The organism is Hyphomicrobiales bacterium, assembly GCA_016710435.1.
Lineage (GTDB): Bacteria > Pseudomonadota > Alphaproteobacteria > Rhizobiales > Aestuariivirgaceae > Aestuariivirga.
The window spans coordinates 1,233,588-1,464,273 of record JADJVV010000001.1 but is presented as its reverse complement, the minus strand read 5'-3'; the positions used below and the strand labels follow the sequence as shown (position 1 = coordinate 1,464,273).

Here is a 230,686-nt window from a genome sequence, read left to right as displayed (position 1 = left end):
TGTTGGCGATCACCTCGTTGGCGTTCATATTGGTGGAGGTGCCCGCTCCACCCTGCACCATGTCGACGATGAAGTGCTGGTGGTTCTCGCCCGCGATCAGGCGGTCGCAGGCGGCGGAAATGGCAGAGGCGATGCGCGGGTCGAGGACCCCGAGTTTGGCGTTGGCCTCGGCAGCGGCCTTCTTGGTCATGGCGAGTGCCACGACAAGTTCGGGATAATGGCGCAGCAGCGTGCCGGTGATGGGGAAGTTGGCGGCGGCGCGGGCGGTATGAACGCCGTAGTCGGCCTCCGCCGGCACAACCCATTCGCCCAATGAATCACGTTCCGTGCGCGTTGACATGAGGAAGCTCTCCCGATTTCGTCACACCAGCATAGGGCGTGCCGGGCTGATTGCCCACCCGTTTACGTGCGGATGACGAAACCGCGGGCGAGATGGTTGCGGACGAAATAGATCATCAGCAGGCCCGGGAGCAGCGACACCGTGCTCATGGCCATGACCAGGCCGACGTCGGTGCGGATGCCGATCAGCGAATTGATGGCCATGGTGATGGGCATGCCGGCGGTGACGGTGAGGATGCGGGCGAAAACCACCTCCACCCAGGAGAAGATGAAGCAGAAGAAGGCGGTGACGCCGATCCCTGGAGCGATGGCCGGGATCAGCATGCGCACGAAAAAGCCGGGCAGGGAATGGCCGTCGAGGAAAGCCGTTTCATCGAGTTCCGCCGGAATGGCCGAGATGAAACTCTCCAGGACCCAGATCGCGATCGGCACGTTGAAAAGGCAGTGCACCAGGGCAATGCCGAGGGGAGAATTCACCAGCCCGAACTTCGAGAACAGGATGAAGATCGGCAGCGACAGGACCACAGGCGGCGTCACCCGGAAGATGAGCAGGATGAAGAAGGCGTGCCTGTCGCCCACGAAACTGTAGCGCGAATAGGCATAGGCCGCGGGCAGACCCACGGCGAGGCAGAGCGCCACGTTGATCAGCACGTAGAGCGTCGAATTGAGGATCGATTCACGGAGCGCTGGCAGCGCCACGATGTTGGCGTAGTTGATCAAACTCCAAGAACCTTCGGCGATGTCGTCGCGGGGCATGGTGGAGACAAAGCTGAGGATGAAGGATTGCAGGAAAGGCAACAGGATGAAGGCCGCAAGCGCCAGGAACACGACGAGGGGCAACAGGCTGATGCGGCTCCCGGCCTTCTGCACGCGCATCAGGTGTTGATCCCCTGCAAGGCGCTCTTGCGGCGGTCCATGACGGTGCGGAACGTCCAGGCGGCGGTGATCACCAGCAGGAAGTAGACCATGGAGCGCGCCGCTGCCGCGCCATAGGTGAAGCTGCCGATTTCCTCGCCCAGGTCGAGCGAGAGGAACATGGTGGCATTCCGTGGCCCGCCCGCGTTGATGCGGAAGGCCTCGGTGTAGATCATGAAGCTGTCGACGAAGCGCAGCAGCACCGCAATGGAGAGAACACCGCTGATCTTCGGCAACTGGATGTAGCGGAAGACGGCGGTGCGCGATGCGCCGTCAATGGCGGCGGCCTTGTAGTAGTCGGGCGAGATGCCGGAGAGGCCCGCATAGGAGAGAATGACCACAAGGCCCAGCCAGTGCCAGGTGTCCATCGCCAGCAGCACGATCCAGGTGTGGATGGCGGTGAACCTGTAGTCAAAGGGAATGCCCAGCGCCGCCATGGTCCCGCCGGCGATCCCCGTCTTGGCGATGAAGCTCAGCCACATCATGGGGATCATGTTCCACGGCACGACGAGCGGCAGGGCGAGCAGCATGATCACCGGCGTACGCCAGCGCGGATGCTGCGTGAGCATGAGTGCGATGGCGATGCCGAGCGGCAATTGCACCGTGAGCACGAGAGCGGAGAACAGCAGGCTGCGCAGCAGGCTGCCGTGGAAACGTTCGGAGCGCACGATCTCCTGGTACCAGTCCAGCCCCACCCAATGCAGCTTCTGCAGGGTGAAGATGTCGTGGAAGGAATAGTTGAAGACGGCGACGAGCGGCAACACGCCCACGGCCAGCATGATGAGCCCGGCCGGAACCAGAAGCAGCCAGGCGCGGTTGTCATGCCGTTTCATGAATCAGGTCTTGCCCCGGTCAGAGAGTCTGTTGCGGAAGCAAGGCTCTGCGATCACAGGCGGAATGACAACAGCCTTGCAGCGGGGCAGCCATGAGCAATGCGCGGGGCACGTGATTGCTCCCGCACTCCCGCTTCTCAACTGCGCAGCGTGGCGCCCGTGGCCTTGCCGACAGCAGCGACGATCTTGGCCGAGAGCGCGTCGATTTCCTCGTCGGTGAAGGTCCTGTCCCTGGGCTGCAACGTCACTTCCAGTGCCAGTGAGGTCTTGCCATCGGCGAGCTTGAAGACGTCGAAGACCTGCGCCTCGGTGACTGTCACCTTGTCGACGCCGCGAGCGGCCTTCACCAGCTCGGCTGATTGCACCTTGTCATCCACCACGAAGGCGAAGTCGCGCGACACGCTCATGAGGCCGGAGAGTTGCAGCGCAGGTTTCGCCGTGCCCTTCTGGCGCGGCGCGGGGATGAGGTTGAGCACGATCTCAAAGGCCACCACAGGGCCCTTCACGTCCATCTCCGCCAGCACTCCGGGGTGCACCTCGCCGAAATGGGCGATCTTGTTCTGCGGCCCCATCTGCAAGGTGCCGGAGCGGCCGGGATGGAACCAGGCCGGCGCGGTGTTGACGATCTGCAAGGTCGCACCGGCCATGCCGCAGGCTTCCAGCACGGCGATGGCGTCGGCCTTGGCGTCGAAGGCATCGACAGGCCGGGTGCCGCCCTGCCACTGGCGCGACACGGCCTCGCCCTGGCGAATGCCCGCGGCGCGCAGGGTTTCATCCTTGGGCTGGTCGCCGGCATAGGCGTGGCCCACTTCACTCATGGCGAAGCCCGCGACGCCGCGCGCGATGTTGCGCCCTGCCGCGGCGAGCAGGTTGGGCAGCAGCGAAGGCCGCATGTCGGTCAGTTCCGAGGAGATGGCGTTGGCCAGCTGCAGTTCCCGCTGGCCACCTCCGAAGAGTTTGGCCTGCGCATTCGGCAGGAAGGCGTAGGTGACGGCCTCGTTGAAGCCGCGCGAGGCGAGCGTGCGGCGGGCCGCCAGCATGCGCTTCTGCAGCGGCGTCAGCACGGGCCTCGCCACGGGGCTGGGCCTGCTCATCTCCGCGAAGGGAATGTTCTCGAGTCCGACGATGCGGCAGATCTCTTCCACCAGATCGGCCTCGCCGTTCACGTCGGGGCGCCATGCCGGGGGAATGCACGAGGCCCCGCCCGCGGCTTCCGTCACGGCAAAGCCCAGAGCGCGGAGGATCTTCAATTGATCCGCCCACGGACAATCCAGTCCACCCAGTTGCTTCACGCGGGCCTTGCGGAGCGTGATGGTGCGCTTCGTTTCCGGCACCTTGCCGGCCACAACCTGATGCGAGGCTTCGCCGCCACAAAGATCGAGGATCATCTGCGTGGCGATGTCGGAGCCCGTTGGCGTGAAGGCGGGGTCGACGCCGCGTTCGAAGCGGTAGCGCGCATCGGAATTGATGCCGAGCTTGCGGCCCGTCGCTGCCGTGCGCACCGGATCAAACCAGGCGGCTTCGAGGAACACGTCGGTCGTGTCATCCGTGCAGGAGGAGGGAACGCCGCCGATGATGCCGGCCACGGCTTCCGCATGGGCCTCGTCGGCAATGACGGTCATGCCGGACGACAATGTGTAGGTCTTGTTGTCCAGCGCGTCGATCGTCTCGCCGTCGCGGGCGAAACGGGCGCTGATGTTTCCGGTCACTTTCTTCGCATCGAACACATGCAGTGGCCGCGCGTGGGCGAAGGTGACGTAGTTGGTGATGTCCACCAACGCGGAAATGGGGCGAAGGCCGATGGCCTTGAGGCGCTGCTGCATCCACGCCGGTGACGGCCCGTTCTTCGCGCCGCGGATGTAGCGGCCCACGAACAGCGGACAGGCTTTCTCGTCACCCTTGGGGAAATCGAGTGTCACCTTGATGGGTGACTCGAAACTGCCCTTGATCGCTGGCGGGTTGAGCGGCTTCAGCGTGCCGAGGCCCTTGGCGGCGAGGTCGCGGGCGATGCCGTAGATGCCCAGCGCATCGGGGCGGTTCGCCGTCACCTTCACGTAGAACATGGGATCGTCGAGGCCGAGGGCTGTCGCGGCGGGCGTGCCCACCGGCCAGTCGCCCTGAACATCAATGATGCCATCATGTTCGTCGGAGAGCATGAGTTCGCGTTCGGAACACATCATGGCTTGCGATTCCGATCCACGGATCGTGGCAGGCGTGAAGACCTGGCCCGTCACCGGGATTACGACACCGGGCAGGGCGATGATGGCCTTCATGCCGGTCCGCGCGTTGGGCGCACCGCAGACGACCTGCTTCACGCCGTCTTTCGTTTCCACAACGCAGAGGCGGAGCTTGTCGGCATTGGGATGCTTCTCCGCCTTCTGCACGTAGGCAACGGAAAAGGCGGCCAGCGCCTTGGTCTTGTCGGACACCTCCTCCACTTCGAGGCCAATGCCCAGAAGCCCCGCCGCGATCTCGTCAACGGTGGCAGTGGTATCGAGATAATCCTTGAGCCAGGAGAGGGTGAATTTCATGACAGTCCTCCCGCAAGCGTCGGAACTTGCAGTGATTTGAATCCATAGTGACGGAGCCAGCGCAGGTCCGAGTCGAAGAAGGCGCGCAGATCGGGGATGCCGTATTTCAGCATGGCGACGCGGTCGATGCCCATGCCGAAGGCGAAGCCCTGGTATTTGGCGGGGTCGAGGCCGCAGGACTTGATGACGTTGGGATGCACCATGCCGGAGCCGAGAATTTCGAGCCAGCTTTCGCCCTCGCCGATCTTCACCTGGCCGTCTTTCCAGGAACACTGGATGTCCACTTCCATGGACGGTTCGGTGAAGGGGAAGTGCGAGGCGCGGAAGCGCATCTTCACATCGTTCACTTCGAAGAAGGCCTTGCAGAATTCATGCAGCACCCATTTCAGGTGGCCCATGTGCGTGGACTCATCAAGGACGAGGCCCTCGACCTGATTGAACATGGGCGTGTGCGTCATGTCCGAGTCGGAACGGAAGGTGCGGCCCGGTGCGATGATGCGGATGGGCGGCTTCTGCGAAAGCATGGTGCGGATCTGCACCGGCGAGGTGTGTGTGCGCAACACCATGCGGCTGCCATCCGGCTTCTCGTGGAAATAGAAGGTGTCGTGCTCCTGCCGCGCCGGATGTTCGGGCGGCATGTTGAGGGCATCGAAATTGTGGAAGTCGTCTTCGATGTGCGGACCTTCCGCCACGGCGAAGCCGAGGTCGCCAAAAATCTGCACGATCTCTTCCCAGACCTGGGAAACGGGATGGATCGTTCCCTTGAGTTCACCGCGGGCGGGAAGGGTCACATCAACCGTCTCGCGGGCGAGGCGCTCGTTCAGCGCCTTGTCGGCCAGCGCCGCCTTGCGCAACGCGATGGCATCGCTCACCTTGTCCTTGATGAGGTTGAGGGCGGCGCCGAAACTCTTGCGCTCGTCGGGCGAGAGCGCGCCCAGGCCCTTCATCTGCTCGGAGATGGTGCCCTTCTTGCCGAGGGCGGCCACGCGCACGGCTTCCAGTGCTGCCTCATCGGCAGCGGCATTCACCTGCGCGAGCGTGTCCTGCTCCAGCGTTTCCAACGACATCGGGAATCCTCAAAATAAAACCGGGCCCTGAGTACGGGAGATTGCTCTCCCCCTCAAGGCCCGGTGAATGACGTTTCGTAAGTTCAGGACTTACGCGAGAGCGGCTTTTGCCTTCTCGACAAGCGCGCCGAAGGCGGCCTTGTCATGCACTGCGAGATCGGCGAGGACCTTGCGGTCCACTTCGATGCCGGCCTTGTCGAGGCCGTTGATAAATCGGCCGTAGGTGAGGCCGAGTTCGCGGGTGCCGGCGTTGATGCGCTGGATCCAGAGGGCGCGGAAGTTGCGCTTCTTCTGGCGGCGGCCGATGTAGGCGTATTGTTCCGCCTTCTCGACAGCCTGCACGGCAACGCGGAAAACGTTCTTGCGGCGGGAGAAGTAGCCCTTGGCGCGGGCCATGACCTTCTTGTGGGAGCGGCGGGCAACAACGCCGCCTTTTGCGCGTGGCATGGGTCAGACTCCTCTTAGTACTTGCCGGCGTAGGGCATGTGGATCTTCACCAGGCCTTCATCGCCCGGGGCCAGAACCATCGTGCCGCGCTGGTTGCGGATCTGCTTGTTGGTGCGCTTGATCATGCCGTGGCGCTTGCCAGCGGCCCCAGCCTTCACCTTGCCCGACGCCGTGAAGCGAAAACGCTTCTTGGCCGCCGACTTGGTCTTCATCTTGGGCATTTTGTTCAATCCTTTCAGAACATTGCGAAAAACCGCCATGGCAGCCCTTGTACGGCCAGGCGATTGAGGAACCTCAGCTTTATCAGTGAGATGGCGGGGATAAAGCAGAAATGGCCCGATATTGCAAGGTCCGGGCTGCAACCCCTGTCGGGTCTCGCCACCCAACCCCGCGTTGCTTGACCTTCGCCGGTCCCGGCCTATGGTCCGCCCCCTTTTTCCGGACCGGGGCCCAGCAGGGAATCATGAGCACCACAGATTTCGAGAAATTCCACGGCCGCCTCGGCCGGGTCGAGTTCATTGCCCTTGTTGCGGCAATGATCGCCATCAATGCCTTTGCCATCGACATCATGCTGCCGGGCCTGCAGGACATCGGCCAGAGCCTGGGCGAAACCGACGAGAACCGGCGGCAGCTGGTGATCCCGCTCTACATGCTGGGCTTCGGCATCCTGCAACTGGTCTTCGGACCGCTGGCCGACCGCTTTGGCCGGCGCACGCCGCTTCTTGCCGGCATGGCCGTCTATGTGCTGGCCGCCGGGGCCGCCTTCTTCGTCACCGACTTCAATGCCCTCCTGGCGCTGCGCTTCCTGCAAGGGGCTGGTGCGGCGGCAACGGCGGTGATCGCCATTGCGCTGGTGCGCGATCTCTTCGTGGGCGACGAGATGGCCAAGACCCTGTCGCTGGTCTTCATGGTGATGATGGCCTCGCCCATCTTTGCCCCTGGCCTCGGGCAGTTCCTGCTGTCCATCATGCCGTGGCAGGGTCTGTTCGGTTTCATGGCGGGCTTCGGCGCGCTGGTGATGGCTTGGACCTATTTCCGCCTGCCCGAGACCCTGCATCCGGAATACCGCCGCCCCTTCACGGCGCGGGCGATCGTGGAAGGCTTTGCCATCGTCTTCGGCAACCGCGTGTCGCTGTCCTACATCATGGCGACGGCGCTGCTCTTCGGCGCCCTGATGGGCTTCCTCACCTCCTCGCAGCAGATCTATGTGGAGCATTATGGCGTGGGCACGCTGTTCCCGCTGTTCTTCGCGGCGGGCGGCGCCATCAGTGCCTTCGGCGGCTATCTCAATTCGCAGGCGGTGATGCGCTTCGGCATGCGCCGGCTGTCGCACGGCGCGCTGGCGATCTTTGCCGGCGTTTCGCTGGTGATGGTGGTGCTGGGGGCGCTCGGCCTTCTGCCGGTGTTCCTGTTCTTTGCCCTGCTCAGCACCAACTTCCTCGTCTTCAACTTCATCATGTCGAACTTCGGGGCGCTGGCCATGGAGCCCCTGGGCGAGGTGGCGGGCACCGCCGCCTCCACGCAGGGCTTCCTGCAGATGGTGATCGGGGCGGCGCTGGGCACGGTGATCGGACAGCTCTATGACGGCACGCCCGTGCCCATGGCGCTGGGCTTCGTCGTTCTCTCCGCGGCAGCGGGTGCCATTGTCTTTTTTGGAGCAGGGCGTCATGCTCTCTCCAAAGAGACAGCTTCATGACACCCACCACCAAAACCGTCCTCGCCGAACTCAAAGCCCACGCCCGTGAAGGCCTTCCCGACATGCGGAAGACCTTTGCGCCATCGAAGAGGGGCAACGACCGCTTCACGGAATTCTCCGCGAGTCTCGATGACCTTGTCATGGATTTTTCCAAGTGCCGCGTCACGTCCAAGACCATGAAGCTGCTGGCGGCGTTGGCCAAGGCTGCCGACGTGGAGGGCCAGGTGCACAAGATGATGCGGGGCGACATCATCAACACCACGGAAGGCCGGGCCGTGCTGCACACGGCGTTGCGGCGGCCGAAGAGCGAACTGGTCTTCCTCGGCGGCCACAACGTCGTGCATGACGTGCATGACGTGCTGGAAGCCATGGCGCGCTTCGCCGTGGAGGTGCGGCAGAAGCATGTGGCGGGCAAGATCACGGATGTCGTCAACATCGGCATCGGCGGGTCGGATCTGGGGCCTGTCATGGCCACGCTGGCGCTGTCGCCCTACCATGACGGGCCGCGCGCGCACTTTGTCTCCAACGTGGATGGCGCGCATATCGCCGACACGCTGAAGGACCTCAATCCCGAGACCACCCTCTTCCTCGTCGCCTCCAAGACCTTCACCACCATCGAGACCATGACGAACGCACGCACGGCGCGGGCCTGGCTCGTCGAGAAGCTGGGCGAGGCTGCCGTCGGCGACCACTTCGCCGCCATCTCGACAGCACTCGACAAGGTGAAGGCCTTCGGCATTGCCGGGAACCGCACCTTCGGATTCTGGGACTGGGTGGGCGGGCGCTATTCGCTGTGGTCGGCAATCGGCCTGTCGCTTATGTTCGCCGTGGGGCCGCGCAACTTCATGGACATGCTGGCCGGCGCGCACGCCATGGACCAGCATTTCCTCTCCGCCCCGCCGCTCCGCAACCTGCCCATTCTGCTCGGCCTTCTGGGCGTGTGGCACCGCAATGCCTGCGGGCATCCCTCGCGCGCCATCATTCCCTATGACCAGCGCCTCTCGCGCTTTCCGGCCTACCTCCAGCAACTCGACATGGAGAGCAACGGCAAGCGCGTGACGCAAGGCGGCAAGGCGGTGCGCGAGGCGACCGGCCCCATCGTGTGGGGCGAACCCGGCACCAACGGACAACACGCCTTCTTCCAGCTGCTGCACCAGGGCACGGATGTGATCCCGGTCGAATTCCTCATCGCCGCCGAACCGCATGAAGTGGGCATCAAGGTGCACCACGATCTTCTCGTGGCCAATTGCCTGGCGCAGTCACAGGCGCTGATGCGGGGCCGCACGCTGAAGGAAGCGGAAGCGCAACTTGCCGCCATGGGCAAGAGCAAGGCGGAGGTGAAGCGTCTCGCCCCGCACCGCGTCTTCGAAGGCAACCGCCCCTCGATCACCATCGCCTACCGAAAGCTCGATCCGGCAACACTGGGCAAGCTGATCGCGCTCTACGAGCACCGCGTCTTCACCGAAGCCGCCATCTGGGGCATCAACGCCTTCGACCAGTGGGGCGTGGAACTGGGCAAGGAACTGGCCACGGGCCTCCAACCGGTTATCGAGGGCAAACAGGGACTGGAGGGACTGGATTCCTCCACGGCAGGACTGGTCGCCCACCTCAGCGCCCTCAAGTAGGGCTCAGCACTCCACCACGTTGACGGCCAATCCGCCGGTGGAGGTTTCCTTGTAGCGTTCGCTCATGTCGATGCCGGTCTGGCGCATGGTTTCGATGCAGGTGTCCAGCGGCACGAGATGGGTGCCGTCGCCGCGGAGGGCCAATGACGCGGCGGTCACCGCCTTCACCGCGCCGAAGGCGTTGCGTTCGATGCAGGGCACCTGCACGAGGCCGCCCACGGGATCGCAGGTCATGCCGAGATGATGTTCGAGCGCGATCTCGGCGGCGTTCTCCACCTGCGCGTTGCTGCCGCCGAGGGCCGCACACAGCCCCGCCGCTGCCATGGCCGAGGCCGAGCCCACTTCGCCCTGGCAGCCCACTTCGGCCCCCGAGATCGAGGCGTTGTGCTTGATGATGCCGCCCACCGCGGCGGAGGCCAGGAGGAAGGTGCGGATGCCGTTTGTGTCGGCGCCGACACAATGATCGAGATAATAGCGCATGACCGCGGGGATGACGCCCGCCGCACCATTGGTGGGCGCAGTCACCACCTTGCCGCCCGCCGCATTCTCCTCGTTCACGGCCATGGCGTATACCGAGAGGAAATCCATGACGCGATGGGGTTGCACGGCGTTGCCTCCCGTTTCCGCCTGGAGCTTTCCCAGCACGTCGGCGGCGCGGCGCTTCACCTTCAGGCCGCCAGGCAGGATGCCCTGCTGCGAGAGACCGCGCTGCAGGCAGGCGTTCATCACGCGCCACACATGATCGAGCCGGGCATCGAGGGCGGCACCGTGCATCGTTTCCTCGTTGGCGCGCTTCATGTCGGCGATGGACTTGCCCGAGGCTGCGCCCATGGCCAGCATTTCCTCCGCATTCGAGAAAGGAAATGGCACATGGGACGGTGGTGCATCTCCCTTGGCCACGGTGGCGTTGCGCTCGGCTTCGGTCTGCACGAAGCCGCCGCCGATGGAATAGAACGTCTCGATCGCCACCGTCATGCCGCCCGCCTGGACATGCATGATCATGCCATTGGCGTGGCCCTTCAGCGCGGGGCCGAAATCGAAGATCACGTCGGTGGCCGGATCGAAGGCCAGGCGGCGGCCATCGCCGAGGGCAACGGATTTTGCTTCCGCCATGCGGGCGAGGATCGACTCGACCCGGTCGGGATCGATGTCCTGTGGCGTCTCGCCGGCAAGTCCGAGAATCACGGCACGGTCGGTGCCGTGGCCCTTGCCGGTGAAGGCGAGCGAGCCGTGCAGGCTCACATGCAGATGTGAATCCGGCGGCAGATAGACGCCCGCAAGGCCATCGAGGAAACGGCGCGCCGCCACCATGGGTCCCACCGTGTGCGAGGACGAGGGGCCGATGCCGATCTTGTAGAGGTCGAAGACGGAGAGGAACATTCCGGCAAATCTGCCACAGGCGGCAGGGAATGCCCATCTTTTCCGGCCATCTGCCGTGCCGATTGCGTCATGTGGCCGGCAATGCCAGTGTTGCCGCCATGCTTGCCCTGTCCTTTGGTCTTGCCGCAGCCCTGTGCTGGTCGGTGCATGATTGTGTTGCCCGTTCCTATGCCGGCCGTATCGGCCCCTACCGCATGGCCTTCCTGGTTGTACTGACAGGCGCCCTGCTGCTTTTGCCCATCGTGCTGTGGCGGAACGTGATCTGGCAGGCGGAGGGCTGGGCCATTGGCTATGCCCTGGCGCTGGGAGCCGTCTATGCCTTTGCACTCGGCGGGTTGTTCAAGGCCTTCAGCGTGGCGCCCGTTTCCATCGTCGGGCCGACGACGGCGGCTTATCCCGCACTGGTGGTGTTGTGGGGATTGTTCCACGGCCTGTCACCCACGCTCGTGGAGTGGACGGGCGTTGTGCTCGTTCTTGCAGGCGCGATCACGGTCGGAGCGAGCGGACCTGTGGAGGGTGGACGGGCCTCCATCGCACCCGGCCAGGTGCTGATGGCCGTGCTTGCCATTCTGGCCGCCAATGCGGGTTTCGCCTCCGCTGTGATTCTGGGGCAAGCCGCGTCCGTCAGCATGGGCGAGGTGGAAACGACATTCGTCTCGCGCTTTCCCGCGGCCTTGCTGCTGGCGCCGCTTCTGGCGGGGGATGTGCGGCGGCAAGGTTCCTGGCCGCGGCGGGGCACACTTGCCGTCATCGCCATGGCGGCACTCGATGTGGGGGCGGTGACGGCGGTCAACGGGGCCGGGCATTTCCCCGAAAAGGAATTCGCCGCCATGGGCGTCTCCGCCTATGGCGGGCTTGCCGTTCTGGTGGCGATGATCTTCCTCCGCGAAAAGGTATCACGCGGACAATGGCTGGGCATCGCCATGATCGTCGTTGGCATCACCTGCCTGGGATGGCCGAAGGGATAAGGCATCACGCGGCTCTTTGCTTCTGATACTCGTTACCCGGCGACAGGACGCATGACGGGGTTTGGAATCTGAAACTCTGCCGCGCGGGCCAAATTCCGCGGACCCCGTTCAGCCATTCCCCTCAGATCCGGTAAAACGCTGCCGCCGATCCGCCGAAGATGGCATCTGCTCCCTGTGCGCCCACGATCTCCGTCGCGGCGGCGTGCCATTGCGGATAGCTGCCGTTCAATTCCAGCACCGGCCAGTCCGAGCCCCACATCACGCGGCCGGGTCCGAAGCAGTCGATCACATGGCGGGCGTAGGGCTTCAACGTCTCAACCGTCCAGCCGGGTTTTGCTTCCGTTGCGATGCCCGAGAGCTTGCAGAAGACGTTGGTCGTCTTCGCAATCGTTTCCATGCCCCTGGCCCAGTCGTCGAACTTGCCGTCGCGGATCACCGGCTTCATGCAATGATCAATGACGATCCGCATTTTGGGCCGGGCATCGAAGAGGCGGCGGAACGGCCCGACGTGATGGGCATAGCCCAGCGCGTCAAAGGTGAGGTCAAGATCGGTGATGGCGTCATAGGCCCACTGGATGTCCTTGCGATGCATCCACTCCGCATCCGGCAGGTCCTGGATCATGGGACGCACGCCAGCGAATTTGGGATGCCTGGCCAAGCGCTGGAGGTGTTTCAGGTCCTCGCGCTTTTCGAAATCGACCCAGCCCACAACCTTGGCGACAAAGCCGGTCGTGTCGGCGATGCCCAGCATGTATTCGGTTTCGTTGACGGTGGGTGCAGCCTGCACGAGCACCGTCTTGTCCACGCCCGCCGCCTTGAGATGGGGCCGCATTTCGTCGGGGCCGATGGCGCGGCGGATCGGGGCCGCGCCCTCGCCATCCATCCAGTAATAATCACCGCGGGCGGGATGCCAGAAGTGCTGGTGGGAATCGATTTTCATGGTGCTTCATCTCCGGCGCGCGTCTGGACACGGCAGAGGTTGGCGCAGACCGCCGCAACCCCGTCGCAATTTCACGCTTCTTATCCCTTTTCCCGGGTTGTTTTCACAGGCCCCCGGGCCTATTAAACTGTTATATCAGTTTGCGGAACCAAGTCACCATGGATAAAGCGTCTCGCCCCGGCTCGCCTCTCCTGCGCCTTCACGGCACTGACAATGTCGTCGTCGCCACTCGCATCATCGAGAAGGGCGAGACCCTCGAGGGCATCACGGCGCAAGCCAAGATCATGCGTGGCCACAAGATGGCGTCGGTGAAGATCGCCAATGGCGAGCCCATCCGCAAGTTCGGGCAGATCATCGGTTTCGCCAAGAGCGATATCGCGCCCGGTGAATGGGTGCATGAGCACAACGTCATCATGGGCGAACTGGCGCACGACTATGCCTTCGCGCAGGCCGCGAAGACGGAAGAGGTGCTGCCGGAGAACCAGCGCGCCACCTTCCAGGGCTACCGCCGCAAGAACGGCAAGGTGGGCACGCGCAACTACATCGGCATCATGACCAGCGTGAACTGCTCGGCCACGGTCGCGGCACACATCGCCCGCGAGGTCGAGCGCTCGGGCATGCTCAACGACTATCCCAACATCGACGGCATCGTGGCGCTGACGCAGGACAACGGTTGCGTCATCGATTACCGCGGCGTGATCTTCGACACCTTCAAGCGCACCGCCTGGGGTTATGCCACCAACCCGAACATGGGCGGCGTCATGATGGTGGGGCTGGGCTGCGAAGGATTCCAGATCCCGCGCTTCAAGGAAGCCTACAAGGTGGAGGAGAATGAACTCTTCCGCACCATGACCATCCAGGAAACCGGCGGCACCAAGAAGACGGTGGACCGCGGCATTGCCTACGTGAAGGAAATGCTCGACTCCGTGAACAACGTGAAGCGCGAGACGTGCCCCGCCTCCGACCTTGTGGTGGCGTTGCAGTGCGGCGGCTCGGATGGCTATTCCGGCATCACCGCCAATCCGGCGCTGGGTGCGGCTGTCGATATTCTCGTCCGCCATGGCGGCACCGGCATTCTTTCCGAAACGCCGGAAATCTATGGGGCGGAACACCTGCTCACGCGCCGCGCGGCCACCAGGGAAGTGGGTGAGAAACTTGTCGGCATCATCAAGTGGTGGGAGGATTATACCCGCCGCAACAACATGGAAATGAACAACAACCCGTCGCCCGGCAACAAGCTGGGTGGGCTCACCACCATTCTGGAAAAGTCGCTGGGCGCCGCCGCCAAGGGTGGCACCACCACGCTGCAGGCCGTCTACAACTATGCCGAACCGGTCACCGCCAAGGGTTTCGTGTTCATGGATACGCCGGGCTATGATCCCGTGGGGGCGACCGGACAGGTGGCGGGCGGCGCCAATCTCATGTGCTTCACCACGGGGCGTGGAAGCGCCTATGGCAACAAGCCCTGCCCTTCCATCAAGCTCGCCACCAACACCGACATCTACACCCGCATGATCGACGACATGGACATCAACTGCGGTGACGTCGTGGAGGGTGTGCCGCTGGAGGTGAAGGGTCAGCAGATCTTCGACCTCATGCTGAAGACCGCGTCGGGCCAGAAGACCAAATCCGAAGAACTGGGCTACGGCGAAAACGAATACGTGCCGTGGTATATCGGCGCCGTCATGTGAGGGGCCCACGCGGCCCTTGCAGCCATCTTTTACCCATGATTTCCCCGCAACAGCGGGACCAGTAACCGCCCGGCAAGGTCCGGGCCTTTAGGGTGCCGCCGGGTACAACCGGGGGCGGAGTGGACGATGGGCTGGTTTGGCGGCGGAAAGAAGAAAGCCGCGCAATCGCAACGGCGGGGACGGCAGGAACCGCAGTTATTCCCGGAACGGCGCGGGCGCGTGGCAGAACCTGCTCCGCGCAAGCGCCGGCGCAGCCTGTTGGGCTGGCTGTTCCGCTTCACGCTGGCGCTGGGCTTCTGGGCCGCTATCGCCTGTGCCGCGACCTTCGCCTTCATCTGGTTCACGCTGGCACAGAAAGGCGTCTTCCAGGTGCCCGAGCGCGAACCGGGCATCATGATCCTCGCTTCGGACGGAACCGAACTCGCCCAGCGCGGCACCTTCTTCGGCGACAGCGTGAACATCGAGGCGCTGCCCGACTACGTGCCCAACGCCATCATCGCCATCGAGGACCGGCGCTTCTACAGCCATCACGGCATTGACCCGTGGGGACTGGGACGCGCCATGCTGAGCAACCTGCGCGGCGGGCGCATGACGCAAGGCGGCTCCACGCTGACGCAGCAGTTGGCCAAGAACCTCTTCCTCTCGCCCGAGCGAACCATCAATCGCAAACTCCAGGAGGTTGTCCTCGCGATCTGGCTGGAGACCAAGTTCTCCAAGGATGAAATCCTCCAGCTCTACATGAACCGCGTCTATTTCGGCGGCGGGGCCAACGGCATCGACAAGGCCAGCCGGGCCTTCTACGGCAAGTCTCCGGAAGAGCTGTCGATCATGGAAGCAGCTACGCTCGCCGGCGTCCTCAAGGCCCCCACCACCTACAATCCAGCCAGGCGGCCGCAGGAGGCCCGTGAGCGGGCGACACTCGTGCTCCAGAACATGGTGCAAGAGGGCTACATCACGGCGGACGACATGAGCGAGGCGCTCGCCTCCTCCACCAGGACGACGCCCGCCGACTATGTGCCGGCGACGCAATACGCGGTGGACTGGATCATCGACCAGCTGCCGCTCTACACCAAGGACACCCATGAATCGCTGGTGATCGAGACGACGCTCGACACGGTGATGCAGCTCAAGGCGGAAGCCTCGCTCCGGAAGCGCCTCGCCGACAACGGCAGGAAGCTGGCGGTGAGCGAAGGCGCCGTGGTGACGCTCGACACGCGGGGTGCGGTGAAGGCGCTCGTCGGCGGGCGGTCCTACAAGCGCAGCCAGTTCAACCGCGCCGTCAAGGCGAAGCGCCAGCCGGGATCGGCCTTCAAGCCCTTCGTCTATCTCGCCGCCATCGAGAACGGCTATCGCCCGGAAAGCGTCGAGGTGGATGAGCCGATCCGCATCGGCAACTGGGCGCCGCAGAATTACACCGACCGTTACCTCGGACCCGTCACGCTGGAGCGCGCCTTTGCCCTCTCCATCAACACCGTTGCGGCACGCCTCGGGCAGGCGGTGACGCCGCAGGCCGTTGCAGCCGTGGCCCACCGCCTTGGCATCACCTCGCAACTGGGCACCGACGCCACCATTGCACTCGGCACATCGGAAGTCACACCGCTTGAACTCACGGCCGCCTACACGCCGTTTGCCAATGGCGGCTATGCCGTCGAACCCTATGTGGTGACGCGCATCTACACCAAGGCTGGCAAGGTGCTGTACCAGCGCAAGGGCGACGGGCTGGGCCGCGTCGTCTCCGACAATGACCTCGGCGCCATGAACATCCTCTTCCGCGCCGTGGTGCGAGAAGGCACCGCCACCAAGGCCGAATTCGACAACCTCGACATCGGCGGCAAGACGGGCACCAGCCAGGATTACCGCGACGCCTGGTTCATCGGCTTCACGCCCTATTATGTGACGACCGTGTGGATGGGGAACGACGACAGCTCGCCCACGAAGAAGGTGACAGGCGGTTCACTGCCGGCGCTCGTCTGGAAGGACGTGATGGAGGAAGCCCACAAGGGTCTTAGCCCGCGCATCCTGCCGGGTGAAATGCAGGCGCCGCCGGACACCGACGCGGTCGTGGCCGATACTGCGCCCCAGGATGCAATCGAGGCTGATCCGCAGATCGCCGAGGAAGACGTGGCGCCGGTGCCGCGCAAGAAGAAGAAGCGCGGCCTCTTCGCCCGCATCTTCGGCATCGATGACGGCGGCGATGCACCTCCTCCGCCCCCGCGCAAGCGCATGGTCAAGGACGGCGAGCTGTACTGATCAGACGTCGAGGTTGGCGACGTTGAGGGCGTTTTCGCGAATGAAGTCGCGGCGCGGCTCGACGACGTCACCCATGAGCTTGGTGAAGAGGTCGTCGGCCTGGTCGATTTCCGAGACTTTGACGCGCAACAGTGAGCGCACGTTGGGATCGAGTGTTGTCTCCCAGAGCTGCTCGGGATTCATCTCGCCGAGGCCTTTGTAGCGCTGCAACGACACACCCTTGCGGCCGGCCGAGAAGATGGCGTCCAGCAGGCCCAGGGGTCCGTTGATCGGCGTTTCGAAATCCTTGCGCTTCAGCTTGGCAGGATGGGCATAGACCTCCTGCAGATGAGCCGTCTTGCGGTCGAGGCGCATGGCGTCGGCTGATGAGATCAGCTTGTTGTCGATGTGCCAGCTTTCCTTCACGCCGCGGAGTTCGCGCATGAAGTTGAGGCCGCCGTCCGCCGCGATGGCGCCGTGCCAACCACGTTCCGTTTCATCGGAGAGGATGTCGAGGCGGCGGGCCACGTAGGCGGCCGCGGCCTCGGCGTTGGCCTGGTCGGAGAGAACTTCGGGATTGAGGGCGCCCGCAATCGCCGCCTGCTCGATCACCAGCGTGGGATAACGCGAGTGCAGGCCTTCGATGACGCCGCGGATCGCAAGCGCCTCTTCGACGATGGCGCGGAGATCGGCGCCGGCGCGTTCGCTGCCGTTGCCCAGCACCAGCTTCACGCCGTCAAGGCCCTGATCCACCAGGTTCTCCTCCAGCGCCTTGTTGTCCTTCAGGTACTGTTCTGAATTGCCGCGCTTGATCTTGTAGAGCGGCGGCTGGGCGATATAGAGATGCCCGCGCTCGATCAATTCCGGCATCTGGCGGTAGAAGAAGGTGAGCAGCAGCGTGCGGATATGCGCGCCGTCCACGTCGGCGTCGGTCATCACGATGATCTTGTGATAGCGCAGCTTGCCGATATTGAATTCCTCGCGGCCGATGCCGGTGCCCAGCGCCGTGATGAGCGTGCCGATTTCCACCGAGGAGAGCATCTTGTCGAAGCGGGCGCGCTCGACGTTGAGGATCTTGCCGCGCAGGGGCAGCACCGCCTGGTTGTCTCGGTTGCGCGCCTGCTTTGCGGAGCCACCGGCGCTGTCACCTTCGACGATGAAGAGTTCGCAGCGGGCGGGATCGCGTTCCTGGCAATCGGCGAGCTTGCCGGGAAGCGAGGAGATATCGAGCGCGCCCTTGCGGCGGGTCAGTTCACGGGCCTTGCGGGCGGCCTCTCGGGCGGCGGCGGCTTCCACGATCTTCTGCACGATGGAACGGGCATCGCCCGGGTGTTCCTCGAACCAGGCGCCGAGCGCATCGTTGACGTAGCTTTCGACGACCGGGCGCACCTCGGAGGAGACGAGCTTGTCCTTCGTCTGCGAGGAGAACTTGGGATCGGGCACCTTGACCGAGAGCACGCAGGTCATGCCTTCGCGCGCGTCATCGCCGGTCAGCTGCACCTTTTCCTTTTTGGAGATTCCGGAATTGGCGGCGTAGTTGTTGATGACGCGGGTGAGCGCGCCGCGGAAGCCTGCGAGATGGGTGCCGCCGTCGCGCTGCGGAATGTTGTTGGTGAAGCAGAAGACGCTTTCATTGTAGCTGTCATTCCACCACAGGGCGCATTCCACGGTGATGCCGTCGCGTTCGCCCTTGATCAGGATCGGCTCCTTCAGCACCGGCTGCTTGGAACGGTCGAGATATTTCACGAAGGCCGCGATGCCGCCCTCGTAGAAGAGTTCGACGACGTTGGGCTCGACGCCGCGCCGGTCGGTGAGGGTGATGCGTACACCGGAATTGAGGAAGGCGAGTTCGCGCAGGCGGTGTTCCAGCGTGGCGAAATCAAACTCGGTCTTGGTGAAGGTGCCGGTCGATGGCAGGAACGTCACCTCGGTGCCGCGCTTGCCTTGCGCCTCGCCCACAACGCGGAGCGGTGCATCGGGCACGCCATGGGTGAAGGTCATGGTGTGGGTCTTGCCACCACGGTGCACGGTGAGTTCGAGCTTGGTCGAGAGCGCGTTCACCACCGAGACGCCCACGCCATGAAGGCCGCCCGAGACCTTGTAGGAATTCTGGTCGAACTTGCCGCCGGCGTGCAGCTCCGTCATCACGATTTCCGCTGCCGAGCGCTGGGGCTCGTGGTCGTCATCCTTCTTGATGTCGGTGGGGATGCCGCGGCCGTTGTCGGTGACGGTGGCGGAGCCATCGGCGTTGAGCGACACGGTGACCAGCGTGGCGTGACCGGCCAGCGCTTCGTCGATCGCGTTGTCGACGACTTCGTAGACCATGTGGTGCAGGCCCGAGCCGTCATCGGTATCGCCGATGTACATGCCGGGGCGCTTGCGCACGGCATCAAGGCCCTTCAGCACCTTGATCGATTCAGCGCCGTATTCGGCCTGCGGTTTCTGCTCTTGGTCGTTCTGTGACATGGGGGTTCCGGGGTCGTCGGAGAGGGGGCGAAAGGCAGCTCTCAGCGTGATTCGGAGAGCTGTCCGCCATCCACCAGATACACCACTGTGGAGGCTCCCGCGCCATCAAAAAGTGAGACCTCCGTGCCGGTCATAAACACTTGAGATCCAAGGGTTTCCAGCAGCCCGAAAAGGGCCGTGCGGCGGGCCGGATCGAGGTGTGCGGCAATTTCGTCAAGGAGCAGCATGGGGCTTGCCCCGAAGAGACTTTTGGCCGCCCGCGCCTGGGCCAGGATGAGGCCGATCAGGAGCGCTTTCTGCTCGCCCGTGGAGCAGAGTTCGGCGGGCATCGCCTTGGGTCCGTGGACCACATGGAGGTCGCTGCGGTGGGGACCTGCCAGCGCCCGGCCTGCGGCCCTGTCGGCGGCGCGGCCCCGGGCGAGGTCGCGGCGGTAGATGTCTTCCGCTTCCACCGCCGGATGCTGCATCACCAGGTCTTCCATGGCGCCCGTGATCGAGAGGGCCGCCCAGGGAAAGGGACCGTGGTGCTCGCTCAGCGCCACATGGCGGGCGAGAATGCCCACCGCCGCCAGGCGTGCCGCCGCCACGGCAACGGCACTCTCGGCCATCTGCACCTCAAGACTCGCCAGCCAGGCACCATCGGGATTGTTCTCGGAGAGAAGGGCATTCCGTTCGCGCATCAGTTTCTCGAAGGCGTTAACGCGAGAGGCATGCTCGGCATCAAACAGCATCACCATGCGGTCGAGGAAACGGCGGCGATCACCGGGCGCGCCCTGGAAGAGGCGGTCCATGGCGGGGGTGAGCCAGACCATGCGCAACAGTCCCGTCAGCGCGCCGGCGGAGCGTTGCGTCAGTCCATCGATCATGACGGAGCGGGTGCTGGCCGTTTCGCCGTCCTCGCCGGGCTGCCAGGCCGTGCCCACCTGCATGTCACCCGCCGGCGTCACCACATGGGCGGCGACGGCCCACTGCCCAGGGCCACCCTGGCGGGCGAGGGCGGAAAACTCTGCGCCGCGCAAACCCCGCCCCGGCACCAGCAGCGAAACCGCCTCCAGCAAATTGGTCTTGCCCGCACCATTGGCGCCCGCCAGCGCCACAAGCGGCCGCGACGGCTCCAGCCGCATGTGGCCGTAGTTGCGGAAATCGGTCAGCGTGAGGCGCGTGACGGCAAAGGTGGAGGGGTGCATCGCGCCCCTGCTTACACCCGCATGGGCATCAGCACATAGAGCGACTGCGCGTCCTTGGGATCGCGCACCACGGTGGGTGAGCCTGCGTCCTGCAGTTCGAAGCGCATGTTCTCCGCGGTGATCTGGCCGGCCACGTCGAGCAGGTAGCGCGAGTTGAAGCCGATCTCGAGGGGATCGCGGGTATAGTCCACCGCCACCTCTTCCTCGGCGGAACCGGAGTCGGGGTTGTTCACGACGAGCGTCATCTTGCCGTCGGAGAGCATCAGCTTCACGGCGCGGCTCTTTTCCAGCGAAATGGTGGAAACGCGGTCCACGGCATCGGCGAAAGCCTTGGCGTCCACATCCAGCGTCTTGTCGTGACCGCGGGGAATGACGCGCTCGTAGTCGGGGAAGGTGCCGTCGATGAGCTTCGAGGTGAGCACCAGATGGCCCGCCGCAAAACGGATCTTGGAGGCCGAGAGCGAGACCTGCACCTCCGTGTCGTCACCTTCGATGAGCTTCACCACCTCCAGCACGGTCTTGCGCGGCACGATGATGCCGGGCATGCCCGCGGCACCCTCCGGCAACGGCACCTGCGACTGGGCGAGGCGGTGGCCATCGGTGGCGACGGCGCGCAGCACGGGCGCATCGGCGCCCTGCTCCTTGGCCTGGTGCAGGTAGATGCCGTTCAGATAGTAGCGCGTCTCTTCGGTCGAGATGGCAAAGCGGGTCTTCTCGATCAGGCGGCGCAGGTCGCCCGAGGAGAGCGTGAAGCTGTTGCCCAGTTCGCCGCTGGAGAGGTCGGGGAAATCCTCCGGCGGCAGGGCTTGCAACTGGAAGCGCGAGCGCCCGGCCTTGATGTTGACGCGGCCGGCATCGGGTCCCTGCTCCAGTTCCAACTGCGCGCCATCGGGCAGCTTGCGCACGATGTCGTAAAGCATGTGGGCGGGAACGGTGGCGGCGCCATTGCGCGAAGTTTCCGCCGCCACGGTTTCCACGATCTCGATGTCGAGGTCGGTGGCGGTGAGGCGCACCTTGTCCTTGTCCGACTGCACCAGCACGTTGGAGAGGATCGGAATGGTGTTGCGGCGCTCCACCACGCTCTGCACGTGATTCAGGGCTTTGAGGAAGGCTGACCGTTCAATGGTGACGCGCATGGCGGAGGGGTCGTCCGGAAAAAAGTGGATTTGGACTGGCGACCATGGCCCGGAAGGACCGGATATTCAACGTCTTTCCGGTCCCTTTCCGCAGTTTTTCGCCCCCCTCACGCGCCCTGTTCGATGAGCCTGATCAGTTGCGCCAGGTCCTTGGCCAGCTTTTCGTCGGCGCGCATCAGGTCGTCGATCTTGCGCACGGCGTGGAGCACGGTGGAATGGTCGCGGCCCCCGAAGCGGCGGCCGATCTCGGGCAGGCTGCGGCTCGTCAGCTTCTTGGCGAGATACATGCCGATCTGGCGCGGCACCACCACGTTGCGGGCGCGGCGTGGCGAGAGAAGGTCGTTCTTCGAGACATTGTAGTGGCGGCCCACCACCTTGAGGATGTCGTCGATCTTGATGCGGCCTGCATCCTGTCCCTGGGCGGCAGCATCGCGCAGCACCATGGACGCAAGGTCGAGGGTGATGGGCTGGCTGTTGAACTGCTGGAAGGCGGCGATGCGGTTGAGCGCTCCTTCGAGTTCGCGGCCACCGCCGGTAACGCGCTCGGCCACCAGTTCGAGGATGTCATCGTTCACCATGGCACCGGGATCGCGGGCCAGGAGGATGTCGCGGCGCACCGAGAGGATCTTGCGGCGAAGGGCGATGTCCGGCGACTCGATGTCCACCACGAGACCGCCCATCAGGCGCGAACGCATGCGCTGGTCCACCGTGTCGAGCTGGGCGGGCGGCACATCGGCGGCCACCACCACCTGGCGGCGCTGGTCCACCAGCGAGTTGAAGGCGTGGCAGAACTCCTGCTGGATGGCCTTGCCCTGGAGGAACTGGAAATCGTCGATCAGGAGCACGTCGACGGACTGGAACTGGTCCTTGAAGGAAAGCGTGTCGCGCTGCCGCACGGCATAGATGAAGCTGTACATGAAGCGCTCGGCGGTCATCACCATGACCTTGCGCATGGGCTGCGTCTCGCGGATGCGCTTGGCAATGGCGTTGAGCAGATGGGTCTTTCCAAGGCCCGCGCCGGCGTGAATGTAGAGCGGGTTGAAGCCCACGGGCGTGCCCGTGGGCGAATTGGCCACGCGCATGGCGGCGGCGTGGGCGAGCTGGTTCGATTGACCGATCATGAAGCTGTCGAAGGTCTGGCTCTCGTCGATCACCGTGGCGCGCGCGAGGGCCGCTTCCGCGGCCTGCGGCATGAAGCCCGCCATGGGCTGAAGCGAGGATGGCTCGGCATGGCGCCCTTCGCTGCGCGGCAGGTTGACGATGGCACGCGGCACACTGCCCGATTGGGCGGTGACGCCCTGCACGCGCACACGCACCTGCACCTGGCGCAGCCCGGCAAATTCAGCCCCGGCAATCTTGGTCAGCTTCGCGGCATAGTGGTTCTCGATCCAGCTTTTGAGAAAGCGCGTCGGCACCGAGGCGACGAGAACGCCGTCCACGAAACCCTCCGGCTCCATGCGTCCGAACCAGGAGTTGAAGAGATCATCGCCCAGCTCGGCCCGCAGGCGCTGGGCCACCTTGGTCCATGTCTCACGCAGGCCGTCCTGCGCCGCCACCAGTTTGCCCGCCGACCGTTCCGCTGCCTGTCCGCCCATGTTCATCTCTTTTGCCGCCCCCAAATTTTTCAGCGCAAGGCCAAGGGAAAACTCCTCCAGATGAAGACACCTGGTGGTTCACTCCTCAGATCACACCTAACGCTTGTTTCTCAGATTGCGCGTCGCCGACGCCACTTACCTCCGGATGCCATTGCCTCTGCCATCCGGCTGCCGCTCTCTTGTTACACCCCAGCCACTCCTGCTTTGGACCCTGTCCCGGTCCCCGGGCGACGGGCTTTTGCTTTTTTCTCCCGCCGTCCTGTGGACAACTTACAGAGGGGCTTCCGGGCGGCGCAAATTGAATCCGTGAATGATCCGTATACGGAGAGTCAAAGAATTCCCGGGTGCGCTGCGGCGTGGACGGGCTGAACGCTTCAAACGCTTGATTCAGCGACCTGAATCAGACGTTGCAGAAATACCACAAAAACCGGGGCAGCGACGTCGCAGCCCTGCAGCGGGAAGGCGAGTGAGGGGCGATTCCATGTGCTCATGGGGGAGAATTTGTTACCCCTCTGTTTTTAAAGCATTTTTTATTAACAATCTATCCGTTCCCGGAACATCGGGAGGGAGGATGGCAGGCGTCCAGGCATAAAAAAACCCGCCGCGGCGAGGCCGGGGCGGGTTCGTGTGGCTCTTTGCCGGGCGGATTGATCAGCCCTGCATGCCCTTGACGCGCTTGGTCAGGCGCGAAATCTTTCGCGATGCAGCATTCTTGTGCATCACGCCCTTCTGGGCGCCGCGGGCCAGCGCAGGAGCAGCGGCCTTCAGGGCGGCTTCAGCGTCGCCCTTCTTGCCGGAGGTCACGGCTTCTTCCACCTTGCGCACGGCGGTGCGAACAGCCGAGAGGCGGTTCTTGTTGATGATGGTGCGCCGGCCGGCAACGCGGGTTGCCTTCTTGGCGGAGGAGGTGTTGGCCATTGATCAATCCTGCTTCATAAGTTCAAACGGAAATGGCCGTACCCGAACCATGGGACTTTTCAGACCCTCCCTGTGGCGCGGCGACGGCTTTCGGAATGGCGCGCTTATAGGCATGAAGCCAGCCGCGCGTCAATTGCGCGATTCGGGAGCCATTCATGGCACATGTTGCACGGGCCGGGGCCGATATCCGGGTGCTTGGCATCGATCTGGGCACCACGGCCCTGAAGGCCGTGCTGAGCGATGGCCAGCGTGTCATTGCCGCAGCCTCGGCCCCCGTGCCGACCCGCCGCCCCCAGGCCCTGTGGTCCGAGCAATCGCCGGAGGACTGGTGGCGGGCCCTGGCCCGCGCCTGTGCCGAACTGGCCTCCCTGCGGCCCCGCGAGTGGAAGGCGGTCTCGGCCGTCGGGCTGTCCGGCCACATGCATGGCGCGGTACTGTTCAAGAACGGCAAGCCGTTGCGGGCCTGCATCCTGCACAATGACGGGCGGGCCACGGCGGAGGCGCGCGACCTCAACCGCATGCTGCCCGGCCACGCCGCCATCGCCGGGGTACGGGCCATGGCGGGCTTCACGGCGCCGAAGCTGCTGTGGCTGCAGCGGCATGAGCCCGATGTCCTGGCGCAAGCCGAGGTGATCGTCAGTCCCAAGGATGCGCTCCGCTTCCGCCTCACGGGACGTCATGCCACCGATCCCGTCGATGCCTCCGGCATGTGGATGCTCGACGTGGCACAGCGGCGCTGGTGCGACGACATCGCCAAGGCCTGCGGCCTTTCATCAACGCAATTGCCACCGATTCTCGAAGGCAATGCGATCGCCGGGCATCTGACCCCCGCAGCGGCGCGTGCCCTTTCCCTTCCGCGCGGCATCGCCGTCGTCACGGGCACGGGCGATGCCGCTGCCAATACGCTGGGGCTTGGCCTCGTGGGCGAAGGCGACGGGGTTGTCTCGCTCGGCACCGCGGCCCAGATCTTCGTCAGCAAGACGCGCCACGTTCCGGCACCGGACAAGAACATCCACGCCTTCGCCCATGCACTCCCCGGCCTGTGGTTCCAGATGGCGGCACTTCTCAATGGCGCATCGCCCCTCGCCTGGCTTGCACGGGTTCTCGGCGAGGAGGATACGCTCGACACCACATTGAAGCGGGTGGCGCGGCGCATGGCCGAGCCGTCGCGCCTGCTGTTTCTTCCCTATCTCACGGGCGAGCGCACGCCCCATGACGATCCCGCCATGCGCGGCGCCTTCCTGGGGCTTGAGGCGACGACCGACCGCAGCGATCTCACGCGCGCGGTGCTTGAGGGCGTGGCTCTCTCGCTGGCCGATGCCTATGCGGCACTGGTGTCCACCGGCACGGTGCCGCGCACGCTTTATGCCGTGGGCGGCGGTTTCCGCAGTCCGCTCTGGACCCGCATGATTGCCTCGGCGCTGGACCGGCCGCTGCATCTGATCGCCGCGAGCGACATGGGTGGCGCCATTGGTGTCGCGCGGCTGGCGCGGCAGGCGGTGACAGGGGAAGCGGCCTCCGCCCTCTACCGGAAACCGGAGCGCAGCACGGAAGTGAAGCCCGATCCTGTCTGGCGCGACCGGTTTGCAACCCGATTGCCGCAGTTCCGCGCCCTCTATCAGGCGCTACGGCCCATCCGCTGAGCTTGCACCGCGCGCCCTCCCTCATTATGCCGGATGACCCATGACGGACCTTCCAGTTCAGCCCCGCTTCCACATCGGCGCCCATGCCTTCGACGCTCCGGCCCTGACGCCGGGGCTTTACCTCGTGGCGACGCCCATCGGAAACCTGGGCGACATCACGCTGCGCGCGCTGGAAACACTGGCTGCCGCCCAAGTCATCTATTGCGAGGACACGCGCATCACCGTCCGCCTGCTGGAACGCTACGGCCTGCGTGTGCCGCTGAAGGCGTTGCACGAGCACAACGAGTCGCAGCTTGTGCCCGCGATCCTCGATGATCTGCGCAGCGGGAAGGCGATAGCGCTGGTCAGTGACGCAGGAACGCCGCTCATCTCCGATCCCGGCTTCCGGCTGGTGCGGGCCTGCGCCGAGGCGGACCTTCCTGTGACGGCGCTCCCCGGCGCCAATGCCGTGCTGACGGCCCTGCAACTCTCCGGCCTTGCCACAGACTCGTTCCACTTCGGCGGTTTCCTGCCGAGCAGTGATGGCGAACGCGGGCGCGTGCTCGACGGGTTGCTTGCCGGCACGTCCACGGTCATCGTCTATGAAAGCCCGCACCGCCTGCGGGCCGCCGTCACGGACATCGCCGCCCGCGATGCCGCCCGCCCCTTGGCTGTGGCGCGCGAACTCACCAAGCTTCATGAGGAAGTGGTGCGCGGATCAGCGGGTGAAGTCGCCGCTGTTCTCTCTGCACGCGAGTCGATCAAGGGGGAATGCGTGATTGTCATCGCCGGGCGCGTGGCAGACGATGCCGTGCTTGATGACGCGCAGATCGCCCGCATCATTGCCGATGCCGCCGCTGCTCTTCCCGCCGGCAAGGCGGCCCAGCAGGTGGCAAAGCTCACCGGTCTTCCGCGCGACGAGGCTTTCGCCCGCATCGTCAAGATCAAGGGCACGACGCCGTGAGAGACCGGAAGGCGGCGGAGAAACGCGGCCACATGGCCGAGACCATCGCGCTCTGGTTCCTGCGCTGCAAGGGCTACCGCCTGCTGGCGCGGCGCTTCAAATGCGGATCAGGCGAGGTGGACCTCGTCATGCGCAAGGGCGCCACCACCGCCTTCATCGAAGTCAAGGCGCGGGCCACGGTCGATGATGCCGTGATCGCGGTGACGCCGCGGCAATCGAAACGCATCTCGGCGGCAGCGGCAAACTGGATGGCGCGCGACAGCAAGGCCGCCGCCGGGCACTGCCGGTTTGACATCGTCGCCGTCTCTTCTAACTTCCGTCCGACACATATCGAAAACGCATTCTACGGAGACCGGTAAGCCATGGGCCTTTCCGTTGCGGTCCAGATGGACCCCATCACAGCGATCGACATTTCAGGTGATTCCACCTTTGCGCTGATGCTGGAAGCGCAGCGGCGCGGGCACAAGCTGTTCCACTATCATGTGAACGCGCTGGCCTGGCGCGACGGCTCGCTCCATGCCGCGGGCGAGGGCGTGACGGTGCGCGACGAGAAGGGCAACCACGCCACGCTCGGCGCACGCCGGACGATCGACCTCGCCACGCAGGACGTGATTCTCATGCGCCAGGACCCGCCCTTCGACATGGGCTACATCACGGCCACCCATCTGCTCGACCAGATTCATCCGAAGACACTGGTTGTCAATGATCCGGCGGAGGTGCGCAATGCGCCCGAGAAGCTGTTCATCCTGCGCTATGCCGACTACATGCCGGCAACACTCATCACCCGCGACTGGGACGAACTCGCCGCTTTCCGCCGTGCCCATGGCGACATCATCCTGAAGCCGCTCTATGGCAATGGCGGTGCGGGCATCTTCAAGACCCACAAGGACGACCAGAACTTTTCCTCGCTGCTGGAGATGTTCGGGCAGCTGTTCAAGGAACCGATCATCGCGCAGAAATACCTGCCCGAGGTGCGGGCCGGCGACAAGCGCATCATCCTTGTCGATGGAAAAGTCGCGGGCGCCATCAACCGCGTCCCGGCCTCCCACGACCACCGCTCCAACATGCATGCGGGCGGCAAGGCGGAACCGACGACGCTCACCAAACGCGAGCACGAGATCTGCGAGGCCATCGGCCCAGACCTCAGGAAGCGCGGCCTCATCTTCACAGGGATCGACGTGATCGGCGACTACATGACGGAGATCAACGTCACCTCGCCCACCGGCATCCGCCAGGTGCAGCGCTTCGGCGGCGCCGACATCGCCGCCCTGATCTGGGATGCGATCGAGGCCAGGCGGTGAGCGCACTCGACCTCATCGCCTTCGATGCCGACGATACGCTGTGGCACAATCTCATCCACTTCGATGCGGCGGAGAAAGCCTTCGGCGAGATGTTCTCGCATCTCCTGCCGCCGGATGAAGGCGCGCATGCGCTGGCCGAGGCCGAGAAGCGCAACATCGCCCACTATGGTTTCGGGGTGAAGAGCTTCACGCTCTCGATGATCGAGACGGCGATCACCATTTCCGGCGAAACGGTGGACGCCGCGACCATTGCCAAGCTCATCAAGATGGGCCGCACCATGCTCGACCACGAGATCGAGCTGCTGCCCCATGTGGAGGAGACGCTGCAGGCGCTGCACGGCAACCACCGCCTGCTGCTCGTCACCAAGGGCGACCTGCATCACCAGGAGCGCAAGGTGCTGGCCTCGGGCCTTGCGCATTATTTCGAGGGCGTGGAGATCGTTTCCGACAAGAAGCCCGAAACCTACGAACGCATCTGCCGCCGCCACGGCGGCAAGGTGGAGCGCACCCTCATGGCCGGCAACTCCATCCGCTCCGACGTACTGCCGATGATCCGCGCCGGAGGTTATGGCGTCTACGTGCCCTTCGACATCCTGTGGGACCACGAACATGAAGAGGTGCCGGACGACACGCCGCGCTTCTTCGCGGTCAAGGACATCCGCGGCGTGGCGGATGTGGCGGGGAAGCTCGGGTAGTTTTGTTCTTTTTTCGTTCTTGACCGACGGAATTGGCCCGCCCTATCGTCTTGAGGGTAAAGGGGCTGAACATGACATCTCGGGTTGCAACAATTGCCTTTCAGGGGGTGGAGGGCGTTCTCATTGATTGCCAGGCGCAATTTGTTTCCGGGCAGGCGGCGTTCACGGTCGTCGGCCTCCCCGACAAGGCGGTGGGCGAAAGCCGGGAGCGGGTGCGGGCGGCGCTGCATGCCATCGGCCTCGCCCTTCCGGGCAAGCGCCTCGTCATCAACCTCTCGCCCGCCGACCTGCCCAAGGAAGGAAGCCACTACGACCTTCCGATCGCGCTCGCCCTTCTTTCGGCGCTGGGCGTCATCCCCCCGGATTTCCTCCAGTCCTACGCGGTGATGGGTGAACTGGCGCTGGATGGCAGCCTGCTGTCCGTTTCCGGGGCCCTTCCGGCCGCCATGACGGCCCATGCCCACGGCCTCGGCCTCATCTGCCCCAAGGCCTCGGGTGCGGAAGCGGCCTGGGCGGGCGAGGAGGTGGATATCCTCGCCCCCGAAACGCTGATCCAGCTCATCAATCATGTGAAGGGCACGCAGGTGCTGCGCCGTCCGGCGGCGCGGCTGCAGGAGGAGGCCCGGGCCCTTCCCGATCTCTCCGACATCAAGGGGCAGGAGGCGGCCAAGCGGGCGCTGGAGGTTGCGGCCGCAGGCGGGCATCACATGCTGATGGTCGGCCCTCCCGGTGCCGGCAAGTCCATGCTGGCGCAGCGGCTGCCCTCCATCCTGCCGCCCATGGAGGCGCGCGAAATGCTGGATGTCTCCATGATCGCCTCGCTCTCGGGCGAGCTGCGGGATGGCCAGCTGTCGCGGGCGCGGCCCTTCCGTGCGCCTCACCATTCCGCTTCCATGCCGGCGCTGGTGGGCGGCGGCCTGCGGGCGAAACCGGGCGAGATGGCGCTCGCTCATCATGGCGTGCTCTTCCTCGACGAGCTGCCGGAGTTTTCGCCGCGTGTGCTGGAGTCGCTCCGCCAGCCCATGGAGTCGGGCGAGACGGTGGTGGCGCGGGCGAACTACCACGTGACCTACCCGGCCCGCTTCCAGCTGGTCGCGGCCATGAACCCCTGCAAGTGTGGCATGGCAGGCGAGCCGGGGCATGTGTGCCGGCAGGGCCCGCGCTGTGCCGCGGACTACCAGGCGCGCATCTCCGGGCCGCTGCTCGACCGCATGGATATCCAGGTCGAACTGCAGGCGGTGAAGGCGTCCGACCTCACGCTGCCGCCGCCCAAGGAAACGAGCGCCGACGTCAACGGGCGCGTGGCCGCGGCCCGCCAGCGCCAGGCCGAGCGCTACCGGGCGCTGGGACGGCCCACACTTCGCACCAATGCGGAGGCCGACGGCAAGCTGCTGGAAGAGATCGCCACGCTGGACGCGGCTGGAACGAGCCTCATCCGCGATGCGGCGGAAGCCATGAACCTCTCGGCGCGCGGCTTTCACCGGGTGCTGCGCGTCGCGCGCAGCATCGCCGACCTCGACGGGCGCGAGATGATCGCTCGCATCCATCTCGCCGAAGCCCTCAGCTACCGGCAGCGGCCCGCCCTGCTGCGGGCGGCCTGAAATGCCCGCTATCCCCGCAATCCACAGCATTTATTGAAACTTTACCCTGATTCACGGGGGTCATGCTTTGGCAAGGCTTGCAGGGGTAAAGCGAGCCATGAACCGACGCTCGTCCCTCAGCAGGAAAGCCCGGTCCGGCGCTCTTCCGGATTGGCACGCCGCATGGCGCCGGCCGGGGCTTGCCGCGATCTGGAGCGTCGAGATCGTTCTCACCTTCGGGCTGATCGGCCTCATCAATCATTACATGTCGGTGCGGCCGCTGCTGGCGGCGCTGGTGTTGCTGCTGGGCGCGGGGGCACTCTCGGCGCTGGCCTATGTGCTGCTCAACCGCGAGATGCTGCAGCGGATCCGCGTGCTCAAGTCCGGCCTCTCGGCGGAACAGGTTGCGCGCAACGCGGCGGAAGAACTGGCGGAAGAAAAATCCCGCCTCCTCGCCACCATGAGCCATGAAATCCGCACGCCCCTCAATGGCGTCATCGGCATGCTCGGCCTCCTCCTCGAAAGCGAGCTCACGCCGGAGCAACGCAATTATGCCGACACCGCGCACGGCTCGGGGCGCATCCTCCTTTCCATCGTCGATGAAATCCTCGACGGGGCTAAATCCGAAGCGCTCAACAAGGACAAGTTCGTGCCCGTGGACGTGATCGCGCTCGTCGAGAACGTCACGGAACTGCTGGCGCCGCGGGCCCATGCCAAGGGCATCGAGATCGTCTCGCTGTTTGCCAGCGATGTGCCGCAGATGGTGCTGGGCGATGACATGCGGCTGCGCCAGATCCTGTTCAATCTCGCAGGAAATGCCATCAAGTTCACGGAGAAGGGCGGCATTGCCATCTCGCTCGCCCGCCATGGCGCTGATGGCCTCAGCTTCACCGTGTCGGATACGGGGATCGGCATGACGGCGGAGGAACTGTCGCGCATCTTCCAGCCCTTTACCCAGGCCAATGCCGAAACCACGCGGCGCTATGGCGGCACGGGCCTTGGCCTCACCATCAGCCGCCGCATCACCGACCTCCTTGGCGGCAGCATCTCGGCCGAAAGCACGCCGGGACAAGGCACCTCGCTCACCGTCACGCTGCCCGGACTGGCGAGCGTGGATGCAATGCCCCGCCACAGCACGGCGCTGGCGGGACGGCGCTTCCGCCTCGCCATTGGCAATGATTTCGTCGCTGAACATTTTGCCAGCCAGTTGCGCGCGCAAGGTGCGGGCGTCGTCACGCCGGCGGAACTGGGCGTGACTGACCCGCGCCACCTGCTGCGCAACAATATTGATGCCATCATCTGCGACTCGCACTCGGGGCCCGCACTTCTGGAGGCCGCACGCCGCATCGCAAGGCAGGGAAAGCCGCTGCCGCAGATCTGGATCCTGCTGACACCGGACGAACGCCGTCCGCTGCAACACCTGCTCAAGCATCCACTCACGGGCTATCTCATGCGCCCGGTGCGCTGTTCGACTCTCGTCGAACAACTGACCTCGCGCGACTCAGCCTTCATCCGCACCGCCGCCGCACAGTTGCGCACCATTGCCACGCGCGCCCATGCGGGCATCAGCCTCAACGTGCTGCTGGCCGATGATACGCCTGTGAACACCGTCATCGCCCGCACCATCCTGGAAAAGGCCGGGCACCGCGTCACCGCCGTGAGTTCCGGGGAAGCGGCGATTGCGGCGATTGGCGCAGGCGGGCCGTTCGACATCCTGCTGCTCGACATGGAAATGCCCGGCTTGAGCGGACCCGAGACGGCACACCTCATCCGCGCCGCGGAGGCGGAAAACGGCGTGCCACGCCTTCCGATCCTCGCCCTCACCGCAAACACACGGCCAGAGGCCATCCACGCCTGCCTCGCGGCGGGCATGGACGGGCATCTCGCCAAGCCCTTCGACCGCCACGACCTCGAGATCACGGTGGCGCGTCTGGCGCAGCGCACGGCGGCTTGATTCCGTTACCGCCCCGACATGGTTCCGCGATAAGGAGCGGGCCATGACCACCACTCTTGCCGAACGCGGCCCCTTCATCGCGAGGCTCGCCCAATCCGCCGATGACATCGCCGCCGCCCAGCGCCTGCGCCACAGCGTGTTCCGGGGCCAGGGCACGTCCGGGCGAGACGCGGACCGCTTCGATGCGCTGTGCGATCACCTGCTGGTGGTGAAGGCAGGAACTTCCGCTGGCGATGGCATCGCCGTGGACGGCGGAGAACTCGCTGGCACCTATCGCCTGATCCGCGAGGAGGCCGCAGCCAAGGCCAACGGCTTCTACACGCAAGGCGAATACGACCTTGCGCCGCTCCTCGCCCGCAAGCGCGGACTCACCTTCCTTGAACTCGGCCGATCCTGTGTGCGCGCCGACATGCGCGACCAGCCGGTGGCCGAACTTCTCTGGCAGGGCATCTGGAATTATGTGCGCAGCCACCGCATCGATGTGATGATGGGTTGCGCCAGCTTCGAGGGCACCGATCCGGATGTGCACGCCGAGGCGCTGTCCTATCTCGCCCACACCGCGAAGGCCCCGGAGGACTGGCGCGTGCGGGCACTGCCGGATCGCTATGTGGAGATGGCGCGCAGACCCCTTTCGGCGATCGACCAGCGCAGCGCCATGCGGGCTTTGCCGCCGCTCATCAAGGGCTACGTGCGGCTTGGCTGCCATGTGGGAGATGGCGCCGTCATCGACCATGACTTCAACACGACAGACGTGCTGATCGTGCTGCCGGTCGCCGCCATCAACCCCCGCTACTTCGCATATTTCGGAGCACCTGCTGCGGTGTGACGGTTGATGCTCCTCACCAGTTCAGATCATAGGCCGCAATCGCCGCGAGGTTGACGATGTCGTTGGTGGTGGCTGACATCGAGGCAATCTGCACCGAGCCTGCGATGCCCGTGAGCAGCGGTCCGATCACGGTCACGCCGCCCAGTTGCTGGAGCATCTTGGTCGAGATCGAAGCCGAGTGCGCGGCGGGCATCACCAGGACGTTGGCGGGGCCGGTGAGACGGCAGAAGGGATAGAGCGCCATCGCTTCCCGCGAGAGGGCAACGTCGGCCGCCATGTCGCCGTCGAATTCGAAATCCACGCCGCGCTGGCTGAGAAGCTGCACCGCCTCCTTCACGTAAGCCGCACGCTCGCCCTTGGGATAGCCGAAGGTGGAATAGGAGAGGAAGGCGACGCGGGGCTCATAGCCGAACTTGCGGGCAACGCCCGCCGCCTCCTGGGCGATGTCGGCCAGTTCCATGGCGGTCGGCAATTCATGCACCGATGTATCGGCGATGAAGACGGTACGGCCGCGCACCAGCGCCATGGAGACGCCGATCGGCCGGTGGCCTTCGCGGATGTCGATGGCGCGGCGGATGTTGTCGAGCGCCAGCGAATAGTTGCGGGTGAGGCCCGTCACCATGGCGTCGGCATCGCCCATCGCCACCATGCAGGCCCCGAAGACGTTGCGGTCCTGGTTGGCAAGGCGCTGGCAATCGCGGAACAGCATGCCGTCGCGCTGCAGGCGGGCGTAGAGATAGTTGGCGTAGTCCACGTTGCGGTCGGAGAGGCGGGCGTTCAGGATCTCCACGCTCTCATGCAACTCCACGCCCGAGCCCTTGAGGGTGCTGGCGATCACCTCCTCGCGGCCGATGAGAATCGCCGTGCCGAGGCCCGCCGCGGCATAGGCATTCGCCGCGCGGATCATGCGGTCTTCCTCGCCTTCCGCAAACACCATGCGCTTGGGCTTGCGGCGGACATAGCTGAAGACATTCTGCAAGGTACCTGCAATGGGATCGAGGCGGGCCGACAATTGCGCGGCATAGGCCTCGAGGTCGGCGATGTGATGGCGGGCGACGCCCGATTCCATCGCGGCCCGCGCCACGGCAACCGGCACGCGCGAGATGAGGCGCGGATCAAAGGGCACGGGGATCAGGTATTCGCGCCCGAAGGTGAGGCGCGAACCGTGATAGGCCGCGGCCACTTCGTCGGGCACGTCTTCCTGCGCCAGTTCGGCCAGCGCACGGGCGGCGGCGACCTTCATCTCCTCGTTGATGGTGCGGGCCCGCACATCGAGCGCACCACGGAAGATATAGGGAAAGCCCAGGACGTTGTTGACCTGGTTGGGATAGTCGGATCGGCCCGTCGCCATGATTGCATCGCTGCGCACATGATGGGCGTCTTCGGGCGTGATCTCCGGATCGGGATTGGCCATGGCAAAGATGACCGGGTCCTTGGCCATGCTCTTCACCATTTCGGGCGTGAGCGCGCCTGCAACGGAAAGGCCGAAGAACACGTCGGCACCGTTCATGGCATCGGCGAGGGTGCGCATGGGCGTGTCAACCGCATGGGCCGACTTCCACTGGTTCATGCCCTCGGTGCGGCCCTTGTAGACGACGCCCTTCGAGTCGCAGAGGATGACATTGTGGCCGGGCACGCCCAGCGACTTCACCAGTTCGACGCAGGCGATGGCGGCAGCGCCCGCGCCATTGCAGACGAGGCGGAAATCCTTGAGCGAGCGCCCCGTCAGTTGCAGCGCGTTGATGAGGGCCGCGGTGGCGATGATAGCCGTGCCGTGCTGGTCGTCATGGAAGACGGGAATGTCCATGAGTTCGCGCAGGCGCTGCTCGATGACGAAACAGTCCGGCGCCTTGATGTCCTCGAGGTTGATGCCGCCAAAGGAGGGGCCGAGGTAGCGCACCGCGCCGATGAACTGGTCCACATCCTTGGTGTCGACTTCGAGGTCGATCGAATCCACGTCGGCAAATCGCTTGAAGAGCACCGACTTGCCCTCCATCACCGGCTTCGAGGCGAGCGCGCCCAGGTCGCCCAGCCCGAGGATTGCCGTGCCGTTGGAGATCACCGCCACAAGGTTGCCCTTGGTGGTGTAGTCGTAGGCGGTGGAGGGGTCTTCGGCGATCCGCCGCACGGGCGCGGCGACGCCGGGGCTGTAGGCCAGCGACAGGTCGCGCTGGGTCGCCATGGGCTTGGTGGGGTTGATCTCCAGCTTGCCGGGCTTGCCCCTCTGGTGAAACTGCAGCGCTTCCTCGTCGGAAATGGTGGGCCGGCGGGGCATCTTGCGGGGCGGGGTGCTCATGATGGGCTACTGTTTCCTGGATCTGGTCTTGTCTGGTCTTGGGCCAAGGCGGCCGGTTCCCAAACTAGAGAGCAAGTGGCCCGCGCTCAAGGCCGGAAAAGCCTGCAAAAAGTCGTACGCCGCTTTCCGGCTTCGGCAGTGCAGCAAGCGGGTTCCGTTGCGGGGAAAAGCGCGCTATTCGAGTGCCATGCATGGCCTGACCCAGGATGAGGACAAAAGCGGCGGCGGAGACCGCCCGACGCCCATGATGGCGCAGTACCTGGAGATCAAGAAAGCCCATCCCCACAGCCTGCTCTTCTACCGCATGGGCGATTTCTACGAGATGTTCTTTGCCGATGCGGAAGTGGCATCCTCGGTGCTGGGCATTGCGCTCACTAAGCGCGGCAAGCACCTGGGCGATGACATTCCCATGTGCGGCGTTCCCGTCCATGCCGTCGATCACTATCTGCAGAAGCTCATCCGTCACGGGCACAAGGTGGCGATCTGCGAACAGATGGAAGATCCGGCCGAGGCGCGCAAGCGCGGGGCCAAGTCGGTGGTGCGGCGTGACGTCATCCGCCTCATCACGCCCGGCACCATCACCGAGGACACGCTGCTCGACACCGGCAGCGTCAATCATCTGACCGCGCTTGCGTGGCTGCGTGGCAGTGACGAACTGGCCCTGGCCTGGTGCGACATCTCCACTGGCGATCTCTCGGTCACGGTGAGCGAGCGCACCAGGCTCTCCGCCGACCTCGCCCGCATCGCGCCATCGGAACTCATCATCGCCGACAGCGCGCTCGATGAACCACAGCTTGGGCGCATGGCGCGGGAGTGCGGCGCGGCCCTGTCGCCACTTCCCCTCAGCCGCTTTGACGCAACCGCCGCCGAGCACCGGCTGACCCAGCACTTTGCCGTGGCAAGCCTTGCCGGCTTCGGCTCGTTTTCACGGGCCGAGACGGCGGCGCTTGGCGCGCTTCTCGACTACATCCAGCTCACGCAGGTCTCGCAGATGCCGCACCTGCGGCCACCCCGGCAGGACAATCCGGCGCAAGGGCTGCTCATCGATGCGGCCACCCGCGCCAACCTCGAACTCACCCGCACGCTTTCCGGCGAACGGCAGGGAAGCCTGCTCGCCACCATCGATCGCACCGTGACCGCCAGCGGGCGGCGCAGGCTCGCGGGACTCCTCGCCCAACCCCTTGCGGACCCTGCGGCCATCGCGGCACGCCTTGATGGCGTCGCGGCCTTCGCTGCGGCGGATGCCATGCGGGCGGCACTGCGCGATACACTGGCGGCAATGCCGGACCTGGAACGGGCCCTGGCGCGACTCTCGGCCAACCGCGGCGGTCCCCGCGACCTCGCCATGATCCGTGACGGACTGCTGGCCGCACAGCGCATCGTGGAACGGCTGTCGGGTCATGGCGATCTTCCGGCGGCACTCACCGATTGCATGACGGTCATCGCGGCTGCACCGCGCGACATGGCGGAGAGGCTCGGCGCGGCGCTGGCGGCGGAACTGCCCCATCTCGCCCGCGACGGCGGCTTCATCGCGGCTGGCTACCTTGCCGACCTCGACACGCAGCGGGCGCTCCGCGACGACACGCGCCAGGTGATCGCGGCCCTTCAGGCGCGCTATGCCGAGATGACCGGGGTGCGCACGCTCCGCATCAAACACAACAACATCCTCGGCTACTTCATCGAGGTGAATGCCCAGCAGGCCGAGGCGATGCAGTCGCCGGAGCTGCCCACCAAATTCCAGCACCGGCAGAGCATGGCGGGCGCCATGCGCTTTTCGACGCCGGAACTCATGGACCTGGAGCAGAAGATCGCGGGCGCCTCCGAGCGGGCCCTGGCCATCGAGCTCTCCCTCTTCCACGATTTCGTCTCCGCCGTCATGGCCGCCAAGGATGCGGTTTCCGCCTGTGCCGCAGCGCTTTCCAGCCTTGATTGCCTGTCGGCGCTGGCGGAACTGGCGGTGCGCGAGAATTACGTGCGGCCCACCGTCGATACCTCCGCCGCCTTCGATGTACGCGGTGGCCGCCATCCCGTCGTGGAAGCGGCGCTGGCGAAGGCGGGCGATACGCGCTTCACGCCCAATGACTGCGCGCTGGGTGGCGAGGCGGAACGCGTGTGGTTGCTCACCGGTCCCAACATGGCGGGCAAATCCACCTTCCTCCGCCAGAATGCGCTCATCGCCATCCTGGCGCAGATGGGAAGTTTCGTGCCGGCGCAATCCGCCCACATCGGCGTCGTGGACCGCCTGTTCAGTCGCGTCGGTGCGGCCGATGACCTGGCGCGCGGACGTTCCACCTTCATGGTGGAGATGGTTGAGACGGCGGCAATCCTCAACCAGGCGACGCCGCGCTCGCTCGTCATCCTCGACGAGATCGGCCGGGGTACGGCAACCTTCGACGGCCTCTCGATCGCCTGGGCGGCCCTCGAATACCTGCATGAGGTGAACCGCTGCCGGGCGCTCTTCGCCACCCACTATCACGAACTCAACGTCCTCACCGGTACGCTCGCCAGCCTCACGGCGCGCACCATGGCGGTGAAGGAATGGAAGGGCGACATCATCTTCCTGCATGATGTGGTGAAGGGGGCAGCCGACCGTTCCTACGGCATCCAGGCGGCACGGCTTGCCGGCCTGCCGTCCGCCGTGATCACGCGGGCCTTCGAGGTGCTGAAGCATCTCGAACAGCAGCGGGACGAGAAGCCCGCCGGGCATTTTGCCGACGACCTGCCGCTGTTCTCGCTCGCCCGTGCCGCCACGGCGCAGCCACAACCCGACTCCGGCCCAGACCTGTTGCGTGAGAAACTGGCAGGACTGGATCCCGACCAGCTTACGGCACGGGAGGCGCTCACTCTGCTCTATGAATTGAAAACGCTTTCGGGCAAGGACGGCGCGTCATCATGACCACGCCGCTCGCGCCCGACCAGTTTCCATCGGCCCTCACGGCCCTGCTTGAACCGCCGGGGCAGACGCCGTTGGCCTTGCGTACCGCCGCCTCGAAACTCGTCCGCGATTGCCTCACCACCTTGCGCAGCAATGCCGAAGCGCAATTGATGAGGCACGGCCACGGCACCGCCTGCGCCATGATGCTCTCGGACGGCGAAGACGCCATTATCCGAGCGCTGTCCGATTTTGCCCGCAATGACGTGTTCAAATCAGGAGAACTGCCGCTCGCCATCGTCGCCGTCGGCGGCTACGGGCGCGGCACGCTGGCACCGGGATCGGACATCGATCTCCTCTTCCTCACGCCCTCGATCGAGGAGCGGCGCGTGGGCGAGGTGGTGGAGTTCCTGCTCTATGCCCTCTGGGATGCGCGCCAGAAGGTTGGTCACGCCACCCGCACCGTGGCGGACTGCGTGCGCCTCGCCAAGACCGACAACACCATCATGACAGCCGTGCTGGAGGCGCGCTTCATCTGCGGTGACGCCGCGCTCTTTGCCGAACTGCAATCGCAATACCGCAGCGGCATCCTGCAGAAGGAAGCGCGCCGCTTCGTCACCGACAAGCTGGCCGAGCGCGACAACCGCCATGCCAAGTCCGGCGAGAGCCGCTACGCGGTGGAGCCCGACCTCAAGGACGGCAAGGGGGGCTTGCGCGACCTTCACACCCTGTTCTGGATCGCCAAGTTCCTCTTCGATGCCAACTCGCCCGCCGAGCTGGCCGAGAAGGGTGCCTTCTCCCGGGATGACCTGCGCCGCTTCCAGAAAGCGGAAGATTTTCTCTGGGCGGTGCGCTGCCACCTGCACTTCATCGCCAAGCGTGGCGAGGACAAGATTTCCTTCGACCGCCAGGGCGAACTTGCCGAACGCCTGGGCTACAAGGCCCATGGCGGCCTGAAGCATGTCGAGCGCTTCATGAAGCACTACTTCCTGGTGGCCAAGGAGGTGGGCGACCTCACGCGCATCTTCTGCGCCAGCCTGGAGGCCCGGCACCTGAAGGAACCGCGCTCCTTCCGCCGCATCATCGGGCGGCTGCTGCCGCGGGGCCGGACGAAGGCCATGGGCCGTTCGTTCCGCATCGACGGGGCGCGGCTGACAACAACCGGCGAGGACGTGTTCGCCAAAGACCCGGTCAACCTGCTCCGCATCTTCAAGGCATCGGCCAGCGAGGGCCTCGAAATCCATCCCGACGCCCTGAAGCAGGTGCGGAGTTCGCTGCGCCTGATCGACGAGGCGTTGCGCGGCAATGCCGAGGCCAACGCCGTCTTCCTCGACATCCTCACCACGTCGGACGATCCGGAATCGATCCTGCGGCTGATGAACGAGGCGGGCGTGCTGGGCCGCTTCATCCCCGACTTCGGCAAGGTCGTGGCGATGATGCAGTTCAACATGTACCATCACTACACGGTGGACGAACACCTGATCCGCACCGTGGGCGTGCTGCGGCGGATCGAGACGGGCACCTTGTCGGGCGACCATCCGCTTTCGGTGCGGCTCTTCCCCACGCTCACTTCGCGGCGCGCGCTTTACGTGGCGGCGCTGCTGCACGACGTCGCCAAGGGCAGGCCCGAGGACCATTCGGTGGCGGGCGAGAGGATCGCGCTTTCCGTGTGCCCGCGGCTCGGCCTCGATGCGGCCGATACCGAGACGGTGGCCTGGCTCATCCGCCATCACCTGCTGATGAGCGAAACCGCGCAGATGCGCGACCTGAACGACTTCAAGACCATCCTCGATTTCACCTCCGTGGTGCAAAGCCCGGAGCGGCTGAAGCTGCTGCTCATCCTCACGGTGGCCGACATCCGCGCCGTGGGGCCGGGCGTGTGGAACGGATGGAAGGGGCAGTTGCTGCGCACGCTCTATTCCGAAACCGAACCGGTGCTGACGGGCGGCCACGCCGCTACCTCGCGCAAGGAGCGCGTCACCGCCGCGCAGAACGAATTCCTCGCGCAGCACCCGGCGTGGACAGAGGAGCAGCGCAAGCGCGAGGCGGCGCGGCACTATGATGCCTACTGGCTCAACGTGCCGCTCGAGCAGCAGATGCGCCACCAGGCCCTCATCGCCCGCGCTCCCGACCGCGATGTCATCACCCAGACGCGGAGCGATGTCTTCACGGCGGTGACCGAGATCACCGTCTATGCGCCCGATCATCCGCGCCTGCTCGCACTCATCACCGGGGCCTGTGCGGCCGCCAATGCCAACATCATCGGGGCGCAGATCTTCACCACAGCGGACGGCATGGCGCTCGATACGATCCTGCTGCGGCGCGAATTCAAGATGGACGAGGATGAAAACCGCCGGGCCGCGCGCGTCGCCGACACCATTGCCCGCACGCTGCGTGGCCAGCTGCGCCTCAAGGATGCGCTCCGCAACGTGCCGGACCTGACGGAGCGGGTGAAGGCCTTCTCGGTTGCGCCCCGCGTCATCATCGACAACACCTCGTCGAACCGGCAGACCGTGGTGGAGATCAACGGGCTCGACCGCGTCGGCCTGCTCCATGCCCTCACAGAGGCGCTGTTCCACCTCAATCTCAACATCGCCTCGGCGCACATCACCACTTTCGGCGAGAAGGCCATCGACGTGTTCTATGTGACCGACCTCACCGGTGCCAAGATCGAGAATCCGACCCGCCATGCCCAGATCGAAAAACGCCTGATGCAAGTGCTCGCCCCCGAGGCCGAGACGCTCAGGACGGGGACATGAGGAGCCTGCCATGTCGCTTCTGAAATCAGCGGGCCGTGTCGGGGCCCTCACGCTTGCCTCGCGCTTCCTCGGCTTCTTCCGCGACCAGCTCATCGCCTTCACCTTCGGCACGGGGTGGGTGGCGGATGCCTTCGTGGTGGCGCAGCGCCTTCCCAACCTGTTCCGCGCGCTGTTTGCCGAAGGCGCCTTCAACAACGCCTTCGTGCCGCTGTTCACCCGCAAGCACGAAGGCGAGGGCGATGCCAAGGCCTTCCAGTTCTCGCAGGATGCGCTGTCGGTCATGGCCTTCTGGATGCTGATCTTCTGCGGTGCGGCCATGGCGTTCATGCCGTGGATCTTCCCGCTCTTCGCGCAGGGCTTCTCGGATGAACCCCAGACGCGCGATCTCGGCATCGAGCTGACACGGATCTGTTTTCCCTATCTCGGCTTCATGTCGCTGGCGGCGCTGCTGGGCGGCGTGCTCAACAGCCTGGGGCGCTACACGGCGGCGGCGGCGGCTCCCATCCTCCTCAACATCTGCATGATCACCTTCAACCTCGCGGGCTGGTGGATGGGTCTTGGCAACTCGCCGGACAGCGGACGTTTGCAAGCCTGGGCCGTCACGGTTGCAGGTGTTGCACAATTGGCGCTGCTGATGATTGCGGCGGCGCGCGCTGGCGCGCCGGTGTGGCCGCGCCTGCCGCGCCTCACGCCCGACGTGAAGGTTCTCCTGATGAAATCCGTGCCCGGCATCATTTCGGGCGGGGTCACGCAGATCAACCTCGCTGTGGCCACGGCGCTCGCCACCTCTTTCGCGGGCGGGGCCTCCTCTCTTTATTATGCCGACCGCCTGTTCCAGCTGCCGCTCGGCGTCATTGGCGTGGCAATCGGTGTCGTGCTGCTGCCCACGCTGTCGCGCAAGCTGCGGGCGGGTGATACGGCGGGCGCGCTTGAGGTGAAGAACCGCGCGCTGGAGGCAGCCCTCTTCCTCACGCTGCCAGCGGCGATCGCCCTCATCATCATCGGCCGTCCCATCCTGCATGTGGTCTACGAGCATGGCGCCTTCACGCGCGACGCAACACTCGCGGTGATGCCTGCCCTTGCGGCCTTCGCCGTGGGTCTTCCCGCCTTCACGCTCACCAAGGTGTTCCAGCCCGCCTTCTATGCCCGCGAGGATACCAGGACGCCCATGTATTTCGCCATGGCGACGGTGGCCGTGAACATTGCGCTGAGCATCCTGTTGTCGCGCTACCTGCAGCATGTGGGCATCGCGCTTGCCTCCAGCATCGCGGCGTGGCTCAATGCCCTGGCGCTGATCTTCACCGCCGTGCGCCGCGGCTATTATTCCGCCGATCAGCGCTTCCGCAGCCGCCTGCCGCGCATCCTGCTGTCGGCGGCCATCATGGGCGCGGTGCTGTGGGGCCTCCTCACCTTTCTCCTCGCCAGCAACTATGCGGACCGCGCCGGCTTCATTGCAGCGCTGTGGGGCCTTCTCGTGCTGCTGCTGGCGGGCGTTGCCTCCTATTTCGGCGTGGCCCAGGTGACGGGCGCCTTCCGCCTTTCTGAGTTGCGCAAGCCGCCGAGCAAATAGCACTTTGCAGCACCGGGTCCTGCCGCTATCAGGCGCTCGCGAACGGTTGCGCTGTCCAAGGTGCAACTCCACCAGCCTCCATCAAGGGTCCACACCATGAGCCAGTTCCGCCCCCGCGTCCTGTCGGGCATGCAGCCCACCGGCAACCTGCACCTCGGCAATTACCTCGGCGCCATGCTGAACTGGATCAAGATGCAGGAGACGCACGAGACGCTCTATTGCGTCGTCGACCTCCATGCGATCACCCAAGGTGTTTCCGTCTGGGGCGGACCGCAGGTTCTGCACAAGGCGATCCTCGACGTGACGGCGGCCTACATCGCCTGCGGCCTCGATCCCAGGAAGTCGATCCTCTTCAACCAGTCGCAGGTGGCCGAACACGCCGAACTGGCCTGGGTGCTCAATTGCGTGGCCCGCCTCGGCTGGCTCGACCGCATGACGCAGTTCAAGGAGAAGGCGGGCAAGGACAAGGAACGCGCCTCCGTCGGTCTCTATGACTATCCCGTGCTGATGGCCGCCGACATCCTCATCTACAAGGCGACGCACGTGCCGGTGGGCGAGGACCAGAAGCAGCACCTGGAACTGACGCGCGATATCGCCCAGAAGTTCAACCTCGATTTTGCCGAGTCCATTGCGGCGAACGGTTTTGGCGAGGCCTTCTTCCCGATCACCGACCCCGTCATCCAGGGACCGGCGACGCGCGTCATGAGCCTGCGCGACGGCACCAAGAAGATGTCGAAGTCCGATCCCTCCGACCTGTCGCGCATCAACCTCACGGATTCCGCCGACGACATCGCCAGGAAGATCCGCAAGGCCAAGACCGACGCCGATGGCCTGCCCAGCGAGGCCAAGGGCCTCGAAGGCCGGCCCGAGGCGGAAAACCTCGTCGGCATCTATGCCGCGCTTGTCGGACACAGCGTCGACCAGGTGCTGGCGGACTTCGGCGGCGGCCAGTTCTCGGGCTTCAAGAACGCGCTGGCCGATATGGCGGTGGTCAAGCTCGCTCCCATCGCGGGCGAAATGAACCGGTTGCGCGCCGATCCCGGTTACGTGGAGGCGGTGCTCAAGGATGGTGCGGCGCGTGCCCGGGCCATTGCACAACCTGTGATGCGTGACGTGCGCAAGATCATGGGATTTGTTGTTTCCTGACCTGCACAATCGGGATTTTTGTTTAAAACCGTTCCAGTCTGGCCTATATCGGCGCCAGAGGATTTCACATGTTCATTCAGACCGAAGCCACGCCCAATCCCGCCACCTTGAAGTTCATTCCCGGAAAGCCGGTCCTGCCGGGTTCGACCCGTGACTACCGCTCACCCGGCGAAGCGGGCGAATCGCCGCTGGCCAGCAAGCTGTTCGGCATCAAGGGCGTGTCGGGCGTGTTCCTCGGCCATGACTTCGTGACCGTCTCGCGCAAGGACGCGGAATGGCAGCAACTGAAGCCCGCCGTGCTCGGCGCCATCATGGATCACTATCTCTCCGGCGCGCCAGTGCTGGCCGGTGCCGCCACCGCCGCAGCGGACGAGGAATTCTTCGACGAGTCCGCCGGCGACACCGTGAAGACCATCAAGGACCTGCTCGACAGCCGTGTGCGCCCCGCCGTGGCGCAGGATGGTGGCGACATCACCTTCAAGGGTTTCAAGGATGGCGTTGTCTATCTCAACATGAAGGGTTCATGTGCCGGCTGCCCGTCGTCCACGGCCACGCTCAAGCACGGCATCGAGAACCTGCTCCGCCACTTCGTGCCGACGGTGCAGGAAGTCCGCCAGATCTGACCCGATCCGGTCAGCGGTTCCGGAACACCGGCTTCCGCTTTTCCACAAAGGCCGCCATGCCTTCCTTCTGGTCCTCCAGCGCGAAGAGCGCGAGGATGGACTTGCGTTCAAAGGCCAGGCCTTCGCCCAGCGGCATGGTGAAGGCCGCATTCACCGCACGCTTGGCGGAGGCGATCACGGGCTGCGACAGGGATGCGATTTTCTCCGCGGCGGCCAGCGCTTCTTCCATCAGTTTGTCCGCCGGAACCACGCGGGCCACGAGACCGGCGCGTTCGGCTTCGGCGGCATCAATCATCCGTCCGGTGAGGATCATCTCCATGGCCTTGGCCTTGCCCACGGCCCGGGCGAGGCGCTGCGTGCCGCCACCGCCGGGGATGATGCCCAGCGTCACTTCCGGCAGGGCGAAGCGGGCATTCTCCGCCGCGATGATGAAATCCGCCACCAGCGCAAATTCGCAGCCACCACCCAGCGCATAACCCGCAACGGCGGCGATGATGGGCTTGCGGATGGCGGTGATGTGATCCCAGTCGCAGAGGAAATCCTCTTCCGTCACCTCGGCGAAGGTCTTGTCCTTCATCTCCGTGATGTCGGCACCGGCGGCGAAGGCCTTCTCGCTGCCCGTGAGCAGGATGCAGCCCACATTCGAATCGGCATCGAAACGGTCCAGCGCCGCATTCATTTCGCCAATGAGCCGGCTGTTCAGTGCGTTGAGGGCCTTGGGCCGGTTCAGCGTGATGATGCCGGTCTTGCCCTTCACCTCAGTGATGATCGTTTCTTCGCTCATGATACTTACCGCTGGCAGGTTGGACAGAAGAAGGTGGAACGGCCGGATTGCACGATGCGCTTGATCGTCGCCGTGCAGCCCGGCGTATGGCACGGCTCGCCCTCCCGGTCATAGACCAAAAAGCGCTCCTGAAAGTCTCCCTTGCTGCCGTCGGCGGCACGATAATCCTGCAAGGTCGAACCTCCCGCCGCAATGGCCTCGTTCAGCACATCGCGGATGTGGCGCACAAGGTCGTCGGCGCGCGGATCGGACTTGCGGGCGATGGTTCCGGCCTTGCGGCGGGGATTGAGCCGCGCACGATACAAGGCCTCGCAGACATAGATGTTGCCAAGGCCTGCAATGATGCGCTGGTCGAGCAGGGCCGCCTTCAGCGGGGCGGTCTTCCTGGCGAAGGCCTCGCGCAGATAATCGCCATTCAACGCATTGCCGAGCGGCTCGACGCCGATCTCCGCCAGCAGCGGGTGGGCCTCGCCGGGGCGCTCCAGGTCCATAAACCCAAAGCGGCGATGATCGGAGTAGACGATGCGCGTGCCGTCATCGAGATCAAAGACCACGTGGTCATGCGGTCCATCCGCCGTGCCTGCAGCGGTGGTGTCATCGTAGAATTCGCCGGGCGTGGCGACCCGGCCGTTGGAACGGAAGATGGTGAAGCGCCCGGTCATGCCGAGATGCAGGATCAGGCGGTCGCCCCGGTCGGTGCCGGCGAGAATGTATTTGGCACGGCGCTCCAGGCGCTCCACCCGTGCCCCCTCAAGGCGCGCCTTGAAATCCGGAGGGAAGGGAAAGCGCAGGTCCTTCCGGCGCAGGTTCACCCGGGTGATCACCCGTCCCACAAGCGCCGGTTCCAATCCCCGCCGCACGGTCTCGACTTCCGGCAATTCTGGCATGGAATTAGCCATATCGGGGCCTGCGGCCCGGTTGCAATAGAAGTTTCACCCCGTTTCGCCTATGTAAGCGCCCATGACTGATCCTCTTGGCCGCAATGAAACCGCCTTTGGCTTCCGCACCGTGGAAAAGGGCGAAAAACAAGGACTTGTGAACGACGTCTTCGCCAAGTCGGCGGCCCGCTATGACCAGATGAACGACCTCATGTCGGCGGGCATCCACCGGCTGTGGAAGGACGACTTCGTGGCCATGGTGAATCCGCCGAAAGGGGCCACCCCCTTCCACGGCCTCGACGTGGCGGGCGGCACGGGCGACATCGCCTTCCGCATCGTCACGGCGGGCGGGCCCAACACCCGCGTCACGATCGCCGACATCTCACCTGAAATGGTGACAGAAGGACAGCGCCGCGCCGAACGCGAGGGCTTCGCCGGCAAGGTCAGCTTCACCGTCGGCAATGCCGAACAACTTGCCTTTCCAGACCGCAGCTTCGATTGCTACACGATCGCCTTCGGCATCCGCAACGTGCCCTCGATCGAGAAGGCCCTGCGCGAGGCCTACCGCGTGCTCAAGCCCGGTGGCCGCTTCCTCTGCCTCGAATTTTCGCACCTGGACATGGAACTGGCGCAGAAGGTCTATGATGCCTACTCCTTCACCGTCATTCCCGCCGTGGGCAAGGTGGTGATGGGCGATGGGCAGCCGTACCGCTATCTGGTGGAGTCGATCCGCACCTTCCCGAAACAGCAGGAATTCGCCGGCATGATCACGGCGGCGGGATTCTCGCGCGTCACCTGGCGCAACCTCACGGGTGGCATTGCGGCGATCCATTCGGGCTGGCGCATCTGATGGCGACAGCGCTCACCAATTCCGTCCGCCTCATGCGGGCCGGCTTCACGCTGGCGCGCCATGGTGCGCTGCTGCCGCCGGAACAGACGGCGCAACTGCCGTGGGCGGCACGCAAGGCGCTGGGCATTGCCCAGATCGGGATGCGTGATTCCCCCGGTCAGGCGAACCGCCTTTCGGCGGCGCTCTCGGCGCTCGGTCCCAGCTACATCAAGCTCGGCCAGTTCCTCGCCACCCGGCCCGACATCATCGGCGCCAAGCGGGCCTTCGAACTGAAGGTGCTGCAGGACAAGCTGCCGCCCTTCAGCATGGCGGAAGCGCGCGCCTCGTTCCTCGCCGAACTGGGCAAGCCCGTCGAACATTTCTTTGTCTCCTTCAGTGATCCCGTGGCGGCGGCTTCCATCGCGCAGGTCCACAAGGCGGTGACGCATGACGGACGCACTGTCGCCGTGAAGATTTTGCGGCCCGGTGTCGAAAAACGTTTCGCTGCCGATATTGACAGCTTTGGATTCGCGGCCCGCCTGATGGAGGGCACGTCGGCGCAAGGGCGGCGGCTTCGCCCTGTCGCCGCAGTGAGCATGCTGGAACAGTCCATGAAGCTGGAACTGGACCTCCGCATGGAAGCAGCCGCCATTGCCGAAATGGCGGAAGCAACCGGCGAGGACCCACGTTTCCGGCTCCCCACGGTCGATTGGGCAACGACGTCGAAGCGCATCCTCACAACGGAATGGATCGACGGCATTTCGCTCGCCGACGTCGAGGCGATCCGTGCCCAGGGCGTGGACCTCATCGCGCTCGGTGATACGGTCATCCAGAGTTTCCTCCGTCATGCCATCCGCGACGGTTTCTTCCACGCCGACATGCACCAGGGCAACCTGATGGTGGACCGCGCGGGCAATCTCGTCGCACTCGATTTCGGCATCATGGGTCGGCTTGCGCCCAAGGACCGGCTGTTCCTTGCTGAAATCCTGCACGGCTTCATCACCCGCAACTATCTCCGCGTGGCGCAGGTGCATTTCGATGCGGGATATGTGCCGGCGCACCAGGACGTCAACAATTTCGCCCAGGCGCTGCGCGCCATCGGCGAGCCCATTCTCGGTCTTCCCGCCGACCAGATTTCCATGGCGCGGCTGCTCACCCAGTTGTTCGAGGTGACGGAGCAATTCGACATGCAGACGCAGCCGCAATTGCTGCTGCTGCAGAAGACCATGGTCGTCGTCGAAGGCGTGGCGCGCACGCTCAACCCCAATCTCAACATGTGGAAGACGGCCGAACCCGTGGTGCGGGCCTGGATCGAGCGCACGCTTGGTCCCATCGGCAAACTGGAAGAGGCGGGCGAAAGCATCAAGGGCCTGGCGCGGCTGGCGTTGCAACTGCCGGAATTGCTGGAACAGAGCCACAGGGCGATGCAGGTGATGGCGGCAGCGCAGGCGGTGGACGAGGCGCGCAAGCCTGATACACTCGCCGGCATGGCGCCATGGCAACTTGCCGCCATCGTCTTCGGCAGTATCGTGCTGGGCACGATGCTGGTGCAACTGCTGTGAGGAGACCATGACGAAATCAGTCCTTCTCATCATCGGCGGCGGCATTGCCGCCTACAAGTCGCTGGAACTCATTCGCCTGCTCAGGAAGAAGGCGATCGGCGTCACCGCCATCATGACGAAATCCGCGGGCGAGTTCGTGACGCCGCTGTCGGTTGCCAGCCTTTCCGGCAACAAGGTCTATGGCGACCTGTTCTCGCTCACCGACGAGGTGGAGATGGGACACATCGAACTGTCGCGCGCGGCAGACCTCGTGGTCGTCGCACCCGCCACGGCAGACCTTCTCGCCAAGATGGCAACGGGGCTTGCCAATGACCTTGCCTCCACCGCGCTTCTCGCCACCGACAAGCCGGTGCTGGCCGCGCCCGCCATGAACGTGAGGATGTGGCACCATGCGGCGACGCAGCGGAACATCCGTACACTGATGAATGACGGCGTGCATGTGGTTGGCCCCGCGTCCGGCGAAATGGCCTGCGGCGAGTTTGGCCTGGGCCGGATGGCGGAGCCGGACGAGATCACTGCCGAAATCGAACGCCTGCTGGCGCCGCCGCAGGCAAAGCCGCTCGCCGGCAAGCATGTGCTCATCACCGCAGGCCCGACCCGCGAGCCCATCGATCCGGTGCGCTACATCTCCAATCATTCCTCCGGCAAGCAGGGCTATGCCATTGCCGCCGCCGCCGTGCGGTTGGGCGCGCAGGTCTCGCTCATCAGCGGGCCGGTGTCGCTACCCATTCCGCCGGGGGCGGGCATGACGCCCGTCATGACGGCGCAGGAGATGCTGAAGGCGGTCGAGAAATCACTGCCCGCCGACATCGCCATCTTCACCGCCGCCGTCGCCGACTGGCGCGTGGATCATGTGGCGGAGGAGAAACTGAAGAAGCGCGAGGATGGCACGCCGCCCGCGCTGCACTTCGCGGAAAACCCGGACATCCTCAAAACCATCGCCACGCTGAAAAAGGGCCGTCCCCGTCTTGTGGTCGGATTCGCCGCCGAAACGGAATCGGTCGTCGATCACGCCAAGGCGAAACTCGCCCGCAAAGGCTGCGACCTCATCGTCGCCAACGACGTGAGTGCTGCAAACAATGTGTTCGGCGGCGACGCCAACACCGTTCATCTCGTCTCGAAGGACGGCGTCGAGGATTGGCCGAAGCTCTCCAAGGACGCCGTGGCGGACCGCCTGATGCAGGCGCTGGCGGCACGGCTGTGAAACTGTCCATCCTGCGCCTGCCCCACGGCGCCGACCTGCCGCTGCCCTCCTATGCAACTGCAGGCTCCGCCGGGCTGGACTTGCGGGCCGCAGCAGCCCTCACGCTCAAGCCCCACCAGCGCGCGCTCGTGCCCACCGGCCTTGCCATCGCGCTGCCGGATGGGTTCGAGGCCCAGGTGCGTCCGCGCTCGGGCCTCGCCGTGAAGCATGGCGTCACCGTTCTCAATGCACCCGGCACCATCGATGCCGACTATCGCGGCGAAATCCAGGTGCCGCTGATCAACCATGGCGACGCCGACTTTGTCATCGCGCGCGGCGACCGCATTGCCCAGATGGTGATTGCGGCCGTCACGCAGGTTGACCTTGTGGAAGTGGCGGCGCTTGATGACACGGTGCGGGGCGGCAACGGGTTTGGCTCCAGCGGGAGGTCGTGATGGCGCTCTCAGACGACGAGATCGAACGCTACGCCCGGCATATCGTGCTGCCCGAGGTGGGCGGGCCGGGCCAGAACAAGCTCAAGGCCTCTTCGGTGCTGGTGATCGGCGCGGGCGGACTTGGCGCGCCGCTGCTGCTCTATCTGGCCGCCGCCGGAATTGGCCGCATCGGCATTGTCGATCATGACACCGTGTCGCTGTCCAACCTGCAACGGCAGGTGATCCACACAACCGATCGCATCGGCCTGGCGAAAACAGAGAGTGCGGCCCGGCAGATCGCCGCCATCAATCCGCATGTGGTGGTGGAGCAGCATGCGACGCGCCTCACGCCGGACAATGCGCTCGCCCTCATGGCCGGCTATGACATCATCGCCGATGGTTGCGACAACTTCCCGACGCGCTTCATGGCGAGTGATGCGGCGTTCTTTGCCAGGAAGACGCTTGTCTCCGCCGCCGTGGGGCAGTTCGACGGGCAGATCACCACCCTCAAGCCGCATCTCAATTCCCCCGATGGCACGCCCTATCCCACCTACCGCTGCTTCGTGGGCGAATTGCCGCCGCGCGGGTCCTTCCCGGCCTGCGAGGTGGCGGGTGTGCTGGGCGCACTCCCCGGCATTCTCGGTTCGCTGCAGGCGATGGAAGTGATCAAGGAACTTCTGGAGATCGGCGAAGGCCTCGCAGGCCGCATCCTCATGTACGACGCGCTGTGGGCGCGCTTCTTCGAAACGAAACTCGCGTGGAACCCCGACAATCCCTTGAACGGCCGCAACCCCACGGTCACATCACTTGATCCCGCACACTACCGGGATTGAATTGGCACCAGCGTTTGAATGGCCTTGTGCCCTGTCCGGTCCGTCACGGGCATGACAGAGGTGAGCCTTGCGAAAGGGCGCATCCATGCAGGCGCGGAGAGAAGGCTGGCTGAGCGGACTTGCGGGCGTCGTCATCTTCAGCGCCTCGCTGCCGGCCACGCGCGTGGCCGTCGCTGATCTTTCGCCGCTCTTTCTCACCTCGGCGCGCGCCGTTCTGGCGGCAGGGCTTGCTGCGGCATTGCTGTTGATCTTGCGTCAGACCTGGCCGCGCCGCGAAGAGCTGCTGCCGCTGGCGATCGTGGCCTTGGGCGGTGTCGTGGGTTTTCCCCTGCTCACGGCGATGGCGTTGCAGCACATCACCGCTGCGCATTCGATTGTCTTCATCGGACTTCTTCCGCTTGCCACGGCCGCCTTCGGCGTGGTGCGGGGCGGTGAACGGCCGAAGCCGCTGTTCTGGTTGTTCTCATGCTTCGGCAGTGCCGCCGTTGTCGCCTTTGCTTTGGGGAGGGGCGCGGAGTTTTCGCTGGCGGGCGATCTCCTCATGCTCGCGGCGATCCTGGTCTGCGGGCTGGGTTATGCGGAGGGCGCACGGCTTTCCGGCCATCTCGGGGGATGGCAGGTCATCTCCTGGGCGCTGCTCCTTTCCCTGCCTGTCATGGCGGCCGTTGCGCTCGCAACGCTGCCTGCCGATTTCACCGCAGTCCGCGCGCCAGCCTGGCTGGGCCTCGCTTACGTGTCGGTGTTCAGCATGCTGGTGGGGTTCATCTTCTGGTACCACGGATTGGCCAGGGGCGGCACGGCTTCGGTGGGTCAGCTTCAGTTGCTGCAGCCCTTCTTCGGCTTCCTTCTCGCGGCCTTCCTGCTGGGCGAAACAGTCACGCCCATGATGTTCGTGACCACCCTCGCCGTGATCGCCTGTGTCTTCCTGGCGCGCCGCTTCGCCCGGTGAGACAGCCATATAAAGATATCTTTATATAGCCCTTGCCGCCTGTCGCCGGGGTTGCTAGAACGCCGCCCACTTTCAGGAAGGATTTCGATCATGAGCAAGCACGACTATGTTGTCGCCGACATCAAGCTGGCGGACTGGGGCCGCAAGGAAATCGAGATGGCCGAGGTCGAGATGCCGGGCCTCATGACGACCCGCGCCGAATACGCCAAGGAGCAGCCGCTCAAGGGCGCGCGCATCTCGGGCTCGCTGCACATGACGATCCAGACCGCCGTGCTCATCGAGACGCTGAAGGCGCTGGGGGCCGACGTGCGCTGGGCCTCGTGCAACATCTTCTCGACGCAGGACCATGCGGCGGCGGCGATTGCCGCGGGCGGCACGCCGGTCTTCGCCATCAAGGGCGAGACGCTGGCCGACTACTGGGAATACACCGCCAAGATCTTCGACTGGGCCGATGGCCAGCCCTCCAACATGATCCTCGACGATGGCGGCGACGCCACGCTCTACATCCTGCTGGGCGAGAAGGCCGAGAAGAACCCCAGCCTCATCGCGCACCCGAAATCCGAGGAAGAGGAATGCCTCTTCGCCGCCATCAAGGAGCGCATCAAGAACCAGCCGGGCTGGTTTGAAAAGCAGCGCAAGGCCATCATCGGCGTGTCGGAGGAAACGACCACGGGTGTGCACCGCCTCTACGAAATGCAGAAGAAGGGCGAGCTGCCCTTCCCGGCGATCAACGTCAACGACAGCGTGACCAAGTCGAAGTTCGACAACAAGTACGGCTGCAAGGAATCGCTCGTCGATGCCATCCGCCGCGGCACGGACGTGATGATGGCCGGCAAGATCGCCGTGGTTTGCGGCTATGGCGACGTGGGCAAGGGTTCGGCGGCATCGCTGCGGGGTGCGGGTGCCCGCGTCATCGTCACGGAAGTCGATCCCATCTGCGCGCTGCAGGCCTCGATGGATGGCTTTGCCGTGCAGACGCTGGAGGATACGCTCGGCACCGCCGACATCTATGTCACCGCCACCGGCAACAAGGATGTCATCACCATCGATGACATGAAGAAGATGAAGGACATGGCCATCGTCTGCAACATCGGCCACTTCGACAACGAGATCCAGGTGGCGGAACTGAAGAACTTCCCGTGGGTGAACATCAAGCCGCAGGTGGACCTCGTGAAGTTCCCCAAGGGCAACCGCATCGTGCTGCTGTCGGAGGGGCGTCTCGTCAACCTCGGCAATGCCACCGGCCACCCGAGCTTCGTCATGTCGGCGTCCTTCACCAACCAGACGCTGGCGCAGATGGAACTCTACACCAACCGCGCCACCGGCAAGTACAAGAACGAAGTCTACGTGCTGCCGAAGCAGCTGGACGAGAAGGTGGCCCGCCTCCATCTCGGCAAGCTCGGCGTCAAGCTCACCGAACTCAAGCCCGAACAGGCCGCCTATATCGGTGTGACGCCGGAAGGCCCGTTCAAGGGCGAACAGTACCGCTACTGATCCGAAATCCCCAAAGGGCGGCAGAAATGCCGCCCTTTTTTTGTCTTCACGCCTTGTCCGCACCCTGCCGCACGCCCGCTGCCCGCGCGAAGGCGGTGTGCAGGCTTCTGATGTGGGGGCGGGGTTGCCACAGGGCTTCGGCGTCGAGATCGATGTCGGTGACGAGATGCGGATCGTAGTGGCGCAGATGCCGGATGGCCGCCATCTCCACGCGGCGCGCGCGCCAGCCGGTGATGACATCGACTGCTTCCTCGAAAGCGTGATGGAGCTGCCGGGCGATGAATGTCTGCGGGGCTTGGATTGCGTGGGGCATTGTGATTATCTCCTGGCAACAGATTGCCGGGGCACAGTGGCGCGAGTTCAGGGTTCAAGTCCTGAAACCGGCCTGAAGTTGTGGTGAAACCCGGTGAAAGCAGCGACCGACCCTCCTGCCGCCGTCGTTCAGCCCGCCCCTGGCGGTGCGTTTTCCTTTGCGGGCTTCACACTGGACACGGCGAAGGGCGTGCTGCGGCGCGGCCAGGTTCCGGTTGAGCTTCGCCCCAAATCCTTTGCGCTCCTCGGTTATCTCGTCCGCCATGCGGGCCGCGTCGTCCCCAAGGATGAGTTGCTGGATGCGGTGTGGAACGATGTGATGGTGACGGAGGATTCCGTCACGCAATGCATCCGCGACATTCGCCTGGCGCTGGGCGCGGAGGGACAGGTGCTGATCCGCACCCTGCCGCGGCGCGGATATCTGTTTGAAAAACAGCCGGATGCGGCGGCCTCTTCCGCCATGACGGCGGCGCCGGACAGGCACAGCCGGCCACGGCTTGCGGTGCTTCCTTTCCGCAATCTGGGTGGCCGTGCCGATCAGGACTATCTCTGCGCCGGCATCACGGAAGACATCATCACGGCGCTCGCACGGTTTTCCTCGCTCACCGTCACGGGCCGGCACGCGATCAACGGACTGATGGGCCTTGCGGCTGATCCGCAAACGGCGGCGGAAGCCTTCGGCGTCGGCTACATCGTCGATGGCAGCCTGCGCTTTGCCGGCAACCGCATCCGCATCACGGCGCGGCTTCTTGCCGTGCACAGCGGCATCACCCTGTGGGCCGACAACTTCGACCGCGGACGCGACAGCATCTTCGCGATCCAGGATGAGGTTGTAACCTCGATTGCCGCCGCGCTGGATGAACGCCTTGTGGTGGATGGCGCAGGTCAGGCGCGGCAGAAGCCACCCGGCAACTGGTCCGCCTATGATTGCCTGCTGCAGGGCCGCGAACTGTGCAACCAGCACCGCGAGTTCGAATCCCTGCCCTTCCTCAGGGAAGCGGTGGAACGTGATCCTGAATCGGCCCTGGCGCTGGGATGGTATGCCATTGCCCAGTCCTGCGCCTATGCCATGACGGCAAATCCCGTCTATCGTGAGGCAAGCCTGCAATCCGCCACGCAAGCGTTGCAATGTGACGACCGCAACGACACGGCCCATTGGGGCAGGGCGGCAGCCCTGTTGTGGAGCGGGCAGTTGTCCGAGGCGGGGCCCCATTTCCGGCGCGCCATGTCGCTCAATCCCGCCAACATCCAGGTGCGGGGCGATTACGCGGGCTGGCTCCGCTACGGAGGGCACACGGAGGAGGCAGAGCGCGAGATTGATGCGGCCCTGCAGCAGGACCCTTTTGCGCCGCAGTGGTTTCATGCGGTGCGGGCGGGCGTGCTGTTCGACAAGAAAGACTACGCGGGTGCCCGTGCCGAAATTCGCACGCTGCCTTTCCAGAATGCCTGCAATCACATGTATTATATCTCGGCCTGCGCCTGGCAGGGCGATTCTGCGGCTGTTGGTCCCCGGCTGAATGCGCTTCTCCAGCTCATGCCACATGCCTCCATTGCCGCCGCTGCCGGCATCAACCCTTATGCCGATCCCGCACAGCGCCAGCATTTCCTCGACGGGCTGCGCAAGGCCGGATTGCCTGAAGCCTGAGGCGCGAGAAGCGGACGGCGCAGAAGAAACTGGAACAGCAGCACAAATTGGCTTGCCGTGGTGGATTCACCTCGCGGGGTGTTTCTGTCTATACCGGGTCATTCCATGTTGGTTGGTGATTCGCGTTTCGTAGGGGCGGGCGGAGGTGCATTCGTGACTCTGAGGGATGGCATGTGGGGAACTCAGGGCTGCGCCATGCGCGCGGGCCTCTCCATGCTTGCCCTTTTTGCCAGCGCCCCTGGGGCTCTCGCTGAATCCTACCTTCCCCTCAGCGCCGAAAGCCTCACCGCCACGGCGCTGGCTGCGACCGCACTTCTGCTCGCCACCGGCTTTGCCTCGCTTGCCGTTGTCCGCCTGCGCCGCAAGCTGCAAGCCGAGCGCGCCCGCGTGGCTGATCTCGAATTGCTGCTGAACGAAGCAGAGGTTTCGCTGCTCTCGGAACCGCAGGTGCTTGTGATCTGGCGTGGCTCCGACGCAAAGCCGGAGCGCCTCATCAACAACATGCGCGGCACCGCGCAGGTGCCGCCGCAGAGCAACGAGGTGCTCGCCTTCGCCGATTGGCTGGAGCGTGATTCACATGCGGGCCTCACCGCCTCGCTGGCCTCGCTCCGCGGTTCGGGCAAGGCCTTCAACATCGGCATCAAGACGCTCAAGGGCGAGTTGCTGGAAGCGGATGGCCGCGCCGCCGGGGGCCTCGCCACGCTCCGCATCCGCCCCCTCATCGGCGACCGGCGGCAGATGACGGAACTTTCCTTCGATGCCAGCAAGCTCGGCAAGCAGGTGGAGCGTCTCTCCTCCATCCTCGACGCCGCGCCCTTCCCCGCGTGGATCCAGGGCAAGGACGGCGCATTGGCCTGGGCCAACCAGGCCTATGTCGCGGCCGTGGACGCCAGCACCTTCGAAGGCGCACAACAGGCCGGCGGATTGATGAAGGCCACCGATCTCGATGCCAGCCGTGCTGATCCGGCGCGGCATCTCCTCGGCCGCATCCATGCAGTGCAGCAGGGCAACCGCCGCGCCTACAACATCCACGAGATGCCCATCGACGGCGGCACCGCCGGCTTTGCCATCGACGTGACGGCGCTGGAAAATGCCGAGAAGGAACTGGACCGGCACATCCGCGCCCACACCTCGACGCTCGACAAGCTCAATACCGCCATCGCCATCTTCGGGCCTGACCAGCGCCTGCGCTTCTTCAACCAGGCTTACGTGAAGCTCTGGGGCCACGATGTGAAATGGCTGGAGGGACAACCGCTCGACGGCGAGATCCTCGATCGCCTGCGCGCCGCGCGGCAATTGCCGGAACAGGCCAACTACCGGGAATGGAAGACGAAGCAGCTCTCGAGCTACACCACGCTCGATGTGCGCGAGAACTACTGGTACCTGCCGGATGGCCGCTCGCTCATGGTGATCTGCGAGCAGCATCCCTTCGGTGGCGTCACCTATCTCTACGAAAACCTCACCAAGGAACATCAACTCGAAAGCCGCGTAAACGAATTGTTCGACACGCAGCGCGAGACACTGGACAATCTCGCCGAAGCCGTGGCGCTGTTCGGAACCGATGGCTGCCTGAGGCTCGCCAATCCGTCCTTCGAACGCCTGTGGCAGGTGACGGCGGCGGCGAAGTCGCACGTCGATGAATTCTCCCGCCTGCCGGGACTGGAACCCGATGCGCGCGCCGCGTGGTCCGACATCCGCTACGGCATCACGGGACTCGAAGGATCACGCAAGCTGGCGGAAGGGCGCTTCCGCCATGGCGACCTGTTCCTCGGCTTCCGCGCCGTGCCGCTGCCCGATGGCCACGCGCTCGTGACCTTCGCCGATGTCACGGATTCGGTGCGCGCCGAACAGGCGTTGCGCGACCGCACGGAAGCCCTGGAAGCGGCCGACCGCCTGAAGACCACCTTCCTCTCCAGCGTCTCCTACGAAATCCGCACGCCGCTCACCTCCATCTCCGGCTTCTCGGAAGCGCTCGAGGCCGGGATTGCCGGCGATCTCTCCGTCAAGCAGCGTGAATACGTGCTCGATATCCGCCGCTCGGCGGGCGACCTCACCACCATCATCGATGCGATCATCGATCTGTCCGCCATCGATGCGGGTGCCATGGAACTGAAGGTGGCGCCCATCGACGTGATGACGCTGCTCGAAAACGCCACGACACGGGTCATGCCCGCGCTGGAGCGGCGCAACCAGACGATCTCCATCGAGGTCGCCGCCAATGTGCCCGAGATCCGCGGCGATGCGGCGCGGCTGGAGCAGGTCATGGGCCATCTTCTCTCCAACGCCATCGGCTTTTCGCAGCCCGGCGCCAAGATCACCATGGGGGCGCGGCGCGCCAAGGACATGGTGCAGATCTGGGTCGCCGACACGGGCCGCGGCATGGATTCGGAATTCCAGGGCAAGGCCTTCGAGCGCTTCCAGTCAAAGCCCCTGCCGGGCAGCCACCGCGGGCCGGGCTTGGGCCTGTCGCTGGTGAAGAGCTTCACGGAACTGCATGGCGGACGGGTGTCGCTGGTATCGAAGCTCGACCATGGAACCACCGTCGTCTGCTCCCTCCCCGTTGACGGCCCGCAACGCAAATCCGCCGCACGGGCAGCATAGCGGGATGACGCTCAATCGGTGATGGCAGACCTTCATTCAAGAACATCAGCACCCCATATGCTCATCCGTTCCACCTCACCCGCCGAGACCGAAGCTCTTGCAGCGCGCCTGTCGCTGTGGGCGCGGCCCGGTTTTGTGGTTCTGCTCACGGGCGATCTCGGCAGCGGCAAATCCACCTTCGCGCGCGCCTTCATCCGGGCGCTGGCGGACGGGCGCGATGATTTCGATGTTCCGAGCCCCACCTTCACGCTCGTGCAAGCCTACGACGAGACGCGGCTTCCCACCTTCCACGCCGATCTCTACCGCCTGAAATCAACGGGCGATGCCGCCGAACTCGGCTTGGGCGACCTCCTGCAAAGCCATGTGGGGCTGGTGGAATGGCCGGAGCTTCTGCCGCCGGGACTGACGGCGGACATCCTGCGCGTGAGCCTCTCCGGCAGCGGCGAGGAGCGCCACGTCACGCTTGCAGCGGAAGGCGCGTGGGTGAAGGCGCTGGCGCGTGACGCGGAGATCGAACAGTTCCTCCTTTCAACGCAACCCTGCACCCGGCACTTCCTCGAAGGCGATGCTTCGGCGCGGCGCTACGAGTGGCTCACCGTTGCAGACGGTTCACAGCCCATCCTCATGGACATGCCGATGCGGCCCGATGGTCCGCCCGTCAAGGATGGCAAGCCCTACAGCGCCATTGCCCATCTTGCCGAAGGTTTGCCCGCGGTCGTCGGCATGAACACGCTGCTGGTGGCGCGGGGCTACAGCGCGCCACGCATCCTGCGGGCCGATCTGAAGCCCGGTCTGGCGCTCATCGAAAATCTGGGATCGCGCGTCTATGGCAAGATGCTGCTGGCTGGCGAGGACATGACGGAGCCCATGCTGGCGGCTGCCGACGTGCTCGCCGACATGGCCCGCTTTTCCTGGCCCACGGAGGTGCCTGCAGGTGAAGGTGTCGTCCACCGCATCGCGCCCTATGACGCCGATGCGCTGCTGATCGAGGCCGATCTGCTGCCGTCGTGGTTCTGGGCCTACCTCCATGGGGCCGCGCCCCCTGCCAGCGTGAACGCCAGCTTTGCCGGGGTCTGGCGCAAGCTCGTGCCGCACACGGTGCAGGCGCGGCCGCAGTGGGTGTTGCGTGACTACCATTCGCCCAACCTGTTGTGGATTCCCGAGCGCAAGGGCCTGCAGCGCGTCGGCCTCATCGACACGCAGGATGCGGTGATGGGCCATGCCGCCTATGATCTCATGTCCATGACGCAGGATGCACGCGTCGATATTCCCGATGCGCTGGCCGAGAAGACCGTGGCGCATTACCTGTCGCTCCGCAGTGCCGAGACGGATTTCGACCGCAGCGCCTTCCTCACCGCCTACGCCGTTCTGGGCGCACAGCGGGCGACGAAAATTCTGGGCATCTTCGCGCGCCTGTCGAAGCGTGACGGCAAGCATGGCTATCTCCGCCACATGCCGCGCGTCTCGCGCGCCCTTGCCAGGAACCTCGCGCATCCCGTGCTTGCGGAGTTGAAGCAGTGGTATCTCGACCATCTTCCCGAAGCGCTCTCGGTGACGGCATGACGGCGCGCATCGGCCATACGGCGATGGTACTGGCGGCAGGTTTCGGCACACGCATGCGGCCGCTCACCAACACCTGCCCCAAGCCGCTCATCCCCGTGGCGGGACAACCCATCATTGCCCATGACTTCGAGCGCCTGCGCGCGGCGGAGGTGACGAAGGCCATCGTCAACGCGCATTATCTCGCCGATCAGATCGCGGCGTGGTGCGCCACGGTCACGTCGCCTGCCACGATCGTCTCGGACGAGCGCGATGCCATCCTCGATACAGGGGGCGGCATTGCAAGGGCGCTGCCGCTCCTGGGGGATGATCCGTTCTTCGTGCTCAACAGCGACTCCTTCTGGATCGACAGGGGGACGCCCGCGCTCTCGCGGCTGCGCGCGGCCTGGGACGACTCCCGCATGGATTGCCTGCTGCTGCTCTGTGATCCTGTCCACACCACGGGCTATGACGGCACGGGCGACTTTGCCATCGCCGGTGATGGCAGACTCACGCGGGCGAAACACGCGCCCGGACAGATGGCCTTCGCCTATATCGGCGGCTACCTCGTGCATCCCCGTCTCTTCGCCGATGCGCCGGCAGGTGCCTTCTCCATGAACCTGTTGTGGGACCGCGCCATATCCGCAGGCCGCCTTTTCGGCCTTGCCCATGATGGCCACTGGCTTCATGTTGGAACACCCGAAGCCATCGGCGCTGCCGAAGACTGGTTGAAACGGAACACCTAGGATGATGCCACAGCCCCGTGTCTGGACCTGTGGGGCCGGACTGCTTGAGGCTCTGGCCGTGCAGGTGCTTGCCGGTTTCCCGCTTGCCTCCCCCGCAGGACAGGACCTTTCGCGCTGGACGATCCTCGTTCCCACGCGGCGTGCGGCGCGGGCGCTGGAGCGGCGGCTGTTCTCGCTCTCGGGGTCCACGGCGATGCTGCTGCCGCGCGTCAGGCCCATCGGTGATGCGGACGAAGACCTGCTGGCCGACGCCTTCCCCGCTGAGCCCGTTCCTGATGCCGTCTCGCCGATGGGACAGCTCTTTCTCCTGCTGGGCCTCATCGACGAGTGGGCCGAGGCTCATCCCCACCTCGCACTGGCGGCGGAGGTCAGGGCCTCGCGCAGCCAGTCGCTCGGGCTTGCGCTGTCACTGGCCGAACTGGTGATGCAGCTTCAGACGGAAGAGAAGGATGTCGATTTCGCCGGGGTCTTCAGCGAGCTTGACCTCGCCGAACACCGGCTCACCATTCTCTCGCTGCTCGGGCTTGTAAACGAACAACTGCCGAAGCGCCTGCATGCCCGCGACCTGCTCGGTCCGGCGGCGCGGCGGAACCTCCTGATCCGGCTTGAGGCGCGGCGCATTGCGCAAGACCCCGGCTCCGGACCCATCATTGCGGCGGGCTCAACCGGCACCAACCCCGCCACGCGCGACCTGCTCAAGGCGATTGCGGATCATCCGCAGGGGGCGGTGATCCTGCCCGGCCTTGATGGCACGCTTGATGCGCCGTCGTGGGAGCAGGCTGGCCCGAACCATCCACAGCACGCCCTCAAGATCCTGCTCGCCCATCTCGACGTCGACCGCGCCCATGTGCGGGACCTGTGCGAGACGTCGCCACGCATGATCCTGGCGCGCGAGGTGATGCGCCCCGCCGGGACGACCGAGCAGTGGGCAGATCCTGCGCTGCTGCCGCGCAGCGCCGTCGATGCAGCGCGTGCGGGCCTGCGATTGATCGAAGCGCCGGACCGGCAGATCGAGGCGCGAAGTGTCGCCCTGCTGTTGCGTGAGGTGCTTGAAACGCCGGACCGCACGGCGGCGCTGGTGACGCCCGACCGCGATCTGGCCCAGATGGTGACGGCGGACGTGGCGCGCTGGTCGGCGGCCGTCGACGACTCTGGTGGCGAACCGCTGATCCGCTTTGGCCGCGCGCAGCTGTGCAAATTGCTCATCGATTGCGTGGAGCAGGACTTCTCACCCGCGGCACTGGTGGCCCTTCTTTCACACCCGCATGTCACGCTGGGGTGCGCGCCGGACGAGGCCCGCAGGCTGGCCCAGCTTTTCGAACTTGCCCTGTTGCGGCAGGACCTGCCGCCCGCTGGCCCCGGCCAGTTCACGGCAACGCTTGCGCAGGTGCAGCACCTCACCACCTTGGACCGGCACGCACCGCGCTACCTGCAACAGCCGGGCGATGCCGGGTGGCAGGCGCTGGGACAGTTCGCAGCGCGCTTCTCCGCCGCACTGCAGCCCCTCGTCCGCGCCCCCGCCGCTGATCTTGCCGGGCATGTGCAGTTGGTGATGGCATCGCTCGCCATGCTGGCGCCGCAGCCGGATGCCACGCCCAGCGGCCAGCTGTTCGCGGACGTGATGGAGGCCCTGCAGCAGGAATCGCCGCATCATCCCCACGGCTCCCTTGCCCGCGCGCTGGTGAGCATGGTGTGGGCGCTCCGCCAGGAGACGTTGCGTCCACAGCGTCCGGACGCCACGCGGCTTGCGATCTTCGGTCTGGCGGAAGCCCGCATGATCGAGGCTGATCTCGTGGTGATGGCGGGACTGAACGAAACGATCTGGCCCGCCGCCGCCGATCCCGGTCCGTGGATCAACCGCGCCATGCGCGACAGCCTTGGCCTCTCGCAACCCGAACGCAGCATCGGGCAGACGGCGCACGACCTTGCACAAGGCCTGCTGCACCGGAACGTGGTGCTGAGTTGGTCGCGCCGCGCCGGAACGGCACCGCTGATGCCGTCGCGCTGGATCCTGCGCCTGCGCGCCTTGCTGGAAAAATCGGGGATCCCCCCGCAGCAGCAACTGGATGTCACGGTGCCTGCGCTCGCGCGACTGCTCGATACGCCGGTGAGCGCCAGCAGCCTTGCCATGCCGCGCCCGGCACCGCCGGTGGACTTGCGGCCCGTGTCGTTCTCCGTCACAGAGATCGAGAAACTGATCCGCGATCCCTACGCCATCTTCGCGCGCCGCGTGCTGGCGCTGCAGCCGCTCGATCCGCTTGGCGGAACGGCTGACCATGCCTTGCGCGGCACGCTGTTCCATGAGGCGCTGCGGCGCTTCGTACAGGACAGCGGCGAGACGGCGGAGCAATTGATCGAGGCGGGCCGCGTGGTCTTCACACCCTACATGAACCATCCCGAGGTGCAGCATTTCTGGTGGCCGCGGTTCCGCCGCATGGCTCTGGCCTTTGCCGAAGAAGATGCGCTCCTGCGTCAGGACATTGTGGCCCGCGTCGTCGAGCGCCGGGGATCAGCCGTCTTCACCATCGCGGGGCGCGAACACACGTTGCGGGCCCAGGCCGACCGGATTGACGTCACCACGACTGGCAAGGCGCGCTTCATTGACTACAAGACGGGCGCCATCCCCACCGCCAGGCAGGTGGAGGCCGGGCTCAACCCGCAACTCACACTGGAGGCCGCGATCCTCCGCCATGGCACGTTCGAGGGACTGGAAGCCACCGACACGGATGACCTGCTCTACATCCGCGCCGGCGGCGGACGGCCTCCCGTGGAGGTCCTGTCGCTGGCCAAGAAGCTCACGGCCACGGATGTGGTGAGCCTTTCCGAACTGCATTTCGCAGGCCTGAAGAGCCTGCTCAGCCAATACCAGGCGGCAGGACAGGGCTATGTGCCGCGTGCCGTCATGCACAAGGAGGGCGACGCTTCCGACTTCGACCACCTCTCGCGCTTTGCCGAATGGTCGCGGAGTGGCGAATGAGCAAGTTGCCCGGCAAACGAACCGTCACGCCCACCCGGGAGCAGCTCGAAGCAGCGGAACCAACGCGTTCCGTCTGGGTGATGGCCAATGCGGGCTCGGGCAAGACGCATGTGCTGGTGAACCGCGTGGTGCGCCTGCTGCTTGCGGGCTGCACGCCGGAGAGCATTCTCTGCCTCACCTTCACCAAGGCGGCGGCGGCGGAGATGTCGCTCCGGCTGTTCAAGCTGCTGGCCTCGTGGATCGGGCTCAGTGATGCGCAGCTTGCCGCAGCCTTGACGGAGCTGGGACTGGAGCAGGTCTCGCCTGTTGAACTGGCGCGGGCGCGGCGGCTCTTTGCCGTCGCCATCGAAACGCCGGGCGGCCTCAAGATCCAGACCATCCACGCCTTCTGTGAAAAGCTGCTGCAACTCTTCCCCGCAGAATCGGGCCTTGCCCCCGGCTTCCGCGTCATGGACGAGACGGACCGGCAATTGCTCCTCGCCGAAGCCCGCAATGCCGCGCTTGCGGATGCCGCGGACGCGGACGACCTTGCCCTTCTCGACGAAGGCCTCCTGGCGGCGGAAAGTCTGGAAGCCCTGTGCAAGTCGTTCCTGCAGGCCACCTCGCCCCTCAACGCCAGCATCGCGGAAGACGTTGATCCCGGAGCGATCGACGTTGCGTTGCGCAGCATCATCAGGACCCAGTCCCATGGGGGCACGGCCGAAATCGAGACGCTCATCCTGGGCCGCGACCGCGCCCGCTATGCCCATGCTGCGGTGAGCCTCACCGGTGTTGCACCCTATCGCGATCGCGACGCCGCCGCCTTCTTCCACACGGTCCACACCTGCGCCGACGCGCAGATGATGATCACGATCCTCACCGGGACCCTGTTCACCAAACAGGGCGAACCCCGAAAGCAGGGCTTGTTCTCGACAGCCACACGCGCCCGCCTTGCCGACATCTGCGCCTGGTTCGATACGGAGTGTGAGGAGCTTGTCACGCTGCTCACGCTGCACACGCTGTCGCGCAAGGTTGATGCCACGGCGGCCGTGCTCCGTCTCATGCGCCGCATTGACGGCAAGTTCCGCGCCCTCAAGCAGCAGCGCGGACTCTACGACTTCGATGATCTCATCATGCGCACGCGCGCCCTCGTGCACAATTCGCCTTCGGCGCAATGGGTGCTGAAAAAGCTGGATGGCAACCTGGCGCACATCCTGGTGGACGAAGCGCAAGACACGAGCCCGGCGCAATGGCACATCATCACGGCGCTCGCCGACGAATTCTTTGCCGGCCATGGTCAGACCAGCGGCGTCCGCACGCTCTTCGTGGTGGGCGACATCAAGCAGTCGATCTACAGTTTCCAGGGGGCGGATACGGTCGCCTTTGCGGGGGCGCGTGACCATTTCCGCAGCAAGACAGCAGGCAGCGGCTCTCCCTTGCGGGAGATCAATCTGACGGTGTCCTATCGCACGCTCCCTGCCGTGCTGAAGGTGGTGGACACCGTCTTTGCCGCAGATGCCCCGGCGACGAAGGGCCTCCGCCAGGACGGGCGCGACGGCGGCCATTCCGCCAACCGCATGGAGGAAGGTAACGGCATCTTCGAACTCTGGCCGCTGTTCCAGCCACCCGATGCCCCACCGCATGCGCCGTGGCAGGCACCGGTGGACCGGGCCGGAGCCGAATCACCCCGCCAGCAACTGGCCCGCTATATTGCGGCACGCATCAAGGACTGGCTGGGCAAGCGTCTGCTCGTCTCCCAGAACCGCGCCGTCGAAGCCGGAGACATCCTCATCCTGCTGCAAAGGCGCGGTGTGCTGTTCGAGGCGCTTCTGGCGGAACTGCGGCGGCAGGGCATTCCCGTCGCGGGGGCCGACCGGCTGAAGCTGCAGGCGAACCTCGCCGTCATGGATGTGATGGCGCTGATCCAGTTCAGTTTGCTCACGGAAGACGACCTGTCGCTCGCTTCAGTGCTGAAGAGCCCGCTTGTTCCCGTGGCCCTCACGGACGACGACCTCACCGTTCTTGCTCCCGGCCGCAAGGGCACCCTCTGGCAGGCACTCACGGCGAGCGGACGGCATGGCGAAACCGTTGCCTTCCTGGAGAGCTGCCTCGCCCACGCCGCAACGGCATCACCGCATGGCTTCATCACCCATGTGCTGACTGGTGCACGCCAGCGCATCGTGGCGCGTCTCGGCTTTGAAGCACAGGACGCCACGGACATGCTGCTCGACACCGCGCTCTCCTTCGAGCGTGACAGCGGCACCTCGCTTGCGGCCTTCCTGCACTGGTTCCGGGCGCGCGATGAAGACGTGAAGCGCGAACTGGAAGGGCCCGCGGGCGAGGTCCGGATCATGACAGTGCACGGCGCAAAGGGGCTGGAGGCCAATATCGTGATCCTGCCCGATGCCGCCGACATGCCGGGCGCGCGCGGCGGGCCAAACCTTCTCGCCGTTCCGCTCCCCGGCAACGCAGCCGGGTTCATTCCGTTCTTCGACATGACCACGGTCATCAAGCCCGCCGCCGTCAGCCAGTGGAAGGATGTGGAGGGCGACAAGAACAAGGACGAACGCAAACGCCTCCTCTATGTCGCCATGACGCGGGCGCGGGACGAACTCTACATCGGCGGCGCGCAAGGGCAGAACAAGCTGGATGATGACTGCTGGTATTCCCTCGTGAAGGCGGGCTTGGACAATAAGCCGGAAGAGCCGGAGCGGCGCGGCGTCGCGGGCCTTCATCCCGCTGGTGATCTCGTGCGCATCGGTGATGAGCCGGTGGTGGCGGAGGGTGGAGCGGACAGATCATCCGGCGTGCGTCTGCCGCTCCCGGCCTGGGCGCTGGCGCCCGCACCAGCCGACAGCCGCCAGCCAGTCTGGGAGTCCGTCACGCGCGTGGCGGCACGGGGCGGCACGGTGTTCGACCGCACGGCAGCGCAGCGGGGCGTGGCGCTCCACCGCGTGCTGGACCAGATGAAAAGCGGCGACAGCCCTGCGGCGGTGGCGGCGCGCCTCGCACGGCAATCGCTCGATGCTGCCCTGGCGGAACCCTTGCATGGCCTTCTCAGCCGCGCCGACACGGCCGGCTATTTCGCCAGCGATGCCCGCAGCGAGGCCGCCATCGCCGGCAGGCTGGAGGGTCTCCCGCCGGTGCAAGGCCGCCTCGACCGCCTGCGGATCGACGATGATGCGCTGTGGCTCCTCGACTTCAAGACAGGGCGCCCCGGCGACATGCAGCGTGAGTCGCATATCCGGCAGATGGCGCAGTATGCCGCTGTGCTGGCGGCGGCCTTTCCGGGGCGGCCGGTCAAGGCTGCCCTGCTCTGGACGCAGGACATGCGGCTGGAAACACTGGCAGAATCGGCACTTGCCCAGGCCCTCGCGGAGCTGCGCCAGGAACACGCCGGCGGCGCGGCTTGACCCGGCGCACCGTCATCACTACCTCTGTCGCATCACCTTCAACCGGAGTTCCCTTCCATGGCCACCCACAAAGTCACCGACGCATCCTTCGATGCGGATGTTCTCAAGTCCGATACGCCCGTGGTGGTGGATTTCTGGGCGGAGTGGTGCGGGCCCTGCAAGATGATCGGCCCGTCGCTTGAGGAAATCGCCGCCTCGCTCGGCCCCAAGGCCAAGATCGTGAAGATCAACATCGATGAAAACCCGCAGACCCCGTCGAAGTATGGCGTGCGCGGCATTCCCACGCTCATGGTGTTCAAGGGCGGCAAGCTCGCCTCCACCAAGGTCGGTGCGGCACCCAAGGGCGCGCTGCAGAGCTGGATCGAACAGTCGATCTGATCTGAGGCAGGTCAGCGGCGGGCGACGCCGCTCACCGCCGACATTTCCGTTCCCTCTTCCGCCGCCAGCACATGGCCTGCGAGGTAGAGCGAACCACAGATGAGAATACGTGAGGCAGGACCGGAAGCGGCCTGCCTCACGGCGTTTTCCACCCCCGTCGCCGCCTCTGCCGCAACACCAAGATTGCGCACGGTTGCTGCAAGGTCATCCGCCGGAATGGCATTGGGTTCACCAGGTATGGTGAGGGTGATCACCCGGCTGGCGAGTGCTGCGAGCGGACGGAAGAACTGGCTCGCATCCTTGGTGTTGAGCATGCCCCAGACCAGGGTGAGCGGCTTGCCGTCCTTCCGTGCCATGGCCGACAGCGCATCGGCCAGCACCACGCCGGCATCGGCATTGTGTCCACCATCCAGCCAGAGTTCGGACCCTCCCGGCAGCAGCGCCGAGAGATGACCGCCCTTGAGGCGTTGCAGGCGCGCCGGCCACTGCGCGGTTTCGAGTCCGCGGGCGATGGCGTCTTCGCCGATGCGGCTGTCTTCGAGCGCGCGCATGAGGGCGATGGCATTTCCTGCGTTGTTGATCTGGTGGCCACCACGCAGCGCAGGCAGCGGCAGGTCGAGCAGTCCGTCCCCGTCCTGGAACACGAGGCGGCCGTGCTGTTCGAACACATCCCAATCCTGCCCCGCGATGGCGAGTGGTGCGCCTGCCTTCTCCGCCACCTCTTCAATGGCGGCGCGCGCTTCCGGCGGCATGCGGCCGATCACGGCGGGCACGCCGCGTTTCAGGATGCCGGCCTTCTCGCGGGCAATCTGTTCGATCGTCTCGCCGAGAAACTGCTGGTGATCAAGACCGAGCGAGGTGATGGCGGTGGCACGCGGGCGTGGGGTCACATTGGTGGCGTCGAGCCTGCCGCCAAGGCCCACTTCAAGGATGAGATAGTCGGCGGGGGTGCGCGAGAAGGCGAGGAACGCCGCGGCCGTGGTGATCTCGAAGAAGGTGATGGGCGCGCCGCCATTGGCCGCCTCGCATTCTTCCAGCAGGGCCGAAAGCGCCGATTCCGCGATCAGGTCTTTCCCCAGGCGGATGCGCTCGTGAAAGCGCACCAGATGGGGCGAGGTGTAGCAATGGGCGGTCAATCCGGCCGCTTCGATCATGGCGCGGCAGAAGGCGACGGTCGAACCCTTGCCGTTGGTGCCGGCGATGTGGATCACTGGCGGCAGCTTCCGCTCGGGATGGCCGAGGCGCGCGAGGATGCGCTCCATGCGGTCGAGCGACAGGTCGATGATCTTCGGATGCAGCGTCAGCAGCCGCGTCAGGATCGCATCACTGACAGCCATGGTGGATCAGGCCGGCACGAGCGCGGTGGAGGTCATGGATTGCGGCGCCCTCATGAGAATGCGGGCGATCCGTCCGATCGTGGCCTTCATCTCATGGCGATGGACGACGAGATCCACCATGCCGTGATCGCGGAGATATTCCGAACGCTGGAAGCCTTCCGGCAGCTTCTCGCGGATGGTCTGCTCGATCACCCGCTGTCCGGCAAAACCGATGAGTGCATTGGGTTCGGCCAGATGCACGTCGCCCAGCATGGCATAGGAGGCGGTGACGCCGCCCGTCGTCGGGTTGGTCAGCACCACGATGTAGGGGAGTTTGGCGGCGCGCATTTCCTGCACGGCAATGGTCGTGCGCGGCAACTGCATGAGCGAGAGGATACCCTCCTGCATGCGTGCGCCACCAGAGGCCACGAAGATCACGCACGGGCATTTCTTCTGCACGGCGTGGCGCATGGCGGCGATGATCGCCTCGCCCGCAGCCATGCCCAGAGAGCCGCCGATGAAGCTCATGTCCTGCACCATCACGACCATGTCGAGGCCATCAACCTTGCCGAAGCCCGCGCGCACGGAATCGTCGGCTTCCGTCTTGCTCTTGGCTTCCTTCAGGCGGTCGGCATACTTGCGCTCGTCGCGGAATTTGAGCGGGTCCACGCTCACCTGCGGAAAAGCGATCTTTTCCCACTCGCCACCGTCGAAGACGGATTGCATGCGGGCATCGGCGGGCATGCGGTGATGGTGGTTGGAACCGGGAAAGACGAACTGGTTGGCTTCCAGGTCGCGGTAGAACACCATCTGGCCGGACTCGGGGTCCTTGATCCACATGTTCTCCGGCGTGTCGCGCTTCTGGCCGAGCAGCGAACGGATTTTCGGGCGGACGAAATTCTTGATCCAGTTCATGGGGTCAGTTCCTCACTCCCTTGGCGATCTTCTTCACCAGCTTGTGCACGGCTTGTGCTGTCTGGGGCGTGGCCTTGCCCTTGGGGGTCAGCGAATTCGCCACAGCCGAGACCAGCGCCGAGCCGACCACGACACCATCGGCGGTTTCGGCAATGGTGCGCGCCTGCTCCGCCGTCTTCACGCCGAAGCCGACGCAGATCGGGAGCTTCGTATGCTTCTTCAGGCGCTTCACGTTGGCCTTCACGTTCTTCAAGTCCGGTGCCTTGGTGCCGGTGATGCCGAGCACGGACACATAATAGACGAAACCGCTGGTGTTCTTGAACACCGCGGGGGCGCGGGCATCGTCGGTCGTCGGTGTCGTGAGGCGGATGAAGTTGAGGCCCGACTCCATGGCGGGCAGGCACAACTCGTCATCCTCCTCGGGCGGCAGGTCAACCACGATGAGGCCGTCAGCTCCCGCCGCCTTGGCATCGGCAAGGAATTGCTGGACGCCGTAGACGTAGATCGGATTGTAGTACCCCATGAGAACGACGGGCGTGGTGTCATCCTTCTTGCGGAAGTCCTTCACCAGCGACAGCGTCTTCTTCATGGTGGCGCCCGCCTTGAGGGCGCGCAGGCCACCTGCCTGGATCGCCGGGCCATCAGCCATGGGATCGGTGAAGGGCATGCCGAACTCGATCACGTCGGCACCGGCAGCAGGCAATCCGGCAATGATCTTGAGCGAGGTCTTGTAGTCGGGATCGCCCGCCGTGATGAAGGTGACGAGGGCCGCGCGGCCTTCCTTCCTGAGTTCGGCAAACTTGGAGTCGATGCGGGTGGTCACAGCTTCACTCCGAGAATGTCGGCCACGGTGAAGATGTCCTTGTCGCCACGGCCCGACATGTTGATCACCATCAGGTGGTCCCTGGGCAGCTTGGGCGCCATCTTCATGGCATGCGCAATGGCGTGCGAAGGTTCGAGGGCGGGAATGATGCCTTCGAGTTTCGAACAGAGCTGGAAGGCATCGAGCGCTTCCTTGTCGGTGGCGGAAACATATTGCACGCGGCCGATGTCGTTGAGCCAGGCATGCTCCGGTCCGATGCCGGGATAGTCGAGCCCCGCCGAGACGGAATGGCCTTCGATGATCTGGCCGTCGTCGTCCATGAGCAGGTAGGTGCGGTTGCCGTGCAGCACGCCGGGCTTTCCGCCGGTGATGGAGGCTGCATGCTTCGTCTTTGTTTCAAGTCCGAGGCCCGCCGCTTCGACGCCGAAGATCGCGACGTCCTTGTCGTCGAGGAAGGGATGGAACAGGCCCATGGCGTTGGAGCCGCCGCCGATTGCCGCCACCAGCGAGTCCGGCAGGCGGCCTTCCTGGTGCAGCATCTGCTTCTTCGTCTCGTCACCGATCACACACTGGAAATCGCGCACCATCTCCGGATAGGGATGGGGCCCTGCCACCGTGCCGATGCAGTAGAAGGTATCCTCCACATTGGCGACCCAGTCGCGCAACGCTTCGTTCAGCGCATCCTTCAAGGTGCGCGAGCCGGATTTCGCCGGCACCACTTCGGCGCCCAGCAGTTTCATGCGGAAGACGTTGGGCATCTGCCGGGCAATATCGACCTCGCCCATGTAGACGATGCACTTGAGGCCGAAGCGGGCGCAGGCCGTTGCGGTGGCGACACCATGCTGGCCCGCCCCCGTTTCGGCGATGATGCGGGTCTTGCCCATGCGCCGCGCCAGCATGATCTGGCCCAGCACGTTGTTGATCTTGTGGGCGCCGGTGTGATTGAGGTCCTCACGCTTGAAGTAGATCTTTGCGCCACCGAGATGTTCGGTCAGGCGTTCGGCGAAATAGAGCGGCGACGGCCTTCCAACGAAATGGGTGAGGAAGCCATCCAGTTCCGCCTGGAAGGATGGGTCCGCCTTGGCGTCCCTGTAGGCCTGTTCCAGTTCAAGGATGAGCGGCATCAGGGTTTCGGCGACAAAACGTCCGCCATAGATGCCGAAAAGGCCGCGCTCATCAGGGCCGGTGCGGAAGGAATTGGGAGATGCTGCCTGGGTCATGGAGATGCTCTAGCCCGAGGCCTTGGCGGCCTCAATGAATTTCCGGATGCGGGTGATGTCCTTGATTCCGGGCGCGGATTCCACGCCCGACGAGACATCGACCATGGCAGCACCGGTCGTGGCGATGGCCTCATCAACGTTTTCCGGTGTCAGTCCGCCCGCCAGCATGAAGGGCCGGGCGGCGTCCTTCAGGATGGTCCAGTCGAAGGCCAGCCCGTTGCCGCCGGGCAGCACCGCCCCTTCCGGTGGCATGGCATCGTAGAGGATGAAGGGTGACGACGCGTAGTCCGCCGCCTTGGCCACGTCGGCCACGTTTCGCACCCGCAAGGCCTTGTAGGCGGGGATTCCAGTGAGAAGGCGGATGCGCGCCAAACGCTCCGGCGTCTCGCTGCCATGGGCCTGGATCAGGTCTGGCTTCACCGCTTCCGCAATATCCGTGAGAAGAGCGTCCTCGGCATCGACAACCAGCGTCACCACGCGGGCGCGGCCACGGGCCTGTGCGGCGAGGCTTGCCGCCTGGCGCAGCAACACGTTGCGCGGCGACTTCGGAAAGAACACGAAGCCGACGAAATCAGCCCTCGCCTCCAGCGCCGCCTGCAGCGTCTCCGGCGTGGAGAGTCCGCAGATCTTGACGAGGGTTGTCATGTGAGCCCGGCAAGGATGGCCTGCGCAGCGCCTGCCGGGTCGGCGGCAGCCGTGATGGCGCGGCCAATGACCAGGATGTCGGCCCCTGCGGCGACGGCGGCGGAGGGTGTGGCGATGCGCTTCTGGTCGTTCGCCGCCGTGTCAGCGGGGCGAATGCCCGGCACGACGGTGAGGAACGCGCGCGGCAGGGCCTTGCGCACGCCTGCGAGATCATGCGGCGAACAGACAATGCCATCGAGCCCCGCCGCCTGGGTGAGGCGCGCAAGCGTGAGCGCTTGTTCCGCCGTGTCTCGCGCGGGATCAAAGCCTGCGGCCCAGATGTTGTCGTTGGAGAGGCTGGTGAGGACGGTGACGGCGATCAGCTTCGTTGCGCCCGTCACCGCCGTGCGCGCCGCCTTCATCATGTCGAGGCCCCCGGTGGCGTGGACGTTGATGATGGCGGGAGCGGGCGCCAGTTTCATGAGCGAGCGCAGGCCCTGCTCGACCGTGTTGGGAATGTCGTGCAGCTTGAGATCGAGGAACACCGGAATGCCCGCCTCCGCCACGGCGGCGTAACCAGCCGCCCCGTTGGCGTAGAAGAACTCCATGCCGATCTTCACATGCCCCACATGGCTGCGCAGCGCCTTCACCAGTGAAAGGGCACGGGAGAGATCAGGCGTGTCGATGGCGACACAGATGGGGTTGGGCATGGTCACGTCGGCAACAGCTCCCGGATTTTCAACCGTCACCCCGACGGCTGATGAGTGAGGACTGGCCCTGCTCTAACGCCTCAACGCCCAGAGCGCAAATGCACCATCACGGCGGCGGCGAGGTCTTCGAGGGCTGTGCCGGAAGACTTGAACAGGGTGACGTCGCTCTCCGAAGTCCGGCCCTGCACCTCGCCCTTGCAGAGCTGGGCCAGGTCGCCCTTGATCTGGTCAAAAGAGAAGGCGCCTTCGGCTTCCGCCTGCAGCAGATCGCCCGCCTCGGCGCGGGCCCCTTCATAGGTATCGACGTAGACGCGGGCGCGGCGCACGGCCTCCGCATCGGCCTCGCGCATCGTCGGGCGGTAGGCACCGACGAGATCGACATGGGCGCCGGGCTTCAGCCATTCGCCCTTGAACAGGGAAGAGGTTGCATTGGTGATGCAGGTGACGATGTCGGCCTCGCGTACCGCGTCTTCGGCGCTGGCGGGCGCGGCATCGAAGCCCAATGCCTTCAGTTCGGTTGCGACGGCAGCGGCCTTCTCCGCGTTGCGGTTGACGATCCGTACCGTCTTGATCGGCCGCACCGCGGCGTGGGCCTGGGCGAAATGGGGTGCCAGTGCGCCCGCACCGAAGAGGGTCAGCACGGAGGCATCCCTGCGGGCGAGGTAGTCGGCTGCCAGGGCCGAGGCCGCGGAGGTGCGCCGCCTGGTGATCTCGCCGCCATCCATGAGGGCGACGGGTGCACCGGTGGCGTTGTCGATCAGGAGATAGGTGCCCTGGATCGAAGGAATACCCTTCTCCACGTTGTCGGGCTTCACCGTCACCGTCTTGAGTCCGGTCCAGTCCTTCGACCATGCGGGCATCAGCAGCAGGGTGGCCTTGCCCGTTTCGTGGTGGTGGCGCACGGGCGTTTCAATGGCCGCACGAAAACCCTCGCGCAGGGCCTCGACCAGGTCGCGGTGCGGCGCGAACCGGGCCACGGCGTCGGCATCAAGCCATTTCACATCAGTCCCCCGGGGAATACGGTCACATCGCGCGGCTGCTCGCGCGGGTCGTTGCGGCGGACGTCGGCGAGTTCCTGCTGGAGCTGGGCCACTTCGCTGCGCGAGTCGCGCGCCGCCTTGCGCCACTTGCCCTGGGCCAGCCAGGACCCGAACCAGCCCACCAGCAGGCCGATGAAACCGCCGATGAAGAGCAACAGCCACAGCGGCATGTCGATCGCCGCGAAGGGCGCATCCTGGGAGAAGGGATCAAGCGACAGCGTCACCCAGCGGCGGTTGGCCACCGCGAAGGCGATCACGAGGACGGCGACGGGCAAGCCCACCAGCCAGCGGAAGAAACGGCGCAAGGACAGTCCCTTTATTCAGACTTCGAATTCATCCGCACGCGCAGTTCCTTGCCCGTCTTGAAGAAGGGCACGCGCTTTGGAATGACATCGACGGATTCACCGGTGCGCGGGTTGCGGCCGAGGCGGCCCTCGCGCGACTTCACGGAGAAGGCGCCAAAGCCGCGCAGTTCGACGCGCGAGCCGTCACGCATGGCGGCGATGATTTCATCGAGGATGCGGTTGACGATGCGCTCCACGTCCCGGTGGTAGAGGTGCGGGTTCTTGTCGGCGATCTTCTGGACGAGCTCGGACTTGATCATGGTGGCCTCAACCTGCTGGAACGGCGCAAGATTTTCACTGTGCAGGGTGCCAAAGCACAAGCATCCCGTCAAGCTTGGCGCGCGCGGCAACGTCGCTCAGGCTGCCAAGACCCAGGGCTTCCAGCAGGGAGTGGCCGATGCTGGCCCCCAAAACGCGTTGGGCGAAGGGTTTCGGCGGCTTCCAGTCCAGCACTTCGAGGGTTTCGGGAAGTTTTCTTTCGGCCTGCAGCCATTTCACCGCGACATCCTCGCCGCCCAGTTCGTCGATCAGGCCCTCCGCCCTGGCCTGGCGGCCGGTGAAGACGCGGCCATCGGACAACTGGTCCACCTTGGCGGCGGCGAGCTTGCGGCGTTCGGCCACAAGTCCCTTGAACCACTGGAAGCCATCCTGGACCATCTCCATGGCATGGGCGCGGGCCTTTTCCGACACCGGCTTGTAGGGGCTGGGCTCGGCTTTCAGTTCGCCCGACTTGATCTCCTCCATGGTGATGCCGACGGTGTTGAGGAGGCGCGAGACTTCCGGGAAAGAGAAGATGACGCCGATCGAACCGGTGATGGTGTTGCCGCGCGCCACCACATGATCGGTGGCAAGGGCCGCGATATAGCCGCCCGAGGCTGCCACGGTATCCATGACTGCCACGACCGGTTTCTTTTCGGAGACCTTGCGGATTTCCTCATAGAGCGCCTCCGAGCCCGCCGTGGTGCCGCCCGGGCTGTCGATCCTGAGGATCACGGCCTTGGCGTGGTCGTCCTTGGCGACGTCACGCAGCAGGTCGAGGCTCTGCTGGTCGCCGGTGATGAGGCCGTCGATGCGGAGCCTGGCGATGTGGTCCTTCGCGGGCGTGCCGTCGCCACCCAGGCTGGCGAAGATGGCAAAGAGCGCAACGAGGCCGAGGATGACCGCCAGCCAGCGCCAGCGGCGGCGGCTCTTCTTCAGGCTGAGGTGATTGATGATGTGATCGATGTCGGAAGCTGTCATGGCGCGGAGGATACTGGCAGGCCCGGCAAATTGACACCCCAAACAGAAAAAGGCCGGACGCGTGCGTCCGGCCTTCCGTAAAGTGTTTCAGAAAGAAAGAGTTATTCCTTCTCTTCGTCCTTGCGCTTGAGGGCGGCCTGGAGAATGTCGCCAAGCGAGGCGCCCGAGTCGGACGAGCCATACTGTGCCACGGCCTCGCGCTCGTCGCTGATTTCCAGCGCCTTGATCGAGACGTTGACCTTGCGGGCCTTGGTGTCGAACACGGTGATGAGAGCGTCGAACTTTTCGCCGACGGCAAAACGCTCGGGGCGCTGTTCGCCACGGTCGCGGGCGAGGTCGGCGCGCTTTGCGTAAGCCGTGAGGTCGGTTCCGGCGATCTTCACTTCAAGACCACCATCTTCCACCTTCAGCACTTCGCAGGTGACCTTGTCACCCTTCTTCATGGTGCCGGCCGACTTGATGGGATCGCCGCCGAGCTGCTTGATGCCCAGCGAGATGCGTTCCTTTTCCTTGTCGACGTCGAGAACGACGGCCTGGATCTTGTCGCCCTTCTTGTAGTCCTTGATGGCTTCTTCGCCCGACCGCTTCCAGTCGAGGTCGGAGAGATGGACCATGCCGTCCACGTCGCCATCGAGGCCGACGAAGAGGCCGAACTCGGTCATGTTCTTCACTTCGCCTTCCACAACCGATCCCTTCGGATGGCGGGCGTTGAAGCTTTCCCACGGGTTCTGCTGGACCTGCTTGAGGCCAAGCGAGATACGGCGCTTGGCAGCGTCGATCTCGAGCACCTGCACATCGACTTCTTCCGACGTGGAGAGAATCTTGCCGGGGTGCACGTTCTTCTTGGTCCAGGACATTTCGGACACATGGACGAGGCCTTCGATGCCGTCTTCCAGTTCAACGAATGCACCGTAGTCGGTGATGTTCGTGACCTTGCCCTTGACCTTGGTGCCGACAGGGTAGCGTTCGATGACGATATCCCACGGATCCTTGTCGAGCTGCTTCATGCCCAGCGAGATGCGCTGCGTCTCGGGGTTGATGCGGACGATCTGCACCTTCACGGTCTGGCCGACGGAGAGGACATCCGAAGGATGGTTCACGCGCTTCCAGGCGATGTCGGTGACATGGAGCAGGCCGTCGATGCCGCCCAGGTCCACGAATGCACCGTAGTCGGTGATGTTCTTGACCACGCCATCCACCACCTGGCCTTCGGCGAGGTTCTGGACAAGTTCGGAGCGCTGCTCGGCGCGGGTCTCTTCCATGATGGCGCGGCGCGAGACGACGATGTTGCCACGGCGGCGATCCATCTTGAGGATCTGGAAGGGCTGCGAGACGTGCATGAGCGGACCCACGTCGCGGATCGGGCGTACGTCCACCTGCGAACCGGGCAGGAAGGCCACGGCGCCGCCGAGGTCGACGGTGAAGCCGCCCTTGACGCGGCCGAAGATCACGCCATCGACGCGTTCGCCCTTGGTTGACATTTCCTCAAGGCGCGTCCAGGCCTCTTCGCGGCGGGCCTTGTCACGTGACAGGACAGCTTCGCCGAGGGCGTTTTCGATGCGCTCGAGATAGACTTCAACGGTGTCGCCGGGCTTCAGGACGACTTCCTTGCCGGGCTGGGAGAATTCCTTGAGGGCCACGCGGCCTTCAGTCTTCAGGCCGACGTCGATGATGACGTTGTCCTTTTCAATGCCGAGAACACGGCCCTTGACGACCTGGCCTTCGGAAACGGGGCGGTCGGCATAGCTCTCTTCAAGGAGAGACATGAAGTCGTCGCGGGTGGGGTTCATGGAAACGGCGGATTTCGCCATAGGTCGGTATCCTTCGAAGCAGGCCCAAAAATTCGGATTGTCAGGAGATGCTTCACCTGCGGGCGGGGCGCTCATTGTGGCGCGGAAAAAGCCGGCAGGTCTGGGTTAGGGGCATTCCGGGAGCGGGCTGCATGATCGAGGCACACGCAACACACCTGTCCGGAACAAGCTGGGGTGAAAGGCCCTGGGCCCGGCACCCCGGTGAATACCCGGATTTCTCCGGCCTCGGGATGGCGGGCATATAGGGGAAGGGAGGGGCCGGGGCAAGCCCGAAGCGCGCCCGCCCGCCGGCCCCGAACGCCACGTGCGATGATCCGTCATCCCTCACGCATGTGGAGGATGAGTTTGTGCCAGAAGCTCCGCCTCGATACCCCTCGCTCAAAGACGTATGGCCCACATGCTTGGACCACACGGGGTGTTGGGAACATTGCGGCGTTTTCTGCCACTGGGCGGGACCAAAGCAGATTGCTTGACTTTAATCCTATCTTGTGATTTATGGCTTGCGATGGGTCTGGCAAGGAGGGATCAGTGTCGCGAGCTTATCTGCACTGCCTCACCCGTGAGCAGCGCCCGCGCGGGATGGACGAAGCATCCATCTCTCCCGGGAGCCGGAGGTCCGCCCCTTGGACACTAAGGTCCAAGCGCGGTTTACCGCAGTTCACCCACACCCCGTGTGTCTCTCCGGAGGCGCACGCAACGGGGCCGGGCTCAGTCCGTAAGTGCCCTGGCTGTGTGGATTGGCGAGTGCGGGCCTTGCGGGCCAAAACCGCTGCGTTTCTCGAAACGGCTTCACGCCGAATACCCCTCTCTCCATCTCCTCAAGCATGCTGGCGGGAAGCCGGGACAGAAACAGTCCCTCCATTTTCTCCCCTCACACCCATGCCGCCTTGACCATCGCCCCTTGATCGCGTCACCGGCGCGATGTCGCGCGCGATCCGGACTCCCGCTTCGGGTGCCGGCGACAGGCGCATGGATCGAGGCCCGCTTTCGCGGCACCTCAGCCCTTGGCGTGTTCGCGGACCACGTCGAGCACGGCTTTCAGCACTTCGTCTGCCGTCAATTCCGAGGTATCGATCATGATGGCGTCGTCGGCCATGGCGGTGGGGGCGGTGGTGCGGGTGGCGTCGCGTTCGTCGCGGGCCATGACATCTTCGAAAACGGCTTCGTAGGCCACATCCTGGCCCTGCCCCTTCAACTCGTCGAAGCGGCGCCGGGCGCGCACATCGGTGGCTGCCGTCACAAAGAACTTCAGGTCGGCATCCGGGCAGACAACCGTGCCGATGTCGCGGCCATCCAGCACCGCTCCCGGCGCCTTGCGCGCGAAGTCGCGCTGGAACTGCAGCAGGTTGGCGCGCACCTTGGGATAAACCGAAATGCGCGACGCCGCATGGGCAACATCCTCGTTGCGCAGCTCGCCATCGCGGATCGACGGCAGATCAAGTGCTGCCGCAAACTGTGCCGCAGCCCCGGCATCATCCAGTGCCTTGTCATGACGCAGCATCATCAGCCCGACAGCGCGGTAGAGCGAACCCGTATCCAGAAAATGATAGCCCAGCGCCTTGGCCAGGCCGCGCGCCAGCGTGCCCTTGCCGGCCGCCGAAGGACCATCCACCGCGATGATCATTTCGCTTCGATCCTGCCGCCCATGCCGTTCACCAATTCGGTGAAGCCGGGGAAACTCGTGGCAATGAAACGGGAGTCATCGACGCTGGTATGAATGCGCGACGCAAGACCCATCACCAGGAAGGACATGGCGATGCGATGATCCATGTGCGTCACCACCGTGCCACCGCCCGGTGCACCACCGCCATGCACCTCCAGCCAGTCGCGGCCGGAATGGGTCATGACGCCGTTCGCCTGAAGCCCTGCTTCCACGGCGGCGAGACGGTCACTTTCCTTCACGCGCAATTCCTCCAGGCCTTCCATGCGCGTCGTTCCTTCCGCGAAGGACGCAGCCACCGAGAGAACGGGATATTCGTCGATCATGGAAGGGGCGCGTTCAGGCGGCACCCGCACGGCCTTGAGGTTCGAGGATTTCACACGGATGTCGGCCACGTCCTCGCCGCCAGCACTGCGGCGGTTCTCGTAAGTGATGTCGGCGCCCATTTCTTCGAGCGTCACGAACAGGCCGGTGCGCGTGGGGTTGAGCATGATGTTCTCGATCACGATCTCGGATCCCGGCGTGATGAGCGCCGCCACCATGGGGAAGGCGGCAGACGACGGATCGCCCGGAATGTCCAGCACCTGCGCCTTCAGTTCATGGCGTCCTTCGAGGGTGATGTGGCGTACGCCGTCCTTTTCGGTCACGGCAATCTTCGCACCGAAGGAGGAGAGCATGCGCTCGGTGTGGTCGCGGGTCGGCACCGGTTCGATCACCGTGGTAATGCCGGGCGTGTTCAATCCGGCCAGCAGCACGGCGGACTTCACCTGCGCCGATGCGACGGGCAACGTGTAGGTAACGGGCTTTGCCTCGCCCGCGCCGTGAATGGTGAGGGGCAGTCGGTCGCCTTCGCTCGTCTCGAAGCGCGTGCCGAATTGGGCGAGCGGCTTCGTCACGCGGCCCATGGGGCGCTTCGACAGCGAGGCATCGCCGACGCAGCGTGCGGTGAGCGGCGTCGAGGCCATGAGGCCCATGGCGAGGCGGACACCCGTGCCGGAATTTCCAAAATCCAGTTCACCGGCGGGAGACCGGAGACCGCCGATGCCGACCCCGGTCACATGCCACACGCCCTTGCCGTCACGGGTGGCGGTGGCGCCCAGGGCCTGCATGGCCTTCGCCGTGTTGATCACATCCTCGGCTTCGAGCAGGCCGGAGATCACCGTCTCGCCGCGGGCCACGGCACCGAACATGAGCGACCGGTGGGACATGGACTTGTCACCCGGCACGCGCACCCGGCCTTTGAGGCCTTGCGACTTGCGCGACAGGAGGGGAAGCGGGGCGGCGGCGTGGGACATGGGGATTTGCTGTGCCTGGGAACGGGGCCTGAGTGGAGAATGCGCGCCGTGTCCTACACGCCCCGCCGCCCCCTGTCACGCCTTCGCCTGCGGCCCGTCCGCCGGGTCAACCGGCCCGCCCATCCGGCTTTTGACAATTGCCGCCACCCGTGGCATGAGGCGCGCCGATTTCCCTCATATTCCGATCTGAAGAGGACACCTACGTGGTCAACGCCGAACTTGGCACCAAACGCACATGCCCCTCCTGCGCTGCGCGATTCTATGATCTCCTGAAGGAGCCCATCACCTGCCCGAAGTGCGGCACGTCCTTCATTGCCCAGGCCATCCTGCCCTCGAAGGGCGATTTCCCCAGCGCCGCTGCTGCGCCCATTCCGAAGCCCCGTGAAAAGGTCGAGGCCGACGACACCGAAACCGCGGATGTCGAACTGGTCAGCCTCGAGGAAGTCGAGGAAGACAACAAGGACGACGACGAAACCGCAGGGATCGAGGATGTCGACCTGGGCGAGGAAGCCAGCGAGGACGATGCCGAAGAGGACGATACCTTCCTCGTGGAAGAGGAAGAAGAAGGCGGCAACATGGACGGCCTCATCGAGGGCGGCGGCAAGGAAGACGAAGAAGAATCGTAACGGTTCCTCCGCTTTCGCCGATATGAAAGTTTTGCTTGATCAGCGGGCGAAGGCCAACTATGGCAAGGCCCGCATCGGTCACCTCCGGGTGGCCTGATCACGGCGGCGGGGTCCCAAGCCCCGCAAAAAACCGCCACCCACCGGATAAGGGGTCATAGCTCAGTTGGGAGAGCGCTTGCATGGCATGCAAGAGGTCGGCGGTTCGATTCCGCCTGGCTCCACCATCCACTTCAATGTTTTCAAAAGCCTTTTTCCTTGATCCTCCCGATTTCCCCGGGGGAGATTCCGTTTGTTGACCAAATGCTGACCACGCGGAACCCAGCCTAATCAAACCCGAAGTAGGCTGGACAAGCTGAAGAGAAGGCTCCTGTTCCCAGATCTTCAGGCGGTGGAATTGTCGTGGCCTTTTGCTCCAATTCCACCAGCAACTTTGCTGGCATCCTAGAGCCTCGTTCCACACCTGTTGCCCATTCCAACATGGAGAAACAGGAATGAGTGAAAATACCGAAAATCATACCCGTCTGATGACACGCAAGCAGGTTCCGACCTATCTCCAGAAGGTGTTTGGCATCAGGCTTTCTCACCTGACGCTGGATACCTTGGCCTCTAAGGGTGGCGGACCTCCGTATCTGAAATTCGGTCGGCGAGCCTACTATGAGCCCGCAGACGTCGATGATTGGATCAAGAGCAGGACGACCACAAAGTTCAGCTGCACCTCCGAGGAAGCAGTAACAAGAGCGACTCGCAAGGGAGGGACACGTGGCTAAGTCACCTACCCCTGAGAAGCGACGCGCCGTGAACGACGCGGCGATTGCGAAACTCTCCGCGATCACCAAGCGCTGGCTTCCGTCCGGCGAAATGCGTGGCCATCACTGGGTCGCGCCTAATCCCAGAACAACAGCGAGCCAGCTGAAGGTCGATTTACTTACCGGCGGCTGGCGGGACTGGACGACGGGCGATTCCGGTGACGACGTCATCAGTCTGCTGTCTTTTTTGGAGGGTGTTGCGGACGACATCGCCGTTCGCGAAGTGGCCCGAATGCTGGGGGTCGAACTTGCTTGATATCTGCTCCCCGCTCACCGAAGAGGAAATCCTTTCGGCACCACAGCCGCCTCCAGAAGTCCCAGTTCGCGTTGTCTCTCCAGTTCCTGAGAGTGCGCCCGATCCTGAATTCTCCCACCCCGCCCTCGGCAAAGCATTGGCCGCGTGGGCGTACCGTGACGAAGCCGGTGCGATCGTTGGCTATATGTTGCGGTTCGAGTATGTCGAGGCAGATGGCAGGCGCACTCCCAGTTACCTCCCGCTTTCATGGTGCGTGACGCCGGAGGGCTCCAGATGGCGCTTGAAAGGCCTTGAGACCTATCCGCTATACCGGCTCCCGGACATTGTTCTGAACCCGGAGAAGACCATCCTCGTGTGCGAGGGCGAGAAGACCGCAGACGCTGCTGCGCGGTTCTTCCCGGACATGGTCACGACGACATCACCGTTCGGCTGGAACATGGCACGCAAGTCAAACTGGTTGTCGGTGAAGGGCCGCAATGTTCTCGTCGCTCCTGATCTCGATAAAAACGGCCAATCCTATGCTGACGATGTCGTGCGGCTGTCGTTCGAAGCCGGTGCAGCATCCGTCAGGCTCCTTTCTCTGGACAAAATCGCCCGCTGCGAATGGCATGGCGGAGAGCGTCTGGTGAGGGGATCGGCGCCAGAAGGATGGGATCTCGCTGACGCGGCCGCCGATGGCTGGGAAGCCGAGACATTGCGGCAGGCGATTGTTGAGTTCGACTGCATTGAGACGCCACCACACCCGCTACCGGTAGAACCCCCGACGCACGTCCACTTCAGGATGACACCCAAGGGGGTCGAGGCAGAAATCCTCACGTGGCAGCGTGGCGACATCATAAATGGGCGATGGGAATGGATTTGTGGGCCGCTTCAGTTCGTTGCCCGCACGCGGGACACTGAGGGGAAGAACTGGGGCCTGCTCGTGCAGGTGACAGATCCCGACGGCAAGGAGACCGAAGTTCACCTGAGTGAGGAAATGCTTGGTGGCGACGGAGCTGAGGTCCGGAAGATCCTTCAGAGTGCTGGGTTGAAAATCGCCACCGGCAGGGACGAGCGGGAGGCTCTAAAGGACTACCTGTCGCGCATTACAGGTCCCGATACTGCCACCACGGTCGACCGCATGGGTTGGCTGGGGAATTGCTTCGTGACCCCGGGGAAGACGTTGGGCGCATCGCTGAAGGGCGAGCGAATGGTGATGCCTCACGTGTCCCATTCCCGGGCCGGTCACACGTCGGGAACGCTGGGGGAATGGAAGGAACAGGTCGCCAAGTATGCGGCAGGAAACTCCCGGCTAGCATTCGCCCTCAGCGCCGCCTTCGCACCTCCACTCCTAAAGCACCTGAATGCGGAGTCTGGCGGGTTCCACTTCGTCGGCCCCTCCTCGATCGGCAAGTCGACGGCATTGGAGGTGGCAGGATCAGTCTGGGGCGGCGGCGGTACTGGCGGCTACATTCGCCCTTGGCGGGCCACTGCAAACGGCCTTGAAGGTATTGCGGAAGCGCATTGCGACGCTCTCCTTTGCCTCGACGAGATGGGGCAGATCAGAGCGCACGAAGCCGGTCATGCGGCCTATATGCTTGCAAACGGCATAGGGAAGATCAGGGCGAACCGGTACGGTGACGCGCGACCGCCAAAGGAATGGCGGACAATTGCGCTGTCGACGGGAGAGGTCACGCTCGCCGACAAGGTTTCTGAAGAAGGAGCGCATAACCGCGCCGTTGCGGGCCAGCAGACGCGTTTCGTTGACATACCAGCAGTTCCGGCAGATGCCGAAACGCTGATCGAGAAGATTCACGGCTTTCCCGACTCTGGCGCGTTAGCGCGGCATCTGAAGGCAGCTTCTCGGGCTCATTACGGTCACGCATGGGAGGCTTTCGTCCAGCGGGTCGCAGCCGATGTCGAGGCGATCACGGCCGAAGCGGAAGGAACTGCAGGATGTTTTCTTCAAAACGGCGTTTCCGGGATCGGTCGACGGTCAGGTAAGCCGTGTCGCCCAGCGATTTGCTTTGGTTGCGGCGGCAGGCGAGATCGCGATCAGGCTCCGCATCTTGCCGTGGGACAACGGAGAATCCAACGCGGCGGCGCAAAAGTGCTTTGACGACTGGCTTCAGAAGCGGGGAACGACAGGGTCACTTGAAGAAGAAGATGCGGTAGCCTGCATCCGTTCCGTCATCGCGACAAATGGGCCAACCAAGTTCAGCCGGCCGCTGGCTGCACTCGGTGAAGCCGACCTTAGCTGGGGAAATTCCGGCAGGTTTGGTTTCGTGCAGAATGTAAGGAAAGAACCCCCCAGATATTGCTTCTTCCCTGATGCCTGGAAGGAAGCATGCGCAGGTCGCGATCCGGATTTCGTGGCCGACGCGCTCAAGCGGCGCGGCTTTCTCGTGCACGACAAGGGCCGCCGCAATCTGCCCGTGAAGATCAAAACAAGACAGGGCGACCAAGATGTCGTCAAGCAGATCCGGATGTTTGCCGTCAGTGAAAGCATCCTTTACGAGCCGGAGGAGCACGAGAAATCCGCCCGCTCAACCTTGAGCTGGTAAGATCGATACAAGCTGAACCGGTAACGGCGGGAACCTGGGTAACAGCCTTCCGAACTGTCCGAGGTTTTTCAAGCGCTTGCGGTAAGGTTACCTCGTTACCGGTTACCGAGCGGAAAGCAAGACCGGACCAAAGGATCGGTCGCCACCTGCAGATGTGACGAAACGGTGTACACCTCGCGGAAATAGGAATATAAAGCTATATGTTCAGAGGAGGAACAGCATGAACGCTTTAAAGACCCTGTCATTCACCGCCGTCACCAAGCTTCGCCGGTCGCCCGTTCAGGCCCGGCGAGCCAAGCTTCTGGAGCGGCTGGAAGACCAGAAGGCACTTATCGCGGACCCGAACTACGCGAGGACGGTGCGTCGCTGGCGTAAGGTCGACGGCCAGCGCACCCTGCAAGAGAGCCAGAAGCGGGTCACGCCGTGGTGGACGACTGACGACGCGGGCCAGACGGTCCTGACCGTTCGCCACGGCCTTCGCGTCCTAGAATTCGAGAAGGGAAAGGCCGGCATCGCGGTCGGCTCTCGCGAGAAGCTCGGCAGCGTCATCGATACTTTAATCTCGGCGGTGAAAGCGGGCGAGCTGGACACGATCCTTGAAAAGGCACCCGCCGCAGCCTCGCCCAGGAAAAAGGCCTGACCGGGCAGTAACGGGGCACCCCACCGGCGGAGATACAGAAGAAGCCAACTGGTCATCTGGTCAGTCGGCTATCTCGAAACTTTCTTTGTCGCCACCGGCGGCTTTAGGAGATCGAGATAGTCGACCCCCAGGGCCTGGGCGAGCTCGTAAAGCGTGACGACGGTGGGGTTCCTCATGCCGTTTTCCAGTCCACTCAGGTACTGCTGGCTGAATCCAGACCGGGCCTCGACCTCCTCTTGGGTCAAGCCCTTGTCTCTCCGAAGGCGGGCAAAGTTCCGACCCACGAGTTTCCGCATGTCCATGCAGGCAAGGATCGGCGTTTACAGCACGCTCGTTTATCAACTATAATATGTATTAATTCCAGCAACATGTGTTTCTCAAGGCAACAACTCACAAGGAAACCGAAGCGATGAACAAGGCCGTGAAGATTATCGGTGGTCTCTTTCTCTTGGGCATAGCCGTTCAGGTCATTAAGGGAACCCAGAATGGTTCACCGACATCGAGTTCAAGCACGTCCTCGAAATCGAGCGCCCAGGCGAATGCCCCACAGCCCGCCATTCCTCTTCCAGAAGACCAGGTCAGGTTTCTCCAGATCGTCAAGAAAGCTCAGGACGCCAACAGAGCAGCGGCTAACGACATGCAGAAAGGTGGTGCGCGCGCCACGCGCGAGAAGGAAATCTGCGCCATGTTGCCCCAGCTGGCGATCTCGAACTGGATCGCGGAAGTCTACACGATCACGTCCAACTCAGATGGGAAGGGCGTGATCGAGCTAACGCTGGCACCGAATGTGTATGTGAAGACGTGGGGCAACGCTCTCTCCGATACATTGCACCACACCATGATTCAGCCGGGTACGCCCCTTTTCGACAAGGCCAGCCAGCTCAAGGAGGGGCAGCAGGTCAAGTTTTCGGGTTCTTTTGTCGGCGACGACGCGGAGGGCTGTCTCTATGAGAGCAGCCTGACCCTCGATGGAAAGCTCTCACAGCCAGAGTTCATATTCCAGTTTTCGGACATTAATGCTGTAAAATGACTTCCACGGTCCACCAGGTCGCACAATAACTGTTTCCCGACCCATCGGATCTCATTGTTTATGTCTGTTCTTTTCCACGTACTGCTTTTGCCCTTAAAGTCCGGTGGAATAAACGCTGTTTGCGTTCACGCCACCGCAGATTTGGCTGGTATCCCCGGTGCACGCCATGTTGCAATTGTCAGCGGCACCAAATTGGCCATACCGGCTTCCACAGAGACAGCTCTCGCCGTACTGGACGCCAGCAAAAGCAAAGCCTCGATCACGGCAAATCTGCACGCAGGATTGGGGCGTATTTTGCGCACTTCGTTCGAGGTACCCATCCAGATCGAACGGGTTATTGGGGTCCCTGAAACACCCGAGCATAGCACCTTGGGATGCTGGCACATCGGTTGCAGGTGAAACGGCTGGTGTGACCATCCAGGCGTCGAACACATCGCGAATGATCTTTTCACCCTCTTGCCCTTTTTCGAACAGAATAGTTCCTTTCGCACCTCTGTTGTTCGATAGCGCCACCTCAAACCACACGCCTCCGAGCAATACGCTCATGTTGTAAACGACCTCAGCGCGCGTGTCGGGTGAGACAACCCAGAAGCTGCCATCGGGTTTCGGCACGATGGTTCCTATCAAAGGTCTGGCGCGCTCCTCCAGTCTCGACCTCGAAACAAAGGATCTCAGCTCCCTCATCGATACATCTACATCGGGAGGCACTGACCGAACCTCAACGACGTATTCAGCTAGACCTTCGGAATTGGTGATTCTGAAGAACGTTATCACCGACTGCCAACCAAGTTCATCGAAGCTCACGGTGGCCTCAGCAGCAGGAGTGCCTTGGACGTCGACCTGTGACCACGAAACTGTTCCCTTGTCGAACTGTGAGCCCGCAGCCGAACCTGCATTGTACAATAGCGCGCGCCCGGCACCGCCTGATTGCGCCTTGGTAAGGTTTGGCAAAACCGCAATTCCGAGACCAATCATGAGTGTCGCGAGAAAGGCCTTTGAAATCAGCTTACCCAGCATGGCTGTCTCCTCTCCACGAAAATCGACCGCGACTATTGCATGCAGATCGATGATGGCGTTGCATCGTTTATCCAACAAACCTTCCCGCCAATCTCGGTGCGCCTATAGAGGCCCGGGAGATTGGTTGAACCCCAGAAAACACTGAACACATTTGGCTCAATATACGCAAAGGAATAGCTTGGCTTACCCGGAGACGTAATTTCGAAATTGCCCTCAGAATCTGTTGACACAACATCACATGGAAAGCTGCCTTCCGCATCTGTGCTGCACGTGTAGGGCAGTCCGGGTCCGGGCGTTACGGGAGGGGCAACTTCTTGCGGCACAACAGATGGCTGAGGTAACTCCTGCTGGAGAGCAGCACTCAATTGCTCTTGTTGCTCTGGTGTCATGCTTTGGGGAGACGGCAACCCTCCAGGCAACGTCACAATGCGTTCCGGTGGTTTGTCGTGCTTGGCCTCATCCGTGCCAAAGTTCGGCAGAGGTGGCATCTGGGCCTCGATCCGGGCCTGTTCCTCCTCTAGCAACTTGCCCCAGCGTTCTCGTTGCTCTGGCGTCCAGTCGTCTGGCGACGGAAATCCAGATGGCAAGGTTACGATGCGTTCTGCGGGCTTGTCGTGCTTGGCCTCATCCGTGCCAAAGTTCGGCAGAGGTGGCATCTGGGCCTCGATCCGGGCCTGTTCCTCCTCTAGCAACTTGCCCCAGCGTTCTCGTTGCTCCGGCGTCCAGTCTTCTGGTGAGGGAAATTGCGAACCCGCCAACTCATCTTTGTCAAAACCAGGCAAAGCTGCCGACTCGTCAGTGCCAAAGTTGGGTAAGTCTGCCATATCGTCAGGGCCACCCTCCGGCAGCCCAGGCTTACCAGGGACGAGGCGGGTCGCCTTTCCTGGTTCTCGGCTGCGCTTGGGACCACGGACAGACGGATCACCCAGGCTGTTGGGTTGTCTCAGGTCAATATCGGGATCATAGGGGGGAGGTTCCACGCTCGGTGGTTGGAAGTATTTCTCTCGCTCCTTGTTCTCCTGCCGGATCCGAAACATATCATCATCTGAAAGCCTTACCGCCGGAGGGCTTTCAGCACTGCCATATTGCTGCCGACAGCGGAACAGTTTGAGATTGGTGCTTTGGTACTCTTGCCGGTGATAGGAAAGTTTCTGTGTCAGGTCACGAATGACCTGCTCTTTTTCCTTGCGAAGGTATACCAAGACTTCGAGACTGATGCCCAAGTCGCGACACGCTGCTGATTTTTCTTCCCGGTTGTCGCACTGCACCTGGAACTGTAGGGATTCAGAAGCTTCACTACGCTGAAAGTAGAGCGCTCTGTCAATTTCGCGGATAGTGGTCTCGATGCTGTCCTTAAGATACTGCGCATCTCCCTGAATTCCTGCGCAAGGATCAGCCACTGCCGTTTGTGATCCGAAAAGGCCGGCAAATGCCAAGACTGCATGGAGACGAAAGTTGAACAGTGCATGAGCCATGAGCGCAATCCGCAGGAAAACCGCAAATGGGATCAGGAGTTCGATACCGCCCGTCGAGGGAAAAGAAGATACACGTGCAGAGTGAGGCTATCGATATCTTTGACCGACATCCGCTTGAATTCAGCCTAGTTCGCATAGATTGGCACGAACTTACAAGCTGGGCAACACTCCCCCTAGGTAACTCACTTGAACATGAATGACTTCAGGATATCACCTGTGCCGCTCCGAAGTCTGAAGTCAGAATAACCTCAAAGGGGCTGTATTAGCGCCTCCAGATGATGCCTATTTCTATCTATCATCAATCAATCGCAACTTCCCTTCCGCATCTGACCAGGGCCTCACAAAGAGGTCATTGCAGTCTTCACACCTGACTTTCTCCGCAAAAAGAAAGAGTCCTGGTTGAACTACGTGCGGTTGTCGTCGAAAATGCATGGGTTTAGTTGCCGTAAGTGTCCTGAATATCGAAGCATTCCTGCATTGCCTCTGCCACTTTCACGGTCCGCCTTAGGTCGATTATCCAGGGCCCGAGTTTGGGTTGGGGATTTAACCCGGGGGCAGGCTTGCCAATCAGTCTTAGCTTGGCGCTGTCGTAACGGAAGAAGTCGTCATAGACCTTACGATTGATCGCGATCGTCATTGAGTTCTTGTCTGTTTGCTTATCCGCCTTGTAGACCCTGATCCAAGGCTCCAAATCTTTATTGGATTTCCGTATCGAGCCCGGGACATGAAAGTGCAATTCCGCGTAGTCATCGTCGTCACGCACATAAACGAGGATGGGTGCAGAAGGTACGCCAATCAAGCATGCGAGCTTATCTGTTGCGAGTGTCGTCGAGCCAGACATGGTGCGTCCTATGGCTAAAGTGGAGGGACGCGATGGTTCAGCATGTCGCCTGGAGGGACAATTGCAAGCCCCTAACAGGGAACTTATTCAAACGACGATCCGAGTCAAAATCGATATCCGCAGCCATATCTGTTGCTGGCGCTGGGGGTTCTAATTTTCGGTGTCCATATGATGGCAGGCCCTTTATTTCTCCCCACCAAGGCAATGCCCAAACTGGGATGCTTGACGCATTTGAGAAATATAATATACCCCCCTATGTTATTGGAGATATCATGTCACATACCCTTCGAGATAAGTCCAAATTGCTCGCCCGTGTTCGTCGAATCCGGGGCCAAGTTGAGGCGGTCGAGCGTGCCCTGGAGACAGAGCTTGGGTGCGCGGATGTACTCCAGCTGATTGCATCAGTTCGTGGCGCAGTTGGCGGTCTCACGGCAGAGCTGATTGAAGATCATATCAACGGGCATATTCTTGGGGTAGCCAGCGAGCGCGAGCGGCGTCAAGGGGCCGAAGAACTAATCGATGTCGTGCGTAGCTATCTTAAGTAGGCCAATCATATATGCCTGATATCGCGTCTTTGATTCAGAATGGTGCCGCAAACCCGTGGCTATACCTGCCCATTGCGGTTGTCCTTGGTGCACTCCATGCACTCGAACCAGGGCATTCTAAGTCCATGATGGCCGCGTTCATCATAGCTGTACGGGGTACACCGGCACAGGCAGTAATCTTGGGTGTGTCCGCCGCAGTCGGCCACACGATTGTGGTGTGGGTAATTGCTCTCCTTGGACTGTACCTCGGAAACAAGCTCATTCTGGATAAGGCGGAGCCATGGCTCGTGCTGATATCCGGCTTGCTCATCATTGGTTTGGCGTTCCGCATTTTTTGGATGCTGCGCATCGAACAAGATGCGGAACATGACCATGATCATGACCACAATCATTCTCACCATCATCACGATGACCACACGCACTCTCACGCCACTGAGTTGGCTGAGGAAGGCCTCGATGCACATGCTGCGGCCCACGCGCGCCAGGTTCGCAATCGCTTCACTGGCAACAGGAACGTAACAAGCGGTGAAGTCGTGTGGTTTGGCTTTACTGGCGGCCTGCTGCCGTGTCCTGCTGCTATAGCAGTGCTGCTGATCTGCCTTCAGATGAAGGCCTTCACCTTGGGCATCAGCATGGTGGCGGCATTCAGTATCGGGCTTGCCATGACAATGGTCGGTGTGGGAGTTGCGGCGGCATGGGGCGCGAGTGCGGCAAGAGCCAGATGGGCAGGCTTCAGCAAGTGGGGCGAGAAACTGCCGTACATTTCGGCGGGGATTGTCATGACCATTGGGCTAGTCATCACCATACGAGGCATGATTGAATTGAACTGGCATCTTTGAGAGACCAAGCTTTTCATGATGGTGATGTACTCTTTAGATGTTTCTGTAACGCAAGCCATCAACCAGATCGCTGGAAAGTCCACTGCGATCGACACCTTTCTCATTGCAGTTTCAGCCTACGGCATTCCAATCCTGGTTGCCTTAGTCGCAGTGCAGTGGTGGCGAAGGGGCGACAGGCCTGCAGTCCGTCACACGCTCGTCTCTGCAGGATTCTCATTCCTGCTTGGTCTGGGGATCAATCAGATTGTCTTGCTGGTTTTTGATCGTGTCCGTCCCTACGACGCAGGTGTTACGCACTTGCACATTGCTCCCAGCGTTGACCCGTCTTTCCCCTCCGATCATGCGACCGCTGCCGTGGCGATAGCCGTGTCATTCTTGTTGTCGTGTTCCCTGCGCCCACAAGGCCTTTTTCTGCTGGTAGCAGCAGCCTTGGTGGCGTTTTCTCGGGTGTATATCGGCATCCACTACGCCAGCGACGTTCTTGGTGGGGCGCTTATTGGCGCTCTTGCCGCCATCGGTGTCAGGATGGCCTACAAGCCGGATTCGCGCTTGAATCATTTTCTGATAAGGATCCTTTGAACCACGGCCACTTCGAACCGATGATCGTCACTGAAAGAACCATCCGTGATCTCTTCCGGGTCAGCTTGTGGCTCAAAGCAGCTCACAGCTTCGTCGAGATCGTGGCGGGACTGGCGCTGCTCTTCGTGAGCCATGCACTGATCGTGGAGTTGGCCCAGGCCGTGACATCCACTGAACTGCTCGAAGACCCCCAAGACGTCATAGCTGGTGCCATACGGGGCTTTGCCATGACCTTTAGCCCTTCAACCCAGTCCTTCGCCGCCTACTACCTATTGAGCCATGGATTGCTCAAATTGGTAATGGTTAGTGGGGTGTTACTGGACAAATTGTGGGCATACCCGGCTTTCATGGCGGTTCTGGTCGGTTTCATCGCTTATCAGCTGTATCGACTCTCGTTCGGTATGAGTTGGGCGCTCATCGCGGTGACGATGCTCGACGTCGTGGTGCTCGCGCTTACGGTTCACGAATATCGCTATGCGCGCGGTCGCCGCGTGGAGTGAAAATCGCTATCAAAGCTCTGTCAAGTATTTGAAATATAAGGTCTACCTTGCGATTTCGTCGGTTTGACCGATGTCAAAGATTCTCCTTATTGGGCATGCTATGTAGCCTCATATGCTTCGGATGCTCCTGATCTCGTTGGTGGTTTTGGTGTTCGGCTTGATGCCGATCAGCAGTGAATTCGCCATGGCGTCTGCGTCCAGCTGTGACCACGGAATGTCGTCTCAGGAGATGATGGGGCAATCCCCGCATGCCGGAGCGGACTGCAGCGATCATCATCAGAAGCAACAGCTGCCTTGTAATATGGCTGGCAAATGCACTTCGGCGGCGTGCACAGCATTTTTTGCTGCCGGAGTGTCTGTAACGATGCCGTGGACGGCGCCAGACCTGGCTTTTGTCGTTCTCCCCACCCGTGCCCCGCACGGGCAGCATCTCTTGCCGCTTGAAGAACCGCCGCGCCACGCGGCCTGAACATCGATTCCATCCATTCTTCAGTTGCACGCGCAAAGTCCGGCTCGGACCGCGCACTTTGAGATATACACCATGAACCGCAGATCACTCCTCACGGGCTCGGCCTGTGCCTTGGCACTTGGCGGCATTCTCCCCAGTCTGTCGTCACGCGTTTTGGCTACCGAGACGCGCAAACTGACGATTTCCACCCGCACCCTCGACATCAATGGCAAATCGGCCACCGTGTACGGGCTGATTGGCCCCGATGGGAAGCAGGGTCTTACCTTCAATGCCGGGGACATCTTCGATGTATCCCTCCAAAACAGTCTCACTGAACCCACCATGATCCATTGGCATGGCCTGACGCCTCCCAATGAGTTCGATGGGGTACCTGACTTGCCGATGCCGCTTCTCAAGGCAGGTGAGGCGCGGGCCTATCGCTTCCCCGTGGGGGATGGCGGCACACACTGGATGCACGCACACACGCTCCAGGAGCAGAATCTCTTGGCAGCGCCGCTCATCGTCCGTACCGCAGAAGATCGCGCTGCGGACGAACAGGAAGTGTTGATCTTGCTGCACGACTTCTCATTTACGCCCGCAGAGGAATTGCTCGCCAATCTGAAGGGCAACAAGCCTGCCCACGGCGGTATGAACCACGACATGAGCCACATGAACATGGGCAACATGGGCATGAACAAGATGGACATGAGCAAGATGATGTCAGGGGGCGGCATGATGGGAGGGATGGACCTCAATGACATCGCCTATGATGCCTATCTTGCCAACGACCGGACGCTGGACGATCCGGAAGTAGTCAAAGTTGAGAAGGGCGGCCGTGTTCGGCTGCGCATCATCAATGGCGCGACGGCCACTGGCTTTACCATCGATACGGGCGGTCTCTCCGCAACCCTGATCGCCGTCGATGGCCAGCTGATTAAGCCTGTCGCAGGCACTCAGTTCCCGCTGGCCATGGGGCAGCGGGCGGATATCCGCCTGGAGATCCCGAAAGAAGGCGGAGCGTTCCCGGTGCTGGCGCTCCGCGAAGGTGCTCCCGAGAGGACCGGCATCATTCTGGCAACTATCGGCGCGGAGGTGAAGCGCCATGCGGTATCCGCAGAGGCCGCTGGACCCGTACTCGATCTTGCGTTGGAACGCTCCCTTGTTGCAGCACGTCCGCTTGCGGCGAGGGACGCAGACCGGAACTACATGGTCCATCTGATGGGCAACATGCAGGGCTACACCTGGGCTATGGCTGGCGATGCCGTTCTTGCGAAGCCCGGAGAACGCGTCGAGATCGCCATAATGAACATGTCGATGATGTCTCATCCGATGCATCTGCACGGGCACCATTTCCAGGTCGTCGGTATCGATGGGGAGCGTTTTTCCGGTGCTGTCCGGGATACCGTAGTTGTTCCACCGATGCAGACCGTGACTGTGGCCGTCGATGCGAACAACCCTGCAAAGGCTTGGGCATTCCACTGTCACCATCTCTATCACATGGCGAGTGGGATGATGACGACCTTTGGGTATGAAGCCTAGCCTATCAACATCACGAGGTGCGGCCCGCACGCGACTGCACCTCGCAGCTGCTGAAGTGATCCAAGGAATTTGGTGACACAATGTAGCAAAACGCGAGCATTATTTGGGGAGTAAATCTCATGACCTTCCCACGATTGGAAGCGCCACACATAGGTAATCCGCACTAGATCTAGGATTTCGACATGAACACTCACTCCCATAGCCACAGCCCACGTGCAGTTCCGTCTCATCACCAAGATATTACTCCGCATGGCAGTCGGGTAACGGACCCGGTTTGCGGAATGAAGGTCAATCCAGAAAAGACACCTCACCGGCTTACGTTGGACGGTGAGACACACTATTTCTGCTCGGCAGGATGCCGCTCGAAATTCGAAGCTCATCCGTCTCAGTATCTTGAAGTCAAATCCGTCGCGGCTCCGCAGAAAACTGCCGATTCTGGTGCGATCTATACGTGTCCAATGCACCCGGAGATACGGCAAGTTGGCCCCGGCAGCTGTCCGATATGCGGCATGGCATTGGAGCCCGTGGTGGCCTCTGTAGAGAGCGGCCCCAGCGAAGAGCTCGCCGACATGACCCGTCGCTTCTGGATTGGCCTGGTGATCACGCTGCCGGTCTTTGCATTGGAGATGGGCGGTCATATGACCTCGCTCCATATGTTGCTGAGCAAGCAGACATCGAACTGGCTTCAGTTGGCCCTGGCGACACCTGTTGTCCTTTGGGCGGGTTGGCCATTCTTTGTGCGCGGGTGGAATTCGCTGGCCTCGCGCCATCTCAACATGTTCACCCTCATTGCCATGGGTACAGGTGTTGCGTGGTTCTACAGCGTTGTCGCCACTGCGCTTCCAGATATTTTTCCTGCGGCCTTTCGAGAAGCAGACGGTTCTGTAGCGGTGTATTTTGAGGCGGCAGCAGTGATCACCGTTCTCGTGCTGCTCGGGCAAGTGCTCGAGCTTCGGGCCCGCGAGCAAACCTCAGGTGCAATCAAGGCATTGCTCAAACTTGCTCCGAAGTTTGCGCGTCGTCTAAAGGCAGATGGCAGTGACGAAGAGATCGTAATCGATGCCATTCAGGTTGGCGATCAGCTAAGGGTTCGGCCTGGAGAGAAAGTGCCCGTCGATGGCGTGATCGTGGAGGGCCACGTATCAGTCGACGAGTCGATGGTGACGGGTGAGTCCATGCCGGTGTCGAAGGAACCGGGGGCCAAAGTCATTGGCGGCACACTCCACAGATCGGGGAGCTTCATCTTCAAAGCAGAGAAGATCGGTTCTGACACCATGCTGTCTCGTATCGTGCAGATGGTGGCAGACGCACAGAGGAGCAAGGCACCTATCCAGAGGCTGGCCGATCAGGTTTCTGGCTGGTTCGTTCCCCTCGTTATTCTCATCGCAGCTCTGGCCTTCGGGGTGTGGTCCATCTTTGGGCCAGAGCCCCGCCTTGCCTTTGGCCTAGTGGCGGCGGTTGCAGTTCTCATTATTGCGTGTCCCTGTGCTCTTGGTCTCGCCACGCCTATGTCGATCATGGTGGGCGTCGGTCGTGGTGCCCAAGCAGGCGTGTTGATCAAGAACGCGGAAGCCTTGGAACGCTTGGAGAAGATCAACACGCTTGTCGTCGACAAAACGGGCACCCTTACAGAAGGCAAGCCAGCCGTTACAGCGATTGTACCGATATCTGGATACGATGAGGCAGAGTTCCTGCGGATCGCCGCAAGTGTCGAACAGGCGAGTGAACACCCGTTGGCGGACGCTATTCTGGCAAAGGCAAAGCAGTCATCCCTGAAACTGGCGAAGGTGACAGATTTTGAGTCTCCGACTGGCAAAGGAGCGATGGGGACCGTCGAGGGCAAGAAGGTGGTACTTGGCAACTCCCGCTTCCTCGAGGAACACAGCATTTCTGCCGACCCACTCGCCCACCAATCGGATTTACTCCGTCAAGACGGCGCGACCGTAATCTACGTGGGAGTAGATTCGAAGCTCGCCGGTTTGTTGGCGATAGCCGATCCGGTCAAGGAAACCACGCCCGTAGCTCTCAGGGAGATCGAGGCGGCTGGCATTCGCATTGTGATGCTGACAGGAGACAACGCGATCACTGCTCAGGCCATTGCTCGAAAGCTAGGCATTCAAAACGTCGAATCTGATGTTCTTCCGGATCAGAAAGCGTCGGTGGTCAGTCGACTCCGCTCTGAAGGAGCTGTCGTGGCCATGGCGGGTGATGGCGTGAATGACGCTCCGGCCTTGGCAGCAGCAGACGTCGGCATCGCCATGGGTACGGGGACTGACGTCGCCATAGAAAGCGCAGGTGTGACGCTTCTCAAGGGCGATCTCGTCGGTATTGCTCGAGCCATCAAACTTTCCAGGGCGACGATGAGCAACATTCGGCAAAACCTGTTCTTTGCCTTCATCTACAATGTGGCCGGTGTGCCAGTTGCTGCTGGTGTTCTCTATCCGGCCTTTGGCCTGCTACTTTCCCCGGTAATTGCAGCTGCAGCCATGGCACTGAGTTCAGTGAGTGTCATTGCGAACTCTCTTAGATTGCGAGTGACGAAGATATGATCGACACTCTTTTTGTACGCCCACAACATTTAAATCCAGTCACGTTATACACACCCAGAAACGCAGCATTGCTTAATTGCGTCAGCCAGAGGAGGCTACCATGTTCAGATGCTTCAGTTCGTACAAGGGTTTGACCCTGTTGGGAATCGCCGTTCTAGTGGGCGGCTATCTTGCAATTTGGCATGGCCAACATCTGGCGGCTCTTTCTCCATTCTTGGTACTTCTTGCTTGCCCATTGATGCATCTATTCATGCACAAGAACCATGGAGGGACGCACCACCATACTCCACATGTTGATTCTCATGCCCAGCCAGGTCAAAGCCACCAGGAGAAAACCAATGGGCAGTCGTAAGATTGATCTGCTTGCTTTCGGCGCCGCGCTATCGGTGTCGATGGTGATGATTTTCATTCTATGCAATCTCGCCGCCTATTTCATGCCGTCGATCACATTCACCCACAATTGGGTGCGATTGTTTACGGATGAACCCCCGGGAACGCATCGCAGTATGGTGGAAGGTGTCATTTCGACCATTTCGGGAAGCTGGATCTTCGCTTTGATTTTTTCTTTTTCCTTCAATTCTCTTGATCGGAGTCCGTCGTGAAACGTCGTACATTCATCCTTTCAGCAGTTGGCATGGCATTTGCCGGCTCGGTTTCTGCGGTTAGAAGCGCCGCTCTGCCGAAAGTTGAGGTTTTCCGCAATCCAGGATGCGGCTGCTGCGAAGGCTGGGTTGATCACATGCGCAACGCAGGTTTTGAGGTTTCTATCGAAGACGACGCTAACCTTGAAGGACGCCTTGAAAGGTTGGGAATTCCGTCAGAACTCGGTAGCTGTCATGTCGGCATAAGTTCTGGGTTTGCGTTCGTGGGGCATATCCCGTCGATCGATGTGTCTCGCTTCTTGAGCTCACCACCGGCAGACGCCGTAGGGCTAACCGTGCCGGGCATGCCTGTCGGATCACCTGGAATGGGACCTGAGGGTAGTGGTGGTCCCTATAACGTGCTCTTAATCAGTCGGCTTTCCAAGCCAAGCGTGTACGCCAGCCACTAGAAAAGCGGGGATCGTCATCCCTGGCGAAGCCTTCTCCTGATCGTTTGCACCGTTCTCCTGATTTCGGATGCGAAGATACGGGTCGTCAGGGCTGGGACAACGATCCACTGCAGGAGCGGTGTGAGGCCAGTTCCAAGGGGCGGAATTCTTGGCATCAAGGATGAGTATTGCCAGGTCTGCCGGATTTCCACATTCATCCACTCGCTGAATACCGTGTAAGCCAAGGCCAGAGCGATGAAGCAAACTGTGAATGGCCAAATGTTGTCTGATCTTGCTTTTGAAACCACGCTGATAAGAACACAAACGGCTGCGACACAAAATCCGATGAGTACGTCGCCCACTGTGCAATGGAAAACGGCGTATGCGATCTGGCTGCCTGCACCATCGCGCCAAAGCGTGTAGAACGGCAGTTGAAGAGTTTCCCAGATCAGATTGAGCAAGCCAAAGACCAACAAAGTTCGCCATGGCCAGTTTCCCTCTACTTGGGGCGATCTGGGTGGATGAGCGGGTGAAATTCTCGGCTCCATTGATGGCCTCAGACTCCTGGCTAACTACAGGCTTCAGCGATAGGCACCCTATCAGGCTCAAGAATGCATGGCAGACAGTCTTCTTGATGGGCATTGCCAGTTTAAGTTCTGGCCTGTCTGGCATGATAAGTTCACAATTGGTAACAAAGAGCCCCTCCCGATGAGACTTGGAATAGCCGCGCCGACTATGCCTTTCACCTCTAATTCTCGGTAATATGGCGACCGGGCGCACGAGTTTGATGAAGTTGCGCAGAAATTGCTGTTACCAACCAAATCTCCAGGTTCTGAGGCGGCTATGGGACAGATCGGATGAGAATAGCTTTGGTTCCAGCTAGCCGATGATCATTTTTAGCCGAACTTCTATCCGAGCCCCACATCTTGGGGTTTTAGATGTTGCGGTTAGCCTAATTGAAAAAACCTGCTGATCCTAGGGAGACTGGAGGCCCCAATCCAAAATGGAATTACTCTGGCTCGAAAAAGTCCAGAGTCTGGAAATGGCCCAAATCCCGGGCATGTCGCGGAAACAGGAATATTGACCTATACAAGGAATTGATATAAATACTCCGTATACGGAACAAAAGAGGTCGAATCTATGCCAAATCCTCGTCGGGGTCGTCCAGCAGGCTTTTCCGGCCAAGCCCCAGTCCTTAACCCGGAGCAGATAAAACGTGTCCTGCGCCTCGCCAAAGGGCGAGAGAGGAACGGCTCTAGGGCGGAAGTAGCATTTTGTCTGTCCATCTTCCTGGGCCTTCGGGCGAAGGAGATTGCGGCCTTAAGATGGGGTGACATATACGATCAGAACGACGAAATCAGGGAAATCCTCAATCTCAAGGCAGCCTACACTAAGGGAGGAAAGACCCGCACATCCTACCTTGTCGCTCCCAAGCTCCGCCAGATTTTGGCAGACTACAACAAACATTTTAGAGAATGGCGCAATCCCAATGGACCGCTGTTGCGAAGCCAGACGGGTGGCAACATGACAGCCAGCTCCATGGTTCGTTTGCTAAAGCAACTATATCGGGACGCTGGAATACCCGATGCTAGCTCGCACACGGGTCGGCGTACCTTCATCACGAATCTCGCCGAACGAGGGTAAGCGTCCGGTGAGTTACGCGGCGCGGGAGAGTTGATTGTCTGTTGCCCAGTTCCACGGCAGCAAGTCGGCGATGCGGTTAATCGGGTGGTCTGCGATGGAGGCCAGGATGGAATGGAGGTAAGCTTCGGGATCGATGCTGTTGAGCTTTGCCGTTTCAATGAGCGAGTAGATGGCGGCGGCACGTTCGCCTCCAGGATCGGAGCCTGCGAAGAGCCAGTTCTTTCGACCAAGTGCGATGCCGCGGATTGCGCGTTCGGCGGCATTGTTGTCGATTTCGAGTGTGCCGTCGCAGGTATATCGATTGAGGGCTTTCCAGCGTCCAAGGGTATAGCGCATGGCCTTTGCCAGTTCGGCTTTGGCCGAGAGCTTCGGCAAGGTTGTCTCAATCCACGCCTTCAAGGAATCGAGGTGCGGCTGGGCCTGTGTCCGGCGGATGTGCTTGCGCTCATCAGGTGGTTTGCCACGGATAGCTTCTTCGATGCCGTAAAGTGCGCCGATGCGATCCAGGGCCGCTGTGGTGACCGGCGACGGCTTGGCGGCGTGCTCGTCGAAGAACTTTCGCCTGACATGAGCCCAGCATGCGGCCTCGGTGACACGCCCGGTCTCGAAGACGGGGTTGAACCCGGCATAGCCGTCGGCATGCAACACGCCGGTGAAGCGCTTCAGATGGTTTTGCGGGTGTTCGCCCTTGCGATCGGGAGAATAGAAGAACACGGCAGCCGGGGGGTGCGGCGACCCGTGGGACCGCCCGTCGCGGACATAGGTCCATAACCTGCCAGTTCTGGTCTTGCCCAAGCCAGGCGCCAGCACCGGCACAGGGGTATCATCGCCATGCAGGACGTCCGACGACAGCACGGACTTGCGCAGGGCTGCCACCAGCGGATCGAGAAGTGCCGCCGACCGGCCAACCCAATCGGCCAACGTCGAGCGCTCCAGATCGACGCCTTCGCGGGCATAGATCTCCGACTGCCGGTAGAGCGGAAGGTGGTCGGCATATTTGCTGACCAGCACATGGGCGAGAAGCCCGGGGCCGGGCTTGCCGCGTTCAATCGGCAGCGACGGCATCGGCGCCTGCGCGATGGTCTCGCAGATGCGGCAGGACAGCTTCGGCCTGACATGCCGGATCACCTTGAAGGAGGAAGGCACATACTCCAACACTTCAGTGAAGTCCTCACCGAGCTTGCGCATCTGGCCGCCGCAGGTGGGGCAGGTGCAGGAAGGCTCATGCAGTTTCTCTTCACGCGGCAGATGCTCCGGCAGCGGCTTGCGGAATGGCCTCTCGCTCAGCTTCTGAACTTTGTCGGGGTGCTCTGGCATGCCGACAGCTTCGTCCTCATGCAACGCGTCGAGTTCCAGTTCAAGCTGCTCGATCTCTTGGGCAATCTTCTCCGGACGATTGGCCGAACTGCATGCGCCTCAATCTGGCAATGCGCGCTTCGAGCTGGGTGATCTTGAGAGCACTCGTCTTGGCATCGGCCTTGAGTCCCGCATTCTCGCCAGCCAGCGCTCGCACCAGTGCTTTCAGCGCATCGGCATCATCCGGCAAGTTCGTGAGGTCGATCTCCATGGATCGAACTGTAGCGGCAGGATCCATGATCCGCCGCTGCGCATTCCGCCGCGAGTCAACCTGCCGCGTTACAGTTTACCCCGCCAGCTCAGGCCGCTGGGTGCGCAGCGGTGCGCGCCAGTCGATGCCCTCCAGAAGATAGCCAAGCTGTGCCGCACTGATCGTCACCGCCTCGCCCGTCGTTGCCGGCCAGATGAACCGCCCGCGCTCCAGGCGTTTGGCGAACAGGCACATGCCCTGACCGTCGTGCCAAATCAGCTTGATGAGATCGCCGCGCCGGCCGCGGAACACAAACAGCTGTCCGCCGAATGGATCGGCCTTCAGCTTCTCCTGCACCAGCACCGCCAGCCCATCGAAGCCCTTCCTCATATCCGTATGGCCAACCGCCAGCCACACCGCACACCAACCGGAACCGGGATCATCGCCCGTCCAGAACCGCGATCACCCGTTGCAAGGCCTCAACATCCACCGGCCCGCTCAGCCGAAGCCGCCGCCCTCCCGAAAGCTCAATCTCAATCACCCCGCACGCCGGAGTATGCGTCGAAGGTGGTTCAGATGACGCTGCCCGCAATGCTGGCGCTGGCAGCGCCACCGGCACGAATGACGGTGCAGACTTCTTTGCGCCACTCCGCTTGCCAGATAGTCCAGACTCTTTCCGCCAGCGGAACAGGAGGCTCTTTGCAATGCCACGCTTGCGCGCCACCGAGGATACAGATGCCGTCAGTGTATCGTTCAGTGCCTCGTGGCGCTCGTCAGTTGACCATCGCCGCCGCGTCTCAACGACAACGATCTTGTCTCCAGAGATATGTCTAGACATAGGAACAGGTCCATCCCGCAAAACGCGAAAGACCTATCTTCAATTCAAAAACTGGCGAGCGAACAAGCCGGCCGAGACCGGACGATTACGAACGAGGAGTGGACCTTAAGGCCATTGCCAGACTTGCGGGGCATTCGAATATCAAGACGACCGCACTTTACGTGGATGCCAGTCCGCAGAAACTGTCGAGAATATTGGCTGAAGTCTCATTCTCCGACGGAAAGTAGGGACAGATTGCATGCACCGAGAACATCATGGATGATGAATTGTCTGATGGTCGACGGCATACCCAATACGCGACGGGTGAATCTGGAAACTCAACAGGCATGAAAGTCCAAAAGCCCGAAGAGTTCACCATCTACGCAACAAGGAGGCAAAAGATGAGACTCCGCATCGTCCGAGACAACTACATCCAGAATACAGGGCAGCCTGCAATTAGGACCTCCATCGACGAGTACGACGAAGAGGGCGGCTTTTGGACAGTAACTGATATTGGCGTGCATCTTACGCTCGAAGACGCCGATCTCTGGCTCGCCACTGTTACCCCTAAAGCGGCAGTCCAATTGGCAGTCGGCTCAACCATTGAAATCGAGATCTAAGCAGCTCTTAACGCCCCTGCCATAATTCCTTTGATGTTCTTCATCCTAGCCAGCGATTGCCGAACGTCCTCTTAGCTGGCGATTGCCTGCTTCATCACCGGGCATAAAAAACAGTACCGAAAAATCAACTCCTCGCTGACAAGAGATAATTGACGGGTTTCATGAAAAACGCAGCGGGAACACTTGGAGAGTGGCTCTTGGAGCCAGACATCAATAGTAGGCGATTGACAGTGTTATTTTGGATACCTCCTCGTGGCATAGCGGAAAGAATGTTTCCGAGCTTCATGGGAACGTCCAGCTTCCGAAATTCCCGCTCAGCTGACCAATGCATTCGGCGGAACTGGGACATCAATTGCGCCTCTCGATTTGGCTTTTCTCCCTGTTCAGGCACTCTGCGGAGATATCTGAAAAGATCCTGGAAGAAGCCTGAATATCCAACTCCAATCTGCTTCTGAGCGGCAGCAGCGACGTCCATCGAGTCTTGCGGAAAGTGGAAGATCGACCTCTCGAGGTCAGCGGCGAGTGATGTAAGGCCAGAAGTGGCTATTCTATTCGGTTTCTGGGCGGCGATCTCAATCTCACTCCACCTAAATGGACTATCCGTGATAATGCAGGCACCCATGGCTTGCGCCAAGTACATCGTCATCTCGAAGTTGGGTGCGAGTTTGAAAATGCTGATCTGCCCACCGTCTCTTCCGCCATCCAGCGAACCCTCTTGGAGAACAGCAAGCGGGTCATCCTCTCGCATTCTTACGCTCGCCGCCAAGACTCTCTCCACCTCCTGCTCGTCAAAGTCAGGATTGATCTCGCGGATCATTCTGCTCAAAGCTTCGTCGGGCATTAACATCATGCCGCGACGGTTGTCTTCGTCTACCAACTTCCGTAAACCTGAGTCGTCCTTTGGATCAAACTTCGGAGCGCGAGTTTGTGCCATTCGCATCATTTGCTGACGAAGATGATAGTCAAAGTCGCAGGGGTCCGGTACCAAATTGACCAAGCCCAAGTCTACAAGCGGCATGGCGTTCACGAATAGCACAACGGATTTGAGGAACTCTTGCCGATATGATTTTGGATTGGCGGTCGGGCTCATCTCCTTCTTTATCACACCAGGATGGACGAATGGATGCGCTACAATGACTTCACCAAAATAAAGCGAAGCGGCCAAAGCGAAGTGTACGATCGATGACGGATGGATAGACCCAGTGTAAACTGCACGAGCGTCGCCATCAGGCTTGGGCAGGAGTGAGAGCAGATCTGTCTCTAGAGGCCATAGAGCTTCATAGAGGTGGTAAACTTCTCCAATCCTTTCATCGGTTAGGTCCCGGCGAATTTGCGTCCAACTTTTTCCCGTATCTAATCCCAATACATCCACCATCGCGTCGTAAAGCATCAGGTTTCGTTCCCGAATGCTTAGTTCTTTCCAAGTGGGCCGAAGGGATTCGACTTTTGAAGCACAGCAATCTTTGAATCGCCTACCCCGGCCGCACCCGCAGTATTCATTTGGGCGTAGCGGCTTGCTGGCGGACTCCTTAAACAAGAATTCACGAGGCTTCTCAGTTCTACCAAATTCATCTTGGTAGTGGACATCTCCACTATCGTAGCCAACAAATATCTCGCCCCCAAACATCAGAAGTTCGAGATTGGGAGGGGACAAGACACCGCGAAGTTCACTCCACGGTCGTTTGATGGATTGCTCAGGATATAGCCAATCCTTCCTTCCTCCTGCTACGTATCTGCGTGCTCGCGTCTTCACAATGAAGTTAATCTCGCAAACTTCTTGCTCAGTTAGTTTTCTCTGCCGAATGACTGCATCGGATCTTGTAAGGGAATTCCGGTAGTTTCGCGCAAATGTTCTTTTCTGCAGCGGATCTGTATCCGTGTCCTTGGCGTACTCTAGGTTCGTTAATATCAGGCAGTGATTGCGGTCCATTGGATAAAGGGTCTGCGACCCTCGCAACTCTATTCCCGGATCATTCGGGTAAGTGCACCCAGCGTCGGCTGGCGCAACTGCGTGATTGTAGACAGTTACAGGGTGATCACTTGTTATGAATTTGACTGCCGAATCTTCGGCCGACACAATCTCCCGCACTCCTTGTGACCAAATTGTGCAGTGGAGCATTCGAATACCCTGCATCTCCAACATGAGGTCGTTTTGGGTGAGAGCAGGGTATTGGCTCCTGAGCCAATCCAAGCCTTTTGGCGTGCGAATCTTTTGAATGTCGAGAAACTCGAAGAAATCTTGGAAACGTTCATGCCATTCCCGCATGTCCGTACCCAAAAAGGCCCGCACGGCTCGAGAACCTCGGGTATCAACGTCACCAAACAGCCTACGCTCAATTTCGTCGTTCACTGCTGTGCCGAAGAATGTCGAATATAGGTCTTTTTGTACAAACGCCCGAGAAGTCGGCGTGCTGTTCCACACGCTGTTTTGAGTTATTGTTCGACCATCGGGTAAGTTGATCTTGCCCGGAGACATGTCCAAATAAGCAAGCGAGTTTCGGCCGGGTTGGAAGAAGCCCTCTTGGTACCATTGTGGGACGTAGTGATTGTCTCTCGTTACTGACACCGCCCTGCCTCTACTCCATTTGCAACATCAACCCTCGTACCATTTCTGAAACCTACCGAATTTCTCTAAACATTAGAATGTGGAAGCTGAAATCAATACTATAACGGCGAATTGATTTGCGGGGGGCGAACTGAACTCCTTGTTCAATCATAAGCGGAGTTCCGCCCCAATCCGAGAGGCAACACGGAAGCGGCACCTGACGCCGTCGAAAACGTCGGCCTGGAAACTTAACACTTTTTGACCGAAAAATGTTGTTGGAAGTGGGCTGACTCGATCTCCTCTGCATAAATACGACATCAGACCACTACAACTTGGCCAAACCCGAAGATGCCGCTCCTAAAGCGGTTGGGTGTCGGAGAGGGCATTTCTTCCTACTTTCTTAATGATGGTCTGGAAAAGCCGTGGCATTTGTCATGGCACTGATGAGGGCAACGCTTACAGTTGCGACCCTCGGGCACTTCTGATCGTCAGATTGGTTAGGAGATCGCCGGCGCTGGATTGAACTGGACGTAAACGGGAGGGACGCTAGCCGCCCCGTGCTTCCGAAAGGATGCGTTCCAAATCTGATTGTGCGACAGGGCGCTATCCGCATGTCCGAAGCACGGTTCGGCTGTACCAGCCGAATTGTGCTCAAAGCGCATCCGCATATGGGGTAAAGATTCCTTCCTGCTACCCTGAAGGCAATAGCCACTAACGATCAATCCGATCCTTGTTCAAGCGAGTAATAAAGCGATGAAGGCTTTCCTTGAGCTTCTCGTCTGGCATATCAACATTTGTAACCCGCTTAGTTGACTTCATGATGGCTGCTAGAAACCTTAGATTTGCTTTGGGACCTGTCCACCTCGGGTCACTTGGACTGAGGCTACCATCAATAGACCGTTGCTCAAGGTAGCTCTGGAGCTCATCTAGCAATAGTGGAATCGATTTGTCTTTTGGACCGGTCGGAACCTTGGGCATCTCTTCCAAACATCCCTCGAGCAGCTGGACGAAGTCTTGATGTTCCTCGAACCTCTCTGTGAGGAGTCTTCGACCTGAAGGTCCATCTTTGAGAATGGGGATAGATGTTATTGCTTGCTTCAAGTCGTTCAATGCTCTGAGTTTGTCCACCTTCGGTCTTATTTTTCGGAATGCAGTTACGACGTCGATCAAAGTAGCTTTCACCTCCGACTGTCGAAGTTGGAGAATGGCTTCGCGGCAATATTTGTTCACGGCTGATGTGATGAACATCCGCGCAAGACGAGCTTTTTCTTTCCCATCACGACTGAAATCGTAGTGTCGGCAAACCTGATGCCACTCTTCGTCGGTGAAGGAAAAAAACAATTGCTGATAGAGTTCGCTTGGCTTGCCAGTCAGATTCACGACTCTCGAGCCCCTAAGCGTCTTTCTTCGTGACATCTTCGACTTCCTGATTGACCCTCTCAGCGTCTGCCAACTTGTCGCTGGTATCGACTGGGGACCTCATGGCGGAAGCTATCTCAGACGAGATCAGTTCGGAAGCTCTTCGCAAGGGATCGTTGGCCAGATGGGCGTAGCGTTCCGTCGTGCGGCTTTGAGTGTGGCCAAGCAACTTGCCAACGATCGGCAATCCGAGGCTGGCCCCCACCCCAATACTTGCAAATGAGTGGCGAAGGTCATGAAGCCTAACCCCTTCAAGAGCGGCATGCCTTTGTATTGCTTTCCATGGACGCTTCAGGTCCACCCGCCGACCGTCACTCTCGCCCGCTATCACGTATTCAGAACCAGCTATTCGTGGGAGTGACGCGAGCACCCGAATTGCTTCGGTGCCGAGGAGCACCGTCTTTCGCCCGGTCTTGGAATCGGCGAGGTGAAGCATTCCTCGGCCAAGATCGACTTCGTGCCATTTCAACTGAAGTACCTCTCCGACGCGGCATCCCGTTAGAGTCAGCAGCTTAATCGCAGCGATTGCAAAGGGAGAAAAGTGAACGTTCCTGTCGCCCGGCTTTGCTCCATGTTTGGCGGTGGCCTTGCTGCGATCATACTGGTATGGAAACCCTGCCTGCTCTGCTTCTCGAAGGGCGCGGCCAAGACGCCCAAGCTCCTCCAGCGACAAGTAGCGATCCTTGGCCGTTTCCTTGAACTTTTCTATCTTTCTCGCGGGATTGATATTCTCGTCGATTAGGTCCGTCCGACTTGCCCAGTTGTAGATCGCCGCTAAGACTGCCAGCATCCGGTTTGCCATCGCCGGTGTTCTGCGGAGTGAATAGTGAAACTGGGCGACTTCAGGACGGCTGATACTGACCAAGAAACGTTTGCCGAACTGCGGCTTTAGTTTGGTTTCTATGATGTGGCTGTAGAGAGCTGCGGTTCCTTGCTTTCTCTTGGCTCGAACATGTTGCTCCATGTACCAGTCACAGGTTGCATCAAAGGTGATAGCCTTGCTGGCCTGCGCACTCTCGTAGGCTGGATCCCGTCCTTGAGCGACCTCTCCCAAAACAGCCGTCGCCTTTCGTCGAGCTTCTTCTGGTGTCAGGACGCCATATCTTCCCAGCTTCACGAACCGCTTCGGGGCGTGCGGATGCTTCGCCCTGTAGCGCACGATAAATGTCTTGAGACCACTGGGGGCTACTGTCAGGCCAAAGCCAGGTAGAGCCATGTCCCAAATGGTGTACCTTTTCGTTTCCGGTGCCGCAGCATCTACTACTGACTTTGAAATCTTCTGCCTGACCCTGCCGCTTCGCATTCTTCAATTCCCGTTTGGTGACCACATGGTGACCAAGTCCACATAAGAAGCAGCAGCACTGGAAAAAACCGGGGCCAGCCTAATCCATTGTAATAAGTCAATATTATCAGGAACAACCAACTCAAAACAGGATAAAAAAAACACTTTGCCAAAAATGGCATGCAAGAGGTCGGCGGTTCGATTCCGCCTGGCTCCACCATCCGGTTCCTTGCCCGATTTTTTCAGACTACTTTGCCGCGCGCTTCCACACGTACCGCGCCGAGCACTTCGCCGCGCCTGACAAACACCACTTCATCAAAGAGATTGCTCACCGGGCAGACGTGATTGGGCGTGATGCTGACGAGATCACCCACCTTGGGCTTGATGGCGAGGTGCGATGTGTCGAGATAGCCGTGTTCCTCGTTTGCGGCATAGACGCGCGCTTCGCCCAGGTCCGCCACCACGCCGTAACCTTCAAGGCCTGAGAGATCACTGGTCAGCGCCTTGGTGCCTGCGTCGATGATGGCGCGCTCCGGCGTCGGGCAACTCACCACGGTGGCCAGGACATGCAGCGCGCAGTCCGCGTAGGTGCAGGTGCCGCGCGCCACAAGCGAGCGGTCGAAATAGACATAGGTGCCGGCGCGGTATTCCGTGAGATGGGACAGTCCGGCATCGCTCCACATGTCGGGTGTTCCGCCTGAGGTGATGATATCCACACGCAGGCCGGCGTCTCGGCAGAGATCGCGGGCCTTCACCAGGAACGCATCCGTTGCCTCGCGCTGGCCCACGGCGGCATAGGTCATGAGGCCCGCGAAGGAGAGCCCGCGCGTACCGTCGACGATACGCGCCAAGGCAGCGGCGGCCTCGGGGGACTGGACGCCATTGCGGCCCGCGCCGGTGTCGCACTCCACCAGCACGCGCAGCGGCCGCCCCGCCTGCGTGGCCGCGCCGGACAGTCCGTCCAGCATGGCGCTGTTGTCGGCCACTACGGAAATCGCCGTGCGCTTCATGAGCCCTGCGAGCCGGGACAGCTTTGATGCGCCAACGACATTGAAGGTGAGCAGCATGTCGGTGATGCCGGCACCAGCCATGACCTCGGCCTCACCCAGTTTCTGAACGCAGATGCCTTGCGCGCCCATGGCAAGTTGATAGTGCGCGACGCCTGGCAGCTTGTGCGTCTTGATGTGCGGGCGGTTGGCGAGACCCAGGCGATTGCAGCGGTCCTGCCAGCGCGTGACATTGCGCTCCACAACATCAATGTCGATGACGGGTACGGGCGTTTCGAGGTCGGCGATGCGGCGGCTGGGGAGAGGCCGCAAAATCAGGTGGTCAAGCAGTCCCATGGATGCATTCACTCCGGAGAAAGCCGGAAGTCCTTGCCCTCCGGCAGGGTCTGGCCGCCATCCACGATGATGGTCGTACCCGTGATGTAGTCGGCATCATCGGAAGCAAGGAACAGCGCGGCATTGGCCACATCGCGGGGCGTGCCGAGGCGGCCCAGCGGCACCGCTTCCTCCATCATGCGGATGAACGAGGCCGAGCGGTGCTGCTTCATCCCGTCCGTCAGGATATTGCCTGGCTCAATGCCGTTGACTGTGATGCGGTCGTGGGAAAACTCAAGCGCAGCGGCCTTGATGAACCCGTTGATGCCCGCCTTCGAGGCGGAGTAGTGGCCGTGGCCCGGACTGGTGACGCGCGGTCCCGTGATCGATGAGGTGAAGATCATGCGTCCGCCACCACGCCGCCTCAACGCCGGCAGAGCCGCACGCGCGGCAAGGAACGTGCCCTTCAGGTTCACGGCGAGGACCTTGTCCCATTCTTCGGGGGAGGTGTTCTCGATCAGCGTCCATGGATAGATGCCGGCATTCTGCACCAGGATGTCAAGCCCGCCATGGAGCTTCTCGGCATGGGCAACGGCGGCTTCACAATCTTCGGAACGGGAGACATCGACGGAAATGAAATCGCCGTGCAATTCCTGAGAGGTTGCCGCGCCTTCGGCGGAGAGCATGTCGGCGATCACAACCCGTGCGCCCTCTTCCGCAAATCGGGCGGCGATTCCCGCACCAATTCCCCGCGCGCCGCCGATCACCAGCGCCACCTTGCCTGTCAATCGCCTGTTCATATGTATTTCTGCCGTATCGTGTGTTTGACGGTATCGAGGAGAACAGCGGCCAGAACGAGAAGACCGAGGATTACCTGGGTGTAATGGGCAGGGAGACCCATGAGGTTGATGGCGGTGTGGATCGAGGAGAGCAGCAGCACGCCCGCATAGACACCGGGCAGTTTGCCGACGCCGCCTTTGAGGCTGACTCCGCCGATCACGACGGCGGCAAAGGCATTGAAGAGCATGCCGGTGCCGAGGTTTGCCGTGGCCCCGGATGTGCGGATGGCAAGAAGCCACCCCGCCAGTCCGGCAATTGCTCCAGCCAGCACGAAGGTCCACATCAGCAGCCGGTCCACCTTGATGCCGGCACGATAGGTGGCGACCTGGTTTCCGCCAATCATCATCACATGTCGACCGAAGGGTGTCTTGGCCAACAGGAACGTGAAGAGCACGAAGACGACGATGGCAATCCAGGCGATCATCGGCACTTGCAGAACTGTCTGGATGCCGAGCCAGCGCAAGGGTGGTGCGAGGTCCTGGGCGGAACGTCCCCCCGACACCGCCACGACGAGGCCGCGAATCCATATGTAGGAGGCGAGCGTCACGATGAAGGCGTTCATCTTTAGGCGGATCGTGAAGAAGCCGTTGATGAGTCCGGCGACGGCACCGATCGCCAACGACAACACAAGGGAAACCGGAACCACCAGCCATTCCGGCGTGAAGGTGTAGCCGATCCCAATGCCGTGCGAACAAAAGAGTATGCCGGTTGCCATGGCGGTGAGGGCGGCAACGGATTCCACCGACAGGTCCATGTTGCCGGCAATGATCACAATGGCGAGGCCCACGGCCATGACGCCCACAAAGGTCGATTGCTCGATGATGTTCGCGTAGATTCCGACCTGCGCGAAATTGGGAACCGTGAGCGAAAACACGATGAGCACCACGGCGAGCAGCAGCCACACGAGGTGATCAAGGACAAATTCCACGGCTTTGCGTCGGGACGATGAAATCATGGGATTGAGGGCCGGCGCGAGAGGCGCCGGCCCATCCTTCAGCTTGCTGTTATTCGACCGGGGTGATCTTGTCGGCGGGAGCCTTCAGGTTTCCCCAAAAGCGCGGCTCGTCGACATTGTCTTTGGTGATGGCGGCACCGGGGATCTTCAGGTTCGGACCCCAGCTTTCCATGGTCAGCGTGGATTCGAGCCCAAGGACGTTGTAGGTCCCCGGCTTGAGCTCCTGCTTGTTCACCACCTTGTCGGCAAACATGGCAATCGCGGCGGCCTGCGCATAGAGCGGCTGTTCCACCTCGACCTGTTCCCAGCCCTTGCGGATGAGATCAAGGCCGACGGGCGCGCCGTTCGACGACACGAGCATCACGTCGCCGGGCTTCTTGCCCTTGGCTTCCATGGAAGCAACGGCAGCCACGGCAAGGTGAGCCGCGTGGACGAAGATCAGGTCGATGTCCGGGTTGGCCACAAGCTGATCGTTCACGATCGTGCCGGCATTGTCTGCCGCCCACTGCATGGCGGGCAGCGAGATGATCTGGACGTCCTTGAAGTCCTTCATCTTTTCTTCGAAGCCCTTCTGGATGTCGAGGGTGTAGGGATCGGACGGATCGCCCAGCACCTGCAGGATCTTGCCCTTAACATCACCCTTCTTCTCCTTCAGGAGACGCTGGATTTCACCGGCTGCCACATAGCCGATCTCCACCGTACCCGCGACCGAGGTGAGATCGGTGGGCGTCGAGGTGATCTGCCGGTCGAAGATCATGACCGGGATACCCGCAGCACGGGCCTTCTCGATTGACGGCTTCAGGGCGTTGAAGTCAACGGCCGCCAGGATGATGGCCTTGGGCTTCTGCAAGATGGTGCTGTCCATCTGGCTCTGCTGCACATCGGTCTTGTTGTCGGCATTCAGGGTGATGGGCTCGTAGCCCACGTCCTTCAGGAACTTCTCGATGGCCGAAACGGACTCGGTCTGGAATTCGTCGAGAAGCGTGGGGACCATGTAATAGATCTGCCCCTTGCTTTCGGCCCAGGCCGGCAGGGGACCTGCCGCAGCCGCTGCCACCAGCGCCGCGCCTGCAAACGTGAATGTACGTCTCTTCATGACCTTCCTCCTTGTTACGGGTTTGAAACCCTTGCATTGCGGGCCTGGCCCGGCAGGGCCTCACCCGTAATCAGTTGAACAATTGCGTCGGGACTCGTGTCGGCGCTTTTCAGGTCGCCCACCACCGTGCCCTGTCGCACCACCACAATCCGGTCTGCCACCTGGAATGCCTGCGCCATGATGTGGGTGATGACCACGACAGCAATGCCCTGTGCGGCGATGTTCTTGATCATCTCGAGTCCACGCCGTGTCTGTTCGACGCCCAGCGCCGCAAAAGGTTCGTCCAGCAACACGAGCTTGCCGCCCCAGTGCACGAAGCGGTTCAACTCGATGGCCTGGCGCTGGCCGCCGGACAGGTGTTCGACATTGACACGCAGCGAGGGGATGCGCGTGCCTGCATTTGAGATGGCGCGCTCCGTTGCTTCATACATGGCGGCTTCCTGCAGAATCGGAATGCCGAAGTAGCGTTTGACGATTTCACGCCCCATGAAGAAATTCGCCACAACATCCACGTTCGTGCAGAGCGAGAGATCCTGGTACACGGTCTCGATACCGGCCGCCTTGGCTTCCGATGGATTGGCGAAATGGCGTTCGCTGCCATCGAAGACCATTGTGCCGGAGGTCGCCTGCAGGCCGCCGGAAATGATCTTCACCAAGGTGGACTTGCCTGCCCCGTTGTCGCCGAGGAGAGCCACCACTTCGCCCCGGCGGATGTCGAAGCTCACGCCGCGCAAGGCCTCGATTGCCCCGAAGCGCATGCGGATGTCCTGCAGTTGCAGGAGCGGAGTATCGGCGGTCATGCGGCCTCTCCATGGAACATGGGGTCGGTTTCGTTTCCCGCCTCCGCAAACATCACGCCATGACGGGGCGAGAGCACGCCCGAAACGGCAAGTGCCGCTGCCCCGCGAAGCACGCTGTTGGCGCCACCCTCAGCGAGTATGATGCGGGGCGCCGTCCGTCCGGGATGGACGGCAATTGAATTGCCTAGTGGCTCTGCCGCAGCAAACAGCTCCGCAAGCAGCACGCGGGGTGCCAGTCCACCGACGACGATCGCTTCCGGATCAAACAGGTTTTCAATGGCAACGACGGCCTTGCGGAATAGCGGAGCCGTTTCCGTGATCCACTGTGCGTGACCCACTTCGGCGCGGCGGCGTTCATAAGCTTCCAGCGAAAGATAGCGTTCGAGGCAGCCGACGTTCCCGCACGGGCAGGCCAGGCCGTCCGGTACAAGCGGAAGGTGGCCCACCTCACCCGCGTTGCGATGGTTGCCGCGCAAGGCCTGGCCATCGATGATCATGCAACCGCCCAATCCGACGCCAACATAGAGATAGTAGAAATCCTTGAGCGTACGGCCCGCGCCATAAAGCTGTTCCCCCAGCGCGGCGGCGGCGTGGTCCGTTTCCACAAAGACAGGAAGACCGGTGCGGCTGGCGAGGTGGTCCCGCACGGGCACATCCTTCCAGCCTTCCAGCGTGGTGGGGCCAACGAAGCTCATGGACTCCACATCAAAAGGGCCGGGCATGGACAGGCCAATGCCGAGGACACGTTTGTCGCCAATCGGCTGGCGCAAGGCGCGGGCCATGGTGATCACATGATCGAGGGTGTCGCCGGGTTCAGGCTTGCGCAAGGCCAACTCGCGCGTGGCGATGATGTTGCCGGTCAGATCGGTCAATGCTGCCTGCAGGCGTTGCGGTGATATATTGACGCCGATGGCATGGGCGCCTTCGGGATTGATGCTGAGCCTGCGGGCGGGATAGCCCCGGCCGGTTGCGCCCTGCTTCTGGCTGGTGATGAAGCCCTGCTCTTCGAGTTCGCGGGTGATGTTGGAGACAGTCTGGACCGTAAGGCCGACCCGGCCCGCAATCTCCCCCTTGGCGATGGGTCCAAGGCGGCGAATGGCTTCCAGCACGATCCGCCGGTTATAGGGCCGGCCAAATTCCTGGTTGGTGCCCTTGAGCGCCATTTTCTTGCCTTCCCTCGCATCGTCTGGTTGGTTTCTGCGACCACCTGAATTATAAATTCAAATGGATTTCAAAAATTGTCAAGGAGCTGTTGAATATGTCCGCTGAAGACCGGTTGAAGGCTCTGAACATCTTCATTCCCGAGGCACCATCACCCAAGGGCAACTATGTGCCTGCAATTGAGCACAACGGATTGCTCTACATTTCGGGGCAAGGCCCGCTCCTGGAAAACGGGGATTTTGCACGGGGCATCGTCGGACGGGATGTCTCCGTGGAGGAAGCCTACCAGCATGCCCGCCGGACGGGCCTGATGTTGCTGGCCTGCGCGCGCCAGGCGCTCGGATCACTCGACAGGGTGGAGCGTGTGCTGCAAGTGCTGGGGATGGTGAATGCCGCGCCAGACTTTACACAGCATCCCAAAGTCATCAACGGCTGCTCCGACCTCTTCGTCGAGGTGTTCGGAGAAGCGGGCCGGCATACGCGGGCGGCAGTGGGCATGGGAACATTGCCGGAGAGCATCACGGTGGAAATCACTGCCGTCATGGCGGTCAAGCCGTGAGCTTGCTTTCCGACCTCGGCGCCCGCCGCATCATCAATGCCCGTGGCACCGTTACACGGCTTTCGGGCGGCATCATGCATCCGGAGGTGATCGCCGCCATGACAGATGCTTCGCGCCAGTGTTTCGACATGTCGGAACTGCAGGCGGCAGCGTCTGCGGAGATTGCCCGTATCACAGGCGCGGAAGCAGGCTATATTGCATCCGGTGCCTCCGCCTGTCTGATGCTCGGTGCGGCCGCCGCGATGACGGGGCTGGATGCCGCGAGCATGGCGCGGCTCCCGCAGGATGGTCCGCGCAGGGAAATCATCATCGTGCGCAGCCAGCGCAATGCCTATGACCATGCCTTGCGTGCCGCAGGTGCCAACCTCGTGGAGGTGGGCCTGCCCGACCGTCATGCGGGCGCTGGTGTTCGCGATGCACAGGGCTGGCAGATCGAAAGCGCCATTACGGAAAGGACGGCGGCCATCTTCCACGTGGCTGCGGAGAATGCGGAACCTTCCCTCCCCGAGGTGGTGGCAATCGCGCGCCGTCACGGTCTGCCGGTGCTCGTGGACGCGGCTGCGCAATTGCCGCCGCAAGCAAACCTGCGCCGCTTTATCGAAGTCGGTGCCGATCTCGTTGCCTTCTCCGGCGGCAAGGTGCTGGGCGGACCGCAGGCCAGCGGATTCCTTTGCGGCAGGCGTGATCTCATCATGGCCGCAGCGCTGCAGCATCTTGATCTCGACCAATATATTGATACGTGGACGCCGCCGGACACGCTCATTGATCGCAGGCGTCTTGTCGGCATGCCAGTGACCGGCATCGGCCGTCCCTGCAAGGCCGGGAAGGAAGAAATTGCCGGGCTTCTTGCCGCGCTACAGTTATTCGTGCGCGAAGGCGATGGTGTGCGTCATGCAAGGTGGCTCGCGACGCTTGCAGCAGTGCGCGAGGCGAACACGGACTGGCGTGCGGGCATGAGCATTCAGCACGAAGCGGACAATGACCGGGTTCCCCATATCTCCATCGATACTGGCTCGCCCGAGGCGGCGCGGCAACTGACGCGGCGGCTGCTTTCGCATTCGCCCGCCATCCACGTCGACGACAGCGAGCGCCACCATGGGCGCATCATTCTGTCACCACTCGCGCTCGACGTTGAAGATGCGGCCATCGTCGGCCGCGCCCTTGATGCAGCGAAACCGGGCCCTTGAGGGCCGTCAGCGGAGAGTCAGGCCACCATCGATGACAATGACTTCACCGGTGGTGAAGCTCGCGGCATCGGAGGCGAGATAGACCGTGGCGCCGACCAGTTCATCCACGGAACCGATCCTGTTCTGAACCGCCGCCTTTGCCCATTCGTTGTTCACCACGTCGGGATGTTCCTTCATCACTTCGTCGGTAAGTTCAGTGCGAATGTAGCCCGGTGCAATGGCATTGACGCGCACGCCGTGCTCGGCCCATTCGGTGGCGAGCCCCTTGCACAGCATGTGTACGCCTGCCTTGGACACGTTGTAGGCCGTGTGGCGGAAGGGCCAGTTAACGATATAGCCCGACATTGATCCGATCGTGATGATTGAACCGGACTTCTGCCGGATCATGTGCTGGCCCACTTCGCGCGAGACGAGAAAGACGCCATCGAGATTCGTCGCCATGGTCTTGCGGAAATCCTCGAGCGTGTAGCTCTCGGAGTTGCCCGGATAAATGATGCCGGCATTGTTGACGAGAATGTCGATGCGGCCCCAGCGCTTGATGACGGCTTCCGTCATGCGCTTCACATCCGCTTCGTTCGACACGTCCGCCTGGATGACGAAGGCGTCCGTGCCATCCTTGCGGATGTCGCTGGCCACGGCCTCGGCACGGTCCACTGTCGACTTGACGACGATCGCCACGTCGGCCCCATAGGCGGCGAGTCCCTCTGCCAAAGCCTTGCCGATGCCGCGGGAGCCGCCCGTGACGATGGCCTTCTTGCCGGCCAAGCTGAAAAGGGTGCGATATTTGGCAATGTTGGACATGAGGCCTCCTCCGGCAGTTTCTTGTTTGGCTTCTTCAGGCCGAATCCCGCATCAGGGCGAGGTAGTCCGCCGCTGTTGCGAGGCGCGGATTGGTGGCGTGGCAATGATCCTTGAGTGCCTCCTGCGCCACCTGCTCCATCATGGCTTCGGTCACGCCGAGCGAGGCCAATCCCGAGGGAATTCCGATGTCCTGGTTCAGTGCGGCGATGGCCTTGTCGGGTGCCTGGCCAAAGAACTTCTCCAGCCAATCCCACTTGGCGCCGATGACGCTGCGGTTGAAGCGGAGGACAGTTGGCATCAACACCGCGTTGAGCGTGCCGTGATGGAGATTGAGGGATCGGATTGCGCCGAGCGGATGCGTGAGGGCATGCACTGCACCAAGGCCCTTCTGGAAAGCCATGGCCCCTTCCAGTGCGCACATCATCATGTCGTTGCGCGCTTCCTTGTTGTTGCCGTTGGCTACGGCGTTGCGGAGAGAGCGCCAGCCCTTGGCAAGGCCGTCGCGTGCAATGGCATCGGCGGGCGGATTGAAGGCGCTTGCCATGTAAGTTTCCAGACAATGTGAGATCGCATCCATGCCGGTTGCGGCCGTGAGGCCCGGCGGCAGGCCGTAGGTGAGTTCGGGATCGCACAGGGCGATGGATGGCAGCATGTGGGGCGAGATGATCCCCAGCTTGCGGCCTTCCGCCGTGATGATGACCGCGGCGCGGCCCACTTCCGAGCCAGTGCCGGACGTTGTTGGGACGGCGATCATCGGGCAGATTCGGCCGTGGATCCGGCTAACGCCGCCCGCGACCAGCGTATATTGCGCGAGCGGACCCTCATGTCCCGTGAGAAGGCGGACACCCTTGGCGAGATCGAGCGCCGAGCCACCGCCCAAGCCAACGATCCCATCGCAGTCTCCTTCACGGTACACGGCATGGGCCGCCAGCACGGCATCTTCCGTCGGGTTGGCGGGGGTGCCATCGAAGATCAAGGATTTGTCACGAAGCTGCGCCGTGACCTTTGCCACAAGGCCAGTGGCCACGAGACCCTTGTCTGTCGCAATCAGGGGGCGCTTGATGCCGAGGCCATCGAGGAATTCCTGCAACCGCGAGACCTGGCCTTCGCCGAATTCGATGCGGGTGAGATAGGTGATCGTGCTCATCGCAGCCTTTCAGGCGTCAACGCCCCTTGTAACGGCAACCAATATATGAGTTATTAGACACAGAAGTCACAAGGTCTGTCAATCCGGATCACCGATGTGGAGTTTTAGCGAGTTTCCTTTATGAGCACGAACGGCACGCAAGACCGGTCTCCGCCGAAATCTGAGCAGATATATGAGTATCTGCGGCGTGCGATCGTGCGACTTGATCTCCGGCCGGGCGTCCCGGTTCAAGAGAAGGACATCGCCGAACGCTTCAAGGTGTCACGCACCCCCGTCAGGGAGGCACTGCAGAGACTGGTCGAAGAAGGTCTCGTGGACATCCTGCCGCATTCCGGAACGTGGGTGAGTCGCATCTCATTTCCGGTCGCGGAAGAAGGCTTCGTGCTGCGGCGTGCGCTTGAAGTGGAGAGCGTGCGCAAGGCGGCGGACCTTGTCACGGTGCACGATTCACAGATGCTGGCCGACAGTATCGCGAGGATGCGTGTCATTCTGGCGGAGAACAGGTTTGAGGATTATCTTGAGGAAGACGATGCATTCCACGCCATGATTGCGCGGATTTCGGGCTATCCCCGCATCTGGAAATTCATCACGCTGGCCAAGGTCCATCTGGACCGCATGCGCCAACTCAGTGCCCCGGTGCCGGGTCATCTTGCTGATGTCACGGAACAGCATGCCGCCATCGCCCAGGCCCTGCAGCGGGGCAATGCCTTGCAGGCCGAACTCGCCATGCGCATCCATCTCGACAATTCCTTTGCCGTGATGGCCGCCATGCACGCCGCCAACGAGTCGCTCTTCGGCGATGACGTCCCGCCGCGCGGCACCCGTTCCAAATCATCATGAAGACAGAGGATACCACCATGACCGCCATCCACACATCCTACGACGCCGTCATCATCGGTGCGGGCGTTGGCGGAGGGGCGATGGCCAATCGTCTGGCCGTGGCCGGTGCACGGGTGCTGGTGATCGAGCGAGGCACGCGCCTTCCGCGCGAGGCAGACAACTGGAGCGTCAAGGCCGTGTTCCACGAGCGCCGTTACGCCACGCGCGAAACCTGGCGCGACCGCGACGGACAGGAATTCAACCCCTCTACCTATTATTATGTGGGCGGGAATTCCAAGTTCTTCGGCACGGCGACGGTTCGCTTCCGCGTGGAGGATTTTGAACCCCTCCAGCATGAGGCTGGTGTGGCTCCGGGGTGGCCCATCACCTACGCGCAACTTGCGCCCTACTACGATGTGGCGGAGCAACTTTTCGGAACCCATGGCACGGCGGGGATGGACCCGTGCGAGCCACCGCGCTCTGGCCCCATGCCGCATCCTGCCGTGGGGCACGAACCGGAAATCCAGTTCTTCGACACACGCCTGCGGGAAATGGGCCTGAAGCCGTTTCCGCTGCCCGTGGCCATTGACCTCCATCCGGGGGGCAAGTGCATCCGCTGCAAGACCTGCGATGGCTTTGCCTGCAAGCTGGGAGCCAAGAACGACGCGGAAGTACGCATGGTCGATCCCGCGCTGGCGACGGGCAATGTCGATCTCGTGCTGGAAAGTTATGTACGCCGGCTGATCACGGATGACACTGGCCGCAAGGTGGTGGCCGTGGAGATTGAACAGGGCGGCCAAGCGCGCATCATCTCGGCGGGCCTCGTCATCTCAAGTGCGGGCGCCATCAATTCCGCAGCACTTCTGTTGCGATCGTCCAACGCCAAGCATCCGAAGGGACTCGGCAACAATTCATCGGACCAGTTGGGCCGCAACTACATGGCCCACAACAACACGGCGATGATGGCCGTCAATCCGTTCAAGAAGAACAACGTGACGTTCCAGAAGTCGCTGTGCATCAACGATTTCTACCTGGCCAATTCCGTGAGGCCTTATCCCTTGGGCAACGTGCAGGGTCTCGGGAAGCTGCAGGGCGGCATGCTGACGGCCAACATGCCGCTCATTCCGGAGTTTCTGATGGACTGGTTTGCAACGCGCAGCGTGGATTGGTGGATCATGTCGGAAGACCTGCCCGATCCCAACAACCGCGTGTCGCTCGACAGCGACGGCAAGATCAGGCTGTCCTACACCGCGAACAATCTGAAATCCCACGGCGAACTGGTGAAGCACTGGAGCCGTTTGATGCGGAAGCTGGGCTTCCCCATCATCATCACACAGAAAATGGACATCAAGGTTGCCATGCACCAGTGTGGCACTGCCCGTTTCGGCAATGATCCTGCAACATCGGTGCTCGATCCCTTCTGCCGCGTCTGGGACGTGGACAATCTCTATGTCGTGGATGCGTCTTTCCTGCCATCTTCGACAGCCGTCAACCCGTCGCTCACCATCGTCGCGCAGGCGGTGCGCACGGCCGAGCACATCGTGAAGAACGTGCTGAAGATCGCACCTCCGGCAAAGACAGCAGCTTAGCGTACAGTCATTCCGGCATCGCTTCCGCGCGGGCGCCACGCTGCCATGCACGCAGGCAGAGATACTCCATGATGAGGCTCGCGGCGGCTGACGACGTCAGTTCGGAGTGATCAAAGGGCGGCGACACTTCGACCATGTCCATGCCGACAAAGTTCACATCCTTCAGGCGGCGGATGATCGAGGCTGCTTGATGGTAGGTCATGCCGCCGGGAATGGGTGTCCCCGTGCCGGGTGCCGCCGAAGGATCAAGGCAATCGATATCGAAGGTCAGATAGGCTTTCGCCGGCCCGACTTTCTCCTTGATCACCTTTGCCAGCTGATCGGCGGTGGAGTCGTGCACTTCATCCGCATAGATGATGCGGAAGCCCATTGTGGTTTCGCCGACGAAGGTTGTGCGAATGCCGATCTGCACGGATTTGCGAGGGTCTATCAGACCCTCGCGCACGGCGTAGCCGAACATTGTCCCATGATCGATGCGCCCGCCGCTGTCGATCTCCACGTCGCGGTGGGCATCGAAATGGACCAGAGCGAGGGGGCCGTGCTTCTTGGCATGGGCCTTGAGCAACGGATATGAGATGTAGTGATCGCCGCCGAGAGTGATCATTTCCACACCAGACGCCAGAATGCCCGCCGCGTGACTTTCCAGCGTGGTCGGGAAATCGTCCTTCTTGCCCCAGTCAAAGAAGCAGTCACCGTAGTCGACGACAGCCAGCGTCTCGAAGGGATCAAAATTCCAGGGCCAGAACGGGCCCCACGCATTTTCTGCCGAGGCCCGGCGAATGCCTTCCGGACCGAGGCGCGTTCCGGGACGGTGGGACACGGCCTGGTCGAAGGGCACGCCTGTCACCGCAATGTCAACACCTGCAAGGTCCCGCGTATATTTGCGGCGCATGAAGGACAAGGCGCCCGCATATGTGGGCTCCCAGTTTGTGCCTTTCAGATCGGTGCGGCGGAACGCATCGTCGCCGGGCAAGCGGCCGAGCTTGTCCATTTCCAGTGCCATGTGAGTTTCTCCTCGACGGGTGAATGCTTCAGCGGCGGTCGCATTGCGCCGAATTGATTTTGATCTATTCCGTCAGCACAAGGCTGTCGCCGGGGTTCCACGATACATAGGTCTTCTCACCGCGGGTCACGCTGGCGTTCACATCGCGCTTTTCATTCTGGACGTTGACCGAGACCATCTGGCCGGAGTTCAGTTCGACAACAACCTCGCTCCAGTCTCCATAGTAGGCTACGTCGCGCACCCGTGCTTCTGCCTTGATCAGGCCATCGGCCTTCGGTGATGATTTCGACAGTTTCAATTTTTCCGGACGCACCGCGAGTGTCACCTGCTTGCCGCAGCTGCGGTCCGTCGTGAGGTTGATCTTGCCCAGCCCCTTGGCATTGCAGATTACGGCCGTGCCCTTTTGCGACACGACATCGGCATCGAAGAGATTGACCTTGCCGATGAAGTCAGCAACGAAACGGGACGTCGGGTGCTCGTAGAGCTCCTCCGGCGTTGCAAGTTGCATGATGGCGCCCTTCTCCATCACAGCGATGCGGGTCGCCATGGAAAGCGCCTCGTCCTGGTCGTGCGTCACGATGATGAAGGTGATGCCGACTTCCTGCTGGAGGCGGGTGAGTTCGAGGCGCATGTCGTCGCGGAGCTTGGCGTCCAGCGCCGACAACGGTTCGTCGAGAAGCAAGACCTTCGGGCGTTTTACCAGTGCGCGTGCCAGCGCCACGCGCTGACGCTGGCCGCCGGACATCTGGTCTGGCTTGCGGTCCGCCAGGTGTGACAGCTTCACCTGTTCCAGACCTTCCCCTACCCGGCGCTTGATCTCGTCGGCGGGAACGCCAGTCACCTTCAATCCGTAGGCAACGTTCTGCGCCACGGTCATGTGGGGAAACACGGCGTACGACTGGAACACCATGTTGGTGGGGCGCTTGTTGGGGGGCGTGAAAGCCATGTCTTCGCCGCCGATATAGATCTGCCCTTCGGATGGCGTATCGAGTCCGGAAATCATGCGGAGCAACGTCGTCTTGCCGCAGCCCGAGGGACCCAGCAGGGCAAAGAACTCGTTTGGCATGATATCGACGGAGACATTGTCCACCGCGGTGACGCCACCGGGGTAGCGACGCGAGACATTGCGAACGGAAACGATGGGATCTGCCATGATCAATGACCTGACTTTTCGGGGGCCTGCAATTTCATTGCAAGCACGGTGGCGAGAATGGTGATGACGATGAGAACGGTCGAGGCGGCGTTGACTTCATATTTCACGCCAGTCTTGACCATGGAATAGATCTTCACCGGGAAGGTGATGGAGCCCGGGCCGCCCACGAAGAAGGTGATGATGAAGTCATCCAGCGACAGGGTGAAGGCGAGGAGAGCGCCGGCAATGATGCCGGGCTTCATGTAGGGGACAAGAACCTGCCAGAAGGTCTGCCATTCGTTGGCACCCAGGTCGCGAGAGGCTTCTTCCAGTTGTTTGTTGAATCCCACCAGGCGGGACCTCACCACGATGGCCACGAAGGGGAAACAGAAGGCCACGTGGGCGATGATGATGGTGCTCAGGTTGAGCGGCCAGACCTTGTTCTTGAAGAAATCGATGAGGCCGGTGTTGTTGAAGAACAACAGGAGGGCAACACCCATGCAGATTTCGGGAATGACGATGGGAAGGCCCATGGCCGCCTCGTAGGCCGGCTTCAGGGGAAACCGGAAGCGCCACATCATCACCGCGACCATGGTTCCGATGACCGTGGCCACAAGCGTCGTGATGACGGCGATGGCGAGCGAGTTCACCATGGCATCGTAAATTGACTCGTTGGCCCAGGCCTTGGGATAGTTTTCGAAGGTGAAGCCCTTCCACACGCCGCCGCGGTTCTGCTGGTTGAAGGAAAACGCAATGAGCACGAAGATTGGCACGTAAAGCACGACAAGCGTCACCGCAAACAGCGACTGCAGCCAGCGGCGGCGCCCGTATTCCAGCGGACCCTGTCCCGGTTTCAGCTGGCTGGACATCACTGCGCTCCCTTCGAGCGGTTCTGATAATACCACTGCATCACAAGAACGATGATCGTGAGCATCATCAGGGCAAACGAGAGTGCAGACCCGAACGGCCAGTCATTGGACGTACCGAACTGGGCCTGGATGACGTTGCCGATCATCCACGAGGTGGGGCCGCCCAGTTCATCGGAAATAAGGAACATGCCGAGGCAGGGGATGAAGACGAGAATGAGGCCGGTGATGATACCCGGCATGGTGAGCGGCAGCGTCACCTTCCGGAAGGTCTGGAATTGCGACGCGCCGAGATCAAGACTTGCTTCGAGGTAACTCTTGTCGAGCCGTTCGATGGTTGAATAGAGCGGCAGGATCATGAAGGGCAAGAAGACATAGACGAGGCCGAAAATCACGGCGCCTGTGGTGCCGATCATTTCAACGGGGCCAATGCCCACAAATCCCAACACCGTGTTGATGATGCCCCGCGCGCCCATGACCGTTTTCAAGGCATAGGTGCGGATGAGCAGGTTGATCCAGAACGGCAACACGATGAGCAGCAGGGCCATGGGCCGCCAGCGTTCTGGCATGAAGCAGATGGCAAAGGCGATGGGATAGCCGATGAGAAGGCAGGCCAGAGTTGCGAGCGCGCTCCACCACAGGGTCCGCATGAAGATGGAAATGATGTCGGGATTGATGGCCCGGATATAGTTTTCAATGCCGGTGATGTAGTCGTAGTCGTTGACCGAAACCTGGCCGTCAATCACGGCCTTGCTCGAAAATGACAGAATGAGAAGATAGCCGAGCGGAATCAGAAAGAAGACCACCAGCCAGAATGTGCCCGGCGTTGCCAGTGTCCAAAACGACCGGCCGTTGGATTTCCAGTCTTCCAAGATTGCGTGTCCCTCGCCCTGTGTCTTTTTCTTTGATTTAAAGCCTATTTCTTGCGGGCTCGCAAGTTCGGCCAACAACCGCAAGCACACGGTCGAGGGTGTCCACCACCCTGTCGGCATGTTTGGTTGAAAAGACGAGCGGTGGGCGGATCTTGAGCACGTTGCCCCATTTCCCGTCGCTTCCCACCAGAACGCCCGCATCCTTGAGCCCGTTGATCACTTCACGTGTGGCCCGCGGGGCGGGAGTCCTGTGCGTCCTGTCGGAGACCAGTTCTACACCGGTCGCCAGACCTGAACCGCGGACATCACCGATCAGATCATGCCGGCCCATCAGCCCACGCAACTGCTGCCGCAGGTATTGCCCGGTACTCAGGCTGTTTGACTGGAGATCCTCGTGGTCCATCACCTCAAGCACGGCTATCCCCGCCGCACAGGCTGCGTTGCCGCCACCGAAAGTGGAAAAGAACGGACCTGCTGCATCGACGAAGCGGTCCATGATCGCCGACCTGGTGATGATGGCCCCCACCGGATAGCCATTGCCGGCAGGTTTGCCGATGGTGACAAAATCCGGAATGATGCCGTGATGCTGATGGCCCCACATGTGCGTGCCCATGCGACCGAAACCAGACTGTACCTCATCGGCAATGAACAGGCCGCCGTGATCATGCACACGCCGCATCACGGCGCTTACGTAACCTGCAGGTGCCTCGAGGATTCCGTTCGTCATGAAGGCTGAATCCATGATGGCAATCGAGATGCCGTGGCCTTCCCTGTCAAGGCTGGAGAGCAAGGCATCCACCGCGGCCGCATAGGCCTCGCCAGCTTCCTCAGGCGGAACGTTCAACGGATCACGGTAGACGTCGGGCGCCCGCAACTGCCGAACGAGTGGCGCCCGCCATCCGCCGGGAGGATAATTGGAGGGCGAGAGCATGTCGGATGCCATGGTCACGCCGTGATAGGCGAAGTCCATGCAGAGTGCGCCTGTGTGCCCGGTGAAGATGTTGGCCATGCGCCACGCGACGTCATTCGCTTCACTACCCGAGTTGACGAAAACCACCGTGTCCAGGGACGGATGCAGCGTGGCCTTCAAACGTTCGGCATAGGCAACGGCCTCTTCTGTGAGGTAACGCGTGTTGGTGTTCAGGACGCGGAACTGCCGGGCGACCGCGTCCGCCACGTGGGGGTGCGCATGGCCGACATGGGGCACGTTGTTGTAACAATCCAGATATTGTCGGCCATCCGCCGCGGTCAGCCACACGCCTTCCCCGTTCACGACTTGAAGCGGCGTGTCGTAAAACAGCAGCGACTTCCGCCCCATGGCGCTGGCACGCCGCTCCTGCAGGTGCGATTCCGATGGCGAGGACTGGCGCGGAACATTGGCCGCATAGCGTACGGCCTCCGTCAGGTCCTTTCGTTCCAGCGCCCGCAACACATCCAGACTGAGGGCGGCCAGCGCTGAAATCTGAGGCGTGAGTGTAACATCCTGCGCCATGCGCTGGCGGCTGATGAGAAAGCTGAGCGCCGTTCGCATTTTCGCAAGCGGCAATAGCACCCCGACCTCCGCCGCCTCCAGGGGCACATGGCGGACAAATCCCGAAACCAGGTTCTCGACAACGCGCGCCATGTCGTGTCCGGGAACAAGGCAGTCACCGATGGCATTGGACAAATCCAGCAGTCGGGGCCCAAAGATCATGTCGCCGAAATCAATGATGCCGGAAACGCCGCCATCCCGCGCGAACAAGGTGTTGTAGGGATGCACGTCGGAATGCATGACCTGATGGGGAAATCGCTTCAGCCGCGGCGCAATTGACTGGCGAAAGAAGTGCAAGACAGGCGTGAGCAGCGCCGCCTCCCCTGTCGATAGTTCGCTCACGGGCCATCGCACCTCATCAAACGACGCGACATTCCAATCGAGTTGCCGCAGCATGAGGGGCACGGATACGAAACCGCGCATGGCTTTGTTCAACTGGCCGATCACCGCGCCCCACGCAAGATATTGTTCGGCACTCAGGTGACGTTCGCCCGCAACTTCCCCGTCAAGCCATTGCAGCACGAGAACGGGATGGTCTGCGTCATCGCAGCGAAGCACAGATACCTTGCTCCCATCTCTTGAGGCCACGCAGCGTGGGACTGGCAGGGAAGGGGCAACTGTCGCCAGATGATCAAGGGCGCGCGCCTGCTCCTGCGCGAGGACGAAAGGCTCGCCCGCGCTTCCGACCTTCACCACGACGTTGCCGGAGTCCGCTGCCAGCCTGTGGTTCTGGTCGCGCTCGCCATCCAGTGCGGTAAATTCACCGGCCATTCCGTATTTCTCCGAGACAAAGTCCCGGATCACGGAAAGAGGCAGGCGGGGTGGTGGGGCGAGAGGCATTGGGCGTTGGTCCAAAAGAGAACGGAGACGCTTTCGCGTCTCCGTTCGGGTTCAGCAGGCGTGCATGGCTTCAGGCGGCCTGCACGGCCGTCCAGATTTCATCACGCACCTTGAGGGCTTCCTCGCCCAGGTATGATGCGTATTCGCACTTGGCCAGAATCTCCGCCGGCGGGAAGATGGCCGGGTTGTTCTGATAGGCTTCATCCATGATTTCGCGCGCGGCCTTGTTGGGCGTTGCGTACTGGATGGTTTCCGCGATGTGCTTGCCGTTCTCCTTGTCAAAGACGAAGTTGATAAAGGCATGCGCATTTTCAGGATGCGGCGCGCCCGCAGCAATGGCGATCGTGTCTTCCCAGACGTTGGAGCCTTCCTTCGGCACGATATAGGAGATGTCTTCGTCCTCGGCCATCACCTGGGCGATGTCACCGTTGTATTCCATGGTCAGATCAACTTCGCCCTGTGCGAGCAAGTCCTGGCCATTGTCATCGGCATATTTCTTGATGCCCTTCTTGGCCGAGATCAGGAGATCCTTGGCCTTGTTCAGTTCATCAATGTTGGTGGAGTTGTAGCCGTAGCCCAGATACTTGAGGGCGCAGCCGATGTTGTGCTCCTGGTCACCCAGCGAGGCCATGCGGCCGGCATAGGTCGGGTCATCGAACAGGACCTTCCAGCTTGATGCATCCGTCACCTTGGACTTGCGATAGCCGATGCCGACGGTGCCCCACATGTAGGGCAGCGAATACTTGCGGCCGGGATCGAAGGTCGGATTCATGAAGGCAGGATCGATGTTGGCGACGTTGGGGATCTTGCCGTGATCGAGGGCTACCAGCATGTTGGCCTTGATCATGCGTTCCACCTTGTCGTTGGTGGGGATGATCACGTCATAGCCCGGGTTGCCTGCCTTCAGCTTGGTGAAGAGTTCGTCGCCATCGGCAAAGAGGTCCATCTTGACGTCAATACCGGTGGCGGCGGTGAAGTCAGCCAGCGTGTGCTCGCCGATGTATGTGTCGTAGTTGTAGAAGCTGAGCTTCTTCTCTTCCTCGGACATGGCCTTGTAGGGAAGGAGCGTGAGGCCCGCGAACAGGGCCCCGCTGCCGCGCAACAGGTTGCGGCGGTTCATCCGGGAGATGGGAAAATGGGTCTTCATTTTTTTGCGCCCTTTATGCGGACCGTCATGGTCCTTTGAAAACAAGCAATTATCGGGCCAAATATGGCGACGCCATGGCCCGGGAGTTTGTGGACAGGCCTCATGCCAATTCGGCCTTCACATCGGCATAGGTCTTGTCGAGGGCGATCCTCGCCAGCCTGCCAATTTCATCGATCTCCTTGCGGCTGATGCAGAACGGTGGTGCCAGGACCATCGTATCCCAGCAGGCGCGCATGATCAGGCCCGCATTGAAACAGTGATCCCGGCAGACGGTTCCAACCCGGCCGGAATCGTGGAAGCGCCCGCGATTGGCCTTGTCGCGGGTCAGTTCCAGCGCGCCGATCAGGCCCACGCTGCGCGTCTCGCCGACGATGGGATGGTCTTCCAAACCCTTGAGCATGGCGCTGAAGTGCGGCGCGAGCTCGGCGACGCGATCCACCATCTTCTCGTCCTGCAGGATTTCGATGTTCTTCAGGGCCACAGCGGAGGCAACGGGATGACCGTCATAGGTCATGCCATGGTAGAACTCGCCGCCCTTGTCGAAGAAGGGTTTGATGAGGTGTTCCGAGAACGCCACTGCGCCAATGGGCAGATAGCCTGAGGACAGGCCCTTGGCCATGTTCACGATGTCGGGCTCGTAGCCGAAGGTCTCAAAGCCAAACCATTTCCCGGTGCGGCCAAACCCGCAGATGACTTCGTCGGAAATGATGAGGACCCCGTATTTCCGGCAGATGCGCTGAATTTCCGGCCAGTAGGTGGAGGGCGGAATGAGAACGCCTGCTGCGCCCTGAAGTGGCTCACCGATAAAAGCGGCAACGTTGTCAGGCCCCAGTTCGAGGATCTTCCTCTCCAGCTCGGCGGCAGCCTCGAGCCCGAATTCCTCCGGGCTCTTGTCACCGCCGAAGTCGTACCAGTAGGGCTGCTGGATGTGGTGAAAGCCTGGCAACGGGCTGCCGCCCTGCTCATGCATGCCGATCATCCCGCCGAGATTTGCCGCCACCCAAGTCGAACCATGATAGCCGCGCCGGCGGCCGATGATGTGCTGGCGATAGGGCTTGCCCATCACCTTCCAGTAGTGCCTCACCCAGCGGACAATGGTGTCGTTGCCCTCAGAGCCGGAATTCGTGAAGAAAACATGCTGGAAACGCTTAGGCAGCACGGACGAAATCTTGGCCGCCAGTTCGGTGGCGGGCACAGTCGTCGTCTTGAAAAAGGTGTTGTAGTAAGGCAGGTCGAGCATCTGGCGGTAGGCCACGTCGGCCAATTCCTTCCGCCCATAGCCGATGTTCACGCACCACAGCCCCGACATGCCGTCGAGAATCTTGTTGCCCTTTCCGTCCCAGATGTAGACGCCATCCCCATGGGTGATGACCCGCGGGCCGCCCCCGGCGTGGAACGACTTGTGATCCGTGAACGGATGAAAATGATGGGCGATATCTGACTTGACGATCTCGTCGATGTTCAGGTTCTTCTGATGGACTGTCATGGTCTCTTTCCTTGTGAAGGCTGGTTCCGGCAGCCGACTGGCCCGCCACACAACTCATTCCAACAAGGACTTACGGCTTGAACCCGATACGCGCGCAATTCACCATCACGTCGGTCTTGGCCGTACGCGCAAGCAGGGGAATGACGTCGCCCAGGGCTGTGAGGTGAAAGCACATAGGAACGATACTGCCATGCCCGACCATGATGAGTCAATTTGACCCGGTTCAGGCCATCTGGCGCCTGCTCAGCCGGAAGACGGCGGCGCGGCGGTGGGCTTCCATCCCCTCCGTGGCACTTTGCCGTGCGGCTGGCGGTGCAACCGCAGCGACACCGCGCTCGTCCAGCCACTGATGGTGCAGATCTTGACGAGGACCCCACCCACAGCCCGCCCGCTTGGCGGCCTGCGGCCATGGTCGGCAGTGTGTGGTTGGTGCCGCAACACTTGTCCGAGTAGACCACGCTCGCCATGGATGGTCTTCAGTTGCGCCTCTGCAAAGGCACGCACGCTTCCGATGGCGAATTCCGTGTCCTCGCGCGTCTGCCGATCCAGAGCCTGAAGTGCGTCCTGTTATTCCTGCTTGCGACTTCAAACTTGTCCGGACAGGTCTTGTCGAACTGCAGTGCATAGCGGCGCACGGCGGCATCGCCGTGTTGGCGCACGTCCGGGAGGATTGCCTTCACGGTCTCCTCAATGGTGGCTGTGTCGCCGGCCGCGTCCTGATGCGCCGAATTGATGAATGTGATCTTGTCGGGATGGGCAAAGCGGCGGGTCATGAAACTCCTCAGGCGTGAACGGTCGAGGGAAAGGCGGCAGCCATGAGCCGGCGGGTGTAGGGGTTGCGGGGATGGTCCATCACATCGTCTGGTGTCCCTTCCTCGACGAGCCGGCCGTCCTTCATCACCATGATGTGGTCCGCCATGGCGCGCACAACAGCGAGGTCATGGCTGATGAAGAGATAGGACAAACCATTCGCGGTCTGCAGGTCGCGGAGCAATTCGACGATCTGCTTCTGCACCTGGCGGTCCAGCGCCGATGTCGGCTCATCAAGCACGACCACCTTGGGTTTGAGGATGATGGCGCGGGCAATGGCGATGCGCTGGCGCTGCCCGCCGGAGAATTCGTGGGGGTAGCGGTTTCGGAGCGAAGGGTCGATCTGCACTTCCTCCATCGCCTTTACTGCGCGGCGGTCCCGCTCCGCGGAAGAGATTCCCGGCTCGTGGACGAGAAGGCCTTCGGTGATGATCTGGCCCGCCGTCATGCGTGGGGAGAGGGAGCCGAACGGGTCCTGCAACACGACCTGAAGTTGCCGGCGCAGGGGGCGCATCGCTGCGGCATCCAACCTGGCGATGCTGCGGCCTTCAAAGGTGATGGCGCCTTCGCTGGGCAAGAGGCGCAGGAGTGCGCGAGCGAGCGTGGATTTTCCCGAACCCGATTCACCGACGATGCCGATGGTCTGGCCCCTGCGAAGGGTGACGGACACCCGGTCGACAGCACGCAGGATGGCTGTCGGCTTGGAGAAAAAGCCGCCACCCAAGGCAAAGCTCACGCGCGTGTCCGTGCCGCACAGGATGACAGGGGCGCTGGCTGGGACGGGCGCCTTGCGGCCTGTTGGTTCAGCTTCAAGAAGTGCCTTGGTATAGGCATGGGCCGGCCGGGCGAAGATCACGTTTGTGGTTCCCTCCTCTACCACCTCGCCCCGGCGCATGACGGCCACCTTCTGGGCGATGCGGCGCACGATGTTCAGGTCATGGGTGATGAAGATCATCGCCATGCCAAGGCGCTTCTGCAAATCCGCCATGAGTTCGAGGATTTCTGCCTGGATGGTGACATCGAGCGCCGTCGTCGGCTCATCGGCGATCAGGAGTTCGGGGTTGTTTGCCAGCGCCATGGCAATCATCACACGTTGGCGCTGGCCACCGGACATTTCATGGGGATAGGAGGCCATGCGGCGTCGGGCATCGGGAATCCTCACCAGTTCCAGCATCTCAAGTGCTCGCGCCTCGGCCTGGGCCGCATTCATCTGCTGATGCTGCATGATGGGTTCGATCAGCTGGCTTCCGACGGTGTACAGCGGATCGAGGGACGTCATGGGCTCCTGAAAGATCATCGTGACGCGGCGGCCGCGGATGCTGTTCAGGTCTTTCTTGGCGAGACCGATGAGGTTCTGACCGCCAAACCTCGCCTCGCCTCGAGCCTCGCCGTTGCCGGCGAGAAGACCCATCGCCGCCATCATCAACTGGCTCTTGCCGGACCCGGACTCGCCGACGATGGCCAGCGTTTCTCCGGCAGACACATCAAGCGACACGCCATTTACGGCATCGACAATGCCATCAAGCGTGTGGAAACGGACGGACACATCTTTGAGCGACAGGATGGGCTCCATGTCAGCGGTCCTTCGGGTCGAGGGCATCGCGCAGGCCATCCCCGATGAAATTGAGGGCAAAGAGCGTCGTGGTGAGGAAGAGCGACGGGAACACCAGCAGCCACTTGGCGCCGGGAATGGACTTCGCACCCTGTGAGATCAGCACGCCCCAGCTCGACATGGGCTCCTGCACACCCAGCCCCAGATAGGAGAGGAAACTTTCGAGGATTATGACCTGTGGCACGAGCAGCGTCATGTAGATGACGACCGGGCCCAGCAGGTTCGGAACCACATGGCGGATGAGAATTCCCCAGCGGGACACGCCCAAGGCTTCGGCCGCCTGCACATATTCCTGCCGCTTCAGCGACAGGGCCTGTCCCCGCACGATGCGTGCCATGTCGAGCCACAGCACCGCTCCCACGGCGAGGAACATCAGGATGAAATTTCGCCCGAAGAAGACCACCAGCATGATGACGAAGAAGATGAAGGGCAGTGAGTAGAGAATGTCGACGACGCGCATCATCACTTCGTCAGTCTTGCCACCCATGAGGCCGGCGGCGGCACCGTAGAGAACGCCGATCACCACAGCCACGAGACCCGCAAGCAGTCCGATTGCCAGGGAGACACGACCCGCCACAAGCGTGCGCTGGAGAAGATCGCGGCCATTGCTGTCGGTTCCGAAATAGAAATAGGTCTGCTGTACTTCCGTCGTCATGGTCATGGTCAGGCCATCGGCCGAAGACGCCTTGACGGCCGACGTCTCGAAGACATCGGAGCGATCGAGATAGCGGATGACACGGGGGTCAATGGGCTTTGTCGCCTTCACATTCACTTCGACAGTTGCGCCGTCCTGCTTCCAATCCACGAGATCAAGCCGGGCGCGGCGCAAGGCATCGTTCAGGGCAGCTTCGATCCCGTCGGCCTTGGGATACGCCGAGAGTGACGGGGGAATGCGCGTGTAGTCGGCATGGATTGTCGTGAAATCATTGGGGACCAGAAATGGTCCGAAGATGCAGGCAAGCGTCATCACGGCAAGATAGATGATACTCACCATGGCAGCCTTGTTGCGCAGCAGCCGTGCCCGCGCATCAGCCCAGAGCGAGCGCCCGGCAGCGGGCAGCTTTGCAGCGGCGTCAGTCATAGCGGACCCGTGGATCAACGATGGCGTAGAGCAGGTCGACGATGAGGTTGAAGAGAAGCGTGAAGATGGCGATGACGACGACGGTTCCCATGACCAGGGTGTAATCGCGGTTGAGTGCGGCATCGACGAAATATCGGCCTACGCCCGGTATGGCGAAGATGTACTCGACAATGAGCGAACCTGTAAGGAGCGAGGCCGCGGCGGGGCCCGCGTAGGAGACGATCGGCAACAGGGCACCCCGCATGGCGTGACGGACGACAACGGAAAAATCCGACAGCCCCATCGCCCGTGCGGTGCGAATGTGATGGGCACGCAGTGACTCGATCATCGAGCCCCGCATGAGACGCGCCACGATGGCAAGCTGGGGCAACATCAGCGTGATCACCGGCCCCACCTTGTTGACGAAGGCACCATCGCCCCAGCCACCAACAGGCACCCACTTCAGCGTGAGAGCAAAGAACAGCTGGAACAGCGGTGCCACGACAAATGTGGGAATGGTGCTGCCGGCCGTGGCCGTGGCAACGACAGCATAGTCGGCCGGGCGGTTTTGATAGAGCGCGGCGAATACCCCGAGAATACCGCCGAACAGCAGCGCCAGTACGAGGGCACTGGTCCCGAGTTGGATCGAGACGGGCAGGCCCGTACGGAACAACTCACCCACGGTGAAGTCGGGCAGATTGTAACTAGGCCCGAAGTTTCCGTGCAGGAGATGGTTGAGGTAGTTCAGGTACTGCTTCCAAAGCGGAAGATCGAGGCCGAACTGGCGCTCGAGGTTGGCCTTGATGACGGGATTTAGTCCTTTCTCCTGGTTGAACGGCCCCCCGGGGGCCACACGGATCAGGAAAAACGACATCGTGACGATCACGAAGAGCGTCGGGATGGCCGTGAGCAGGCGCCTTAGGACATAACGCAGCATGGGAAGAACATGTCCATCCGCCCTCCGGTGAGAGAGGGCGGATGGCCTTCGTTAAAATCAGTTCTTCTTGATGAAGCGCGTGGGATGAACGTCCATGACGTTGTCTTCCCAGCCGGAGAGCTTGGAGGACACGATCGTGTGGTAGCTGTAGTAAAGCAGCGGCACGAAGCACAAGTCGCGGGCGACGCCGATTGCTTCCGCTTCTTCCAGCTTCTTCATTCGCGCATCACCATCGGCCGCCGCGGCGTCCGCAAGCAGCTTGTCGTATTCCGGGTTGGCATACTGGCCGTAGTTGTTGCCCGTTCCCGTCTTGCAGAGGTCGAGGAAATTGGATGGGTCCTTGTAGTCCGCAATCCAGCCGCCGCGAGCGATATCGAAGTCACCCTTCTGTTCCAGGAAACCGTAGTGCGTCTTGGTGTCGGTGTTGACCAACGAGACTTCGACGCCGAGCGGCTTCAGCTGTTCCTGAATGGCGACGGCCGTGTTCTTGTGGTTTTCCGAGGTGTTGAAGCGGATCTCCATCTTCAACGGCTTGTCCGGTCCGTAGCCCAGTTCCGTCAGGATCTTCTTGGCTTCGTCCTCGCGGTCGAGTTGCGGCTTTTCGGCATAATCCGTGGGCTGCGCTTCGTAGCCCTTGATGCCCGGAGGTACCAGCGAATAGGCGGGCAGCATGGTGTTCTGCCAGACTTTTTCGGCGAGGTAATCGCGGTCGATCGCCATGGAGATTGCGTGGCGCAGCTTCACGTTCTTCCACGGTTCCTTGTCGGTCTTGAAGACGTAGTAGTAGGTGCCAAGATACGGACCGATACGCACCTGGTCGCCGAACTTCGCCTTCAACTCAGTCAACTGTTCGGTGGGAATGTCGTCGTTGGAATCAAGCTCGCCCGCCTCCAGCCGCTTCATGGCCGTGGCGCGGTCTTCCGTGGGGATGTAGTTGACGGTGTCGATCTGGACATTGGCGGTGTCGTAGAAGTTCGGGTTCTTCACGACCTTGATGTGATCGTTGGGCACGAATTCAGCGAGCATGTAGGGGCCGTTGGAGACGAGGTTGCCCGGCTTGATGAAGTCGGCGCCAAACTTGTCCACGTTGGCCTTGCTGATGGCGTAGGTGGCCTGGTGTGTCAGCATCTCGAGGAAGTAGGGCGTCGGCGCATTGAGCGTCACCTCGAAGGTCATGTCGTCGAGAGCCTTCGCGCCCAGTTCTTCAGGCTTCTTCTTGCCGGCGGTGATGTCTTCGGCATTCACAACGGGGGCGAGCATGTAGGCGTATTCGGCAGCCGTATCCTTGTTCACCAAGCGTTGCCAGGAGAAGACGAAATCATTGGCGGTGACGGGCGTGCCGTCCGACCATTTGGCGCCGGCGCGCATCTTGAAGGTGTACACCTTGCCGTCGCCCGAGACCGTGTAGCTTTCCGCGGCGCCGGGCTCCACTTCGGCCTTGGCATTGTGGATCATCAGACCCGAGAAGAGATCGCGCAGGATGTTGGCTTCGTAGACGGTCGAGGTCTTGTGCGGATCGAGGGATTCAGGATCGGCCGAATTGCCGCGGTTGAAGACGACCTCGGCGAAGGATGCCGACGCGGTCAGCGCAAGGATCGCTGCCCCCGCCAGCAGGGACTTGAGTGTGAAGTGTTTCATGAAAATACTCCCTGTTCATCCCGGGCTTTCGCCAGGTTCATGGGGAGAATGCTAGCACAGGGGAACATGAAGTCACCCCCTCCGGAACCAAACGCGAATCAGGTTCCGCACCGTCAATCAGGTTGCTCGGAGGTCCACGCAAGAGGTATGGCGGAAGGGGGTTCGGCCGAGTTCGCTGCCCCCTGTTCCAGTCTGCCGTGGCTGAATTCAATTATCCCGGTTCAAACCAACACGGACTTGTTCCCGGCTATGCGGCATGCAGCGAAGAAGAAATCCTGCGTGGAATTCAGCGCCTCAACAGGTGCTGAACCAATGAACCTGCATTTCGGATGTACTGCGCGCGATTCGGAAATCACCGAATTCACATTCACGCAAACCTTGCCGTGCCTCAGTCAGCAAGAACAATAAGATCCCGAACCGAAAAGGAAACCTCGATTCCGGAGCCGATCGATGGCGGAGCAACGTCTGTGCGATTGAATGTATCGAGTGAAACCGGGGTGCCGGCCACGTTTGCACGAATGCGAATGACGGAGCCGAGGAAGCTGACCTCTTCAACCTTCGCCGACAGGTGAACATCGCTTGATTGATGTCTGCCCAGATGCACCGCTTCTGGCCGCAGCGCCAGGGTCTGCCTGTCCCCCTTGGATCTCCGGGCGACTTTCCCGTCCGGAATTCGGATTTCCGTACTGCCCAGACGGAGCAAACCGATTTGCGGATTTTCCACGATTGCAACGAAGTTGTTGAGGGTTCCGACAAAGTTTGCAACGAACTGGGTTGTCGGACGATTGTATACCTCATGAGGAATGCCGACCTGCTCTGCAATCCCACCATTCATAACCACCACGCGATCAGACATGGTCAGGGCTTCTTCCTGGTCATGGGTGACGAATATCGTCGTGATCCCCAGTTCCCGCTGGATGGCCCGGATTTCCTCACGCAGGCTAACGCGAATCTTGGCGTCGAGAGCCGAGAGTGGCTCATCAAGCAAGAGCACCTTGGGACGCACGGCTATCGCGCGCGCAAGAGCCACACGCTGCTGCTGGCCACCCGAAAGCTGGAAAGGATAGCGACCACCAAGCTCCGGCAACCCGATCAGCTTGAGCATCTCCGTCACGCGGGCCTCACGTTGAGACTTGGCCATGCCCGCAATCTTAAGACCAAAAGCAATATTTTGCGCGACGGTCAGGTTTGGAAACAATGCATAGAACTGGAAAACCATTCCGATATTGCGCTGGTTTGGACGCAGGTTGACAATATCCTTGCCTTCAATCCGGATTGCACCCGTTGAAGGAGACTCAAATCCGGCCACCATGCGGAGCACAGTGGTCTTGCCACACCCCGACGGCCCAAGGAGAGATACGAACTCGCCTTGCTGAATATCAATACTGAAGTCCGTCACCACGCGCTGGCTACCGAAGGCTTTCTCGAGGTGTTGGAGTTGGAGGAATGACATCAGCGCTGAGCTCTTGAATGTTTCGAGAAACGGGTAGCGAGTTGGATCAGCCCCATGCAGGCCCAAGTGATGCTGAAAGCGATGACTGCAAGTGCCGCTGGTTCATAGGCGCGGTTTCCGCCCATCCAAACCATATAAGGCCCGAAGGCCGGACGGTTCAACAAGGCCGCGAAGACATATTCCCCAATGACAATGGCAAATGTCAAAAACGCACCAGAGAGGACTGCAACCAGGACATTTGGCAGAATCAGACGCGTGATGATGGTAAACCACCCGGCCCCGAGGCTTTGAGCGGCTTCCGTCAAGGTGCGAACATCGATGGTCCGCAACCCCGTGTCGACGGCACGATACATATATGGCAGGGCCAATGTTGCATAACCACACATCAGCAGAAGGTTGGTCCCGAAGGCGCTTCCGGTCAGCGGCAGATAGCTGGAGGTGTTGTAGAGCCGGATATAGCCGAAGACGATCACGATCGGCGGAATAACCAGCGGGAGCAGTGTTATGAACTCTATCACAGGGCGGAGCCGCGGCAGCTTGAGGCGTACCCAGAAGGCCGTTGGCGTCACGATGAGGATGCCGAGAACAATGGTAAGGAGAGCCATCACAACAGAATATGTGAATGTCTCGCGGAACTGCGGATCACCGAGGACGCTGCGATAGGCATCGAAGGAGTAGACGCCACGGCGTGCGCGCAATGAGAATTCGAAAGTGCCAATCAGCGGGAGGAAGAAAAAGAGGAAACCCAAGGCAAAGGTCAGCCAAGACCAGAAGCGTGTAATTTTCATTTCTGCCATCTCTCCGCACGCGCGCGCAACACGATGTAGATGAGATTGGCAATGCCGGTAATGACGATCATGCCGAAGGCAATGGCATAGCCGAGATGCGGATCCTGGAGCACGTCACCGCGGATCTGCGCAAAGAGGATGATGGGCACGATCGAGAGAGACGAGCCGGTGAGTGCCATGGCAGTTGCAACCGCGCCAAAGGCATTGGCAAACAGCAGCGCAAAGGTGCCGAGCAGAGAGGGCCAGAGTACGGGAAGTGCTATCATGCGCCAATATTGCACGCCACTTGCCCCGAGGCTTTCGGCCGCCTCTCGCCATTCCCGCTTCAAGCCGTCGACAGCGGGTGTGATGATCAGCAGCATGAGAGGAATCTGAAAATACAGGTAAGCCAGTGTCAGGCCGGTAAAGCTGATCAGATTGAACCCGGTCGCGTATATGTTGAAGCCAACCCACTGGTTCAGCACCACCGTCAGAAGTCCGAGCCTGCCAAGCGTCGCAATGAACGCAAAGGCGAGCGGCACACCGGCGAAATTCGAGGCAACGCCAGCGAAGGTGAGTGTTGCATCACGCAATCCCGATGGCAGTCCACCCCGCGTGGTGGTGATGGCCAACAGAAGGCCAACCACACAGCCCAGCAGCGCCGTCAGGAGGCTGAGCTTCATCGATATCCATGTTGCATTTACAATATTGGGCGCAGCAAGACCTTGCAGGTTCGCAAGCGTCAAGCTGCCTTCAGGCGTGCGGAATGCGCCCACGACGATATGGAGCGTCGGAAGAATGAGGAAAAGAACAGCAAAGATCAGGAAGGGTGCAACCCCTAGCCAATTCAAAGATATTGGTAGTCGCCTAGCATTCTGGACAACTGCGGACATAAGTCTCACACCCCGACAGGACGACCTCCGCCCCATTTGTGTTGTGGCGGAGGTCGAAGTGTTTTCGACTACTGAACGTTGGCGCCGACGACCTTATCCCAGCCTTCGGTAACCGCCTTCTTGTTGGCGGCCTGCTGTTCAACCGTCGGGAAGACAGCCTTGTCATAGGCTTCGGCGGGCGGGAGCTTGTCCATCAGTTCCTTCGGGATCTTGCCGGCTGCCACCATGGCCGTGAAGCGGGCGGGGTGACAATAGCCCTTGAGCCAGCCAAGCTGGCCTTCATCCGAATAGACATACTCCATCCAAAGCTTGGCCGCGCTCGGATGAGGCGCAAAAGCGGAGATCGCCTGCACATACACACCAGCAAGCGATGCGCCCTTCGGAATCACCACTTCCATCGGCGGGTTGCCTTTGAGGCCATCACGCCAGGCGAGAAGATTGTAGTCCCAGGCCGCCACGATGGGCGTTTGGCCTTGCGCGATGGTTCCTGACTTGGCTGAGACTGGCACGAAGTTTCCAGCCTTGTTGAGCTCAGCAAAGAACTCCAAGCCCTTTTCGCCCGATGCTTGACCTGGTTCGGCTCCACGGGCCATCCCCGTCGACATGATGGCAAGAATCGCCTGGTTGGAGGCACGGGGGTCGCCCGTCAGTGCAAAGGCGTTGGCATATTCCGGCTTCAGCAGGTCTGCCCAGTCCGATGGAACATTCTTGACGATGTCCGTGTTCACACCGAAGGCCATCACGCCATAGTAGTCGGCATACCAGAAACCATCTGCGTCCTTCACGTCCGCCGGAATCTCGTCCCACGTCGCGACCTTGTACGGCTGAATCAGTCCCTCTGTCTTGGACTGCGGTCCGAAGGCAAGACCAACGTCAATCACGTCGGGTGCCTGCGGGCCCTTGTTGTCCTTGTTGGCACGGATGGCCTCGAGTTCGTCGGCAGACCCGGCATCCGGGTTCAGCTCATTGACGGTGATTTCGGGATACTTGGCCTTGAAACCGGCGATGACATCACCATAGCCGCACCAGTCGTGGGGCAGCGCGATGGTCGTGAGCTGTCCCTCGGCCTTGGCAGCAGCTTCCAGCTCTGCCAAGGTTCCAGCAAAGCTTGCGCTCGACATCGCCGACGAAAAAATCAACGTCGAAGCCAGAGCTACTCCGGCAATACGTCTGGTTATCACTTTCACAGTCACCTCCTTGGTTTAGACCCAGCTACTGCTTTCTAAATGTTACAGCTCTGCGACAGATCACTGTCTGCAAAGTACATTTATAGGCGCTTCTTTTTTCTGAGCCTTGCCAGTCTGTCATGAAACTGTGATCTTGTCAGCACCCCCTGCCAGTGGAATCCGCCGCCCCGAATTTGGCGGCGTCCGCCGCAAGCCGCGTGAACGATCGAGCGCCATGTCGTGCCTGACCGGCCCTGCATGGGCCAGTTTCAGCAGAATTTGCAAAGTCTGAAGGAGGTCCTCGCCAGCGGAGTATACAGGAACCGACTCAAGGCAATCATGCGCCCCTTTGAAACCAAAGGAATTCAGCGCCTGTCGAGCGCTATAGTCGGTTTTCAAAGAATTATGGCGGAAGAGGAGGGATTCGAACCCTCGTTACGCTTTCACGTAAACACGCGTTCCAGGCGTGCGCCTTAAACCACTCGGCCACCCTTCCGTTCGCGGAGGCTTATAGCCGGGGAATCAAAAGGTTCAAGAGCCGATAACGGCGCATTCAAGGGAATGTGCACGGGGTGGCCATCGTGGTTTGGGAACGGGCCGCTTATATGGTATCCATCAACGAAGGAAATCCAAGCATGTTCTTCTCGCAGAAATCACGGCAAGTGGACAAGGCGTCAGCCCTGCCCGGCCGGACCGCGCCAATCGCGACGGCGGCCACGCATTTTGTCTCGGGTCGTCCCCTCAAAGGCCCTTATCGGGAGGGATCCCGTAGCATTATCGTTGCCATGGGCTGCTACTGGGGTGCCGAGCGGCGCTTCTGGGAGGTGCCAGGCGTGTGGGTGACAGCCGTCGGCAATGCGGGCGGCATCACCCCCAATCCCACCTACGAGGAGGTGTGTACGGGCCGCACCGGGCATACCGAGGCAGTTCTCGTCGTCTATGACCCGGCCCAGGTGAGCCTCGATGCCCTGCTCAAGGTGTTCTGGGAATCGCACGATCCCACCCAGGGCATGCGCCAGGGCAACGACATCGGAACGCAATACCGCTCGGCCATCTACTGGACAGACCCCGACGACGAAGCGTTGATCCGTTCTTCGCAGGCGTCCTACCAGAGGGCGCTGACGGCGAGGGGGTATGGGGAGATCACCACCGAGACTGGAGCCGCCGGGTCCTTCTATTTCGCCGAGGCCTACCACCAGCAATACCTTGCCAAGAATCCGGCGGGTTATTGCGGGCTTGGCGGCACGGGCGTCTCCTGCCCCATTGGAAACGGGGTTGCCGCCTGACCATGGCAAGAGGTGCTGCCGACAATGACGACGACGCGCCAGCACCGGCCCTGGAGATCGCCACCCGTCTGGAACGGCTCAGCCGGCTCCTGCGGCAGGCCGGCCACGCCGGAGGGCTGGTTCCCGCCCAGTGGGAGGTCTTGCGCTACCTCGGGCGGGCCAACAGGCTGTCCCGCTCGCCGGGCAGCGTGGCGCGCTATCTGGGCACCACAAAGGGCACAATATCCCAAAGCCTGCTCACGCTGGAAAAGAAGGGCTTGATACGCCGCAGCACGAACGCCGTGGATGAGCGTCACGTCCTGCTTGACCTGACGGACGCCGGCCTGACCAAGCTACAGTCAGACCCGCTGCTGTCGCTTGCGGGCGGCCTCGACACGCTCGGGGGCAAAACCCGGCGGCGCTTTGCGCGGGGACTCGAGGAACTGCTGGCGCAGGAGATCAGCCGCCGGGGCGCCGCACGCTTCGGAACCTGCGCTGGATGCGTCCATGCCCAGCCCGCCCGCTCCGGCTCCGGCCTACATTGCGCCGTCGATGGTGCAGTGCTGGCAGAGCGGGAACTTGCGCTGCTGTGCACTGCCTTCCGCGAACCGCCCGCAGCTTAACGTCACTTTTACGCCCATTCTCCTAGCCTCGGGGCCGGAGAATTTTGCATGACCGTGACAACCCTTGATGCCGCCCCTGTGCCGCTTGCCGGTGCCAGTGCCTATTGGCGCGATGTGGTGCAGGCCACTCGCAACGGATTTGCAGCACACCGCGTTCTCTATGGCATCGCGCTCCTGAGCTACGGCTGGGGAATCGTGGAGTGCTACCTCCTCGGCCTGCCGATCAATTTCAGCCTGGTGTCACTTGTTTCCGGCACGACCGTCCTCTTCCTCGGCGTGCTCATTGGTGCATGGCTGTCGGTGGACCTCTTTCGTCTTTGGCGTTCGGGATATGGCGGGCGCCCTTCGCTTGCCCTCCTGCACTCCCTGCAAACCAACATTCTTGCGCCTTCACGGGTGGCCAACGCGCTGCATGCGTTTCTCGCCAACGGCATTTTCTTCGTGGGCTTCATCGCCATCAAGAAATCCATTCCCGTACTCGTGCCCTTCCGCTGGGATGAGCCTCTCATGGCGCTGGACAAGGCGCTGCATGGCGGTGTGCTGCCGCATGACTGGCTGATGCCATTCCTCAGTTCGGCGGCGGCCCTGCTCTTCGTCAACGTCGCCTATAACCTCTGGTTCGTGGTGCTGCTGTTCTGTTTCTTCTGGTTTGGCTATGCGCGGCAGGATTCGCACCTGCGCCAGCGTTATCTCATTGCCTATCTCAGCCTGTGGCTGCTGGGCACATGCGTGGTGGGAACCTTGCTGTCATCCGCCGGGCCATGCTTCTATGGCCTCGTGGTCCCGGGAGCGGACCCCTACGCGACACTCTTGGCCACGCTCAAGTCCGCCAACGACGTCTATCCCATCTGGGCCGTGCCAACGCAGGCGACCCTGTGGCAAAGCCATCTCGCCGGCCATGGTGAAATTGAAGGGGTGTCGGCGATGCCGTCGCTCCACGTGGCGACAAGCGTGCTGTTCATCCTGCTGGCGCGGGCCTGGGGACAACGGTGGTTTCTCTGGTTCACCGTGCCATTCGCTGGCCTGATCCTCATCGGGTCGATCGTGTTGGGCTGGCACTATGCCGTTGACGGCTATGCCGGCGGCGTGCTCGCAGTCATCTGCTGGTGGTTTGCGGGCAAAGTTGCGCCCAGACCCGCAACGGCCTGATCAGTTCTCGTCCATTTTCAGCGCCGCGATAAAGGCTTCCTGCGGGATGTCGACCTTGCCGAACTGCCGCATCTTCTTCTTGCCTTCCTTCTGCTTGTCCAGAAGTTTGCGCTTGCGGCTGATGTCGCCGCCATAGCACTTGGCCGTCACGTCCTTGCGCAGGGCCGAGATTGTTTCGCGCGCCACGATCTTGCCGCCGATCGCCGCCTGGATCGGAATCTTGAACATGTGATTCGGGATGAGGTCCTTCAGTTTCTCGCACATCACGCGGCCGCGCTGTTCGGCGCGGGTGCGGTGGACCACCATGGAGAGCGCATCGACGGGCTCTTCGTTCACCAGGATCGAGAGCTTGACGAGGTCGGCCTGAAGATATTCAGTCATCTTGTAGTCGAAGGAGGCATAGCCTTTCGACACGGATTTGAGACGATCATAGAAATCGAAAACAACTTCGTTGAGCGGCAGGTCGTAGACCACCATGGCGCGCGAGCCCGCATAGGTGAGCTGCTTCTGGCGGCCGCGGCGGTCTTCGCAGAGCTTGAGTACGGAGCCCAGATAATCATCCGGAACGAAGATCGTCGCTTCAATCCAGGGCTCTTCCATGCTCAGGATGAGCGACACATCCGGCATGTCGGCAGGATTGTGCATGTCGACCTGCGTGCCGTCCCGCAGGTTGATCTTGTAGATGACGCTCGGAGCCGTGGTGATGATCTCGACATTGAACTCGCGTTCAATCCGCTCACGGATGATTTCGAGATGAAGCAACCCAAGGAAACCACAGCGGAAGCCGAAGCCCAGCGCCGCAGAGGTTTCCATCTCATAGGTGAAGGACGCATCGTTCAGGCGGAGCTTGCCCATGGCATCGCGGAGGTCCTCGAACTCGGAGGCATCCACCGGGAAGAAGCCCGCGAACACCACGGACTGCGCCTCCTTGAAGTCCGGCAGGGCCTTGGCTGTCGGGTTTTTTTCCTCGGTGATGGTATCGCCCACGCGGGTGTCGGCCACTTCCTTGATGGCGGCGGTGAAGAAACCGATCTCACCCGGACCCAATTCGTCGACAACCACCTTCTTGGGCGTGGATACGCCCACGCGTTCCAGCGTGTAGGTGCCGCCCGTGCCCATCATCTTTACCTTCATGCCCTTCTTGAGCACGCCGTCCCTGATGCGCACGAGCACCACGACGCCAAGGTAGGGGTCGTACCAGGAGTCGACCAGCAGCGCCTTGAGCGGCGCATTGCGTTCTCCCTGGGGCGCGGGCAACCGTGTGATGATCGCCTCCAGAACGTCAGGCACACCGAGCCCGGTCTTTGCGGAAATCAGGATTGCTTCTTGTGCATCAATGCCGATCACATCCTCGATCTGCTGCTTGATGCGATCGGGCTCTGCCGCGGGCAGGTCTACCTTGTTCAGCACCGGGACAATCTCAAGATTGGCATTGATGGCCTGATAGACGTTGGCCAGTGTCTGGGCTTCCACGCCCTGCGAGGCATCGACGACAAGCAGTGCGCCTTCACAGGCAGCCAGTGAACGTGACACCTCATAGGCAAAGTCCACGTGCCCGGGCGTGTCGATAAGATTCAGGATGTAGGTTTTACCGTCCTTCGCCTTGTATTCGAGGCGCACTGTGTTGGCCTTGATGGTGATGCCGCGCTCACGCTCCAGGTCCATTGAGTCGAGGATCTGGTCCTGCATCTCGCGGTCCGACACGGCCCCGGTGAGCTGGATCAGGCGGTCGGCCAGCGTGGACTTGCCATGATCGATATGGGCGACGATGGAAAAATTGCGGATAAGGGAGGGATCGATGCTCATGAGTCCGGGATCTGTGCAGGCATGGATCTCCGGACATGCCCGGAAACCTGTTTGCGCGCTCTTTGGCAGGGCAGGCCCACCGGGTCAAGCAATGCCCCCGGGGCCAGGGAAATCGCCCTAGTCCTGCCGTTTCAAGACCGCCTGCAACACGTCCCTGACACCAATGGAACCGGCAAAGGTGTTGTCGTCGTTAAACAATGCCACCGGTGCCGTTTCCGAGCGGTGCATGGCGAGCATGACCGTGCGGAGCGGCGTGCCGGGCGTGGCCCAGAAGACCGGGCGGGTCTTGGCGTCGAAGGATTTATCCGCCTCGGCGCAGGAGAGCCAGGTGGCGGGTCCACCTTCTCGCTCCACTACAGTCACCCGGTTGTCCTTGCCGAGCTTGAAACGGGTGGTCTTGCGGCGGTCGAGCCAGATCCAGCCGCCCTTGTCCTTCACCAGTTCATGTGGTGCGCGCATCACGTTCCAGGCGGTAAGCACCGAGAGCGGATTCACATTGGCGATGAAGTCCTTCACGTAGTCGTTGGCAGGGCGCAACACAATATCTTCGGGACGGCCCGACTGCACGATGCGGCCGCCTTCCATGATCGTGATGGTGTTGCCGAGCTTCAGCGCCTCCTCGAGATCATGGCTGACGAAGACGATCGTCTTCTTCAGTTCCTTCTGCAGCTGCAGCAATTCATCCTGCAACTTGGTGCGGATCAGGGGATCGAGGGCCGAGAACGGCTCGTCCATGAGGAGAATGGGGGCTTCCGTTGCAAAGGCGCGGGCAAGTCCCACACGCTGCTGCATGCCGCCCGACAATTCGTGGACATATTTTCCCGACCAGTTGTCGAGGCCCACGAGCTTCAACTGACGGTCCACGCGGGTTTTGCGCTCTTCGTCGGGAACACCTGCGAGTTCCAAACCGAAGCCGGCATTTTCCGCCACCGTGCGCCAGGGCAGCAGGGCAAACTGCTGGAAGACCATGGCAACCGCATGCTGGCGGATCTCGCGCAGCTCCTCCGGTTTGCAGGAGACGACGTCGACCATCTTGCCGTTATGACGCACCAGCACTTCACCGCGCGTCACCTTGTTCAAGCCGTTGACGGCCCGCAGCAGGGTGGATTTGCCTGAACCCGATAGCCCCATGAGGACGCTGATTTCGCCCTCCCTCACGGCCAGGCTGGCATCCGCCGCGCCCAGGACCGAGCCCGTGGCCGAGAGGATGTCGGAGCGGCTCTTGCCGTCGTCCAGCATCTTCAGTGCGGTTTGCGTCTTGTCACCGAAGATGATGTCGACCTTCTTGAATTCAACAGCCGTGGTCATTTCCGGCCTCCCGACTTCACGGCCAGCACACGGTCCAGGATGATCGCAAGAACGACGATTGCCAGACCCGCCTCAATGCCCAAGGGAATGTTGCGGTTGTTGAGGGCGCGGTTGACAGGGTTGCCCAGCGACGGCGCGCCGATCAGGGTCGCGATCACCACCATGGACAGCGAGAGCATGATGCACTGCGTGAGGCCCGCCATGATGGTCGGCAGGGCGGCGGGCAGTTCGACCTTCCACAGCAGCTGCCGCTTCGTGGCGCCAAAACTTTCACCGGCTTCGATCATGGGCTTGGGTATCGAAGTGATGCCGAGGTAGGTCATGCGCACCGGGGCGGGCATGGCGAAGATGATCGTCACGATCAGTGCCGGCGCCGCACCCAGTCCGAAGAGGATGAGGATGGGAATGAGATAGACGAAGGTGGGCATGGTCTGCATCAGGTCCATGACCGGCTGCAGGGATTGCCATACCCGTGGCTTGTGGGCGGCCCAGATGCCGAGCGGCACGCCGATCGCCATGGAGAGCGCCGTAGCATAGAGCACGAGCACGAGCGTCTGCACCGTCTCTTTCCAGAGTCCCTGATTGAGGATGAAGAGAAATCCGAGCAGCACGCCCGCGGCGAGCCATTTCTTTTTCTGCAGGAAGTAGGCGGCCGCCGTGAGCAGGATTGCGAGAAGGATCGGTGGGCACTGCAAGAGGATCCATGTCGTGCCTTCGACGAGGGCGTTGAGGCCGTTCTTCAAGCCATCAAACAACCATTCAAACCACGTCACGATAAAATCAATGAGGTTCTTGCCCCACGGTCCAACAGGAATCTTGTTGGCCTTGTCGGCAATCCAGAGTGAAACAGGATCATTCATCGCGGCGCCCCTTGCTCCTTTGGAGTCGTGCCCAGCCGGACGGAAAGAAAAGTGGCGCGGGAGACATGTCTCCCGCGCGCCTTGTGCGTACGATTACTTCAGGACGGCCTGCGCCGCAGCCTTGGCATCGCCACCGTCAAAGGTGGTCACGCCATCAAGCCAGGAGTTGATGGAATCGGGATTGGCCTTGATCCATTCGAGGGCGACTTCCTTGGGGTCCTTGCCGTCCTTGAGCACGGGCGCCATCATCTCGCCTTCCATCTTCAGGTTGAAGCGGAGGTTGGACACGAGCTTGCCGGCGTTGGGGCATTCGCCCACATATCCTGCGCGCACGTTGGTATAGACCGTGGCGGGGCCGAAGCCATAGTCGGCGACGCCGTCAAGATAGGCGATCTTCATTTCACCCATCACCGGATGCGGCGTCCAGCCGAGGAAGAGGATCCATTCGTTGTTCTTCATGGCCTTCTCGGCTTCCGTCAGCATTCCGGCTTCCGAGCTTTCCACCAGTTCCCAGCCGGCGAGGTTGTTCTTGGCGTCGCCGATGATGGTGGAGATGATGCGGTTGCCGTCGTTGCCGGATTCAATGCCGTAGAACTTGCCGGAGAACTTGTCCTTGTTGGCAGCGAGATCGGCGATCGACTTGATGCCGGCATCAGCCACGTATTGCGGAACGACGATGCCATAGCCCGCGCCTTCCAGGTTGGCAGGCTGGAGTTGTTCCACCGACTTGTCGTCGAAGTAGGGTTTCACATCGGCAGTCATGGAGGGCATCCAGTTGCCGAGGAACACGTCGATGTCTTTGTTCTTCATGGAGGCGTAGGTGACCGGGACCGAGAGGGTCTTCACTTCGGACTGGTAGCCGAGCGCGTCGAACAGCGTCGAGGCGATGCCGGTGATGACCTGGATGTCGGTCCAGCCCACGTCGGCGAAACGGACGGCCTTGCAGCTTTCAGCATCGCCCGCCTGGGCCGAAGAAGCGGCAATGGCGATGAACCCGGCGGCGGCCAGCACGGTTGTCTTGAATGTCATGATTTGTAACTCCCTGTATCTTCATTGCTTCTTGGGGCGCCGGAACAGCGGCACCCTGATCGGACAAGCTAAGCGCGGGCGGGGGCCGAGCGTCAAGGTGCGTTGCGCCACCCCGAACGTAAGAAGCGACGCTTAACCTTTTTGCGCGGTTCGGCCATAAGGGTGCGGGCAACAAGGGACGAGCACGCATGCAAAAGGTGAAATGGGGCATCATTTCCACGGCCAACATCGGCGTGGCCAAGGTCATACCGGGCATGCTGAAGAGCAGCGAGCTTGAGGTCGCGGCGATTTCTTCACGCAATCTGAAGTCGGCCAAGTCCTGGGCCGGGCAGCTTGGCATTCCCAAGGCCTACGGCTCCTACGAAGAAATGCTGGCCGACCCTGAAATCGAGGCGGTCTACAATCCGCTCCCCAATCATCTGCATGTGCCCCTCACGCTTGCAGCCGTGAAGGCGGGCAAGCACGTGCTGTGCGAAAAGCCCATTGCCATCACGGCGCGGGAGGCGGCGAAGCTCCGAGCAGTTCCGAAGAAGACGCTGGTGGCCGAGGCCTTCATGGTGCGCCATGCGCTGCAGTGGATCGATGCCCGCAAGCGCGTGAAGGCGGGTGAGATCGGCGAGGTCCGCGCCATCCAGGTGATGTTCAGCTACTTCAACCGCGATCCGCAGAATGTGCGCAACCAGGCCGGAATCGGCGGCGGCGGGCTCTTGGACATCGGCTGCTACCCCATCACCGTCGCGCGCTACATCTTCGGAGCGGAGCCAGTCAAGGTTGCGGCCACCATCGACTTTGATCCCAGGTTCAAGACCGACCGCCTGTTGGGCGGCATGGCGGATTTCGGCAAGGGCCGGCACCTCACTTTCACGGTCTCCACCCAGCTTGCCCCTTTCCAGCGGGTACAGATCATGGGCACCAAGGGACGGATCGAGATCGAGATTCCCTTCAACGCCCCACCCGACAAGCCCAACCGGATCTTTGTGCAGGGCATGGAGATGAATGTGGGGGAATGGCACAGCTTTCCCGTGTCGGACCAGTACATGCTGGAGGCGGAAGCTTTCGGCCGTGCCATCCGCAAAAAGGAAAAGCTGGTCTGGGGCATCGAGGACGCCATCCAGAGCATGAAAATCATCGACGCCTTCTTCAAGGCAGGAAAGGCGGGAAAGTGGGTAAAGCCGTAGGGCTTGCCTATGGCGCGGGAGAGGCCTCGGCGGCGGCCCGCCGCTTGTGACGCAGATAGCTCGCCACGCTGACCGGGATCATCACCGCATAGAGCACGGCGGCCAGCAGCAAGGTTTCCCACGGGAAGGTGATCAGGCAGACGATGATCAGCGCGCCGGTGGAAAGGATGGGCAGCACCAGCTCGCGCGGCACCTGTGTAACCGTCTTGCCGGAGAAGGTCGGCACACGGCTCACCATCAGCACGGCGATTGCCACGATGTAGGGGGCAATGAACCGCGCATAGACATGGCCATCAGCCACCACGTCGAGAAAGCCGAGATACATCGGAGCCATGGCAAGACCCGCACCCGCTGGTGCCGGAATGCCGGTGAAGAAGCGCTGGGCGTAAGCCGGCTTGTTGGGATCCTCGAGGGCGACGTTGAAGCGGGCAAGCCGAAGGGCACAGGCCATGGCCAGCATCAGCGAGATGACCCAACCCAACGGCTTCATGGCGTTGAGCGACCAGACGTAAATCAGGATTGCCGGGGCGACGCCGAAGTTCACGAAGTCGGCCAGAGAATCCAGTTCCGCACCGAAGCGGGACGTGCCCTTCAGATACCGCGCCAGACGCCCGTCCACGGCATCAAGGAAGATGGCAAGTATCACGGCAGCCACGGCCACCTGGTAGCGTCCTTCCATGGCGAGGCGGATGGCGGTGACGCCACTGCACAGGGCCAGAAGTGTGATGAGATTGGGCAGGAGATAGCGCACGGGCACTGGCCGGAAGGCCTTGGCGGGCACGTGAGGCTGGTCCGTCTCCTGCTGCATCAGCTGCTGCGCCCCTGGCGCTGGGCTTCCGTGCTCTCGAGATCGGCCAGAACCGTTTCACCCGCAATGGCCCGCTGTCCGAGGCAGATCATGGGTTTCACACCCTGCGGCAGGAAGACATCCACGCGGCTGCCGAAACGGATCAGGCCGAAGCGCTGACCGGCCTGCAGGCGCTGGTTCTCGTCCACGAATTTCACGATGCGCCGGGCGACGAGTCCGGCGATCTGCACCACGCCCACACGCGTTCCGCCGTCCAGCTCCAAAGTGAGCGCCTGACGCTCATTGTCTTCGCTGGCCTTGTCCAGTTCCGCATTAAGGAAGGCGCCCGGCACATAGGCCAGACGGGTGATGCGGGCATCCAGCGGCGCCCGGTTCACGTGCACATCGAAGACATTCATGAAGACGGAGATGCGCACATGCGGTTCACGCGGCAGGTCAAGCTCTGGCGGCGGAATGACCGTGGCGATGGAACTGACGCGGCCATCGGCGGGCGAAATCACCAGACCCTTGCGGATCGGCGTCACGCGCTCGGGGTCACGGAAGAAATAGGCGCACCACAAGGTCAGGATCACACCCACCCAGCCCAGGGTCTGCAACCCGAAGAAGAACAGGAGTGCTGTGACGACCACGCCCGCAAGGACAAAGGGATAACCTTCGCGGTGGACGGGTGCGATGGAGGACGTGATGCTGGTGACGATGTTCATGACGGGGGCCACATACATCAGTTGCGGCCAAAACAAAAGAAACTGCCGCAAGGCCCCCCGGCCCCGCGGCAGTCTCGATATTGCCCCTCGAAAAACCGGGCGTTCAGCCTGCAGCGCGCATGCGGAACGGCAGGATCACGGCGCCACCGTCATTGGCGGCGGCCATCATCGGCATGGTCACTGGTGCGGTCTGCACTGGCACAGGAGCGGCGATGGCGGACGATCTGACGGCCGTACCCATGGCGCTCGCCGAGAAAAGACCGGAGCCCATTTCGACAATCTCGAACCGCACGCCAATGATCGAATCCGCGCCCATGGCTTCCGCCTGGCGAATGAGGGCCGCCTCGGCGTCCTCGCGGGCCTTGTTGAGGCCTTCAGCCACATCGGCGGTGCTCATGTATTCCACCGCGCGTATGCCGCCACGGCTGAACTTCTTCAGGCCACGCGACCACACGATCGTGCCGCGTACCACGCCGAGCGTTTCGTCCACCGTACGCCCGGCAATCGACTCAAGAGTAGAAACTCGCATTTGACTATCCCCAATTCTCTGTTGGTGCCTGCCGTCTTTTGCCGAAGGCTTGGCACCGTCCCACTTGATTGTGCTGCACGTTGCACCGTGCTGATGGGCCAACCATGCTCCCCCAGCCGGTAAACAAAGGTGAATTGCACGGCATTTGATTCAAGTTTTCGGGAGTTTCGGCGGCATTCCACGGGTCAGCGTTAATGACGGACTCGCACCCGTGGTTTCGAAAGGATTGATTCCGGAGTTGTTTACCGTACCAGCGCCATTTGCTCGGCCGTTGGCCCGCGCGCGTCGAGGTTTTCCGCGAGTTTGCGTCGTGCCTCGTCAGCTTCGCGCTGGCGGTTCCACAGGGCGGCATAAAGGCCCTTTTTCGCCAGCAACACCGCATGACTTCCGCGTTCCGCGATCTGCCCCTTGTCGAGCACGATGATCTCGTCGGCATCGACAATGGTGGAGAGGCGGTGGGCAATCACCACAGTGGTGCGGTTGCGCGACACATGCTTCAGGGCCACCTGGATTTCCTGTTCTGTGAAGGTGTCCAGCGCCGATGTCGCCTCGTCGAGGACAAGGATGGGTGGACCTTTCAGAATGGTGCGGGCGATGGAGACGCGCTGCTTCTCTCCGCCCGACAGTTTCAGGCCGCGTTCGCCGACAACGGTTTCATAACCCAGCGGAAGCGTCATCACGAAATCGTGGATCTGCGCCATGCGCGCCGCCTCCTCGATTTCCGCATTGCTGGCGCCGGGGCGGCCATAGGCAATGTTATAGCGGATGGTATCGTTGAACAGCACCGTGTCCTGAGGAACCATGCCCAGCGCCTGGCGGAGGCTCGCCTGCGTGACGGAGCGGATATCCTGCCCATCAATGCTCACCGCACCGGCGGTCACTTCATAGAAGCGGAAAATGAGACGCGAGATCGTGGATTTGCCCGCTCCTGACGGTCCGACAATCGCCACCGTCTTGCCGGCGGGAACAACGAATGAAATTCCCCGCAGGATCGGGCGCTCGGCGTCATAGGCAAAGGATACATTATCAAAAACAATTTCCCCCCTGCCCACCACAAAGGGGCGGGCGTCGGGGCGGTCGGCAATGGCGGTGTTTTCGCGCAGGATCGAGAACATGCCTTCGACGTCAATCAGGCCCTGCTTGATTTCGCGATAGGACGACCCGATGAAATTGAGTGGCATGTAGAGCTGGATCATCAGCGCGTTGATCATGACGAAGTCGCCGATGGTCAGCGTGCTGCCAAGGATCTCGCGGGCCGCCATCACCATCACGAGCGTCACCCCGATCGAATAGATGACAGCCTGCCCCGCATTGAGGACGGCCAGCGACACCCAAGTCTTGATGGCGGCGGATTCATATTTTGCCATGGCCGAGTCGTAGCGGTCGGCCTCGTGCTTCTCGTTTCCGAAGTACTTGACGGTTTCGAAATTGAGGAGGCTGTCGATCGCCTTGGTCCCCGCATCATTGTCGGCGTCGTTCATCGCGCGGCGAATGCCGATGCGGCGCTCGGTCGCCCAGTAGCTGAAGGCGACATAGGCGATGACGGTGGCAGCCACGACCCAGACATAGAGATGACCGAAGGAATAGCCGATCACCCCACAGACCAGCGCGATTTCCAGGGCCGTCGGGAAGGTGTTGAACAGGGCGAAGCGCAGGACGGAATCCACGCCGTTGATGCCGCGCGAGATGATGCGCGACAGGGCACCGGTGCGCCGCCCGAGATGGAAGGCCAGCGACAATTGATGGAGGTGGCGGAAAGTCGCGTAAGACAACTCGCGGACGGCACGCTGCCCGACCTTGGAAAAAACAGCGTCGCGCAGTTGGGCAAAGACGACCATGAGGATGCGGCCCGCACCATAGGCAAGCACCATGAAGACCGGGACAGAGAGAATCGCTACGTCGCGGCTGGTTCGTGCCGACAGGGCGTCGGTGGCCGCCTTGAAGGCGTAGGGTGTCACCACCGTCACCAGTTTCGACGCGACAAGAAGTACCAAGGCTACGACAACACGCGCCTTCAAGTCCGGCCGTGAGGCGGGCCAGAGGTAAGGCAGGAGACGCTTCAAGGTTTGCCACTGACTGACGTCAGGGGCCTGCCCGGAGCCGGGCGTCGCAGACAATTTTCTCATGTGGCTGTCGGAATGTATCAGCTCTTCGGGGCGGACAGGATCTGACCCGGATAGATGCGGTTCGGGTTCTTGATCTGGTCGCGGTTGGCTTCCCAGATCACGGTGAAGAGGCGGCCCTTGCCATAAACCTGTCGGGAAATGCGCCAGAGATTGTTGCCGGGCTGAATCACGATGCGGGGCGGTCCGCCAGGCAAGGCGGCTACCATTGGAACGGCGGCAGGTTCAGACCCCGCAGATGCGACCTGCGTTTCCGCCTCCGGCGACTTTGCCTGCACCTGATCGGGCTGTTCCGGCGCGACGGCAGGAGCCGCCGGCTGTTCGTTCGAATCCGCAGCGCCTGCGGCAGCGATGACCTTTTCTGCCTCCTCCCGCAGGAAGGGGAGTTCGGCGCGGCTGATGACATTGCCGGTGCTATCTATTTCATCGGCGCGCAAGGTATGGGTGCCGGGTGCGATCGGCGCGGAACCCTTGAACAGCCAGTTGCCGTTTGGATCGGCGTCCACGTCGCCGGCCAATTGATTGTCGATATAGAAACGCACCTTTCCGCCCGGCGGCACGCGTCCCTGGAAGACAATATTGCCTTCGGCGTCATAATCGACAGCGGACAATTGCACTTCCTTCGCCGGCGCTCCGGCAACCGTGCCGGGCGTCTGCACCAGTTGCGTCGGGGCCTCGGGCTCGATCCTCGCCACGACGGCGGGCTTCTGGTCGCGATTGACGACAACTGCGATCTGGTCTTTCGCCGTCAGCACCTTGCCGGCGACGGTGGTTTCCAGCGTCAATTCGCCAGCACCCACCGGAAGGGGTTTCTCAGGGACAATGGCAAAGCTGCCATCAGTGCCTGCCGTGGCGCGTCCGACCTCCACGCCTGCAAACTTGAGGGCAACGTCGCTGCCGGGCCTGGCGTGGCCCGCTACCACGGCTTCGCCCGTGGGCAAGACATTGACGGTGTCGAAGGAGGGAATGTCAGGGTCGACGGGGGTCAGCGGAGCTTCAGGCTGGGCGGGGACGGGAGCGGGAGCAGGTTGATCCTGGGCGGGAGCGCTTGCCACCTGCGCTGAATTTGCCGCCGGTGCACTGGCGTCTGCCGGAGCAGCGGCTTGTGTCTCGGCCTGCGCGGGGGCGGCCGGTTCGGGAGCAGCGGGAGCAGCGGCCACTGGCGGCTGAGCGGGCGTCTCGGCGGGAGCATTTGCAGCCGGGGGCGTGGCTGGCGCCTCGGCGACGGGCCGGGGAGCAATGGCGCCTGGAATATTGCCGGTCAGCACGGCACCCAGCGTGCCCGCCGCGGCAACGGCCAGACCCGTAAAGATCAACAGGGGCGTGTTCTTCTTCATTGCTGACAGTCCTGGCTAGAGGTCCGGCGCTGGCGCCATTCCTGCGGTTTCGTGCTAGATCGTAGTCCCCCGTGGCATTATTAAGCCGTACCCTTGGCGATTGCAAAGAATCAGAGAAGCCCCACGATGACAGCCCCGAAACACCGCCTCTGCATCTATTGCGGGTCGTCGACTGGCAACAAGCCGGAATTTGCGGCCGTCGCCCGCGACCTCGGCAGGACCATGGCCGAGGCCGGGATCGGTCTCGTCTATGGCGGCGGCAGTGTCGGCCTGATGGGCGAAGTGGCGCGCGCAGTCCTGGCGGCGGGCGGGCATGTCACAGGCATCATCCCGGATTTTCTGGTCTCGAAGGAACGGATGCTGGATGGAGTGAACGAACTGATCGTCACGCGCACAATGCATGAGCGCAAGATGGGCATGTTCGAGCGGTCCACCGGTTTTGTCGCCCTGCCCGGCGGCATCGGGACGCTGGAAGAACTGGCCGAGATCCTGACGTGGGCGCAATTGCAACAGCATGCGCGGCCTGTGCTGTTGTTGAACGTGCTTGATTACTGGAAGCCACTCATCACGCTTTTCGGCAACATGAGCCGCGACGGCTTCATCCGCCCTGGCTTTGAAGTGAAACTGGATATCGTGACAACGGCCGCAGACGTGGTACCGGCCTACCAGCACAGGCTCTCCCTCACGAAGGACAAGCCGCCTGTCGCCATCCTCAAGGACAAGCTCTAGGCGGGCTTTGTCGCATCGCTGCGGAAGGCTGACACAGAATAGATCGCCAGCGCCGTCCAGATGCAGGCAAAGGAGAGGAGCTTCCACCTGTCCATCGGCTCATGGAACATGAAGACGGCCGTGAGGAACACGAGCGACGGCGAAATATACTGCAGGATGCCCGCCGTCGAATAACGGATGCGCTTCACGGCTTCGGCAAAGAACAGCAGCGCGCCCGCCGTCAATCCGCCGCACCCGATGAGCATGAGTGTGTCCTTCAGCGTCACGCCAAAACGCGCTTCGCCATTCTTCATCAGCCAGTATTCCACCACCAGCAAGGGCGGTGCGATCAGCATGGCCTCGACGAGGAACCCCTGCGTGGCGCCCACGGGAATGAGTTTGCGCAACAGGCCGTAGATGCAGAAGCTGCCGCCCAGCATCAGGCCGAGCCATGGGAAGACGCCAGTTGCCACGGTCTGGATGATGACGCCTGCCGCTGCAAGGGCGATGGCCACGATTTGCGCGCGGTTGAAGCGTTCGTGCAGGAAGATGTAGCCCGCAATCACGTTGAACAGCGGGTTGATGAAATAGCCGAGGCTGGATTCGAGTGTGCGGCCCACTTCGATCGACCAGACGTAGAAGCCCCAATTGAAGACGATGATGGAACTGGTGAGTGCGAGGATGGCGAGATGCCGGGGGTTGCGGAAAATCTTCCACACGGCCGGAAACTGTCCGAAGTAGCCAACGATCAGTGCAGCAATGGGGACGGACCAGACGCCGCGGTTGACCGCGATCTCCATTACATGGACGTGGCGCATGAAACCGAAATAGGGCGCCATGCCACCCCAGAAGAGGTGCGCGATGACGCAGAACAAGACGCCCTTCTGGGTTTCACTCATGCCGTGCATGGGGCGGCTGTAGCTGCCAAGCAGGTGCCGTTCAATTGCGGTGGCGTGCATGGCAGCGCGGCGTTTTTGCGCAGCCCTCGATCATGCCACTTGCCTAGGGCGTCACGCCATCCCGCTGCAGCTTGTAGATGATGGCATCAAGCAAGGCCTGGAACGAGGCCTCTACGATATTCGCCGACACCCCCACTGTGAACCAGCGATTCCCCTTGCCGTCGCGGCTTTCGATAAGGACGCGGGTCGTGGCACCTGTGCCACCATTGAGGATACGCACCTTGAAATCCACCAGTTCCATGTCGGCAATGAATTTCTGGAATTTGCCCAGGTCTTTGCGCAACGCCACGTCGAGGGCATTCACGGGGCCATTGCCCTCGCCTGCGTTAAGATAAATCTTCGACCCGACCTTCACCTTGACCACGGCCTCGGTGTGCATTTCGCCGTTGAAGCGCTCCACGGATGTGCGGAAGGACAGCACATCGAAATAGTGCGGGACAGTACCCAGGGCCCGGCGGGCGAGGAGTTCGAAGGAGGCATCCGCGCCATCATAGGCGTATCCCTGGGCTTCGCGCTCCTTCACGTCGCGGAGCAAGGCGTCAAGACGAACATCATCTTTCGCAACGTCGATGCCGATGCGGCCGAGTTCGGCGAGCAGATTTGATTTTCCCGCCTGGTCGGAGACGAGAATGCGGCGGCGGTTGCCTACCGTCTCCGGGGGAACATGCTCGTAGGTTTCTGGCTCCTTCGCCAGAGCCGAGGCGTGGATGCCTGCCTTGGTGGCGAAGGCACTCTTGCCCACGTATGGCGCCTGGGCATGGGGCGAGCGATTGAGCAACTCGTCGAAGCTCCGCGCCACGGTGGTCAGTTCCTTCAAGCGTTCCTTGTCAACGCCCGTCTCGAAACGCGCGTTGTAATGCGGCTTCGTCCCCAACGTTCCGATGAGGGAGACAAGATTGGCATTGCCGCAGCGTTCGCCGATGCCGTTCAACGTGCCCTGGATCTGTCGCGCGCCTGCGTCAACGGCGGCGAGGGAATTTGCCACGGCCTGTTCGGTGTCATTGTGCGCATGGATGCCAAGATGGCTTCCCGGCACGGACGTGCACACGTTGCGCACGATGTCGGAAACTTCCGACGGCAATGTGCCGCCGTTGGTATCGCACAACACGACCCAGCGGGCCCCGGCATCAAACGCTGTCTTCGCACATGAGAGGGCGTAGTCGGGGTTGGCTTTGTAGCCATCGAAGAAGTGCTCGCAATCCACCAGCACTTCCTTGCCGGCATCGCGCGCCGCTTTCACGCTATCGCGGATCGATTCGAGATTCTCTTCATTGCTGCAGCCGAGCGCCACGCGCACATGATAGTCCCAGGATTTCGCGACGAAGCAGGCGGCCTTTGCCTTGGCCTGGATAACGGCCTGAAGGCCCGCGTCATTGGAGGCGGAGCGGCCAGCCCGCTTGGTCATGCCGAAGGCCGTGAACGTCGCCTTGCTGGGACGAGTCTCGGCAAAGAGCGCATTGTCGGTGGGATTGCCACCGGCATAGCCGCCTTCGATGTAGTCGACACCCAGCTTGTCGAGCATCTGCATGACCAGTAGCTTGTCATCGAGCGAGAAATCAACGCCCGGCGTCTGCTGGCCATCGCGCAGCGTGGTGTCGAAGAGATAGAGCCGCTCGCGCGCCATCACACGAGTCCCTTGTATTTCAGGGCCACGTAGATGACGAGGGCAAGCACGATCACCTTGAGGATGATGTAGCCGAGCCAGTGTGCCGGGAATGGCAGGCTGTCGTGCCAGGATTTCTTGCCGGGTTCGGTCATCGCCGCACCTCCCAATCAGTTTTCAGTTCGCCTGTGGCCGGGTCCTTCACATCCTTGATCTGGATGCCCATGGCGAGAAGTTCGTCGCGGATGCGGTCGCTTTCGGCCCAGTTCTTGGCCTTTCGCGCTTCAAGGCGTGCTGAAAGCCACGACGCCACCAAGGTTTCGTCAACGTCAACGCTTGCCTCGCGTCCCAGGTCCGCCGAGAGCAGATCCAGACCCAGAAGCGCAAGTGACCCGTTCAGTTCGGCCCACTTCGCTGCCTTCGCCAGCGCATGGAGGCGGGTGAAAGCGCCATGGGTGTTGAGATCATCCTGCAGGGCCTCGATGACGTCGGTATCAGGAGCAGCCGGCACACTTCCAGACACCCCTTCTTTCCATGCACGCAAGGTGCGCTGGCTGTCTTCCAGACTTGCCACTGTCCAGTCGATGGGCTGCCGGTAATGGGTGCGCAACATGTTGTAGCGCGCCACTTCGCCTGGCCAATCACGCAACACATCGGCGATGGTCGTGAAATTTCCCAGGCTCTTGGACATCTTCTGTCCTTCAACCTGGAGGAAGCCATTGTGCATCCAGTAGTTGGCCATGACCTTCGTGCCATGGGCGCAGCGCGACTGGGCTATTTCGTTCTCGTGGTGCGGGAAGATGAGATCAAGTCCGCCGCCATGGATGTCGAAGACCTCGCCCAGGTGGGCCTTGCTCATCACCGAGCATTCGATGTGCCATCCCGGACGGCCACGGCCCCAGGGAGAGTCCCAACCGGGTTCTTCCGGTGACGACTGTTTCCACAACACGAAATCGGCAGGGTTCTTCTTGTGGGCTTCGACTGCGATGCGGGCACCGGCCTGCTGGTCTTCCAGCTTGCGCTGGGATAGGCGACCATAGTCCGGCATTGAGCCCACATCGAACAACACTTCGCCCGCCGCCTCATAGGCATGTCCGCGGCCGATCAGTGCACGGATCATGTCTATCATGCCCTGGATGTGCTCGGTGGCGCGCGGCTGCTGCGTCGGCGGCAGGCAGCCCAGCGCCGTCACGTCCTTCTGGTATTGCTCATAGGTCGTTTCGGTGACGCGGCGAATGGCGTCATTGAGGGGAACGCCCGGATAGTCGCGCAAGGCGCGCGCATTGATCTTGTCGTCCACGTCAGTGATGTTGCGCACATAGGTCACATGCTCCGGCCCGTAGAGATGGCGGAGCAGGCGAAAGAGAACATCGAAGACGATCGCGGGTCGGGCGTTGCCGATGTGGGCAAAGTCATAGACGGTGGGGCCGCAGACGTACATGCGCACGTTTCCGGCGTCCAAGGGAAGGAAGTCTTCCTTGGTCCTTGTCAGCGTGTTGTAGATGCGCAGGGTCATGTCTGATCTCTCGGAGGCCGGCTCCGGGATCGCTTTGCTTAGGGGTGAGACAAGCGGCGCCGAGCCAGCGGTATGAACGCTAGGTGCAAATGATAATGCCGCAAATGTTAACGGCAGGCTGGCGGGCGGTGGTCATGGGCGTTACATGCGCGAAAGCCCCCGCCCCCGTCAAGTGCGGCGCATTTGCAGGGTTGCCATGCCGTTTCCGGACTGGCAGGCACGCAAGGCCCTGATAGCTTGCGGAACCGTGTCGCCCCATTCCTCACACCGTCTTGGTCTCTTCCTCACCGGCATGGCCGCGCTCAGCTGGTCATCGGCAGGCGTCTTCACGCGGCTGATTTCGGCTGACCTCATGACCATGTTGTTCTGGCGGGGCTTGTTCAGCGGCACTGCCATCTTTCTCGTCTTTGTGCTGATCGAGGGCCGCCACGCTGGCCGGGAATTTTTCCGGATGGGCTGGCCTGGGCTTGTGGTCGCCGTCCTCTCGGCGGCGGGCATGATCACCGGCATCGGCTCCATCCGCTACGGCAGCGTGGCCGATGCCATGGTCATCTATGCCACCGTGCCATTCGTGACGGCCGGTGTGGCTTACGTCCTGATCGGCGAACGGACGTCCCGTTCCACCATCATCGCCAGCGGCGTGGCTCTGGCCGGGGTGCTGGTCATGCTGCTGGGGGCGGACTGGGGCGGGTCCATGACGGGCAAGGGACTTGCTGTCCTCATGACGCTCAGCATGGCGGGATTTTCAGTCATCATGCGCGGGCATCGGGACCTCCCCATGCTGCCCGCGATGGCTTTGTCGGCCTGGCTGTGTTCCGCCTTCTGCTTCAGTTGGGCAAGCCCCGGGAATACTCCTACGGCGGAAATCCTGCTCTGCGCCGCCTTCGGCACCTGCCAGAACGCGGCCGGACTGATCTTCTACACCTTCGGCACCAAACGCATTCCCGCCGCCGAGGCAACGCTCCTCGCGGCGTTGGAAGTACCCTTCACGCCGTTCTGGGTGTGGTTGTTCATGGGCGAAACGCCAGCACCCATGACACTGATCGGCGGCGGCGTGGTGCTCGTGGCCCTCTTCGCCCACATCCTCACCGAGTTCCGCCGCGGCGGAAAATCCATCGCGGCGGAATTCGCACCTACGCCCTGACGGTTGAGGCATCCTGGCCGAAGAGAACCTTGCGCTCTTCGTCGGTCATGGGCTTGCGCGGCGGTGCCATCGCGTAGGCACGCTCCACGGCAGGGCGAGACTTGATGGCGTCGAACCAGCGCTTCAGGTGAGGGAAGTCGCCAAGGTTCTGCTTGTGGGCCTCGTGGGGCACGATCCACGGATAACAGGCCATGTCGGCGATGGAATAGTCATCGGCGATGAACTCATGGCTTGCGAGGCGCTTGTTCAGCACGCCGTACAGGCGGGATGTTTCCTTGGTATAACGATCAATGGCGTAGGGCACCTTCTCAGGTGCGTAGGAATTGAAGTGGCCGTTCTGCCCGGCCATGGGGCCAAGCCCGGCCATCTGCCACAACAACCACTGCATGACTTGCGTGCGGCCCCTCACATCCCGAGGCAGGAATTTGCCGGTCTTGTCGGCGAGGTAGTGGAGGATTGCACCAGATTCAAAAACGCTGAGAGGCGCCCCGCCATCAGACGGTGCGTTGTCCACAATGGCCGGCATCCGGTTGTTGGGCGCAATCTTGAGGAAGTCGGGTTTGAACTGATCTCCCTTGCCGATATCAACCCGCTGGATGGTGTACGGCAGACCGGATTCTTCCAAGAATATCGTGATCTTGTGGCCATTCGGCGTGGGCCAGTAATGCAGGTCGATCATGTCGGCGCCTCTATCTGTAATTTCTTTCGTTACAAACGTAAGAAGCGCGCCCCTGCTTCGCAAGAGCGCGCTTCATGTAACGTTGTCACAGGGCCGTGATCTGACCCTTTGGCCCGAGGCTGAAGACTTATTCGGCTGCTTCCACCGCATCCTCGTCGGAGATGCGCGGACGGAGCGCCAGTTCCTTTTTGATTTCCTCGGCCACCAGGAAAGACAGCTCCAGCGCCTGCGCCGCATTGAGGCGGGGATCGCAGAAGGTGTGATAGCGGTCATTCAGGTCTTCATCGCGCAAGGCGCGGAGCCCGCCCGTGCATTCGGTCACATCCTTGCCCGTCATTTCGACATGGATGCCGCCCGCGTGGGTGCCCTCGGCGCGGTGCACGGCCATGAAGTTCCTGACTTCCTTGAGGATCAGGTCGAACGGCCGGGTCTTGTAGCCGCTGGTGCTCTTCACCGTATTGCCGTGCATGGGATCGCAGGACCAGACGACGACACGTCCTTCGCGCTTCACCGCGCGGATCAGGTCGGGCAGGTGCTTTTCAACCTTGTCGGCGCCGAAGCGGGCGATCAGCGTGAGACGGCCTGCCTCGTTCTGCGGATTGAGTGCATCGATGAGGCGGATCAGTTCATCCGGCTTCAGCGAAGGTCCACATTTGAGGCCGATGGGGTTCTTCACGCCGCGGCAGAATTCAACATGGGCGTGATCCGGCTGGCGCGTGCGGTCGCCGATCCAGAGCATGTGTCCGGATGTTGCGTACCAGTCGCCGCTGGTGGAATCGACGCGGGTCAGTGCCTGCTCGTAGCCGAGAAGAAGGGCTTCGTGGCTGGTGTAGAAATCGGTGGCGCGCAGTTGAGGTGCCGTTTCCGCAGTGATGCCGCAGGCCTTCATGAAGCCCAGGGTTTCCGAGATGCGGTCGGCGAGGTCCTGATACTGCTCGAAGGCGGGAGAGTCCTTGAGGAAGCCCAGCGTCCACTTGTGCACGTTCTCGAGGTTGGCATAACCGCCCTGGGCGAAGGCGCGCAGGAGGTTCATGGTCGCCGCCGACTGGCGGTAGGCCATGATCTGGCGCTCCGGGTCGGGCTCGCGGCCCGCCAGTGTCGCTTCCGGCGCGTTGATGATGTCGCCCCGATAGATCGGATATTCGACGCCATCGAGTGTCTCGGTGGGCGAAGAACGCGGCTTGGCGAATTGTCCGGCGATGCGGCCGACCTTCACCACAGGCTGCCCGCCGGCAAAGGTCAACACGACCGCCATCTGCAGGAAGACACGGAAGAAGTCACGGATGTTGTCTGCCGAATGTTCGGCGAAGCTTTCGGCACAGTCGCCACCCTGCAACAGAAAGGCGCGGCCTTCGGCGACGCGGGCGAGTGATTTCCTGAGCTTGCGGGCCTCACCGGCAAAGACGAGCGGCGGGAAACCGGCGAGCCGGCCTTCCACGGTGTTCAGCTTATCCTTGTCGGCGTAATCCGGCATCTGGACGACGGGGAACTTGCGCCAGCTGTCGGGGGTCCATGCGGTCTTCATCTGAGATACTCCAAACCAAGGCCGGGCTTATATCGCAGCGCAAAACATATTGCCAGTGGCCCCCGTTGTCTGGCCCCGGCCGCGTTTCCGCCCCGAAACCACTCTTTAAGGGGTTGCTGCTAGGCTGTAGCGAGGCGGCAGTGCTTGGATCGGGAACAACCGTGTCTTTCATGAACTATTTCTGGTCGGCCGATTGGGATGGCCTGTACAGGATTTTGGCCAAGGGCAATCCTCCACTGGCCTTGCAGCTTCTTGCCGTCAACACCCTCTTCCTGGTGTTCTACATCGTTCGTCAGGCGACGGCCAAACATCGCATGCGCAACCAGACTGTGGAAGTGATCCAGTTGTTCCTGCTCGTCGCCAACCTTGGTGTTGTGTTCCAGGAAGATGCCTACCGCTGGATCAGCACCGCCGTCACCCACCTGCTCACGTAAGTTTCGCCAGATAATCCTTGAAGGCCTCCAGCGCCGATTTGTAGGCGACCTGCTTCTCGATGGACCAGTAGCGCAGGTTGTCGAGCCGAATGGGATCGCCTGATACGGAACAGCGCACAAATTCGCCCTCTTGCAACACCTCGAAATCATGGTCGAGATAGCGCAATTTCGCCTCGCGGCGGGGTGGTAGGAGCGAGTCCAGTCTGTTCATGCGATGGGCCATAGCGCGTTCACGGTGTTCCTAAAAGAGGCTCCCTTGACGGATGTCGCTCCCCTTCTTTCCCGAGGTGGCGTCCACTTCCCCATCGGCGAATTCAATCGACAGGCGCATTCCGGGTTTCACGTCAGCGGCCTGATGCAGGGGCTTCCCGTCGGCGCCACGCACAACGGCGAAGCCGCGGGCGAGCACGGAGCGGTAGCTGAGGGATTGCAGGAGCTTGGTTTCGCCGAGGAAACGGTCCTGCTGGCGGGCGAATATGTGTCGCACGCCCCTTTCCTGCCGGCTCCGCGCCTCCGTGATCCGGCGGCGAAGTTCCGCAAGGCGCTGCTGCACCACCCCAATCGAGAGGCGTCCGCGCTGGTTGGCGAGAAGGACGGCATGGCGTTGCAGGTTGGAGCGCAGGCCTGCCGGTAGCCGCTGAGCCAGTCCATCCAGCCTCTGTCGCACGATGGCCATTACATCATCCGGCGTAGGCAAGGCGCGGGCTGCGGATTCGATGCGCAGCTTCCGCTCAGAAATGACGCGGAGGATGGCGCGGCTCTGGCGCGCCTGCAACGACGTCAGGTCGGCCAGCAATTCGCCCCGCACCGGAACCACTCTTTCCGCCGCGGCGGTCGGGGTCGGTGCGCGCCAATCGGCGGCATGGTCAATCAGCGTGGTATCCGTCTCGTGGCCGATGGCTGACACGAGGGGAATGTGGCTGGCCGCGACGGCGCGGACGACTAACTCATCATTGAAGGGCCAAAGATCTTCCAGCGAACCACCGCCGCGCGCCACGATCAACACGTCGGGACGCTCCGCCATGGCATTGAAGCCGTGGATCGCCGCGGCAACTTCGGCCGCAGCCGAGTCGCCCTGCACCCGCACGGGCCACACGATCACGCGGCGGGGAAAGCGGTCCTTGAGCCGGTGAAGGATGTCGCGGATCACGGCCCCCGTCGGCGACGTGACGATGCCGATCACCTCCGGCAGATAGGGCAGCGCGCGCTTGCGGGCTGTATCAAACAGGCCTTCGGCGGCGAGCTTCCTCCGACGGTCTTCAAGCAGGGCCATCAGCGCGCCCACGCCAGCGGGTTCTGCCGCCTCCACGATGATCTGGTAGGATGACTTGCCGGGATAGGACGTCAATTTGCCGGTGACGATGACCTCCAGGCCTTCCTGCAAGTTGGCGCGCAGGCGCGCAAAACTTCCGCGCCACACCACGGCATCCAGTTTCGCGCCTTCATCCTTGATGCTGAAATAGCAGTGACCGGAGGAATGCGGACCTTTAAATCCCGAAATCTCGCCGCGCACCCGCACGTGGCCAAAGCGCTCTTCGATGCTGCGCTTGAGGGCGTTGGCAATATCGGACACCGAATATTCGACGATATTGCCGTGCCCATTTTCGCGCAGTTCGCCGGTTTCCGGGTCATGGTCGGGAACGTGAGACATTCTGCTGGTCTAACAGTCCGCCACCTGCCTTACAATCCGCATGCCTCGAGACGCTTCCCGCACAACAGGCAGTTGACCCGGACAACGGGAGACGCTGAAACGGTGGCATGGAATGGAGAACGACATGAGCAATTGGGAGAAGCGCTTTGGACTTGCCGGACGGACGGCATTGGTCACAGGAGCGACGAAGGGCATTGGCCTTGAAGCGTGCAAGGTGCTCGCTGATGCGGGTGCTGACATTGCAGCGGTAGGGCGTGATGCGGCAGGGCTGAAGGAGGTGGCACGTGCGGTGGAAGCCGCAGGACGTCGTTGCGTTACCATCGGCGCTGACATGGGAGACGCGGAAGGTCCCGTCGAGGCGGCGCGAAAAGCGCTGGCAGCCTTCGGTACCATCGACATTCTGGTCAATAATGCCGGTATTGCGCTTATTGATCCGCTTCTCGATGCCAAAGTCCAGGACTGGGACCAGACGATGGCAGTCAATCTTCGGGCACCGTTCCTTCTGGCCCGCACGGTGGTACCTGGCATGATCAAGCAGAAGCGCGGTAAGATCATCAATATTTCGTCGCAGGCCGGCGTGGTTGGTCTGGAAGCCCATGGCGCATACGCTGCCTCAAAGGGCGGCCTGAACATGCTGACCAAGGTGATGACGGTGGAGTGGGCCAAACACAACATCCAAATCAACTCGGTTTGTCCCACGGTCATCCTCACGCCCATGGGCGAACAGGTTTGGGGCGACCCAACGAAGGGTGATCCGATGAAGGCGAAAATTCCCGCCGCACGCTTTGGCAAGCCCATTGAGGTTGCGGACATGATCCTGTTCCTGGCATCGTCCGCATCGGATCTTGTGAACGGCCAAGACCTGCTCATCGACGGAGGCTATACTGCGGTCTGATCACTTCCGGTCGTTGCGCCCCGTGGGATGGGTCTTCTCATCGTCAGACGGGCGGTTCGGCTTCCGCTGCTCGCGTCCCGCTACGTTTTCAACCTGCTCGGGGTCTCCCTGGCGAGGTGGCGTGCGGTCATCGGGATCGGGAGTGCCGGGCGGCTTCCCAGCCTTTCGCTGCAATTCCCGGTCGCCCATGCGGCCTTTTTCAACGTGCTGTTTAACGAGGTCGGGATTCTCGCTGTCGGGATTGGGCATGATCTGTCCTTTCCCTTCCGAACGCGCAAAAGACCGGCGATGTTCCGCCGTTTCGCTCAGTAAGTTGCGCGGCCGCCCGAAATGTCAAACACCGCCCCAGTGGAGAAGGAACACTCTTCCGAGGCCAGCCAGCAGATGAGACTGGCATTTTCTTCCACGGTTCCGAAACGGCCCTTGGGAATCTTGGAGAGCATGAAATCAATATGGGTTTGCGGCATCTGGTCGAAGATCGGTGTGCGCACGGCCGCCGGTGTCACCGCATTTGCCGTGATATTGTATTTTGCGGTTTCCTTGGCCAGCGACTTGGTGAAGCCGATAACGGCGGCCTTCGACGCCGAATAGGCCGACGCATTGGGATTGCCTTCCTTGCCTGCAATCGATGCAATGTTGACGATGCGGCCATAGTTCTGCGCGATCATGTGCGGGAGAACGGCACGGTTGGTGAAGAACGTCCCGTTGACGTTGACCGCCATGGTCTTGATCCAGCCATCAATGGGAAAGCCATCCACTGGGACGGTAGGGCCGGTGATGCCCGCGCTGTTGACGAGGATATCAATCCCACCGATCTGCTTCAGTGTTGCCGCGATGGCAGCATCCACCGATGCCGGATCGGAGATGTCGGTCTTGATGCCGCCGGTCATGTCCCACACGGCAACGGCACAGCCTTCTGCTGCCAGGCGTTTGGCGACAGCCTCGCCGATACCCGACATTCCTCCGGTGACAATGGCACGACGGCCTTTGAATCTCATGATTTTACCTTCCACGTCTTCATGCAGTGCAGCGTGTGTTCGAACGAAATGATGCCGGCGTCAGAACCGAGTCCCGTTGCCACGAGGCCAGCGGCGGCTTGTGCAAACCGCACGGATGTCTCGGCGTCCATGCCATGGTGGATGGCAGCAATCATGCCGGCATCGAAGGCATCGCCGCAGCCCGTGGTGTCCACCACGTCGAGTTCATAGGCTGGCATGGAGAAGCGCGCGCCGTCACGATGGGCATAATAGGCTCCGTCGCCGCCCAGCGTGAAACAGCAGGCAGTGGCGCCGTGATCGAGATAGTACCGGGCGCAGTCGTCAGGCGTGTCCCGGCCAGACATGGCTTGCGCCTCGTCGATGGAGGGCATGAAGAAATCGATGAAAGGTAAAAGCGGAAGCACCATTCCCGTGGTTTCCTCATTTGCGGCAATGAGATCGAAGGTGACGGTCTTGCCTCTCGCCTTGGCCTCGCGCAGCAGGGCGAGGCTCGATGCGCCGTCGAGTGTTCGGAGCAGACCCGTGCCACCCAAGTGTATGATTGGAGCATCGAGAACCACATCATACTGTTCCGTTCGCACGTCAAATTGATCTGACGCGCCGCGCACATGCAGGGCTGGCCTGTCGCCATTGGGGCGGATGTTCAGAATCGTTGCGGAGGTGGGCACGCCGGAAATGCGCTGCATGGCTGAAACGTCGATGCCATGTTTCTGCATCTGCATCAGCATCCAGTCTGCTTTTTCGTCGTCACCGACAGCCCCGGCGGCCAAACATTCCAATCCCAATTTGGCGCAGTCGACCACCGTGCCGCCGGCAGTTCCCGCAACAGTCAGGCGGATTTCCTCGATGAAATCCACGTCGCCCCGATCCGGAATGCGGCGTACGGGGCGGCCCAGGATATCGAGAATATAGAGCCCGATGACGGAAACATCAGCTGCCATGGCAGGTCACGCCCGGCTGCGAGACCGCCGCGAAATCAGGCCCGCCAGGACCACGGCAACTGCGGCGATGGCCCAGGTGAAGCTGTGCATGTACCAGGGTGTTGCGTTCAACTGCACCTTGCCAGCCGTCGTATTGGGATCCGGCGGCTTAAGGAAGAAGGCGCCATAGAGATATGCGGACAGGATCGAGATCAACAGCACGATGCAGAAGGTCATCGCGACCACCATGGCGACGGTGACCACCGAGCGCTTGGCCACGCCGGGCTGCGCCAGCGGAAGCAGGTTGTTGATGAGACCCGCCGCCACCACCACAATGCTACCAAGTGTGAAGAGCGTGATCGAGAAGGGTTGGAAGATCATCAGCAACGCCAGGATCCCCAGGCCGATGATGAAATATTCAAGGCGAAGCGCCGATTTTGGCGTGAGAATGCCGCGTTCCGGGTTGCTGTTCATGCGCGCACCGCCTTTCCGCCTTCCGCAAAGACATGGGTTTGCGCTGCATCGGGTTGCAGGTGCAACACCTCGCCCATTTTCACGCGCTTCTCGCGTGGTACCACCACACGGATGTCGCTGCCCGTCTTGGTGCGGGCGTGGATGAGGGTTTCAGCCCCCATGGGCTCGATCAGTTCCGCCACCGCGGTAATCGCCGATTTCGACGCCTTGGCCACCGGGGCAAAGGCACGCGGGCGAATGCCGATCGTGACCTTGGCGCTCTTCAATCCTGCCACGGCCGGGTTGACGGCGATGGAGAGCGGGGCATCGTTGAAGGTCAGTTCCGCCTTGCCATCCGTCACGGATTTCATTTCGACTTCCACGAGATTCATCTGCGGCGTGCCGATGAAACTTGCGACGAAGACGTTTGCCGGCTTGGCGAAGACTTCGTGGGGGGTACCCACCTGTTCGATCACACCATCGCGCATGATGGCGATGCGATCCGCCATGGTGAGCGCCTCGAGCTGGTCATGGGTCACGATGACAGTGGCCTTGGACAGATTGGACAGCACGCCTTTGATCTGCCCGCGCATTGAGTGGCGCAGCTCGACGTCGAGGCGGGACAGGGGCTCGTCGAAGAGGAAACAGTTGGGGTCGCGCACGATGGCGCGGGCGACGGCCACGCGTTGCTTCTCACCCTCCGAGACATGGCCGGGAAGGCGATCGAGAACGCCGGTGAGATGCAGGATGTCCGCCACCATGCCCACGCGCGCCTTGATCTCGGCGGGCGAGATCTTCTCATAGTGCAGCGGCATGGCGATGTTCTCGCCCACCGTGAGCGCGGGATAGAGGGCGTAGAATTGGAACACCATGGCGATGTCGCGCTTTTCCGGCGGCAGGTCGTTCATCCGCTGGCCAGCGATGATCACTTCGCCTGCAGTGGCCCGTTCCAGCCCGGCAATCATGCGAAGCGTCGTTGTCTTCCCGCAGCCTGATGGCCCCAGGAGGCAGACCACTTCGCCAGCCTTCACGGAGAGGTCCGCGTCCTTGACGGCAACGAACTCGCCGAACTTCTTGGTGACCTTGCGAATTTCAATTGTCGACATGTTTCAGCGCTTCACGGTTCCGAAGGTGACGCCGCGCAGCAGGTGACCCTGCAGGAAGAACGTCACAAGGAAGACAGGGATGAGGAAGAGTGTTTCGATGGAGGCGAGCAGCGTCCAGTCCGTGCCGCGACCGCCGGACGAGACGGCCTGGTTCATCGCCACCGGAACTGTGCGTGTATCGACACCGGTCAGCAGCAGGGCGAAAAGGAACTCGTTCCAGGTGAGGATGAGGCCGAAAACGAAGGTGGCGGCGAGCCCCGCGACCACCTGCGGCAGGCAGATCTTGAAGAACACCTTGGGCTCAGATGATCCATCAATTCGCGCTGCGTCCTCCACGTCGGTTGAAAGTTCGTCGAAAAAGCTCTTCATCATCCAGATCGTAAAGGCCAGGTTGAAGGCCGTGTAGAGCATGATGATGCCAATGTAGGAACCGGACAGGCCTACAACGCGGAACATCAGGATCACCGGGATGATGACGACAATCGCCGGCAACATGCGCGTGGTGAGGATAATGAAGAGATACGTGTCGTTCCCCTTCAGCGGGTAGCGCGAGAAGCCGTAGGACGCGAGGGTACCAATTACCAGTGCCAGCAGGACCGACACGGACGAAATGAAGATGGAGTTGAAGAAGAAGCGGTCGAAGCCTGTGTTTTCAGGTTGCCCGCCGGCCGTCATGACGCGCGAGAATACGGACGCGAAATTCTCGAGTGTCGGCGTGAAGACGAACTGGTCGGGAATCAATCCGAAGAGCGACGTGGGCGACAAGGTGGGCGGAACGGAGAGGGCCGCGTCCTGCGGCTTGAACGCCGTGAAGATGATCATCAGCACAGGAAGGAAGTAGATGAAGCTGACAACGGCGACCACCAGTGTCCGCCCCCAGCCGGCGGTATCGACACCGCCGCTGCTCTTCAAACCGATTTTTTCGAGGAAGGATGTAGCGCCAGACATGGATCAGGTTCCCTGGCTGCGGCGGTTGGCCAAATAAAGGTAGAGGTTCGTCAACACGATCACCATGAAGAGCATGACGTAGGAAATTGCAGCGCCTTCGCTTGTCTTGTTCTGTTCGTTGGCGATGCGGATGAGGTGGTATGAAATCGTCATCGTGTCATTGCCGCCCTTGGTGAGCAGAATGACAAGATCAGCGAGCTTGAAGGCCTCGATGGTGCGGAAGAGAAGCGCCAGCATCAACAGGCCGCGGATGTAGGGAAATGTGATGGTCCAGAACTGCCGCCAGCCGGACACCCGGTCGATGGCGGCGGCCTCGTAGAGATATTTCGGAACTGAGACGAGCCCGGCGAGCACCAGAAGCATGACGAAGGGCGACCACATCCAGGCGTCGGCAAAGACGATGCCCGCAACCGCACCCACCTTGTTGTCCATCAGAATGAACTGCTGTCCCGTGAGGCTGTTCATCATGTAGGAGAGAATGCCGAAGGTCGGGTCGTAGTAGTAGGTGAAGAAGACGCCGGAGGCCACGACCGACAACATCATGGGCGTGAGCACCAGGATCAACAGGTAGCGGCGCAGCGGAAATTGTTTTGAGAACAAGAGTGCCAGAAGGAAGCCCACGACCATCTGGGTAGCGACGGTGAAGATCACGAACATCGCCGTGTTGATGAGCGCCTTCCAGTTGTCGGCTGCGGCCAGGTCGTTGGTGAGGACCTTGATGTAGTTCTGCAAGCCGACGAAGCGGATCGTCTGCTGGTTGGACTGGTAAGCGAAGAAGGAAAGCCCGAGCGACCAGAGCAGCGGAAAGATGTTCATCACGAACAGGACGGCGATCGCCGGCGCAACGAGGAGACCGCCATAATACTGCCGGCGGTAGGCGTTGACGACAAATGCGGCTGCGATGAGGGCTGCTGCAGCGCCAACCACCCAGAAGGCAGCTTTGGCCGGCAAGAGCAGCACCGACAATATGGTGAGGACGATGCCCGCAAGGATGGCCAATTTCCAATTGTCCGCCGAAGGCAGGAAGAGGGCCACTGCTGGGCGAGATGAGGTGACGGCGGTCATGGGGTCCCGGAATGGAAGGATAAGGAAAGGATCAGGATGCGCGGAGGGTGACCCCCGCGCATCCCGGGCGTAAGGTTATTCGATCAGGCCGGCTTCCTTGAGCAGGTTCTGCTGGAACTTGGCGATGTTGTCCAAGGTCGTCTTGGCATCCTGCTTACCGGTGATGGCGAGGTCGAACTGGTCCTGCTGCTGCGTCAGCAATTCGAAGAATTGCGGCACGTGCCACACGTCCTTCTGCCAATCGAGCTGCGGAGCCCAGGCACGGTTCCAAGGACGGTAAGTCACGTACTTGGGATCTTCGTACACGGACTTGATGGCAGACTGGCCACCACCGGCTGCGAACTGGTGCTGGATCTCAGGAGACAGCCACCATTTCACGAATTCGACCGCTTCCTTGATCTGCGAATCCGTCGTCCAGGTTGTCAGCACGAAGGGCTGACCACCGATGTTCGACCAGCGGATCATCTTGCCGTCGGGGCCCATGGTTCCGGGCATCTGGCCGAAGACCAGCTTGTCGGAAACCTTGGACGACTTCGGGTCGAGGGAGGCTTCGCCGAGGCCGATCCAGTCCACGTTCATGGCAACCTTGCCTTCACGGAACAGTTCGTCGGACTTGAAGATGTCCATGGTGCCGGTCTTGGCCACCGGCGGCATGAACTGGATCATGTCGAGATACTTCTCCAGCGCCTTCACGGCCTCAGGAGAGTTTACGACACCTTCGGCCTGGCCCTTGGGGGCCTTTGTTTCGTCCCAGGTATCGCCGCCCATCTGCCAGATCATGCCGTTGATCTGCATGGACGAGAAGTCGTAGCCCTTGCCGGCCTGATAGGCGATTCCGTAGAAATCGTCTTCGGCAGGCTTGCCAGCCAACATGTCGCCCTTCTTGCGCATGAAGAATTCGCCGACGTTGCGATAGTCATCCCACGTCATCGCGTCGATTTCCTCGCCCGTGCACGGCAGCTTCTTGCTGTACTTGGCCTGGAAATTCTTCTGCTCTTCTTCATTGCAGAGGATGTCGGAGCGACCATAGGTCACGAGCACATCCGGGAACTGCGGGAAGCCGTAGTAATTCTCGGACTTGTGCGGATAGGTGGAATAGGCGTTGAGCGGATTGGGATGGATCGACTTGAAGGTTGCCATGAAATCCGGGTCAGCTTCGAGGAGATCGTTGATCTTGCGGAAGTAACCGCCTTCCACGAAGGCACCGAGCCACTGCGAGTCCGAAACGATGAAGTTGTACTTCTGTTCACCCGACGTCAGCGAAGCGTTGACGCGCGTGTAGAAGTCCGGCCACGGAATGAAGTCCACGTCAAGCTTCACGGTGTTGCCAGACTTGGGCTTGTACTGCTCGTCAAAGAACTTCTTCATGATGCGGGTCGGAGGCCAGTCCGGCACCGCCATCGTCAGTGTCACTTCTTCGGCGGACGCCAGGGAGGCGCCCCCAACCATCAGCGTGGCGGCAAACCCGGCCGCCGTCGCGAAGGTTTTCATAGTGGTCATCACGGTCATCTTGAGGTTTCCTCCCTTTGTTACCGTTTATTCCTTCAGGCTCTTCACGTCAGGACAATGCCTGACCGCTGGAAGCGCGGAAGATGTGGAACTTCTTCGGATCAAGATAGATGGATGCGGCCTGCCCGGGGGCGAGCGACGTCGCTGCTGATTCCGGCAGGATGAGCCGCAGTGTCTCACCATGGGCCTCGACGGATACGACCGTTACGTCGCCCAGAGGCTCCAGCATGGCGATGCTGACATCGTGGCCCTTCTCGCCCTTGCCCGTAAAACGAAGGTCGCTTGGCCGTATGCCGAGAATGGACTCCTCACCTGCTTCCGCCGTGACGAGCTTTCGGCCGAGCGCCAGTGCGCCGAACTTGCTCTCGAAGGCGGAACGGTCCTTGGTGGTTTTGCCACGGATCATGTTCATGTGCGGCGAGCCGATCTTGCCTGCCACATAGGTGTCCTTCGGGTTTTCGTACAGTTCGTCGGGCGTGCCGATCTGCACAACGCCGCCATCGCGCATGACAGCGATTTCCTCGCCCATGGACAGGGCTTCCAGTTCGTCCGGCGTGGCATAGACAATGGTAAGGCCGAACTGCCGGTGCAGACGCTTCAGTTCGGCGCGCATGTCGTGACGCAGCTTTGCATCAAGGTTGGTCAGTGGCTCGTCCAGCAGAAGAATCTTGGGACGGCGGATCAGGGACCGGCCCAGCGCCACGCGCTGCTGTTCGCCGCCCGAAAGCGTGTTGGGCTTGCGATCCACCTTCTTGTCGAGCTTCAGCATGGCCGCGGTTTCGCGGACACGCTTGTCAATCTCGTCCTTCGGAACTTTTTCTTCGAGCAGGGGATAGGCGAAGTTCTGGTAAACCGTGAGATGGGGATACAGCGCGAAGGACTGGAAGACCATGGAGACGCCGCGTCCGGCGATTTCCGCATCGGTCTTGTCGCGCCCGAAGATGTGCACGCTGCCCTTGTCGGGGCGAACGAGCCCGGCAATCGTGCGCAGCGTCGTGGTCTTGCCCACGGAGCTTGGTCCGAACAGGACGAAGAACTTTCCTTCTTCGACCGTGAACGACAAGTCTTCAAGGGCGCGCACACGCCCGTAATGCTTGCTGACACCACTGATGGAAAGTGCGCTTTCACTGCTCGGCGGCATGGTCCGTTCCCAATTTCGATGTGAGCCTAGCGCACGTGCATCGAGTTGCAAGTCTTTGATGGAAAGTCCTCTTCATCGCCTTCAACCCTTGGCACTTTCCCAATGCCCGGTTGCCGCAGATTTGAGCACCGCGTCGGTTACGAGGTCAGTTGCCATGGCTTCCCGGAAGGTCGGCGCGGCTGATTGGCCCTGGCTCAGGCCCTCAATGAAGTCTGCAACCTGATGGACAAACGAATGCTCGTAACCGATCTGCAGGCCCGGCACCCACCACTTGGCCATGTAGGGATGGTCTCCATCCGTCACATGGATTGAGCGCCAGCCGCGGGTGCGGCCTTCGTCGCGGTGATCGAAATACTGGAGGCGGTGAAGGTCGTGGAGGTCCCAGAAGATCGAAGCCTTCTCACCGTTGATCTCAAGGGTGTAGAGCGCCTTGTGTCCTCGCGCGTAGCGTGTCGCCTCGAAATTGGCGAGGGACCCGTTGTCAAACCGGGCCAGGAACAGGCTTGCATCATCGATGCCGACTGCTTCCTTCTTGCCGGTGAGATTATGCTGGCGCTCCTTGATGAAGGTTTCGGTGAGGCCGATCACCTTGTCGATGCCGCCGTTCAGCCACATCGCCGTGTCGATGCAATGGGCCAGCAAGTCGCCCGTCACGCCGGAACCCGCCACGTTCACATCAAGGCGCCAAAGTCCCTGCCCGCCTTGGGGAAGGTCTGCCGAAATGGTCCAGTCCTGGAGGAATTTCGCGCGATAGTGGAAAATCTTGCCAAGCCGTCCCTCGTCGATCAATTGCTTGGCGAGGGTCACGGCGGGTACGCGCCGGTAGTTGTACCAGACCATGTTGGGAATCTTGGCGCGCTCCACCGCATCGACCATCTTGCGCGATTCCGCAGCATTCCGGCCAAGCGGCTTTTCGCACATCACCATCTTGCCCGCAGCGGCGGCGGCAAGGGCTATGTCGAGATGCATGTCGTTGGGCGCGGCGATGTCGATGAGATCGATATCCTTGCGCTCAATCAGTTTCCGCCAATCGTTTTCGGTCGATTCATAGCCCCATTGTGCCGCGAAATCGTTGAGTTTTTCGGCGTTGCGGGCGCAGGCGGCCTTCAGCACCGGCTGGTATGGGAGGTCAAAGAAATGACCAACCTGCGAAAATGCGTTGGAATGGGCCCGGCCCATGAAGCCGTAACCCACCATGCCGACGTTGAGTTTCTTCTTGGCCATTACGCCACCCACCCATGCTTCTCGCGGACCTTCATCATCGCCGCGAGGATGTTCGTCCAGGTCTTGGGGTTCATCATCACATCGGGGGAGAACATGCAGCCATCCCAGCAGATGTGGCGGAAGGCCTTCACCAGTTCGCCATCCCGGTCCCGCAGCCAGTAACCTGCATGCTTGGTGACGTTGAGCTTGCCCTTCTTGTCATCCACTTCGCAGTGATGGCCCGTCTTGTCGTGATAGCCGAGACCCTTCACGGTGCCATCGTTCTGCGCGATATGCATATCGATGGTCCACGGACGAAGCGCGTCCGTCATTTTCTTCAGCGCTTCATCAAGGAGGGCCTTGTCCTTCCAGTCATACTTCGCCGGCAGAAGGCGCGACTTCGGCGCATTGTAGCCCATGGTGAAGAGAAGGGTGTGGGCCATGTCTGCCTGGAAACCGATGATCTGGGGTCGATCCGTCTCTTCAAGCGTGTCAACCATGTCCTTCCAGGAATTCATGCCGCCCCAGCAGATTTCACCTTCGCAGGCGAGGCGTTCTCCATAGTCGGCTGCGACGCTGCAGGCTTCCCGAAAAGTCTTGGCGATCTTCTTGGTGTTGGCAACGGGATCCTTGGCCCAATCGGCCGTGCTTGTGGCGGAGTCGATCCGGATAACGCCGTAGTCACGGACGCCGAGATCCCGGAGCTTCGCACCAAGGCGGCAGGATTTCTCCACGTTTGCCACGAATTTCTTGCGGTCGCTGGGTGAACCCATTGCCGAACCGCCCCCCACGGGCGGCCAGACGGGCGCCACGATGGAGCCGATCGCAAGGTTGTTCCGCCGGGCCTTGTCGGCAAGGCGCTTTACCTCGTCATCGGAAAAATCAATGCTGGTGTGGGGGGCCGCATGAAAGATGTCGATACCGTCGAACTTGACGCCGTTGACCTCGGCCTTGACCGTCAGGTCGATCATCGTGTCGAGGTCGATCGCGGGAATCTCTTTCGATCCCCGTCCCACCAGACCTGGCCACATCGCATTGTGCAGCTTGGGATAGTTGTTTGCTGCCATGACGCTCTCCCGTGTTTTTTTCTTGTGTGCTCCGGGGAATTTTGCAGGTTTTAAGGTTGCTGTCCAGAACTGTTATATTAGTATGTCAGGCATGGCCCACGAACTTGACGCCAGTCGCCTTGACCGTTCCCGGCCCCTGCGCGACCAGATCTATGATCTCGTCCGCCATCTCATCCTGTCCGGACGCATTGCGCCAGGCGACATTCTTGATGAGAAGTTGATTGCGGCCAAACTCAATGTCTCGCGCACACCCGTACGAGAGGCGGTCAAGAAACTGAGCGATGAGCATCTCGTCGATGTGGTTGCGCAATCGGGCACCCGGGCTTCGCATATCGACCGGGCCGAAGTGGAGCAGGCCTATCTCATTCGTCGCGCATTGGAGATGGAGAGCGCGGCGCAGGCTGCCCATCGCATGAACGACAGTCATGCCGAGGTGCTGAACGACCTTCTGTTGCAACACGCGCGCGCGATCGAGCGCCGCCGCTTCGCCGAAGCCATCGTGACAGACGACAAGTTCCACCGCTACATCGCCGACATCAGCCATCTGGACCGGCTGTGGCGGGCGATCGACATTTCGAAGGCGCAGTTGGACCGTTGCCGCCATGTCATGTTGCCGCGGCAGGGACAGGGCGAGGCAACTCTGGAGCAACATCGCAGCATCATACGCGCCCTCAACAGCAAGGATCCCGAGCGAGCCCGGCGGGCCATGTCGGAACACCTGGAGGCGGCCTTCTCCAGTACGCTGAAGGTGATTGAATCTGGTGAGATCGAGAGCCGCTAGAGGCGGACGTCACTCCACGAGAATGGCGCGGAAGTCGTTGACGTTGGTGAGCGTCGGTCCCGTGATCACCTGATCGCCCAGCAGCTTGAAGAAGGTGTGGGCGTCATTGCGGGCCAGCATGTCCCAGGCATCCGTCCCCTTGGCCCGGGCGCGGGTCAATGTATCGGGCGAGATGATTGCACCCGCAACTTCCATGGCGCCATCGACACCGTCGGTATCTGCTGCCAGCGCGTGAATACCGGGGGCGCCCGCGAGCTTGAGAGCGAGCGCCAGCAGGAATTCCACGTTGCGGCCACCGACACCATCGCCCCGCACCGTCACCGTCGTTTCGCCGCCGGAAATGAGGACGCAAGGCGCCTTCGCCGGTTGCGCGAACTGGCGGACCTGCCGGGCAATGCCCGCCATCACAAATCCCACGTCACGTGCTTCCCCCTCCAGGGCATCGCCCAAAATCAGCGGGGTCAACCCGTTCTGGCGGGCCACGGCGGCTGCCGCTTCGAGTGAGGACTGCGGAGATGCAATCAATGTCGCACGTGCATTTGCAAGGCGAGGGTCTCCCGCCTTCGGCGTTTCATCTGAGGCCGCTTCGAGGTGACGGCGGACGGCCAGCGGGACATCAATATTGTATTTGGCAAGCACGGCCCGTGCGTCGGCATGGGTTGTGGGATCAGCAACGGTAGGTCCGGACGCAACTGCCGATACATCATCACCGGGCACATCCGAAATCACCAGGGTCTCCACGCGGGCCGGAAATGCAGCGGCGGCAAGCCGTCCGCCCTTGATCCGCGAGAGATGCTTGCGCACGCAATTCATCTCCTGGATGGGCGCACCCGACTTCAGCAGTGCCTTGTTCACGGCACGCTTTTCCTCAACGCTCACGCCCTCCGCAGCAAGACTGAGAAGGGCCGAACCGCCACCCGACATCAGCGCGACAACGAGGTCATCGGACGTGAGGCCCTGGACCAGCTTCAACATCTCCGCTGCGGCGCGTTCACCCGCTGCATCCGGCACGGGATGGGCTGCCTCGACGACGCGCAGTCGGCGGGTGGGAACGGCATGGCCATAGCGCGTCACGATCAGCCCTTCGAGGGGCGCATCCCAATGGTCTTCAAAGACCCTTGCCATCGCGGCGGATGCCTTGCCTGCTCCAATGACGATCGTGCGCCCCTTGGGCTTCGCTGGCATGTGGAGGGGCACGGATTTCTCCGGCAGCGCCGCATCAACGGCGGCGTCAAACATGGCGCGGAGGACGGCCCTTGGCGTCATGGGTTCAGGTCCACTCTTGCATCCACCGCAAGCCTTCTGAGGTGCCGGCGGATGGAAAATATTCGCAGCCCACCCAGCCATCGTAGCCTGTGGCATCGAGATGGCGGAAGAGGTTGGCAAAGTTGATTTCGCCCGTGCCGGGTTCATGCCGGCCCGGTGTGTCGGCAATCTGGATGTGACCGATGCGGGGAAGCAGCCGCGTGATGGAGTTGAGCAACTCACCTTCCATGCGCTGCATGTGGTAGACATCGTACTGCAGCTTCACGTCCAGCGGACGCAAAGTATCCATCACGCTCAACGCTTCGGAACTGCGGCTGAGAAAGAACCGGGGCATGTCGAAGGTGTTGATCGGTTCCACCAGCAACTGGATGCCGTTTTCCGCCAAACTTTCGGCAGCAACCGACAGGTTCTGCAGCAAAGCAGCACGGCCCGCATCACGCGACACCCCATCCGGCAGCAGTCCGGCCAGGCAATTCAGCTTGCGGCAACGCAGGCGTTGGGCATAGCGCAGTGCGTCGCCAGTTCCCGCCTCGAATTCCCGCTGGCGACCGGGATGGCAGGCAATGCCGCGTTCGCCCGCCTCGAAATTCCCAGGGGGAAGATTGAACAGGACGACCTCAAGGCCGAGATCCTCCACGCGGGCAGCGACATCCGGCAACGCAAAAGGATAAGGAAACTGGAATTCGACGGCGCGGAAACCTTCCGCTTTCGCAGCAGCAAACCGATCAAGGAACGGGATCTCGGTAAACATCGTGGAAATGTTGGCGGAGAATTTTGGCATGGGAGTTCATCTTGCCCCATTGGCGCGATGGCGTTGCTGGCCCGCCACGTAGGTTGCCGCGACAGCACGGTCGTCACCCAGAATCATCAGGGCAAAGAGTACGTCCTCAAGGGATTGCGACAACGCGTGCCGTGCCTTCAACACTGGGGTCGCAGTTGGATGAAGAACCACCACGTCGGCATATTTTCCAACGTCCAGGGAACCCGTCTCGGCGTCGATGTGGAGCCTGCATGCATTGCCAATCGTGGACATGCCGAAGAGCGCGCTTGCGGATGGCTTGTATCCACCCAGCATCTGAACCTTGTAGGCCTCGCCCATGGTCTGCAGCATGGAGTAGCTCGTTCCGCCGCCCACATCTGTTGCGAGGCCCATGGCAACCGGCCTCGCCTGTTCTGCGAGAAACGGCATGCGCATCAAACCCGAGCCGAGAAACGTATTCGACGTGGGGCAGTGGATGACGGATGAGCCTGTCTCGGAGAACCGCTTTGCCTCGCGCTCGCTCAGGTGGATGCCGTGGGCGAAGATGCTGCGCGGTCCAAGCAAGCCAAAGCGGTCATACACATCGGTGTAGTCGCGGGCGTCGGGAAACAACGCCTTGACGAAGGCGATTTCTCCGGGACTTTCGGAAATATGGGTTTGCATCAGGGTGCCGGGCAGATGGGCGAGGAGTTCGCCACTCGCCTGTAACTGCCTGTCGCTTGAGGTGATCGCAAAGCGCGGCGTCACGGCGTAACGCAGGCGGCCCTTGCCGTGCCAGGTCTGATAAAGTTCTTCCGTCTCGCGCGCGCCTTGCTCGGGCGTGTCTTGCACCTCCGGGATTGCATTGCGGTCCATCATGGTCTTGCCGGTGATGAGCGCCATGCCCATGTCAGATGCTGCCGCAAAAAGTGCATCTGCGCATGCCTTGTGAACCGAACAGAAGGCGAGTGCCGATGTTGTTCCATTGCAAAACAGACGATCGAGAAAGAGACGCGCAGCCGCTGCCGCATAGTCGCGATCAGCATAGCGGGCTTCCTCCGGAAAGGTGAAACGCCGCAGCCAATCCAGCAGGTCTTTCCCGGGTGCTGCCAGCATCCTGTATTGCGGGAAATGAAGATGGGCGTCGATGAAACCCGGCAACAGCAGGTTCTCACCGTAATCATCGGCCGCAACACCTTGCCACGCGGCGGGAAGTTGGGAGGCTTCCCCGATCCAAGCGATGCGTCCGGTGCCATCGACCGCAAGCGCGCCCCGGGGAAGGTGAACGACTGTTTCGTCGCTCCGTCCAAAGGATACGATCTGTCCGCGCAAGACTCGCTTCATGGCGCAACCCTGTCTTCAATGCGAAAGCGGAATATGCGCATGACGTGCTGCAAAGCGTGCGAGAATTCGGCGTCTTCGCTGTTGTCCACGCGTGCTTCAAAGCTGTCGATTATCTGGTGCTTGGTCGCGCCCTTGACCGCAAAGATGAAGGGGAAGCCAAAACGGCTCTTGTATCTCGCATTCAGATCTGTGAACCGCACAAACTCGGATGGAGTGAGATCCGCCAGTCCGGCATTGCGCTGTTCGCGATTCGAATCTGCCGTCAGCTTTGCTTTTGTGGCGAGGTCCGGATGAGCGCGGATCAGTGCCAGTTGCGCATCCGCTGGCGCGGTGCGGAGCGTGGCTTCGAACGCGGCAATCATGTCTGCCACGGCGTGGTAGGGCCGTGATGCCGCCGCTCCTTCCGCCACCCAGGGCGAATGTTCGGCTATATCGCCAAATCGCTCCACGAAGGTGGCGACCGGCATGGCATTGACCTCGGCGAGCGGGATCATTGCTTTGCCAGCCAGGCACCGAGGCGGGCCCGTTCGTCAGGGGTCATCCCCGTCTTGTTGCCCAACGGCATGGCCACGTTGTTCACGGCCTGGACCACGACCTGTTCCTTATGACGGCGAAGTTCCTCCAGCGTATCGAGGATGACGCCCTTGGGCGGCTCGGCAAACGTCTTGTCGGCGGGATGCTGTGCGTGACATGCAGCACAACGTGACTGCACGATTGCAAGGGCATCGGCGTCCGGGACATCGCCAGCAAACATCACCTGCTTTGCCGGGGCCGTCATGAAAATGGCGCCGCCCAGCACAGCGGCGATCACGGGCAGCAGCCAGGCCAATTCGCGCTGCTCGTCGCCCACTTCCGTGCGGACGAGATAGTGCCGCAAGGCCGCTCCGCCCACGACAATCATAAGAATGAGAATCCAGCTCTGCGGATGGCCCGTGAGGAAGGCGTAGTGGTTCGAGACCATCATCAGCAGCACGGGGAGCGTCAGATATGTGTTGTGCAGGCTGCGCTGCTTGCCCATGGCGCCATAGGCCGGGTCCGGCCGCTCACCCTTCAGGAGGCTCGCCACGATCTTGCGCTGATTGGGAATGATGACCATGAAAACGTTTGCCGCCATGGTCGTGCCGATGAAGGCGCCCACGTGGATAAAGGCACCGCGTCCCGAATAGACATGGGTGAAGCCGTAGGCGGCAAGGCCCACCAGCACAATGACGCAGATCACGAGGAGCGTGGGATGGCGGAGGGCCAGATGACGGCAGAGCTGATCATAGACAATCCACCCGCCAGCGATGGAGGCCGCAGAAATGGCGATGGCCTGCCAGGACGTGAGCGGAATGACAGACGGGTCGATCAGGTAACTTTCCGCATTGAGGTAGTACTGGACGATGAGGAGCAGAAAGCCAGTCACCCAGGTGAGATAGGCCTCCCACTTGAACCAGGTGAGGTGATCCGGGAGGGCTGGCGGTGCCGACAGATATTTCTGCACATGGTAGAAGCCGCCACCGTGAACTTCCCAGGCCTCGCCGCCGACGCCGGCGGGCAGGCCTTCGCGCTTCTGCAAAGAGAAATCGAGGGCGATGAAATAGAAGGATGTGCCAATCCAGGCGATGCCCGCAATCAGATGGCCCCAGCGCAGAAGCAGGTTCAACCAGTCGGCGGCAAACGGATCGATCACAGTGCACATCCATGAAAATGCCGGGTGGCGGAATGCCACCCGGCATGTGGTTTCGGGAAAGGCTTACTGCGGCAACTGGTCGTCGATGCCCTTGACGTACCAGTTCATGCCGAGGATGTCGCCGTCGGGCAGCGGTTTGCCAGCTTCGCCGACCACGGTTCCGTCCTGCTTGGTGATGGGGCCGGTGAAGGGATTGAGCTTGCCCGAGGCAATGGCGGCGGCGGTCTCCGTGGCCATCTTGGCGACGTCATCCGGCATGTTGGTGTAGGGCGCCATGCTGACGGTGCCGTTTTCCATGCCTTCCCAGGTCTGCTGTGGCTTCCAGGTGCCATCCATCACAGCCTTGACGCTGTTGATGTAGTGCGGTGCCCAGTTGTCGACGATCGCCGTCAGCTGCGCCTTGGGAGCGAACTGATACTGGTCGGAGGCCTGGCCGAAACCGAACTTGCCCTGTTCCTGGGCCACCTGCAGCGGTGCAGCCGAGTCCGTGTGCTGAACGGTGATGTCGGCCCCCTGGCTCAGCAGCACCTTTGCTGCGTCAGCTTCCTTGGCCGGGTCGAACCACGTGTTGGCCCAGACAATCTTGACCTTGAAGTTGGGGTTCACGCTCTGTGCGCCCAGCATGAAGGCATTGATGCCGGAGACCACTTCCGGAATGGGGAAGGACACGATGTAGCCCGCCGTGCCGGTCTTCGACATCTTGGCGGCGATCTGGCCAATCACGTAACGGCCTTCGTGGAACTTGGCGTTGTAGGTGCCCATGTTGTCGGCGGTTTTGTACCCCGTGGCGTGCTCAAACTTCACGTCGGGGAACTTCTTGGCGACCTTGAGCATCGGCTCCATGAATCCGAAGGAGGTTCCGAAGATGATCTTGCAGCCTTCGCGGGCGAAGCGTTCGAAGGTCTTTTCGGAATCGGCTTGCGAAACGTTTTCGGCGTAGGCGGTTTCCACCTTGTCGCCGAATTCCTTCTGCACGGCCAAGAGGCCCTGATGATGCTGGAAGGAATATCCGAAGTCGCCAATGGGGCCGACATAGACCCAGCACGCCTTCAGCGCCTCTGCCGATGCGGAAGCCGAGGCGGCTCCCAGCATCAACGCGGCAGCGGCCGCCGCCATCAGTAGTTTCTTCATGTTGTTCTCCCTGTTGAGATGTTCACATTAACGGTCCGGCACGAAGGGTTGTCCGAGTGAGGCTGGCGTGTTGCGGCGCGTCAGGGCCTTGTTCCCGGAGATGACCACCAGTGCGAGGATGGTGCCAAGATAGGGCAGACTCGAGAGGAATTGCGAGGGGATTCCCAAGCCTTGCGCCTGCAAGACAAAGGACAGGATGGAGATGGTGCCGAACAGGTAGGCGCCGGCCAGGATGCGGAAAGGCAACCAGGATGCGAACACGACCAATGCCAGGGCAATCCAGCCCCGGCCCGAGGTCATGTTTTCCACCCACTGTGGCGTATAGACCAGTGACAGGTAGCCGCCGGCGATGCCGCTCATGGCCCCTCCGAACAGCACACTCAGATAGCGGACCCCGATCACATTATATCCAAGCGCGTGGGCGGAGGTGTGGCTGTTGCCCACGGCGCGGATCACCAGACCCATCTTGGTACGGAACATGAACCAGCTGACGGCTGCCACCATCACAAGCGAAAACGGCACGAGTGGATCAATGCCCGAAAAGGTCGGCAACTTGATGCCGGGCTGGCCCACGAAGGACTCTCCGATCAATGCGGAAAGCCCGAGGCCCAGCAAGGTGAGTGCAAGTCCTGTCGCCACCTGGTTTGCCAGCAGCGTCAGGGTGAGGAAGCCAAAGAGCAGCGACATCAGCATGCCCGCGAAAATCGACGTAACAATGCCCACCCATGGATTGCCGGTCACGTAAGCACCACCAAACCCCGCGACCGCGCCCATCACCATCATGCCTTCAACGCCGAGGTTGAGGACACCCGCGCGTTCCGTCACCATTTCTCCCAATGCCGCCAGCAGCAGCGGCGTTGCCGCCGTCATGATGATCGTGAGAAGTGTGAGAACAATGTCCATGTCCGTCAGGCTCGCGCGAGGGCTGGCACCGCGGACACGATGCGGTAGTTGATGAGTGTGTCACAGGCGAGGATATAGAACAGCAAGATGCCCTGGATGACGCGGGTGATTTTGTCGGGAATCTGGAGCGCCGTCTGCACGGCCTCGCCGCCGATATAAGAGAGCGCAAGAAGCAGCCCCGCGATAATCGCACCGACCGGATTGAGACGGCCGAGGAAGGCCACGATGATCGCCGCAAAGCCGTATCCCGGCGAGATCTGCGGCTGCAATTGTCCGACAACGGAGGAAATCTCGAAGGCTCCCGCCAGCCCCGCAAGCCCGCCCGACAGCATCATGCAGAAAAGGACCGTGCGGCTTTGCGAGAAACCGGAAAAGCGCGCAGCCCGTGGTGACAGACCGGTGACGGTGATTTCGTAACCCTTGACGGTACGTGACACGATGTAGCCCAGCACCAGCGCGACCACGAAAGTCACCAACACGCCTGCATGGATACCGCTCGTGACATAGGGCAGAAGCTGCCAGTCGGCAAAAGTCACCGACTTCGGGAAATTGAAGCCTTGCGGATCGCGCCAAGGCCCGCGCACCAGATAGTCCAGCAGCAACTGGGCCACATAGACGAGCATCAGAGACGTAAGGATTTCGTTGGCGCTGAAGCGGTTGCGCAGGAAGGCCGGGATGGCGGCCCAGGCCATGCCACCCGCAATCCCCGCCACCATCATCACCGCAAGCGTAAGCGGCGATTGCCATTGGGGCAGAAATACCGGAACGGCACCGGCAAAGATCGCTCCCGCCGTGAGTTGCCCCTCGGCACCGATGTTCCAGACGTTGGCACGGTAGGCGACAGCAAGCCCGGCGCCGATCAGAATCAGGGGCGACGCCTTGACCAGCAACTGTTCAACCGACCAAACAGCCGTCAGCGGTTCAACGAAATAGACATAGAGCGCCTGCAGCGGGTTGTTGCCGCGCAAGGCAAAAATCAGGCTCGCCGTCACGATGGTCAGTGCAATGGCGATGAAGGGCGACGCCAACGCCATGGTGGAAGATCGTTCCGCACGCCTCTCAAGCCGCATGACTTGTCTCCCCCGGTGAACCGCCTTGGGCACGCTCGTGAGCGCCCGCCATCAGCAAACCGATCTCCTCGCGCGTCATCTCCGAGGCCGCGCGGGGTTCGGACAACTGCCCGCGCGAGATCACCGCAATGCGGTCCGCGATCTCGAATATCTCGTCGAGATCCTGGCTGATGACCAGCACTGCGGATCCGTTTTGCGCAAGGTCGATCAGGGCCTGCCGGATGGATGCGGCAGCACCCGCATCAACGCCCCAGGTGGGCTGATTGATGACCAGCAGCTTGGGCTGCAATTCCAGTTCGCGCCCTACGACATATTTTTGCAGGTTTCCGCCTGACAGCGCCCGTGCCTCGGGGTCTGGCTTTCCCTTGCGGACATCAAAACCCTTTATGATCCGTTCAGCGGCAGCGCGCGCGCCTTCAGGATTGAGTACACCTGACGACACCAATGCCGGATCAACGGCGTGGCGCGACAGGTACATGTTCTGCGACAGCGTCATGGAGGGTACCGCCCCGTGACCCAAGCGTTCCTCTGGTACAAAAGCCGCGCCGGACTTGCGCCGGAAGGTGATAGACCGTCCTCCCAATCCCAAGCCATCCAGACAAAGCATGTCAGACGCTACCGTCCGTTCCCCGGATACGGCATCGAAGAATTCGCCCTGGCCATTTCCCGCGACGCCAGCGATGGCGACGATCTCGCCGGCATTCACCGTGAGGTTGATGTCAATCAAAGGAACGGCGAAGGCCCCATCAGCGGGGAGCGAGAGATGACGGAGTTCGAGCCGGGGCTTGCCCGCCTCCGCTCCGTGGGTGCGGGCCTTGATGGCATGGATGTCACCTCCCACCATCAGGCGGGCGAGACTCGCGGCCGTCTCGCGCCGCGGATCGACTTCGGCGACAACCTTGCCGTGGCGCAGGATGGTGGCCGTGTCACACAAGGCCTTCACCTCTTCGAGGCGATGGCTGATGTAGAGGACCGAGCAGCCTTCAGAGGCAAGGCGCTTCAACACCACGAACAACTGGTCCGCCTCTTGTGGTGTCAGAACCGAAGTCGGCTCATCCATGATCAGAAGCTGCGGCTCCTGCAACAGGCAACGGATGATTTCGATCCGCTGGCGTTCACCCACGGAAAGGTCGCCCACCAATGCCGTGGGTGAAATCGGCAGTCCATAAGAGGCCGAGACTTTCGCAATGCGCTCCGACAGGGCTGGCAGATCATAGGGCCCGGGCATGGCGAGGGCGATATTTTCCGCAACCGTCAGGGAATCAAACAGGGAGAAATGCTGGAACACCATGCCTATGCCAAGATGACGGGCGACCGAGGGGCTTGCCGGTGTCACTTGCCTTCCCTTCCAGAAGAACTGGCCGGAGGTGGGCTGCAGGGCACCGTAGATCATCTTCACAAGCGTCGACTTTCCCGCGCCATTCTCGCCGAGGAAGGCGTGGATTTCGCCTGGCATGATGGTGAGGTTGACATCATCGTTGGCACGGAGGCTGCCGAACGTCTTGACGATGTTGCGGGCCTCGAGAAGGGGTGTGCCGTGGGTTGATGTCATGATGCGGCGCTGCCGGACTGCGAAACGTTCTGCGGAGATGCTTTCCCGAGTTTGAGGCTTTCGTCCAGTGCGACCAGTTGTGCCGCTGTGGATATGGCAATGGCGTCCGGACGCTTGGAACGGATACCTCCGAGCCCGATCGGACAAATGAGGGCGGCAATCCGCTCCGGCAGTACACCCGCTTCCGCAAGGCGCTTTTCAAAGCGAGTCCGCTTCGTTGCGCTGCCGATCAGTCCCGTGGCCGCGATGGCCGTGTTGCGCAGGCATGCATCGACAATGGCAAGATCAAGCGCATGCGAGTGGGTCATCACCAACGCCATTGATCCTGCTGGTGCGCCAGTCAATACGCCAGGCACGTCGACATCGGAGCGCAATGAAACGTTGGCGGGCACCGCTGCGGGGAAAGCGCCCGGCCTTGCATCGCACCAGACGACATGAAACGGTGACTGTGCCAGGATCAGAACAAGGGCGCGGCCCACATGGCCTGCGCCGAAGAGAAAAAGCGTGCGGGTTTCGTCCTGCTCCTCCGCCGCGAATGCGTTCAGTGCCGTCACATCAGCAATTGTCGTGACGACCTCAACCTGCCCGCCACAGCACTGTCCTAGATCGGGGCCCAGCAGATAGCGCGCGGAGCTTCGCTTGTCGCCGGACAGGAGCAATCTTTGGGCTTCAGCGATGGCTTTCCACTCCATCGTTCCGCCGCCGATGGTGCCAAAGATGCCTTCGGCCGTCACCAGCATCAAAGTGCCCTCCTCGCGCGGCGCCGAACCCCTGACCCTCTCAAGGCGGACGATTGCAACCTGCCGGCCGTCCTGGAGAAGGTCTCGTGCGCGTGCGATGAGATTCATGTCCGCACACTCTTGAGGGCATGGAGGATCGCTTCCGGTGTTGCCGGCGTATCGAGTGCTGGTATGGCCCCATTCCCCGTGGAGGCGATGGCATTGAAGATCGCCGTCCACACGGAGATGCCCAGCATCAGCGGAGGTTCGCCGACGGCCTTCGACCGGTAGATGGTGTCTTCCTTGTTTCCCTTCGATTCGAAGAGCGCCACGTTGAACTGCTCCGGCACGTCAGACGCGCAGGGAATCTTGTAGGTGGATGGTGCGTGGGTGCGCAGTCGCCCGGCGTTGTCGAAGACCAACTCTTCTGTCGTGAGCCAACCCATACCCTGAACGAAAGCGCCTGCCACCTGGCCCAGGTCGATTGCGGGGTTCAGTGACTTTCCCACGTCATGCAGAATGTCTACACGGTCGACCCGCATCTCACCCGTCATGATGTCGATCGTGACTTCGCTGCAGGCCGCTCCGTAGGCGAAGTAGAGGAAGGGCCTGCCCTTGCCCTTGCTGCGGTCCCACGTCAGCTTTGGTGTTGCGTAGTAACCCGTTGCCGACAACGGCAAGCGGGCCTGATGGGTCCGGGCGCAGGCCTCCGCGAATGTCATGCGCTTTGCGGCCGAGAACACTTCGCCACCTGCGAAGATGATCTTGGCCTTGGGAACGCGCCAGTCACGCGCCAGCAGGTTGGCGATATTGTCGCGGATTTCTTCTGCAGCGCGCTTCGCGGCCATGCCGTTGAGGTCGCTTCCCGAGGAAGCTGCCGTCGGCGATGTGTTGGGCACCTTCCCGGTGCTGGTGGCGCAAATGCGCACCTTGTCGAGCCCAATGCCGAACACCTCGGCCACCACCTGCGCCACCTTGGTGTAGAGGCCCTGCCCCATCTCCGTGCCGCCGTGGTTCAACTGAACGGAACCATCAGTGTAGGCCAGCACCAGCGCGCCGGCCTGGTTGAGGTGCGAGAGGGTGAACGAGATCCCGAATTTCACGGGTGTCAGCGACAGGCCTTTTTTCAATACACGGCTTGACGCATTGTAGTCGGTGATCTGCTGGCGGCGATTGCGATAGTCCGAGGTGCGCTCCAGCTCCCCCACCAGTTCGGGAAGAATGTTGTCCGTCACCTGCTGGCCGTAAGGCGTCACATCGCGGTTCTTGCCGTAGAAATTCCGCCTTCGCACATCGAGGGCATCGCGCCCGGTGCGGATGGCGATCGACTCCATCAGGCGTTCGGCAAAAACCATGCCCTGAGGTCCGCCAAAGCCGCGGAAGGCGGTGTTGGAGACCGTGTTGGTGCGGAGCCGGCGTGAATGGATGCGGAGCGCCGGATAGTAATAGCTGTTGTCGGCGTGAAACATCGTCCGGTCATTGACGCCTTGGCTGAGGTCAGCCGAACAGCCGCAACGGGCGTCGAACTCGACATTCACGGCAGTGAGGCGGCCGTCATCATCGAAACCCGCTTCCGAACTGACGCGGAAGTCATGGCGCTTGCCCGTCATGACCATGTCATCGTCTCGATCGAGGCGGCATTTTGCGGGCCTCCCCGTTACATGGGCCGCAAGTGCCGCGAGGCAGGCCCACTGGGCGGCCTGGCTTTCCTTGCCACCGAAGCCGCCGCCCATGCGGCGGCAATCGCAGGTCACCGCGCCATTCGGCACATGCAGCATGTGAGCAACGCACTGCTGCACCTCCGAAGGGTGCTGAGTCGAACAGTGGACAATCATCCCGTTCTTCTCGTCAGGCAGTGCCATGGAAACTTGGCCTTCCAGATAGAAGTGCTCCTGTCCGCCGATGAGGAATGAATCGAGAAGACTGTGGCTCGATGCGGCGATGGCCGCGCCTGCATCTTTCCGGGTGAAGGTGTATTCCGGCAGGACATCGGTTGTCCCGGCCCGGATCGCTTCATCGGCGGTCACGACGGGCTTTACGGCCTGCACCGTAATGCGGGCGAGCCGGGCAGCGCGGCGCGCCGCATCGCGGGTTTCCGCAACGACCGCAAAGATCACCTGTCCGTGGAATTCGATTTCTCCGTCAGCGAGAATGGGATCGCCGCCGATCGATGCACTCCAGTCGTTGCGCCCGGGAATATCGCGGGCCGTAAGGACCCTGACTACACCCGGAAATGCGGCCACATCAGCAACATCGAGCGCCGTTATCTTTCCGCAGGCCGCTTCGCGCGCAAAGCCCGGCGCCACGTGGAGCAGGCCTTCCGGCTCCGGCATGTCGTCGACGTATGTGGCACGTCCGGTCACATGCTGTTCGGCGCTATCGTGGGCCAACGGTTTTCCCACGACGGCTTCGGTTCTCGCAGCCACCTTCGGTTTCACTGCGCGCTTGGCGTCTGTCTTCATGTCCACGGCTCTTTTCCGGCGGGCGCGAGCACACGCAGCGACGCAGGACGTTCGCCGACGAGTTCATGCAGTGCCTTGAGCAAAAGGGCTTCGGCAGCGTCGAGGCGATAGCTTGCGGACGCGCGCATGTCGGAGAGTGGGGTGAAGTCCTTCCGCAAGGTTTCCACTACTCCCGCCCAGCTTTCAGGAGCGTCCAGCTTGAGGCCCGCAACGGCTGCTTCCGTGTGACGCGCACGCCGGGGCGTTCCCGCCATGCCGCCAAACGCAATGACGGCGGAACTGATGCTGCGCCCCGAGATCACGAACTTGAACGCGGCCATGACAGCGGAAATATCCTGGTCAAACCGTTTGGAGAGTTTATGGGCAAAGAAGCGTTCGTTGCTCTTGAGTTTTGGAATATCGATCCGCCACAGCAACTCGCCTGGGCGGCGATCCTGTTTGCCATACTCAATGAAATAGTCTTCCAGCAACAGGTCACGCTGTTCTGCGCCCTTGCGCAGCGTGATTCGCGTGCCCAGTGCGATCAACATCGGCGGCATGTCGCCGATGGGAGACCCGTTCGCGATGTTGCCGCCGATGGTCCCTGAACTGCGAACCTGCTTCGACCCCAGCCGCCGCAACACTTCACCGACGTCCGGTGCCAGGGCGGAAAGTTTCTCCTCGGCTTGAGCGTAGGTCACTGCAGCACCCAGCGAGAGTGTCGCCACCCGATCGGTGATGGCGTGCAAGGCTTCTACCCGGGAGGTGAAGATCAGCTTTGGCAGCACCCGCATCTGCTTGGTGATCCAGAGGCCCACGTCCGTGGCACCAGCAACAATCGTCGCATCCGGATGGCGCGCCGCAAGGTCGAGCAACGTGCTGTCCTTGGCCGGAGCAGCGGCAAAAGAATCGCTGTTGCCGCAAAAGACATCCTCGCCATCATGGATCCTGGCCAGTTCGGCGGCGATCTCTGTGGCCGACTCCGTCCAGATATCCGGTGTCTTGTTTCCACACGCGTCCAGTGCGGCGTCGATGATGGGCCGGTAGCCCGTGCAGCGGCAGAGGTTGCCTGCAATCTGGTTGACCACCGCGTTCCGGTCGGGCCGTTCTGGTGCGTGATAGAGGGCAAAGAGCGACATCACGAAACCAGGCGTGCAGAAGCCGCATTGCGAACCATGGTGTTGCACCATGGCCTGCTGAACGGGATGAAGAATTCCGCCGGGAGACAGGTCATCGATCGTCACCAGTTCGCAGCCATGCAGGTGGCCCATGAGCATGATGCAGGCATTCGCCGGTTCATAGCTGACGCGGCCCTGGCGCAACCGGCCGATGGCGACGGTGCAAGCACCGCAATCGCCTTCGTTGCATCCTTCCTTCGTACCCTTGTGGCGTTGCTCCAGCCGGAGGTAGTCAAGAACCGTGCGCGCCGGATCGCCCATCGCGTATTCGACGATGACGCCCCGGCGGAGGAACCTGATCTCAGTATGGGTCATGGGTTACTCAACTGCCCCGGTAAGTCGCATAACCATGGGCCGAAAGCAGAAGCGGCACGTGATAATGCTGGGTCACATTGGAAATGCCAAACTTGATCGGAATCACATCGAAGAACGGCGGCGTCGACAGCGTCTCGCCAATGCCCTGGAGATATTCGCCAGCCCGGAAGCGCAATTCGTAAAGTCCCATCTTGAGTGCGTCGCCCTGCAGCAGCGGCTCTCCCGCCCGGCCGTCGGCATTGGTCACGGTGGTCTTGAGCTTTACCGGTTCGCCGGAAACATTCCACAGTTCGATGATGAGGCCCGCTGCGGGGCGGCCCAGATGGGTGTCCAGTACATGCGTTGTCAAACGGCCCGTTGTCACCGCTCACTCCTTCCCCGGCTGTGTTCGCCACGGTCTTGCGCCGGGCTTCTCTTGCAGCAAGGCTAGCATGACCCCCTTGTTCGAGACAGCCTCATTATTCGGCACGGCGTGTTCTCTTTCTTGGCACAGGCACCAGTCTTGGCAACAGGCCCGTGGCGTGGTTCAGGAAGGCCGCGGCGGCGCTCTCGCTGGTCAGGCCCGGACGGTGGACGAGCATCATCCGGTCCGGAGGCAAGGGGCGGTCGCCCAGCGGGATGAACCGGAGTGTGCCGTCATCGAGGTCCTGCTCAATGCCTATCGTTGTCTGGAAGGCTATGCAGACGCCCCTCCGCGCGAGACCGGCCATGACCCGGAGAGAGTTGCATTCCACCGCAGGCTTGATGTTCAGCTTCTGGCGTCGGACGATAGTGTCCAGGAGTGTCCGCAGGCTCAGTCCCCGTGCAGGCCAGGCCAGCGGATGTTGCAGACAATCCCGCAAGGAGACTGTGGACTGCCGTGCCAGCGCGTGCCCGGGCGAGACAACGGCACCCACCGGCAGATCCTGCACATGGGCCACGCCCAGCCGGGCAAAGGAGGTCGGGTTGAATGTCAGGCCCACGTCGGCAATGTTTTCGCGCACAAGTTCCGTCACCGCATCCGAGCCCGCGACGCTCACCTGTATCTGGATGCCGGGATAGGAGCTGGTGAAATCCTCAAGCAGTCTGGGCAAGAGCGCGTTTGAAATGCTTTCCACTGTCGCGATGCGGACGTGCCCGCTCTTCAGACCGCGCAATGCATTGAGGTGATCCAGTACTTCTTCATGCAAGAGCGTGGAGGCCGCCAATGCGCGGCGCAATTCCTCACCCGCAGGGGAAAGACAGAGGCTTCGTCCGATGCGCTCAAACAGGGTAATGCCAAGACTTGTTTCGAGGAGACCGACTTGCCGGCTGATGGCGGATGGTGCGGTATTGGCCTGGCGGGCGGCGGCGCGGACCGAGCCCGCTTCCGCGACAAGCAGAAAGTAGCGGCAACTCGCGGACAGGAAACCGTCATTCCGCTCCACGGCCCGCTCCCCCGCGCACGTTGAAAGGTGCCGGCATCACGTGGCCGCACCATGGGCCGGAAGGGGCGCGGGCGGCGCTGCCACGGCGAACACATCCCTGTCGATGATACGAAGCAGGGCATCAATGGTGCCGCGCACGATCATGTCATCACTGAAACGCACCTGCTCAATCGCCACATCACGCCGCAAGACCTCGACGACACTTTTCTCCAGCGCCTCGCGCATGGCGCGCTCCATCAGTTCCGATGTCTGCAATCCGGGCCCTGCCAGCACGATGCGGTCGGGATTGAGAATGGAAATCACCCTGCCGATGCCATAGCCCAAGGCAGTCCCCGCCAGTTCGAAGGCCGCGCGTGCGCGGGTATCGCCGGCTTTCGCCTTTTGGTGCAGGCCGATCATGGTCGATTCAGGCACGGCCGAGCGTGGTGCTTCCCGTTCCGTCTCCCCCAGGTAGTGCCGGAGGATGCCGTAGTCGGCCACGTAGGCCTCGATGCAGCCGCGCTTTCCGCAACGGCACAGCGCGCCATCGGGGATGTGATTCATGTGGCCGAATTCCGCAGCCGCGCCTGAGGCCCCGTGAAAGACCTCGCCGCCGATGATAACGCCCATGCCGACGCCGTAGCCCGTGAAGATCGCAGCAGTGACACCGCCGTAACGTTCCCGGTCAGAGGCCACGAGCCCTTCGGCAATCATGTTGGCATCGTTGGCGACAAAGCACGGTACGCCGAAGCGGGTCTCGACCGGCTCCGCCACGGGGATGTCACCCGCCTTGAAAGCGGGCGACCACACGATCGTTCCCCGCCGGCTGTCTGCCAGACCCTGGATGGCGATGGCGATGCGGGCGAGGCGCCGGGGGTTGACCTTCTGCCACGCGATGAAATCCGCGATGGCATCTGCCAGCGCCAAACCGAAGGCATCCCGGCCTGCATCATATGTCGGCAGGCGCACTTCATTCCGGGCAATCGTTTCACCCTGGAAATCTGTCAGCACGATCATGACATCATCAATCGATATCTTGACGGCCATGACCAGCGCCGCATCCGGGTTGAGGGAGAGCCGCACGATGGGCCGGCCACGGCGCCCGGACGGCGGCAACACCAGTGGCAGGCTCTCCTCCCGGATCACGCCCTCCTGGATGAGCTGGGCGCAAATGGTGGTGATGGAGGCGGGCGAAAGGCCGGTGAGTCGCCCCAGTTCAACACGGGCCGACGCCCCATGCTGGCGCAATGCACCGAGCACGACCCGGCGGTTCTGCCGTCTTACCAATTCGCTGTCGGCTTTCTCAGCCATGCAGGTCCTGCACCGTCTCGCACTTTCCCCGGTCCCGGAAAACGGGATCACATGGGCTCATGCTGTTCCAAAGCCCACCACTCCGCAAGATTATTTTGGAGCTTGAAGGAAAGCGCCTTCGAGGATGGCGATCATACCATCGAGCTGTTTCTGGCTGAGGTGCTCGATGCTGAGCGCCAACCGGTTGGCCAGTTCGGTAGCGCGGGGATCAAGTCCGGACGTATCAATCGTCACCCGCGGATGTGAAATTCGGGCCAGACCCAGAAGCTGTTCGGCATCATCCCAGATGACATTGAAATAGGCGATGATACGCTGAATCAGATACCAGGAGGGACGGCCACGCTTGCCATGCTCCAGCGCCGACAGATAGGCACTGGAAATACCGAGCTCCGCTGCCATGTCGGCGAGCGAGACGCCCTTGGCTTCCCGCAATTCCCGCAGACGGGCGCCGAAGGGGGTCATGGCACTCTATCCATGTTCGTGCACGCGACGGAGACGAAGGTAAAACGCGCCGCCGCCGCCATGGCGCGGATGCGCGGGTTGAAAGCCGGTGACGTGTTCGCGAAACACGTGTTCATGCAGCCAGTGCGGAACCTCGCGGCGAAGTCGCCCCTCTCTCTCGGGCGAATGAAAGAAGCCTGTGCCATGCAAGGTGTGACGCGCAAAGGGAGACGCGCCCTTCCCCGTGATGACAAGCACAAGCCGCGCGCCCTGGCGCCGCTGGTTTTCCACGAAGTGATAGAGTTGCATGCGCGCCACTTCGACGCCGTGACCATGAAGATCAAGACGGGCATCAGGCTCCAGTTGCCCCCGCGACAGGCGCTGGGCCGTGCGGCGGTCAAAAGCCGCAAGTGGTGGAGGTGCCGCGGCCAATGACGGCGCATGATGAAACGTCTCCCGGCGCTCGGGAGGGCCTTGCGTGGCCGCGACGCTTCGCGCAGGCGTGTGCTGTGCAGGGCCGGGCCGCGGCACTTTGAGCGGCGTGATGGTACGTTTGACCTCGTCCCACAGGGCATGATCATGCGGATCGTGGGCGGGGCGCTTGCTCATGGGAGGCCAACGGTCTTCGCGACGGCGTGCGGCAGCAGGACGGTCATGCGCCCCGGGCTCTTCATGTGGCCCGCGATCACGGCCGCATCCTCGCCCCATCCCCAGTAGAGATCACCACGGGCAAATCCGCGGATGGCGGAGCCCGTATCCTGCGCAATCATCAGGCGCCTGATATCGGGTTCCGCTTTCTGGGCCTCGGGTGGATATGACGTCTCCAGCCAGACCGGTGTTCCGAACATCCAGTTGGACCGGTCCACCGCCAACGAGCGGCCAGGTGTGAGATGGACGCGGGCCGCCCCAACCGCTCCAAGCGTCTCGTCGGCCACGGAGATCTCGCGGAAGAAGACGAAGGATTTGTTCTGCCACATCAAGTCGCGCGCTTCGGTGGGATGCAGAGTCATCCATGCCTTCAGCGACTGCATGGACATCTGTTCGCGCGGGATGATGCCTCGCGCTGCCAGCACGCCGCCGATCCCGGTGTAGGGCAGGCCGGATTTCGCCGCATATGACAATCGCAGAACTTCACCCCCCGGAAGCCGCACACGGCCCGATCCCTGGATGTGGAGAAAGAAGGCTTCCACCCACGTCTTCACCCAGCAGATTTCCAGACCCCGTCCATCCAGCGCACCCATCTCGATATCGCGGCGTTCGATGTAGGGCGAAGCCCTTCCCCCATCGCGCCGGCCATACCGCAGACCTGTCTGATGCTGTTCCTCTTCCGTGAAGGCCACGAGGTCGTCAGGTTTCCGGTGCAGCGGCACGGGGAATACCGCAGTCCGCGTGAGGCTTCCCTCCACTTCAGGCTCGTAATAGCCTGTGAACAATCCTGCGGCGCTTTCCAGATCGTGAACGCGGAAGGCCTTGAAGTTCGTTGCAAAGAAGGTGAGTGCATCGTGCGCCGACAGGGCCGCCCGGCACGCAGAAAGCCAATCCGCCCGGGAGCCCCCGAAGGAAACGAGGCGGGCAAAGCCAGCACCCCCATCCAGAATCTCATGGGCCTGCCGCTGGAAGGCGGCAAGCGCGAGCGTCAGTTCCTTGTCGCCCACCAACGGGATGCCGGACATGCCGACGGGGTCGAGCCGAACTCTTTTTGAAACAGGCCCCGTTTCTTCAACCGATGTCATCATCGGTGGCAACCAGCTTCCAGTTGGGGTCGCGGTTTGTCACGTCGCGCTCGAAGGTCCAGATGTCTTCCACCTCGCGCACGGCTTTGTCATCGCCTTCCTGAACCTGGCCGTCCTTCGCAACGACGGCCTGAATCATTTCGCTGCGGAAACGGATGGTGATCGAAGCGTTACGCCCATCGAGTGCGGCGCGCACGACATGGGCGCGGTTGACGCCAACAAACTGGAAGATGAAGCGGGCATCTTCGGCGATGCGGCGGTCGATGGCGCTGCTGAATGTCTGCAAGACCTCGCCTGCCAGCAATGTCTTGAGGGCGGACTTGTCACCATTTGCATAGGCGGTCAGGATCAACTCGTAGGCCCGCTTTGCGCCTTCGACGAAATCCGCAACCGTAAAGCCCGGTGACTTGTCAGCCACGGCTTGCAGCGCCTTCGCCGTGTCCGAGCCTTCCTCGGCAACGCCGTGCCAGACTGGCTTTGCCGGCTCCCTGTCCTGAACGCCCAGCGCCGGCTCGTCTGCTGCGGGAGCAGGGACATCCGCCTTGCGCGGCCTCAGCACGGTTACCTCCGCGGAGGGCCGTTCATTGCCCGAGCGCGTGCCGAGCACGGACTTCAGGCGCCACAGCACGATCAGTGCGACGGCAAGCAGGATGAGGTTGATGGGGTCAAATAGCGAGGACATCACGGTGGGGCGAGCCAAAAATTTGTCTGGAAAAGGGGATCGATCGGAAGACCATCATATAGAAACTTGCCGGGCGCATTCAAAGGGCAAAGCACAGCTTGCGGCAGATCATTGCAGGCGCAGGACCTTCATGTTAGCTGGCAAGCATGATTCCTGGCAATTGTCCGGGGAGCGGCGAGGAGATTCCAGTATGGCCAAGACAACCAAAACAGCAAAGCCCGCAGCGAAAGCGGCTCCCAAGGCGAGCGGCAATGGTTCGTCGGCCAGGAAGGCGGCACCGGCCCCCGTGGAAAGCGCGCCACTGTCAACGCCGGAGCCTGCTCCCGGAAGCCAGCCGAATTTCAAGATCCTCGGGCAGTATCTCAAGGACTTCAGCTTCGAAAACCCCAACGCACCAGCCTCGCTGGCGCCCCAGCAATCGCAGCCGGACATCAATATCTCGGTCAACGTCAATGCCCGCAACCTCGGCCCCAACGATTATGAGGTGGAGCTGCATCTCAACGCAAAGGCCACCGGTGGCGGGCGTGTGGTCTTCGCGGCCGAACTCCTTTATGCGGGCATCTTCCGGCTGGAGAACTTTCCGCAGAAGCTGCTGCAGGCGGCGGTGCTGATCGAGTGTCCGCGCATGCTGTTTCCGTTCGCGCGCCAGATCATCGCCGACGCCACCCGCAATGGCGGCTTCCCGCCGCTCATGCTGGACCCCATTGATTTCGCCAGCATGTACCAGCAGCGCATGAAGCAACAGCCGGCCGCACAGGCCTGAGCGGAGAGTACTCAGTTCGACCAGAGCGCAGCTGGTCCCAATGATTCCACAAGCGTCTGATGGGCCTCGCGCTCCTCGTCGGTCAGGCGGGGCGGCAGGGGCACGGCGCGTGCCTGCACCATATGCGTTACCTGGCTCGCAACCCGGATTTGCCCGACCGTCTTTGTGTCCGATGACATCAGGTTCAGCGCAGTCTGGCGGCCGCCAAGCAATTCGACGTACACATCTGCAAGGAGTTCCGCGTCCAGCAACGCGCCGTGCTTCGTCCGCTTGCTGTTATCGACGCCATAGCGCTTGCACAGGGCATCGAGGCTGTTGGACGCCATGGGGTGCTTGCGGCGCGCGATCGCGAGCGTGTCAACGACCTGCCCCATGTCGATCGGTGCTTTCTCCAGGTAGGAGAGTTCGGCATTGATGAAGGCCATGTCGAACGTGGCGTTGTGGATGACAAGAGTCGCATCCGAAACGAACTCGAGGAAATCCCCGGCGATTGCCTTGAACAGGGGCTTGTCGCGCAGGAAGGCGGAACTCAGGCCGTGGACCGCTTCGGCTTCGCGCGGCATGTCCCGCTCGGGATTGAGATAGACGTGGAACGTCCGCCCTGTCGGCACCTGGTTCAGCAATTCGATTGCGCCGATCTCGACAATGCGATGACCGTCAGCGGGTGAAATCCCGGTCGTTTCAGTGTCGAGAATGATTTCACGGCTCACAGGGCGTGTTCCTTGCGGATCTGGCGGAGAACCTCATGCACACGGCCGTGCAATTGGTCCAGGGTTCCATTGGTTTCGATGACATGGCCGGCGCGGGCGCGCTTTTCGACGTCCGGCATTTGCCTTTTCAGGATCATGGCCAGTTTCTCTTCCGTCATTCCGGGGCGGGCCATGGCGCGTTCGTGCTGGATCGCAGGCTGAGCCGAGACAACTACCGTCACATCCACATCCTTCTCCCCACCTGACTCAAAAAGAAGGGGAATGTCCAACGCCACGAGGCTATGGCCTTCCTTCCTCTGCGTGTCGAGAAAATGTTGGCGCCGCTTGCGAATTTCAGCGTGGACGATGGCTTCCAGCTTCTTCAGCAGTCCTGGGTCTGCCAGCACTAACCGGGACAACTGTGTCCTGTCGACTTTTCCATCAATGACAGCGGTGGGAGCAACAGGATTCACAAGGCCGCCGCCCTCAAGGCTGTCATAGAGGCGATGAACTTCCTTGTCGGCGTCAAAGACCGGAACACCTTTGGCCTGCAGAATACGCGCGACCTCGGACTTGCCCATGGCAATTCCACCCGTAAGTCCGATCACGATCATGGCCGGTATCCCGGATCAATGTCGCGGGCGATCAGAGTGTAAAGGTCTTCCGTCACTTCCGGGCGCTGGCCGAACCAGAGAGTGAAACCGCGCACTGCCTGATGCAGCAGCATGCCAAGCCCCGGCACAATGTCATGACCTGCGGCCTGTGCGTCTTGTAGGAAGGGCGTGATCAGCGGCACGTAGTTGATGTCGGTCACCACCGCACCCGAACGGAGGCGCTGGAATGGCACTACGATCTTGGCGCGGTCCGCGATGCCTGCGGATGTCGCGTTCACCAGGAGGTCTGCTTCGGGTAGTGCCCTGTCGAGTTCATCAAGGGAGAGAGGTGTCACGTCGCCACCGAACACGGCAGCGATCTTCTCCGCTTTTTCCGGTGTCCTGTTAAGGAGTAGGACGTGCCGGACACCGCAGCGAAGCAGTTCATCCACAAGGGCCCGCGATGTGCCGCCCGCCCCCAGAATGAGGACCGTCTTCTGTGCGAAGGAAAAACCGGGAAGCCGCCAGCGGATATTTTCCACGAAGCCTTCGCCGTCCGTTGACGTGGCCCAGGTCTCGCTGTTGCGAACATACACGGTGTTGATGGACCCTGTGCGTTTGCCCCGGTCATCGAGATGATCGACATGGTTGCAGGCGGGCTCCTTGTGGGGGAGCGTCACGTTGCATCCGCTGAGCCCTTGCGCCGGCAAACTCCTGAGGAACGCAGCAAGCTCTTCCGGACGTACTTCACGCCGGTCATACTCACCTTCAATGCCAAGCTGTCGAAGCCAATATCCATGAATCATGGGCGAGCGCGAGTGTTTGATGGGATAACCGATGACACAGGACTTGATCATTGGGGAATCAATCCCTCACTTCGCAAATAGGTGAGCAGGGGCAAGAGCGGCAGTCCCAATATCGTGTGGTCGCTCCCGTTCACCGCCTCCATGAGTCGGATGCCATGGCCTTCATAGTGGTAGGCTCCAACCGATGACAGGATATCAGGTCCGCAGTCCTGCAGGTAGGCATGCAGAAATTCGTCAGTAAACGTACGGAATGTGATGTCGGCATGATCCATGGTCCGCCATGTGATGGCGCCGCCCCTGGCACAACTCACTGCCGAGGTGAGACGATGGGTTTTTCCACGGAGCGCCAGAAGTTGTTGACGGGCCGTCTGCAAATCTCCGGGCTTGTTGAAATGCTCTCCCGCACACGTCAGTGTCTGATCCGCGGCGATGATGAGGTCCGCAGGTTTCATTCTTGACGTTGCCATGGCTTTCGCGTCGGCAAGTGCCGAGGCGAGGTCTTGTGGTTGCCCGATATAGCGATCCTTGAATTGCTCTTCGTCGACAGGGGGCGCAACGATGGAGTAGGTCACGCCGGCGCGGCTGAGCAGAGTTCTCCGGGCTGTGCTCTGCGAGGCAAGGATGATCATGCCATGGGCCTAGCACGGTGCGACGGGGTTCTGGAATGGAACCGCGTTTTCCACAGGGCTGGGGATAGTTGTGATGGAGAGCGCGTGGAAATGGACGGGTGGGGTGCCGAAAAATGGAGGTCCCTGAGGGTTGACGGGATCGCCCTGTTGAAAGGAGGGATGCCCCATGTTGAAAAGCGGGAAATGGCAAAGTTCTTAAAATTTGAGCCAATTTGTCGCTTGGGCTTGTGTTTGTCCCCGTTATCCGGGATTCCCACAGGCCAACAGACTCATCATAGATATATTTACTCTTTGTTAAGGACTTGGTTGTGGCGAAAGCGCTTCTCGATGTTTTGAATGGACGCACTCCGGAACGGCGTCCCGTCTGGCTCATGCGCCAGGCCGGGCGGTATCTGCCGGAATACCGTGCGGTGCGTCAGGAGGCTGGCTCCTTTCTTGACCTGTGCTACCGTCCCGATCTGGCGGCTGAAGTCACGCTGCAGCCCTTGCGCCGGTACGACCTGGATGCTGCCATCGTGTTCGCGGATATCCTGTTGGTGCCACATGCGCTCGGAACGGATCTGCGGTTTGTCGAGAACGAAGGTCCGGTGTTGTCGGTGGTACGTGACATGGCCGGGGTGAAGGCCCTGGCGGATGCGGCTGGGGCCTGGCAGTTTGAGCGGGTCTACGAGACATTGAACCGGCTGAAGTCGGCTTTGCCGGCTGATGTGGCACTGATCGGTTTCTGCGGTGCGCCGTGGACCGTGGCGAGTTATATGATCGAGGGCCGTGGTTCGGACCGGGCTCTGGCGCGGGCGGCAGCGGTGGAAGCTGCGCCGTGGTTCGAAGCTTTGATGCAACGGCTTGTCGCGGTGTCCGCAGATTATCTGGTGGGTCAGGTTCAGGCCGGCGCGGAAGTCTTGCAGATCTTTGACAGCTGGGCCGGCGATTTGCCCACAGGTCTTCGTGAGCGGTGGGTGCATGCCCCGATCCGTGACCTGATTGCACTTGTCCGGAAGCGCTGTCCGGCGATTCCCGTGATCGTGTTTGGTCGGGGCATCAGCGAGGGTCATGGCGCCCTCGCGCGCGCAGTTGCTGCCAATGCAGTGAGTGTGGAGCAGGGGACGCCGCTGGCATCCGTATTGGCGTCCCTGCCGGCTGGCGTTGCCGTTCAAGGCAACCTCGCTCCGGAGACGTTGCAGTCGGGGGGCGCGGCGCTCGTCGAGGAGGCCCAGGCAATTTGTGAGGAGGTTCCGATGAACCGTCACATCTTCAATCTCGGTCATGGAATTCTGCAGCATACGCCACCGGACCACGTCACACAGTTGCTGTCAGTGATCCGTGATCACGGGGCGGGCCGGTGATGTATGAGTGGCTGAAGGTTGTCCATCTCCTCGCGGTCATATCCTGGATGGCGGGTTTATTCTATCTGCCGCGTCTGTTCGTCTATCACGCGGACAAGCCTTTGGGCGGAGAGGCCGACCAGACCTTCCTCATCATGGAACGCCGCCTGTTAAAGGCGATCATGCGGCCTGCGGCGGTCGTGGTGGCTCTGAGCGGTCTCGGATTGCTGCATGTACTCTCGCTGTCATTGTCGGAGCCATGGCTCATCCTGAAGATTGTGGCAGTTGTGATGATGTTCGGGTTTCACGGCCTGCTTGAGCGTCATGCCTCTGAATTCCGTCGGAGCGCGCGGGTGTGGACGTCGCGTTACTTCCGGATCATTAACGAGGTTCCGACGTTGCTCCTGGTGGTGATCGTGATTGCCGTGGTGGTGCGTCCGTTCAGTTGACGGAGGTGGCCCCTTTTCAGGGGTCGCCACACCTGCTATAGGGCGGTTCTGCCATCCGGCAGATCCCTCCCCTTTTGGCCATACGCCGTGAGACATGCTCGCTGAGCTGGCCCGTTTTCAAGTGATTTTCCGATGACCATTCTGAGTGAATTGAAGGAGATCAAGCTCTCCGAACTGAAGCGCAAGTCGGCTGCCGAACTGGTCAGTCTGGCGGAGGAGCTTGAGGTTGAGAATGCCAGTTCGCTGCGGAAGCAGGAACTCATGTTCGCCATCCTCAAGAACCTTGCGGCGCGCAGCGTGGAGATCATCGGCGAAGGCGTCGTCGAAGTTCTTCAGGACGGTTTCGGATTCCTGCGGTCGGCGGAGGCGAATTATCTTCCGGGACCGGACGACATTTACGTGAGCCCCAGCCAGATCCGGAAGTTTGGCGTCAAGACGGGTGACACCGTCGAGGGCCAGATTCGGAGCCCCAAAGACGGGGAACGCTACTTCGCCCTCGTCAAGGTCAACACCATCAATTTCGAAGACCCGGAGAAGGTGCGCCACAAGGTGCATTTCGACAACCTGACGCCGCTCTATCCGGATGAGCGTCTGGAAATGGAAATTGCCGATCCGACGCGGAAGGATTTCTCGCCGCGGGTGATCGATATCGTGGCGCCGCTCGGGAAGGGCCAGCGCGGCCTGATCGTGGCTCCTCCGCGCACCGGCAAGACGGTGCTGCTGCAGAACATTGCCCATTCCATCACCACCAATCATCCCGAGTGCTACCTGATCGTCCTGCTGATCGACGAGCGCCCCGAGGAAGTGACCGACATGCAGCGTTCGGTGAAGGGCGAAGTGATTTCTTCGACCTTCGACGAGCCCGCAACGCGCCACGTCCAGGTGGCCGAAATGGTGATCGAAAAGGCGAAGCGTCTCGTTGAGCACGGCCGTGACGTGGTCATCCTGCTCGATTCGATCACGCGCCTTGGTCGTGCATACAACACGGTTGTTCCCTCTTCCGGCAAGGTGCTGACGGGTGGTGTGGACGCCAATGCCTTGCAGCGCCCCAAGCGCTTCTTCGGTGCGGCCCGCAACATCGAACAGGGTGGATCGCTGACCATCATCGCCACGGCGCTCATCGACACTGGCAGCCGCATGGACGAGGTGATCTTCGAAGAATTCAAGGGCACGGGTAACTCGGAAATCATCCTTGACCGCAAGGTTGCCGACAAGCGCGTCTTCCCGTCGATTGACATCCTGCGCTCCGGAACGCGCAAGGAAGAGCTGCTGGTCAAGGCCGACACGCTCAAGAAGACGTATGTGCTCCGCCGCATTCTCAATCCCATGGGTACTGTCGATGCCATCGAGTTCCTGCTCGACAAGCTCCGCCAGACCAAGGGCAACAGCGACTTCTTCGATTCCATGAACGCCTGAGAAGGGCCTTTCGGGTCGAGACCTGGGTCGCGGTAGTATCGATTCGAATCCGAAATGATCCGTGACGCCACCATTTTTGCCTTGTCCTCCGGTCCTGGTAGGGCCGGTGTGGCGGTGATCCGGATCAGTGGGCCGGAGGCCGGCTCAGTCTTCACGCATTTTGGGACAACCTCCCCGCCTCCTCGTCAGGCCGCGTTGCGCCGATTGCGGGATGGTGAGGGCGCCACGCTTGATGAGGCCCTTGTCCTGTGGCTGCCAGGTCCTGGAACTGCAACGGGCGAAGACATGGCAGAGTTTCACGTTCATGGCGCGCCCTCCGTGGTCCGCGCCGTCCTGACCTCCCTGGGAGATATTCCAGGATTTGGACCGGCCGAGCCGGGCGCCTTCACGCATCGTGCCTTCCGGAACCGCCGTCTTGACCTTTTGCAGGTCGAGGGGTTGTCAGATGTCCTTCAGTCCGAAACGGAGGCACAACGCCGGCTTGCAATGCGGCAGTTCCTGGGGGAGGCGAGTTCCATCTATGAGGGGTGGCGCAAAGGACTGCTGCGGGCTGTGGCGCTGGTGGAAGCCGCGATTGATTTTTCCGATGAGGATGACGTTGCGCTGCGCGCCGCAGATGAGGCGGCAGTGGTTGCGCGTGATTTGGCCGGGTCTTTCCGGCGAGCCATGGATCAGGCCGACGGCGCGGCGCAGGTCAGGCGCGGGCTTCGCGTGGTACTGGCTGGCGCACCAAACGTTGGGAAGTCTTCGCTGCTCAATTGGCTGGCCGGACGTGACGCTGCGATCGTGTCGCCACAGGCGGGAACCACGCGGGATGTGGTGGAAGCACCGGTCGTGCTGGGCGGACTGCCCGTGATGATTGCCGATACGGCGGGATTGCGCGAGGACAGCGCCGACGCGATTGAGCGCGAGGGCATGCGAAGGACACGTGCGGCGGTCGACGATGCCGATATTCTGGTATGGCTGGAGACAGCCGGTGGGACAGGCGAAGTCAGGCCGTCGCGGACTCCCGAATTTCGGGTCTGCACCAAGGTCGATCTCGTGCATTGTCTGGACCGCCACGCGGTATGGCCACTCTCGGTCAAGTCGGGAGAAGGGCTGGAGGAATTCCGGCGCGCGCTCGAAACTTTGATTCGTGAGCGAAACCATCTCGGGCAAGATGCGGTAGTTGTGCGCGAGCGCCACAGGATCGCACTGCAGTCGGCACTCGATCATCTTCACCATGTGGAGCAGGCGCGGGCACTGGGGCTTGAGTTCATGGCGGAAGACATGCGAAAGGCGGCCGCAGCACTCGCTGGCATTACGGGTGTGGCCAATGTCGAGGATGTGCTCGGTGAGATCTTCAGCGCCTTCTGTATTGGCAAATGATGTTTCACGTGAAACGCAAGCGCATTTGCGCCGAATGGTAAATGGTCCGTTAACGGATCAAGACTCAACAAGGTGGACCTCGGTTCGATGACAAACAGATTCGATGTCATTGTCATTGGTGGCGGACACGCAGGTTGCGAGGCCGCAGCAGCATCGGCGCGGATCGGTGCGCGTACTGCCCTCCTCACACATCGCTTCGCAACGATTGGCGAGATGTCCTGCAACCCTGCCATTGGCGGACTGGGCAAAGGTCATCTCGTCCGCGAAATAGATGCGCTGGACGGCCTCATGGGACGCGTGACGGATGCCGCCGGAATCCAGTTCCGCATGCTGAACCGCTCAAAGGGCCCGGCCGTCAGGGGACCGCGCGCGCAGGCCGACCGGAAGCTCTACCGGCAAGCGATTCAGGCCGCCATGCAGGAACAAGACAATCTGAAGGTCATCGAAGGCGCGGCGTGCGGACTTCGAATCATGAATGACCGCGTCACCGGCGTATTCCTTGAGGACGGGCGCGAGCTCTCCAGTGCCAGTGTCGTGCTGACAACCGGCACCTTCCTCAATGGCCTCATTCACATCGGCGAGAAACAAATTCCAGCGGGTCGCGTTGGTGAAGCTCCGGCACGGGGTCTTTCGGAACAGCTGAAGTCCTGGGGTCTCGCGCTGGGCCGCCTCAAGACCGGTACCCCTGCCCGCCTCGACGGCCGTAGCATTCACTGGGCGGAACTCGAAGAACAGCAGGGCGACCAACCACCCGAGCCCTTTTCCTTCCTCACCCGCGAAATCACGACGCCCCAGGTCTCCTGCCACATCACCAACACCACGGCGGAGACGCATCGTATCATTGCGGAGAATATTCGGCGCTCGCCTCTCTACTCAGGACAAATCTCGGGAGTTGGCCCAAGGTACTGTCCGTCCATTGAAGACAAGATTCACCGGTTCGCCGACAAGGAACAACACCAGGTCTTCCTCGAACCGGAAGGTCTGGACGACGATACGGTCTATCCCAACGGCATCTCGACTTCCCTGCCGGAAGACGTGCAGGACGCGTTCATCCGGACCCTGCCCGGTCTCGCGGACGTCCGCATCATCCGGCACGGCTATGCTATCGAATATGATCACGTCGATCCGCGAGAGCTCGACCGGGCACTGGCCGTCAAATCCGTTCCCGGCCTCTATCTGGCGGGGCAGATCAACGGCACAACGGGTTATGAGGAGGCTGCGGCGCAGGGATTGATTGCCGGACTGAATGCCGCCCGGTCCGCCGCCGGCAGCGATCCCGTCACGTTCGACCGGGCCGATGGATACCTCGGCGTCATGGTCGATGATCTTGTGACGCGGGGGGTCTCAGAACCGTACCGGATGTTCACCAGCCGAGCCGAATTTCGCCTCAGCCTGCGGGCGGACAATGCCGACGAGCGGCTGACCCCCAAGGGTATCTCCGCAGGTCTTGTCGGCACCACACGCAAGGGCGCCTTCGCCGGCCGCATCGCCCAGATCGGCCGCGGGCGGGACATGGTCAATGACCTCAGGCTCACCTCTGCGGCGGCCTTGAAGGCCGGACTCAAGGTCAACCAAGATGGCCAGACCCGCTCGGCCTTCCAGCTTCTGTCCATGCCCGACGTCAGCCTTGATCGCCTGGGCGTCATCTGGCCCGACCTCAATTCCCTGCCGTCCCATGTGCGCACGGCCATCGAAGCGGATGCGTTATACGCAGGGTATGGCGAGCGGCAGAAACGCGAGATCGAACTGTTTCGTCGGGATGACCAAGAGGCCATACCTCCGGACATGGATTTCCATGGGCTCCCGGGGCTCTCGATGGAATTGCGCCAGAAGCTGACCCGGGTTCGGCCCCAGACCGTGGGCCAAGCCAGCCGGATCGATGGCATGACCCCGGCCGCACTCATCTGCATCCTGAACGGCATCTCGAAATCCCAGCGGCGCAGGACGGGAACGGAAGAATGACCGAAGCCGAAGCTTGGGCGGTGGCCGAGGGTCTCAATGTTTCACGTGAATCATGGACGCGCATCTCAACCTTCGTGGACCTGCTGCTCCGCTGGCAGCAACGCATCAACCTCATTTCGCCCGCCACCATTCCGGAGGTGTGGAACCGGCATGTTCTCGACAGCCTCCAGCTGCTTCCCCTGATGGCCACCCGGACGGGAAGCTTTGCCGATCTGGGATCGGGGAGCGGATTTCCGGCCCTGCCGCTTGCAATTGCAAGCGGCAGGGAAGTCCATCTCTACGAGTCCAATGGGAAGAAGGCGGCCTTCCTCAGGGAAGCCCTCCGGGTTTGCGCCGCACCCGGCAAAGTCCACCTGAAACGTCTGGAAGAGGTGGGAACCGGGACGGTAGCCGAGGTGGCCTTCGTCACAGCCCGCGCCTTGGCGCCCCTGGAGGTGCTTCTGGGCTGGGCAGAGCCGTTTCTGACCGCCGGGGCCACGGGGCTTTTCCACAAGGGCCAGGACGTCGACGCCGAATTGACCCGGGCCGCAAAATCTTGGAGAATCCGGTTCCGTAAGCACCAGAGTTTGACCGATTCGCGAGCTGTCATTCTTGAAGTTGAGGAAGCCGCACGTGTCTGAAGACAACACCCAGCCGATCGAAGACGCCACCCCGCACCGCCCGCGGATCCTTGCCATCGCCAACCAGAAGGGCGGCGTAGGCAAGACCACGACTGCCATCAACCTCGGAACCGCTCTTGCGGCCGTGGGCGAGACTGTCCTGGTGATCGACCTCGATCCGCAGGGTAACGCCAGCACCGGGCTCGGCATCCACCGCAGCCCGAATCAGAAATCGTCCTACCACGTCCTGATCGGCGAGGCCGAACTGACCGACGTCATCCGCGATAGCGGCATTCCCAACCTTCAGTGCGTCCCCGCAACGATCGACCTGCTGGGAGCCGAACTCGAACTGGCCGATTTTGACCGCAAGACCTACCGCCTGCAGGATGCCATCCAGCGCATGACAAGCACGGGCAAGACCTACTCCTACATTCTCGTGGATTGCCCGCCATCGCTCAACCTCCTGACGATCAACTCGCTGGCCGCGGCCGATGCCATTCTGGTGCCGCTGCAATGCGAATTCTTTGCGCTGGAAGGCCTCAGCCAATTGCTGAAGACGGTCGAGCGCGTGAAGGCCACGCTAAATTCAAAGCTCATCATCCAGGGCGTGGTGCTCACGATGTATGACCGGCGCAATTCGCTCTCGGAGCAGGTGGCGCAGGATGTGCGCAGCGTGCTTGGTGAGAAGGTCTACGAGACCGTCATCCCGCGAAATGTGCGGGTCAGCGAGGCTCCGTCCCATGGCCGTCCGGTGTTGCTGTATGACCATGACTGTGTCGGCTCTCAAGCCTACATCAAACTCGCCTCGGAGGTGATCCGTCGCGAACGTGAACTGCGGGCGGCGTGAAAAGCCGAAATGCGTGCACCAGAATAAAAAGAAATTAGAGGACTTAACACCTATGACACAGGCTCAAAAGCGGCGGCTGGGCCGGGGACTTGCGGCACTGATCGGCGATGATGTCGCCGAAGAAACCGTCGTTGCCGACGTGCGGAGCCTCAAGCATGTGCCGATCGAAATGATCAGGCCCAATCCTCTCAATCCACGCAAACATTTCGCCGAGGATGATCTCGAGACGTTGGCGAAGTCCCTGCGTGACAAGGGGCTGCTGCAGCCGATCGTCGTCAGGCCCGCGGGCAGCGGCACATTCGAAATCGTGGCGGGCGAACGCCGCTGGCGCGCAGCCCAGCGTGCGGCCATCCATGATGTGCCCGTGCTGATCCGTGAGCTGGATGACCGCGAAACGCTCGAGATCGCGCTCATCGAAAACGTCCAGCGCGCCGACCTCAATCCTCTGGAAGAGGCCCGCGCCTACAAGCAGCTCATTGACCAGTATAGCTATACCCAGCAGCAGCTCGCCGACTCGATCGGCAAAAGCCGCAGCCACATCGCCAACACCCTGCGCCTCCAGACGCTTCCTGAGTCTGTTCTGGGGTTGATTGAAAACGGAACGCTGTCGGCCGGACATGCCCGTACGCTGGTGGCCACGGACAGCCCGCACGAACTGGCGGAGAAGATTATCAGCCTCGGAATGACCGTGCGGCAGGCCGAAGATCTCACCCGCACGACAACGCCAAAGACGAAGGCAAAGGCCGCCGAAAAAGACGCCGACACCCGGGCCATGGAAAAATCCATGAAGGACGCCTTGGGCTTCTCGGTCTCCATCAGTCACAAGGGAGAGGGCGGGCAGGTCGTGATCAGCTACAAGGATTTCGACCAGCTTGATGACGTCTACCGGCGGCTGACACGGCCCCTCGACTGATCAGCCGCGCAATCCGCGGCGCGCCTCGGCGGCAAGCGAAAAGAAAAGACGGCTGACCAGTTCATTCGCCAATGCGGCATGGCGGCGCGAGTCCTCGACAGTCTTCTCGATTGCCGACTGTGCCCGCACCAGCGATTCACTGTCAAAGGCGCGAAGCTGATTGGAAAAGGCCTGCTTGCGGGCAAAGAACACCGGAGGCTTCGCACTGCGCAGCGCTGACTCGATGCCACCCAAGCGGTCAACATCTCCGCGCAAGGCTGCCAGCCGCGCCACATGGAGCGACAGGAGCGGGAGGATCGAGCGCCAATCGCTGTCGTCGAGTGTATACATCATCCGGTCGGCCGCGACGGAATCACCCGCAAGTGCCGCATCAATCAACGCATCGATGCCAAAATTCACCTGGTCCCCGCAACTCGCGACGACATCATCGGACGTTATTTCGTTCTGCCCGCGGGCGTAAAGCGCAAGCTTCTCCGCTTCGCCCAATGCCACCGCGCGGTCGGTTCCACACAAGGCCATGAAGCGGTCAGCTGCTTCATCGTTCATGCGCAAACCGTCCGCCGTCAATCGTGCCGTGACAAGCTCCAGGATATCGGATGGCCGATCCTCGTAGATCGGAACGACCAGAACATCCGCCGCTCGCTCACACAATGTACGCAAGGCGGAAGACTTGCCGAGGCTTCCTGCCTGCAGCAGCAGAAAATTTCCACGGGGAGACAGGGCAAGGGCTGGTTCGATCACCTTCGCATGCTGGTCACTGACATCGGTCAGCAACACCAGTTGCGGGCCACCCAGGAATGATTGGGCGCGCAGGGCGTCATCGAGGAGTGCCGGATCCGACTTGAGGACAGAGGATTGCAGCCGCGTCACATCTTCCGCTGCCGCCATGGAACGGACAATCTGCTCCACCACGCCTGCCACGCGCGACTCATCGCTTCCATAGACCAGGACGCCCCGCAGGCTGGCCTTGCCCCGTTTGAGGGCCGCCGCCAATTCGGCCTCGCGTACGGTGGCCAAGGAAAAAGCTCAGCCTTCGCGGGTGGCAAAGAAGGCCGAAATGCGCAAGCGCAAATCCTGCGCCAGTTCATGCGCCGCGCGTTCGCGGGCGTTTGATGCCGCCTGCAGATCGGACACCGGCTCCTGCACTGTGTCATAGGCAGAAGTCGTGAAGCTCTTGCCCTCGGCCACGGCCCGGCCCGTGCCAGCCTCCACCAACTGGTAGCTCACGTTGAGCCGGTAGCGGTAGCGGTCTACCGTTGTGCCATCCACGGAGGACAGGCTGTCCGTCTTCTCGACGACGGCCATCTTCAGGAGAAAGCGGTTGCCGCCAGCGCCAAAGGCCGAAATCAAATCGTTGCGCACCAACTGACCGGCGCGGGTCCGCTGCTCCTCGACGGAAACCTCGGCCAACTGCTGAACGACACCCGGACCCCCGTTGTTGTTGCCATAAAGCGGCCGGTAGCCACAACCCGCGAGGGCAATGGCCATTCCAGCCAGCATGGCAATCGGGATCAGTTGGCGCATACGATGTTCACAATCCTGTCCGGAACCACAATGAACTTGCTCACGGGCTTGCCGTCAAGGGCTCGTGAAACCGACTCAAGTGCCATCACCATAGGCTCCAGAACGTCACGTGTCGCGCCCTTCGGCACCCGGATCTCGTCGCGGCGCTTGCCGTTGACCTGGACTGCCACCGTCACCTCGGTGAGCGCGGTCAGGGCCGGGTCGGCCTTCGGCCATGGCGTATCGACCACCGCGACCGCGTGACCCAGTACCTTCCAGCATTCTTCAGCCAGATGTGGCATCATTGGGGCGAACAGAAGCACCAGCGTCTCGACCGCTTCCCGCAGCGATGCAATTTCGCCGGGCGAGCGGGTGGACTTCTGAAGCGCCGTGCCGACGGCATTCGCCAACTCGTAAAGCCGGGCAATGGCACGGTTGAAGCGCAGGTTCATCAGATCGTCGGTGACGGCAGCGACAGTCCGGTGACTGGTCTGGCGCAGGGCCAAGCCGCTCTGGTCGTGCGCGGCGCCAGCATCCAGCGCCGCCGCTTCGTTGACCATGCGCCACAGGCGCTGGGTGAACTTCCAGGCACCGACGGCGCCCGCATCGGTCCACTCGATATCGCGCTCGGGTGGTGTATCCGACAACATGAACCAGCGTGCGGTATCCGCGCCGTAGGATTCAATGATGATGTCAGGATCGACGACGTTCTTCTTCGACTTGGACATCTTCTCGATGCCGCCCGTCACCAGAGGCTCACCCGTCCTCGCGTGAACCCAGCCCGACTCCTGCTTGACCGCGTCGGAGGGAAGGACCCACTCTCCTGCCACCGTCTTGTAGGTCTCGTGGACGACCATGCCCTGCGTGAACAGGGAGGCGAAAGGCTCATCCATGTGCAGATGCCCCGTCGCGTGCATGGCGCGGGAATAGAAACGCGAATAGAGAAGATGCAGGATCGCGTGCTCGATGCCGCCGATGTACTGGTCAACACCCATCCAGTATTTCGCCGCAGCCGCGTCAACGGGCACATCGGCGTGAGGTGAGCAGAACCGGGCATAGTACCAGGATGAGTCGATGAAGGTATCGAACGTATCCGTCTCGCGCGTCGCCTTGCCACCACATTTGGGGCAGTTCACGTGCTTCCATGTGGGATGGTGGGCCAGCGGATTCCCCGGCTTGTCGAATGTCACATCATCAGGCAGGCGGACGGGGAGGTCTTTCTTCGGCACCGGAACGATGCCGCAAGTCTCGCAATGGATGACGGGAATGGGGCAGCCCCAGTAACGTTGGCGCGAAACACCCCAGTCCCGGAGGCGGAAATTCACCTTGCGCGCAGCCACTGGCCGTCCAGCGAGGCGCTCCTGTTCCAACTTGTCGGCCACAACCTTGAAGGCCTCTGCCGGATCCAGGCCGTCGAGGACGCGTGAATTGACCATCACACCATCGCCATCAAAGGCCGCGCCAGAGGCCAGATCCGCCTCCGCCTGTGATGCCGCGGCGGCATCCGTGGGCCTCACCACCTGCGTGACCGGAAGGCCATACTTGCGGGCGAAATCGAGGTCGCGCTGGTCATGGGCCGGGCAGCCGAAAATCGCGCCCGTGCCGTAGTCCATCAGGATGAAGTTGGCGACATAGACTGGCACCTTCCACGACGGGTCGAGCGGATGCGTGGCCACGATCCCCGTGTCGAAGCCCATCTTCTCCGCCGTCTCGATCGCGGCAACTGATGTGCCCATGCGCCGGCACGATTCACAGAAGGCTGCAAGCTCCGGATTGTTTTCGGATGCAGCCTTTGCAAGCGGATGGTCGGCAGCGATTGCCATGAAGGAGGCACCGAACAGGGTGTCGGGCCGTGTCGTATAGATTTCGAGTTCGGTATGGCCAGACGGTGCAAGCTCGATCTGCCAGCGCAACAGCAGCCCTTCCGAACGGCCAATCCAGTTGCGTTGCATGAGGCGGACCTTCTCAGGCCAGTTGCCAAGACTGTCCAAGGCTTCCAGCAGGTCCTGCGAGTAGGACGTGATCTTGAGGAACCACTGCGAGAGTTCGCGCTGCTCCACCAGCGCTCCTGAGCGCCAGCCGCGGCCTTCGATCACCTGTTCGTTGGCCAGCACGGTGTGATCGACCGGGTCCCAGTTCACCTTGGAGGACTTCCGCTCGACGAGGCCCTTCTCCATGAAGTCGATGAACATGGCCTGCTCATGCCGGTAGTAGGAGGGATCACAGGTGGCGAACTCGCGGGACCAGTCCAGCGACAGCCCCATGGACTTGAGCTGCTTGCGCATCGCCGCAATGTTCTCGTAGGTCCATGACTTGGGATGCACCCCCCGCTCGATGGCTGCATTCTCGGCAGGCATGCCGAAAGCATCCCAGCCCATGGGATGAAGCACATTATAGCCGGCGGCGCGGCGGAAGCGGGCGATGACGTCGCCCATGGTATAGTTACGGACGTGTCCCATATGGATGCGTCCCGACGGATAGGGGAACATCTCCAGGACGTAATACTTCGGACGGCCCGGTTCCTCGCTGGCCTCAAAGCTCTTGTTGTCGGTCCAGTGGGCCTGCCACTTGGGTTCGACAGTGCGATGGTTATAGCGCTCGATGCTCACCGACATGGGGTCAGGTCCTGAAGAAAGTCTTTGAAATCACGTGTCGGCGAGGCTGCTACCAGTCCTTGCCAAGGCCCGCAAGCGTGGCCATAAGCGCGGACAAATGACTGATGCGGTTTCAGAGGCCTACCTTGCCGTCCGTGCGGAGATTGAGCGCGCCTGCGTCTCAGCCGGGCGACGGGCCGCCGAGGTGACGCTCGTGGCCGTCTCCAAGACCCACGATGCCCCCGCGATCCTCCCTGTGCTCGACGCCGGTCACCGCGTCTTCGGCGAAAACCGCGTGCAGGAGGCCAAAGGCAAATGGCCGGCCTTGAAAGAGCGTTTCCCGGATATCGAACTCCACCTCATCGGCCCTCTGCAAACCAACAAGGTGGCCGAGGCCGTGTCCCTTTTCGATGTGATCCAGTCGGTGGACCGTGACAAGCTCGCTGGAGCCCTTGCAGCGGAGATGAAGAAGCAGAACCGGGCATTGCGCCTTCTGGCCCAGGTCAATACGGGCGAAGAGCCCCAGAAGGCCGGGCTGCCTCCACGCGATGTGGCTGCGTTCCTCACGCGGGCGCGGGACGTTCACGGCCTGCAATTCGCAGGCTTGATGTGCATTCCCCCCGTGGATGCCGACCCTGTCCCGCACTTCCGGCTGTTGGCCGATCTGGCGCGTGAGCATGGTCTCGCGGAATTGTCGATGGGCATGAGTTCGGATTACGCCGCCGCTATTGCCGCGGGAGCGACCTGCGTGCGGGTGGGCTCGGCGATCTTCGGAGCGCGCCCGGCGGTCCACCTTCCGGCGGCCAGATCACCAGGAAGGTGACCGGCCCACAACGCGCGAGAATCTTCTCCATGTCGCGCCGGGCAATGGCGATGCATCCGGCCGTCACGGTGCTGCCAGCCCGCGTCAGATGGAAGAAGATGGCGCTGCCACCACCCTTCACACGTGGACGGGAATTGTGACGGGTGGGGATGACAACGTCGTAGGCCCCGTCGGCACGCCAGAAATTCTCATTTCCCTCGCCCGGCTGAACCGTGATCTTGCGATTGTAGCGGCCGTCGACGGGATCCTCACACCAGGCGTCGGTCTTCCGGCTGGCGCGCACGGCAAGGCCGGTGCGGGGGCGGGGAAGCCTGCCGTCGCGGTAGTAAACCTGCTCCAGCTGCCAAACGCCAATGGGGCTCGCGCCGTCGCCCTCCCGCTTCCGGTAGGCCCGGCCACTGCGTCCGAGGCGGCAGGTGACCGTGGTCGGGCCGATTGTCAGCCGGCCAGTGGTGGACGATGCCGATCTCGCGCGGACGTGAAGATATGTTATGCTTCCTATCACGGACTGTTGTGTTGCCCCATCACCCCTCAGCCCGCAAGAGCCGCTCCGGTGACGAAAAGGGAATTCCATGTCCGCCAAGAAGAAGCTCCTGATCATCGACGACGACGACGCGCTGCGTGACACGCTGGCCGAACAGTTCTCTCTGCATGATGAATTCGACGTGGCCCAGGCCGAGACGGCGGCGGCGGGCCTGAAGCACCTCAAGGCCGACACGTTCGACCTCGTGGTTCTCGACGTCAATCTCCCTGATATGGATGGGCGCGAGGCCTGCAAGGTGATGCGCCGCAACGGGATCAAGAGTCCCGTCATCATGCTCACCGCACAGGGGTCTGATTCCGATACGATCCTAGGCCTCGATGCGGGCGCCAACGACTATGTCGTGAAGCCGTTCCGCTTCGCCGTCCTGCTGGCGCGTGTGCGCTCGCAGCTCAGAAGCCACGAACACAGCGAAGATGCGGTCTATCGCGTCGGTCCCTACACGTTCAAGCCGGCTGCCAAGATGCTGCTCACCGATGCGGGCAAGAAAATCAGGCTGACCGAGAAGGAAACCGCCATCATCAAGTTCCTCTACCGTGCAGGAGAGACCAGCGTGAGCCGGGAAACGCTGCTGCAGGATGTATGGGGATACAATGCCGGTGTCTCAACCCATACGCTGGAGACGCATATCTACCGCCTGCGGCAGAAGATCGAACGGGATCCGTCCCACGCCGAGATTCTTGTCACCGAAGGTGGCGGGTACCGCCTGCTGCCCTAGGCCCCGGGGTCCGGCGCTTGCCAAATCGAGGCTGCGCGGGCAAAGGACTTCCATGTCGGGCGGGGTGCCGAAACTTCAGGCGGGGGCAGGTCGGCCATGAGTGTCAGGGCCGACGCCGAAAGCTTGCGCCAAATTCCGATCTTCCGTGAATGCGATGCCGTTCCCCTGCAGGTCATGGCCTTTGCGGCGGAGCGGCAGAATTTCCTGCCCGGTGAAACCATCATTGCCCAGGGGAAGAAGGCGACGTCGGCATTCTTCCTCATGACCGGAACAGCGCGGGTGCTGACCGGTGAACAGGAAGTAGGGCGGGCCGAACCTGGGGCGCTCCTGGGCGAACTGGCCATGATCAGCGGGGCACTTTACGCGGTCACCGCCATCGCAGCTGAATCCGTCACTGCGGCCCGCATCGACAATGCCCTTTTCCTGCGTGTTGCCGAGGAATATCCGGAGTTCGGACGGTCCGTCCTGCTGGCGCTCTCACGCAAGCTGGATTCGTCCGTCAAGGAATTCGACCAGATTCGCGGGATGCTGGTGAAAGCGCGGGGATTCTCCGACCTCTGACACGCTCAGGCTGAAAAGCGCGCAATAACCGGCACGTGATCGGAGGGTTGCTGCCAGCCCCGCGCATCCTTGTGCACGGTGATTCCGGTACAGCGATTTGCGATTCCCTCTGATGCCCAGACGTGGTCCAGCCTGCGGCCCCGGTTGGCGGCCTGCCAATCCTTGGCGCGGTAACTCCACCATGTATAGAGCTTCTGGTCCGGCGGCACGTGCTTGCGCATCACATCCTGCCAGCCACCGGCTTGCTGAATGGCCAACAGGGCTTCGGTCTCGATCGGCGTATGGCTCACCACCTTCAGCAGGTCCTTGTGGGACCACACATCCTCCGTGAGCGGAGCAATATTGAGGTCGCCGACCAATATGGCCTCATGGCCACCGGGCCTTGCCTTGCTCTGTGTCCATGACTGAAGTTCGTCGAGAAAAGCGAGTTTGTGGGCAAATTTATCGTTGATCCCTGGGTCGGGTTCATCACCGCCGGCGGGGATGTAGAAATTGTGGACGACGGTGGGATCAGGGAGATCGAGGACCACACTCACGTGGCGGCAATCGCCCTTGCGGCAGAAGTCATGCGACACCTGCCCGGTGAAGGGGATGCGGGAGACGATGGCAACGCCATGGTAGCCCTTCTGGCCAAACTCCGCGATGTGCTCGTAGCCCAGCGCCTTCAACTTGGCGCCCGGAAACTGCCCTTGCGGACATTTCGTTTCCTGCAGGCACAGCACGTCAGGCGCGTGTTCCCTCAGGAACCGGCAGACAAGGTCGATACGCAGGCGGACGGAGTTTATATTCCAGGTTGCAACAGAAAAGCCCATGGCACTTTTCATGCCATGGGCCCATTGAATTGCAAACAGGGAAAGCTCAGTTGCGAACCTGATCCTTGCGTTTGATTGTCTCCATGAACAGCTTCTGGTTCAGCTGCACGTCCTTTTCGAGGTTCGCGAACTGGACGGTCGTCTTGCGGCCCTTGCCGTCGACGATGATCCACTGCTGCAGGGTGTTCTGGGAGTTGTCGTAAATCAGCACGATGTAGCCGCCCAACTGATCCTTCTTGTCCGCGAGCGCGATGCTCGTGAAGCCGTCAGCCTCTTCCACCGAGAGTACCATCGTCTCGGCCAACAGGTCGATCTTGGGCGCCACGATGAGGCGGAGCGGTGTAGAACGCAGCGGCACCTGATCCCCGCGCTCCTTCACCTTGTTCTTGATGGTGAGCCAGCGCCCGTCGGAGACGATGAGCAAGGGGCTCGGCGGTGCATAGTCGAACCGGATCTTGCCGGGCTTGCTCAACATCAGCACGCCCTTCACCGATTGACCGCGGTCGCTCGTCTGGGTGAAGTCGCCACGCAGGGTGGTGAAGCTGTTGATGAAGTCATTGACGCGGACCACCGCTGCGCGTTGCGCATCGTTAAGGGTGATGGGATTGATCTTGTTCGCGGCGGGGGCTGAGCCCGACACGGCAATCGCCGTCAACAAGGCAAGAAAAGTGAACTTCAGAAATTTCAACATGATCCATCCGGTTCAAGAGTGAAGGGCCGATTACGCAGACAAACAGGCCGATTTGTGACGGTGCCCCTACACGCGGGCGCTGTCGCCGGGCACCAGAATCTCGCGCTTGCCCGTGGCGCTTGCAGTTGAAATCAGACCCTCTTTCTCCATCCGTTCGATCAGGCTTGCGGCCTTGTTGTAGCCCACTTGCAGGCGGCGCTGGATGTAGCTGGTGGAGACCTTCTTGTCGCGCAGAACCACGGCGACGGCCTGGTCGTAGAGATCATCTCCGGAACCACCGTCCGCCGCTGCCCCGGGCTCGCCATAGCCGCCTTCTTCCGGTTCCTCGGTGACCGCGTCCACATAGTCCGGCGAGCCCTGCGACTTGAGATGGCGCACGATGGCCTCGACTTCCGAATCCGAGACGAAGGGTCCATGCAGGCGGGAAATGCGCCCGCCGCCAGCCATGTAGAGCATGTCGCCCTGGCCGAGAAGTTGTTCTGCGCCCTGCTCACCCAGAATGGTGCGGCTGTCGATCTTGGATGTCACCTGGAACGAAATACGGGTCGGAAAGTTGGCCTTGATCGTGCCGGTAATCACGTCCACCGACGGGCGTTGCGTTGCCATGATGACGTGGATGCCCGCAGCGCGCGCCATCTGTGCCAGGCGTTGCACGGCACCTTCAATGTCCTTGCCCGCCACCATCATGAGGTCTGCCATCTCGTCGATGATGACGACGATATAGGGCATCGCGGCGGTTTCCATCTCCTCCTGCTCGAAGATGGGCTGGCCCGTATCGGGATCAAAACCGGTCTGGACCGTGCGGCTGAGCTTCTCGCCCTTTTCCAGCATCTGGGCGACACGCGTGTTGAAGCCGTCGATGTTGCGCACGCCAACCTTCGACATCTTCTTGTAGCGCTCTTCCATTTCCCGGACCGCCCATTTCAGCGCGACGACGGCCTTGCGGGGGTCGGTCACGACGGGCGCCAGCAAATGAGGAATTCCTTCGTACACGGACAATTCCAGCATCTTGGGATCGATCATGATGAGCTTGCAGCGCTCCGGCGACAGCCGGTAGAGCAGCGACAGGATCATGGTGTTGATGCCGACCGATTTGCCGGAGCCCGTGGTGCCGGCAATGAGAAGGTGCGGCATGCGCGCCAGATCGGCATAGATCGGCTCGCCGCCGATATTCTTGCCGAGCGCCACCATGAGGTTGGCGGTACTGCTGGCGAAGGCCGGAGCCGCAAACATCTCGCGGAGAAAGACAGTCTCACGCTTGGCGTTGGGCAATTCGATGCCGATGGCATTGCGCCCCTGCACCACCGCGACGCGGGCCGAAATGGCACTCATCGAGCGGGCGATATCGTCGGCAAGGCTGATGACGCGCGACGACTTGATGCCGGGCGCAGGCTCCAATTCATAGAGCGTGACGACTGGGCCTGGCTTGACGTCAATGATCTGGCCCTTCACGCCGAAATCATCCAGCACGCCTTCCAGATTACGGGCGTTGGCTTCCAAGACATCGGCTGAGACCTCGTGCTGCTTGGACGGGCGCTTGGGCTCACTCAGCAGATCGAGATCAGGCAGGTCGAAGACGTCGGCTGTCTTGCGCTTCTGCTTTGGCTTTACGACGGACTTCGCCACCTTGGCGGGCGGGGGCAGTTCCTCCGCGTCTTCGTCATTCACGAAGTCGAGATCTTCGTCTTCGTCGAGGGCGGGGGCTGGCGGAGGGGGAGCGTCACCGGCGGAATCGCTGTCGTCGTCGAGGAAGGTGGGTTCAATCTTGCGCTTGCCGCGCATCAGGCCGCGGGCGGGCGCAAGCCGGGTCAGGATGTCTTCACCCTCTGTTGCATCACGCCGCGTGTTGGCCTTGCGGACGGTTGTGTCCTGCCAGAGGCGTGAGAGGAAGCCGGCACCTGCGGTCACTGCACCTGCACCAGACAAGGCCGCACCCCAGCCGAGCGTTGCCGTGCGGCCGAGCAGGCGGCCAGACGCATTGACGCCGACGCGCGTGTGCTGGCCGGTGAGGCCCATGGCACGGAGGCCGCTCCAACCGAGAAGGACAGCGCCGGCCGCTGCGGCGAGCATTTGCGCGAGGATTGGCTTCAGGCCAGCCGACAATGTGCCCACGAGCAGGTTTGCGAGGCTGTCGCCGACTTGCCCGCCCATTCCGCCTGCCAGCGGCCAACTGGCGGGTGGTGGCAGAACGGAGGTGAGCAGGGCCGCACCCAGCACGGCCAGCAACCAGTGAAGGAAGGACCATTTGAAATTGACGAGGTCCTCGTGGCTGAAGAGGCGATAGACCCAGGCCAGCGGAATGAACAGGAAGGCAAGGCTGGCGAGGCCCAGATGCTGGGCCAGAAGATCCGCCACCACGGCACCGGGATAACCCAGCCAGTTGGTGGGGATCGCACCCGTGGCATGGTTGAACGAGGGATCCTGGGCCGACCATGAGGCCAGTGACACTCCAGCCAGGGCGACACCGCCTAACAGGATCATGCCGGAGAGTTCATAGGCCCGGTTGCGCACGAAACGGCGCAGGGCGGCCGGAATGGCGCTGTCATCGGTGTCATAGGTTTCATGGACGGCCATGGCGATATCCCCGTCCGGGAACAGTCTCCCGGCATAACAAATGGTTAACGGCACAATGGCAAGCCATGGTTAAGGTGACGTAAATGAAGCGCGTGGTCAGGCGTCTCTCCACAAAGAAAAACCCCCGCTCGTGCGGGGGTTTTGCCAGTGAGGTTCGGACCTATCAGTTGTAGGCGCGTTCGTTGTGGCTGGTAATGTCCAGCCCCTGACGCTCGTCCTGTTCGTCCACGCGGAGGCCCACGGTAAACTTGCAGATGGTCAGGGCGATGAAACTCACCGCGGCGGACAGTGCGACAGCCACCACGACACCCCAGACCTGCGCGGTGAACTGCGCAGCGAGGGCATAGTCCAGGAGTTTCGTCGACGTGTCAGTGGCGAGGTAGTCGGTGACACCCATGCCCTGCCAGCCGCCGCTCCAGTTCGGATTGACGAAGATGCCGGTGAGCAGCGCGCCGAGAATGCCGCCGATGCCATGAACGCCAAAGACGTCGAGAGCGTCGTCATAACCGAGCTTCGCCTTCAGCCACACCACGGCGGTGAGACACACGGCACCCGCGAGCGCACCAATGACAATGGCAGACATGGGACCCACCCAACCGCAGGCAGGGGTGATCGCAACGAGGCCTGCCACCATGCCAGAGGCTGCACCGAGGAAGGAGGCGTGACCGCGCGTCAGCCACTCTCCGGCACACCAGGCCAGCGTTGCCGCTGCAGCACCGAGGATGGAGTTGAGGATCACCAGCGCTGTGAGGCCGTTGGCTTCAAGGTTGGAGCCGGCGTTGAAACCGAACCAGCCCAAGAGCAGCATGCCTGTGCCGATGCCCACAACCGTGAGATTGTGCGGCGCCATGGCTTCCTTGCCGAGGCCCACGCGCTTGCCCAGCATGAGGGCGCAGACAAGCCCCGCCACGCCTGCGTTGATATGAACAACGGAACCTCCGGCGAAATCCAGCGCGCCCTTGTTGAAGAGAAAGCCGTTGGCGGCGTTCACGGCGGAGGAATAGTCCGCCAGCACCGTGGCCTTGGCGGCATCGTCGGTTGCCGCCGCGAGCTTGGCGAGGAAGTCGGTCGCCGCTGCTTCGCCGACGCAAGCCTTCACCGTGTCGATTGCAGCGGGATCAAGCGTGAAGCAGTCGGGGCCTGCCCACCACCACACCATGTGGGCCATGGGCAGGTAGGAGAAGGTGAACCAGATCACCATGAAGAGCAGCACAGCCGGGAATTTCATGCGCTCGGCAAATGCACCGACGATGAGCGCCGGCGTGATTGCGGCAAAGGTGAGCTGGAAGGCGAGATAGGCGTATTCGGGAACGTAGGTTTCCTTGGAGAAGGTTGCCGCCATGGTCGAAATGGTGACACCGTTCAGGAAGAGCTTGTCGAAACCGCCGATGAAGGCGTTGCCGTTGGTGAAGGCGAGGGAGTAGCCATAGATCACCCACAGGATGGCGAGCAGGCTGAAGACGACGAAGACTTGCATCAGCACGGAGAGCACGTTCTTGCTGCGCACAAGACCGCCGTAGAACATGGCAAGGCCCGGCACCGTCATGAATACAACGAGACTGGTTGCCACCAGCATCCAGGCGGTATCGCCCTTGTTTACCGATGCCGCGGCGAAGGCATTGGTCGCGGGAAGAAGCAGGGACAGCAGCGTGCCTCCCGCCAGGGCCGCAAGGGGCCGTTTCAATGTGTCCGTCAAAGACATGCGCATTTCCTTTTTGCGTGAGAGGATGATTTCAAAGTGCGGCAGAGCCGGTTTCGCCGGTGCGCACACGCACGGCGAGTTCAAGCGGGAGCATGAAGATCTTGCCGTCCCCGATCTGCCCGGTCTGGGCGGCGATCTGGATCGCTTCGACGACCCGGTCGGCGATGGCATTGTCGACGGCCACCTCGATCTTGATCTTGGGAACGAAACTCACGGCATATTCCGCCCCGCGATAGAATTCCGTGTGGCCGCGCTGGCGGCCGTGGCCCTTTGCTTCGGTGACGGTGATGCCCTGGATGCCGAGAGCCCCCAGCGCCTCACGCACCTCCTCAAGCTTGAAGGGTTTGATGATTGCGACGATATACTTCATGTGACGAAAGCCCTTTCCGGGTATGCCCCTGCTGTTGACCGGACTCCGCAACTCAAGAGTCGTGCCAGATCACGAAGGAGTACAAGCCATTGAAATTCCAGTTTTTCTCGAATCTGAATTTTCAACCCCACCAAGAGATTGCCTAAATTGTAATCAGTACGAATTGCGTGATGCATTCTTAATCAGGACTTCTGCTCATGACGGCCACCTCTCTTTCTTACCCTGACTTTGACGCCATCATCGTGGGCGGCGGACCCAATGGGCTTGCAATGGCGCTGGCTCTGGCAGGCCGGCAGGCAGCACCTGCTGCGCGGGTCCTCGTGCTCGACGCCCGCGACCCCCGTTCCTTTGCCGCCGCCGGAAACGACACGCGGGGGTCCGCCCTGACGCGGGCTACGCAGAATGTCTTCAAGGGATTGGGCTGCTGGGACGACTTGCGCGATCACGTGGCCGAAATGCGAGAGATCATCGTCACGGACGGAACGGGCGCGCTGGATGCCCGCCCTGCCTATTTGTCCTTTGCCGCCGCTGAAGGTGCCGCCGCAGCGGTCATCACGGAAAACCGCTGGATCGCGTCCGCGCTCATGGCGGCGGTCGAGCGTTCACCCGGCGTTGTCATCCAGGGTGGCGTGACCGTGACTACCATCACCCAGGAACCGGGCGGCGTGCGCGTCTCCCTCGCCGATGGCACGAGCCTGAGGGCGCCCCTGCTAATCGGGGCCGACGGGCGAAACTCCTATGTCCGCAAGACTCTCGGCATTGCGGTAGAGGGGCATGATGACCATCAGGTCGCACTGACGTTCTCCATTTCCCACGCGTTGCCCCATGGTCATCGAGCGGAGGAACACTTCTCCGCCACAGGTGTCATTGCATTCCTTCCCCTGCCGGGAAATCGCTCATCCATCGTGTGGGGCACGTCGCCCGATGAGGCGGCGCGCCTGATGAATCTTGATGACAAAGCCTTTGAAGTTGAACTGAACGCGAAGGCCGGCCCTCATCTGGGACGCATTGCATTGGAAGGCAGCCGCCAAGCTTATCCGCTGCGGCGGCAGGTGGCGCGCGCCATCACCGGGCCGCGTACGGCCCTGATCGGTGATGCGGCGCATATCATTCATCCCCTCGCAGGACTTGGTCTCAATCTCGGATTCAAGGATGTTGCGGCACTGGCCGATTGCGTGAGTGAAGCGCTCCTGCGCGGAGAGGATATTGGCTCAGTCAATGTGCTTGAGCGCTATGCCCAATGGCGGCGGTTCGACATCGCTTCCACGATTGCCGCAATGGAAGGCATGAACGCCCTCTTCGTCAACGACTGGCCCGTGCTGTCACAACTCCGAAAGGCGGGCCTCAAACTTGTCGACAAGATGCCGAGGGTCAAGGCCGCACTGATGGAAGAGGCTGCGGGCATGAGCGGTACACTGCCGCGCCTCATGCGGGGCATGTGAGGTCTAGGCGCGGGAAAGTCCTGCTGCCTTGACCTTCTTGTCATACGCCGCAATCAAGGCATCGCCTTCACGCATCAGTTTCATCAGGTAGGGCCAGGTGTAGATGCCGGTGGAATGCCCATCGTCAAAAATGAGGCGGAGGGCATAGTTGCCAACAGCTTCGACCTTGCCGATCTTCACCTTGCTCTTGCCCCAGACCAGTTGCTCCTGGCCGGGGCCATGACCCTTCACTTCCGCGCTGGGACTTTCGACGCGCAACAATTCGGCCGTGATTGTTCCCTGCTCGCCGCTGTCGAATGCGACGTGCAATTCCGTTCCGCCCTGCTGGACACGGATATCGGTGGGCCAGGCGCTAGTCACGGTTGAGCTCACGGGCTTCCTCGGCAAGCATGATGGGAATGCCATCGCGGATTGGATAAGCGAGCCCGGCTGCGCGCGAGACAAGTTCCTGCCGCTCCGCATCATAGACGAGCCGGGTCTTGGTCACAGGGCAGACCAGGCGTTCGAGCAGCTTGGGATCGGGAACGCCGGTCATTGCAGGCGCGCCCCCTTGGCACCGCCGGTCAATGCAAGTTCCGTGAGCGCGATCAGCATGTCGGCACGCGCCTGCAAGTCATTGGCTTCCAGCAGGGCTTGTTTCTCCGGAGCGGGATAGGGCGCCAGCTGAGACAGGGTGTTGACCAGCAGCTCGGTCGGTATCTGCTCAACCTCGCTCCAGTTGGCGCTCATGTTGTTGGCTTCGAGGTATTGGCGGAAGGCGCGAATGACGGCCGCGCGGTTGACGGCACGCGCATTGTTCTCGCTCACCAGGTCTGCAGCGAAGCCGGAATAGTCGGCTTCAACCTGGCGGAAGGGCGTTGTCACATCCAGTTCGTTCCTGATGGTGAAGCGGCAGACGCCCGTCAGCGAAATGAGGAAGCGATCGTCTTCCGCCTCCGAATAGGAAGTGATGCGGCCAAGACAGCCCACCTGCGAAAGAGCTGGCGTTTCGCCCGTATCACCGGGAAGGGGCTGGATCATGCCGATCAGATGGTTGCCGGACATCGCATGTTCGACCATGGCAAGGTATCGCGGCTCGAAAATATTCAGCGGCAGATCCGTGCGTGGCAGCAGAAGGGCTCCCGAAAGCGGGAACACGGGAATGACCGGAGGCAGTTCACTGATCGACGTGTAGCGCGGCACGGCACGTCTCCTTCCACCTTACGAGAACAGGACAGACGACAGCTTGCGGCGTCCCTGAAGCGTTGCGGCATCCTGCGGACCCCAGGCTTCAAAGAACTGCACAAGCTGCTTGCGGGCCGCGCCGTCGTCCCAGGCGCGGTCCTTGCGAATGACGTAAATCAGATGATCGGTCGCCTCGGCGCGATTGCCCGTGCCGTTGAGCAGAGTTGCCAATTCGAGGCGGGCCTCGAAGTTGTTGGGATCGGTTGCGATGGCCTGTTCCAGCCTGGCAAGGCCGCTCGTATCCACAGGATTGAGCAGGAGATCGAGGGCGGCGCGGGCGCTGACGATCAGCGGATCGTTGGCCTTGTCGGCTGGCACGGCGTCCAGCGTGTGCTGTGCCGCCTCGATCTGACCTGATTCCATCGCAGCTTGGGCCTGCAAGGCATAGGCCTCGCTCTGGGTCTGGTCAGCCGTCAGGATCTGGCCCGTGATATCGAGGGCGGCCTCGTAATCCTTCTGTGCCACCGCGGCGCGTGCCATGGCCAGGGCCGAAGCGATCTGTTCTGCCAGGCCGCCCATCTTCGTCAGGCGCGCAACGAACTGACGGATCTGCGATTCGGGCAGGGCTCCCATGAAGCCATCCACGGGACGGCCATCAACAAAGGCAAAAACAGCCGGAATGGATTGCACCCGCAACTGTCCGGCATAGGCAGGATTCTCGTCGATGTTGACCTTGACGAGCCTCACCTTGCCATTGTTCTCGCGTACCACCTTCTCGATCATGGGGCCGAGTTGCTTGCAGGGACCGCACCAGGGTGCCCAGAAATCAACGATGACGGGCACTTCGCGCGATGCATCTATCACGTCCTTGGGAAAGGAAGCGTCTGTCGCGTCGAGTATCATGGCGGCGGGTGCGCCCGTTGCGGCTGAATCGAGGATCATGCTCATGAATATTTCCGGTGTTTGTGGCCGTTATTTGGGAGGTTTCAGCGGTTACGGCAAGGGATCACTGACGGGGACCACGCGCGGGTGATGGCCGCAGGCCTTGATGAACGTCACCAGGTCGGCAGATGAAATGGTTGTGGTGGCGGCATTCTGCAGGGGATGGAAGTTGAGTTGCGCCTCCTGCATCATCCGCTCGTCCAGAATGACGTTGGTGCGGACAGACTTGTCGTTGATGAGGCCGAAGGGCGTCACGGATCCCGGTTCAACGCCCAGGACTTCCATCAACAGGTCCGGCTTCCCAAAGGTCAGACGCTTCGATCCGATCTTGGCGGGAGCGGCCTTCAGGTTAATGACCGAGTCTTCCAGCGCCACGATCAACCAAAGCACGCCCTTTTCGTCCTTGCAGAACAGGTTTTTGCAATGGCCGCCAGGAATATCGTCATGCACATTCTTGGCTTCTTCCACGGTGAAGACAGGATCGTGTTCCGCCGTTTTCACGGCAATGCCGAGCCCCGCCAACATGTCGAAAAGCTCTTGGCGCGTTGCAGGCATTTGCAAAAATCCTTCTGATAACAATTGCAAACGACGCTATTGCATTTGCAGTCGGCTTAGGCAATAAGACGCCCCGCCGGATGCATATCAACCGTCGCATCGGGCCGCTAAGCGGGCGTAGCTCAGGGGTAGAGCATAACCTTGCCAAGGTTAGGGTCGCGCGTTCGATTCGCGTCGCCCGCTCCATTTTCTCTTCAGACATCATTGTCCATCGGACCGGGTTAAATCCGGGCCGTGGCCGACTGTCCTCTGCCCCGGCATGTTACGCTCCTGTCTTGGTGAGGTGCGGCCGCCTCTATTCGATCCTCACCGCCGTGCCACAGGCCGTCACCATCAGCATCGAACCGTTTGTCCCCACCGTCTCGTAATCAATGTCGACGCCAATCACCGCGTTGGCGCCAAGCCGGGCGGCCTTGTCCGTCATCTCCGCCACTGCCGTCTGGCGGGCATCGTTCAGCACCTTTTCATAGGAGCCGGAACGGCCGCCGACGATATCGCGGATGGAAGCGAAGAGATCCCGGAACAGGTTGGCGCCGAGGATCGCCTCACCGGCGACGAGCCCCTTGTATTCGACAATGCGATTGCCTTCGACGGTATTGGTGGTGGTGACGAGCATGTTGTCCTCCGGTTGAGCAAAGGACATGTGGCCCGTGGCGCGATGAATTCAAGCAGTCAGTGGCGGAAGTGCCGCTGACCTGTGAAGATCATTGCCAGCCCGCGGTCGTCGGCGGCCTTGATGACGTCGTCGTCCTTGATGGAGCCGCCGGGCTGGATGATGGCGGTGGCGCCGGCATCAGCAGCAGCTTCGACACCGTCGGCGAAGGGTAAGAACGCATCGGACGCCAGAACCGCGCCCTTCACCAGGGGCACATCACCGCCGGCATGGCGTGCGGCATCCAGCGATTTGCTGACGGCGATCCGGGTGGAATCGATCCGCGACATCTGGCCAGCGCCAATTCCCACGGTGGCGCCATCACGGGCAAAGACGATGGCGTTGGATTTCACATGCTTGGCCACCAGCCAGGCGAACTGGAGGTCAGCCATCTCCTGTGCTGTCGGCGCGCGCCTGGTGACGATGCGGGTCGTGATTTCCGCCAGTCCCGTTGCATCGCGCGTCTGGACCAGCAGTCCGCCGGCAATCGTCTTCACGCTGCGGGTCGCGAGCTTTGGATCAGGCAGTCGCGGCAAGAGCAGGAGCCTGAGGTTCTTCTTTGCGGCGATGATCGAGAGCGCCTCGTCCGAAGCGCCGGGAGCAAGGATCACTTCCGTGAAGATGGCGCTGATGGCGCGCGCCGTCTCCGCATCCAGCGGCTGGTTCAAGGCGATGATGCCGCCGAAGGCGCTCACCGGGTCGCAGGCCAGTGCCTTGCCGTAGGCGTCGGCCAACGAGAGGCCCGTCGCAACGCCACAGGGGTTGGCGTGCTTGACGATGACACAGGCGGGCGCGCCGGTGCTGAATTCAGCGACGCATTCGAGTGCCGCATCGGCATCGTTGATGTTGTTGTAGGAGAGTTCCTTGCCCTGCACCTGGCGTGCATCCAAGAGTCCCATGCGGCCGTCGGCGTTGCGATAGACGGCGGCGTGCTGGTGGGGATTCTCACCGTAGCGCAAGGCCAGCGCCCGCTGTCCGGCAAGGATGATGCGGGGTGGAAACTGTTCGTCCGCGCGCGCCTGGAACCACGCGGCAATGGCCGCGTCGTAACTTGCGGTGCGGGCAAAGGCCTTGGCCGCGAGAGAGGTGCGCAGCGCCGATGTGGTGGCGCCGTCATGGGCTGCGAGATCGTCCAGAACCGCGGCGTAGTCAGACGGGTCCACGACCACGGCCACGCTCTCGTGATTTTTAGCGGCGGCCCGGATCATGGCCGGTCCGCCCACGTCGATATTTTCAATCGTGTCCTCATCGGACGCGCGGCGGGCAACCGTCTCCTCGAAGGGATAGAGATTGACGACGAGGAGATCGATGTTGCGGATGTTGTTGTCGGCCTGGGCCTTTTCGTGCACCGCATTGCCGCGCACGCTGAGCAGTCCGCCGTGGATGGAGGGATGCAGGGTCTTCACGCGCCCGTCCATGATTTCCGGAAAGCCCGTCACGTCCGAGACATCGCGCACGGCCAGTCCTTCGCCGCGCAGGAGTTTTGCCGTTCCGCCCGTCGACAGCAGTTCAATGCCGCGGGCAGAAAGTGCCTTCGCAAAGGCGACGAGGCCCGTCTTGTCGGAAACCGACAGCAGGGCACGGACAACGGGGCGGAGAGCTTCGGACGTCATGGCGCGCCTCTTAGCCAATGCCGTCCGTCACCGGAACCGCTAATTTCAGAGAAGGCGAGGTGCGGCATTTTCCCGTCCGCGCTGCTTTCCCGGTCTTGCGGGACGGTCCTGCCGCGACACGCGCTTCAGGGCAAAGTTCAAGGGATTGGGATTGCCGGCCTCTGCAACAATGCGCAAGCAACCAGATTCCAGTTCCACGCTCCCCGCGCGCACCAGAAGCTGCCAGGCCGCACCTGACGCGGGAACGATCATCGCTGCCGTCCCGTGATGTGTGGTCGAAAGTTTTGTCTGTTCGGGTACATGCAGGAGATAGGAGACGGCAGCATGCCCCGGCGAAACGTCTTCGACTCGCAGGTCGCTGCCATCGCCCGACAGGAAGATCGCAAGATGCTGGCGCTGGCCTTCGCCCACAGGTCCCTGCACCTCGGCCAGCGATCCTCCTGCCGCGCAGATGAGAGTGGACGACAGACCGTCCATTGCTCCCGTACCCTGGACCTGTTCCAGCCAGAGGAGAGGGCGTCCCGCGTCGGTCACTTCCATCCGCAGGGGCACGGACTGCCCGGGCGAGGAGAGTGCGAGGAATGCCAGGGTTTGCGTCCCCACCAGCCGGGCATGGCCTGCGTCCGCGGCAAGCGCGCTCTCGCGCAGCGCATGCAGGGAGACATGACTTCTCAGGCCAGCGGCTTCTGCAAAGGCCAAAGTGCCGTCTGTCCGGCTCAACATTGAGAGATAGGCGTTGATCCTGTTGCGCAGGGACAGAAGCTGCGGGCTGATGATGTCCTCGGCCCGTTCCAACCCCTCCATCACCGCTGCCAGTTCGCCCTGCAACTGCACAAGGTCGTCGATGGTGCCGTTGCGCAGGCTGCCGTCATTGTGCAGCAATGCGTCAAGGGCCTCCGCAAGCTCGGTGATGATCCGAAGGCGGTGGGTGTCACTGCTGCGGGTTGAGAGGTGGGCCGCGAGAAGGGCCATCGCGCGGGCGAAGGCTTCAGCAGGCGTTGCCGGTCTCATGCGCAATACCGGGACCTGCGCCCGCAAGATGGCTGCGGCAGCAAGGGCAACGGCAGCGGGGCTCTGTGCGGCTGCAATGGCCGGTGCATCCACCGCGAGGTTGAACAGCGTTGCGATCTGGCCGGCGCGGCTTTGGCGCGGCGGGGGCTGCTTCATCCATCCTGCAAGAAGTCGCAATGCCAGCAAGCCATGGAGCGGCCGGGCGCTGGCGCGGAAGCTCGCCAGCCAATCCATCCGCCGCAGTTCCGCCTTCCAGGCCGCGGAGGCTGAGGCAGATGCAGAAGAGAAGACCGTGTCTGGCAGTGCGGTGATACTGGTGCCGGCGAAGGCATAGACACCGCCATACATGGCTTCGGCGACGCACGTGCTGGCTGAAGTGGGACGCGCGAGGATGACTCCGCTCAGCTGGACGGCGGGAACGGCATGGTGCAGCGAGACGGGCAAGCGCTCACGTCCTGCGTGAAGGCGCAAGGTCGACAGGACGGGATGCAATACCGTCCTGAACAGCGATGTGACGCGGTCAGCCATGATCCAATCTTGCGTGCGGAATGGAGGCAAGCTTCCGACCAGATGGTTAATGAAATGCTAACGGCTGGACGCCGGCGTCACGTTATCCCCAGGGACCGCGCCGGACTTCCGGCTCGGCGGGCGCACGGGCAAGCGCGGCTGAAAAGCCCGATTCCCGCGACATGGCCTGAAGGGCGGCAATGCGCGATTCCGTGGCCGGGTGCGTCGAGAAGAGATTGTCCAGACCCAGACCGGAAAGGGGATTGATGATGTAGAGATGGGCAATGGCGGGATTGTTTTCCGCCTCATCGTTGCGCAGACCCTGCGCCGCCATGGAAATGCGCTGCAGGGCCGAGGCGAGCGCCAGGGGCTTGCCCGAAATTTCTGCGCCACCGCGATCGGCCGCGTATTCCCGCGTCCGGCTGATCGCCATCTGCACGATCATGGCGGCAAGCGGCGCAAGGATGATCAGCAGGATCTGTCCCACGGCACCGCCCGGTGCATTGCGGTCGCGGCCACCGAAAAGAAAACCGAAGTTGGCAAGCATGGCGATGGCACCTGAAATCGTCGCCGTCATGGCCATGATCAATGTGTCGCGGTTCTTCACGTGGGCCAGTTCGTGGGCCATCACACCTTCGATCTCATCGGGAGAGAGAGTGCGGAGCAGACCGGTCGTTGCGGCCACTGCGGCATTGGCCGGGTTCCGGCCCGTGGCAAAGGCATTGGGCTGGCCGGAGTCGATCACATAGACCTTCGGCATGGGCAGCCCCGCATTGCGGGCGAGACGGCCGATGAGGCGATGAAACTCGGGGAGATCGGATGGACCTGCCTCCCGCGCACCGGCCATGCGCAGCACCATCTTGTCGGCATTCCAGTAGGCGAAGACATTGGTGGCTATGGCAAAAGCCAGCGCCATGACCATGCCTGTCTCCCGGCCCAGGGCATAGCCAATGGCGAGAAACAACGCGGTCATCGCCGCCATCAGAATTCCGGTCTTCATCATGTTCACGGGATCAGCCTCTTTTGTCGCCGCGGTTCCCGCCCTAAATGGTGAGGAACGTGGAGCTTTGCAAGAATGAGCGAGAGAGTGCTGACACCTGAAGCAGAACGCGCGCTGGCCGAAGCCGAAGCGCGGCGGAAGGCGGCACGGCAGGCGTCCCTGCCAGCGGAAAAAGGTGGGCCGAAGGGCCCGGAACCCACGCGCTTCGGTGATTGGGAAAAGAAGGGCCTGACGTCAGACTTCTGATCAGGCAAAACCCAGGTCGCGGCGAATTTCGCCGGGGCTGACGCCAGCTTCCCGGAGATCCGCAAGGCTGGTGTCACCTTTCGATTTTGCCAGTTTGCGGCCACTTTCATGGCGGATCAGCGGGTGATGATGATAGCGTGGCTCGGGCAGGCCAAGCAGTACCTGAAGGACACGATGAATGGCTGTCTGTTCGCGCAAGTCTTCGCCGCGCACGATGTCCGTGATGCCCTGGAACGCGTCGTCCACCACCACGGACAGATGATAGCTTGTGCCGATGCCTCTGCGCGCGATGATCACGTCGCCCCACAGTGCGGGAGAAGCAAGTTCGCGCACTCCCTTCTCGATCCACGACAACGGCTCACCACCGGCGGCCTGCCCTGCGCGGCGCAACGCTTCATCCATCATCAGGCGCAAGGCGGAGTCGCTGCTGAACATGTGAGCGATCCGGCGGCACGTCCCGGGGTAGAGCAACTGGCCTTCGGGATCGTGGCGCAGGGCCGGGTGCTCGCTGGCGTGATCGGCCAAGGTCTTTCGCGAGCAGGTGCAGACGTAGAGGAGTCCCATCTCCATGAGACGCGCGACGGCGTCGCGATAGTCGGCCATGCGCTTGCTCTGGAACAGCACGTCTTCTTCAAAATCGAGGCCCAGCCAGTGCAAGTCTTGCAGGGCTGCCTGTACATGGGTGGGCGTGCAGCGTTCCTTGTCGATGTCTTCTATGCGCACCAGTAGCCGGCCTCCCGCTTCCCTTGCCATGCGCTCATTGAGGAGCGCGGAGTAGGCATGGCCGAGGTGAAGCTTGCCATTGGGACTGGGCGCAAAGCGGAAGACGGGATGAACCATGCCACCTTCTTGCGAAGCCCGCGCCGTTCCGTCAAATCCTTCCGATGGAAGCGCTGCGCCCATCCCTACTGACGGACGACCTCCTGGCCGAGGGGGTTCGCCATCTCTGTGCTCTGGACCCGTGCTTTGGCGACGTCGTTCTGCGCCATGGGTTTCCCTCAGTGCGGGCCATGCCGCCGGGAACGGCGACATTGCTGAACATCGTCACGGAACAATTCTTGTCGCTCAGGGCAG

At 61.8% G+C, this 230,686-nt stretch carries 210 protein-coding genes, 3 tRNA genes and 2 pseudogenes (2 of these 215 only partly in view); 79 read left to right on the top strand and 136 right to left on the bottom strand.

What is annotated here, in order from left to right; all coding sequences use genetic code 11:
- From IPM06_07110 to rpmI, 7 genes are all read right to left on the bottom strand, one after another.
- Positions 1-340, bottom strand: partial view of an aspartate ammonia-lyase gene (locus IPM06_07110; protein MBK8770183.1) — the start only. Its footprint begins 1,058 nt before the window's first position; the window shows 340 of its 1,398 coding nt (coding positions 1-340); its start codon is at positions 338-340; its stop codon lies off the left edge, out of view.
- A 62-nt stretch (positions 341-402) separates the two neighbouring features.
- Positions 403-1,215 (bottom strand): carbohydrate ABC transporter permease, encoded by an 813-nt coding sequence (locus IPM06_07105; protein MBK8770182.1) that lies wholly within the window; start codon positions 1,213-1,215, stop codon positions 403-405.
- Positions 1,215-2,087, bottom strand: a complete 873-nt coding sequence (locus IPM06_07100) for a sugar ABC transporter permease (protein MBK8770181.1) — start codon at positions 2,085-2,087, stop codon at positions 1,215-1,217. Before IPM06_07100 ends, IPM06_07105 begins: the two co-directional genes overlap by 1 nt.
- 137 nt (positions 2,088-2,224) lie before the next feature.
- Positions 2,225-4,618 carry a phenylalanine--tRNA ligase subunit beta gene (locus IPM06_07095; GenBank protein MBK8770180.1) on the bottom strand — a complete coding sequence of 798 codons (2,394 nt, stop codon included), beginning with the start codon at positions 4,616-4,618 and terminating at the stop codon, positions 2,225-2,227.
- Positions 4,615-5,685 carry a phenylalanine--tRNA ligase subunit alpha gene (pheS, locus tag IPM06_07090; GenBank protein ID MBK8770179.1) on the bottom strand — a complete coding sequence of 357 codons (1,071 nt, stop codon included), beginning with the start codon at positions 5,683-5,685 and terminating at the stop codon, positions 4,615-4,617. Before pheS ends, IPM06_07095 begins: the two co-directional genes overlap by 4 nt.
- A gap of 90 nt (positions 5,686-5,775) precedes the next feature.
- A complete protein-coding gene (gene rplT / locus IPM06_07085) occupies positions 5,776-6,132 on the bottom strand; it encodes a 50S ribosomal protein L20 (GenBank protein MBK8770178.1) in 357 nt (118 codons plus the stop codon).
- 14 nt (positions 6,133-6,146) lie between these two features.
- Positions 6,147-6,353 (bottom strand): 50S ribosomal protein L35, encoded by a 207-nt coding sequence (gene rpmI, locus IPM06_07080; protein ID MBK8770177.1) that lies wholly within the window; start codon positions 6,351-6,353, stop codon positions 6,147-6,149.
- 242 nt (positions 6,354-6,595) lie between these two features.
- Here rpmI and IPM06_07075 point away from each other — a divergent pair.
- Positions 6,596-7,877 (top strand): annotated as a pseudogene (locus tag IPM06_07075) (multidrug effflux MFS transporter).
- A complete protein-coding gene (gene pgi / locus IPM06_07070; GenBank protein ID MBK8770176.1) occupies positions 7,825-9,453 on the top strand; it encodes a glucose-6-phosphate isomerase in 1,629 nt (542 codons plus the stop codon). Before IPM06_07075 ends, pgi begins: the two are co-directional and overlap by 53 nt.
- Before the next feature lie 3 nt (positions 9,454-9,456).
- On the opposite strand, the gene IPM06_07065 is transcribed toward pgi, so the two are convergent.
- Positions 9,457-10,833, bottom strand: a complete 1,377-nt coding sequence (locus IPM06_07065; GenBank protein ID MBK8770175.1) for an L-serine ammonia-lyase — start codon at positions 10,831-10,833, stop codon at positions 9,457-9,459.
- 29 nt (positions 10,834-10,862) lie between these two features.
- On the opposite strand from IPM06_07065, the gene IPM06_07060 reads away from it, so the two are divergent.
- On the top strand, positions 10,863-11,801 hold the full coding sequence (locus IPM06_07060) for a DMT family transporter (GenBank protein MBK8770174.1): 939 nt from the start codon (positions 10,863-10,865) through the stop codon (positions 11,799-11,801).
- Positions 11,802-11,922: 121 nt separating this feature from the next.
- On the opposite strand, the gene IPM06_07055 is transcribed toward IPM06_07060, so the two are convergent.
- Positions 11,923-12,741 (bottom strand): amidohydrolase family protein, encoded by an 819-nt coding sequence (locus IPM06_07055; GenBank protein ID MBK8770173.1) that lies wholly within the window; start codon positions 12,739-12,741, stop codon positions 11,923-11,925.
- A gap of 158 nt (positions 12,742-12,899) precedes the next feature.
- On the opposite strand from IPM06_07055, the gene IPM06_07050 reads away from it, so the two are divergent.
- Together IPM06_07050 and IPM06_07045 are read left to right on the top strand one after the other, a co-directional pair.
- Positions 12,900-14,432: an altronate dehydratase gene (locus IPM06_07050; protein ID MBK8770172.1), complete on the top strand. Its 1,533-nt coding sequence runs from the start codon at positions 12,900-12,902 to the stop codon at positions 14,430-14,432.
- A 126-nt stretch (positions 14,433-14,558) separates the two neighbouring features.
- The gene (locus tag IPM06_07045; GenBank protein MBK8770171.1) at positions 14,559-16,682 is read left to right on the top strand and encodes a PBP1A family penicillin-binding protein; all 2,124 of its coding nucleotides are present in this window, start codon (positions 14,559-14,561) and stop codon (positions 16,680-16,682) included.
- Here IPM06_07045 and gyrB read toward each other — a convergent pair whose 3' ends face one another.
- The 5 genes from gyrB to rpsT form a co-directional block, all read right to left on the bottom strand.
- A complete protein-coding gene (gene gyrB, locus IPM06_07040) occupies positions 16,683-19,127 on the bottom strand; it encodes a DNA topoisomerase (ATP-hydrolyzing) subunit B (GenBank protein MBK8770170.1) in 2,445 nt (814 codons plus the stop codon).
- 41 nt (positions 19,128-19,168) lie between these two features.
- Positions 19,169-20,314: a DNA replication/repair protein RecF gene (gene recF / locus IPM06_07035; GenBank protein MBK8770169.1), complete on the bottom strand. Its 1,146-nt coding sequence runs from the start codon at positions 20,312-20,314 to the stop codon at positions 19,169-19,171.
- An 11-nt stretch (positions 20,315-20,325) separates the two neighbouring features.
- The gene (locus IPM06_07030) at positions 20,326-21,450 is read right to left on the bottom strand and encodes a DNA polymerase III subunit beta (GenBank protein MBK8770168.1); all 1,125 of its coding nucleotides are present in this window, start codon (positions 21,448-21,450) and stop codon (positions 20,326-20,328) included.
- A gap of 107 nt (positions 21,451-21,557) precedes the next feature.
- A complete protein-coding gene (gene dnaA / locus IPM06_07025; protein ID MBK8770167.1) occupies positions 21,558-23,045 on the bottom strand; it encodes a chromosomal replication initiator protein DnaA in 1,488 nt (495 codons plus the stop codon).
- Between the two features lie 651 nt (positions 23,046-23,696).
- On the bottom strand, positions 23,697-23,963 hold the full coding sequence (gene rpsT, locus IPM06_07020; protein MBK8770166.1) for a 30S ribosomal protein S20: 267 nt from the start codon (positions 23,961-23,963) through the stop codon (positions 23,697-23,699).
- A gap of 155 nt (positions 23,964-24,118) precedes the next feature.
- Between rpsT and xylB the strand changes: the two genes are divergently transcribed.
- The 8 genes from xylB (at position 24,119) to IPM06_06980 (ending at position 32,905) form a co-directional block, all read left to right on the top strand.
- Positions 24,119-25,606 (top strand): xylulokinase, encoded by a 1,488-nt coding sequence (gene xylB / locus IPM06_07015; GenBank protein MBK8770165.1) that lies wholly within the window; start codon positions 24,119-24,121, stop codon positions 25,604-25,606.
- A gap of 40 nt (positions 25,607-25,646) precedes the next feature.
- Entirely contained in the window at positions 25,647-26,549 is a 903-nt protein-coding gene (rsmI, locus tag IPM06_07010; protein MBK8770164.1) for a 16S rRNA (cytidine(1402)-2'-O)-methyltransferase, read from the top strand.
- A 32-nt stretch (positions 26,550-26,581) separates the two neighbouring features.
- Positions 26,582-26,908, top strand: coding sequence for a YraN family protein (locus tag IPM06_07005; GenBank protein ID MBK8770163.1), 327 nt, complete (start codon positions 26,582-26,584; stop codon positions 26,906-26,908).
- Between the two features lie 3 nt (positions 26,909-26,911).
- The gene (gene gshB / locus IPM06_07000; protein MBK8770162.1) at positions 26,912-27,850 is read left to right on the top strand and encodes a glutathione synthase; all 939 of its coding nucleotides are present in this window, start codon (positions 26,912-26,914) and stop codon (positions 27,848-27,850) included.
- On the top strand, positions 27,847-28,545 hold the full coding sequence (locus IPM06_06995; GenBank protein MBK8770161.1) for an HAD family hydrolase: 699 nt from the start codon (positions 27,847-27,849) through the stop codon (positions 28,543-28,545). Before gshB ends, IPM06_06995 begins: the two co-directional genes overlap by 4 nt.
- Positions 28,546-28,616: 71 nt before the next feature.
- Positions 28,617-30,146, top strand: a complete 1,530-nt coding sequence (locus IPM06_06990; protein MBK8770160.1) for a YifB family Mg chelatase-like AAA ATPase — start codon at positions 28,617-28,619, stop codon at positions 30,144-30,146.
- Between the two features lie 97 nt (positions 30,147-30,243).
- Entirely contained in the window at positions 30,244-32,079 is a 1,836-nt protein-coding gene (locus IPM06_06985; GenBank protein ID MBK8770159.1) for a response regulator, read from the top strand.
- 43 nt (positions 32,080-32,122) lie between these two features.
- On the top strand, positions 32,123-32,905 hold the full coding sequence (locus IPM06_06980) for a GNAT family N-acetyltransferase (GenBank protein MBK8770158.1): 783 nt from the start codon (positions 32,123-32,125) through the stop codon (positions 32,903-32,905).
- 13 nt (positions 32,906-32,918) lie between these two features.
- On the opposite strand, the gene IPM06_06975 is transcribed toward IPM06_06980, so the two are convergent.
- Entirely contained in the window at positions 32,919-35,180 is a 2,262-nt protein-coding gene (locus tag IPM06_06975; GenBank protein MBK8770157.1) for an NADP-dependent malic enzyme, read from the bottom strand.
- Between the two features lie 268 nt (positions 35,181-35,448).
- Between IPM06_06975 and mutS the strand changes: the two genes are divergently transcribed.
- The 5 genes from mutS (at position 35,449) to IPM06_06950 (ending at position 44,171) form a co-directional block, all read left to right on the top strand.
- Positions 35,449-38,097, top strand: coding sequence for a DNA mismatch repair protein MutS (mutS, locus tag IPM06_06970; protein ID MBK8770156.1), 2,649 nt, complete (start codon positions 35,449-35,451; stop codon positions 38,095-38,097).
- Entirely contained in the window at positions 38,094-40,832 is a 2,739-nt protein-coding gene (locus IPM06_06965; GenBank protein ID MBK8770155.1) for a [protein-PII] uridylyltransferase, read from the top strand. Before mutS ends, IPM06_06965 begins: the two co-directional genes overlap by 4 nt.
- A gap of 10 nt (positions 40,833-40,842) precedes the next feature.
- Positions 40,843-42,402, top strand: coding sequence for a murein biosynthesis integral membrane protein MurJ (gene murJ / locus IPM06_06960; protein MBK8770154.1), 1,560 nt, complete (start codon positions 40,843-40,845; stop codon positions 42,400-42,402).
- A 96-nt stretch (positions 42,403-42,498) separates the two neighbouring features.
- Complete coding sequence (gene trpS, locus IPM06_06955; GenBank protein MBK8770153.1) at positions 42,499-43,548, top strand: tryptophan--tRNA ligase; 1,050 nt, start codon at positions 42,499-42,501, stop codon at positions 43,546-43,548.
- A gap of 68 nt (positions 43,549-43,616) precedes the next feature.
- Positions 43,617-44,171 (top strand): NifU family protein, encoded by a 555-nt coding sequence (locus IPM06_06950; GenBank protein ID MBK8770152.1) that lies wholly within the window; start codon positions 43,617-43,619, stop codon positions 44,169-44,171.
- Positions 44,172-44,181: 10 nt separating this feature from the next.
- Here IPM06_06950 and IPM06_06945 read toward each other — a convergent pair whose 3' ends face one another.
- On the bottom strand, positions 44,182-44,955 hold the full coding sequence (locus IPM06_06945) for an enoyl-CoA hydratase (GenBank protein ID MBK8770151.1): 774 nt from the start codon (positions 44,953-44,955) through the stop codon (positions 44,182-44,184).
- A gap of 5 nt (positions 44,956-44,960) precedes the next feature.
- Positions 44,961-45,842 (bottom strand): bifunctional DNA-formamidopyrimidine glycosylase/DNA-(apurinic or apyrimidinic site) lyase, encoded by an 882-nt coding sequence (gene mutM, locus IPM06_06940; GenBank protein MBK8770150.1) that lies wholly within the window; start codon positions 45,840-45,842, stop codon positions 44,961-44,963.
- A 73-nt stretch (positions 45,843-45,915) separates the two neighbouring features.
- On the opposite strand from mutM, the gene ubiE reads away from it, so the two are divergent.
- The 7 genes from ubiE (at position 45,916) to IPM06_06905 (ending at position 53,117) form a co-directional block, all read left to right on the top strand.
- Positions 45,916-46,683, top strand: coding sequence for a bifunctional demethylmenaquinone methyltransferase/2-methoxy-6-polyprenyl-1,4-benzoquinol methylase UbiE (gene ubiE / locus IPM06_06935; GenBank protein ID MBK8770149.1), 768 nt, complete (start codon positions 45,916-45,918; stop codon positions 46,681-46,683).
- Entirely contained in the window at positions 46,683-48,224 is a 1,542-nt protein-coding gene (gene ubiB, locus IPM06_06930) for a 2-polyprenylphenol 6-hydroxylase (protein ID MBK8770148.1), read from the top strand. Before ubiE ends, ubiB begins: the two co-directional genes overlap by 1 nt.
- 7 nt (positions 48,225-48,231) lie before the next feature.
- On the top strand, positions 48,232-49,428 hold the full coding sequence (gene coaBC, locus IPM06_06925) for a bifunctional phosphopantothenoylcysteine decarboxylase/phosphopantothenate--cysteine ligase CoaBC (GenBank protein ID MBK8770147.1): 1,197 nt from the start codon (positions 48,232-48,234) through the stop codon (positions 49,426-49,428).
- Entirely contained in the window at positions 49,425-49,862 is a 438-nt protein-coding gene (gene dut, locus IPM06_06920; GenBank protein MBK8770146.1) for a dUTP diphosphatase, read from the top strand. Before coaBC ends, dut begins: the two co-directional genes overlap by 4 nt.
- Positions 49,862-50,674: a molybdopterin-synthase adenylyltransferase MoeB gene (moeB, locus tag IPM06_06915; GenBank protein MBK8770145.1), complete on the top strand. Its 813-nt coding sequence runs from the start codon at positions 49,862-49,864 to the stop codon at positions 50,672-50,674. Before dut ends, moeB begins: the two co-directional genes overlap by 1 nt.
- A gap of 85 nt (positions 50,675-50,759) precedes the next feature.
- On the top strand, positions 50,760-51,623 hold the full coding sequence (locus tag IPM06_06910) for a DMT family transporter (protein MBK8770144.1): 864 nt from the start codon (positions 50,760-50,762) through the stop codon (positions 51,621-51,623).
- 87 nt (positions 51,624-51,710) lie between these two features.
- Entirely contained in the window at positions 51,711-53,117 is a 1,407-nt protein-coding gene (locus IPM06_06905) for an adenosylhomocysteinase (protein MBK8770143.1), read from the top strand.
- A 46-nt stretch (positions 53,118-53,163) separates the two neighbouring features.
- Here IPM06_06905 and IPM06_06900 read toward each other — a convergent pair whose 3' ends face one another.
- Positions 53,164-53,430, bottom strand: coding sequence for a hypothetical protein (locus IPM06_06900; protein ID MBK8770142.1), 267 nt, complete (start codon positions 53,428-53,430; stop codon positions 53,164-53,166).
- Between the two features lie 93 nt (positions 53,431-53,523).
- Between IPM06_06900 and IPM06_06895 the strand changes: the two genes are divergently transcribed.
- The 7 genes from IPM06_06895 (at position 53,524) to trxA (IPM06_06865) (ending at position 66,707) form a co-directional block, all read left to right on the top strand.
- A complete protein-coding gene (locus IPM06_06895; GenBank protein MBK8770141.1) occupies positions 53,524-55,074 on the top strand; it encodes a winged helix-turn-helix domain-containing protein in 1,551 nt (516 codons plus the stop codon).
- Positions 55,075-55,227: 153 nt separating this feature from the next.
- Complete coding sequence (locus IPM06_06890; protein ID MBK8770140.1) at positions 55,228-57,675, top strand: PAS domain-containing sensor histidine kinase; 2,448 nt, start codon at positions 55,228-55,230, stop codon at positions 57,673-57,675.
- Positions 57,676-57,732: 57 nt separating this feature from the next.
- Positions 57,733-59,238: a tRNA (adenosine(37)-N6)-threonylcarbamoyltransferase complex ATPase subunit type 1 TsaE gene (tsaE, locus tag IPM06_06885; protein ID MBK8770139.1), complete on the top strand. Its 1,506-nt coding sequence runs from the start codon at positions 57,733-57,735 to the stop codon at positions 59,236-59,238.
- Positions 59,235-59,960, top strand: coding sequence for a nucleotidyltransferase family protein (locus IPM06_06880; protein MBK8770138.1), 726 nt, complete (start codon positions 59,235-59,237; stop codon positions 59,958-59,960). Before tsaE ends, IPM06_06880 begins: the two co-directional genes overlap by 4 nt.
- Position 59,961: 1 nt before the next feature.
- On the top strand, positions 59,962-62,937 hold the full coding sequence (addB, locus tag IPM06_06875; GenBank protein ID MBK8770137.1) for a double-strand break repair protein AddB: 2,976 nt from the start codon (positions 59,962-59,964) through the stop codon (positions 62,935-62,937).
- The gene (gene addA / locus IPM06_06870) at positions 62,934-66,329 is read left to right on the top strand and encodes a double-strand break repair helicase AddA (protein MBK8770136.1); all 3,396 of its coding nucleotides are present in this window, start codon (positions 62,934-62,936) and stop codon (positions 66,327-66,329) included. The genes addB and addA overlap by 4 nt, the downstream gene beginning before the upstream one ends.
- Before the next feature lie 57 nt (positions 66,330-66,386).
- Positions 66,387-66,707, top strand: a complete 321-nt coding sequence (gene trxA / locus IPM06_06865) for a thioredoxin (protein ID MBK8770135.1) — start codon at positions 66,387-66,389, stop codon at positions 66,705-66,707.
- Positions 66,708-66,718: 11 nt separating this feature from the next.
- Here the strand turns inward: trxA (IPM06_06865) and IPM06_06860 are convergent, their stop codons facing one another.
- The 13 genes from IPM06_06860 to aroA all read right to left on the bottom strand — a co-directional run bounded on the left by IPM06_06860 (position 66,719) and on the right by aroA (position 79,704).
- On the bottom strand, positions 66,719-68,044 hold the full coding sequence (locus tag IPM06_06860; protein MBK8770134.1) for a bifunctional folylpolyglutamate synthase/dihydrofolate synthase: 1,326 nt from the start codon (positions 68,042-68,044) through the stop codon (positions 66,719-66,721).
- A 6-nt stretch (positions 68,045-68,050) separates the two neighbouring features.
- The gene (locus IPM06_06855) at positions 68,051-68,938 is read right to left on the bottom strand and encodes an acetyl-CoA carboxylase carboxyltransferase subunit beta (GenBank protein MBK8770133.1); all 888 of its coding nucleotides are present in this window, start codon (positions 68,936-68,938) and stop codon (positions 68,051-68,053) included.
- A 4-nt stretch (positions 68,939-68,942) separates the two neighbouring features.
- Complete coding sequence (locus IPM06_06850) at positions 68,943-69,761, bottom strand: tryptophan synthase subunit alpha (protein MBK8770132.1); 819 nt, start codon at positions 69,759-69,761, stop codon at positions 68,943-68,945.
- Positions 69,758-70,981 (bottom strand): tryptophan synthase subunit beta, encoded by a 1,224-nt coding sequence (trpB, locus tag IPM06_06845; protein ID MBK8770131.1) that lies wholly within the window; start codon positions 70,979-70,981, stop codon positions 69,758-69,760. The genes IPM06_06850 and trpB overlap by 4 nt, the downstream gene beginning before the upstream one ends.
- 9 nt (positions 70,982-70,990) lie before the next feature.
- Entirely contained in the window at positions 70,991-71,626 is a 636-nt protein-coding gene (locus IPM06_06840; protein ID MBK8770130.1) for a phosphoribosylanthranilate isomerase, read from the bottom strand.
- Positions 71,623-72,315, bottom strand: coding sequence for an orotidine-5'-phosphate decarboxylase (gene pyrF, locus IPM06_06835; protein ID MBK8770129.1), 693 nt, complete (start codon positions 72,313-72,315; stop codon positions 71,623-71,625). The genes IPM06_06840 and pyrF overlap by 4 nt, the downstream gene beginning before the upstream one ends.
- Before the next feature lie 80 nt (positions 72,316-72,395).
- Entirely contained in the window at positions 72,396-73,316 is a 921-nt protein-coding gene (locus tag IPM06_06830) for an ornithine cyclodeaminase family protein (GenBank protein MBK8770128.1), read from the bottom strand.
- On the bottom strand, positions 73,313-73,660 hold the full coding sequence (locus IPM06_06825; protein ID MBK8770127.1) for a DUF1049 domain-containing protein: 348 nt from the start codon (positions 73,658-73,660) through the stop codon (positions 73,313-73,315). Before IPM06_06825 ends, IPM06_06830 begins: the two co-directional genes overlap by 4 nt.
- 11 nt (positions 73,661-73,671) lie before the next feature.
- Positions 73,672-73,959, bottom strand: coding sequence for an integration host factor subunit beta (locus IPM06_06820; GenBank protein ID MBK8770126.1), 288 nt, complete (start codon positions 73,957-73,959; stop codon positions 73,672-73,674).
- Between the two features lie 34 nt (positions 73,960-73,993).
- Complete coding sequence (gene sppA, locus IPM06_06815; protein MBK8770125.1) at positions 73,994-74,938, bottom strand: signal peptide peptidase SppA; 945 nt, start codon at positions 74,936-74,938, stop codon at positions 73,994-73,996.
- A gap of 101 nt (positions 74,939-75,039) precedes the next feature.
- A complete protein-coding gene (gene rpsA / locus IPM06_06810) occupies positions 75,040-76,749 on the bottom strand; it encodes a 30S ribosomal protein S1 (protein ID MBK8770124.1) in 1,710 nt (569 codons plus the stop codon).
- A gap of 997 nt (positions 76,750-77,746) precedes the next feature.
- Positions 77,747-78,373: a (d)CMP kinase gene (locus tag IPM06_06805; GenBank protein ID MBK8770123.1), complete on the bottom strand. Its 627-nt coding sequence runs from the start codon at positions 78,371-78,373 to the stop codon at positions 77,747-77,749.
- Positions 78,370-79,704 (bottom strand): 3-phosphoshikimate 1-carboxyvinyltransferase, encoded by a 1,335-nt coding sequence (aroA, locus tag IPM06_06800; protein ID MBK8770122.1) that lies wholly within the window; start codon positions 79,702-79,704, stop codon positions 78,370-78,372. Before aroA ends, IPM06_06805 begins: the two co-directional genes overlap by 4 nt.
- A gap of 203 nt (positions 79,705-79,907) precedes the next feature.
- Here aroA and IPM06_06795 point away from each other — a divergent pair, with 203 nt between their 5' ends.
- The 6 genes from IPM06_06795 to IPM06_06770 all read left to right on the top strand — a co-directional run bounded on the left by IPM06_06795 (position 79,908) and on the right by IPM06_06770 (position 84,575).
- Positions 79,908-80,330, top strand: coding sequence for a TIGR02300 family protein (locus tag IPM06_06795; protein ID MBK8770121.1), 423 nt, complete (start codon positions 79,908-79,910; stop codon positions 80,328-80,330).
- A gap of 148 nt (positions 80,331-80,478) precedes the next feature.
- Positions 80,479-80,554, top strand: a tRNA-Ala gene (locus IPM06_06790).
- A 571-nt stretch (positions 80,555-81,125) separates the two neighbouring features.
- Positions 81,126-81,392 carry a hypothetical protein gene (locus IPM06_06785; protein ID MBK8770120.1) on the top strand — a complete coding sequence of 89 codons (267 nt, stop codon included), beginning with the start codon at positions 81,126-81,128 and terminating at the stop codon, positions 81,390-81,392.
- A complete protein-coding gene (locus IPM06_06780) occupies positions 81,385-83,490 on the top strand; it encodes a DUF927 domain-containing protein (protein MBK8770119.1) in 2,106 nt (701 codons plus the stop codon). Before IPM06_06785 ends, IPM06_06780 begins: the two co-directional genes overlap by 8 nt.
- Positions 83,441-83,935, top strand: coding sequence for a hypothetical protein (locus IPM06_06775; protein ID MBK8770118.1), 495 nt, complete (start codon positions 83,441-83,443; stop codon positions 83,933-83,935). Before IPM06_06780 ends, IPM06_06775 begins: the two co-directional genes overlap by 50 nt.
- Before the next feature lie 220 nt (positions 83,936-84,155).
- Positions 84,156-84,575, top strand: a complete 420-nt coding sequence (locus IPM06_06770; GenBank protein MBK8770117.1) for a hypothetical protein — start codon at positions 84,156-84,158, stop codon at positions 84,573-84,575.
- A gap of 68 nt (positions 84,576-84,643) precedes the next feature.
- Here the strand turns inward: IPM06_06770 and IPM06_06765 are convergent, their stop codons facing one another.
- Positions 84,644-84,877 (bottom strand): helix-turn-helix transcriptional regulator, encoded by a 234-nt coding sequence (locus IPM06_06765; GenBank protein MBK8770116.1) that lies wholly within the window; start codon positions 84,875-84,877, stop codon positions 84,644-84,646.
- A 107-nt stretch (positions 84,878-84,984) separates the two neighbouring features.
- Here IPM06_06765 and IPM06_06760 point away from each other — a divergent pair, with 107 nt between their 5' ends.
- Positions 84,985-85,605, top strand: a complete 621-nt coding sequence (locus IPM06_06760) for a hypothetical protein (GenBank protein MBK8770115.1) — start codon at positions 84,985-84,987, stop codon at positions 85,603-85,605.
- A gap of 93 nt (positions 85,606-85,698) precedes the next feature.
- Here IPM06_06760 and IPM06_06755 read toward each other — a convergent pair whose 3' ends face one another.
- From IPM06_06755 to IPM06_06745, 3 genes are all read right to left on the bottom strand, one after another.
- Positions 85,699-86,622, bottom strand: coding sequence for a WSC domain-containing protein (locus tag IPM06_06755; GenBank protein MBK8770114.1), 924 nt, complete (start codon positions 86,620-86,622; stop codon positions 85,699-85,701).
- Between the two features lie 32 nt (positions 86,623-86,654).
- Complete coding sequence (locus IPM06_06750; GenBank protein ID MBK8770113.1) at positions 86,655-88,097, bottom strand: hypothetical protein; 1,443 nt, start codon at positions 88,095-88,097, stop codon at positions 86,655-86,657.
- A gap of 436 nt (positions 88,098-88,533) precedes the next feature.
- Positions 88,534-88,938 (bottom strand): hypothetical protein, encoded by a 405-nt coding sequence (locus IPM06_06745; protein ID MBK8770112.1) that lies wholly within the window; start codon positions 88,936-88,938, stop codon positions 88,534-88,536.
- A 272-nt stretch (positions 88,939-89,210) separates the two neighbouring features.
- On the opposite strand from IPM06_06745, the gene IPM06_06740 reads away from it, so the two are divergent.
- The 9 genes from IPM06_06740 to IPM06_06700 all read left to right on the top strand — a co-directional run bounded on the left by IPM06_06740 (position 89,211) and on the right by IPM06_06700 (position 96,988).
- Positions 89,211-89,483: a metal/formaldehyde-sensitive transcriptional repressor gene (locus tag IPM06_06740; GenBank protein ID MBK8770111.1), complete on the top strand. Its 273-nt coding sequence runs from the start codon at positions 89,211-89,213 to the stop codon at positions 89,481-89,483.
- A gap of 11 nt (positions 89,484-89,494) precedes the next feature.
- Positions 89,495-90,322, top strand: a complete 828-nt coding sequence (gene rcnA / locus IPM06_06735) for a nickel/cobalt efflux transporter RcnA (GenBank protein MBK8770110.1) — start codon at positions 89,495-89,497, stop codon at positions 90,320-90,322.
- A 24-nt stretch (positions 90,323-90,346) separates the two neighbouring features.
- On the top strand, positions 90,347-90,901 hold the full coding sequence (locus IPM06_06730) for a phosphatase PAP2 family protein (protein MBK8770109.1): 555 nt from the start codon (positions 90,347-90,349) through the stop codon (positions 90,899-90,901).
- A 20-nt stretch (positions 90,902-90,921) separates the two neighbouring features.
- Positions 90,922-91,401, top strand: a complete 480-nt coding sequence (locus IPM06_06725) for a DUF2127 domain-containing protein (GenBank protein MBK8770108.1) — start codon at positions 90,922-90,924, stop codon at positions 91,399-91,401.
- Between the two features lie 541 nt (positions 91,402-91,942).
- Positions 91,943-93,388, top strand: coding sequence for a multicopper oxidase family protein (locus tag IPM06_06720; protein MBK8770107.1), 1,446 nt, complete (start codon positions 91,943-91,945; stop codon positions 93,386-93,388).
- 182 nt (positions 93,389-93,570) lie between these two features.
- The gene (locus tag IPM06_06715; protein MBK8770106.1) at positions 93,571-95,937 is read left to right on the top strand and encodes a heavy metal translocating P-type ATPase; all 2,367 of its coding nucleotides are present in this window, start codon (positions 93,571-93,573) and stop codon (positions 95,935-95,937) included.
- Between the two features lie 100 nt (positions 95,938-96,037).
- On the top strand, positions 96,038-96,289 hold the full coding sequence (locus tag IPM06_06710) for a DUF2933 domain-containing protein (GenBank protein MBK8770105.1): 252 nt from the start codon (positions 96,038-96,040) through the stop codon (positions 96,287-96,289).
- Positions 96,201-96,539 (top strand): hypothetical protein, encoded by a 339-nt coding sequence (locus tag IPM06_06705; protein MBK8770104.1) that lies wholly within the window; start codon positions 96,201-96,203, stop codon positions 96,537-96,539. The genes IPM06_06710 and IPM06_06705 overlap by 89 nt, the downstream gene beginning before the upstream one ends.
- A complete protein-coding gene (locus IPM06_06700) occupies positions 96,536-96,988 on the top strand; it encodes a DUF411 domain-containing protein (protein ID MBK8770103.1) in 453 nt (150 codons plus the stop codon). The genes IPM06_06705 and IPM06_06700 overlap by 4 nt, the downstream gene beginning before the upstream one ends.
- Positions 96,989-97,002: 14 nt before the next feature.
- Here the strand turns inward: IPM06_06700 and IPM06_06695 are convergent, their stop codons facing one another.
- Positions 97,003-97,428, bottom strand: coding sequence for a hypothetical protein (locus IPM06_06695; GenBank protein MBK8770102.1), 426 nt, complete (start codon positions 97,426-97,428; stop codon positions 97,003-97,005).
- A 679-nt stretch (positions 97,429-98,107) separates the two neighbouring features.
- On the opposite strand from IPM06_06695, the gene IPM06_06690 reads away from it, so the two are divergent.
- The gene (locus IPM06_06690) at positions 98,108-98,611 is read left to right on the top strand and encodes a site-specific integrase (protein MBK8770101.1); all 504 of its coding nucleotides are present in this window, start codon (positions 98,108-98,110) and stop codon (positions 98,609-98,611) included.
- A gap of 12 nt (positions 98,612-98,623) precedes the next feature.
- Here IPM06_06690 and IPM06_06685 read toward each other — a convergent pair.
- The 3 genes and pseudogenes from IPM06_06685 to IPM06_06675 form a co-directional block, all read right to left on the bottom strand.
- Positions 98,624-100,178: pseudogene (locus IPM06_06685) on the bottom strand (IS66 family transposase).
- A 75-nt stretch (positions 100,179-100,253) separates the two neighbouring features.
- Complete coding sequence (gene tnpB, locus IPM06_06680) at positions 100,254-100,547, bottom strand: IS66 family insertion sequence element accessory protein TnpB (protein MBK8770100.1); 294 nt, start codon at positions 100,545-100,547, stop codon at positions 100,254-100,256.
- Between the two features lie 49 nt (positions 100,548-100,596).
- Positions 100,597-100,995, bottom strand: coding sequence for a transposase (locus IPM06_06675; protein ID MBK8770099.1), 399 nt, complete (start codon positions 100,993-100,995; stop codon positions 100,597-100,599).
- 254 nt (positions 100,996-101,249) lie between these two features.
- Here IPM06_06675 and IPM06_06670 point away from each other — a divergent pair, with 254 nt between their 5' ends.
- The gene (locus tag IPM06_06670) at positions 101,250-101,594 is read left to right on the top strand and encodes a hypothetical protein (GenBank protein MBK8770098.1); all 345 of its coding nucleotides are present in this window, start codon (positions 101,250-101,252) and stop codon (positions 101,592-101,594) included.
- Positions 101,595-101,718: 124 nt separating this feature from the next.
- Here the strand turns inward: IPM06_06670 and IPM06_06665 are convergent, their stop codons facing one another.
- The 9 genes from IPM06_06665 to IPM06_06625 all read right to left on the bottom strand — a co-directional run bounded on the left by IPM06_06665 (position 101,719) and on the right by IPM06_06625 (position 113,016).
- Positions 101,719-104,160 carry a DUF4238 domain-containing protein gene (locus IPM06_06665; GenBank protein MBK8770097.1) on the bottom strand — a complete coding sequence of 814 codons (2,442 nt, stop codon included), beginning with the start codon at positions 104,158-104,160 and terminating at the stop codon, positions 101,719-101,721.
- Positions 104,161-104,850: 690 nt separating this feature from the next.
- Positions 104,851-105,519, bottom strand: a complete 669-nt coding sequence (locus tag IPM06_06660) for a hypothetical protein (GenBank protein ID MBK8770096.1) — start codon at positions 105,517-105,519, stop codon at positions 104,851-104,853.
- A gap of 13 nt (positions 105,520-105,532) precedes the next feature.
- Positions 105,533-106,861, bottom strand: coding sequence for a tyrosine-type recombinase/integrase (locus IPM06_06655; GenBank protein ID MBK8770095.1), 1,329 nt, complete (start codon positions 106,859-106,861; stop codon positions 105,533-105,535).
- 221 nt (positions 106,862-107,082) lie between these two features.
- Positions 107,083-108,183: an alanine racemase gene (locus IPM06_06650; protein ID MBK8770094.1), complete on the bottom strand. Its 1,101-nt coding sequence runs from the start codon at positions 108,181-108,183 to the stop codon at positions 107,083-107,085.
- Positions 108,184-108,191: 8 nt separating this feature from the next.
- Positions 108,192-108,962, bottom strand: a complete 771-nt coding sequence (locus IPM06_06645; GenBank protein MBK8770093.1) for an SDR family oxidoreductase — start codon at positions 108,960-108,962, stop codon at positions 108,192-108,194.
- Complete coding sequence (locus IPM06_06640) at positions 108,959-109,954, bottom strand: ABC transporter permease (protein MBK8770092.1); 996 nt, start codon at positions 109,952-109,954, stop codon at positions 108,959-108,961. Before IPM06_06640 ends, IPM06_06645 begins: the two co-directional genes overlap by 4 nt.
- 52 nt (positions 109,955-110,006) lie before the next feature.
- Positions 110,007-111,053, bottom strand: a complete 1,047-nt coding sequence (locus tag IPM06_06635) for a sugar ABC transporter substrate-binding protein (protein MBK8770091.1) — start codon at positions 111,051-111,053, stop codon at positions 110,007-110,009.
- 14 nt (positions 111,054-111,067) lie between these two features.
- The gene (locus tag IPM06_06630; GenBank protein MBK8770090.1) at positions 111,068-111,853 is read right to left on the bottom strand and encodes a sugar ABC transporter ATP-binding protein; all 786 of its coding nucleotides are present in this window, start codon (positions 111,851-111,853) and stop codon (positions 111,068-111,070) included.
- Complete coding sequence (locus tag IPM06_06625; GenBank protein MBK8770089.1) at positions 111,850-113,016, bottom strand: ROK family transcriptional regulator; 1,167 nt, start codon at positions 113,014-113,016, stop codon at positions 111,850-111,852. Before IPM06_06625 ends, IPM06_06630 begins: the two co-directional genes overlap by 4 nt.
- A 95-nt stretch (positions 113,017-113,111) precedes the next feature.
- Here IPM06_06625 and IPM06_06620 point away from each other — a divergent pair, with 95 nt between their 5' ends.
- Together IPM06_06620 and IPM06_06615 are read left to right on the top strand one after the other, a co-directional pair.
- The gene (locus IPM06_06620) at positions 113,112-113,573 is read left to right on the top strand and encodes a RidA family protein (GenBank protein ID MBK8770088.1); all 462 of its coding nucleotides are present in this window, start codon (positions 113,112-113,114) and stop codon (positions 113,571-113,573) included.
- The gene (locus IPM06_06615; protein MBK8770087.1) at positions 113,570-114,760 is read left to right on the top strand and encodes an aminotransferase class V-fold PLP-dependent enzyme; all 1,191 of its coding nucleotides are present in this window, start codon (positions 113,570-113,572) and stop codon (positions 114,758-114,760) included. Before IPM06_06620 ends, IPM06_06615 begins: the two co-directional genes overlap by 4 nt.
- Before the next feature lie 6 nt (positions 114,761-114,766).
- Here the strand turns inward: IPM06_06615 and IPM06_06610 are convergent, their stop codons facing one another.
- Positions 114,767-115,561 (bottom strand): SDR family oxidoreductase, encoded by a 795-nt coding sequence (locus IPM06_06610; GenBank protein ID MBK8770086.1) that lies wholly within the window; start codon positions 115,559-115,561, stop codon positions 114,767-114,769.
- 34 nt (positions 115,562-115,595) lie between these two features.
- Positions 115,596-116,708: an iron-containing alcohol dehydrogenase gene (locus IPM06_06605; protein ID MBK8770085.1), complete on the bottom strand. Its 1,113-nt coding sequence runs from the start codon at positions 116,706-116,708 to the stop codon at positions 115,596-115,598.
- A gap of 120 nt (positions 116,709-116,828) precedes the next feature.
- On the opposite strand from IPM06_06605, the gene IPM06_06600 reads away from it, so the two are divergent.
- Positions 116,829-117,548 carry a GntR family transcriptional regulator gene (locus IPM06_06600; protein MBK8770084.1) on the top strand — a complete coding sequence of 240 codons (720 nt, stop codon included), beginning with the start codon at positions 116,829-116,831 and terminating at the stop codon, positions 117,546-117,548.
- 17 nt (positions 117,549-117,565) lie between these two features.
- On the top strand, positions 117,566-119,116 hold the full coding sequence (locus IPM06_06595; protein MBK8770083.1) for a GMC family oxidoreductase: 1,551 nt from the start codon (positions 117,566-117,568) through the stop codon (positions 119,114-119,116).
- Between the two features lie 7 nt (positions 119,117-119,123).
- On the opposite strand, the gene speB is transcribed toward IPM06_06595, so the two are convergent.
- The 17 genes from speB to IPM06_06510 form a co-directional block, all read right to left on the bottom strand.
- A complete protein-coding gene (gene speB / locus IPM06_06590; GenBank protein ID MBK8770082.1) occupies positions 119,124-120,119 on the bottom strand; it encodes an agmatinase in 996 nt (331 codons plus the stop codon).
- A 64-nt stretch (positions 120,120-120,183) separates the two neighbouring features.
- On the bottom strand, positions 120,184-121,272 hold the full coding sequence (locus tag IPM06_06585) for an ABC transporter ATP-binding protein (protein ID MBK8770081.1): 1,089 nt from the start codon (positions 121,270-121,272) through the stop codon (positions 120,184-120,186).
- Between the two features lie 2 nt (positions 121,273-121,274).
- Positions 121,275-122,120: an ABC transporter permease gene (locus IPM06_06580; protein MBK8770080.1), complete on the bottom strand. Its 846-nt coding sequence runs from the start codon at positions 122,118-122,120 to the stop codon at positions 121,275-121,277.
- Complete coding sequence (locus tag IPM06_06575) at positions 122,120-123,109, bottom strand: ABC transporter permease (GenBank protein MBK8770079.1); 990 nt, start codon at positions 123,107-123,109, stop codon at positions 122,120-122,122. The genes IPM06_06580 and IPM06_06575 overlap by 1 nt, the downstream gene beginning before the upstream one ends.
- Positions 123,027-125,291, bottom strand: a complete 2,265-nt coding sequence (locus tag IPM06_06570) for an aminotransferase class III-fold pyridoxal phosphate-dependent enzyme (protein ID MBK8770078.1) — start codon at positions 125,289-125,291, stop codon at positions 123,027-123,029. Before IPM06_06570 ends, IPM06_06575 begins: the two co-directional genes overlap by 83 nt.
- Before the next feature lie 139 nt (positions 125,292-125,430).
- The gene (locus IPM06_06565; protein ID MBK8770077.1) at positions 125,431-126,507 is read right to left on the bottom strand and encodes a spermidine/putrescine ABC transporter substrate-binding protein; all 1,077 of its coding nucleotides are present in this window, start codon (positions 126,505-126,507) and stop codon (positions 125,431-125,433) included.
- Between the two features lie 100 nt (positions 126,508-126,607).
- Positions 126,608-127,993 carry an aspartate aminotransferase family protein gene (locus tag IPM06_06560; protein ID MBK8770076.1) on the bottom strand — a complete coding sequence of 462 codons (1,386 nt, stop codon included), beginning with the start codon at positions 127,991-127,993 and terminating at the stop codon, positions 126,608-126,610.
- A 476-nt stretch (positions 127,994-128,469) separates the two neighbouring features.
- The gene (locus tag IPM06_06555) at positions 128,470-128,766 is read right to left on the bottom strand and encodes a histidinol dehydrogenase (protein MBK8770075.1); all 297 of its coding nucleotides are present in this window, start codon (positions 128,764-128,766) and stop codon (positions 128,470-128,472) included.
- Between the two features lie 8 nt (positions 128,767-128,774).
- The gene (locus IPM06_06550) at positions 128,775-130,376 is read right to left on the bottom strand and encodes an ABC transporter ATP-binding protein (GenBank protein ID MBK8770074.1); all 1,602 of its coding nucleotides are present in this window, start codon (positions 130,374-130,376) and stop codon (positions 128,775-128,777) included.
- Between the two features lies 1 nt (position 130,377).
- Positions 130,378-131,496 (bottom strand): ABC transporter permease subunit, encoded by a 1,119-nt coding sequence (locus tag IPM06_06545; protein ID MBK8770073.1) that lies wholly within the window; start codon positions 131,494-131,496, stop codon positions 130,378-130,380.
- Entirely contained in the window at positions 131,489-132,412 is a 924-nt protein-coding gene (locus IPM06_06540) for an ABC transporter permease subunit (protein MBK8770072.1), read from the bottom strand. Before IPM06_06540 ends, IPM06_06545 begins: the two co-directional genes overlap by 8 nt.
- Positions 132,413-132,469: 57 nt before the next feature.
- Positions 132,470-134,050: a peptide ABC transporter substrate-binding protein gene (locus IPM06_06535; protein ID MBK8770071.1), complete on the bottom strand. Its 1,581-nt coding sequence runs from the start codon at positions 134,048-134,050 to the stop codon at positions 132,470-132,472.
- 388 nt (positions 134,051-134,438) lie between these two features.
- Positions 134,439-135,503, bottom strand: a complete 1,065-nt coding sequence (locus IPM06_06530) for an ABC transporter ATP-binding protein (GenBank protein ID MBK8770070.1) — start codon at positions 135,501-135,503, stop codon at positions 134,439-134,441.
- Positions 135,503-136,291: an ABC transporter permease gene (locus tag IPM06_06525; GenBank protein MBK8770069.1), complete on the bottom strand. Its 789-nt coding sequence runs from the start codon at positions 136,289-136,291 to the stop codon at positions 135,503-135,505. Before IPM06_06525 ends, IPM06_06530 begins: the two co-directional genes overlap by 1 nt.
- A complete protein-coding gene (locus tag IPM06_06520; GenBank protein ID MBK8770068.1) occupies positions 136,288-137,163 on the bottom strand; it encodes an ABC transporter permease subunit in 876 nt (291 codons plus the stop codon). Before IPM06_06520 ends, IPM06_06525 begins: the two co-directional genes overlap by 4 nt.
- A gap of 68 nt (positions 137,164-137,231) precedes the next feature.
- Positions 137,232-138,284, bottom strand: coding sequence for an ABC transporter substrate-binding protein (locus IPM06_06515; GenBank protein ID MBK8770067.1), 1,053 nt, complete (start codon positions 138,282-138,284; stop codon positions 137,232-137,234).
- Positions 138,285-138,735: 451 nt separating this feature from the next.
- A tRNA-Ser gene (locus IPM06_06510) sits at positions 138,736-138,825 on the bottom strand.
- 139 nt (positions 138,826-138,964) lie between these two features.
- Between IPM06_06510 and msrA the strand changes: the two genes are divergently transcribed.
- The 3 genes from msrA to IPM06_06495 are packed head-to-tail and all read left to right on the top strand — an operon-like array spanning position 138,965 to position 141,366.
- Complete coding sequence (gene msrA, locus IPM06_06505) at positions 138,965-139,615, top strand: peptide-methionine (S)-S-oxide reductase MsrA (protein MBK8770066.1); 651 nt, start codon at positions 138,965-138,967, stop codon at positions 139,613-139,615.
- Positions 139,616-139,617: 2 nt separating this feature from the next.
- Positions 139,618-140,217 carry a MarR family transcriptional regulator gene (locus tag IPM06_06500; GenBank protein MBK8770065.1) on the top strand — a complete coding sequence of 200 codons (600 nt, stop codon included), beginning with the start codon at positions 139,618-139,620 and terminating at the stop codon, positions 140,215-140,217.
- 48 nt (positions 140,218-140,265) lie between these two features.
- The gene (locus IPM06_06495) at positions 140,266-141,366 is read left to right on the top strand and encodes a phosphatase PAP2 family protein (GenBank protein ID MBK8770064.1); all 1,101 of its coding nucleotides are present in this window, start codon (positions 140,266-140,268) and stop codon (positions 141,364-141,366) included.
- Here IPM06_06495 and lepA read toward each other — a convergent pair whose 3' ends face one another.
- The 4 genes from lepA to choX all read right to left on the bottom strand — a co-directional run bounded on the left by lepA (position 141,367) and on the right by choX (position 146,369).
- Positions 141,367-143,172 carry an elongation factor 4 gene (gene lepA, locus IPM06_06490; protein MBK8770063.1) on the bottom strand — a complete coding sequence of 602 codons (1,806 nt, stop codon included), beginning with the start codon at positions 143,170-143,172 and terminating at the stop codon, positions 141,367-141,369.
- Between the two features lie 117 nt (positions 143,173-143,289).
- On the bottom strand, positions 143,290-144,480 hold the full coding sequence (gene choV / locus IPM06_06485) for a choline ABC transporter ATP-binding protein (GenBank protein ID MBK8770062.1): 1,191 nt from the start codon (positions 144,478-144,480) through the stop codon (positions 143,290-143,292).
- Positions 144,477-145,340 carry a choline ABC transporter permease subunit gene (choW, locus tag IPM06_06480; GenBank protein ID MBK8770061.1) on the bottom strand — a complete coding sequence of 288 codons (864 nt, stop codon included), beginning with the start codon at positions 145,338-145,340 and terminating at the stop codon, positions 144,477-144,479. Before choW ends, choV begins: the two co-directional genes overlap by 4 nt.
- A 93-nt stretch (positions 145,341-145,433) precedes the next feature.
- Positions 145,434-146,369 (bottom strand): choline ABC transporter substrate-binding protein, encoded by a 936-nt coding sequence (choX, locus tag IPM06_06475; GenBank protein MBK8770060.1) that lies wholly within the window; start codon positions 146,367-146,369, stop codon positions 145,434-145,436.
- A 188-nt stretch (positions 146,370-146,557) separates the two neighbouring features.
- On the opposite strand from choX, the gene IPM06_06470 reads away from it, so the two are divergent.
- Positions 146,558-147,547 (top strand): Gfo/Idh/MocA family oxidoreductase, encoded by a 990-nt coding sequence (locus IPM06_06470; protein MBK8770059.1) that lies wholly within the window; start codon positions 146,558-146,560, stop codon positions 147,545-147,547.
- Positions 147,548-147,554: 7 nt separating this feature from the next.
- Here IPM06_06470 and IPM06_06465 read toward each other — a convergent pair whose 3' ends face one another.
- From IPM06_06465 to IPM06_06445, 5 genes are all read right to left on the bottom strand, one after another.
- Positions 147,555-148,355: a phosphatidylcholine/phosphatidylserine synthase gene (locus IPM06_06465; protein MBK8770058.1), complete on the bottom strand. Its 801-nt coding sequence runs from the start codon at positions 148,353-148,355 to the stop codon at positions 147,555-147,557.
- Positions 148,355-149,059, bottom strand: a complete 705-nt coding sequence (locus tag IPM06_06460) for a phosphatidylserine decarboxylase (GenBank protein MBK8770057.1) — start codon at positions 149,057-149,059, stop codon at positions 148,355-148,357. Before IPM06_06460 ends, IPM06_06465 begins: the two co-directional genes overlap by 1 nt.
- A gap of 103 nt (positions 149,060-149,162) precedes the next feature.
- Entirely contained in the window at positions 149,163-149,588 is a 426-nt protein-coding gene (locus IPM06_06455; protein ID MBK8770056.1) for a heavy metal-binding domain-containing protein, read from the bottom strand.
- Positions 149,589-149,830: 242 nt separating this feature from the next.
- Entirely contained in the window at positions 149,831-151,714 is a 1,884-nt protein-coding gene (locus IPM06_06450; GenBank protein MBK8770055.1) for an ABC transporter ATP-binding protein/permease, read from the bottom strand.
- A gap of 17 nt (positions 151,715-151,731) precedes the next feature.
- The gene (locus IPM06_06445) at positions 151,732-153,048 is read right to left on the bottom strand and encodes a LysM peptidoglycan-binding domain-containing protein (GenBank protein MBK8770054.1); all 1,317 of its coding nucleotides are present in this window, start codon (positions 153,046-153,048) and stop codon (positions 151,732-151,734) included.
- A 126-nt stretch (positions 153,049-153,174) separates the two neighbouring features.
- On the opposite strand from IPM06_06445, the gene IPM06_06440 reads away from it, so the two are divergent.
- Positions 153,175-153,777, top strand: a complete 603-nt coding sequence (locus IPM06_06440) for a TIGR00730 family Rossman fold protein (GenBank protein ID MBK8770053.1) — start codon at positions 153,175-153,177, stop codon at positions 153,775-153,777.
- Here IPM06_06440 and rarD read toward each other — a convergent pair.
- The 3 genes from rarD to IPM06_06425 all read right to left on the bottom strand — a co-directional run bounded on the left by rarD (position 153,774) and on the right by IPM06_06425 (position 157,834).
- Entirely contained in the window at positions 153,774-154,715 is a 942-nt protein-coding gene (gene rarD / locus IPM06_06435; protein MBK8770052.1) for an EamA family transporter RarD, read from the bottom strand. The genes IPM06_06440 and rarD overlap by 4 nt on opposite strands.
- Before the next feature lie 43 nt (positions 154,716-154,758).
- On the bottom strand, positions 154,759-156,339 hold the full coding sequence (locus IPM06_06430) for a citramalate synthase (protein MBK8770051.1): 1,581 nt from the start codon (positions 156,337-156,339) through the stop codon (positions 154,759-154,761).
- A gap of 130 nt (positions 156,340-156,469) precedes the next feature.
- Positions 156,470-157,834 carry a cysteine--tRNA ligase gene (locus IPM06_06425; protein ID MBK8770050.1) on the bottom strand — a complete coding sequence of 455 codons (1,365 nt, stop codon included), beginning with the start codon at positions 157,832-157,834 and terminating at the stop codon, positions 156,470-156,472.
- A gap of 196 nt (positions 157,835-158,030) precedes the next feature.
- Here IPM06_06425 and IPM06_06420 point away from each other — a divergent pair, with 196 nt between their 5' ends.
- Positions 158,031-158,978 (top strand): DMT family transporter, encoded by a 948-nt coding sequence (locus tag IPM06_06420; GenBank protein MBK8770049.1) that lies wholly within the window; start codon positions 158,031-158,033, stop codon positions 158,976-158,978.
- Here IPM06_06420 and IPM06_06415 read toward each other — a convergent pair.
- Complete coding sequence (locus IPM06_06415; GenBank protein MBK8770048.1) at positions 158,968-159,657, bottom strand: glutathione S-transferase N-terminal domain-containing protein; 690 nt, start codon at positions 159,655-159,657, stop codon at positions 158,968-158,970. The genes IPM06_06420 and IPM06_06415 overlap by 11 nt on opposite strands.
- A gap of 127 nt (positions 159,658-159,784) precedes the next feature.
- Positions 159,785-161,182 carry a 3-deoxy-7-phosphoheptulonate synthase class II gene (locus IPM06_06410; GenBank protein ID MBK8770047.1) on the bottom strand — a complete coding sequence of 466 codons (1,398 nt, stop codon included), beginning with the start codon at positions 161,180-161,182 and terminating at the stop codon, positions 159,785-159,787.
- 170 nt (positions 161,183-161,352) lie between these two features.
- On the opposite strand from IPM06_06410, the gene IPM06_06405 reads away from it, so the two are divergent.
- Positions 161,353-161,616, top strand: coding sequence for a hypothetical protein (locus IPM06_06405; GenBank protein MBK8770046.1), 264 nt, complete (start codon positions 161,353-161,355; stop codon positions 161,614-161,616).
- On the opposite strand, the gene IPM06_06400 is transcribed toward IPM06_06405, so the two are convergent.
- Positions 161,609-161,827 carry a DUF2093 domain-containing protein gene (locus tag IPM06_06400; protein ID MBK8770045.1) on the bottom strand — a complete coding sequence of 73 codons (219 nt, stop codon included), beginning with the start codon at positions 161,825-161,827 and terminating at the stop codon, positions 161,609-161,611. The two genes, IPM06_06405 and IPM06_06400, sit on opposite strands and share 8 nt — an antisense overlap.
- A 30-nt stretch (positions 161,828-161,857) precedes the next feature.
- On the bottom strand, positions 161,858-163,267 hold the full coding sequence (locus IPM06_06395) for an exodeoxyribonuclease VII large subunit (protein ID MBK8770044.1): 1,410 nt from the start codon (positions 163,265-163,267) through the stop codon (positions 161,858-161,860).
- A 124-nt stretch (positions 163,268-163,391) separates the two neighbouring features.
- Here IPM06_06395 and IPM06_06390 point away from each other — a divergent pair, with 124 nt between their 5' ends.
- On the top strand, positions 163,392-164,162 hold the full coding sequence (locus IPM06_06390; protein ID MBK8770043.1) for a glucose 1-dehydrogenase: 771 nt from the start codon (positions 163,392-163,394) through the stop codon (positions 164,160-164,162).
- Here IPM06_06390 and IPM06_06385 read toward each other — a convergent pair whose 3' ends face one another.
- From IPM06_06385 to IPM06_06335, 11 genes are all read right to left on the bottom strand, one after another.
- The gene (locus IPM06_06385; GenBank protein ID MBK8770042.1) at positions 164,163-164,411 is read right to left on the bottom strand and encodes a hypothetical protein; all 249 of its coding nucleotides are present in this window, start codon (positions 164,409-164,411) and stop codon (positions 164,163-164,165) included.
- A 56-nt stretch (positions 164,412-164,467) separates the two neighbouring features.
- Entirely contained in the window at positions 164,468-165,160 is a 693-nt protein-coding gene (locus tag IPM06_06380; GenBank protein MBK8770041.1) for an SDR family oxidoreductase, read from the bottom strand.
- On the bottom strand, positions 165,157-166,101 hold the full coding sequence (locus tag IPM06_06375; GenBank protein ID MBK8770040.1) for a sugar kinase: 945 nt from the start codon (positions 166,099-166,101) through the stop codon (positions 165,157-165,159). The genes IPM06_06380 and IPM06_06375 overlap by 4 nt, the downstream gene beginning before the upstream one ends.
- Before the next feature lie 6 nt (positions 166,102-166,107).
- On the bottom strand, positions 166,108-166,554 hold the full coding sequence (locus tag IPM06_06370) for a hypothetical protein (GenBank protein MBK8770039.1): 447 nt from the start codon (positions 166,552-166,554) through the stop codon (positions 166,108-166,110).
- The gene (locus tag IPM06_06365) at positions 166,551-167,639 is read right to left on the bottom strand and encodes an ABC transporter ATP-binding protein (GenBank protein MBK8770038.1); all 1,089 of its coding nucleotides are present in this window, start codon (positions 167,637-167,639) and stop codon (positions 166,551-166,553) included. The genes IPM06_06370 and IPM06_06365 overlap by 4 nt, the downstream gene beginning before the upstream one ends.
- 3 nt (positions 167,640-167,642) lie before the next feature.
- Positions 167,643-168,587, bottom strand: a complete 945-nt coding sequence (locus IPM06_06360; protein ID MBK8770037.1) for a carbohydrate ABC transporter permease — start codon at positions 168,585-168,587, stop codon at positions 167,643-167,645.
- 3 nt (positions 168,588-168,590) lie between these two features.
- A complete protein-coding gene (locus IPM06_06355) occupies positions 168,591-169,652 on the bottom strand; it encodes a sugar ABC transporter permease (GenBank protein MBK8770036.1) in 1,062 nt (353 codons plus the stop codon).
- Positions 169,653-169,727: 75 nt separating this feature from the next.
- Positions 169,728-171,161: an extracellular solute-binding protein gene (locus IPM06_06350; GenBank protein MBK8770035.1), complete on the bottom strand. Its 1,434-nt coding sequence runs from the start codon at positions 171,159-171,161 to the stop codon at positions 169,728-169,730.
- 49 nt (positions 171,162-171,210) lie between these two features.
- Entirely contained in the window at positions 171,211-172,302 is a 1,092-nt protein-coding gene (locus IPM06_06345; protein MBK8770034.1) for an ABC transporter ATP-binding protein, read from the bottom strand.
- 81 nt (positions 172,303-172,383) lie between these two features.
- Positions 172,384-173,526, bottom strand: a complete 1,143-nt coding sequence (locus IPM06_06340; GenBank protein ID MBK8770033.1) for a Gfo/Idh/MocA family oxidoreductase — start codon at positions 173,524-173,526, stop codon at positions 172,384-172,386.
- Complete coding sequence (locus IPM06_06335; GenBank protein ID MBK8770032.1) at positions 173,526-174,572, bottom strand: TIM barrel protein; 1,047 nt, start codon at positions 174,570-174,572, stop codon at positions 173,526-173,528. Before IPM06_06335 ends, IPM06_06340 begins: the two co-directional genes overlap by 1 nt.
- Before the next feature lie 91 nt (positions 174,573-174,663).
- Here IPM06_06335 and IPM06_06330 point away from each other — a divergent pair, with 91 nt between their 5' ends.
- A complete protein-coding gene (locus tag IPM06_06330; protein ID MBK8770031.1) occupies positions 174,664-175,353 on the top strand; it encodes a GntR family transcriptional regulator in 690 nt (229 codons plus the stop codon).
- Positions 175,354-175,362: 9 nt separating this feature from the next.
- Here the strand turns inward: IPM06_06330 and IPM06_06325 are convergent, their stop codons facing one another.
- From IPM06_06325 to IPM06_06235, 19 genes are all read right to left on the bottom strand, one after another.
- Positions 175,363-176,619, bottom strand: a complete 1,257-nt coding sequence (locus tag IPM06_06325) for a glycerate kinase (GenBank protein ID MBK8770030.1) — start codon at positions 176,617-176,619, stop codon at positions 175,363-175,365.
- A 4-nt stretch (positions 176,620-176,623) separates the two neighbouring features.
- Entirely contained in the window at positions 176,624-177,400 is a 777-nt protein-coding gene (gene hyi, locus IPM06_06320; protein MBK8770029.1) for a hydroxypyruvate isomerase, read from the bottom strand.
- A gap of 6 nt (positions 177,401-177,406) precedes the next feature.
- Complete coding sequence (gene guaD, locus IPM06_06315) at positions 177,407-178,702, bottom strand: guanine deaminase (GenBank protein ID MBK8770028.1); 1,296 nt, start codon at positions 178,700-178,702, stop codon at positions 177,407-177,409.
- Positions 178,699-179,196: a 2-oxo-4-hydroxy-4-carboxy-5-ureidoimidazoline decarboxylase gene (gene uraD / locus IPM06_06310; protein MBK8770027.1), complete on the bottom strand. Its 498-nt coding sequence runs from the start codon at positions 179,194-179,196 to the stop codon at positions 178,699-178,701. Before uraD ends, guaD begins: the two co-directional genes overlap by 4 nt.
- Positions 179,193-180,383, bottom strand: a complete 1,191-nt coding sequence (locus IPM06_06305; protein MBK8770026.1) for a urate hydroxylase PuuD — start codon at positions 180,381-180,383, stop codon at positions 179,193-179,195. Before IPM06_06305 ends, uraD begins: the two co-directional genes overlap by 4 nt.
- Positions 180,384-180,437: 54 nt before the next feature.
- Complete coding sequence (locus IPM06_06300) at positions 180,438-181,505, bottom strand: BMP family ABC transporter substrate-binding protein (GenBank protein ID MBK8770025.1); 1,068 nt, start codon at positions 181,503-181,505, stop codon at positions 180,438-180,440.
- 27 nt (positions 181,506-181,532) lie between these two features.
- Positions 181,533-182,408, bottom strand: coding sequence for an ABC transporter permease (locus IPM06_06295; GenBank protein ID MBK8770024.1), 876 nt, complete (start codon positions 182,406-182,408; stop codon positions 181,533-181,535).
- A gap of 5 nt (positions 182,409-182,413) precedes the next feature.
- Complete coding sequence (locus IPM06_06290) at positions 182,414-183,478, bottom strand: ABC transporter permease (protein ID MBK8770023.1); 1,065 nt, start codon at positions 183,476-183,478, stop codon at positions 182,414-182,416.
- Positions 183,468-185,030: an ABC transporter ATP-binding protein gene (locus IPM06_06285; protein MBK8770022.1), complete on the bottom strand. Its 1,563-nt coding sequence runs from the start codon at positions 185,028-185,030 to the stop codon at positions 183,468-183,470. The genes IPM06_06290 and IPM06_06285 overlap by 11 nt, the downstream gene beginning before the upstream one ends.
- A complete protein-coding gene (gene xdhC / locus IPM06_06280; protein ID MBK8770021.1) occupies positions 185,027-185,878 on the bottom strand; it encodes a xanthine dehydrogenase accessory protein XdhC in 852 nt (283 codons plus the stop codon). The genes IPM06_06285 and xdhC overlap by 4 nt, the downstream gene beginning before the upstream one ends.
- The gene (gene xdhB, locus IPM06_06275; GenBank protein MBK8770020.1) at positions 185,875-188,211 is read right to left on the bottom strand and encodes a xanthine dehydrogenase molybdopterin binding subunit; all 2,337 of its coding nucleotides are present in this window, start codon (positions 188,209-188,211) and stop codon (positions 185,875-185,877) included. Before xdhB ends, xdhC begins: the two co-directional genes overlap by 4 nt.
- Positions 188,208-189,683 (bottom strand): xanthine dehydrogenase small subunit, encoded by a 1,476-nt coding sequence (gene xdhA, locus IPM06_06270; GenBank protein MBK8770019.1) that lies wholly within the window; start codon positions 189,681-189,683, stop codon positions 188,208-188,210. The genes xdhB and xdhA overlap by 4 nt, the downstream gene beginning before the upstream one ends.
- A 7-nt stretch (positions 189,684-189,690) precedes the next feature.
- Entirely contained in the window at positions 189,691-190,032 is a 342-nt protein-coding gene (uraH, locus tag IPM06_06265; protein ID MBK8770018.1) for a hydroxyisourate hydrolase, read from the bottom strand.
- 109 nt (positions 190,033-190,141) lie between these two features.
- Positions 190,142-191,089, bottom strand: coding sequence for a LysR family transcriptional regulator (locus IPM06_06260; protein MBK8770017.1), 948 nt, complete (start codon positions 191,087-191,089; stop codon positions 190,142-190,144).
- Positions 191,090-191,125: 36 nt separating this feature from the next.
- Positions 191,126-192,379, bottom strand: a complete 1,254-nt coding sequence (locus IPM06_06255) for an ROK family protein (GenBank protein ID MBK8770016.1) — start codon at positions 192,377-192,379, stop codon at positions 191,126-191,128.
- A gap of 90 nt (positions 192,380-192,469) precedes the next feature.
- Entirely contained in the window at positions 192,470-192,841 is a 372-nt protein-coding gene (locus tag IPM06_06250; protein MBK8770015.1) for a helix-turn-helix transcriptional regulator, read from the bottom strand.
- Between the two features lie 6 nt (positions 192,842-192,847).
- Positions 192,848-193,429, bottom strand: a complete 582-nt coding sequence (locus tag IPM06_06245) for a Smr/MutS family protein (GenBank protein MBK8770014.1) — start codon at positions 193,427-193,429, stop codon at positions 192,848-192,850.
- Entirely contained in the window at positions 193,426-194,556 is a 1,131-nt protein-coding gene (locus tag IPM06_06240; GenBank protein ID MBK8770013.1) for an MltA domain-containing protein, read from the bottom strand. Before IPM06_06240 ends, IPM06_06245 begins: the two co-directional genes overlap by 4 nt.
- A complete protein-coding gene (locus IPM06_06235; GenBank protein MBK8770012.1) occupies positions 194,540-195,235 on the bottom strand; it encodes a Tim44 domain-containing protein in 696 nt (231 codons plus the stop codon). The genes IPM06_06240 and IPM06_06235 overlap by 17 nt, the downstream gene beginning before the upstream one ends.
- A 190-nt stretch (positions 195,236-195,425) precedes the next feature.
- On the opposite strand from IPM06_06235, the gene secB reads away from it, so the two are divergent.
- A complete protein-coding gene (gene secB / locus IPM06_06230; GenBank protein ID MBK8770011.1) occupies positions 195,426-195,998 on the top strand; it encodes a protein-export chaperone SecB in 573 nt (190 codons plus the stop codon).
- Positions 195,999-196,009: 11 nt separating this feature from the next.
- Here the strand turns inward: secB and dnaQ are convergent, their stop codons facing one another.
- Genes dnaQ through IPM06_06210 form a run of 4 tightly spaced genes read right to left on the bottom strand, consistent with a single transcriptional unit; the run spans position 196,010 to position 198,715 of the window.
- On the bottom strand, positions 196,010-196,708 hold the full coding sequence (gene dnaQ, locus IPM06_06225; GenBank protein ID MBK8770010.1) for a DNA polymerase III subunit epsilon: 699 nt from the start codon (positions 196,706-196,708) through the stop codon (positions 196,010-196,012).
- On the bottom strand, positions 196,705-197,301 hold the full coding sequence (locus IPM06_06220) for a dephospho-CoA kinase (protein MBK8770009.1): 597 nt from the start codon (positions 197,299-197,301) through the stop codon (positions 196,705-196,707). Before IPM06_06220 ends, dnaQ begins: the two co-directional genes overlap by 4 nt.
- A complete protein-coding gene (locus IPM06_06215) occupies positions 197,298-198,137 on the bottom strand; it encodes a shikimate dehydrogenase (protein MBK8770008.1) in 840 nt (279 codons plus the stop codon). The genes IPM06_06220 and IPM06_06215 overlap by 4 nt, the downstream gene beginning before the upstream one ends.
- Positions 198,134-198,715: a Maf family protein gene (locus IPM06_06210; protein MBK8770007.1), complete on the bottom strand. Its 582-nt coding sequence runs from the start codon at positions 198,713-198,715 to the stop codon at positions 198,134-198,136. Before IPM06_06210 ends, IPM06_06215 begins: the two co-directional genes overlap by 4 nt.
- Before the next feature lie 302 nt (positions 198,716-199,017).
- On the opposite strand from IPM06_06210, the gene IPM06_06205 reads away from it, so the two are divergent.
- From IPM06_06205 to IPM06_06170, 8 genes are all read left to right on the top strand, one after another.
- Positions 199,018-200,058: a uroporphyrinogen decarboxylase gene (locus tag IPM06_06205; protein ID MBK8770006.1), complete on the top strand. Its 1,041-nt coding sequence runs from the start codon at positions 199,018-199,020 to the stop codon at positions 200,056-200,058.
- The gene (gene hemJ / locus IPM06_06200; protein MBK8770005.1) at positions 200,055-200,486 is read left to right on the top strand and encodes a protoporphyrinogen oxidase HemJ; all 432 of its coding nucleotides are present in this window, start codon (positions 200,055-200,057) and stop codon (positions 200,484-200,486) included. The genes IPM06_06205 and hemJ overlap by 4 nt, the downstream gene beginning before the upstream one ends.
- Positions 200,487-200,618: 132 nt before the next feature.
- A complete protein-coding gene (rho, locus tag IPM06_06195; GenBank protein MBK8770004.1) occupies positions 200,619-201,902 on the top strand; it encodes a transcription termination factor Rho in 1,284 nt (427 codons plus the stop codon).
- A gap of 54 nt (positions 201,903-201,956) precedes the next feature.
- Complete coding sequence (gene mnmE / locus IPM06_06190; protein ID MBK8770003.1) at positions 201,957-203,270, top strand: tRNA uridine-5-carboxymethylaminomethyl(34) synthesis GTPase MnmE; 1,314 nt, start codon at positions 201,957-201,959, stop codon at positions 203,268-203,270.
- An 87-nt stretch (positions 203,271-203,357) separates the two neighbouring features.
- Positions 203,358-205,232 carry a tRNA uridine-5-carboxymethylaminomethyl(34) synthesis enzyme MnmG gene (mnmG, locus tag IPM06_06185; GenBank protein MBK8770002.1) on the top strand — a complete coding sequence of 625 codons (1,875 nt, stop codon included), beginning with the start codon at positions 203,358-203,360 and terminating at the stop codon, positions 205,230-205,232.
- On the top strand, positions 205,229-205,852 hold the full coding sequence (gene rsmG, locus IPM06_06180; GenBank protein MBK8770001.1) for a 16S rRNA (guanine(527)-N(7))-methyltransferase RsmG: 624 nt from the start codon (positions 205,229-205,231) through the stop codon (positions 205,850-205,852). Before mnmG ends, rsmG begins: the two co-directional genes overlap by 4 nt.
- A 16-nt stretch (positions 205,853-205,868) precedes the next feature.
- Complete coding sequence (locus tag IPM06_06175) at positions 205,869-206,678, top strand: ParA family protein (GenBank protein ID MBK8770000.1); 810 nt, start codon at positions 205,869-205,871, stop codon at positions 206,676-206,678.
- Positions 206,679-206,730: 52 nt separating this feature from the next.
- Positions 206,731-207,591 carry a ParB/RepB/Spo0J family partition protein gene (locus IPM06_06170; protein MBK8769999.1) on the top strand — a complete coding sequence of 287 codons (861 nt, stop codon included), beginning with the start codon at positions 206,731-206,733 and terminating at the stop codon, positions 207,589-207,591.
- On the opposite strand, the gene IPM06_06165 is transcribed toward IPM06_06170, so the two are convergent.
- The 3 genes from IPM06_06165 to IPM06_06155 are packed head-to-tail and all read right to left on the bottom strand — an operon-like array spanning position 207,592 to position 211,703.
- Positions 207,592-208,608, bottom strand: coding sequence for a hypothetical protein (locus IPM06_06165; protein MBK8769998.1), 1,017 nt, complete (start codon positions 208,606-208,608; stop codon positions 207,592-207,594).
- 9 nt (positions 208,609-208,617) lie between these two features.
- A complete protein-coding gene (locus IPM06_06160) occupies positions 208,618-209,115 on the bottom strand; it encodes a hypothetical protein (GenBank protein MBK8769997.1) in 498 nt (165 codons plus the stop codon).
- On the bottom strand, positions 209,103-211,703 hold the full coding sequence (locus IPM06_06155; protein ID MBK8769996.1) for a leucine--tRNA ligase: 2,601 nt from the start codon (positions 211,701-211,703) through the stop codon (positions 209,103-209,105). The genes IPM06_06160 and IPM06_06155 overlap by 13 nt, the downstream gene beginning before the upstream one ends.
- Positions 211,704-211,806: 103 nt before the next feature.
- Here IPM06_06155 and IPM06_06150 point away from each other — a divergent pair, with 103 nt between their 5' ends.
- The gene (locus tag IPM06_06150) at positions 211,807-212,511 is read left to right on the top strand and encodes a YggS family pyridoxal phosphate-dependent enzyme (GenBank protein ID MBK8769995.1); all 705 of its coding nucleotides are present in this window, start codon (positions 211,807-211,809) and stop codon (positions 212,509-212,511) included.
- On the opposite strand, the gene IPM06_06145 is transcribed toward IPM06_06150, so the two are convergent.
- Positions 212,414-213,016: a L,D-transpeptidase family protein gene (locus IPM06_06145; GenBank protein MBK8769994.1), complete on the bottom strand. Its 603-nt coding sequence runs from the start codon at positions 213,014-213,016 to the stop codon at positions 212,414-212,416. The genes IPM06_06150 and IPM06_06145 overlap by 98 nt on opposite strands.
- Before the next feature lie 67 nt (positions 213,017-213,083).
- On the opposite strand from IPM06_06145, the gene IPM06_06140 reads away from it, so the two are divergent.
- Together IPM06_06140 and IPM06_06135 are read left to right on the top strand one after the other, a co-directional pair.
- On the top strand, positions 213,084-213,770 hold the full coding sequence (locus IPM06_06140; protein ID MBK8769993.1) for a response regulator transcription factor: 687 nt from the start codon (positions 213,084-213,086) through the stop codon (positions 213,768-213,770).
- A gap of 96 nt (positions 213,771-213,866) precedes the next feature.
- Positions 213,867-214,331, top strand: coding sequence for a cyclic nucleotide-binding domain-containing protein (locus IPM06_06135; GenBank protein ID MBK8769992.1), 465 nt, complete (start codon positions 213,867-213,869; stop codon positions 214,329-214,331).
- 5 nt (positions 214,332-214,336) lie between these two features.
- Here the strand turns inward: IPM06_06135 and IPM06_06130 are convergent, their stop codons facing one another.
- From IPM06_06130 to IPM06_06110, 5 genes are all read right to left on the bottom strand, one after another.
- Complete coding sequence (locus IPM06_06130; protein ID MBK8769991.1) at positions 214,337-215,143, bottom strand: exodeoxyribonuclease III; 807 nt, start codon at positions 215,141-215,143, stop codon at positions 214,337-214,339.
- 46 nt (positions 215,144-215,189) lie between these two features.
- The gene (locus IPM06_06125; GenBank protein MBK8769990.1) at positions 215,190-215,834 is read right to left on the bottom strand and encodes an outer membrane lipoprotein carrier protein LolA; all 645 of its coding nucleotides are present in this window, start codon (positions 215,832-215,834) and stop codon (positions 215,190-215,192) included.
- A gap of 66 nt (positions 215,835-215,900) precedes the next feature.
- Entirely contained in the window at positions 215,901-218,408 is a 2,508-nt protein-coding gene (locus tag IPM06_06120) for a DNA translocase FtsK 4TM domain-containing protein (GenBank protein ID MBK8769989.1), read from the bottom strand.
- A 163-nt stretch (positions 218,409-218,571) separates the two neighbouring features.
- Positions 218,572-220,110: an ammonium transporter gene (locus IPM06_06115; GenBank protein MBK8769988.1), complete on the bottom strand. Its 1,539-nt coding sequence runs from the start codon at positions 220,108-220,110 to the stop codon at positions 218,572-218,574.
- A gap of 31 nt (positions 220,111-220,141) precedes the next feature.
- Positions 220,142-220,480: a P-II family nitrogen regulator gene (locus tag IPM06_06110; protein MBK8769987.1), complete on the bottom strand. Its 339-nt coding sequence runs from the start codon at positions 220,478-220,480 to the stop codon at positions 220,142-220,144.
- 197 nt (positions 220,481-220,677) lie between these two features.
- Between IPM06_06110 and IPM06_06105 the strand changes: the two genes are divergently transcribed.
- A complete protein-coding gene (locus IPM06_06105; protein ID MBK8769986.1) occupies positions 220,678-221,922 on the top strand; it encodes a UbiH/UbiF/VisC/COQ6 family ubiquinone biosynthesis hydroxylase in 1,245 nt (414 codons plus the stop codon).
- A 3-nt stretch (positions 221,923-221,925) separates the two neighbouring features.
- On the opposite strand, the gene IPM06_06100 is transcribed toward IPM06_06105, so the two are convergent.
- Genes IPM06_06100 through IPM06_06080 form a run of 5 tightly spaced genes read right to left on the bottom strand, consistent with a single transcriptional unit; the run spans position 221,926 to position 224,583 of the window.
- Positions 221,926-222,282, bottom strand: a complete 357-nt coding sequence (locus IPM06_06100; GenBank protein ID MBK8769985.1) for a DUF971 domain-containing protein — start codon at positions 222,280-222,282, stop codon at positions 221,926-221,928.
- The gene (locus IPM06_06095; GenBank protein ID MBK8769984.1) at positions 222,275-222,457 is read right to left on the bottom strand and encodes a Trm112 family protein; all 183 of its coding nucleotides are present in this window, start codon (positions 222,455-222,457) and stop codon (positions 222,275-222,277) included. The genes IPM06_06100 and IPM06_06095 overlap by 8 nt, the downstream gene beginning before the upstream one ends.
- Entirely contained in the window at positions 222,454-223,104 is a 651-nt protein-coding gene (locus tag IPM06_06090; GenBank protein ID MBK8769983.1) for an LON peptidase substrate-binding domain-containing protein, read from the bottom strand. Before IPM06_06090 ends, IPM06_06095 begins: the two co-directional genes overlap by 4 nt.
- An 18-nt stretch (positions 223,105-223,122) precedes the next feature.
- Positions 223,123-224,034 (bottom strand): thioredoxin, encoded by a 912-nt coding sequence (trxA, locus tag IPM06_06085; protein ID MBK8769982.1) that lies wholly within the window; start codon positions 224,032-224,034, stop codon positions 223,123-223,125.
- Positions 224,035-224,079: 45 nt separating this feature from the next.
- A complete protein-coding gene (locus IPM06_06080; GenBank protein MBK8769981.1) occupies positions 224,080-224,583 on the bottom strand; it encodes a prolyl-tRNA synthetase associated domain-containing protein in 504 nt (167 codons plus the stop codon).
- Between the two features lie 111 nt (positions 224,584-224,694).
- Here IPM06_06080 and IPM06_06075 point away from each other — a divergent pair.
- Positions 224,695-224,769: transfer RNA gene (locus IPM06_06075), tRNA-Gly, on the top strand.
- A 109-nt stretch (positions 224,770-224,878) separates the two neighbouring features.
- Here IPM06_06075 and IPM06_06070 read toward each other — a convergent pair.
- From IPM06_06070 to htpX, 4 genes are all read right to left on the bottom strand, one after another.
- Entirely contained in the window at positions 224,879-225,199 is a 321-nt protein-coding gene (locus tag IPM06_06070; protein MBK8769980.1) for a heavy metal-binding domain-containing protein, read from the bottom strand.
- Between the two features lie 56 nt (positions 225,200-225,255).
- On the bottom strand, positions 225,256-226,848 hold the full coding sequence (gene purH / locus IPM06_06065; GenBank protein ID MBK8769979.1) for a bifunctional phosphoribosylaminoimidazolecarboxamide formyltransferase/IMP cyclohydrolase: 1,593 nt from the start codon (positions 226,846-226,848) through the stop codon (positions 225,256-225,258).
- Positions 226,849-226,893: 45 nt separating this feature from the next.
- Positions 226,894-228,387 carry a hypothetical protein gene (locus IPM06_06060; GenBank protein MBK8769978.1) on the bottom strand — a complete coding sequence of 498 codons (1,494 nt, stop codon included), beginning with the start codon at positions 228,385-228,387 and terminating at the stop codon, positions 226,894-226,896.
- An 82-nt stretch (positions 228,388-228,469) separates the two neighbouring features.
- A complete protein-coding gene (htpX, locus tag IPM06_06055; protein ID MBK8769977.1) occupies positions 228,470-229,375 on the bottom strand; it encodes a zinc metalloprotease HtpX in 906 nt (301 codons plus the stop codon).
- Between the two features lie 66 nt (positions 229,376-229,441).
- On the opposite strand from htpX, the gene IPM06_06050 reads away from it, so the two are divergent.
- Positions 229,442-229,612, top strand: coding sequence for a DUF1674 domain-containing protein (locus IPM06_06050; GenBank protein MBK8769976.1), 171 nt, complete (start codon positions 229,442-229,444; stop codon positions 229,610-229,612).
- Here the strand turns inward: IPM06_06050 and gluQRS are convergent, their stop codons facing one another.
- Positions 229,613-230,452 carry a tRNA glutamyl-Q(34) synthetase GluQRS gene (gluQRS, locus tag IPM06_06045; GenBank protein ID MBK8769975.1) on the bottom strand — a complete coding sequence of 280 codons (840 nt, stop codon included), beginning with the start codon at positions 230,450-230,452 and terminating at the stop codon, positions 229,613-229,615.
- 191 nt (positions 230,453-230,643) lie between these two features.
- On the opposite strand from gluQRS, the gene IPM06_06040 reads away from it, so the two are divergent.
- Positions 230,644-230,686: the start of a DNA-3-methyladenine glycosylase 2 family protein gene (locus IPM06_06040; protein MBK8769974.1), read on the top strand. Its footprint extends 461 nt past the window's final position; the window shows 43 of its 504 coding nt (coding positions 1-43); the start codon lies at positions 230,644-230,646; the stop codon falls past the right edge of the window.

Bases quoted from the DNA above. Each gene is read 5' to 3' on its own strand.
- IPM06_07105 (MBK8770182.1), bottom strand. From the start codon at position 1,215: ATGCGCGTGCAGAAGGCCGGGAGCCGCATCAGCCTGTTGCCCCTCGTC.
- IPM06_07100 (MBK8770181.1), bottom strand. From the start codon at position 2,087: ATGAAACGGCATGACAACCGCGCCTGGCTGCTTCTGGTTCCGGCCGGG.
- IPM06_07095 (MBK8770180.1), bottom strand. From the start codon at position 4,618: ATGAAATTCACCCTCTCCTGGCTCAAGGATTATCTCGATACCACTGCC.
- pheS (MBK8770179.1), bottom strand. From the start codon at position 5,685: ATGTCGTTGGAAACGCTGGAGCAGGACACGCTCGCGCAGGTGAATGCC.
- rplT (MBK8770178.1), bottom strand. From the start codon at position 6,132: ATGCCACGCGCAAAAGGCGGCGTTGTTGCCCGCCGCTCCCACAAGAAG.
- rpmI (MBK8770177.1), bottom strand. From the start codon at position 6,353: ATGCCCAAGATGAAGACCAAGTCGGCGGCCAAGAAGCGTTTTCGCTTC.
- pgi (MBK8770176.1), top strand. From the start codon at position 7,825: ATGACACCCACCACCAAAACCGTCCTCGCCGAACTCAAAGCCCACGCC.
- IPM06_07065 (MBK8770175.1), bottom strand. From the start codon at position 10,833: ATGTTCCTCTCCGTCTTCGACCTCTACAAGATCGGCATCGGCCCCTCG.
- IPM06_07060 (MBK8770174.1), top strand. From the start codon at position 10,863: ATGCCCATCTTTTCCGGCCATCTGCCGTGCCGATTGCGTCATGTGGCC.
- IPM06_07055 (MBK8770173.1), bottom strand. From the start codon at position 12,741: ATGAAAATCGATTCCCACCAGCACTTCTGGCATCCCGCCCGCGGTGAT.
- IPM06_07050 (MBK8770172.1), top strand. From the start codon at position 12,900: ATGGATAAAGCGTCTCGCCCCGGCTCGCCTCTCCTGCGCCTTCACGGC.
- IPM06_07045 (MBK8770171.1), top strand. From the start codon at position 14,559: ATGGGCTGGTTTGGCGGCGGAAAGAAGAAAGCCGCGCAATCGCAACGG.
- gyrB (MBK8770170.1), bottom strand. From the start codon at position 19,127: ATGTCACAGAACGACCAAGAGCAGAAACCGCAGGCCGAATACGGCGCT.
- recF (MBK8770169.1), bottom strand. From the start codon at position 20,314: ATGCACCCCTCCACCTTTGCCGTCACGCGCCTCACGCTGACCGATTTC.
- IPM06_07030 (MBK8770168.1), bottom strand. From the start codon at position 21,450: ATGCGCGTCACCATTGAACGGTCAGCCTTCCTCAAAGCCCTGAATCAC.
- dnaA (MBK8770167.1), bottom strand. From the start codon at position 23,045: ATGGGCGGACAGGCAGCGGAACGGTCGGCGGGCAAACTGGTGGCGGCG.
- rpsT (MBK8770166.1), bottom strand. From the start codon at position 23,963: ATGGCCAACACCTCCTCCGCCAAGAAGGCAACCCGCGTTGCCGGCCGG.
- xylB (MBK8770165.1), top strand. From the start codon at position 24,119: ATGGCACATGTTGCACGGGCCGGGGCCGATATCCGGGTGCTTGGCATC.
- rsmI (MBK8770164.1), top strand. From the start codon at position 25,647: ATGACGGACCTTCCAGTTCAGCCCCGCTTCCACATCGGCGCCCATGCC.
- IPM06_07005 (MBK8770163.1), top strand. From the start codon at position 26,582: ATGGCCGAGACCATCGCGCTCTGGTTCCTGCGCTGCAAGGGCTACCGC.
- gshB (MBK8770162.1), top strand. From the start codon at position 26,912: ATGGGCCTTTCCGTTGCGGTCCAGATGGACCCCATCACAGCGATCGAC.
- IPM06_06990 (MBK8770160.1), top strand. From the start codon at position 28,617: ATGACATCTCGGGTTGCAACAATTGCCTTTCAGGGGGTGGAGGGCGTT.
- IPM06_06985 (MBK8770159.1), top strand. From the start codon at position 30,244: ATGAACCGACGCTCGTCCCTCAGCAGGAAAGCCCGGTCCGGCGCTCTT.
- IPM06_06980 (MBK8770158.1), top strand. From the start codon at position 32,123: ATGACCACCACTCTTGCCGAACGCGGCCCCTTCATCGCGAGGCTCGCC.
- IPM06_06975 (MBK8770157.1), bottom strand. From the start codon at position 35,180: ATGCCCCGCCGGCCCACCATTTCCGACGAGGAAGCGCTGCAGTTTCAC.
- mutS (MBK8770156.1), top strand. From the start codon at position 35,449: ATGGCGCAGTACCTGGAGATCAAGAAAGCCCATCCCCACAGCCTGCTC.
- IPM06_06965 (MBK8770155.1), top strand. From the start codon at position 38,094: ATGACCACGCCGCTCGCGCCCGACCAGTTTCCATCGGCCCTCACGGCC.
- murJ (MBK8770154.1), top strand. From the start codon at position 40,843: ATGTCGCTTCTGAAATCAGCGGGCCGTGTCGGGGCCCTCACGCTTGCC.
- trpS (MBK8770153.1), top strand. From the start codon at position 42,499: ATGAGCCAGTTCCGCCCCCGCGTCCTGTCGGGCATGCAGCCCACCGGC.
- IPM06_06950 (MBK8770152.1), top strand. From the start codon at position 43,617: ATGTTCATTCAGACCGAAGCCACGCCCAATCCCGCCACCTTGAAGTTC.
- IPM06_06945 (MBK8770151.1), bottom strand. From the start codon at position 44,955: ATGAGCGAAGAAACGATCATCACTGAGGTGAAGGGCAAGACCGGCATC.
- mutM (MBK8770150.1), bottom strand. From the start codon at position 45,842: ATGCCAGAATTGCCGGAAGTCGAGACCGTGCGGCGGGGATTGGAACCG.
- ubiE (MBK8770149.1), top strand. From the start codon at position 45,916: ATGACTGATCCTCTTGGCCGCAATGAAACCGCCTTTGGCTTCCGCACC.
- ubiB (MBK8770148.1), top strand. From the start codon at position 46,683: ATGGCGACAGCGCTCACCAATTCCGTCCGCCTCATGCGGGCCGGCTTC.
- coaBC (MBK8770147.1), top strand. From the start codon at position 48,232: ATGACGAAATCAGTCCTTCTCATCATCGGCGGCGGCATTGCCGCCTAC.
- moeB (MBK8770145.1), top strand. From the start codon at position 49,862: ATGGCGCTCTCAGACGACGAGATCGAACGCTACGCCCGGCATATCGTG.
- IPM06_06910 (MBK8770144.1), top strand. From the start codon at position 50,760: ATGCAGGCGCGGAGAGAAGGCTGGCTGAGCGGACTTGCGGGCGTCGTC.
- IPM06_06900 (MBK8770142.1), bottom strand. From the start codon at position 53,430: ATGCCCCACGCAATCCAAGCCCCGCAGACATTCATCGCCCGGCAGCTC.
- tsaE (MBK8770139.1), top strand. From the start codon at position 57,733: ATGCTCATCCGTTCCACCTCACCCGCCGAGACCGAAGCTCTTGCAGCG.
- IPM06_06880 (MBK8770138.1), top strand. From the start codon at position 59,235: ATGACGGCGCGCATCGGCCATACGGCGATGGTACTGGCGGCAGGTTTC.
- addB (MBK8770137.1), top strand. From the start codon at position 59,962: ATGATGCCACAGCCCCGTGTCTGGACCTGTGGGGCCGGACTGCTTGAG.
- addA (MBK8770136.1), top strand. From the start codon at position 62,934: ATGAGCAAGTTGCCCGGCAAACGAACCGTCACGCCCACCCGGGAGCAG.
- trxA (MBK8770135.1), top strand. From the start codon at position 66,387: ATGGCCACCCACAAAGTCACCGACGCATCCTTCGATGCGGATGTTCTC.
- IPM06_06860 (MBK8770134.1), bottom strand. From the start codon at position 68,044: ATGGCTGTCAGTGATGCGATCCTGACGCGGCTGCTGACGCTGCATCCG.
- IPM06_06855 (MBK8770133.1), bottom strand. From the start codon at position 68,938: ATGAACTGGATCAAGAATTTCGTCCGCCCGAAAATCCGTTCGCTGCTC.
- trpB (MBK8770131.1), bottom strand. From the start codon at position 70,981: ATGACCCAGGCAGCATCTCCCAATTCCTTCCGCACCGGCCCTGATGAG.
- IPM06_06840 (MBK8770130.1), bottom strand. From the start codon at position 71,626: ATGACAACCCTCGTCAAGATCTGCGGACTCTCCACGCCGGAGACGCTG.
- pyrF (MBK8770129.1), bottom strand. From the start codon at position 72,315: ATGCCCAACCCCATCTGTGTCGCCATCGACACGCCTGATCTCTCCCGT.
- IPM06_06820 (MBK8770126.1), bottom strand. From the start codon at position 73,959: ATGATCAAGTCCGAGCTCGTCCAGAAGATCGCCGACAAGAACCCGCAC.
- sppA (MBK8770125.1), bottom strand. From the start codon at position 74,938: ATGACAGCTTCCGACATCGATCACATCATCAATCACCTCAGCCTGAAG.
- rpsA (MBK8770124.1), bottom strand. From the start codon at position 76,749: ATGGCGAAATCCGCCGTTTCCATGAACCCCACCCGCGACGACTTCATG.
- IPM06_06805 (MBK8770123.1), bottom strand. From the start codon at position 78,373: ATGATCATCGCGGTGGATGGTCCTTCGGCGGCCGGCAAGGGCACGCTG.
- aroA (MBK8770122.1), bottom strand. From the start codon at position 79,704: ATGTCCCACGCCGCCGCCCCGCTTCCCCTCCTGTCGCGCAAGTCGCAA.
- IPM06_06770 (MBK8770117.1), top strand. From the start codon at position 84,156: ATGAACGCTTTAAAGACCCTGTCATTCACCGCCGTCACCAAGCTTCGC.
- IPM06_06765 (MBK8770116.1), bottom strand. From the start codon at position 84,877: ATGGACATGCGGAAACTCGTGGGTCGGAACTTTGCCCGCCTTCGGAGA.
- IPM06_06760 (MBK8770115.1), top strand. From the start codon at position 84,985: ATGAACAAGGCCGTGAAGATTATCGGTGGTCTCTTTCTCTTGGGCATA.
- IPM06_06755 (MBK8770114.1), bottom strand. From the start codon at position 86,622: ATGCTGGGTAAGCTGATTTCAAAGGCCTTTCTCGCGACACTCATGATT.
- IPM06_06750 (MBK8770113.1), bottom strand. From the start codon at position 88,097: ATGGCTCATGCACTGTTCAACTTTCGTCTCCATGCAGTCTTGGCATTT.
- IPM06_06745 (MBK8770112.1), bottom strand. From the start codon at position 88,938: ATGTCTGGCTCGACGACACTCGCAACAGATAAGCTCGCATGCTTGATT.
- IPM06_06740 (MBK8770111.1), top strand. From the start codon at position 89,211: ATGTCACATACCCTTCGAGATAAGTCCAAATTGCTCGCCCGTGTTCGT.
- rcnA (MBK8770110.1), top strand. From the start codon at position 89,495: ATGCCTGATATCGCGTCTTTGATTCAGAATGGTGCCGCAAACCCGTGG.
- IPM06_06730 (MBK8770109.1), top strand. From the start codon at position 90,347: ATGTACTCTTTAGATGTTTCTGTAACGCAAGCCATCAACCAGATCGCT.
- IPM06_06725 (MBK8770108.1), top strand. From the start codon at position 90,922: ATGATCGTCACTGAAAGAACCATCCGTGATCTCTTCCGGGTCAGCTTG.
- IPM06_06720 (MBK8770107.1), top strand. From the start codon at position 91,943: ATGAACCGCAGATCACTCCTCACGGGCTCGGCCTGTGCCTTGGCACTT.
- IPM06_06715 (MBK8770106.1), top strand. From the start codon at position 93,571: ATGAACACTCACTCCCATAGCCACAGCCCACGTGCAGTTCCGTCTCAT.
- IPM06_06710 (MBK8770105.1), top strand. From the start codon at position 96,038: ATGTTCAGATGCTTCAGTTCGTACAAGGGTTTGACCCTGTTGGGAATC.
- IPM06_06705 (MBK8770104.1), top strand. From the start codon at position 96,201: ATGGAGGGACGCACCACCATACTCCACATGTTGATTCTCATGCCCAGC.
- IPM06_06690 (MBK8770101.1), top strand. From the start codon at position 98,108: ATGCCAAATCCTCGTCGGGGTCGTCCAGCAGGCTTTTCCGGCCAAGCC.
- tnpB (MBK8770100.1), bottom strand. From the start codon at position 100,547: ATGAGGAAGGGCTTCGATGGGCTGGCGGTGCTGGTGCAGGAGAAGCTG.
- IPM06_06675 (MBK8770099.1), bottom strand. From the start codon at position 100,995: ATGTCTAGACATATCTCTGGAGACAAGATCGTTGTCGTTGAGACGCGG.
- IPM06_06670 (MBK8770098.1), top strand. From the start codon at position 101,250: ATGGATGATGAATTGTCTGATGGTCGACGGCATACCCAATACGCGACG.
- IPM06_06655 (MBK8770095.1), bottom strand. From the start codon at position 106,861: ATGCGAAGCGGCAGGGTCAGGCAGAAGATTTCAAAGTCAGTAGTAGAT.
- IPM06_06650 (MBK8770094.1), bottom strand. From the start codon at position 108,183: ATGGGACTGCTTGACCACCTGATTTTGCGGCCTCTCCCCAGCCGCCGC.
- IPM06_06645 (MBK8770093.1), bottom strand. From the start codon at position 108,962: ATGAACAGGCGATTGACAGGCAAGGTGGCGCTGGTGATCGGCGGCGCG.
- IPM06_06635 (MBK8770091.1), bottom strand. From the start codon at position 111,053: ATGAAGAGACGTACATTCACGTTTGCAGGCGCGGCGCTGGTGGCAGCG.
- IPM06_06630 (MBK8770090.1), bottom strand. From the start codon at position 111,853: ATGACCGCCGATACTCCGCTCCTGCAACTGCAGGACATCCGCATGCGC.
- IPM06_06625 (MBK8770089.1), bottom strand. From the start codon at position 113,016: ATGGCGCTCAAGGGCACCAACCAGGAATTTGGCCGGCCCTATAACCGG.
- IPM06_06620 (MBK8770088.1), top strand. From the start codon at position 113,112: ATGTCCGCTGAAGACCGGTTGAAGGCTCTGAACATCTTCATTCCCGAG.
- IPM06_06610 (MBK8770086.1), bottom strand. From the start codon at position 115,561: ATGTCCAACATTGCCAAATATCGCACCCTTTTCAGCTTGGCCGGCAAG.
- IPM06_06605 (MBK8770085.1), bottom strand. From the start codon at position 116,708: ATGAGCACGATCACCTATCTCACCCGCATCGAATTCGGCGAAGGCCAG.
- IPM06_06600 (MBK8770084.1), top strand. From the start codon at position 116,829: ATGAGCACGAACGGCACGCAAGACCGGTCTCCGCCGAAATCTGAGCAG.
- IPM06_06595 (MBK8770083.1), top strand. From the start codon at position 117,566: ATGACCGCCATCCACACATCCTACGACGCCGTCATCATCGGTGCGGGC.
- speB (MBK8770082.1), bottom strand. From the start codon at position 120,119: ATGGCACTGGAAATGGACAAGCTCGGCCGCTTGCCCGGCGACGATGCG.
- IPM06_06585 (MBK8770081.1), bottom strand. From the start codon at position 121,272: ATGGCAGATCCCATCGTTTCCGTTCGCAATGTCTCGCGTCGCTACCCC.
- IPM06_06580 (MBK8770080.1), bottom strand. From the start codon at position 122,120: ATGTCCAGCCAGCTGAAACCGGGACAGGGTCCGCTGGAATACGGGCGC.
- IPM06_06575 (MBK8770079.1), bottom strand. From the start codon at position 123,109: ATGCCGACAGGGTGGTGGACACCCTCGACCGTGTGCTTGCGGTTGTTG.
- IPM06_06570 (MBK8770078.1), bottom strand. From the start codon at position 125,291: ATGGCCGGTGAATTTACCGCACTGGATGGCGAGCGCGACCAGAACCAC.
- IPM06_06565 (MBK8770077.1), bottom strand. From the start codon at position 126,507: ATGAAGACCCATTTTCCCATCTCCCGGATGAACCGCCGCAACCTGTTG.
- IPM06_06560 (MBK8770076.1), bottom strand. From the start codon at position 127,993: ATGACAGTCCATCAGAAGAACCTGAACATCGACGAGATCGTCAAGTCA.
- IPM06_06555 (MBK8770075.1), bottom strand. From the start codon at position 128,766: ATGACCCGCCGCTTTGCCCATCCCGACAAGATCACATTCATCAATTCG.
- IPM06_06550 (MBK8770074.1), bottom strand. From the start codon at position 130,376: ATGGAGCCCATCCTGTCGCTCAAAGATGTGTCCGTCCGTTTCCACACG.
- IPM06_06545 (MBK8770073.1), bottom strand. From the start codon at position 131,496: ATGACTGACGCCGCTGCAAAGCTGCCCGCTGCCGGGCGCTCGCTCTGG.
- IPM06_06540 (MBK8770072.1), bottom strand. From the start codon at position 132,412: ATGCTGCGTTATGTCCTAAGGCGCCTGCTCACGGCCATCCCGACGCTC.
- IPM06_06535 (MBK8770071.1), bottom strand. From the start codon at position 134,050: ATGAAACACTTCACACTCAAGTCCCTGCTGGCGGGGGCAGCGATCCTT.
- IPM06_06530 (MBK8770070.1), bottom strand. From the start codon at position 135,503: ATGTCATTCCTCCAACTCCAACACCTCGAGAAAGCCTTCGGTAGCCAG.
- IPM06_06525 (MBK8770069.1), bottom strand. From the start codon at position 136,291: ATGAAAATTACACGCTTCTGGTCTTGGCTGACCTTTGCCTTGGGTTTC.
- IPM06_06520 (MBK8770068.1), bottom strand. From the start codon at position 137,163: ATGTCCGCAGTTGTCCAGAATGCTAGGCGACTACCAATATCTTTGAAT.
- IPM06_06515 (MBK8770067.1), bottom strand. From the start codon at position 138,284: ATGTCGAGCGCAAGCTTTGCTGGAACCTTGGCAGAGCTGGAAGCTGCT.
- msrA (MBK8770066.1), top strand. From the start codon at position 138,965: ATGTTCTTCTCGCAGAAATCACGGCAAGTGGACAAGGCGTCAGCCCTG.
- IPM06_06500 (MBK8770065.1), top strand. From the start codon at position 139,618: ATGGCAAGAGGTGCTGCCGACAATGACGACGACGCGCCAGCACCGGCC.
- IPM06_06495 (MBK8770064.1), top strand. From the start codon at position 140,266: ATGACCGTGACAACCCTTGATGCCGCCCCTGTGCCGCTTGCCGGTGCC.
- lepA (MBK8770063.1), bottom strand. From the start codon at position 143,172: ATGAGCATCGATCCCTCCCTTATCCGCAATTTTTCCATCGTCGCCCAT.
- choV (MBK8770062.1), bottom strand. From the start codon at position 144,480: ATGACCACGGCTGTTGAATTCAAGAAGGTCGACATCATCTTCGGTGAC.
- choW (MBK8770061.1), bottom strand. From the start codon at position 145,340: ATGAATGATCCTGTTTCACTCTGGATTGCCGACAAGGCCAACAAGATT.
- choX (MBK8770060.1), bottom strand. From the start codon at position 146,369: ATGACATTCAAGACAACCGTGCTGGCCGCCGCCGGGTTCATCGCCATT.
- IPM06_06470 (MBK8770059.1), top strand. From the start codon at position 146,558: ATGCAAAAGGTGAAATGGGGCATCATTTCCACGGCCAACATCGGCGTG.
- IPM06_06465 (MBK8770058.1), bottom strand. From the start codon at position 148,355: ATGCAGCAGGAGACGGACCAGCCTCACGTGCCCGCCAAGGCCTTCCGG.
- IPM06_06460 (MBK8770057.1), bottom strand. From the start codon at position 149,059: ATGAACATCGTCACCAGCATCACGTCCTCCATCGCACCCGTCCACCGC.
- IPM06_06455 (MBK8770056.1), bottom strand. From the start codon at position 149,588: ATGCGAGTTTCTACTCTTGAGTCGATTGCCGGGCGTACGGTGGACGAA.
- IPM06_06450 (MBK8770055.1), bottom strand. From the start codon at position 151,714: ATGAGAAAATTGTCTGCGACGCCCGGCTCCGGGCAGGCCCCTGACGTC.
- IPM06_06445 (MBK8770054.1), bottom strand. From the start codon at position 153,048: ATGAAGAAGAACACGCCCCTGTTGATCTTTACGGGTCTGGCCGTTGCC.
- IPM06_06440 (MBK8770053.1), top strand. From the start codon at position 153,175: ATGACAGCCCCGAAACACCGCCTCTGCATCTATTGCGGGTCGTCGACT.
- rarD (MBK8770052.1), bottom strand. From the start codon at position 154,715: ATGCACGCCACCGCAATTGAACGGCACCTGCTTGGCAGCTACAGCCGC.
- IPM06_06430 (MBK8770051.1), bottom strand. From the start codon at position 156,339: ATGGCGCGCGAGCGGCTCTATCTCTTCGACACCACGCTGCGCGATGGC.
- IPM06_06425 (MBK8770050.1), bottom strand. From the start codon at position 157,834: ATGACCCTGCGCATCTACAACACGCTGACAAGGACCAAGGAAGACTTC.
- IPM06_06420 (MBK8770049.1), top strand. From the start codon at position 158,031: ATGCCGTTTCCGGACTGGCAGGCACGCAAGGCCCTGATAGCTTGCGGA.
- IPM06_06415 (MBK8770048.1), bottom strand. From the start codon at position 159,657: ATGATCGACCTGCATTACTGGCCCACGCCGAATGGCCACAAGATCACG.
- IPM06_06410 (MBK8770047.1), bottom strand. From the start codon at position 161,182: ATGAAGACCGCATGGACCCCCGACAGCTGGCGCAAGTTCCCCGTCGTC.
- IPM06_06405 (MBK8770046.1), top strand. From the start codon at position 161,353: ATGAACTATTTCTGGTCGGCCGATTGGGATGGCCTGTACAGGATTTTG.
- IPM06_06400 (MBK8770045.1), bottom strand. From the start codon at position 161,827: ATGAACAGACTGGACTCGCTCCTACCACCCCGCCGCGAGGCGAAATTG.
- IPM06_06395 (MBK8770044.1), bottom strand. From the start codon at position 163,267: ATGTCTCACGTTCCCGACCATGACCCGGAAACCGGCGAACTGCGCGAA.
- IPM06_06390 (MBK8770043.1), top strand. From the start codon at position 163,392: ATGAGCAATTGGGAGAAGCGCTTTGGACTTGCCGGACGGACGGCATTG.
- IPM06_06385 (MBK8770042.1), bottom strand. From the start codon at position 164,411: ATGCCCAATCCCGACAGCGAGAATCCCGACCTCGTTAAACAGCACGTT.
- IPM06_06380 (MBK8770041.1), bottom strand. From the start codon at position 165,160: ATGAGATTCAAAGGCCGTCGTGCCATTGTCACCGGAGGAATGTCGGGT.
- IPM06_06375 (MBK8770040.1), bottom strand. From the start codon at position 166,101: ATGGCAGCTGATGTTTCCGTCATCGGGCTCTATATTCTCGATATCCTG.
- IPM06_06370 (MBK8770039.1), bottom strand. From the start codon at position 166,554: ATGAACAGCAACCCGGAACGCGGCATTCTCACGCCAAAATCGGCGCTT.
- IPM06_06365 (MBK8770038.1), bottom strand. From the start codon at position 167,639: ATGTCGACAATTGAAATTCGCAAGGTCACCAAGAAGTTCGGCGAGTTC.
- IPM06_06360 (MBK8770037.1), bottom strand. From the start codon at position 168,587: ATGTCTGGCGCTACATCCTTCCTCGAAAAAATCGGTTTGAAGAGCAGC.
- IPM06_06355 (MBK8770036.1), bottom strand. From the start codon at position 169,652: ATGACCGCCGTCACCTCATCTCGCCCAGCAGTGGCCCTCTTCCTGCCT.
- IPM06_06350 (MBK8770035.1), bottom strand. From the start codon at position 171,161: ATGACCGTGATGACCACTATGAAAACCTTCGCGACGGCGGCCGGGTTT.
- IPM06_06345 (MBK8770034.1), bottom strand. From the start codon at position 172,302: ATGCCGCCGAGCAGTGAAAGCGCACTTTCCATCAGTGGTGTCAGCAAG.
- IPM06_06340 (MBK8770033.1), bottom strand. From the start codon at position 173,526: ATGGCCAAGAAGAAACTCAACGTCGGCATGGTGGGTTACGGCTTCATG.
- IPM06_06335 (MBK8770032.1), bottom strand. From the start codon at position 174,572: ATGGCAGCAAACAACTATCCCAAGCTGCACAATGCGATGTGGCCAGGT.
- IPM06_06330 (MBK8770031.1), top strand. From the start codon at position 174,664: ATGGCCCACGAACTTGACGCCAGTCGCCTTGACCGTTCCCGGCCCCTG.
- IPM06_06325 (MBK8770030.1), bottom strand. From the start codon at position 176,619: ATGACGCCAAGGGCCGTCCTCCGCGCCATGTTTGACGCCGCCGTTGAT.
- hyi (MBK8770029.1), bottom strand. From the start codon at position 177,400: ATGCCAAAATTCTCCGCCAACATTTCCACGATGTTTACCGAGATCCCG.
- guaD (MBK8770028.1), bottom strand. From the start codon at position 178,702: ATGAAGCGAGTCTTGCGCGGACAGATCGTATCCTTTGGACGGAGCGAC.
- uraD (MBK8770027.1), bottom strand. From the start codon at position 179,196: ATGATCCCGCTCGCCGAGGTCAATGCCATGCCGGTCGCCACCTTCGTG.
- IPM06_06305 (MBK8770026.1), bottom strand. From the start codon at position 180,383: ATGTGCACTGTGATCGATCCGTTTGCCGCCGACTGGTTGAACCTGCTT.
- IPM06_06300 (MBK8770025.1), bottom strand. From the start codon at position 181,505: ATGAAGAAACTACTGATGGCGGCGGCCGCTGCCGCGTTGATGCTGGGA.
- IPM06_06295 (MBK8770024.1), bottom strand. From the start codon at position 182,408: ATGGACATTGTTCTCACACTTCTCACGATCATCATGACGGCGGCAACG.
- IPM06_06290 (MBK8770023.1), bottom strand. From the start codon at position 183,478: ATGCGGCTTGAGAGGCGTGCGGAACGATCTTCCACCATGGCGTTGGCG.
- IPM06_06285 (MBK8770022.1), bottom strand. From the start codon at position 185,030: ATGACATCAACCCACGGCACACCCCTTCTCGAGGCCCGCAACATCGTC.
- xdhC (MBK8770021.1), bottom strand. From the start codon at position 185,878: ATGAATCTCATCGCACGCGCACGAGACCTTCTCCAGGACGGCCGGCAG.
- xdhB (MBK8770020.1), bottom strand. From the start codon at position 188,211: ATGAAGACAGACGCCAAGCGCGCAGTGAAACCGAAGGTGGCTGCGAGA.
- xdhA (MBK8770019.1), bottom strand. From the start codon at position 189,683: ATGACCCATACTGAGATCAGGTTCCTCCGCCGGGGCGTCATCGTCGAA.
- IPM06_06255 (MBK8770016.1), bottom strand. From the start codon at position 192,379: ATGGCTGAGAAAGCCGACAGCGAATTGGTAAGACGGCAGAACCGCCGG.
- IPM06_06250 (MBK8770015.1), bottom strand. From the start codon at position 192,841: ATGACCCCCTTCGGCGCCCGTCTGCGGGAATTGCGGGAAGCCAAGGGC.
- IPM06_06245 (MBK8770014.1), bottom strand. From the start codon at position 193,429: ATGAGCAAGCGCCCCGCCCACGATCCGCATGATCATGCCCTGTGGGAC.
- IPM06_06240 (MBK8770013.1), bottom strand. From the start codon at position 194,556: ATGATGACATCGGTTGAAGAAACGGGGCCTGTTTCAAAAAGAGTTCGG.
- IPM06_06235 (MBK8770012.1), bottom strand. From the start codon at position 195,235: ATGTCCTCGCTATTTGACCCCATCAACCTCATCCTGCTTGCCGTCGCA.
- secB (MBK8770011.1), top strand. From the start codon at position 195,426: ATGGCCAAGACAACCAAAACAGCAAAGCCCGCAGCGAAAGCGGCTCCC.
- IPM06_06220 (MBK8770009.1), bottom strand. From the start codon at position 197,301: ATGATCGTGATCGGACTTACGGGTGGAATTGCCATGGGCAAGTCCGAG.
- IPM06_06215 (MBK8770008.1), bottom strand. From the start codon at position 198,137: ATGATCAAGTCCTGTGTCATCGGTTATCCCATCAAACACTCGCGCTCG.
- IPM06_06210 (MBK8770007.1), bottom strand. From the start codon at position 198,715: ATGATCATCCTTGCCTCGCAGAGCACAGCCCGGAGAACTCTGCTCAGC.
- rho (MBK8770004.1), top strand. From the start codon at position 200,619: ATGACCATTCTGAGTGAATTGAAGGAGATCAAGCTCTCCGAACTGAAG.
- mnmE (MBK8770003.1), top strand. From the start codon at position 201,957: ATGATCCGTGACGCCACCATTTTTGCCTTGTCCTCCGGTCCTGGTAGG.
- mnmG (MBK8770002.1), top strand. From the start codon at position 203,358: ATGACAAACAGATTCGATGTCATTGTCATTGGTGGCGGACACGCAGGT.
- rsmG (MBK8770001.1), top strand. From the start codon at position 205,229: ATGACCGAAGCCGAAGCTTGGGCGGTGGCCGAGGGTCTCAATGTTTCA.
- IPM06_06170 (MBK8769999.1), top strand. From the start codon at position 206,731: ATGACACAGGCTCAAAAGCGGCGGCTGGGCCGGGGACTTGCGGCACTG.
- IPM06_06160 (MBK8769997.1), bottom strand. From the start codon at position 209,115: ATGCGCCAACTGATCCCGATTGCCATGCTGGCTGGAATGGCCATTGCC.
- IPM06_06150 (MBK8769995.1), top strand. From the start codon at position 211,807: ATGACTGATGCGGTTTCAGAGGCCTACCTTGCCGTCCGTGCGGAGATT.
- IPM06_06140 (MBK8769993.1), top strand. From the start codon at position 213,084: ATGTCCGCCAAGAAGAAGCTCCTGATCATCGACGACGACGACGCGCTG.
- IPM06_06135 (MBK8769992.1), top strand. From the start codon at position 213,867: ATGAGTGTCAGGGCCGACGCCGAAAGCTTGCGCCAAATTCCGATCTTC.
- IPM06_06130 (MBK8769991.1), bottom strand. From the start codon at position 215,143: ATGGGCTTTTCTGTTGCAACCTGGAATATAAACTCCGTCCGCCTGCGT.
- IPM06_06125 (MBK8769990.1), bottom strand. From the start codon at position 215,834: ATGTTGAAATTTCTGAAGTTCACTTTTCTTGCCTTGTTGACGGCGATT.
- IPM06_06120 (MBK8769989.1), bottom strand. From the start codon at position 218,408: ATGGCCGTCCATGAAACCTATGACACCGATGACAGCGCCATTCCGGCC.
- IPM06_06115 (MBK8769988.1), bottom strand. From the start codon at position 220,110: ATGTCTTTGACGGACACATTGAAACGGCCCCTTGCGGCCCTGGCGGGA.
- IPM06_06110 (MBK8769987.1), bottom strand. From the start codon at position 220,480: ATGAAGTATATCGTCGCAATCATCAAACCCTTCAAGCTTGAGGAGGTG.
- IPM06_06105 (MBK8769986.1), top strand. From the start codon at position 220,678: ATGACGGCCACCTCTCTTTCTTACCCTGACTTTGACGCCATCATCGTG.
- IPM06_06095 (MBK8769984.1), bottom strand. From the start codon at position 222,457: ATGACCGGCGTTCCCGATCCCAAGCTGCTCGAACGCCTGGTCTGCCCT.
- trxA (MBK8769982.1), bottom strand. From the start codon at position 224,034: ATGAGCATGATCCTCGATTCAGCCGCAACGGGCGCACCCGCCGCCATG.
- IPM06_06080 (MBK8769981.1), bottom strand. From the start codon at position 224,583: ATGCCTGCAACGCGCCAAGAGCTTTTCGACATGTTGGCGGGGCTCGGC.
- IPM06_06070 (MBK8769980.1), bottom strand. From the start codon at position 225,199: ATGCTCGTCACCACCACCAATACCGTCGAAGGCAATCGCATTGTCGAA.
- purH (MBK8769979.1), bottom strand. From the start codon at position 226,848: ATGACGTCCGAAGCTCTCCGCCCCGTTGTCCGTGCCCTGCTGTCGGTT.
- IPM06_06060 (MBK8769978.1), bottom strand. From the start codon at position 228,387: ATGGCTGACCGCGTCACATCGCTGTTCAGGACGGTATTGCATCCCGTC.
- IPM06_06050 (MBK8769976.1), top strand. From the start codon at position 229,442: ATGAGCGAGAGAGTGCTGACACCTGAAGCAGAACGCGCGCTGGCCGAA.
- gluQRS (MBK8769975.1), bottom strand. From the start codon at position 230,452: ATGGTTCATCCCGTCTTCCGCTTTGCGCCCAGTCCCAATGGCAAGCTT.